The 225713-nt window shown below is 66.5% G+C and carries 204 protein-coding genes, 6 tRNA genes, 10 pseudogenes and 1 riboswitch (2 of these 221 cut by a window edge); of the genes and pseudogenes, 96 read left to right on the forward strand and 124 right to left on the reverse strand.

What is annotated here, in order from left to right; all coding sequences use genetic code 11:
• Positions 1-688 carry the 5' portion of a LysR substrate-binding domain-containing protein gene (locus ACSQ89_RS32955; RefSeq protein WP_093110302.1) on the reverse strand. It extends 182 nt beyond the left edge of the window, so the window shows 688 of its 870 coding nt (coding positions 1-688); it begins with the start codon at positions 686-688; its stop codon lies off the left edge, out of view.
• A gap of 104 nt (positions 689-792) precedes the next feature.
• Between ACSQ89_RS32955 and ACSQ89_RS32960 the strand changes: the two genes are divergently transcribed.
• The 6 genes from ACSQ89_RS32960 (at position 793) to ACSQ89_RS32985 (ending at position 6890) form a co-directional block, all read left to right on the forward strand.
• Positions 793-1383 carry a hypothetical protein gene (locus ACSQ89_RS32960; RefSeq protein WP_436295528.1) on the forward strand — a complete coding sequence of 197 codons (591 nt, stop codon included), beginning with the start codon at positions 793-795 and terminating at the stop codon, positions 1381-1383.
• Positions 1384-1418: 35 nt separating this feature from the next.
• The gene (locus ACSQ89_RS32965; protein WP_436297267.1) at positions 1419-3020 is read left to right on the forward strand and encodes a rhodanese-like domain-containing protein; all 1602 of its coding nucleotides are present in this window, start codon (positions 1419-1421) and stop codon (positions 3018-3020) included.
• Positions 3021-3060: 40 nt separating this feature from the next.
• Complete coding sequence (locus tag ACSQ89_RS32970) at positions 3061-4053, forward strand: Bug family tripartite tricarboxylate transporter substrate binding protein (RefSeq protein ID WP_093110299.1); 993 nt, start codon at positions 3061-3063, stop codon at positions 4051-4053.
• A gap of 7 nt (positions 4054-4060) precedes the next feature.
• Positions 4061-5266, forward strand: coding sequence for a cystathionine beta-lyase (gene metC / locus ACSQ89_RS32975; RefSeq protein ID WP_436295529.1), 1206 nt, complete (start codon positions 4061-4063; stop codon positions 5264-5266).
• A gap of 22 nt (positions 5267-5288) precedes the next feature.
• Positions 5289-6317 carry a YeiH family protein gene (locus ACSQ89_RS32980; RefSeq protein ID WP_436295530.1) on the forward strand — a complete coding sequence of 343 codons (1029 nt, stop codon included), beginning with the start codon at positions 5289-5291 and terminating at the stop codon, positions 6315-6317.
• A gap of 381 nt (positions 6318-6698) precedes the next feature.
• Complete coding sequence (locus ACSQ89_RS32985; RefSeq protein ID WP_436296865.1) at positions 6699-6890, forward strand: hypothetical protein; 192 nt, start codon at positions 6699-6701, stop codon at positions 6888-6890.
• Between the two features lie 78 nt (positions 6891-6968).
• On the opposite strand, the gene ACSQ89_RS32990 is transcribed toward ACSQ89_RS32985, so the two are convergent.
• Complete coding sequence (locus ACSQ89_RS32990) at positions 6969-7202, reverse strand: hypothetical protein (protein ID WP_436295533.1); 234 nt, start codon at positions 7200-7202, stop codon at positions 6969-6971.
• Positions 7203-7357: 155 nt separating this feature from the next.
• On the opposite strand from ACSQ89_RS32990, the gene ACSQ89_RS32995 reads away from it, so the two are divergent.
• Both ACSQ89_RS32995 and ACSQ89_RS33000 read left to right on the forward strand, forming a co-directional pair.
• Positions 7358-10276 (forward strand): RHS repeat-associated core domain-containing protein, encoded by a 2919-nt coding sequence (locus ACSQ89_RS32995; protein WP_436296866.1) that lies wholly within the window; start codon positions 7358-7360, stop codon positions 10274-10276.
• 3 nt (positions 10277-10279) lie between these two features.
• Positions 10280-10798 (forward strand): hypothetical protein, encoded by a 519-nt coding sequence (locus tag ACSQ89_RS33000; protein ID WP_436295535.1) that lies wholly within the window; start codon positions 10280-10282, stop codon positions 10796-10798.
• A gap of 335 nt (positions 10799-11133) precedes the next feature.
• On the opposite strand, the gene ACSQ89_RS33005 is transcribed toward ACSQ89_RS33000, so the two are convergent.
• From ACSQ89_RS33005 to ACSQ89_RS33025, 5 genes are all read right to left on the reverse strand, one after another.
• Positions 11134-11472 (reverse strand): TetR family transcriptional regulator, encoded by a 339-nt coding sequence (locus ACSQ89_RS33005; RefSeq protein WP_436296867.1) that lies wholly within the window; start codon positions 11470-11472, stop codon positions 11134-11136.
• Positions 11473-11546: 74 nt separating this feature from the next.
• Positions 11547-13316 carry a tyrosine-type recombinase/integrase gene (locus ACSQ89_RS33010; protein ID WP_436295772.1) on the reverse strand — a complete coding sequence of 590 codons (1770 nt, stop codon included), beginning with the start codon at positions 13314-13316 and terminating at the stop codon, positions 11547-11549.
• On the reverse strand, positions 13306-14949 hold the full coding sequence (locus tag ACSQ89_RS33015; RefSeq protein WP_436295771.1) for a hypothetical protein: 1644 nt from the start codon (positions 14947-14949) through the stop codon (positions 13306-13308). The genes ACSQ89_RS33010 and ACSQ89_RS33015 overlap by 11 nt, the downstream gene beginning before the upstream one ends.
• Positions 14950-14951: 2 nt before the next feature.
• Positions 14952-16106 carry a tyrosine-type recombinase/integrase gene (locus ACSQ89_RS33020; RefSeq protein ID WP_436295770.1) on the reverse strand — a complete coding sequence of 385 codons (1155 nt, stop codon included), beginning with the start codon at positions 16104-16106 and terminating at the stop codon, positions 14952-14954.
• Positions 16103-16402 (reverse strand): hypothetical protein, encoded by a 300-nt coding sequence (locus ACSQ89_RS33025; RefSeq protein WP_436295769.1) that lies wholly within the window; start codon positions 16400-16402, stop codon positions 16103-16105. The genes ACSQ89_RS33020 and ACSQ89_RS33025 overlap by 4 nt, the downstream gene beginning before the upstream one ends.
• Before the next feature lie 168 nt (positions 16403-16570).
• On the opposite strand from ACSQ89_RS33025, the gene ACSQ89_RS33030 reads away from it, so the two are divergent.
• The 12 genes and pseudogenes from ACSQ89_RS33030 (at position 16571) to ACSQ89_RS33085 (ending at position 31206) form a co-directional block, all read left to right on the forward strand.
• Positions 16571-16644, forward strand: a tRNA-His gene (locus ACSQ89_RS33030).
• 8 nt (positions 16645-16652) lie between these two features.
• Positions 16653-16736 (forward strand) — tRNA-Leu (locus tag ACSQ89_RS33035).
• A 4-nt stretch (positions 16737-16740) separates the two neighbouring features.
• Positions 16741-16817 (forward strand) — tRNA-Met (locus ACSQ89_RS33040).
• Between the two features lie 6 nt (positions 16818-16823).
• A tRNA-Lys gene (locus tag ACSQ89_RS33045) sits at positions 16824-16898 on the forward strand.
• 11 nt (positions 16899-16909) lie between these two features.
• Positions 16910-16985, forward strand: a tRNA-Arg gene (locus tag ACSQ89_RS33050).
• 188 nt (positions 16986-17173) lie between these two features.
• Positions 17174-17737: an HNH endonuclease gene (locus tag ACSQ89_RS33055; protein ID WP_436295768.1), complete on the forward strand. Its 564-nt coding sequence runs from the start codon at positions 17174-17176 to the stop codon at positions 17735-17737.
• 53 nt (positions 17738-17790) lie between these two features.
• Positions 17791-18189, forward strand: a pseudogene (locus ACSQ89_RS33060) (ISNCY family transposase); the annotation flags it as partial.
• Between the two features lie 220 nt (positions 18190-18409).
• Positions 18410-23128, forward strand: coding sequence for a beta strand repeat-containing protein (locus tag ACSQ89_RS33065; RefSeq protein ID WP_436295767.1), 4719 nt, complete (start codon positions 18410-18412; stop codon positions 23126-23128).
• 10 nt (positions 23129-23138) lie between these two features.
• Positions 23139-25328, forward strand: a complete 2190-nt coding sequence (locus ACSQ89_RS33070; RefSeq protein WP_093110292.1) for a type VI secretion system Vgr family protein — start codon at positions 23139-23141, stop codon at positions 25326-25328.
• Positions 25329-25335: 7 nt separating this feature from the next.
• Positions 25336-26877, forward strand: a complete 1542-nt coding sequence (locus ACSQ89_RS33075) for a hypothetical protein (protein ID WP_436295766.1) — start codon at positions 25336-25338, stop codon at positions 26875-26877.
• On the forward strand, positions 26874-30803 hold the full coding sequence (locus ACSQ89_RS33080; protein WP_436295765.1) for a DUF6531 domain-containing protein: 3930 nt from the start codon (positions 26874-26876) through the stop codon (positions 30801-30803). The genes ACSQ89_RS33075 and ACSQ89_RS33080 overlap by 4 nt, the downstream gene beginning before the upstream one ends.
• Before the next feature lie 7 nt (positions 30804-30810).
• Positions 30811-31206: a hypothetical protein gene (locus tag ACSQ89_RS33085; protein ID WP_436295764.1), complete on the forward strand. Its 396-nt coding sequence runs from the start codon at positions 30811-30813 to the stop codon at positions 31204-31206.
• A 167-nt stretch (positions 31207-31373) separates the two neighbouring features.
• Here the strand turns inward: ACSQ89_RS33085 and ACSQ89_RS33090 are convergent, their stop codons facing one another.
• The 3 genes from ACSQ89_RS33090 to panD all read right to left on the reverse strand — a co-directional run bounded on the left by ACSQ89_RS33090 (position 31374) and on the right by panD (position 33367).
• Positions 31374-32111, reverse strand: coding sequence for a transposase (locus ACSQ89_RS33090; RefSeq protein WP_436296868.1), 738 nt, complete (start codon positions 32109-32111; stop codon positions 31374-31376).
• The gene (locus tag ACSQ89_RS33095; protein ID WP_436295762.1) at positions 32033-32380 is read right to left on the reverse strand and encodes a hypothetical protein; all 348 of its coding nucleotides are present in this window, start codon (positions 32378-32380) and stop codon (positions 32033-32035) included. Before ACSQ89_RS33095 ends, ACSQ89_RS33090 begins: the two co-directional genes overlap by 79 nt.
• Positions 32381-32971: 591 nt before the next feature.
• A complete protein-coding gene (panD, locus tag ACSQ89_RS33100; RefSeq protein WP_436296869.1) occupies positions 32972-33367 on the reverse strand; it encodes an aspartate 1-decarboxylase in 396 nt (131 codons plus the stop codon).
• A gap of 231 nt (positions 33368-33598) precedes the next feature.
• Here panD and ACSQ89_RS33105 point away from each other — a divergent pair, with 231 nt between their 5' ends.
• From ACSQ89_RS33105 to ACSQ89_RS33130, 6 genes are all read left to right on the forward strand, one after another.
• A complete protein-coding gene (locus ACSQ89_RS33105; RefSeq protein ID WP_436296018.1) occupies positions 33599-34957 on the forward strand; it encodes an IS701 family transposase in 1359 nt (452 codons plus the stop codon).
• A gap of 262 nt (positions 34958-35219) precedes the next feature.
• The gene (locus ACSQ89_RS33110) at positions 35220-36179 is read left to right on the forward strand and encodes a hypothetical protein (protein ID WP_436292854.1); all 960 of its coding nucleotides are present in this window, start codon (positions 35220-35222) and stop codon (positions 36177-36179) included.
• Between the two features lie 61 nt (positions 36180-36240).
• A complete protein-coding gene (locus tag ACSQ89_RS33115; protein ID WP_436292855.1) occupies positions 36241-37113 on the forward strand; it encodes a c-type heme family protein in 873 nt (290 codons plus the stop codon).
• 14 nt (positions 37114-37127) lie between these two features.
• The gene (locus ACSQ89_RS33120) at positions 37128-38636 is read left to right on the forward strand and encodes a serine/threonine-protein kinase (protein WP_436292856.1); all 1509 of its coding nucleotides are present in this window, start codon (positions 37128-37130) and stop codon (positions 38634-38636) included.
• Between the two features lie 13 nt (positions 38637-38649).
• Positions 38650-39888, forward strand: a complete 1239-nt coding sequence (gene tagH, locus ACSQ89_RS33125; protein WP_436296870.1) for a type VI secretion system-associated FHA domain protein TagH — start codon at positions 38650-38652, stop codon at positions 39886-39888.
• A complete protein-coding gene (locus ACSQ89_RS33130) occupies positions 39870-40610 on the forward strand; it encodes a PP2C family protein-serine/threonine phosphatase (protein ID WP_436292858.1) in 741 nt (246 codons plus the stop codon). The genes tagH and ACSQ89_RS33130 overlap by 19 nt, the downstream gene beginning before the upstream one ends.
• On the opposite strand, the gene tagF is transcribed toward ACSQ89_RS33130, so the two are convergent.
• The 11 genes from tagF to ACSQ89_RS33185 all read right to left on the reverse strand — a co-directional run bounded on the left by tagF (position 40574) and on the right by ACSQ89_RS33185 (position 52233).
• Positions 40574-41161 (reverse strand): type VI secretion system-associated protein TagF, encoded by a 588-nt coding sequence (gene tagF / locus ACSQ89_RS33135; protein ID WP_436292859.1) that lies wholly within the window; start codon positions 41159-41161, stop codon positions 40574-40576. The two genes, ACSQ89_RS33130 and tagF, sit on opposite strands and share 37 nt — an antisense overlap.
• Positions 41155-44478, reverse strand: a complete 3324-nt coding sequence (gene tssM, locus ACSQ89_RS33140; protein WP_436292860.1) for a type VI secretion system membrane subunit TssM — start codon at positions 44476-44478, stop codon at positions 41155-41157. The genes tagF and tssM overlap by 7 nt, the downstream gene beginning before the upstream one ends.
• The gene (locus ACSQ89_RS33145; protein ID WP_436296871.1) at positions 44475-45602 is read right to left on the reverse strand and encodes a DotU/TssL family secretion system protein; all 1128 of its coding nucleotides are present in this window, start codon (positions 45600-45602) and stop codon (positions 44475-44477) included. The genes tssM and ACSQ89_RS33145 overlap by 4 nt, the downstream gene beginning before the upstream one ends.
• Complete coding sequence (gene tssJ, locus ACSQ89_RS33150) at positions 45599-46792, reverse strand: type VI secretion system lipoprotein TssJ (protein ID WP_436296872.1); 1194 nt, start codon at positions 46790-46792, stop codon at positions 45599-45601. Before tssJ ends, ACSQ89_RS33145 begins: the two co-directional genes overlap by 4 nt.
• Positions 46793-46975: 183 nt before the next feature.
• Positions 46976-47587, reverse strand: coding sequence for an OmpA family protein (locus ACSQ89_RS33155; protein ID WP_093103677.1), 612 nt, complete (start codon positions 47585-47587; stop codon positions 46976-46978).
• Between the two features lie 62 nt (positions 47588-47649).
• Positions 47650-48372 carry a GIN domain-containing protein gene (locus tag ACSQ89_RS33160; protein WP_436292863.1) on the reverse strand — a complete coding sequence of 241 codons (723 nt, stop codon included), beginning with the start codon at positions 48370-48372 and terminating at the stop codon, positions 47650-47652.
• Positions 48373-48405: 33 nt separating this feature from the next.
• Entirely contained in the window at positions 48406-48834 is a 429-nt protein-coding gene (locus tag ACSQ89_RS33165) for a hypothetical protein (protein ID WP_436292864.1), read from the reverse strand.
• Positions 48818-50452, reverse strand: a complete 1635-nt coding sequence (locus ACSQ89_RS33170; protein WP_093103672.1) for a DUF4384 domain-containing protein — start codon at positions 50450-50452, stop codon at positions 48818-48820. Before ACSQ89_RS33170 ends, ACSQ89_RS33165 begins: the two co-directional genes overlap by 17 nt.
• Before the next feature lie 29 nt (positions 50453-50481).
• Positions 50482-50811 carry a hypothetical protein gene (locus tag ACSQ89_RS33175; RefSeq protein ID WP_093103671.1) on the reverse strand — a complete coding sequence of 110 codons (330 nt, stop codon included), beginning with the start codon at positions 50809-50811 and terminating at the stop codon, positions 50482-50484.
• A 70-nt stretch (positions 50812-50881) separates the two neighbouring features.
• On the reverse strand, positions 50882-51454 hold the full coding sequence (locus tag ACSQ89_RS33180) for a hypothetical protein (protein ID WP_093103669.1): 573 nt from the start codon (positions 51452-51454) through the stop codon (positions 50882-50884).
• A gap of 206 nt (positions 51455-51660) precedes the next feature.
• Positions 51661-52233, reverse strand: coding sequence for a hypothetical protein (locus ACSQ89_RS33185; RefSeq protein WP_093103668.1), 573 nt, complete (start codon positions 52231-52233; stop codon positions 51661-51663).
• 137 nt (positions 52234-52370) lie between these two features.
• On the opposite strand from ACSQ89_RS33185, the gene ACSQ89_RS33190 reads away from it, so the two are divergent.
• Positions 52371-53369: an alpha/beta fold hydrolase gene (locus ACSQ89_RS33190; RefSeq protein WP_093103666.1), complete on the forward strand. Its 999-nt coding sequence runs from the start codon at positions 52371-52373 to the stop codon at positions 53367-53369.
• A gap of 11 nt (positions 53370-53380) precedes the next feature.
• On the opposite strand, the gene ACSQ89_RS33195 is transcribed toward ACSQ89_RS33190, so the two are convergent.
• The 3 genes from ACSQ89_RS33195 to ACSQ89_RS33205 form a co-directional block, all read right to left on the reverse strand.
• The gene (locus ACSQ89_RS33195) at positions 53381-54217 is read right to left on the reverse strand and encodes a caspase family protein (protein WP_093103664.1); all 837 of its coding nucleotides are present in this window, start codon (positions 54215-54217) and stop codon (positions 53381-53383) included.
• 5 nt (positions 54218-54222) lie between these two features.
• On the reverse strand, positions 54223-54840 hold the full coding sequence (locus ACSQ89_RS33200; RefSeq protein ID WP_436292865.1) for an anti-sigma factor family protein: 618 nt from the start codon (positions 54838-54840) through the stop codon (positions 54223-54225).
• A gap of 291 nt (positions 54841-55131) precedes the next feature.
• Positions 55132-55728, reverse strand: a complete 597-nt coding sequence (locus ACSQ89_RS33205) for an RNA polymerase sigma factor (protein ID WP_170855510.1) — start codon at positions 55726-55728, stop codon at positions 55132-55134.
• Between the two features lie 61 nt (positions 55729-55789).
• Between ACSQ89_RS33205 and ACSQ89_RS33210 the strand changes: the two genes are divergently transcribed.
• Complete coding sequence (locus ACSQ89_RS33210) at positions 55790-56164, forward strand: toll/interleukin-1 receptor domain-containing protein (RefSeq protein ID WP_436296873.1); 375 nt, start codon at positions 55790-55792, stop codon at positions 56162-56164.
• On the opposite strand, the gene ACSQ89_RS33215 is transcribed toward ACSQ89_RS33210, so the two are convergent.
• From ACSQ89_RS33215 to ACSQ89_RS33225, 3 genes are all read right to left on the reverse strand, one after another.
• On the reverse strand, positions 56103-56504 hold the full coding sequence (locus ACSQ89_RS33215) for a hypothetical protein (RefSeq protein ID WP_436296874.1): 402 nt from the start codon (positions 56502-56504) through the stop codon (positions 56103-56105). The genes ACSQ89_RS33210 and ACSQ89_RS33215 overlap by 62 nt on opposite strands.
• Positions 56501-57196, reverse strand: coding sequence for a hypothetical protein (locus ACSQ89_RS33220; protein WP_436292868.1), 696 nt, complete (start codon positions 57194-57196; stop codon positions 56501-56503). Before ACSQ89_RS33220 ends, ACSQ89_RS33215 begins: the two co-directional genes overlap by 4 nt.
• An 844-nt stretch (positions 57197-58040) precedes the next feature.
• Positions 58041-60866 (reverse strand): AMP-binding protein, encoded by a 2826-nt coding sequence (locus ACSQ89_RS33225; RefSeq protein WP_436292869.1) that lies wholly within the window; start codon positions 60864-60866, stop codon positions 58041-58043.
• A 119-nt stretch (positions 60867-60985) separates the two neighbouring features.
• Here ACSQ89_RS33225 and ACSQ89_RS33230 point away from each other — a divergent pair, with 119 nt between their 5' ends.
• Positions 60986-61195 carry a hypothetical protein gene (locus ACSQ89_RS33230; RefSeq protein WP_436292870.1) on the forward strand — a complete coding sequence of 70 codons (210 nt, stop codon included), beginning with the start codon at positions 60986-60988 and terminating at the stop codon, positions 61193-61195.
• A 271-nt stretch (positions 61196-61466) separates the two neighbouring features.
• On the opposite strand, the gene ACSQ89_RS33235 is transcribed toward ACSQ89_RS33230, so the two are convergent.
• Positions 61467-61646 carry a hypothetical protein gene (locus ACSQ89_RS33235; RefSeq protein ID WP_139191640.1) on the reverse strand — a complete coding sequence of 60 codons (180 nt, stop codon included), beginning with the start codon at positions 61644-61646 and terminating at the stop codon, positions 61467-61469.
• Between the two features lie 81 nt (positions 61647-61727).
• On the opposite strand from ACSQ89_RS33235, the gene ACSQ89_RS33240 reads away from it, so the two are divergent.
• From ACSQ89_RS33240 to ACSQ89_RS33270, 7 genes are all read left to right on the forward strand, one after another.
• On the forward strand, positions 61728-61931 hold the full coding sequence (locus ACSQ89_RS33240; RefSeq protein ID WP_093103656.1) for a hypothetical protein: 204 nt from the start codon (positions 61728-61730) through the stop codon (positions 61929-61931).
• A 343-nt stretch (positions 61932-62274) separates the two neighbouring features.
• Entirely contained in the window at positions 62275-62583 is a 309-nt protein-coding gene (locus ACSQ89_RS33245) for a type II toxin-antitoxin system RelB/DinJ family antitoxin (RefSeq protein WP_436292871.1), read from the forward strand.
• A gap of 311 nt (positions 62584-62894) precedes the next feature.
• Positions 62895-63476, forward strand: coding sequence for an MbcA/ParS/Xre antitoxin family protein (locus ACSQ89_RS33250; protein WP_244503771.1), 582 nt, complete (start codon positions 62895-62897; stop codon positions 63474-63476).
• Positions 63473-63940, forward strand: a complete 468-nt coding sequence (locus ACSQ89_RS33255; protein WP_170855508.1) for an RES family NAD+ phosphorylase — start codon at positions 63473-63475, stop codon at positions 63938-63940. The genes ACSQ89_RS33250 and ACSQ89_RS33255 overlap by 4 nt, the downstream gene beginning before the upstream one ends.
• Before the next feature lie 42 nt (positions 63941-63982).
• Positions 63983-65692, forward strand: coding sequence for a hemagglutinin repeat-containing protein (locus ACSQ89_RS33260; RefSeq protein WP_436292872.1), 1710 nt, complete (start codon positions 63983-63985; stop codon positions 65690-65692).
• Between the two features lie 113 nt (positions 65693-65805).
• The gene (locus ACSQ89_RS33265) at positions 65806-67806 is read left to right on the forward strand and encodes a DUF637 domain-containing protein (protein WP_436292873.1); all 2001 of its coding nucleotides are present in this window, start codon (positions 65806-65808) and stop codon (positions 67804-67806) included.
• 2 nt (positions 67807-67808) lie between these two features.
• Positions 67809-68171 carry a hypothetical protein gene (locus ACSQ89_RS33270; RefSeq protein WP_139191634.1) on the forward strand — a complete coding sequence of 121 codons (363 nt, stop codon included), beginning with the start codon at positions 67809-67811 and terminating at the stop codon, positions 68169-68171.
• A 49-nt stretch (positions 68172-68220) separates the two neighbouring features.
• On the opposite strand, the pseudogene ACSQ89_RS33275 reads toward ACSQ89_RS33270, so the two are convergent.
• Both ACSQ89_RS33275 and ACSQ89_RS33280 read right to left on the reverse strand, forming a co-directional pair.
• Positions 68221-68673 (reverse strand): annotated as a pseudogene (locus ACSQ89_RS33275) (IS5 family transposase); the annotation flags it as partial.
• A gap of 111 nt (positions 68674-68784) precedes the next feature.
• A pseudogene (locus ACSQ89_RS33280) lies at positions 68785-68865 on the reverse strand (nitroreductase); the annotation flags it as partial.
• Positions 68866-69205: 340 nt separating this feature from the next.
• Between ACSQ89_RS33280 and ACSQ89_RS33285 the strand changes: the two are divergent.
• From ACSQ89_RS33285 to ACSQ89_RS33300, 4 genes and pseudogenes are all read left to right on the forward strand, one after another.
• Positions 69206-69652, forward strand: a pseudogene (locus ACSQ89_RS33285) (phytanoyl-CoA dioxygenase family protein); the annotation flags it as partial.
• Positions 69653-69735: 83 nt separating this feature from the next.
• Positions 69736-69828 (forward strand): annotated as a pseudogene (locus tag ACSQ89_RS33290) (phytanoyl-CoA dioxygenase family protein); the annotation flags it as partial.
• Between the two features lie 111 nt (positions 69829-69939).
• Positions 69940-70095, forward strand: coding sequence for a hypothetical protein (locus ACSQ89_RS33295; protein ID WP_436293032.1), 156 nt, complete (start codon positions 69940-69942; stop codon positions 70093-70095).
• Positions 70096-70204: 109 nt separating this feature from the next.
• Entirely contained in the window at positions 70205-70363 is a 159-nt protein-coding gene (locus ACSQ89_RS33300; RefSeq protein ID WP_436292874.1) for a hypothetical protein, read from the forward strand.
• 7 nt (positions 70364-70370) lie between these two features.
• On the opposite strand, the gene ACSQ89_RS33305 is transcribed toward ACSQ89_RS33300, so the two are convergent.
• Positions 70371-70844, reverse strand: a complete 474-nt coding sequence (locus tag ACSQ89_RS33305; RefSeq protein WP_436292875.1) for a tautomerase family protein — start codon at positions 70842-70844, stop codon at positions 70371-70373.
• Positions 70845-70889: 45 nt separating this feature from the next.
• A complete protein-coding gene (locus ACSQ89_RS33310; protein WP_436292876.1) occupies positions 70890-71678 on the reverse strand; it encodes a crotonase/enoyl-CoA hydratase family protein in 789 nt (262 codons plus the stop codon).
• Positions 71679-71795: 117 nt separating this feature from the next.
• Between ACSQ89_RS33310 and ACSQ89_RS33315 the strand changes: the two genes are divergently transcribed.
• A complete protein-coding gene (locus ACSQ89_RS33315) occupies positions 71796-72386 on the forward strand; it encodes a TetR/AcrR family transcriptional regulator (protein ID WP_436292877.1) in 591 nt (196 codons plus the stop codon).
• Between the two features lie 48 nt (positions 72387-72434).
• On the opposite strand, the gene ACSQ89_RS33320 is transcribed toward ACSQ89_RS33315, so the two are convergent.
• The 5 genes from ACSQ89_RS33320 to ACSQ89_RS33340 all read right to left on the reverse strand — a co-directional run bounded on the left by ACSQ89_RS33320 (position 72435) and on the right by ACSQ89_RS33340 (position 77670).
• Positions 72435-73406, reverse strand: coding sequence for a Bug family tripartite tricarboxylate transporter substrate binding protein (locus ACSQ89_RS33320; RefSeq protein ID WP_436296875.1), 972 nt, complete (start codon positions 73404-73406; stop codon positions 72435-72437).
• A gap of 83 nt (positions 73407-73489) precedes the next feature.
• Positions 73490-73957: a VOC family protein gene (locus ACSQ89_RS33325; RefSeq protein WP_436292879.1), complete on the reverse strand. Its 468-nt coding sequence runs from the start codon at positions 73955-73957 to the stop codon at positions 73490-73492.
• Positions 73958-74002: 45 nt separating this feature from the next.
• The gene (locus tag ACSQ89_RS33330; RefSeq protein WP_436292880.1) at positions 74003-75568 is read right to left on the reverse strand and encodes an AMP-binding protein; all 1566 of its coding nucleotides are present in this window, start codon (positions 75566-75568) and stop codon (positions 74003-74005) included.
• Positions 75569-75905: 337 nt separating this feature from the next.
• Complete coding sequence (locus ACSQ89_RS33335; RefSeq protein WP_436292881.1) at positions 75906-76811, reverse strand: LysR family transcriptional regulator; 906 nt, start codon at positions 76809-76811, stop codon at positions 75906-75908.
• Between the two features lie 58 nt (positions 76812-76869).
• Entirely contained in the window at positions 76870-77670 is an 801-nt protein-coding gene (locus ACSQ89_RS33340; protein ID WP_436292882.1) for a tripartite tricarboxylate transporter permease, read from the reverse strand.
• Here ACSQ89_RS33340 and ACSQ89_RS33345 point away from each other — a divergent pair.
• A complete protein-coding gene (locus ACSQ89_RS33345; protein WP_436293033.1) occupies positions 77620-77772 on the forward strand; it encodes a hypothetical protein in 153 nt (50 codons plus the stop codon). The two genes, ACSQ89_RS33340 and ACSQ89_RS33345, sit on opposite strands and share 51 nt — an antisense overlap.
• A gap of 60 nt (positions 77773-77832) precedes the next feature.
• Here the strand turns inward: ACSQ89_RS33345 and ACSQ89_RS33350 are convergent, their stop codons facing one another.
• From ACSQ89_RS33350 to ACSQ89_RS33440, 19 genes are all read right to left on the reverse strand, one after another.
• Positions 77833-84384, reverse strand: coding sequence for a hypothetical protein (locus ACSQ89_RS33350; protein WP_436296876.1), 6552 nt, complete (start codon positions 84382-84384; stop codon positions 77833-77835).
• A gap of 2 nt (positions 84385-84386) precedes the next feature.
• Positions 84387-87635: a hypothetical protein gene (locus tag ACSQ89_RS33355; RefSeq protein ID WP_436292884.1), complete on the reverse strand. Its 3249-nt coding sequence runs from the start codon at positions 87633-87635 to the stop codon at positions 84387-84389.
• Positions 87632-89197, reverse strand: coding sequence for a hypothetical protein (locus ACSQ89_RS33360; protein WP_436292885.1), 1566 nt, complete (start codon positions 89195-89197; stop codon positions 87632-87634). Before ACSQ89_RS33360 ends, ACSQ89_RS33355 begins: the two co-directional genes overlap by 4 nt.
• Positions 89197-90072 carry a hypothetical protein gene (locus ACSQ89_RS33365; protein WP_436292886.1) on the reverse strand — a complete coding sequence of 292 codons (876 nt, stop codon included), beginning with the start codon at positions 90070-90072 and terminating at the stop codon, positions 89197-89199. The genes ACSQ89_RS33360 and ACSQ89_RS33365 overlap by 1 nt, the downstream gene beginning before the upstream one ends.
• A gap of 15 nt (positions 90073-90087) precedes the next feature.
• On the reverse strand, positions 90088-91767 hold the full coding sequence (locus tag ACSQ89_RS33370) for a hypothetical protein (protein WP_436292887.1): 1680 nt from the start codon (positions 91765-91767) through the stop codon (positions 90088-90090).
• A gap of 25 nt (positions 91768-91792) precedes the next feature.
• The gene (locus ACSQ89_RS33375) at positions 91793-92740 is read right to left on the reverse strand and encodes a hypothetical protein (RefSeq protein WP_436292888.1); all 948 of its coding nucleotides are present in this window, start codon (positions 92738-92740) and stop codon (positions 91793-91795) included.
• A gap of 24 nt (positions 92741-92764) precedes the next feature.
• On the reverse strand, positions 92765-93238 hold the full coding sequence (locus ACSQ89_RS33380; protein ID WP_436292889.1) for a hypothetical protein: 474 nt from the start codon (positions 93236-93238) through the stop codon (positions 92765-92767).
• 7 nt (positions 93239-93245) lie between these two features.
• Positions 93246-94490 carry a hypothetical protein gene (locus ACSQ89_RS33385; protein WP_436292890.1) on the reverse strand — a complete coding sequence of 415 codons (1245 nt, stop codon included), beginning with the start codon at positions 94488-94490 and terminating at the stop codon, positions 93246-93248.
• Positions 94487-96202, reverse strand: coding sequence for a hypothetical protein (locus ACSQ89_RS33390; RefSeq protein WP_436296877.1), 1716 nt, complete (start codon positions 96200-96202; stop codon positions 94487-94489). The genes ACSQ89_RS33385 and ACSQ89_RS33390 overlap by 4 nt, the downstream gene beginning before the upstream one ends.
• A complete protein-coding gene (locus ACSQ89_RS33395; protein WP_436292892.1) occupies positions 96199-96681 on the reverse strand; it encodes a hypothetical protein in 483 nt (160 codons plus the stop codon). The genes ACSQ89_RS33390 and ACSQ89_RS33395 overlap by 4 nt, the downstream gene beginning before the upstream one ends.
• Positions 96682-96695: 14 nt before the next feature.
• Positions 96696-97091: a PAAR domain-containing protein gene (locus tag ACSQ89_RS33400; protein WP_436292893.1), complete on the reverse strand. Its 396-nt coding sequence runs from the start codon at positions 97089-97091 to the stop codon at positions 96696-96698.
• A 1-nt stretch (position 97092) separates the two neighbouring features.
• Entirely contained in the window at positions 97093-97752 is a 660-nt protein-coding gene (locus ACSQ89_RS33405) for a phage baseplate assembly protein V (RefSeq protein ID WP_436292894.1), read from the reverse strand.
• Entirely contained in the window at positions 97749-98762 is a 1014-nt protein-coding gene (locus ACSQ89_RS33410; protein ID WP_436292895.1) for a hypothetical protein, read from the reverse strand. The genes ACSQ89_RS33405 and ACSQ89_RS33410 overlap by 4 nt, the downstream gene beginning before the upstream one ends.
• Positions 98759-99424, reverse strand: coding sequence for a hypothetical protein (locus tag ACSQ89_RS33415; protein ID WP_436292896.1), 666 nt, complete (start codon positions 99422-99424; stop codon positions 98759-98761). The genes ACSQ89_RS33410 and ACSQ89_RS33415 overlap by 4 nt, the downstream gene beginning before the upstream one ends.
• Positions 99421-100512 (reverse strand): hypothetical protein, encoded by a 1092-nt coding sequence (locus tag ACSQ89_RS33420; RefSeq protein WP_436296878.1) that lies wholly within the window; start codon positions 100510-100512, stop codon positions 99421-99423. Before ACSQ89_RS33420 ends, ACSQ89_RS33415 begins: the two co-directional genes overlap by 4 nt.
• Positions 100513-100706: 194 nt before the next feature.
• Positions 100707-101108 (reverse strand): hypothetical protein, encoded by a 402-nt coding sequence (locus ACSQ89_RS33425; RefSeq protein ID WP_436292898.1) that lies wholly within the window; start codon positions 101106-101108, stop codon positions 100707-100709.
• A 31-nt stretch (positions 101109-101139) separates the two neighbouring features.
• Positions 101140-102837: a phage tail sheath C-terminal domain-containing protein gene (locus ACSQ89_RS33430; RefSeq protein ID WP_436292899.1), complete on the reverse strand. Its 1698-nt coding sequence runs from the start codon at positions 102835-102837 to the stop codon at positions 101140-101142.
• A gap of 28 nt (positions 102838-102865) precedes the next feature.
• Complete coding sequence (locus ACSQ89_RS33435) at positions 102866-103102, reverse strand: hypothetical protein (protein WP_436292900.1); 237 nt, start codon at positions 103100-103102, stop codon at positions 102866-102868.
• Between the two features lie 202 nt (positions 103103-103304).
• Positions 103305-104129 carry an AfsR/SARP family transcriptional regulator gene (locus ACSQ89_RS33440; RefSeq protein WP_436292901.1) on the reverse strand — a complete coding sequence of 275 codons (825 nt, stop codon included), beginning with the start codon at positions 104127-104129 and terminating at the stop codon, positions 103305-103307.
• Between the two features lie 414 nt (positions 104130-104543).
• Here ACSQ89_RS33440 and ACSQ89_RS33445 point away from each other — a divergent pair, with 414 nt between their 5' ends.
• A complete protein-coding gene (locus ACSQ89_RS33445) occupies positions 104544-104813 on the forward strand; it encodes an RNA polymerase sigma factor (RefSeq protein WP_436297268.1) in 270 nt (89 codons plus the stop codon).
• Positions 104814-104900: 87 nt separating this feature from the next.
• Here the strand turns inward: ACSQ89_RS33445 and ACSQ89_RS33450 are convergent, their stop codons facing one another.
• The 8 genes from ACSQ89_RS33450 to ACSQ89_RS33485 all read right to left on the reverse strand — a co-directional run bounded on the left by ACSQ89_RS33450 (position 104901) and on the right by ACSQ89_RS33485 (position 110854).
• Positions 104901-105191: a DUF4158 domain-containing protein gene (locus ACSQ89_RS33450; RefSeq protein ID WP_436292903.1), complete on the reverse strand. Its 291-nt coding sequence runs from the start codon at positions 105189-105191 to the stop codon at positions 104901-104903.
• Between the two features lie 343 nt (positions 105192-105534).
• A complete protein-coding gene (locus ACSQ89_RS33455; RefSeq protein ID WP_436296879.1) occupies positions 105535-106485 on the reverse strand; it encodes a threonine ammonia-lyase in 951 nt (316 codons plus the stop codon).
• Positions 106482-107504: a succinylglutamate desuccinylase/aspartoacylase family protein gene (locus ACSQ89_RS33460; RefSeq protein ID WP_436292905.1), complete on the reverse strand. Its 1023-nt coding sequence runs from the start codon at positions 107502-107504 to the stop codon at positions 106482-106484. The genes ACSQ89_RS33455 and ACSQ89_RS33460 overlap by 4 nt, the downstream gene beginning before the upstream one ends.
• A 10-nt stretch (positions 107505-107514) precedes the next feature.
• Positions 107515-108291 (reverse strand): transporter substrate-binding domain-containing protein, encoded by a 777-nt coding sequence (locus ACSQ89_RS33465; RefSeq protein ID WP_436292906.1) that lies wholly within the window; start codon positions 108289-108291, stop codon positions 107515-107517.
• 28 nt (positions 108292-108319) lie between these two features.
• Entirely contained in the window at positions 108320-109048 is a 729-nt protein-coding gene (locus tag ACSQ89_RS33470; protein WP_436292907.1) for an amino acid ABC transporter ATP-binding protein, read from the reverse strand.
• Positions 109029-109685, reverse strand: coding sequence for an amino acid ABC transporter permease (locus ACSQ89_RS33475; protein ID WP_436296880.1), 657 nt, complete (start codon positions 109683-109685; stop codon positions 109029-109031). The genes ACSQ89_RS33470 and ACSQ89_RS33475 overlap by 20 nt, the downstream gene beginning before the upstream one ends.
• On the reverse strand, positions 109686-110366 hold the full coding sequence (locus ACSQ89_RS33480; RefSeq protein WP_436292909.1) for an amino acid ABC transporter permease: 681 nt from the start codon (positions 110364-110366) through the stop codon (positions 109686-109688).
• Positions 110363-110854, reverse strand: a complete 492-nt coding sequence (locus tag ACSQ89_RS33485) for a RidA family protein (RefSeq protein WP_436292910.1) — start codon at positions 110852-110854, stop codon at positions 110363-110365. The genes ACSQ89_RS33480 and ACSQ89_RS33485 overlap by 4 nt, the downstream gene beginning before the upstream one ends.
• Positions 110855-111006: 152 nt before the next feature.
• Between ACSQ89_RS33485 and ACSQ89_RS33490 the strand changes: the two genes are divergently transcribed.
• Positions 111007-111780 (forward strand): FadR/GntR family transcriptional regulator, encoded by a 774-nt coding sequence (locus tag ACSQ89_RS33490; RefSeq protein WP_436292911.1) that lies wholly within the window; start codon positions 111007-111009, stop codon positions 111778-111780.
• On the opposite strand, the pseudogene ACSQ89_RS33495 reads toward ACSQ89_RS33490, so the two are convergent.
• A pseudogene (locus tag ACSQ89_RS33495) lies at positions 111779-112243 on the reverse strand (ISNCY family transposase); the annotation flags it as partial. The gene ACSQ89_RS33490 and the pseudogene ACSQ89_RS33495 overlap by 2 nt on opposite strands.
• A gap of 240 nt (positions 112244-112483) precedes the next feature.
• Here ACSQ89_RS33495 and ACSQ89_RS33500 point away from each other — a divergent pair.
• The 5 genes from ACSQ89_RS33500 (at position 112484) to ACSQ89_RS33520 (ending at position 118414) form a co-directional block, all read left to right on the forward strand.
• Entirely contained in the window at positions 112484-113479 is a 996-nt protein-coding gene (locus ACSQ89_RS33500) for a LysR substrate-binding domain-containing protein (RefSeq protein ID WP_093103647.1), read from the forward strand.
• A gap of 285 nt (positions 113480-113764) precedes the next feature.
• Positions 113765-114751, forward strand: a complete 987-nt coding sequence (locus ACSQ89_RS33505; protein ID WP_436292912.1) for an N-carbamoyl-D-amino-acid hydrolase — start codon at positions 113765-113767, stop codon at positions 114749-114751.
• 14 nt (positions 114752-114765) lie between these two features.
• Positions 114766-115821 carry a threonine ammonia-lyase gene (locus ACSQ89_RS33510; RefSeq protein ID WP_436292913.1) on the forward strand — a complete coding sequence of 352 codons (1056 nt, stop codon included), beginning with the start codon at positions 114766-114768 and terminating at the stop codon, positions 115819-115821.
• A gap of 110 nt (positions 115822-115931) precedes the next feature.
• Positions 115932-116933, forward strand: coding sequence for a Bug family tripartite tricarboxylate transporter substrate binding protein (locus ACSQ89_RS33515; RefSeq protein ID WP_436296881.1), 1002 nt, complete (start codon positions 115932-115934; stop codon positions 116931-116933).
• Positions 116934-116944: 11 nt separating this feature from the next.
• The gene (locus ACSQ89_RS33520; protein ID WP_436296882.1) at positions 116945-118414 is read left to right on the forward strand and encodes an N-acyl-D-amino-acid deacylase family protein; all 1470 of its coding nucleotides are present in this window, start codon (positions 116945-116947) and stop codon (positions 118412-118414) included.
• A 16-nt stretch (positions 118415-118430) separates the two neighbouring features.
• Here ACSQ89_RS33520 and ACSQ89_RS33525 read toward each other — a convergent pair whose 3' ends face one another.
• Positions 118431-118904 (reverse strand): LysR substrate-binding domain-containing protein, encoded by a 474-nt coding sequence (locus ACSQ89_RS33525; RefSeq protein WP_436292916.1) that lies wholly within the window; start codon positions 118902-118904, stop codon positions 118431-118433.
• On the opposite strand from ACSQ89_RS33525, the gene ACSQ89_RS33530 reads away from it, so the two are divergent.
• A complete protein-coding gene (locus tag ACSQ89_RS33530) occupies positions 118890-119396 on the forward strand; it encodes an aminotransferase class I/II-fold pyridoxal phosphate-dependent enzyme (protein WP_436292917.1) in 507 nt (168 codons plus the stop codon). The two genes, ACSQ89_RS33525 and ACSQ89_RS33530, sit on opposite strands and share 15 nt — an antisense overlap.
• Here ACSQ89_RS33530 and ACSQ89_RS33535 read toward each other — a convergent pair.
• A complete protein-coding gene (locus tag ACSQ89_RS33535) occupies positions 119338-120021 on the reverse strand; it encodes an aspartate/glutamate racemase family protein (protein WP_436292918.1) in 684 nt (227 codons plus the stop codon). The genes ACSQ89_RS33530 and ACSQ89_RS33535 overlap by 59 nt on opposite strands.
• 133 nt (positions 120022-120154) lie before the next feature.
• Between ACSQ89_RS33535 and ACSQ89_RS33540 the strand changes: the two genes are divergently transcribed.
• The 10 genes from ACSQ89_RS33540 to ACSQ89_RS33585 all read left to right on the forward strand — a co-directional run bounded on the left by ACSQ89_RS33540 (position 120155) and on the right by ACSQ89_RS33585 (position 130964).
• Positions 120155-121114 carry a LysR family transcriptional regulator gene (locus ACSQ89_RS33540; protein ID WP_436293025.1) on the forward strand — a complete coding sequence of 320 codons (960 nt, stop codon included), beginning with the start codon at positions 120155-120157 and terminating at the stop codon, positions 121112-121114.
• Positions 121115-121253: 139 nt separating this feature from the next.
• Positions 121254-122783 carry an amidohydrolase family protein gene (locus ACSQ89_RS33545; protein WP_436292919.1) on the forward strand — a complete coding sequence of 510 codons (1530 nt, stop codon included), beginning with the start codon at positions 121254-121256 and terminating at the stop codon, positions 122781-122783.
• A gap of 30 nt (positions 122784-122813) precedes the next feature.
• Positions 122814-123752: a dihydrodipicolinate synthase family protein gene (locus ACSQ89_RS33550; RefSeq protein ID WP_436292920.1), complete on the forward strand. Its 939-nt coding sequence runs from the start codon at positions 122814-122816 to the stop codon at positions 123750-123752.
• Positions 123753-123764: 12 nt separating this feature from the next.
• Complete coding sequence (hydA, locus tag ACSQ89_RS33555; protein WP_436292921.1) at positions 123765-125270, forward strand: dihydropyrimidinase; 1506 nt, start codon at positions 123765-123767, stop codon at positions 125268-125270.
• On the forward strand, positions 125267-126244 hold the full coding sequence (locus ACSQ89_RS33560; RefSeq protein WP_436292922.1) for an N-carbamoyl-D-amino-acid hydrolase: 978 nt from the start codon (positions 125267-125269) through the stop codon (positions 126242-126244). Before hydA ends, ACSQ89_RS33560 begins: the two co-directional genes overlap by 4 nt.
• Positions 126245-126249: 5 nt before the next feature.
• Positions 126250-127107: a transporter substrate-binding domain-containing protein gene (locus ACSQ89_RS33565; RefSeq protein ID WP_093103633.1), complete on the forward strand. Its 858-nt coding sequence runs from the start codon at positions 126250-126252 to the stop codon at positions 127105-127107.
• Positions 127104-127850: an amino acid ABC transporter ATP-binding protein gene (locus ACSQ89_RS33570; RefSeq protein WP_436292923.1), complete on the forward strand. Its 747-nt coding sequence runs from the start codon at positions 127104-127106 to the stop codon at positions 127848-127850. Before ACSQ89_RS33565 ends, ACSQ89_RS33570 begins: the two co-directional genes overlap by 4 nt.
• A gap of 5 nt (positions 127851-127855) precedes the next feature.
• Positions 127856-128536: an amino acid ABC transporter permease gene (locus tag ACSQ89_RS33575; RefSeq protein ID WP_436292924.1), complete on the forward strand. Its 681-nt coding sequence runs from the start codon at positions 127856-127858 to the stop codon at positions 128534-128536.
• A 12-nt stretch (positions 128537-128548) separates the two neighbouring features.
• A complete protein-coding gene (locus ACSQ89_RS33580) occupies positions 128549-129223 on the forward strand; it encodes an amino acid ABC transporter permease (RefSeq protein ID WP_436292925.1) in 675 nt (224 codons plus the stop codon).
• Positions 129224-129737: 514 nt separating this feature from the next.
• Positions 129738-130964 (forward strand): MFS transporter, encoded by a 1227-nt coding sequence (locus tag ACSQ89_RS33585; RefSeq protein WP_436292926.1) that lies wholly within the window; start codon positions 129738-129740, stop codon positions 130962-130964.
• Between the two features lie 208 nt (positions 130965-131172).
• Here ACSQ89_RS33585 and ACSQ89_RS33590 read toward each other — a convergent pair whose 3' ends face one another.
• The 23 genes from ACSQ89_RS33590 to ACSQ89_RS33700 form a co-directional block, all read right to left on the reverse strand.
• Positions 131173-132207, reverse strand: coding sequence for a nucleotidyl transferase AbiEii/AbiGii toxin family protein (locus ACSQ89_RS33590; protein ID WP_436296883.1), 1035 nt, complete (start codon positions 132205-132207; stop codon positions 131173-131175).
• On the reverse strand, positions 132204-132887 hold the full coding sequence (locus ACSQ89_RS33595) for a DUF6088 family protein (protein WP_436292928.1): 684 nt from the start codon (positions 132885-132887) through the stop codon (positions 132204-132206). Before ACSQ89_RS33595 ends, ACSQ89_RS33590 begins: the two co-directional genes overlap by 4 nt.
• A 381-nt stretch (positions 132888-133268) precedes the next feature.
• On the reverse strand, positions 133269-136700 hold the full coding sequence (locus ACSQ89_RS33600; protein ID WP_436292929.1) for a DUF6519 domain-containing protein: 3432 nt from the start codon (positions 136698-136700) through the stop codon (positions 133269-133271).
• A 10-nt stretch (positions 136701-136710) separates the two neighbouring features.
• Positions 136711-139023: a hypothetical protein gene (locus ACSQ89_RS33605; protein WP_436292930.1), complete on the reverse strand. Its 2313-nt coding sequence runs from the start codon at positions 139021-139023 to the stop codon at positions 136711-136713.
• Positions 139020-141983 (reverse strand): putative baseplate assembly protein, encoded by a 2964-nt coding sequence (locus tag ACSQ89_RS33610; protein WP_436292931.1) that lies wholly within the window; start codon positions 141981-141983, stop codon positions 139020-139022. The genes ACSQ89_RS33605 and ACSQ89_RS33610 overlap by 4 nt, the downstream gene beginning before the upstream one ends.
• Positions 141980-144460, reverse strand: a complete 2481-nt coding sequence (locus ACSQ89_RS33615) for a putative baseplate assembly protein (RefSeq protein WP_436292932.1) — start codon at positions 144458-144460, stop codon at positions 141980-141982. The genes ACSQ89_RS33610 and ACSQ89_RS33615 overlap by 4 nt, the downstream gene beginning before the upstream one ends.
• Positions 144457-144822 (reverse strand): GPW/gp25 family protein, encoded by a 366-nt coding sequence (locus tag ACSQ89_RS33620; RefSeq protein ID WP_436296884.1) that lies wholly within the window; start codon positions 144820-144822, stop codon positions 144457-144459. The genes ACSQ89_RS33615 and ACSQ89_RS33620 overlap by 4 nt, the downstream gene beginning before the upstream one ends.
• A 5-nt stretch (positions 144823-144827) precedes the next feature.
• On the reverse strand, positions 144828-145148 hold the full coding sequence (locus ACSQ89_RS33625; RefSeq protein WP_093103621.1) for a hypothetical protein: 321 nt from the start codon (positions 145146-145148) through the stop codon (positions 144828-144830).
• Between the two features lie 10 nt (positions 145149-145158).
• Positions 145159-145668, reverse strand: a complete 510-nt coding sequence (locus tag ACSQ89_RS33630) for a phage baseplate assembly protein V (protein ID WP_093103619.1) — start codon at positions 145666-145668, stop codon at positions 145159-145161.
• Positions 145669-145681: 13 nt separating this feature from the next.
• Positions 145682-146821: a hypothetical protein gene (locus tag ACSQ89_RS33635; protein WP_436292934.1), complete on the reverse strand. Its 1140-nt coding sequence runs from the start codon at positions 146819-146821 to the stop codon at positions 145682-145684.
• Positions 146811-147182, reverse strand: a complete 372-nt coding sequence (locus ACSQ89_RS33640) for a LysM domain-containing protein (RefSeq protein ID WP_436292935.1) — start codon at positions 147180-147182, stop codon at positions 146811-146813. The genes ACSQ89_RS33635 and ACSQ89_RS33640 overlap by 11 nt, the downstream gene beginning before the upstream one ends.
• Positions 147182-147841: a CIS tube protein gene (locus ACSQ89_RS33645; RefSeq protein ID WP_436292936.1), complete on the reverse strand. Its 660-nt coding sequence runs from the start codon at positions 147839-147841 to the stop codon at positions 147182-147184. Before ACSQ89_RS33645 ends, ACSQ89_RS33640 begins: the two co-directional genes overlap by 1 nt.
• Positions 147838-150981 (reverse strand): eCIS core domain-containing protein, encoded by a 3144-nt coding sequence (locus tag ACSQ89_RS33650; RefSeq protein WP_436292937.1) that lies wholly within the window; start codon positions 150979-150981, stop codon positions 147838-147840. Before ACSQ89_RS33650 ends, ACSQ89_RS33645 begins: the two co-directional genes overlap by 4 nt.
• The gene (locus tag ACSQ89_RS33655) at positions 150978-152354 is read right to left on the reverse strand and encodes an eCIS core domain-containing protein (protein ID WP_436292938.1); all 1377 of its coding nucleotides are present in this window, start codon (positions 152352-152354) and stop codon (positions 150978-150980) included. Before ACSQ89_RS33655 ends, ACSQ89_RS33650 begins: the two co-directional genes overlap by 4 nt.
• A complete protein-coding gene (locus tag ACSQ89_RS33660; protein WP_436292939.1) occupies positions 152351-152626 on the reverse strand; it encodes a hypothetical protein in 276 nt (91 codons plus the stop codon). Before ACSQ89_RS33660 ends, ACSQ89_RS33655 begins: the two co-directional genes overlap by 4 nt.
• A gap of 36 nt (positions 152627-152662) precedes the next feature.
• On the reverse strand, positions 152663-154603 hold the full coding sequence (locus ACSQ89_RS33665) for an ATP-binding protein (protein WP_436296885.1): 1941 nt from the start codon (positions 154601-154603) through the stop codon (positions 152663-152665).
• A complete protein-coding gene (locus ACSQ89_RS33670; protein WP_436292941.1) occupies positions 154600-155937 on the reverse strand; it encodes a DUF4255 domain-containing protein in 1338 nt (445 codons plus the stop codon). The genes ACSQ89_RS33665 and ACSQ89_RS33670 overlap by 4 nt, the downstream gene beginning before the upstream one ends.
• The gene (locus ACSQ89_RS33675) at positions 155934-156641 is read right to left on the reverse strand and encodes a hypothetical protein (RefSeq protein WP_436296886.1); all 708 of its coding nucleotides are present in this window, start codon (positions 156639-156641) and stop codon (positions 155934-155936) included. Before ACSQ89_RS33675 ends, ACSQ89_RS33670 begins: the two co-directional genes overlap by 4 nt.
• Positions 156638-157348: a hypothetical protein gene (locus ACSQ89_RS33680; RefSeq protein ID WP_436292943.1), complete on the reverse strand. Its 711-nt coding sequence runs from the start codon at positions 157346-157348 to the stop codon at positions 156638-156640. The genes ACSQ89_RS33675 and ACSQ89_RS33680 overlap by 4 nt, the downstream gene beginning before the upstream one ends.
• Positions 157349-157370: 22 nt before the next feature.
• Complete coding sequence (locus ACSQ89_RS33685; protein ID WP_093103603.1) at positions 157371-157895, reverse strand: phage tail protein; 525 nt, start codon at positions 157893-157895, stop codon at positions 157371-157373.
• A gap of 15 nt (positions 157896-157910) precedes the next feature.
• On the reverse strand, positions 157911-159536 hold the full coding sequence (locus tag ACSQ89_RS33690; RefSeq protein WP_436292944.1) for a phage tail sheath family protein: 1626 nt from the start codon (positions 159534-159536) through the stop codon (positions 157911-157913).
• A gap of 24 nt (positions 159537-159560) precedes the next feature.
• Positions 159561-159818 carry a hypothetical protein gene (locus tag ACSQ89_RS33695; RefSeq protein ID WP_436292945.1) on the reverse strand — a complete coding sequence of 86 codons (258 nt, stop codon included), beginning with the start codon at positions 159816-159818 and terminating at the stop codon, positions 159561-159563.
• Between the two features lie 342 nt (positions 159819-160160).
• The gene (locus ACSQ89_RS33700) at positions 160161-161225 is read right to left on the reverse strand and encodes a sigma 54-interacting transcriptional regulator (RefSeq protein ID WP_436292946.1); all 1065 of its coding nucleotides are present in this window, start codon (positions 161223-161225) and stop codon (positions 160161-160163) included.
• A 714-nt stretch (positions 161226-161939) separates the two neighbouring features.
• On the opposite strand from ACSQ89_RS33700, the gene ACSQ89_RS33705 reads away from it, so the two are divergent.
• Positions 161940-162182, forward strand: coding sequence for a hypothetical protein (locus ACSQ89_RS33705; RefSeq protein WP_093103596.1), 243 nt, complete (start codon positions 161940-161942; stop codon positions 162180-162182).
• Positions 162183-162218: 36 nt separating this feature from the next.
• Here the strand turns inward: ACSQ89_RS33705 and ACSQ89_RS33710 are convergent, their stop codons facing one another.
• The 5 genes from ACSQ89_RS33710 to ACSQ89_RS33730 all read right to left on the reverse strand — a co-directional run bounded on the left by ACSQ89_RS33710 (position 162219) and on the right by ACSQ89_RS33730 (position 167247).
• Positions 162219-163166, reverse strand: coding sequence for a hypothetical protein (locus ACSQ89_RS33710; protein WP_436292947.1), 948 nt, complete (start codon positions 163164-163166; stop codon positions 162219-162221).
• 11 nt (positions 163167-163177) lie between these two features.
• Positions 163178-163579: a hypothetical protein gene (locus ACSQ89_RS33715; protein ID WP_093103593.1), complete on the reverse strand. Its 402-nt coding sequence runs from the start codon at positions 163577-163579 to the stop codon at positions 163178-163180.
• Entirely contained in the window at positions 163563-166307 is a 2745-nt protein-coding gene (locus ACSQ89_RS33720) for a CHAT domain-containing protein (protein ID WP_436296887.1), read from the reverse strand. The genes ACSQ89_RS33715 and ACSQ89_RS33720 overlap by 17 nt, the downstream gene beginning before the upstream one ends.
• Positions 166308-166388: 81 nt before the next feature.
• Complete coding sequence (locus tag ACSQ89_RS33725) at positions 166389-166919, reverse strand: ATP-binding protein (protein ID WP_436292949.1); 531 nt, start codon at positions 166917-166919, stop codon at positions 166389-166391.
• Between the two features lie 157 nt (positions 166920-167076).
• Entirely contained in the window at positions 167077-167247 is a 171-nt protein-coding gene (locus ACSQ89_RS33730) for a hypothetical protein (RefSeq protein WP_436292950.1), read from the reverse strand.
• Between the two features lie 610 nt (positions 167248-167857).
• Between ACSQ89_RS33730 and ACSQ89_RS33735 the strand changes: the two genes are divergently transcribed.
• The 3 genes from ACSQ89_RS33735 to ACSQ89_RS33745 are packed head-to-tail and all read left to right on the forward strand — an operon-like array spanning position 167858 to position 172822.
• Entirely contained in the window at positions 167858-169633 is a 1776-nt protein-coding gene (locus ACSQ89_RS33735; RefSeq protein ID WP_436292951.1) for an adenylate/guanylate cyclase domain-containing protein, read from the forward strand.
• Positions 169634-169657: 24 nt separating this feature from the next.
• Positions 169658-170857 (forward strand): phosphatase PAP2 family protein, encoded by a 1200-nt coding sequence (locus ACSQ89_RS33740; protein ID WP_436292952.1) that lies wholly within the window; start codon positions 169658-169660, stop codon positions 170855-170857.
• 12 nt (positions 170858-170869) lie between these two features.
• Complete coding sequence (locus ACSQ89_RS33745; protein ID WP_436296888.1) at positions 170870-172822, forward strand: S8 family serine peptidase; 1953 nt, start codon at positions 170870-170872, stop codon at positions 172820-172822.
• A 40-nt stretch (positions 172823-172862) separates the two neighbouring features.
• Here the strand turns inward: ACSQ89_RS33745 and ACSQ89_RS33750 are convergent, their stop codons facing one another.
• Positions 172863-174449: an ABC transporter substrate-binding protein gene (locus ACSQ89_RS33750; RefSeq protein WP_436292954.1), complete on the reverse strand. Its 1587-nt coding sequence runs from the start codon at positions 174447-174449 to the stop codon at positions 172863-172865.
• Between the two features lie 381 nt (positions 174450-174830).
• Between ACSQ89_RS33750 and ACSQ89_RS33755 the strand changes: the two genes are divergently transcribed.
• The 3 genes from ACSQ89_RS33755 (at position 174831) to ACSQ89_RS33765 (ending at position 178195) form a co-directional block, all read left to right on the forward strand.
• Entirely contained in the window at positions 174831-175181 is a 351-nt protein-coding gene (locus ACSQ89_RS33755) for a hypothetical protein (RefSeq protein ID WP_436296889.1), read from the forward strand.
• Between the two features lie 599 nt (positions 175182-175780).
• The gene (locus ACSQ89_RS33760; RefSeq protein ID WP_436296890.1) at positions 175781-177553 is read left to right on the forward strand and encodes an adenylate/guanylate cyclase domain-containing protein; all 1773 of its coding nucleotides are present in this window, start codon (positions 175781-175783) and stop codon (positions 177551-177553) included.
• A gap of 180 nt (positions 177554-177733) precedes the next feature.
• Positions 177734-178195, forward strand: a complete 462-nt coding sequence (locus tag ACSQ89_RS33765; RefSeq protein WP_436296891.1) for a cupin domain-containing protein — start codon at positions 177734-177736, stop codon at positions 178193-178195.
• Between the two features lie 442 nt (positions 178196-178637).
• Here ACSQ89_RS33765 and ACSQ89_RS33770 read toward each other — a convergent pair whose 3' ends face one another.
• A complete protein-coding gene (locus ACSQ89_RS33770) occupies positions 178638-178934 on the reverse strand; it encodes a hypothetical protein (protein ID WP_436296892.1) in 297 nt (98 codons plus the stop codon).
• Positions 178935-179178: 244 nt separating this feature from the next.
• Here ACSQ89_RS33770 and ACSQ89_RS33775 point away from each other — a divergent pair, with 244 nt between their 5' ends.
• The 4 genes from ACSQ89_RS33775 (at position 179179) to ACSQ89_RS33790 (ending at position 184760) form a co-directional block, all read left to right on the forward strand.
• Complete coding sequence (locus ACSQ89_RS33775) at positions 179179-180558, forward strand: hypothetical protein (RefSeq protein WP_436296893.1); 1380 nt, start codon at positions 179179-179181, stop codon at positions 180556-180558.
• A 131-nt stretch (positions 180559-180689) separates the two neighbouring features.
• Positions 180690-181757: a trypsin-like serine peptidase gene (locus ACSQ89_RS33780; protein WP_436296894.1), complete on the forward strand. Its 1068-nt coding sequence runs from the start codon at positions 180690-180692 to the stop codon at positions 181755-181757.
• The gene (locus tag ACSQ89_RS33785) at positions 181745-183463 is read left to right on the forward strand and encodes a S8 family serine peptidase (protein ID WP_436296895.1); all 1719 of its coding nucleotides are present in this window, start codon (positions 181745-181747) and stop codon (positions 183461-183463) included. Before ACSQ89_RS33780 ends, ACSQ89_RS33785 begins: the two co-directional genes overlap by 13 nt.
• 124 nt (positions 183464-183587) lie before the next feature.
• Positions 183588-184760, forward strand: a complete 1173-nt coding sequence (locus tag ACSQ89_RS33790; protein WP_436296828.1) for an IS4 family transposase — start codon at positions 183588-183590, stop codon at positions 184758-184760.
• A gap of 65 nt (positions 184761-184825) precedes the next feature.
• On the opposite strand, the gene ACSQ89_RS33795 is transcribed toward ACSQ89_RS33790, so the two are convergent.
• The 6 genes from ACSQ89_RS33795 to ACSQ89_RS33820 all read right to left on the reverse strand — a co-directional run bounded on the left by ACSQ89_RS33795 (position 184826) and on the right by ACSQ89_RS33820 (position 192903).
• Entirely contained in the window at positions 184826-186196 is a 1371-nt protein-coding gene (locus tag ACSQ89_RS33795) for an ISKra4 family transposase (RefSeq protein ID WP_436296896.1), read from the reverse strand.
• Between the two features lie 68 nt (positions 186197-186264).
• Entirely contained in the window at positions 186265-186627 is a 363-nt protein-coding gene (locus ACSQ89_RS33800) for a hypothetical protein (protein ID WP_436296897.1), read from the reverse strand.
• A gap of 40 nt (positions 186628-186667) precedes the next feature.
• Entirely contained in the window at positions 186668-187069 is a 402-nt protein-coding gene (locus ACSQ89_RS33805) for a DNA-binding protein (RefSeq protein WP_436297269.1), read from the reverse strand.
• Between the two features lie 160 nt (positions 187070-187229).
• The gene (locus ACSQ89_RS33810) at positions 187230-191177 is read right to left on the reverse strand and encodes an autotransporter outer membrane beta-barrel domain-containing protein (protein WP_436296898.1); all 3948 of its coding nucleotides are present in this window, start codon (positions 191175-191177) and stop codon (positions 187230-187232) included.
• 559 nt (positions 191178-191736) lie between these two features.
• Positions 191737-191823, reverse strand: a tRNA-Asn gene (locus ACSQ89_RS33815).
• A 21-nt stretch (positions 191824-191844) separates the two neighbouring features.
• Complete coding sequence (locus ACSQ89_RS33820; RefSeq protein ID WP_436296899.1) at positions 191845-192903, reverse strand: DNA-binding protein; 1059 nt, start codon at positions 192901-192903, stop codon at positions 191845-191847.
• A gap of 127 nt (positions 192904-193030) precedes the next feature.
• Between ACSQ89_RS33820 and ACSQ89_RS33825 the strand changes: the two genes are divergently transcribed.
• The 4 genes and pseudogenes from ACSQ89_RS33825 to ACSQ89_RS33840 all read left to right on the forward strand — a co-directional run.
• Positions 193031-194419 (forward strand): site-specific integrase, encoded by a 1389-nt coding sequence (locus ACSQ89_RS33825; protein WP_436293009.1) that lies wholly within the window; start codon positions 193031-193033, stop codon positions 194417-194419.
• A gap of 148 nt (positions 194420-194567) precedes the next feature.
• Positions 194568-194834, forward strand: a complete 267-nt coding sequence (locus ACSQ89_RS33830) for an antitoxin (protein ID WP_093103692.1) — start codon at positions 194568-194570, stop codon at positions 194832-194834.
• Complete coding sequence (locus ACSQ89_RS33835) at positions 194831-195247, forward strand: type II toxin-antitoxin system VapC family toxin (protein WP_436293010.1); 417 nt, start codon at positions 194831-194833, stop codon at positions 195245-195247. Before ACSQ89_RS33830 ends, ACSQ89_RS33835 begins: the two co-directional genes overlap by 4 nt.
• A gap of 666 nt (positions 195248-195913) precedes the next feature.
• Positions 195914-196009 (forward strand): annotated as a pseudogene (locus tag ACSQ89_RS33840) (IS6 family transposase); the annotation flags it as partial.
• A gap of 14 nt (positions 196010-196023) precedes the next feature.
• On the opposite strand, the gene ACSQ89_RS33845 reads toward ACSQ89_RS33840, so the two are convergent.
• Positions 196024-196380 (reverse strand): toxin glutamine deamidase domain-containing protein, encoded by a 357-nt coding sequence (locus ACSQ89_RS33845; protein ID WP_436293029.1) that lies wholly within the window; start codon positions 196378-196380, stop codon positions 196024-196026.
• Positions 196350-198350, reverse strand: coding sequence for a PHP domain-containing protein (locus ACSQ89_RS33850; RefSeq protein ID WP_436293011.1), 2001 nt, complete (start codon positions 198348-198350; stop codon positions 196350-196352). Before ACSQ89_RS33850 ends, ACSQ89_RS33845 begins: the two co-directional genes overlap by 31 nt.
• Positions 198351-198484: 134 nt before the next feature.
• Between ACSQ89_RS33850 and ACSQ89_RS33855 the strand changes: the two genes are divergently transcribed.
• Positions 198485-200122 (forward strand): Fic family protein, encoded by a 1638-nt coding sequence (locus tag ACSQ89_RS33855; RefSeq protein WP_436293012.1) that lies wholly within the window; start codon positions 198485-198487, stop codon positions 200120-200122.
• A 54-nt stretch (positions 200123-200176) separates the two neighbouring features.
• Here ACSQ89_RS33855 and ACSQ89_RS33860 read toward each other — a convergent pair whose 3' ends face one another.
• The 5 genes and pseudogenes from ACSQ89_RS33860 to ACSQ89_RS33880 all read right to left on the reverse strand — a co-directional run.
• Entirely contained in the window at positions 200177-200689 is a 513-nt protein-coding gene (locus ACSQ89_RS33860; protein WP_436293013.1) for a hypothetical protein, read from the reverse strand.
• Positions 200690-200974: 285 nt separating this feature from the next.
• The gene (locus tag ACSQ89_RS33865; RefSeq protein WP_436293014.1) at positions 200975-201460 is read right to left on the reverse strand and encodes a hypothetical protein; all 486 of its coding nucleotides are present in this window, start codon (positions 201458-201460) and stop codon (positions 200975-200977) included.
• A gap of 483 nt (positions 201461-201943) precedes the next feature.
• Positions 201944-202153, reverse strand: a complete 210-nt coding sequence (locus ACSQ89_RS33870) for a hypothetical protein (protein WP_436293015.1) — start codon at positions 202151-202153, stop codon at positions 201944-201946.
• A gap of 678 nt (positions 202154-202831) precedes the next feature.
• Positions 202832-203374, reverse strand: coding sequence for a hypothetical protein (locus ACSQ89_RS33875; protein WP_436293016.1), 543 nt, complete (start codon positions 203372-203374; stop codon positions 202832-202834).
• Between the two features lie 63 nt (positions 203375-203437).
• Positions 203438-203824, reverse strand: a pseudogene (locus tag ACSQ89_RS33880) (ATP-binding protein); the annotation flags it as partial.
• A gap of 672 nt (positions 203825-204496) precedes the next feature.
• Here ACSQ89_RS33880 and ACSQ89_RS33885 point away from each other — a divergent pair.
• The 3 genes from ACSQ89_RS33885 to ACSQ89_RS33895 all read left to right on the forward strand — a co-directional run bounded on the left by ACSQ89_RS33885 (position 204497) and on the right by ACSQ89_RS33895 (position 205725).
• On the forward strand, positions 204497-204919 hold the full coding sequence (locus ACSQ89_RS33885) for a hypothetical protein (protein ID WP_436293017.1): 423 nt from the start codon (positions 204497-204499) through the stop codon (positions 204917-204919).
• A 240-nt stretch (positions 204920-205159) separates the two neighbouring features.
• Positions 205160-205492 (forward strand): T6SS immunity protein Tdi1 domain-containing protein, encoded by a 333-nt coding sequence (locus tag ACSQ89_RS33890; RefSeq protein ID WP_436293030.1) that lies wholly within the window; start codon positions 205160-205162, stop codon positions 205490-205492.
• A 41-nt stretch (positions 205493-205533) separates the two neighbouring features.
• On the forward strand, positions 205534-205725 hold the full coding sequence (locus ACSQ89_RS33895) for a hypothetical protein (protein ID WP_436296900.1): 192 nt from the start codon (positions 205534-205536) through the stop codon (positions 205723-205725).
• A 274-nt stretch (positions 205726-205999) separates the two neighbouring features.
• Here ACSQ89_RS33895 and ACSQ89_RS33900 read toward each other — a convergent pair whose 3' ends face one another.
• Entirely contained in the window at positions 206000-206278 is a 279-nt protein-coding gene (locus ACSQ89_RS33900; RefSeq protein WP_436293019.1) for a hypothetical protein, read from the reverse strand.
• 671 nt (positions 206279-206949) lie between these two features.
• On the opposite strand from ACSQ89_RS33900, the gene ACSQ89_RS33905 reads away from it, so the two are divergent.
• Positions 206950-207531, forward strand: a complete 582-nt coding sequence (locus ACSQ89_RS33905) for a hypothetical protein (RefSeq protein ID WP_436293020.1) — start codon at positions 206950-206952, stop codon at positions 207529-207531.
• A gap of 904 nt (positions 207532-208435) precedes the next feature.
• On the opposite strand, the gene ACSQ89_RS33910 is transcribed toward ACSQ89_RS33905, so the two are convergent.
• The 3 genes from ACSQ89_RS33910 to ACSQ89_RS33920 are packed head-to-tail and all read right to left on the reverse strand — an operon-like array spanning position 208436 to position 209473.
• On the reverse strand, positions 208436-208672 hold the full coding sequence (locus ACSQ89_RS33910) for a DM13 domain-containing protein (RefSeq protein WP_436293031.1): 237 nt from the start codon (positions 208670-208672) through the stop codon (positions 208436-208438).
• Positions 208673-208906 carry a hypothetical protein gene (locus tag ACSQ89_RS33915; protein WP_436293021.1) on the reverse strand — a complete coding sequence of 78 codons (234 nt, stop codon included), beginning with the start codon at positions 208904-208906 and terminating at the stop codon, positions 208673-208675. It lies immediately after the preceding gene.
• A 30-nt stretch (positions 208907-208936) separates the two neighbouring features.
• Complete coding sequence (locus ACSQ89_RS33920) at positions 208937-209473, reverse strand: peroxiredoxin-like family protein (RefSeq protein WP_436293022.1); 537 nt, start codon at positions 209471-209473, stop codon at positions 208937-208939.
• Between the two features lie 93 nt (positions 209474-209566).
• On the opposite strand from ACSQ89_RS33920, the gene ACSQ89_RS33925 reads away from it, so the two are divergent.
• The 3 genes from ACSQ89_RS33925 (at position 209567) to ACSQ89_RS33935 (ending at position 213262) form a co-directional block, all read left to right on the forward strand.
• The gene (locus ACSQ89_RS33925; RefSeq protein WP_436293023.1) at positions 209567-210403 is read left to right on the forward strand and encodes a cupin domain-containing protein; all 837 of its coding nucleotides are present in this window, start codon (positions 209567-209569) and stop codon (positions 210401-210403) included.
• Between the two features lie 33 nt (positions 210404-210436).
• Positions 210437-211147: a haloacid dehalogenase type II gene (locus tag ACSQ89_RS33930; protein WP_436293024.1), complete on the forward strand. Its 711-nt coding sequence runs from the start codon at positions 210437-210439 to the stop codon at positions 211145-211147.
• A 333-nt stretch (positions 211148-211480) separates the two neighbouring features.
• Positions 211481-213262: an IS1634 family transposase gene (locus ACSQ89_RS33935; RefSeq protein WP_436296001.1), complete on the forward strand. Its 1782-nt coding sequence runs from the start codon at positions 211481-211483 to the stop codon at positions 213260-213262.
• A 163-nt stretch (positions 213263-213425) separates the two neighbouring features.
• Here ACSQ89_RS33935 and ACSQ89_RS33940 read toward each other — a convergent pair.
• The 5 genes and pseudogenes from ACSQ89_RS33940 to bufA1 form a co-directional block, all read right to left on the reverse strand.
• A pseudogene (locus ACSQ89_RS33940) lies at positions 213426-213878 on the reverse strand (DUF302 domain-containing protein).
• Positions 213879-213995: 117 nt separating this feature from the next.
• Positions 213996-214442 (reverse strand): DoxX family protein, encoded by a 447-nt coding sequence (locus ACSQ89_RS33945; RefSeq protein WP_436295886.1) that lies wholly within the window; start codon positions 214440-214442, stop codon positions 213996-213998.
• A gap of 23 nt (positions 214443-214465) precedes the next feature.
• Entirely contained in the window at positions 214466-215242 is a 777-nt protein-coding gene (locus tag ACSQ89_RS33950; protein ID WP_436295887.1) for an HvfC/BufC family peptide modification chaperone, read from the reverse strand.
• Positions 215226-216083: an MNIO family bufferin maturase gene (gene bufB, locus ACSQ89_RS33955; protein ID WP_436296901.1), complete on the reverse strand. Its 858-nt coding sequence runs from the start codon at positions 216081-216083 to the stop codon at positions 215226-215228. The genes ACSQ89_RS33950 and bufB overlap by 17 nt, the downstream gene beginning before the upstream one ends.
• A 16-nt stretch (positions 216084-216099) precedes the next feature.
• Positions 216100-216417 (reverse strand): BufA1 family periplasmic bufferin-type metallophore, encoded by a 318-nt coding sequence (bufA1, locus tag ACSQ89_RS33960; RefSeq protein WP_436295889.1) that lies wholly within the window; start codon positions 216415-216417, stop codon positions 216100-216102.
• A gap of 134 nt (positions 216418-216551) precedes the next feature.
• Between bufA1 and ACSQ89_RS33965 the strand changes: the two genes are divergently transcribed.
• The 3 genes from ACSQ89_RS33965 to ACSQ89_RS33975 are packed head-to-tail and all read left to right on the forward strand — an operon-like array spanning position 216552 to position 218069.
• Positions 216552-217217 carry a sigma-70 family RNA polymerase sigma factor gene (locus ACSQ89_RS33965; protein ID WP_436295890.1) on the forward strand — a complete coding sequence of 222 codons (666 nt, stop codon included), beginning with the start codon at positions 216552-216554 and terminating at the stop codon, positions 217215-217217.
• The gene (locus ACSQ89_RS33970) at positions 217214-217861 is read left to right on the forward strand and encodes an NrsF family protein (protein WP_436296902.1); all 648 of its coding nucleotides are present in this window, start codon (positions 217214-217216) and stop codon (positions 217859-217861) included. The genes ACSQ89_RS33965 and ACSQ89_RS33970 overlap by 4 nt, the downstream gene beginning before the upstream one ends.
• 10 nt (positions 217862-217871) lie before the next feature.
• Positions 217872-218069 carry a hypothetical protein gene (locus ACSQ89_RS33975; protein ID WP_436295892.1) on the forward strand — a complete coding sequence of 66 codons (198 nt, stop codon included), beginning with the start codon at positions 217872-217874 and terminating at the stop codon, positions 218067-218069.
• A gap of 6 nt (positions 218070-218075) precedes the next feature.
• Here ACSQ89_RS33975 and ACSQ89_RS33980 read toward each other — a convergent pair whose 3' ends face one another.
• Positions 218076-218351: a GDCCVxC domain-containing (seleno)protein gene (locus tag ACSQ89_RS33980; RefSeq protein WP_436295893.1), complete on the reverse strand. Its 276-nt coding sequence runs from the start codon at positions 218349-218351 to the stop codon at positions 218076-218078.
• Complete coding sequence (gene merC, locus ACSQ89_RS33985; protein ID WP_436295894.1) at positions 218348-218767, reverse strand: organomercurial transporter MerC; 420 nt, start codon at positions 218765-218767, stop codon at positions 218348-218350. The genes ACSQ89_RS33980 and merC overlap by 4 nt, the downstream gene beginning before the upstream one ends.
• Before the next feature lie 66 nt (positions 218768-218833).
• Between merC and ACSQ89_RS33990 the strand changes: the two genes are divergently transcribed.
• On the forward strand, positions 218834-219229 hold the full coding sequence (locus ACSQ89_RS33990) for a MerR family DNA-binding transcriptional regulator (protein ID WP_436295895.1): 396 nt from the start codon (positions 218834-218836) through the stop codon (positions 219227-219229).
• Between the two features lie 87 nt (positions 219230-219316).
• Here ACSQ89_RS33990 and ACSQ89_RS33995 read toward each other — a convergent pair whose 3' ends face one another.
• A complete protein-coding gene (locus ACSQ89_RS33995; protein ID WP_436296903.1) occupies positions 219317-219673 on the reverse strand; it encodes a hypothetical protein in 357 nt (118 codons plus the stop codon).
• A 77-nt stretch (positions 219674-219750) separates the two neighbouring features.
• Positions 219751-219813: riboswitch (Fluoride riboswitch) on the forward strand.
• An 84-nt stretch (positions 219814-219897) separates the two neighbouring features.
• On the opposite strand from ACSQ89_RS33995, the gene crcB reads away from it, so the two are divergent.
• The 7 genes from crcB (at position 219898) to ACSQ89_RS34030 (ending at position 222831) form a co-directional block, all read left to right on the forward strand.
• Positions 219898-220287, forward strand: coding sequence for a fluoride efflux transporter CrcB (crcB, locus tag ACSQ89_RS34000; protein ID WP_436295896.1), 390 nt, complete (start codon positions 219898-219900; stop codon positions 220285-220287).
• An 11-nt stretch (positions 220288-220298) separates the two neighbouring features.
• The gene (locus ACSQ89_RS34005; protein ID WP_436295897.1) at positions 220299-220670 is read left to right on the forward strand and encodes an HIT family protein; all 372 of its coding nucleotides are present in this window, start codon (positions 220299-220301) and stop codon (positions 220668-220670) included.
• Between the two features lie 30 nt (positions 220671-220700).
• Positions 220701-221024, forward strand: coding sequence for a DUF190 domain-containing protein (locus ACSQ89_RS34010; RefSeq protein ID WP_436295898.1), 324 nt, complete (start codon positions 220701-220703; stop codon positions 221022-221024).
• An 86-nt stretch (positions 221025-221110) separates the two neighbouring features.
• Positions 221111-221764 carry a cation:proton antiporter domain-containing protein gene (locus ACSQ89_RS34015; RefSeq protein WP_436295900.1) on the forward strand — a complete coding sequence of 218 codons (654 nt, stop codon included), beginning with the start codon at positions 221111-221113 and terminating at the stop codon, positions 221762-221764.
• A complete protein-coding gene (locus ACSQ89_RS34020; protein WP_436295901.1) occupies positions 221764-221985 on the forward strand; it encodes a hypothetical protein in 222 nt (73 codons plus the stop codon). Before ACSQ89_RS34015 ends, ACSQ89_RS34020 begins: the two co-directional genes overlap by 1 nt.
• A complete protein-coding gene (locus tag ACSQ89_RS34025; RefSeq protein ID WP_436295902.1) occupies positions 221982-222398 on the forward strand; it encodes a universal stress protein in 417 nt (138 codons plus the stop codon). The genes ACSQ89_RS34020 and ACSQ89_RS34025 overlap by 4 nt, the downstream gene beginning before the upstream one ends.
• A 28-nt stretch (positions 222399-222426) precedes the next feature.
• On the forward strand, positions 222427-222831 hold the full coding sequence (locus ACSQ89_RS34030; RefSeq protein ID WP_436295903.1) for a universal stress protein: 405 nt from the start codon (positions 222427-222429) through the stop codon (positions 222829-222831).
• 216 nt (positions 222832-223047) lie between these two features.
• Here ACSQ89_RS34030 and ACSQ89_RS34035 read toward each other — a convergent pair.
• Together ACSQ89_RS34035 and ACSQ89_RS34040 are read right to left on the reverse strand one after the other, a co-directional pair.
• A pseudogene (locus tag ACSQ89_RS34035) lies at positions 223048-223239 on the reverse strand (YkvA family protein); the annotation flags it as partial.
• A 14-nt stretch (positions 223240-223253) separates the two neighbouring features.
• Complete coding sequence (locus ACSQ89_RS34040) at positions 223254-223637, reverse strand: YkvA family protein (protein ID WP_436295905.1); 384 nt, start codon at positions 223635-223637, stop codon at positions 223254-223256.
• A gap of 91 nt (positions 223638-223728) precedes the next feature.
• On the opposite strand from ACSQ89_RS34040, the gene ACSQ89_RS34045 reads away from it, so the two are divergent.
• Positions 223729-224379, forward strand: coding sequence for a Chromate resistance protein ChrB (locus tag ACSQ89_RS34045; protein ID WP_436295906.1), 651 nt, complete (start codon positions 223729-223731; stop codon positions 224377-224379).
• A gap of 96 nt (positions 224380-224475) precedes the next feature.
• A protein-coding gene (locus ACSQ89_RS34050) for an MFS transporter (RefSeq protein WP_436295907.1) crosses the window boundary here: on the forward strand, positions 224476-225713 show its 5' portion. Its footprint extends 19 nt past the window's final position; only the first 1238 of its 1257 coding nucleotides appear in the window; it begins with the start codon at positions 224476-224478; its stop codon lies beyond the right edge, outside the window.

The raw sequence follows: 225713 nt of genomic DNA on the forward strand, positions 1-225713 counted from the left end.
CAGTCACGCCTAAGCCGGCACGCAGAGCAGCCTTGATACCTATCAAGCTCGAGGCGGTGTAGCTGGCCGTCCAGCGGATCCCGGCGGCGTCCAGCGCCTCACGTGCCATCTTGTGGAACACGCTGGGTCCTTCCACCAGGATCAGCGGCAGCGGCTTGACGCGGTCATGCATATAGTTGGCCGAACACAGCCACACGGTTGGCGATGTGCGCAACACCACGCCCTCCAGCGTGGCGTCGTGGCGGTTGGAGATCGTCATGTCGATCTCTCCGCGCTTGAGCGACTCCATGAGGAAGGGGCTTCGGCCCACTTGGATGTCCAACTGCAGCAGCGGTGAAGCGCGCGCCACCTGCGCCAGCAGCGGTGGCAGCATGGTGTCGGCCACGTCGTGCGGTGCACCTATGCGCAGCACGCCTTCGAGGTGGCCCTGCTGCAAGCTGCGCAGAGCCTCGTCATTGATCGTCAATAGGTGCCGCGCATATTCCAGCAGCTTTTGTCCATGTGGCGTCAGGCGTTTGTGGCGTCCGTGCTTTTCAAACAGGGGGCGGCCGATCTGGTCCTCCAGCCGCTGCATTTGCTGCGTCACCGCGGATTGCGTTTTGGACAGGCGCACAGCGGCGGCGGCGAAGCTGTCTTGCTCGTCAATGGCCACCAAGGCCCTGAGCAATTCCAGATCCAGGGTGTCCATATATTAATAAGTCTAATGTATTTGCTTTGGCTTCTCGCTTGTTGGGCGTAACTGGTTTGCCTAAAGTAAGTCCAGTCAGGCCTTATTTCACTTAGGAAACCTTCATGAGCGTAGCAGAGCAGCGCAAACAAGCGGTTGCGGAAAGCATTCGAAACATTAAAGATTCTGTTGGTAATGGCGAACCCACGCGCGAGTCTCTGGCCGCGGTGCTGGTTGCCCTCAACCAGCTCGCGGCGTGCAAAGAGTGGTGGAGCGCCAGTGAGTTCGCCGCGCCCCAAGGCGACGAACTGCAGGCTCGCTACCTGATTGCCGAAGACGCTGATCAGAGCTTCGCGCTCTACCTGAATGTCATGCGCCCAGGCAAGCGGATCGTGCCCCACAACCACACCACCTGGGCCTGTATCAGCGCGGTGGAAGGGATCGAGGTCAACCGCCTCTATGAGCGCCAAGACGATGGCTCGGCGCCGGGCAAGGCTCAACTCAAGCAGACCGGCTCCATGACGGTAGAACCCGGCACCGGCATCGCGTTGATGCCCGATGACATCCACTCCGTGGAGATCCCGGTCGGCCAGGTCATCCGCCACCTGCACATGTATGGCCGCGCGCTGGAGACGCTGAACGCGCGGACCGCCTACGACATGGAAAAAGGCACCTGCGAGACCATGTCCATCGGCGTGCCGACCCGACGCTCATGAACGCGCCCGACCACGCGCCAACCCTCGCAGTTGCAATGACATCCTGGGTAGAAGCGGCCACGCTCAAGGCCTGGCTGCACGACGGGCGCGAGATAGCGCTGTTCGATGTGCGCGAGCACGGCCAGTATGGCCAAGCTCACCTGTTCTACGGCATCTCCCTGCCTTATAGCCGGCTGGAGATCGAGGCTCCTCGCCTGGCGCCGCGCAAAAGTGTGCGCCTTGTCGTTCACGATGGCGGAGATGGCGTTGCGTTGACAGCTGCGCAGCGCCTGGTAGCGCTGGGTTACACCGATGTCCATGTGCTCCGTGGCGGCACGGCGGGCTGGCAGGCTGCGGGATTTCCGCTGTTTGCCGGCGTCAATGTTCCATCCAAGACCTTTGGTGAATTGGCCGAGCAGGTCTATCGCACGCCACATGTCGGCGCGAATGATCTGGCGGCGATGCTGGAGCGCAAGGAAGACGTCGTGGTGCTCGACGGACGGCCGTTCACCGAGTTCCAGAAGATGAACATCCCGACGGCCATCAATTGCCCCAACGGCGAGCTGGCCCTGCGCATCCGCAGCCTCGTTCCGAGCGAGAAGACCCGCATCGTGATCAACTGCGCAGGGCGCACGCGCAGCATCATCGGCGCGCAGACGCTGATCAATCTGGGTTTGCCCAACCCGGTGTTCGCGCTGGAGAACGGCACGCAAGGTTGGCACTTGGCCGACCTGGCGTTGGAGCATGGGGGAAGCCGCCGCTACGGCAATGCGGACGAACCCGCCGCAAAAAGCGCCATGCAGGCAGCGGCCAGCGCATTGGCCCGGCGCTTCGAAGTGCCTACAGTCACCGCGGACACCGTGCGCACGTGGGCGGTCGATCCGCAGCGCACCTTGTTTTTGTGCGACGTGCGCACTCCCGAAGAATTCGCCAAGGGCAGCCTGCCCGGCGCCCAGCACACGCCGGGCGGCCAACTGATGCAGGCCAACGACCAGTACCTGGGTGTGCGCCATGCCCGACTGGTGGTGTTCGATTCGGACGGTATTCGTGCTCGTACGGTGGCGAGCTGGTTGCGCCAGATGGGCCATGACGCCAGCGTGCTGGACCAGGGCCTGGACAGCGGACTCGCGCTCCCTCCGGCCGAGATTGCGCCGTTGCCGCCGCTGCCGTCCATCAGCCCGAAGGCATTGGCTGCGGGTCTGGCCGGGCGCGGCGTGGCCGCCATCGACTTGCGGCCCAGCATGCAGTTTCGCAAGGGGCACATTGCAGGCACGCGTTGGTCGATCCGTCCGCGCCTGACCGCCGCCTTGGCTGGCGAGCAGCGGCCGGTGGTGCTGATTGCGGACGATCCCGCGGTAGCGGGCTGCGCGGCCATTGACCTTGCGGAGCTCGGCCTGCACGCCAGCCTGCTCGAAGGCGGCACGGCGAATTGGCAAGCTGCGGGGCTGCCACTGCGCGCCGGTGACGGCGCGCTTCCCGACAGCGATTGCATCGATTTCTTGTTCTTCGTCCACGACCGGCACGACGGCAACAAGGAGGCGGCGCGCCAGTACCTCGCCTGGGAGGTCAACCTGGTTGGCCAACTGGACGCGCTGGAACTGGGCGCGTTCCGTTTGCTGCCCGCTCTGCCGCCGCACCCGTCCTCACCTTCCGCTTGATCGCCTGAGTCAACTGCCCTTCACTTCACGGGAGACCGCCATGCTTGCCAAGATCAAACTCACCGCCGCCTCGCTCTGCTGGAGCCTGTGTGTCCTGCAGGGTGCATCAGCCCAGCCCATGCCGCAGGTGGGCGAGTTTCCGAACCAGCCGATCAAGTTCGTCTCCCCGTTTCCGCCTGGCGGCGGCAATGACGCCAGCACGCGTTTCGTGACCAGTCGCCTCCCGGAGATCATTGGCCAGTCCGCTGTGGTGGACAACCGCGCGGGCGCCGGCGGCAACATCGGCGCGAAGGCGGTAGCCGAGGCCAAACCCGACGGCTACACGGTTCTTACGGGACAGGTGTCGCTGATGGCCGTGAATCCCTCGCTCTATGCCGCGCCGGGCTTCGATCCGTTGAAGAACTTTGTGCCCATCACCCAGATCAATGCCGCGCCGTTGGTGCTGGTCGTGGCCAGCAACTCACCGCTCAAAACCATTGCCGATCTGGTCGAAAAAATAAAGGCGCAACCTGGTCGCGTCACCTATGCCACGCCTGGCAATGGCACGCTCTCGCACCTGGTGGGCGTGGTGCTGGAAAAGGACAGCGGGATGACCATGACCCATGTTCCGTACAAGGGCGCGGCCCCGGCGATGACCGACCTGTTGGGTGGCCAGGTGGACCTGCTCATTACCTCCACCGCATCGGTGGCCGGCTCCATCCAAAGCGGCAAGATGCGCGCCTTGGCGGTGACCAGTCCGCGCCGCATCGGTGTGTTCGAGAAGGTGCCCACGCTGGAAGAGCTGGGCTACCGCAACACGACCTTTGAAGACTGGTACGGCTTCTTTGCTCCGGCCGGCACGCCGCCCGATCGCGTTGCCTATCTGAACAGGAGCATCGTTCGCGCACTCAACACGCCCGAAGTCACCAAGCTGATCACCGACGGCGGCAGCGCCGTGGTTGCCAACGGTTCCGCCGCCTTTGCTGCACAGCTGAAGGATGACATTGCCCGCTGGTCGCGCGTCGTGAAGCTCTCGGGCGCCCGTCTGGACTAGCCCCTGCATGAGCAAGCCCTTTCTCTCAAACCCAGGGAGCGCAAGCTCTACGTTGACCCGGCTGGTCCACGCCGGCAAGCAACCGCAGTACGACGGTGGGCGTCCTGTGAACCCACCGCTGGTGCGGGCCAGCACCGTGCTGTTTGAAAGCGTGGCGCAGCAACAGGAGTTGCGCATCAGGCGCGACGGCGAGCGCTTGTTCACCTATGGGGCCCGCGGCACGCCTACGGTGTTCGCGCTCGAAGACCTGGTCTGCGAGTTGGAAGGCGGCTGGCGCGCGCGCCTGTTGCCTACCGGTCTGGCGGCCATCGCCATGACGCTGCTGTCCTACCTCAAGCCCGGTGATCATGTCCTCATGTCGGACAGCGTCTACGAGCCGGCTCGCAATCTGGCCGACTCCTTTCTCGCGCGGTACAACATCCGCTGCACTTTTTTCGCGGCCGACGGCAGCGACGTCGAAGAGAAGTTCGAGGCTGGTACGCGAATGATCTACGTCGAATGCCCGGGATCGCTGGTCTACGAAATGTGTGACCTGCCTCGCCTGGCCGCGCTGGCGAAGGCACGCGGCGCGTTGCTGGTGGCAGACAACACCTGGGGCTCGGGCTGCCAATACCGGCCGCTGGCCTTGGGCGCGGACGTGTCCATCATGGCTGCCACAAAATACCTGTCGGGCCACTCTGACGTGATGATGGGCACGGTGGCTACCACGCGCCAGGCCTGGCAGCCAGTGGCGGAACGCTGTGATGCGTTTGGAATGACCGTGAGTCCTGACGATGCCTGGCTGGTGCTGCGAGGCGCGCGTAGTCTGGCCGCCCGCCTGGCCATGCATGAGAGCCACGGTCTTCAGGTGGCGCACTGGCTGCAATCGCGTAGCGAAGTGGGCAGGGTGTTCTGCCCGGCCCTTGCCGGCGATCCGGGCCACGCTCTGTGGCAGCGGGATTGCAAGGGAAGCAACGGCCTGGTTTCTTTCGAACTTCAGCCGGACTACCGTCGTGATGCGGCCGAACGACTTATCGACAGTCTCGTGTTGTTCGGCATTGGCGCGTCCTGGGGCGGCTATGAAAGCCTGGTCGCGCTCGCAGACATGAATCGCGCCCGCAGTGTGGCTGACTGGTCTGGCTGCGGACAGGTGATCCGGCTCCATGTCGGGCTGGAAGATCCGGCTGACCTGATTGCCGACCTGGCGCAGGGATTTGCCGCACTGGCCTCCTGAAGCTTCGACAGCAGTGATGCGCATGTCTGGCGTCCGCGCCCTCACGCACCCCTGGATTGCCGGGACCCGAAGCCTGTGGCCCGGCCTAGCCGCGCCGCTGCTGATCATGCTGGGCGCGACGTTCCTCTCCGAGCATTACGGTGGGCCGCAACTGCTCTACGCGTTGCTGCTCGGACTGGCCTTCCACTTCCTGCATGAGGACGAACGCTGCCGCCCCGGCATCGAGTTCTGCGCCAAATCGCTGTTGCGCATCGGCGTGGCCCTGCTGGGCGCGCGCATCACGCTGTCCCAGATCGGACAGCTGGGCGCCGGACCGCTGGCACTGGCCGTTTTAAGCATTGCCAGCACGATCGTGCTGGGCGCGTGGCTGGCGAGACGGCTGGGCTTGCGGACAGACTTCGGCCTGCTGTGTGGCGCGGCCGTGTCCATCTGCGGCGCGTCGGCCGCGCTTGCCGTGTCGGCGGTGATGCCAAAGTCGCAAGATGGCGAGCGCCACACCTTGGTGGCCGTGGTGGGCGTCACAGGGCTGTCCACCCTCGCCATGGTTGTTTATCCGCTGCTGGCCCAGCAGCTCGGGTTCAGCGACACCAGCGCTGGCATTTTTCTGGGCGGCACCATCCATGACGTTGCCCAAGTGGTGGGCGCGGGGCTGATGCTGTCGCATCCCACCGGAGACGTCGCATTGATCGTCAAGCTGGTCCGCGTCACGCTGCTGGTGCCAGTCGTGGCCGCACTGGCCTTCTACTGGCGGCGCAGCAGTGGGTACACAGCAGCAGGCGCGGGCCGGCGGGCGCCGCTACTGCCATTTTTTTTAGTGGGCTTCGTCGCCCTGGTGCTGGTCAACAGTACAGGCTTCGTTACGCCAGAGGTCACTGACGTGTTAGGTCAGGTCTCGCGCACCTGTCTGGTGGTCGCCATTTCGGCACTGGGCATCAAAACCTCATTGGGGGAACTGGTGAAGCTGGGCTGGCGTCCCATGGCGCTGATGATCGTCGCCACTTTGTGGCTTGCTGCCGTCGTGTTGGCCTATCTGTGGGTATTTAGGCCATGAGTGCCGAACGCAACCACGGCTCTCCGAATCGGATGAGCGCGCCCCTCCGGCCACCACCATCGGACCTACACGGGATCAATCTCGAAACCGTCCAAGTTTCGATTGCGAGCCTCTATCGCATCTCGAATATGACTCGGGCGCAGGAGCCTTCGTAGTGCAGTTCGCTCGGTGACAGTGACGCGGTGCATCTTGGACTTGAGCAGGGTGCGAAACATCGGAATAAGACGAGTCAGGTGGGGAAGAGGGCAGCAGGCCCCGCTGGCAACATCAGTTCCGGACCAATGCGCAACAGCGCCGAATGCTGGTGGCGAACCATCAGGAGAAAAAATCCCGGGCCAGGTACGTTGCGCTGCCGGTCTGACTAGGCAGAGCGAGATCGACTTGCAAGCGGGCGAGGCACTGACCTTGCGCGACGGGATACCCGAACCAGGGCCGCAGGTCAACGCCGGCTCCCTTTCCGCAGGGCGCGAGGGTTGGATCGTCTTCGACGCCACGCCGCTCGGCGTGGCTGCCCCCGCGTTGTTCGTGCAGGCCTGCGAACTGATGACGCAACCCGCCTCGTGCGCCTGCTGAAGGCAGGCGCGAGGAAAAGCTGGGGCACTTCACCAAGCCCAGGTTGCTGCTCCACAACGAACCGGACGCAGGCGCGAATCACTCGCTTCTCGCCATCCCTTGCAGCAACCGACTCAGATCCCTCTTCCCTCTGGCATTGGCGCCGCGCCACGCCTGCCTCGCCGCAGCAATGAATCGCTCTTCCGCGGGGTCGGGTATGTCGGCGGCCAGATCCTCCCTGTCAAGCCATCCGATCTCGACCTCGCAGTGCCGCTCGATCTGCCTGGCGAGCGTGTCGCCGATGGGGCGTGAACTCTTGATCTGGCTCCACATGCTGGGCGACACCTCGATCTTCTGTGCGAAGGCTTGATCAAGTCCCTTGGGATGTGGCGCGCCGCCTGCCTCTTTCCGTCACGCGCGCGGTGGGTACACCAGAGGAACAGACTGTCGCCACGCAGTGGCACAGCACCTTCGCCTTGCCCGTACTGGTGACTGAGACCGGTCGCACGCTTGCCTACACCTACGACACCCAAGGCAACCCCCTCTCGCGAACGATCACTGACACGGCTACCGGCCAAGACCGGCTCTGGCAGTGGACCTACAACCCCCAGGGCCTGCCCGCCACGCAGACCGAGCCCAACGGCGCAGGCACCAGCTACACCTATGACACGCTGGGCAATCTGACCAAGGCCGTGAATGCACTCGGTCACGAGACCCTCTACAGCTACGACACGGCCAACCGCGTCACGAGCAGCACGGCGCCCAACGGCCTGGTCACCACCTACACGTACGACGCCCGAGACCGCCTGCTCAGCCAGACCGTGGGCGGCCAGCAGACCACCACGCTCACCTACAACCCCACGGGCACGATCGCCACGCTCGCGCTGCCTACAGGCCTGGTGCTCAGCTACACCTACGACGCCGCCCACCGCCTGACTGGCTGGAGCAACAACCGAGGGGAGCAGGGCAGCTTCACACTGGACGCGATGGGCAACCGGACGGCCGAGCAGATCAAGGATTCATCCGGCGCAGTGGCCTGGACGACCGCGCGCACCATCAACAACATCAATCGCGTCGCCGCACGGACCGAAGGCTCCAACCAGACGATGGGCTTCGGCTACGACGCCAACGGTGAACTCATCACCGAGACCAACGGCCTGAGCCAGAGCACGCAGTACGGCCTCGATCCTCTGCGCCGGGTCAAGAGCATCACCAACGCCGCGAACGCGACCACCAGCCTGAGCTGGAACGCGCTGGATGCCGTCACTGCCGCGAGCGACTTCAAGGGCTCCACCACGAGCTATGCGCGAGATTCGCTGGGCAACGCCGTCTCCGAGAGCAGCGCGGATGCCGGGGCACGCAGCACGCAGTACGACGCACTGGGCTTGCCGAGCCAGATCGTCGATGCCCTTAGCCAGGCCACCACGATCCAGCGCGATGCCCTGGGCCGGCCCACCAGCCTGGGCTTCGCCGACGGCAAGACCACGATCCTGCGCTACGACCTCACCGGAAGCACCTACAACGCCGGAGCCTCGAACGCGAGCAAGGGCTACCTGTCGGAGATCGAGGATCGCTCGGGCATCACGAGCTTCAGGCGCGATGTGTTCGGCCGCGTGGTCCAGAAGAGCCAGTCGTTTCCCAACGGGCTCACCGGCAGCATCCACTACAGCTACAACGCCGCCGGCTTGCGAGAGAGCATGATCAATCCGGGTGGCTACCCCACCCAGTACTTCTACGACGCCACCGGGCGGCTGGTGCGAATCGACTTCCGGGGCGTGCCGCAGATCACCAACATCACCTGGAACCCGATGGGCCAGCCCACCGGCTGGACCTGGGCCTTCGGCAACAACTTCCTCGGCCAGGTAGCGTCGAACGTCGCCACGACTAGGACGTATGACACTGCCGGGCGGTTGACGCAAGTGACTGCAGGTGGCCAAGCGATCCTGCAGTACACATACGACGCGGCCGGCCGCGTGCAGGCGCTTACGCAGCAGGTTGCGAAGCCCGACAACCCGGCCGATCCGGATACGACGGTGAGCATTGCACCGGTGACCTGGAGCGTCGGCTATGACGCCGTTGGTCGCGTCGTCAGCTTCGACGCACCCGACAACACCGCGAGCTTCACCTACGACGCGAACGGCAACCGCCTGAGCAGCTCGCAGACCGCAGGCGGACAGACCACCAGCCGAACCTATACCGTGCAGACCGGGGGCAACCGCCTGTTGGGCTTCGCGCAGACCAGCGGCGGCGCGAGCACCAGCGTGAGCTACGGCTACAACGCCAATGGCGACCTGACCAACGATGGGCTGCGCACCTTCACCTACGACGCCGAAGGCCGCCTGAGCGCGGTGACCACCGGTGCCAGCGACGAGTCGCCGACGACGCGCTATGCGCATAACGCGCTGGGCCAGCGCGTCTTCAAGACCGAGCCGCTGTACCCGCCGGCGGAAGGCGACGAGAGCGACCAGGGCTTCATGGCTTCATTGATCGCGTTCTTCACCAGCATGTGGAGCCCGACGGTGGTGCCCGCGGAGAACCTGGGCTTCGCATACGCGTACGACGAGGATGGGACGCTGCTGGGCGAGCAGGGCATGGGCGGAGCCAACAGCTCAGGGGTGGCGTTCTACATCTGGATGCCCACTGCCAACGGGCCCATCCCGGTCATGATGCTCACGGAGACCGCGCGGTATGCGGTGCATGCCGACCACCTGAACACGCCTCGGCAGCTGACCGCCTGGGATGGGCCACTTGCCTGGCAGTGGACGTACTCGGCATTCGGGGATGCGCAGCCGACCGTGGCGAGCAGGAAATTCGCCAACGTCGCGCCTGCGCCAGGGGATCTGGAATTCAATCTGCGCTACCCCGGTCAGACCGCCGACAAGGAAAGCGGGCTGTTCTACAACTACTTTCGGAGCTATGACAGCAGGACTGGGCGGTACAGTCAGGCGGATCCTATCGGGCTAGTTGGTGGTTGGAACAGATTCGGGTATGTCGACAGCAATCCGCTCAGTGCGATCGACCCGACCGGGCTAGTTGAAGAGACCTTGCCTTTGCAGATGGGGATTCCATCCCTCACGGCCGCGTGCCTGGCAAATCCTGCCGCCTGTGCTGTGGGCCTTGCTGGCGCAGGTGGTTATGCGGGGGGGACGCTGATCTATCCTCGCATCGAGCCGGCGCTGTCGAGAGCTGTGGATTGGTGCATGAGCAGCAGTCAGCCGAGTGATGCAGATTGCCAAAAGGAATGGCGTGAAGCCGAGAACATTTGCTTCGAGTGGATGCAAGAATTGAGGGGAACGAGCAATGTACGGCGGCGAAAGGAGCTTGAGCGCTTGACCGGCGGATCTATGGGCGCGTGCAAGATGGGCCAAGTTTCTCAAGCATGCGGTGGCACTAGAGTACGGTGGTGATCAATGTCAAAGAGATTTAGTTCGACTCAAGGCTGGTTGGGATTCGCACTTGACCTTGCAAGAAAGAGCAAGTTCGAAGAGGCCCAACATGTGCTCGCCAAGCTAACAGGGCGGCAACTCAGCTCAAGCGACTTACGACTAGCAGCTCAGGTCAATCGCCGATGCGAACGTCTTGATCGCGCCGAGGCTTGTTGGTTGAAAATCGAACAGTGTGGTCAGATGGAGCCTGGCGACTACTACATGCTTGGTTCTCTCCAAATGCAAATGGCGAACCCCGAATCGGCTGCTCAGTGCTTTGAGCGTGAAATTTCTATTGCGGCAAGAACGGGTACTAACTATTACTTGGGCTCTGCCAGTATCAGGCTAGCGGATTTGATGGTGAGGCTCGACCGTCCAGCTCGTGCCAAAGAGGTCTTGGCAACTTTGGAGGACGGGGCGTTCGACTATGTCGATGGGGTTGGGCTCCGGACAAAAGCGGCAATCCTCCAAGAGATCGAAAGCAAGACGGGCGACAGAGATTGACCAGTCTTATCGAGTAGTTACCACTATCGGAGCACTTGCACACAGGAGGTATGAGTCGCCATCCCTCGGGACAAACTGAAGCAGATTCCAGCCTGGTACCTAAGCGAGGTAAACGGGCTTCGGAAACAGCGTGGGAACCGAGCGCCTTTCGTTCGCCGTTGCCCCTGAGTTTCGGCATCTCGAACGGCCGCTTCAGAGCGCAGCGTATGCCCGCTTCAGCCCCAAAGCGGCGGTAGAAGGCATTCTCGAACTGACACGTGTCTGTCGGCATGGTCTCGCGCTTGGCATGACCACAGCTTGGACAGGTCAGCAAAGGACTCCAGGACTACCGGCGGCTACCTCGCTGGCCGTTTCAGGGGCACGACGTTCTTGGCGTTGGCTACCGCCAGTGCTTCCGCGAGCCGTCGACGCAGCGACTCGTTCACCGACGCGAGCTTTCTGTTCTCATCAAGCAGTTCGTCGTTCTGCTTGCGCAGATCACGTATTGCGTCGCGGGCCTCTACGAGCTGGCGATGCTTTGTGTCACGTTGATCTCTGCTTGCCTTTCCGCTCTGCTTCCTGATCTCCTCCGCGATGTCCGGGTACTTGTTGTGAATGAGAGCCGGCGAGACTCCTGCTTCCTTGGCCACTGCGGCGATGCTGACCCTCTTATCGGCTGCAACGACCCGTCGCATAGCCGATCGCAGCTCCTTGCTCGTGTTCTCGCGGCTGCGGGCACGCGGTGCAACCGCAGAAATCGAAGCGCCTTTCACACGCGGCCCTCCACGAGCATCGCACCCAGGTCCGTGAGGACGCTCCTCGCCCTTGCCAGGTCGCGCTCCACACGCTGAACGGCGCCAGGGCCCATCTCGCTAGCGATGCTCTTGAGCTCGCGTTGATGATCGAACATCTCTTGCCAGATCGGAGCGAAGCTCCTGTCGATCACGCTGCTGCCGCATGGGCCGCACTGACTGCGTTCGTACAGACCCTGGCCGCCGCATCCCGTGGCGTGCTGCGACAGGCACCATGAATGCCCGGTGCTCCGTATGGAGACCTTGTCGGCTGTTTCCTTGATGAGCGCCGCGCGGTTGGGGAAGGCATGCGCGCGCATGACGACGATTTTCTTGCCGGCGCCACCGGAGAGAGGCTCCCCGTCGTGAAGCCAAGTCTGCACGACCTCCACCTTGTATTCATAAAACTCGTTGAGGCACTCGTCGTACAGCGTCTCGTCCTGCATCGGGTTGGCAGCGTAGAGCTGGCTCATCTCGATGCTGGAGTGCTTGAACTGCTCTCTGAGGAGCAAGAGGTTGCCGAGCTTGTGACGCACGAACGTCCACGCATACGTGCGCCGTAGCTGGTGGGGTGCCAAGTTCCATCTGACTCCGGCACGCGCAGAGAAGCGCTTGAGGTACGTACCCCAGGTGCGACCCGAGATGGTTTGCACTCCGGCCCCAGAGAGGAACAGACGATTCCGGTTCTTCCGCAGCGCGTGGATGCGTCGAGCCCGCTGGGCAAGTCCCTTCGCACGCGTGTCGGACTCCAGGGCGGCCAACTCGATGGCCAAGCGGCGTCGATGGGGTTCTGACCAGCGCTCCAGGATGCGCAGCACTTCGAGGCCCATCGAAGCAACCAGGTACTCGACTTGGCCCTTCTTTGTCTTGTGCTCGACGGACTTGATCCAGTTGTAGACGAAGCCGTCCTTCACCTCAGTCCGACCGGCGCCCACGTCTATCCCGACAAGCTCCTCGCAGCGCATGCCGGTAAGGATGCCAAGCAGGAAGAAGCACGCATCACGGACGAGCATCAGCGACGGGTCCCGTAGCGGAGAGCGCATGCCGGCATCGCGCTCGTCGAGCAGCCTGTTGGCGCCTTCCAGGATGGCCTCGGCAGACGTGAACAGCGTTGCGACGACCGGCGGCGGGATGAGCGGCGTCCTGGCGTCGCGAACAGCCTTGGCCCTTGCGGCGCCAACGTACCCCGCCGTTTCCTGGGCTGCGGAGTCGCCCCATGGTTCGAAGCGCAAGCCATCGGGATGCTGATCGCCAAAGACGTACAAGAGCTCGACGCAGAGCAGATTCCGCGTCAGCGCGCTCTTTCCAACGCCTCCCGACCGCTTTCTGCTGTGCACGTAGTTGGCGACGTGCAGAGGTCTGACCTCTCCCAGAGACCTGATGCCGCTGTCGTGCAGGTATCGAAAGAATGCAGCCAGTTCGAAGAACGCACCGCGGAGCGTGATTGCGTTCGGCCTCGTGGAACCAGGTCGCCCGACCATCCAGTACCGGTATAGAACGGCTTTGGCGACGTCACGGAACTCAGTGTGCATGCGCGTCCAGTCGATGAATTCCTCCGATTGGGCGCGGTTGGATTGATCAAGGAACGGCCAAAGATGCCACGTATCGTCACCGTAGCGACTCACAACCAAGCGCTCGCCGGTGTCGGTCGTGATCGCGCTGATCACGATCTCCGCCTGCTCGCGTTGCTTGAGATCGGCGGCGCTCAGTGGCTGCTCAGCGAGGAGAGAGTAGTCCTTAGTGGCCATTCGCCATGAGCCCTCCATGAGCCTGCATTTGGTAGTTCTTCCAGAACTTGTGTGGGCGCGACCTGGCTTGTTGCTTCGCGTCTTCGACGAGGCGTTTGTCGAAGTTGCTGAGGGTGAAGGCGTCGATCTGCGCCATGATCCAGGCGAAGTGGTCAGCCCACTCGCGCGATGCAATGCGCGTTCGCTCTGCGGCAAGGAACCAGTAGAAGCTGAACAGCCGGTGCAGATCTTCCACTGATCCGACCAGCGCGTACGACCTACAACCGAAACAGCTGATGAAGTCTGCGCAATGGTTGCTGCCGTCCTTTGGCGCCATGTCGCCGAACAAGCTGTCCTTGCAGGCACCCACGGGAGTCTTCTCAAGGCCGATTGGAATCGCCTTTCGGCGCTTTTGGGAGGTAGCGCCCGAGCGGTACATGTCCGGCAAGGCCTCGCCGACGATGGTGGCGTTCTGCCGCATGTCCGGCGTGACTTGCAGGTAGCTCTGCTCGGCGACCCGCGGATCGTGGCCCATGATCAGCGACACGGTGAACAGATCGCCATTGCTCAGGCGCCATAACCGGTTTTCCATCGTCTTGCGCAGACGAGACAAGTTCAGTCGCAATCGACGGCCTTCGTCGTCGTGCAGGCTGTGCCGGGCGACGAGATTTGCAATTCCAACCGCTAAAGATGCGCCATGGAGCGCGCGGACTTGGCCGGCGTGATGTGGCGCATTGCGGTCGATCCGGAAGAGCCACACTCGATCCCTGTGCTGAGGCGATGCTTCCGCCAGCAGGGGTTGCGTTTGTGCCAGGACCTTTTCGAAGAGTGCCACGCCGTCCATGGGCACAGACATCGGAGCCTCGTCCACGCGGGTGGCGTTGAGTGCCTTCTTGGCTGTGGAGTTACCTCGGCGCTTGACGCTTCGAAGAAGTCGCATGTTCGGCATGAACGGGTGGGGGCCCAGGGCGTCGCGGCGCAGTTCCAACATGGGAGTCGTGTTCATTCCGGTTCGCAGACCAAGGGCCAACACGTACACCGTCAGGCCGTCGCGCTCTGATCCGGTGAAGTGCCCTTGGTGAAGGGAGATGATGTCCTTTCGAAGTGCTTCCGCGAGACGTGATCGTTCTCCTGGCGATAGGGCGCGTTCCCCTTGCTCTCCGGTTTTCGACTGTGGGAAGGGATTGCGGCGGAAGACGCTTGCGTCGCGCGTGATCACGCCGCGGTGGCGCATGCCTACGAGCACAGACTTGACGAAGGTGTATCGATTCCGCCTGGTCACGTCAGACCACCCAGTACGCCCCTTCAGCCATTCGACGAACTGATCGATATGGCGCTGGCTCAAGGTCGCCGGTGTGGCGGCGCTTTGCGTTGACGTCAGGAACTCGAAGAACGTTGGCAGGCCCTGGCGGCCATAGGCAACGATCGATGCCGGCGTTTGCAAGCCACTGATAATGAAGGCTCTGAGCTGACCAGCAGATGCCCAGACCCACTCATCGATGCCTCGGCCAAGCCACTCGTCAAGTTGAACATCTTTGCCGTTGTATGGATTCTCACCAACGTACACGATGGCGCGGGACTCATCATCGTGCGTCGGCTTTGTTGCCACCACGATCGCCGGCGGCGCCGCGAAGTTCTTCTGCTTGGACGCCATCGCTATGCCGCTCGCCGGTAGAAGAGATCGTCGAGTTCGTCTTCGTGTTGCAGGACCAACTGCCCGTCGAGCTGGTTGATCAGCTTGAGGTACACCTTCGTCGTCAGTACCGAGCTGTGACCCAGACGATCCATGATGTAGAGGAGCGGCTCGCCCTCGAATGTCTTGCTGTTCTTCAGACTGCGAAGCCTGTAGGTCGCATATGTGTGCCGGCACATGTGCGGAGTGACGTGGAAGCCGACGTTTCGCTTGAGCCGGTCGAAGATAGAGGTAAGGGCCGAGTCTCCGTAGGGGCACCCAGCCTCGGTCAGGAAGAGCGTCTTGAACTTGATGCCGCCGGCATGGTTTGCCTCCCGGGCAGGCCGCTGTCGGACGCTCCACCACCACAAGTCCTCCATGAGGGAGTACGGGATCTCGATGGTCCGCGGCTTGTCTCCCTTGATCTTCATGCCTGCGGGGTCGAGATCAATCATGACCATCTGGCCAGCGACCAAGTCACGGCGGCGGGCCGGATCGAACACGTAGCTCTCGGGGAAGGTGCGCACCTCCTCTTGCCGAAGGCCCGACCGCGTCATCACCTCGAACATCAGGCGGTGCGTCGGATTCGTGAGAGCGCCGAGGCATACCTTGATCTGTTCCTTGGTGATGAGCTTGATGACGGGTTTTTGTTCACGTAGCAGCACATCAGCGGAGATGGTCTCGCTGGCGCCTGCGTCGAGATGCGCGAAGAAGGTGGCATCGTGGGACGTGTGAACAACGACCTCATCGAACGGCACTGCGTCGACGAGTTGGTTCTTGAGTGCCCAACGGTAGAACCGTAGCGCCAGGCGAACGCGGCCGTTAATCGTCTTGGTATCGAGGTCGAGCGTGCCCTTCGACCACTCGATGTAACGCTCCAGGGGACCAGGTAGACCGCTTGACGGACGGACCTTCCAGTCGATGTTGTTGGCGTAGATGAACGCGAAATAGTCGTAGATGTCTCGGCCGTATTTTTCCCAGGTCTTCTTGGAGGCGATTCGGCCAGCCCTTCCGAGCAGATGCCATAGGTAGGTCTGTGCCGGCTCCATTGCGTCGCCATCGTCGTCCAACAGCAGCGGGAACCCAGCGAAGCTGCGCCCCTGCAGAACGAGGTCGTCCGTCGCGAGGAGGAACCTCATAGCTGCCGTTCTCTGAGCATGGAGACAGCAGCCTTGAAGTCGACGCCTGCCAAGTGCATCACCAGATCGATGGCGCCGCCGCCGCCGACGTTCTTACGTGTATTCCAGAACCTTGGACCGGTCACCAGCAACTCCAGATCCTGACCAAGAACCGTCGCGTGCCATCGCGCCGTGTTCGGCGTCTTGATAGGGACGAACGTAGGGTCTTGCTTCGCGTAGTCCGCGAAGGCTCGCAGCACGAGCACGGCATCAAGTGATCGCCATCGCTCGAGCGAAGAGTTATCCACAGCAGCCATCCTCCCCCGGACCCCCTCCTGCTACTCGCCTTTGACAAGGCGTAATTCAAAAAACCGGGGATGCTACCAGAGGGCTTGAGAGGTGGTAACGCTTCGCGGTGCGGATAACAGTCGGTCGATAACCGACAGGTCGACGTTTCGAAATCGTCAGGGGCTACCAGTCTCGTGGTGCGCGTAGCTCAATGGCAGAGCTGCGGGTTGTGGTCCCGCTGACGACGGTTCGATTCCGTTCGTGCACCCCATATCCGACCTCTCCATGGCGGAATCGGCAGACGCCAGCCTCAAACCCTGGAGCCTTCGGGCACTGTCCGTTCGAATCGGACTGGAGAGACCAACACCGTCGCGTAGCTCAGTCGGCCCGAGCGCTCGCCTCATAAGCGAGAGGACGGCGGTTCGAGTCCGCCCATGACAACCATTTCATGCGGGCATAGCTCAGCGGCAGAGCAGCCGGCTTTTAACCGGCAGGTCGAGATTTCGAAACTCTCTGCCCGCACCACTCACCTCAGCGTGCCCGTAGCTCAGCGGACAGAGCGCTGCCCTCCGAAGGCAGAGGTCGGAGATTCGACTTCTCCCGGGCGCACCACCGAAGACTTCCTCGACCTCGCGGCGCTGGCCGCCCAAAGGGGGCGAATGTCGGAAGGACGAAGGGGTGATCGACGAGATCCCCGGGCATCGAGCACACCCTGAAGCAGGTGCTCTGCGTCAAGGGCTGACCGCCGCACTCCGCGGCGGTCTCGACTCAACGGAACCATCGCCGCGAAAGGAGGCGACATGAATGCACACGTTCTGCAACTCGACATCCAGGGAACACCGCAGGCTTGGATCTCGCTGGAGCAGGCCGCGCTGCACTACGCCAGTGCGTCTGTGGCATGGGAGGACGGCGGGCTGCCGCTGGCAACGCTGCGCGGCGGCTTCAACGTTGCGCGCGGCGTTCAGTCGCGGATCGAGGTGGCGCCGATCATCGCGCTGCGCGGCGCGTCGAAGATCAACCTGTTCGACGTCGTACCGGGCCTGAGCAAGAGCAAGCTGTTGCGCCGCGACCGGCACACCTGCGCCTATTGCGCCGGTGTCTTCCGGGAGCGGGATCTGCAGTGCGAGCATGTCATGCCGCAATCGCGCGGCGGGCTCTGGTCATGGACCAACCTGGTGGCCGCCTGCGGAGTGTGCAACAACCGCAAGGCTGCGCGCACGCCGGAGGAGGCGGATATGCCGCTGGTCTATCTGCCCTACGTGCCGAGCCGCTTCGAAGACTTTCTGCTCGAGGGCAGGAACATCCGGGCGGATGTGCACGAGTGGCTGGCGAGGCGGCTGCCGAAGGGGTCGCGGCTCCATTGAGTTCGGGCCTTCTTCTCGTCAGGTACGGCCAGATCAGAAGAGCTCCCCGAGGGGCGTTCCACAGCGACAAGGCCAGCATCTTCCGTTCGACGCAAGTCTCTACCGACTTCGGCCGCGGCACCACGCAATACGGCCGCGCGCTGTTCGAGCTGAACATCGACATCTGGTGCGCCAACTCGAGCCAGGCCAAGGGCCGTGCGGAGCGCACCAACCTGACCTTGCAGGATCGCCTGGTGAAGGAGCTGCGCCTGCGCGAGTTCAACACGCGCGAGGCGGCCAACGCCTTTGCGCCGCATTTCATCGCCGACTTCAACACCTTTGCGAAGCCACTCAAGCGGGACTTTGATGCCCATCGAGCGGTGCGCGCTGATGAAAATCTGGATCTGATCTTCACCTGGCGGCTGCAGCGCAAGGTGTCACTGTCGCTCACGCTGCAGCACGAGTGGGCAATCCGAAGTCGCATCCCTCTCGTCCCTTCTCGCCTCGAATTTGCTTCGAGATCGCCCCTCGATTTGGGTAGATCGTTCGTGCTAGACCGTCTTGAGAATGGTCGGCGGATAGTGCCCTTCCTAGACTGCGTCGACTGGGGATGAGGCACGTCCCCAGGTTAGGCCATTTCGGTGTGGCCGGCCACCTCCTTATGCAGAGGGCTCGACGCGGTGCAGAACTAACATGAAAGTTCGCAACTCTTCCGATGGTGTCGACGATGCGCCGCACAGCCTGTCGCTGCGGCCGCTGGCCGTGGCACTGCTGTACCTGGGTCTCACGCCGACCGTGGCGCAGACGCTGCCAACCGGCTTCAGCGCCATCGCGGGCGGCTTGAGCGTCGCCCAGCCGAACGCTGCCACGATGAACATTCACCAAAGCACTGCCCGAGGCATCGCGCAATGGAGCACCTTTTCCATCGGCGCCGGCGCGACGGTCAACGTCGTGCAGCCGGGGGTGAGCAGCGTCCTGCTCAATCGCGTGGTGGGCAACGAGCTGTCGACCATCGCGGGCAGCCTGCGGGCCAATGGGCAGGTGTTCCTCGTCAATCCGAACGGCGTGCTTTTCAGCAAGGGATCGTCGGTCACCGTCGGCGGCTTGGTGGCGTCGACGCTGGACATCTCGAACGCCAACTTCATGGCGGGCAAACAGCTCGTGTTCGAGCGCATGGACGCCAACCAGGCCACGGTCGTGAATGCGGGCAGCATCACCGCGAGCGAGGGGGGCACCGTGGCGCTGGTCGGCGCGCAGGTTCGCAACGAGGGCTCGATCGATGTCGCGCGCGGCTCGATCGGCCTGCTGTCGGGCCGCAAGGTCACGATGGATTTCGATGGCGACGGGCTGACCACCTTCCGCGTCGCGGCCGATGCGCTCGGCAGCGCGGCCTCGGTCGAGAACGCGGCGACGGGCCAACTCACCGCCGACGGCGGGCGCGTGGTGATGGTGGCCGATGCGGCGTCGATCGGCGCGCGCGTGGTCAATCAGCAGGGCACGGTGCGCGCGCGTTCGCTGTCGCAGCGCAACGGCGAGATCGTGCTGGGGGGCGGATCGGCCAACGACGTGCATGTCACGGGTGTGCTCGACGCCACCGGCCCGTCGGCCGGGCAGCGTGGTGGCGGCATCGACATTGCCGCGCAGCGCGTGCTGCTTGATGGCGCCACGCTCGACGCCAGCGGCGCCGCGGGCGGCGGCGACATCAAGATCCACGCGACCGACATGGGCGCCGTCGTCGGCGCTTCGGTGCTGCGCAGCGATGCGACGCAGGAAGGCGATGGAGGACGCATCGTCGCGTTCGGCGACGTCGGCCTGCGGGCATGGGGCCAGTTCTCGGCGCGCGGCGCGGGCGCTTCGGGCGCGGGTGGATTCATCGAAACCTCGGGTGGAGCGTTGGACCTGGCCAACGTGAGCATCGACGCCGGCGCAGCCTCGGGAATCGCGGGCCGGTGGCTGATCGACCCGTTCGACATCGTGGTCCTCCACACGCCCGATGGCGGGCCGCCGGCATCGGAGCTGGAGTTTCCCTTCTCGGCCCCCGGGCCCCTGCAATCGGCCGTCTACGACTCGACCATCAACACCGCCCTCCAGGGCGCCAGCGTGACCATCGACACCGGCAAGCAGGCCGCCGGCACGGCCACGGACGGCCAGATCAGCTTCTTCGACAACGTTGCCATCAACTACACGGGTACCGAAGCGCGCACGCTCACCTTCAACGCAGCGCGCGACATCACCTCATCGCCCGCGGCCCCGCCGCAGATCCAGGCGCTCAACGGGCCGCTCAGCGTCAACCTGAACGCCGGCGTGGGCTCGGGCCTGGGCGGCTCGATCCTGTTCTACGGCAGCATCGACACCAAGGGCGGCAATGTTTCCATCAACGCGCCGGCTGCCACCGCTGCCTTCAACAGCAAGGTGGCGGCCACCACGACCACCGGTGCCAACCTGACGGGCGGAAACGTCGCGACCCATGGCGGCAACGTCAGCATCGTCGGCCAGGCCCGGGCGCGGGAGTTTGACCCGGGCGTGGTGGTCGGGGTCGCTGCATTCGTCGTCGACCCCAATCCCCCCGCCGGCACGCGTTTCGGCGTCGAGCTCAATAACTACAGCATCGATGCCGGCAGCGGGAACATCTCGGTGCGCGGACAGGGCTTGGCGGCCGAGGGTGCCTTTCCCACCGGCGAACCGACAACCGGCGGCGTGATCCTGCGCAATGGCGCGCAGCTCGTCACCGCCAGCGGCAACATCGAGGTGTCGGGCTCGACCAATGCCGTCAACGCGCAGAGCGGCCTGATCATCACGGTCGCCGCCGTAGAGGGGCCAGAGTCCGGCATCAGCACCGGGTCCGGCAACGTGACGCTGCGCGCGCTTGCGCCGGCAACGGTCGATGCCATCGACATCGGCGGGTCCGTCAGCAGCAAGAGCGGAATGATCAATTTGCGTGCGGGTTCGGTCACCACGGGCGGCGGCACCTCGGACGCCAACGCGCAAGCGATCACGCTGGGCGGCGCGGGCAACGGCTTCGTCGTCGATGCAATCGAGTTCGATCTTCTGTCTGCTCCGGTGGTGAGTGTCGGCGCTGGCGCCTTCAGCGGCTTCACCGGCAACATCGCTCTGGCCGGGCAGGTCAATTTGCCGGACCGCGTCACGCTCGAGACCCAAGGCGGGTCGATCTTCCTCGGCGCACCTGTCGTGGCGGGCTCGCTCGCGCTGCTCGCGGGCGGCAGCATCACGCAGACGGCGGCCATCACCGCCGACAGCGTCATGGCCAGCAGCGCCAACGGCAGCGTGCGGCTACTGAATGCGAACAACCAGGTCGGCACGCTGGCCGGTTTCGCGAGTAAGGGTGCCTTTGAATTCCTCAACACCGGCGCGCTGACCGTCGGAACGGTCCCGTTCCAGTCTGCCGCGGGGACGCCGGCCTTCGGCATCGGGGTCCAGGCCGTCGACGTCGGCCTGGCGTCCTCGGGCAATCTCACGATTGCGAACAACGTGTTCGCGGCCGAAAGCCTCGGCCTGCTGAGCGCCGGCAGCATTGCGATCGGTGCGGACATCGGCGGCGCCGACGTGCGGCTGGCCGGCGTCAACGGAATCGCGCAGAGTTCCGGCGGCATCGGCGCGACGAGTCTGGTCGCGATCGCACCGGGAGGCGATGTGAGCCTCACTTCGGCCGAGAACAAGGTCGGCACGCTCGCAGGGCGAGCCGCGGGGCGTTTCGACTTCCTCGACGCCGACGGCCTGATCGTCGGCAACATTCCTGTCGTTCCGCCGCCGCCGCAGGACGAACTTCCCGTCTTCGGCACCTTCCCACCTGCTCCCACGCTCGCTTCTGCCCTGCAACAGGTGATCGGCGCGAACGGCGTCACGGCCAACGCAGCGCGCGTGCGGAGCGTGAACGGCGACCTGACCATCGCGTCCGGCATCGCCGCCGGCCAGGGCGCCCTGCTGCAAGCCGGCGGGGCCGGCAGCCTGGTCCTGCACGCCGGCGTGCAGGCCAAGGACATGGCACTGCTGGCCGGGGGCAGCGTGCTGCAGTCGGGGCCGGGCGCGGTCGCGGCGACCCAGCTGTTCGCGAGCGGACAAGGTGGCAACGTGACGCTGCTCAACGCGGGCAACCTAGTGGACACCATCGCGGGAAGCGCCGGCAACGGCTTCGACTACGCGCAGGCCGGCGCGCTGAAGATCGGCAACTTCGCCGGCACCGATGCCTTGCAGCCGGTGACCGGCAGCGGCATCAGCGGCCCCAACGTGCGCGTCGAGACGCAGGGCGCCGACCTCACGGTCGAGGCGCCCGTCATCGCAACCGGCAACGCGATCCTGCAAACGCTGGGCGCCGGCAATCTACAGCTTGCGGGCGCGCTGAGCGCGAACAACCTCGTGCTCGGCGCCGCCGGCAGCATCACGCAGATCGTCGGGGTCGGCGGCGCGCCCAAGCCCGGCACTGCCCAGCTCCAGGCGCCGGGCGACACGTCGCCGCTGACCGCCTCCAGTCTGCTGGCGGTCTCGAGCACGGGCGACGTGTCGCTGGTCAATCCGAACAACCGCGTCGGCACCATCGCGGGCAGCGCACCCGGCCGCTTCGACTATGCCGACGCCGATGCGCTGACCGTGGGCACCGTGACGGTCTCCGACCGGCAGCAGACGCTGTCCGCCACCGGCATCACGGCGAACACAGTGCGCGTGCGCACCTTCACCGAGGACCTCACGCTGGCGGCCGGAGTGACGTCCACCGAGGCCGACCTGATCGCCGGCGCGCGGTTCCAGAATCCAGCGCGTGCGGGTGCTCCGGGCAGCGGCACCTGGCGAATCTGGGCCGACACCTGGGTGGGCGAGAACCGTGGCGGGCTGGTCGGCTCAGGTCCCTTTCCCAACTACTACAACTGCAGCTATGGCGGTCCGTGCGGCGTCACCGTCCTGCCCGGCAATCACTTCATCTACGTGCGGCAACCCACGCTCACAGTGGCGATCGGCAGCGCGACTCGTCGCGCGGCCTTCCCCAATCCGACGGTCGGCTTCAGGATCGTCGACGGACTGATCCTCGGCGATACGGGCATCGGCATCACCGGCGCGGTCGACCCGCTCCCGAACACCTCGAGTCTGTCCGGCACGTACAACGTCGGCGGCCGCTTCGCCTCTGCCGAGGGCTACGCCATTGACGTGGTGCCGGGCCGCTTCGTCGTGGAAGACTTCCCGCTGTTCAAGCTGCCTGACGTGGTGCGCGACACGCCCACCACCTGGCTCTATGACCGGAATATCGGCCGGGCGCCGATCTGCCTGGCGACCGGCCCGCTGGAAGGCGACCGCGCACAGCAGGGCGCCGACGTGCTCGCGCGCGAGTGGTCACGCGTGCGCTCGCGGCCGAATTTGACGAGCTGCGTCGATATGGAGAAGCGCAACGGCTGCGCGGATTTCTGACGCCACAGCCATGGCTGACCTCCAGTTCCTCATCAAGAGCGATTCGCCGGCCAGCGCCGATTTGATGTTCTGGCGCGTCATCGGGCATGAGGCGCTGGCCCGGCCTTCGATGTACGAACTCACGGTTCTCTCCAAGAACAGGGCGATCGCCGCGGGGGACATCCTAGGCCGGGCGTTCGACGTCACCATGGAGTTCGAGGATGCGGACGGCGGCAAGCACGAACGGCATTGCCACGGGCATGCGGTGCGCTTCACGCGCGCGACGCAGGTCGGTCGCTTCTTCGAGTACCGCATCGTTCTGCGGTCGTGGTTCTGGCTGCTGACCAAGCGCAGCAACTCCCGCATCCTGCAGGAAATGCCTGTGCTCGAGGTCCTTGATGCGGTGTTCGAGGACAGTCCGATCAAGCGCTTCAAGAAGACCAAATCGGACAACGTGATCGGGACGCATGCGCCACACCGCTACTGCGTGCAGTACCAGGAGAGCGACTACTGCTTCCTCTCGCGCCTGATGGAGGAGGAGGGCATCTACTACTGGTTCGACGCCCACGAGAGCCCCGGCACCATGCACCTGTCGGACACGAGCGACATGGCACATGAGAAGCTGCCGGTGACCGACACTTTGACCTTCGCTGCCGAGTCCGGGGGCGAGGCGCGCTTCAACGAGATCGCGCGCTGGGTCAGCATGCATCAGTTCGATACCGGCAAGTTCGCCTCGCGCGACAGCGATTTCAAGGCCATCACCAAGCAACTCAGCGCCGACAAGGGCGATCCCGACACGCATGAGCTCGCAGACCTCGAGACCTTCGAATTTCCGGGCGGCTACTACGACGGCGACGACACCGACAACATCGCACAGGTGCGGCTGGACGAACTGGTCGGCCGTCGCCATCGTCACTGGGCCCTGACCGGCTGGCCTGACGTCGCGGCCGGACGAAGCTTCAAATTCGAAGGCGACCCCGACGGAACGCGCGACGGCGACTACATCATCGCGGCTTGCACATTCGTGGTCAGCCACCCCGGCTATGAGAGCCTGGACATGGTCGAGCCCGAGCGCTCGGTGGGCAGCGTGCTGCAGGAAGCATTGAATGATGATCCCGTCAATGCCGATTCGCGCACGGTGCTGGAGGATCTGATCGCCGGCACCCCGACGCTGCGCCTTGGACCGCGTGGGACAAGCGCGTTTCTGCTGACCGTCATGCCGTCGGACATGCCGTGGCGACCGCCACGGTTGACGGCGCGCAGGACCATGCCCGGTCCCCAGACGGCGATCGTGGTCGGAAAGCAGGGCGAGGAAATCTGGACTGAGAAGCACGGCCGCGTGAAGGTCCAGTTTCACTGGGACCGGTATGGCAAGCACGACGAGAACAGCTCCTGCTGGATCCGGGTGTCCCAGCCGTGGGCAGGTAAAGGCTGGGGCTCGGTCAGCATCCCGCGCATCGGGCAAGAGGTCATTGTCGATTTTCTGGAAGGCGATCCGGACCGGCCGATCATTGTCGGAAAGGTCTACAACGGCGACAACATGCCGCCCTATTCATTGCCGGGCGACTGTGTCGTGAGTGGGTTGAAGACCAACACGCACAAGGGCAAGGGTTACAACGAGATGTCGATGAACGACACGGCAGGCAAGGAGAAGATCACCATTCATGGTCAGTACGACATGAATACGACGGTTCAGCATGACCAGACGACCACAGTCAAGAACAATCGCACGGACCATGTAATTGTCGACGATGCCTTGAACGTCGATGCGAACCGCACCATGCACGTCAAGGGCAAGCTGTCCGAGACGATCGACACCGGGCAAGAGATCACGGTCAGCGCAGGCTACAAGGAAACGATCACGGGCGGCGCCACAAGCACGATCAGCGGCGGCCTGACCAGCACGGTGAACGGCAAGTCGGACACCACGATCACGGCCGGCAAGAAGCTGACCGTGACGGCTGGCTTCGACGAAACAGTAACTGGCGAACGCAAGATGACCGTTACCGGGCCCATCAAGCAAAGCGCCAGCGCCACGCTCGACATTCACGCGAGCGCGGCAGGTACCTACACCTCCGAAGCATCGCTCAAGTTCGCGGTGGCGGGATCCGTCATCGAAATCACGCCAAGCGCCATCACCATCAGCTCGGCCGGCTCGACCATCAAGGTAGATGCCGCAGGAGTCGCGATCAGCGGGCCGAAGATCTCGCTCAACGGCTAGTGCAGTCATGGCACTCAATCCCGTTGAGCGTCGTCTTGTCGACCTTCGCCAGCACTGGGAGGCGTTCCGCGCCGACCAGTCGAAGCGCCTCCTGGTCTGGGAGGTGCCAGACAGCGCCACGCGCATGCTCCAGTGCTTCTTCGAGGCGCAGAAGCACGAATCGGAATATGCAACGGGGGATCTCTTCGTTGTGTTCGATGCACCTTTCGCCAATTCGATCCAGTATGCCCGGGCGTTGAAGCAAGCGCTCGCGGGCCAGTACGAGGCCAGCCGCGAAGCGCTCGACGCGCAGGGCATCACCGCCGACTGGCAGTTCGATCCGCAGGACTACCCCGATTCCGCGAGCGGATTCCTGGGTGGCCTCCGTTCATTCGGCTCGGGACACCATGCGCACATCGGCCATCTAGTCGCCGTGTTGATGCCCGAGAGCGTTGCTGACGATCGTGCCTGGGCATCGTGGCTGTCGCGCGCGCTCGATGCCGGTCCACCGGAACGCTTGAGGCTGGCCGTGATCGATTCCATTGAGGCGCCGCGTCTCGCAGGATTGAGTGCCAAGGCGCGCGAACTCACGTATGTCGATGCGCCGAAGATCGACGCATTGGCCACGGCACAGGAAACCTTTGCGCAAGAAGCGGTGCCAGGCCCGGTTGGCGTATTTCGCAACTACCTGATCGGCCTGGTCACGCTGGTCGAAAAAGGATCGGCCGACCAGGTCAAGGCGAAGGCAGCGGATGCCGTCGTGTTCGCCCGCAAGCAGAAGTGGGCCGACCAGGAGGTGGCGGTCTCGATGCTGTTCGCGGGCGCGCTGCTCAAGGAAAAACGATTCGATGAATCAGCCGAGGTGTATCGGCATGCCCGCCAACTAGCGCTGCAAGCGGCGGCTGTCGGCCACCCGGTCGGCCGGCAACTTGTGCTGCAGACCTGGTTCGGCGAGGCCGGCGTCCACTTGGCCGCGGGCGCCGTGCCCGAGGCCGCGAAATGCTATGACCAGGCGGCCGCCATCGCCCAGCAGATCCCCAACCTCGTTCTCGCGATCGAAGCGCTTCGCATGGGTGCATTTTGTCACGCGCGCGTGCGCGAAAGCGAGCTTGCGACGGAGCGTGGATTCCAGGCGCTGAGCGTCGGCGAGCGACTCAAGCCGGATGCGCGCGCGATCACCACGTTGCCGCTTGCCGCGATGGATTTGCTTCGTGTCATCGACCCCGAGCGCGTCGGCCTGATGGAAGGCATCAAGCAGCGGCTCGATGCGCGTGTCGAGGCGTCGGGCGCAGCCGCCGAAGCCCGGGCGGCGGACCTCGAGAACAGCAGCGACGCCGAACAGTTTCGTGCGGTGGAGAAGGATCTGGCACGCGAAATTGAGCATGGCGGGCGAGAGGCCGCGCAAGAACTCGACGCAGTGGCGGCAGGTGGCAATGAGCAGTTCGTCGACATCTTTTCTTATGCGCGCGAGCTGATTGGACCTCAGTGGCCGCTGGGGACCGCCTTGGCCTTGCCGGCCGCTCCGCGGGCAGGCGCGTCGGCGTGCATCGACGGAATCGCTGCATCATGATGCCCGCAGCCAAACACGGCGATCCGCAGCTTGGCGTGGACATCCATCTGTGCGTCGTGCCGCCCTCGCCGTCACCCGTGCCGTTGCCGACGCCGCACATGTCGATCGTGTTCGACCCGTTCGACTACGTGCCGTATCTTGGCGCTACGGTCACCGTCTGCGGGATGAAGCGGGCGACCGCAGGCACCAATGCGATAGTGGTGCATATCCCGCCCGGCTTCCCATTCGCGCCCAAGCTGCCCGACAAGGATGACGAACTTTTTATGGGCAGCGCGACCGTGGTCGCGGATGGCGATCCGTTCTCGTTCATCGGGGTGCCGGTGCTGGGCTGCCAGGTGGCAGGCATGATCAGCCCGCCGCGGCTCAAGAAGAAGGGGAAGAAGCTGATGCTTCTTCCGACGACCTTCAATCTCGCGATCCCGACCACCGTTTTCGTCGGTGGTCCGCCGACGATCTCGCTGATGGGCATGGCGTCGAAGCTCGGCTTTGCGGCCTTCGGCAAGTTCCTGAAGTCCAAGTTCTTCAAGCGCATCCGGCAGAAGCTTTTCGGGCACATGAAGCCCGGCTTCCTCAAGTGCCTGATCTTGCGCGCCGAGCCCGTGAACATCCTGACGGGAGAGGTCTCGATTGAGCAAGAGGACTTCACCCTTCCCGGGCGTATTCCGATCCAGTGGACGCGCAGCTACGCATCGGGCAATCGCCGCAGGGGCCTTTGCGGGCACGGCTGGGAGAGCCCCGCCGACGGCCGCATCGAGATCGATGCAGACGGCGTGTCGATGCACTATCCGGGCGTGGGCCCGCTCCACTTTGCGCAATTGCCCATCGCGCAAGGCGAGGCTGGGGCCGAGCTCGAGCTAATGGACGGCGCACTGCTGACCGACCACGGCACCGAATTCCGGGTGCGGACCAAGGAAGACCGCATCTACCATTTTCCCAAGGAGCTGGTCGCTGCCAACGCCGAGGGGAGGCCGGAGCTCGCGCTCGGGCGCATCTCCGATCTCTGCGGCAACTGGCTCGAGTTCGAGCGTCGACAGGGCTGCCTCATTGGCATCAATGAATCGGCGGGCCGGCGCATCGACATCGTCCTGGAAAACAACCTCATCCGTGAGGTTGCGCTGTACCTGCCAGAGACAGAAAGGCGTCACACATTCATCCGCTTGGAGCATGACGTCGAAGGTGATCTGGTGGTGGTCCGCGATGCGCTGGACAACGCATACACCTTCGCTTACGACGCGCATCACATGGTGCGCCATACGGATCGCAACGGCCTGTCGTTCTACTACGATTTCGACCGGCCTGTCGAAGTCGACTGGCGCGTGGCGCACGCCTGGGGTGACGGCGGCTTGTACGACTACCGATTCGAATACCTGGATGCGCTGAACGAGCGCCGCATCACCGATTCGCTGGGCCATGTTTCGATCGTCAAGCTGGACGAGAGTGGATTGCCGATCTCCGAGATCGATCCGCTCGGCGGCATGACGGTCTATGAATACGACGACGTCGGACGCACCACCGCGGTGGTGGACCCGGCCGGACGCCGCACCGAGTATGCCTACGACGAACGCGGCAACTTGCTGAAGCTGGTGCGCCCCGATGGCGCGGTCATCGCTACCGTGTTCGACGAGGCCGACAAGCCCGTGACGGTGACCGACCCCAACGGCGCCGCGTGGCAGCAGCGCTTCGACGCCCGAGGTCTGCTGCTGCAACAGGTATCGCCACTCGGATATGTCAGCCGTTATGAATACGGCCACCACGGCCAGTTGCTGGCCTTCGTCAATCCGCGCGGCGCACGCACCGAACTGCGCTACGACGCGGAGGGGCAACTGGCGCAGATCAACGATGCCCTGGGCCATGCCACGCTGTTCGCTCACGACGTGCTGGGCAACCTCGTGGCCAAGGGCGACGCGCTCGACCGTCGCACCCAGTTTCGCTACGACGCCAAAGGCCGGCTGATCGCGGTGAAGCTGCCATCGGGATCGGTGGTGCAGTGCGGTTATGACGCCGAAGACAACCTCACCGAGTACATCGACGAGAACGGCGCCATCACCCGGCTGGAGTATTTCGGCCAAGGAGAGGTCGCTCGCCGTATTCAGCCCGACGGCCACCAGGTGGAGTACCTCTACGACACCGAAGAGCGGCTGATCGGCGTGCGCAACCAGCGTGGCGAGGTCTATCACCTTAAGCGCGACCCGCTCGGACGGATCGTCCAAGAAGTTGACTACTGGGGCCAGCCACGTGACTACGGCTACGACCACAGCGGATATCTCTTGTGGAGCCAGGACCCGCTGCGGCGGCGGGTTGCCTACGACTGCGACCCGCTTGGGCGCATCGTGAGGAAGACGATGACTGATCCCTTGGGAGCCGAAGAGCCGTGGGACGAAACCTTTGCCTACGACGCCAACGGCAACCTAATAGAAACAGCCAACGCGCATGTCGCGGTAAGGCGTGAGCTCGACGGAGAAGGCCGGCTGCTGAAAGAGGTGCAGGCACATACGACGGGGCAGAACTTCACAATTGAAAACACCTACGATGAAGCTGGCAACCGCGTTAAGCGCAGCACAACCAGCAGCGCCGGGCAAGGCCATGTGACCGAGTATTCCTACGACCTGCTCGATCAGGCATGCGGCGTTTACATCGATGGTGCGTCGCCAACGAGCGTGCAGCGCGACCCACTGGGCCAGATCTCCACCGAAGAACTCGCGCCGGGACTGACGCGCACCTATCGCTATAACGCCGACGGCCTGATTACCGAACAGACCGTGGAAAAAGACGGCAATGCAGTGTTTGTGACCCGCTACGAATACGACGCCGCCGGCAACTTGACACTTTCGAGTGATAGCCATTTGGGTGTGAATCGATACATATACGACCCTATGGGACGCATCCTGGCGCACTTCGATCCCCACGGACAGCTAAATCGATTCTTCAACGATCCGGCGGGCGACCGACTATTGACGCAAATCGTCGAATCGGAACAGCCTTTAAGGCAGGTCTGGGGAGTGGGAGACGGTTGGCGTCGCGAAGGGCAATACATGGGGGTTCAGTATCGACTCGACCGCGCGGGGAATTTGACGAAGAAGGTGGACGGGGATGTTCGGCTGGACCTGGCTTGGGATGCCAATCAGCGCCTGATCGCGAGCAGGCGCACGACGGATCAGCGCGCGAATGTGACTTTCTATGGATACGATCCATTGGGGCGCCGACTGTTCAAAGAGACGAATGGCGATCGGAGGTGGTTTGGATGGGATGCGGATGCAATGGCATTTGATTGTGATGCGATCAGAAGAACGGAAACCATGTATCGTCCCGAAAGCTTCGAACCCATATATCTTTGCATCGAGGCGATCAATTTGGGTCCACTTCACTATGGCGTAACAATCAACGGTTGTCCAACTCGCCTGTTGGACGATCAAGGGGGAATTCGGTGGACTGCCAATCCCGGCACTTGGGGATATGTCGACGACTCTGGTGTGAGCGCCTTCGCTGCGTTGACCCGATTGCAAGGTCAGTATTTCGATTCGGAAACCGGCCTGCACTACAACCGCAACAGATACTTTGACCCTCTGGCGGGAATGTTTGCCTCCGTCGATCCATTTCGGTTGGACGGTGGCCCGAACGTCTATTCGATGGGGCCGAACAGCCTAGCCTGGATAGACCCCACCGGACTAAAATGCTACGTTGCGGTCCGAGATCCGACGCGAGGCGTGGTTCGAGGGCGCCGACTCTCCCAAAAACAGGCATTGGGTCGAATTCGCCGCGGGCTGGACGTGATTGCGGACTCGGCAAGCGAAGCGGCCAGTCTTGCGAAACGAGCGCTGGTGGGCAAGCCGATGAGACACGGCCCCCATGGACCGCCGCCACAATTCTTGCCGCACTATCATCCGGCGCAGCACGCGAATGCCTCGCACATCTTCTATCCGAACTAGGATATGCATGAGCCTGATACTTATTGCATTTTGTACTGGCGGTGGCATTGAACGAACTCCCGTTCCCAACGCGATGCATGCATTTCCCGTCAAGGCTCAATTGGTAGGCGAGGGCGATGAGCTCGTTGCGATTGCTTTGACCGACGGAGTCGCCTCGGATCGTTTCTTTCGCTTCACGAATGACTCGCTAGGTCGCGATGGCGACAGGCTGCGCCGAGCGCTGTTGAGCTTCCTCACAGCTGCGCGCAACCCAAACGGCTACTTGATGATCAAGCCGGTGCAAGCTAAAGGACAAGTCAAGCGCGTGGCATTCGACCCAGCGAATGCCATGCGATTCCCGCTAGACAAGCTGGATGACGCGCTCAAGGCGTTGAGCCCAGGCAAGAGTGTTCTATTCACGTGATGATGTTTTATCGTTTGTGGATTTGAAGCAACTTGCGCAGGGGCAGCAGGCCGACCTAAGGCGACCATGCAAAGCCGCACCTCCCAATTCGCCTTAATTCGACCCCGGCACAAAAAGCATGGCCTTGGCTGACCTCCAGTTCATCATCAAGAGCCAATACTATTCTATTAGGGCATAAAGCTTCTGAATTGACGCGGTATGTGGGAATCGGCTGGTTTGGGTCGTGTCCCAGGCGGGCCGATGATCTTGGGAGTGCAATCCATAGGCACGCGCGTCGGTGCGTGGCGATCGTATGACACGTAAGGCGAGTGGCGCCGCTTGAGCATCCGCGGCGAGCGCTTGTTCAGCGTGCGCGTGGCGCGGATCCGGGCGCAAGCTTCGAGCAGTTCATTGAACCATCGTCGTCGACGCCTCGGGCGCGCTGGGGGAAATGCCCCGGAGCGGGGCTGTGCGCGGCGAAGCAGCTGCACATGCCCTGTGAAGGACAGCTCGGCATGCGGTATTCGATGCCGCGTGGCGCCCTGATGCAGCAGCCAGCGCACCGAGTAGTGCGCCAGCACCCAGCCATAGAACTCCTGGCGTACGAGCTCCGCGGTCTTGCTGCGCAGCACGCGCCGGCTCTGCCGCAGGTGCGTCTTGAGCTCGTCGAACACGCCCTCGATTTCCCAGCGCTGGTGGTACACCGCTGCCAGGTCCAGCGCCGGTGCGATTTCCGGGTCCAGCATCGTGGTCAACAGCCGGTAGCGCGGCTGCGCATCGGCCAGTCCCGGCAAGGCGTATTCGATGACACGCACGACGATGGCTTGGCTCATCGCCTCGCTGCGGCTCACGCCTGTGGGATAGATGGCACTGAGGTACGAACCATCGTCGAGCATGCGATGGACGGGCAACTGTCGGCTGCGCATGCAGCGCCTTGGAGGTCGTCCAGGCGCTGCTGCAGCGCCGAACCTTGCGACTGGGCCTGCGCCAGTGCGATGCCCTGGGCGGCGAGTTGATCACGCAGGGCGCGTTCGGTCTGCTGGGCAGACTGCTGTACATCGCGCAGCGCCTGACGCTCAGCGTCGAGCAGTTCGGCCGCGGCTTCCTCGCCGCGCACGCGGCGCTGCTGCTCCTTTGAAAGGTCGCCCTCGAGCTGCTTCGTCGCCTGGCGCGCGCGGTCGACATCGGCGAGCATGCGTGTCTCATGCGCGGGGCGGCCGTTCTGGAGGTTCTGGTAGCTGCGACTCCGAACTTGCGGACCGTCTGGAGCGCGACCTTTGGCGCATTCCCATTCGCTTGAATGCAGCCGAGACTTCGGCTGCACTTGACCCCAAAGAACGTACATGACCCCAACCCATCCCTCCCCAACCAAGATGGCGCTACCCAGACTTCGTTTCCGCAGGGAGGGTGAGCGGCGGCCATTTCGACGTGGCGACCTGGCCATGGGCCGAAACGCGCCCCACGAATGCGCGATCGTCGTGTTGTGTGCCGGGGAGTCCGACGCACTGGATGGAAAGCTCCCTGTGAGGACGATTCGTGGGGGCGACATGGATCTGGCACCTGGTGATCTGGTCCTCCTTGCGGGAGTCGACACGCAGGAGTTCGGGCCGGGGCTCCATGATCTGCTGAGGTTCATCGACACCGCCGCTGCCGGCTCCTGAGCCTTATTGGCGAGCGGTATCCAGCCGCAACGCGGTATTCGAAGCCTTGCCCTCTAGCCCACACAGCTCGTGCAGGGGGATGGCGTCGCGGAAGCGGGAGCGGCCGGACGCCGCGGAATCCGCGCTCAGGCCGCGAACGCTTCGCCGTCGGCGGCCTGCACCGGGATGTGGGCGCGCTCTTCCTTGATGAAATTGGCTTCGTCCACGAACACCAGCTTGGGCCGGTGGCCACGCACCTGCTCCTCGGGCACCAGGCCGAAGGCGGCGATGATGACCAGGTCGCCCAGCGAGGCCCGGCGCGCGGCCGAGCCGTTGAGTGAGATGATGCCGCTGCCGCGCTGGCCGCGGATCGCGTAAGTCACGAAGCGCTCGCCGTTGTTGATGTTCCAGACATGGATCTGCTCGTTCTCCGCCAGGTTGGCCGCCTCCAGCAGGTCTTCGTCGATGGCGCAGGAGCCCTCGTAGTGAAGCTCGCAATCGGTGACGGTGGCGCGGTGGAGATGGTCAGATGAGGCCCCCATAGTGGGGGCACGTGTGCCTCTCGCCTCTGGCAGGCCAAGTAGACCCTGTCCGGGACGTTCAGCATCAGCCAAGGCGCAGCGCCAACGCTTCCTCGCCGTGCACGAACTCAACGCGGGGTTCACCTCCGCGCAGAAAAACTTCTGCCGCGCGGACTCCTAGTCTTACTGTGTTAGTAATTTGAGCGAAATCAAGGCATTATGCGCACTTCTTCAGGAGAAGGGTGAACCTTGATGGAAGACTTACAGGAATTCGAGCGCTACATGGCCCATCTGAGCGGGGGGCTGGGTCATTCCGACCGTCATGCGGGCTTGCGGGGTTACACCACGGGGCTGATGTCGCCGCTGCAGCGCAAGAGCGTGGAGCCGATGGCGGCGCATATGGACCCGCTGAATGTGCGTTCGCGCCACCAGTCGCTGCACCACTTCGTGGCCGATGCGAATTGGTCGGACGAGCAGATGCTGCTGGGGGTATGCCAGTGGGTGGTGCCGTTGATGGATTTCAGCGACGGCGGTTGGTGGATCATCGACGACACGGGATTTCCCAAGCAGGGGCGGCACTCGGTGGGCGTGGCGCGCCAATACTGCGGGATGCTGGGCAAGCAGGACAACTGCCAGGTGGCGGTGAGCGTGTCGCTGGCCTGCGCGGCGGCCAGCATTCCGGTGGCGTGGCAGCTGTACCTTCCCCAGGAGTGGGCCGACGACCCGGCCCGACGCGAGAAGGCCCGCGTGCCCGAAGCGCTCGAGTTCGCCACCAAGCCTCAAATCGCGCTGCAGCAGATCGAACACCTGCTGGCCCAGGGGGCGCCGAGGCACTGCGTGTTGGCCGACGCGGGTTACGGCGTGGACACGGCGTTTCGCGAACGCCTGGGCGAGCTTGGCTTGCGCTACGTCGTGGGGGTGACAGGCAGCGTCACGGTGTGGCCGCCCGGGCACGAACCCCTGCCGCCCAAGCCTTACAGCGGCAGGGGCCGTGTGCCACGGCGGCTGCGCCACGGCGATGCCACCGCCCCAAAGCACCGGCCCCGCACGGTCAAGGACGTGGCCTTCGACATCGAGCCCGACGACTGGCAAGAAGTCACCTGGCGCGAGGGCACGAACTCTCAGCTGCGCTCGCACTTCGCCCGAGTGAGGGTACGTGCGGCGCATCGCGACCAGGAGCGCAGCGAACTGCGCGAGCCGCAATGGCTGCTGATCGAATGGCCCGAGGGCCACGACGAACCGCTGAAGTACTGGCTGTCGACGCTTGCCGAAGACACACCGCTGGAGCGCATGGTCTATGAGGCCAAGATGCGCTGGCGCATCGAGCGCGACTACCAGGATCTCAAGCAGGACCTGGGCCTCGGACAGTACGAAGGCCGAGGCTGGCGCGGCTTTCATCATCACGCCAGTCTCAGCATTGCCGCCTACGGCTTCTTGCTTGCGCAACGGCTGCAGCACCCCGCCGAGATCGACGGTAAAAAAAACTCCGCACGCCAGGAGCCTGCCCTACCCACGCATTACAAACCTCGGGGAAGCCCAGAGGGCGCAGCGCCACGTCCCATCCTCCATCACGAGCTTGCGATTGCGTATCGGCGCGCTGCTGGCTCGTAACCTGCCTCGGTGTCCCTGTTGTCTTCGGCATCAACCAGCACCAAATATCTAACACAGTAAGACTAGGTGCAGGAAGGAATTCTCCGAGCCGGCGGACGCGATGGCAAGCGACTCGAGTAGCGCCGCAATCGACGTCGGACTACCCCCTCTGATGTAGTACTTCAGTTCGGAAAAATACGAACGCAGCGCGGGGGGACTTGGGTAACATGGTGCTGTCACATTGGTTGACAACCAGATTCAATGATGCCAAGGGAGTTACGTCTTGCGGCTCACCAAGATATCGTTCGGGGCTTTCCTGCTGTGCATCGCGAGCCTGCTCGCGTCGTCGCTGGCCTGGGCGCAATCTGCCAGCGTCGTCGGCATCGTCGAAGGCGCCGCCACGCTGATCCGCCAGACCACACGCTACACGCTGGCCGAGGGCGTGGCGTTGAATGAGCAGGACATCATCGAGACAGCGCCCGGCGCTTTCGCCCAGATCGAACTTCCCGGGGGCGTCCTTGTCGGTATCGGTGAATCGACGCGGCTGATGATGCGGCCTCGCGTTGGCAAGGGGCTCGCGGCGCCGCCGCTGTATCTGCTCCAGGGCTGGCTCAAGACCAGCAGCAGCGGGACCTTCGGCTACGCAAGCCCCACCTTCGAGATCGCGACGCAAGCCGCCAACACCGTTGTCTACACGACCGGCGCGCAGTACGAGGTGTTCGTCGAAAGCGGCGCCGCCAAGCTGACGCTGCGCGATGGCGCCCAGACGATCGCCCAACTGGCCGGCGGCGACTTCGCACAACGGCGTGAAGGTGCCACACCGACGGTCGCGCGGCGCGCCGCGCCCGAGTTCCTGGCCAAGGTGCCGCGCCAGTTCCGCGACCGGCTGCCGGCGCGCGGCGAGCAGTTCGCCAAGCGCAATGTCGCGCCCAAGGCGCTCGGCGAGATCGCCTACACCGATGTGGCCGCCTGGCTGCGCACCGAACCGGCGCTGCGCCTGCCGCTGCTGCCGCTGTGGCGCTCGCGTGCAGCCGCCGACCTGAGCTTCCGCGCGGCGGCCAAGGCCGAGCTGGCGCGGCATCCCGAATGGGAACCCTATGCAGACCCCGAGGGTTATGCGCGCCGCCTGGCCGAAGAGGCCGAGCGTCGGCGCGCGCGGGAGGCCGCGCGCCAAGCCGCCCGGGCCGCCGCCGCCGCTGCGGCCGCAGCGGCGGGCACCGGCGCCGGCTCGGGTAAACCATAGTGAACCGCCGCGTGTCCAGCCGCAACTCAGCGACTACAGACAGCCAGGACTGGAGAACCACATGCGCCTCTTATTCAAGTTCAACCTGATCTTCCTGGTCGTCTTCGTCGCCGGCGTGGTCGGCGCCGGCAAGGTTTCCTACGACCTGCTGCAAAGCAACGCCAAGGAGGAAGTGCTCAACCACGCGCGCCTGACGATGGAAAAGGCGGTGGCGATACGCACCTACACCAACGACCAGATCCGCCCGCTGCTCGAAACGCAGATGAAGTACACCTTCCTGCCCCAGACGGTGCCGGCCTACTCCGCCACCGAAGTGCTGGCGACGCTGGCCAAGAGCTTCCCCGACTACACCTACAAGGAAGCGACCCTGAATCCGACCAACCCGCGCGATCGGGCGGCCGACTGGGAAGCCGACATCGTGAATCGTTTTCGCACCCAGGCCGACAAGAAGGAGTTCGTTGGCGAGCGCGAGTCGGGTACCGGGCGCTCGCTCTACATCGCGCGCCCGTTGCGCATCACGAACGCCGCCTGCCTGGTATGCCACAGCACGGTCGAGGCAGCGCCGCGCACGCTGATCGACAAGTACGGTCAGGCCAACGGGTTCGGCTGGCAGTTGAATGAAGTGATCGGCGCACAGGTGGTGTCGGTGCCCATGGCGGTGCCGCTGGCGCGCGCCGAGCAGGCCTTCAAGGTCTTCATGGCTTCGCTCATCGGCATTTTCGTGGCCATCGGCATCGTGTTGAACCTGATGCTCTACCTGCTCGTGATCCGACCGGTGACGGCGCTGTCGAAGCTGGCCAACCGCGTCAGCCTGGGCGAGCTCGATGTCCCGGAATTCGCGACGCATGGGCGTGACGAAATCGGGACGCTGGCGCAATCGTTCGCGCGCATGCGTCACAGCCTCGATCACGCCATCAAGATGCTCGACACCTGAGGTTCACCGCGCGTATGTCCGCACCCATCCCATCCCATGTCGGTCCGTACCCGATCCGCGGCGTGGTCGGCTCGGGTGCGATGGGCATGGTGTACCTGGCGCATGACCCGGCCATCGACCGTCCGGTGGCGATCAAGACGATCCACCGTCGCCTGCTCGACTCGAGCGACGACGACCCGAGCGTGGCGGCGCGCTTTCGCGTGGAAGCCAAGGCGGCAGGGCGGCTGACGCACCGCAACATCGTCTCGGTCTACCAGTTCGGCGAAGACAACGACTGCGCCTACATCGTCATGGAGTACGTCGCCGGGCGAAACCTGCGCGATTACATCCAGGCTCCGCGCAAGCTCGAGGTGTCGCAGGTGCTGTGCCTGATGCTGCAACTGCTCGACGGCTTGCACTACGCCCACGAGCGCGGCATCGTGCACCGCGATATCAAGCCGGCGAATCTGCTGATTGCCGATGACGGGCGCTTGAAGATCACCGATTTTGGTATCGCGCGAACCGAATCGTCGAATCTGACTCGCGGCACTTCCGTCATCGGGTCGCCCGGCTACATCGCGCCCGAGCAGTACACCAATAGCGACGTCGACCGGCGCGTCGATGTGTTCTCGGCGGGCGTGCTGCTCTACCAGATGCTCAGCGGGACGACGCCATTCGTCGGCACGGACGACGCGATCATGTACAAGATCGTCTACGAGCCGCACAAGCCGCTGAGCGAGGTGATGAAGGACGCCGCGCTCGAGCCCTTCGACGCGGTGCTCGACCGCGCGCTGGCGAAGGATCCGGCGCAGCGCTACGCGACCGCCATGGAAATGCGAACCGCGCTGCTGGCGCTCGCGACGGAGGCGGTGCCGGATGTGCTTGCGGCCGACATCCTGCTCGCTCCTCGGCTCAAAGGCCCCGAGGCGAAGCCGGCCGTTGGGAAGGTGCGCGACCCGTCCGCGCCCTGCAGGCCGAGCTCGACATCGGTGCCGTCGGTACCCGACCCGGCGACGACTCCCCTGACGCCCTCGAAGCCGCTGCCCGTCACCGGCCCGCCTTCGGTCCCGGTGCCCACCGGATGGGACACCGCGGCGCTGGCCGAGGTCGAACGCGAACTGGCCCAGCATGTTGGACCGGTGGCTCGCGTGCTGGTGCGCCGCGCAGCGCGCGGGTTGACCTCGCTGGCGGCAGTGCGCCATGCCGTCGCCAGTGCGATCGTCGATTTTGAAGCGCGCGAGCGCTTCCTGGCCAAGGCCGGTGCGCCGCGCAGCGATACCGCGGTCTCGGCAGCGGCCGCCAGCTTCCAGTCCACGCAGGTCGGGGGCGAAGCGCCGAGCGGCGTGCCGATGCTTGAGGGGGATGTCGAGAAGGCGGCCGCCGCACTCCTTTCCTCACTGGGACCGATTGCGCGGGTCGTCGCCAAGCGCTGCGCTGCGAAGTCGCATACCCGCGAGCAGTTCGTCGCCAGCGTGGTCGAACAGCTCATGCCGAACGTCGATGCCCGCCGTGTGCAGGCCGACTTGTGGCGTGCCCTCGGCTGAACTCGAGCGCGCCGTGATCGAGCTGCGTGTCACGCGCCGACCCGGCGCCACCGAACCCGATGCGACGGCGCTTCCGCTGCCGCCCGAGGGCCTCACGATCGGCCGCGCCGTCGATTGCGGCCTGGTGCTGGCTGACCCGCTGCGCCTTGTGTCGCGCCAGCATGCACAAGTGATCGTGGCCGACCAGGCCGCGCGCGTGCGCTGCATCAGCAGCACCGCACCCTTGTGGGTGAACGGCATGCAGCTCGACCCGGGCGGCGAACGGGCCCTCTTGGTGGGCGACCGCTTGCGCATCGGCGGGTTCGAGCTCGCCGTCGAGCCCGTGGCGGCGGCGGCTGCGCAGCGCTCGCGCCTGGATCGCTGGTTCGATCTGGACGCAGCGCTCGATCCACTCGCTGCCGAATCTCCGCTGCCGGCCCTTGCACCTTCGGCCGAAGCTGCGGCAATCAGCGCGGTGGTGTCGTGGCAGACGAGCCGGCATGTCGTGCGCACCATCACATCGATAGCGCCGAGTGCGCCCTCGATGCCACCGGCACCGCCGCCCCTGCAGGCCTCTCTGCCGGCAGTGACACCACGGCCACCGCCCGCCGCGGCGGCCCATTCGCGTTCGGCAGACATGTCGCCGGAACTGCGTGAGCTTGCGGCGGCTTTCGGTCGCGGCGCCGGCCTTGGCGCCGAGGTAGCGCCGCTCACGCCGGACTGGATGGAACACCTCGGCGCGCTGCTGCGGGCCACGGCCGAAGGCACGCTTGCGCTGCTGCAAAGCCGCGCGGTCGCGAAACGCCAGATGCGCGCCGAGGGTACGCACATCACCCCGCGCCAGAACAACCCGCTGAAGTTCTCGCCGGACGCGACCGAAGCGTTGACTCGAATGCTGCAGCGTGACGCGAGCCCCGGCTTCCTCGACCCGGTGGCGGCGTTGCACGACGCGCATCACGACCTGCTGGTGCACCAGGTGGCGATGGTGGCCGGCATGCGCGCGGCCGTGTTCGAGCTCTTCTCCCGGCTGGGTCCCGAGGCCGCCGAGAACGGGGAGGGGCCGGCGCACGGTATTTCACGCCTGCCCTTGCTCCGCGCCGCGGCCCTCTGGCATCGCCACCGCATGCAGCACGCCCAGTTGCTCGAGCACCTGGATGACGACTTCGAGACCATCTTTGGACGCGAATTCCTGCGCGCCTATGAAGCCCAGTCGCGCGTCAATGCCGACGTCGATCCCGCGCCGCCGGAGGATCCATGGCCGAGCGCGCGTTGACCGTCTCGCTCGCTGCGCTGTCGCAAACCGGGCGGCGCGAGTGCAACGAAGATGCCTTCGGCTATTGGGAAGGCGCCGGTTCGCTTGTCGCCGTTCTGTGCGACGGCGCTGGTGGGCATGGCGGCGGCCAGACGGCATCGCGCGCCGCCGTGACGCACGTGCTGGAAGCCTTCGCGCTCCATCCCGAGTTCAGCTTGAACGCGCTGCAGTGGCTTGTCCAGGGGGCCAACGGCGCAGTCGTCGCGCAACAGGTTGCCGGTACCCTGACTGCCGACATGCGCACCACCATCGTGGTGCTACTGCTCGATCTTCACAGCGGGGCGGCGCTCTGGGCCCATGCCGGCGACTCGCGCCTGTACCGCTGGCATGACGCCCGATTGCTCGGGCGCACGCGTGATCAAAGCCTCGAACAGCGCTTGCGCGACGCCGGCCTGAGTGCGACCGCCGACGCCTCGGGGCAGCTGACTTCGGCGCTCGGCTCGCCGGAAGGGTTCGACTTCGAGGTCCTGGAAACGCCGCAGGTGCTCGCTTCCGGCGATGCGCTGCTGCTGTGCAGCGACGGCCTGTGGTCGGCCTTCGACGATGTGGCGATGGCGCGCAGCGTGGTCGGCTGCAGTGGCGCCCAGGCCTGGCTCGATCGCCTCGAAGCGGGCGTGCAGCAAGCCGACCGCAGCGACCAGGACAACTATTCGGCGCTCGCGATCTGGTGCGCGGCGGGTTGAATTTCGAGCAGTTCGAGCAGTAGCGCCGGCTCCGGTGGCCAGGCCGCAGCCCGGGGAATGACATCGTGCGCAGCGGCGAGCGGCCACCAGAGGCTGGCCGGCTGCGACGGCCAGGCCTCGGCTGGCTTGAATTCCTGCTCGGAGCGCGGCGGCAACGCGGCTATAGCCGCCTCGAGCGCTTCGGGTCCTTCTGCTGCCGCGCCAAGCAGCGACGCGAGCCGTGCAGCGCTTTGGTCGGGTGAGGCCGGCGCGGCAAAGCGTTCGGCCAGCGTCAACGGAAAAGCGCGTCCGACACGATCGTGCGAAGCCACGATGATGCCGCACCAGATCTCGCCGGGCGCCGGCAGCGCCAGATAGCGCCACGGCGCGAAGGCGCGAAGGCGTTCGCGCAGCGCGGCGCCGTCCACCATCGTCGCGGCGAGGGCGAGGCCGCGCTGTAGCCAACCGTCCCAGTCGCCGCGCCAGCGTGGCGGCAGGCCACGGCCGACGAAGTCTCCGCGCGCGGGCAGCTTGCCGTACCAGGACACGCGACGCGACGGCAACTTCACCATGTCGCTTGCGGGCAGCGAAAACGTGCCAGCTCCCGGAGGGTCCAGATATCGGCGTCGGGCGCGCCGGATGCGCTCGCCTCGACGTCGAGGGTGCGTGTGTCGACGACAAAGGCCAGCCGCGCTGGCGCGCCCCGCTCGCCCTTCCAGTCGCCGCGCAACAGCACCCGAAGCCAGGCGAACGGACCTTCATGGACTTCGGCGCCGACCCCGGCGGGGCCGGGCGGCAAGATGCGCATCAGCACTTTCTGCGTCGACGCCGGTCCCGGCCAGACCAGTTCCTTGGAACGTGTCGGGCCGTTTTCGAAGCGCAGCAGCTGACCATCGACATCGATGCTGAACTGCAGCAGCTCGGCATCCATGCGCTGCGGCGTGAGGCGCAGCTTGAGCTCGGGCAGCGGAGCACCCCCGGGGAAGAACAGGGTACCGATCGCCGCCGCCTGCTCGAATGCACCCGGCATGCTCGCATCGACGGGTGAGCTGCGCGCTTTCCAAGGCCGGCTCGACGTGTCGACGCGTTCGCTCAACTGGTTGCGCCGGAATTCGTCGAACAGGCCGCCGGGTCCGAACAGGCGCGCGAAATCGGACGGTGCCATGTCGCGCGACGCGGCGGCGCCAAACGGAAAGCGCTCGCGCGTCAACGCGCTGCAGGTCTGCGCGAGTTCGGCCAGCGCGGCGTCGAAACTTGCCTTGGCGCCGCCGCGCGAGCGAATCAAGGTCCCGAGGCCGATGTAGACCTTGCGCAGCGCGACCGGCGCGCGGGCGGCCTCGGCGCGCAAGGTCGCGTCGAGCTCGGCATTGGCAGCCTCGTCGCGCTTGGCCGTAGCCAGGGCGTGAAGGCGGTCGAGCGCTTGCGGCCCGGCACCTGCCGCGTAGTCGCCGAGCGCGGCGAAGCGGGCCCGAAGCAGGCCATCGAAGGCGGCCTCGGCCGTGCTGCCGCCCTGGGAGGTCGCGCTGAACTCGTCGGCCAGGCGCGTCAAGAGGCGGCGCAGTGGCGAATCGGGCGCCGTGAGTTCTGTGGCCTGGCGCGCGGCGCCATCCGCATCGGTGCCGGGCGCCAACGCAAGGGCATCGAGTTGGCGCGACCAGGCGGCGATCACGCGCTGAGCCTGGCGCTTGCCGACCTGCGCGGCGATTTCGTCGCGCCAGACGCGGTCCTTCTGCAGACGCCGTACTTCGCTGCCGGTGTCGCCGAGCACCCAGTCCGCCTCGTTCGCGAGCTCATCGAAGGTCGCCTCGAGCGCCGGCACGAGCTTGCGCCGCCAGTCGCCGGCACTTGAATGCTCGGGCATCGGCCCGGCGCTCGACGCTGCGAACATGAGGGCGCCGGCCGCGCCGAGGCGCGTCGGCAGATCCTGCGCCGGTTCGGGGTCGGAAACGCGTCGCAGCAAGCGCTCGTGCACGCGCTGCGCCAGCGGCAGCGCCGCGAGGGCGCTGCGCGCCGCGCGCACCCCGGCATCGTCGGAGCGCATCGCCTCGGGCAGCCCGCTGCGCTCGAGCAGGGTCTCGACATGGCGCGCCCATTCGACGCGTTCGCCGGCGCCGCTCGCCTGTACCAGCGCCTGCTCGACCCAGGGTCGCAACTCGCCGCGGACCAGCCGCGCCGGGCTGGCGAGCATCAATGAAGCGCGCAGCGCCTCGTAACGCGTCGCGCTGTCCTCGGCCTCGCGCAGGTCGCGGCGCAAGCGCTCGATAAGCAGCGGCGCCAGACTGCGATCGAGCATCTCGCGGTAGGCCTGCTCCGCCGAGCGCCCCAGCCGCGGCCCCTGGAACAGCCCAAAGCCGAAGCCGGCGGGCGGTTCGTTCGGATCGATGCCATCGTTCGCGGCCAGGCGCTCGAGCAGCGAATAGAGCGGCAACACCTGCTCGAGGCTTGCCGACTCCAGCGAGCCGATGCGCTCGGTCAATTGCTCGACGCGCGTGCGCACCGTGTCGACATAGTCGAGGTTGCGCCGGTAGCTCTGCCACCACAGGGCAGATGCGGCGAGCAGAGCGGCGCCGGCAAAGCCGGCGCCGAACACGGCGGCTCGCCGACGCAAACGCAGCCGCTCCAGCCGCTGACCTGCCAGCGGCGCTTCGGCGATCACCAGGCGCTTCAGCAGCGAGTTCAGGAAGAACGACTTGCCGCCGGCGTCGGGTCGCGGCAGCGGCTTCAGCGCCAGGCCGTGGCTGCGTGCGAGTTCGCCGATCACCCGGTCGATCGGATTGCCCTCCTGGGTGCCGCTCGTCAGCGCGATCGAGCGCAGGCGCTGCGCCGGTTCGGCGACAATGCCGGCGAAGGCCTTGCGCACAAATCCTTCGAGAGGTGCGAGCAGGGCTTCGAACTGTGCCGCGAAGGCGTAGATCGGCAGGCGGCGCTGCGGCGTGCGTTCATGCTGCAGCGCCTCGGGGCCGCGCCGTGCCAAGCGCTGCGCGAGGTCGGCCAGGCGCGGCGCGAGATCGACCGGGATGCCGGCGACATCGGCGTCGAACACCAGGCCCCAGAGGTGCTCGCGTTGCGCGGCGTCGAGATCGCCGAAGGTTTCGACAAAGCCGGCGAGCAGGTCGGCCTTGGTCACCAGCAGATAGAGCGGAAAGGCGAGATCGAGCTCGCGGCGCAGTTCGTCCAGGCGCGCCGCGACCGCAGCCGCCTGGCGCGCGAGTTCCGCGCCGCCGTGCAGCAGGTCGGGCACGCTGACGCTGATGATCACGCCATTGATCGGCTGCACCGGCCGGTGCCGGCGCAGCAGCGCGAGGAATTGCTGCCATTCCCGGGCGTCGGCCGCGGCGTCACTGTCCTGTGTCGTGTAGCGTCCCGCAGTATCGATGAACACGGCGTCCTGGCTGAACCACCAGTCGCATTGACGCGTGCCGCCGGTACCCGCGAGCGGGTCGCGCCCGAGCCGTTCGGCGAGCGGAAAGCGCAGACCCGAATGCAACAGCGCCGTGGTCTTGCCGCCCCCGGGCGCACCGATGATCAGGTACCAGGGCAGCTGCTGCACCTGTCGCCGGCTCTGCCACCAGCGTTGGGTACCCTTCGCCTCGATGCCCTGCCGCAGCATCGCGAGCGCCTGGCGGAAGCGCTGGCTCAGTTCGGGGCTGGCATCGCCGGATTCGAGGCCCTTCAGCAGGCGCTCGTTGCGCCGCCGGGCCAGCAGCACCCGCAGCCCGCCCAGACCGAGCAGCAGGAGCGCGACCAGCGCCAGCAAGGCGACGCGTGTGCGCATGTCGTCGAAGGGATGCCAGTTGCCGAAGGCGAGCAGCGGTGCCGCGAACCACAGCAGGGCGCCTGCCGCGCCGAGGTTCACGGCGCTTTGCACGAAGCGGGTCGACGCCTTCATTCCGGGAACAGGACGATCTCGACCCGGCGCAGCGGCTTGCCGGCCGTGGCGTCGACGCGGGCCTCGACCGCGAGCCGCGCATCGCCGAGTTGCGGCCGCAAGACGTCGGCGGCGCCGCGCGCCCATTCCATCGCCTGATGCCAGGCCGAGGGCGTGCGGGCCGTCGGAGGATCGCTGCCATCGGTGTAGCCGACGACAAGTACCTTGCCCGGCAGCTTCGCGAGCGCTGCGCCGAGGCGCGTCAACGGGCCGGTGGCGTCGCCCAGCGCGTCGGCACTGACCACGACCACGCTGCGCAGCGCCTCGTCGCGGACCGACAACCGGCCGGCGTCGATGTCGTCACGCAGGTTCGGGGCCAGCCGCGGCGGCGCCGTCGGCGTGCCCGCCACTGGCACCGCCGTGGCGGTGCTTGCCGGCACGAGTTGCTGCAAGGATGCCAGCACGCCGTCGACGCGCGCCGCAAGCTGCAGCTGGCCGGCGCTGTAGACGCCCAAGGCCAGCACGCCGAGCAGCAGGACCGCCGGCAACGCGACGCGTGGCGCCCGCGGCGGGCTGGCGGCCGCTGCCGCGCAGTGCCAGGGGGCGACCAACGCCGGAGCCGGCGCCACCTGCTGCAGCGCGAGGTGCACGCGTGTGCGCAGGGATTCGTGTTCGCGGTTGTCGAGGACCATGCGCGCGCGCAGCCCGAGACTCAGGCAGGTGTGGAAGAGTTCGAGCAGCGCGCGGTACTCGCGCGGCTTTTCGGCGAGCCGCGTCAGCAGGCGCAACAGCTTGTCGCCGCCGTCGGCTTCGCCGTGAAAGCGCTGCAGCAGTCCGGCGCCTTGCGCACCCCAGGGCGCCGAGCCGAACTGCTCGTCGCCCCAGGCACAGAGCACGTAGCTCGCGGCCGCGATGCCGGCCTCGTCGACGCCTGCCGCGCGTGCATCCGCTTCGAAACGGTTCACCGCTGCAGCCAGCGTGCTGCGCAGCGCGGCCGGGTCGGCGGGCGTCGCGTCTCGCAAGCCGGCCATCAATGCCACGAGGGGGAGCGCCTGGGCGCGCAACGCACGCGCAGCGGCCGGCTCGTCGACGCCGTCCGGCCCGCCGAAAGCCGGCGATGCGGGCGCGGCGCCGGGCCGCTTCACTTCGCCCACCCCATGAGCAGTTGGCGCGCCTGCGCGTCGACGCGCGCGCGCGGCGCCAGCGTCCCGACGGGCAAGGGCAGGATGGCACGCCACTGCGAGTGCTCGATTTCCCGGAACGCACCGAACACCGCGACGGCACGCGCGTCGCCGCTCAGCTCGAGGGCCAGCTCGCGCGCTTCGCCAGGGCGCAGGTGCAGACTCTGGCGCACGAGCACATTCGACCCGAGGGTCGCCTCGTCATCGTCGTAGAGGCTGTCGAAACTCGCCTTCTCGAATCCGCTCGCATCGCGCAATACATAAATCCGCAGCGCCAGCGAGGCCGACGCGTTGCGTGCATCGGTGTTCAAGCTGCGCTGCGCCTGCACGAGCAACTGCAGGTTGCGTTTGGGCCCGGCCAGTACCGGTGCGGCACCGGGATTGAACATGAAATTCACGACCATCGAGGTGTTCACCCAGGGGATCTGGCGCTGAGCGGTGTCGCGCAGCACCTTGATGCGTACCGCCTTCATCATTTCTTCGACCTCGACGCCCGTGGAGCGCAGCTCGGTGGCGAGGTGGCGCGTATAGATGCTGTTGCCCCCGATCGGGCCGTCCTCGGCGACCCCGCCGGGGGCTGCAGAGAAAGCAATGAGGGCACCCGGCGCCGCCATCTCGGCCAGGCCGTTGGCGTTGCGCGATCGCCTGCGCGCCGCGAAGGGGTCGTTGCGGCAGGCGTCGATGATGAAGATGCGGGCGCGTGGACGCACCCGGTCGACATGCGCGAGCAGCGCTTCGTGCATGTCGATGGCCTCGTCGCGCACTTCGGCCTCGTCGCGCAGCGCGATATCGACCGGCAGCAGGTAGTTGCGCCCGCCGATCTGTACGCCGTGGCCGGCGTAGTAGAAAACCGATGCGACCTGATCGTCGTCCATGCGGCGCGCGAATTCCCGCAGCACGCGCTTGAAGTCGCGGGCATTGAGATTGAGATATTCGCCCACTTCGAAGTCGAGGGAACGCAAGGTCTGCGCAACCAGGCGAGCGTCGTGCTCGGGATTGTTCAGCGGAATTTCAGGGTATCGACCGTTGCCGATCACGAGTGCGACTCGGCGTTGCCTGGGGGCTTCGACCTTGGCCTGCGACTGAGCGTGGCAGACCCCACTCCACAGCACAGGGACGAGGCCGAGGCAGGCAAGAAGGCGACGGCGACGCATTGGAGTACCTTCGCCTTCGGCTGCGGTGCTATTCGACTTGGGAGCGGCCTGGCGTCTCATGTGTGAAGCCCTCCACTGGCGATCGCATCCCATTCTCGGCGCTGCGCAGCGGCGGCACAAGGGGAGCGCGCGGCCGCCGCGACGCGGCCGTGGTGCGGGCCCTGGGTGCGCGCGATCGTCCGTTCAGGAGCCGTGGAACTGCACGCGACGGTTCACGGCGGCGTACGGATCGGAGTCTGCGATCGGGCGGTCTTCGCCATAACCAACCGTCTTCAGGCGTGCGGTGTCGATGCCGTGGCGCTGCACCAGATAGTCACGCACTGCGCGGGCGCGGCCTCGCGACAGCTCGAGGTTGTAGGCATCGCTGCCGACGGCGTCGGTGTGGCCTTCGACCGTGACGATGCTCTTGGGCGCAAGCAGCTTGATGCCTTCGGCCAGCGCGTCGAGCTGGGCCCGTGCGGCCGGAAGGATGTCAGCGGAGTCGAAGGCGAAGCGTACCGGCAGGGACAGCGCCGAGGCGTCCGCGTTCGAGTCATCACGCGCAATGGGCGCAGAGGCCGAGGTACGCGCCGAGGTCTTCGCCAGTGCAACCGCCGCCGCCGCGACGAACTTCGTCGGGGCGGCAGGTGCATCATCGAGCAGGCGGATCGAACGGGTCTTGCCGAGCACCGCCGCCACGTCCAGCGGGTTCACGAGCTGGCCCTCACGATAGACGATCACCTTCTCGGCCTTCACCTGGGGGCTGATCAGGGCGGCGGCGAGGGCGAGGGCGAGGGTGCTGAAGTAGCGGGTCATTTCGGGCTCCTTGGGCGTTGGATTCGTCGATGCCCATGGGTTGCGCGCGCCGCCTGGTCGGTTCAATCTTTCTCGATCGACCCGATGCCGCGGATGGAACGTGTCACCACCGGGTCGCCGTGATAGCGCACGTGGCCGACACCCCCGATGCGCACCGCCAGCGTGGTGCTGGCAGCAAGTCGCACTTCGCCATTGCCATCGATCGTGACTTCGGCGCGCTCGCTGGCGAGCTTGGGTGCCAAATAGCTGCCCATGCCGGTGATGGCAAGTTGCTGCGCCATCACCTTGCCGCCCCCGACAGCGACTTCGCCGGCGCCGGTGATCCGCACGTCGAGGCTGCGCGCGTTTTCCAGGCGATCGAGGCGGATCGAGCCGCCGCCCGCCAGCACCAGCGCGAGCGCGTCGCTGCGCAGCGGTCCGATGCTGATCGCACCGGCCGTGCGCGACTCGAACACGCGCAGCGTCCGGACGCCGAGCTTCATCCGGATCGGCTGCTGTGTCTCGATCCGGCCGGGCGCCAGGCCGATGAGCAGGCGCCGGCCCTGAACCTCGGTCGTGATCTTGCGCAGCACCGCCGGCTCGGCTTCCAGGGTCAGCGTCTCGCGCGGGCCCTGCTCGATGCTGACCTCGCCGGCGACGGCGAACACGACCTGGTCGAAGTCGGCGACGCTGCGGGTCTCGGTGGCCGCCTGTGCCGGCTCGGCAAGGATGGCGGCAAGAACCGCGGCCGAAGCCGCGGCCCGAAGCGTTCCCCGCACGGGGAACACACGGGTGAACCAGTTCATGGTGCGGCTCCTGGGTTGCGATGAGCCGTGGCCTCAGCGCGGCAGCGCGAGGTTGGGTGGCGCGGGGTAGGGGCGCGCCTGGCAGGTGGTCCAGCCGGCATCGGTGACGATCACCGCCCCGCCGTCGCGGTCGATCGCCACCAGCTTCGCACCCTGCCGTGCGTCGGGGCCCAGGGTGACCGGCCCCTCGTCGAACAGCAGGCGGCCGTACTGCCAGCAGCGCAGCCGATAGGTGCCCTGCGCCTTCTGTCTCGGCACCGGCGTCGAGGCCGGGGGTGCGGGCGGGAGCCCGGACCCGACGCGATCGTCGGTGGGGGCGGCCGCGGTGGCGACGCCTGCCGTCGCGCCGAGGGGCAGTTGCAGGACGCCGACGGCGGCGACCAGGGCGACCGCGCCCACAGCGGCCAGGCGGATGCCGAGCTGCTTCGCACGGCCAGGACGGGACTCATTTGGCTTGGACACGGAAGTTCTCCTGGGCGAGCGTGCCGCCGCTGGCTTTGACGAAGGCGCTGCGGATCAGTTCGAGCGTGGCGCCGGGGAGGGGTTCGAAGTCGGCGCCGACCAGCGCCTGCGGCAGCGAAGCCATCACGTCACGCTGCGTCGCGAAGCAGGAAATGGTCTCGGGCACGCCCTTCGTGTTCATCGTGAGCTGGAAGCGCATCGCGCCGGGCAGCGCGAGCGGTTGGGCCGCGGCGACGCGCGAGTCGCGGGCGAAGCGGTTGGGGAAGAAGCGGATGACCTTGGCCTCCTCGTCCTGCAGGTAGCAGTAGACATGCGCATCCTGCGAGGGCGCGAGGGCCAGGTTGATCGCCTCCCCGCGGGCGAAACGGGTCTGCTGCTTCGGGGTCGTCAGCGAGAGCTTGAGCGCCGCCGCCTGTGCGTGGGCCGCCTCGGCTGCCGGGGTGGCTGCGGCCCTTGCGGCTGCTGCGGTCGTTGCGGCTGCGGCCACCGGGATCGATGCGGGGGCTCCGGCCACCGAGGCCGGCGCGACGTAGCGTGCAGGCTGGTCCGGCCGCTTGATCTTGGTGTGGTCGGCGGCGAGGAAGGCGTAGAAGAACTCCTCGTTGAGCACCGCCTCGCGGCTGAGGCCCAGCGCAGCGCGGTAGTTCGCGATCGCCTCGTCGATGGCCGGGTTGAATTCGCCGTCGATCGGGCCGTCGTAGAACGCGCGCCGGCGCAGCTGGTTCTGGAAGTAGGCGATCAGCTCGATACGCGTCGACGCCATCGCGTGATACCAGTCGAACATCTCGAGGCGCGTTTCGTCGTTCTTCTTCGGATCGGTCACGCCCAGGCAGGTCCAGTACGGAGTCTTGGTGAGCTTGCCGATGAGTTCGACCGCCGCGAGCTCGACCAGCCCGCGCAGCGCCTGCGTCTGGCCTTCGGCCTTCGCCAGGTTCATGCTGTAGTTGATGCCGAACTTGTGGTACGCAGCATCGCCGTCGATGCCGCTGCCCTGCTTCAGGATCATCACCGAGTTGCGCGAAGTGACGCCCGCGAGCACCGCCATATCGCTGGTCGTCAGCACGCTCAGGTCGAGCGCCAGCATGCTGGAGCCCGCATCCTTTGCCGCGCCGAGGTTGATGAAGGGCGCGAAGCCGATGCCGATGTCCTTCTGGTTCTTGACCAGGTTCTCGTCGAACTGCGACACCGAGCCCTTGATGTCGTACAGCGGGATGGCCTGGTAGGCCGACGCGCTTTGCGCCGAGGCGAGGTAGCTGATCACGTTCGCCGTGTCCTTGCCGAACGCGACCAGGCGCACCGCCCGGCTGCGCCGCGACATGTCCGACACCGACGAGATCAGCATGTCGCGCGTGCCGGCGTTCAGCTTCTTCGTTTCGTCGGCAATTTCCTCGGTCAGCATCGTGATGTCACGCACGCCGTAGTCGAGCAAGAGCGTGTCCATGCAGCGCAGCGCATGCGAGAAGCCGGTGATCGAGCGCTGGGGCCGGTCCTCGGGCCCCTTGCGGATCTCGTTGGTCTGCTCGATGGTGGGCTGCTTGACCTCGAGCGTCTGGCAGCCGGCGAGTGCGGCGAGGGCGGCGGCAAGCGCGAGGAGGCGCGCGACTTTGGGCGGTTTCATGTGAGATCTCCCTTCTGCGGGACGTCCGCTCAGCGGCACCCGCCGCGGCCGACGATGTTGATCGCGTTGGGTGCGAACACGAAAACCTCGCGCGGGCCGGCGCCGATGCGCCCGCCGGTGTCGATGTTGCCGATGCTCTGACTCCCGCAGCTGGTGGAGTCCAGGGAGTTTCCCTGTGACTTGCCTTGTTCGTCGGCCTTGCGCTCCTGGGCTGCGATACGGATCTTTTCCTTCGCGATCTTCGCGCGGAAGCGCGTATCGACGCCCATCAGCTCCTGCCCCGCCATTGCGTGGGCGCCGGCGCCCAGCGTGGCGGCGGCGAGGACGATGCGGGCGGTGAGGGCGAGGCTTGCGTTCATGGTGGTCTCCTGGGTGGGGAAGCGCCGGCGGGGGGAGACGCCGGCGCAGGGAAAGAAGAAGGACGAGGTCTTACTTCGCGACGCCGACGCTCTGGTCGGCGGTTGACAGGAAGCCCGCGGCGGTGTTGACCTGGCCCGTGGCGAGCACCGTCGAGTTCGTCAGCTTGCCGCTGCCTTGCGCGCCGCCGATCTGCTGGTGCGCCGAGGCCAGGAAGCCGCCGGCCACGTTGCTCACGCCGGTGGCGCCGACGAAGCTGCCCTGGACCTTGCCGTCGTCCTTGGCGAAGCCCACTTCCTGGTTTGCGGTGCTCAGGAAGCCGGCGGCGGTGTTGTTCACGCCTTGCGCGACCACGGCGGTCTGGCTGATCTGGCCGTTCTGGGTAGCGCGGGCGATGCTCTGGTTGGCCGTCGACAGGAAGCCCGCCGAGGTGTTGACCGCGCCGTTGACGATCACAGCCGTGTTGCGGACCTTGCCGTTCTGCTCGGCCACGCCGACGTTCTGCCGCGCGGTGGACAGGAAGCCGGCCGAGGTGTTGACGGTGCCGGTCGAGAACACGCCGGAGTCGGTGATCTCGCCGGCCATGGCGGCACCGAAGACGAGGCCGAGCGCGGCGAGGACGGAAAGTTTGGGAGCGGCTTTCATGGTGGATCTCCTGAAGGGTTGGCGGGTTGGGGGTGGCGGCATGCGCTTGCTTGCCTTCCGCTCCATGGGTTGCGGCGGGTCCGCAAACGGTTCAAGCGAATTGGCATTCGCGGCGGACAAGGCGAGCTGCAGGAATGAAAAGACCCGCCGGCGCGGATGCGCGGGCGGGCCGGGCGGCGACAGGCCGCGGGAGTAGCGGCAGCGGCTTACTTGGCGACGCCGATGCTCTGGTCGGCGGTCGACAGGAAGCCGCCGGCGGTGTTGACCGAGCCGGTGGCGATGACCGTCGAGTTCGACAGCTTGCCGTTGCCTTGGGCGCCGCCGATCTGCTGGCGGGCGGTGGACAGGAAGCCGGCGGCCGTGTTGCTGGCGCCGTTGGCGATGACCGTCGAGTTCTCGACCACGCCGCTGTCCTTGGCGAAGCCCACCTCCTGCGTGGCGGTGCTGAGGAAGCCGGCAGCCACGTTGTTCAGGCCGTTGCCGATGATCGTGCTGTTGGTGATCTTGCCGTCCTGCGTCGCGCGGCCGACGTTCTGCGTCGCCGTCGACAGGAAGCCCGCGGCCGTGTTGTTGGCGCCGTTGACGATCACGGTGCTGTTGGTGATCTTGCCGTTCTGTTCGGCCACGCCGATGTTCTGGCGCGCCGTGGCCAGGAAGCCTGCCGAGGTGTTGACGGCGCCGGTGGACAGCACCGTGGAGCCGGTGATCTCGCCGGCGATCGCGCCACCGAAGGCGAGACCGAGAACGACGAGGGCGGAAGCTTTGCGAACGAGTTGCATGATGATCTCCTGAGAGTGGTGACGAGGTTGATGGTGGGGCTTGCCGATTTGCCTGCCTTCCCGCTCCATGGGTTGCGGCCGGTTCGGAAACGGTTCAAACGATTTGGCAGCAGGCAGGCTGAGAAGGGTTCAAGCGGATGTCGGGCGGGCTGCGCGCCAGCGTAGGATTGCCCGCCATGCTCGACAGGGCTCCGCCTGAACCGCCTCCACACCCGCCACGCCTGACGGGCCTGCGCGGCGCCTTGAACGCGCTGCGCAATTTCGGGCTGGTGGGCCTCGGCACGCCTGGTGCCGGCGAGTACGACAGCTTCACGGCCAGCGATGGTCAGGTGGTTCCCGTTTACGTGCTCGGCAAAGGCCCGCCGCTGGTGCTGGTGCACGGGGTCGGGTGCTCGCATCGCGACTGGATGCCGGTGGCGCGAAGGCTGGCGCGGCGTCATTGCGTGCTCGCCTGGGACGCGCGCGGCCATGGCAGCTGCCGGCCGGTGCGCGGCAGCATCACGCTGGCGCGACTGGCTTGCGACCTGGCCGAGATGCTCGATCACTTCGGGCTGCAGCGTTCGGCGTTGGTCGGGCACTCCATGGGCGCGCTGACGCTGATGCAGTATCTGCATTTGTATGGCACGCAGCGCGTCGCGGCGGTTGCGCTGGTCGACCAGTCGCCGCGCATCGTGACGGACGACAGCTGGCGTCTCGGGCTGTTCGGCGGCTGCAGCGCGACGATGCTGTCGGGGCTGATCGCGGGTGCGCGCCAGGATCTGGCCGAGACGCTGTTGAACGAGGTCGGCACGTTCGGCGGCGCTTGGCTGAAGCGCCAGCTGGGTGTCGAAGCATCGCTCGGACGGATGCTGCGCCGGCGCCTGGGACGCATCGATGTCCGGCCATTGCTCGACCTCGCCGAGTCGATGGCGCATGCCGACTTCCGCGCTTCGCTGTCGCGCCTCGATGCCCCGCTGCTCGTCGTGCTCGGGGCGCGCAGCCCGCACTACGCCGGTCTGCCGCTCGATGCCTGGTATCGCGACACGGTGAAGCACGCGCAGATCTCGGTTTACCCGCGTGCCGGCCATTCGCCGCATGTCAGTGAGCCGCTGCGCTTCGCGCGCGAACTCGAGCGCTTCTTGGACGACCACGCGTGAGCGCGGTTTGCCTACCCGCAGCGCCCCTTGTCGTCCGATTTGAAGCAGAAGTCGGTGGTCAGGCTCGACGACTCCCAGGGCACCTGCGCGCGGCCGGTATCTTCGGCAACGCCGATGCGCACCCGCTTGAAGAGCTGCTCGATCTGCAGGCCCGGCGTCGGCAGGTTGGCCAGCAGGTGGCGCGCGTAGACGCTGTGCTTGCCGCTGGCGCCGTCGAGCGCCACGCCGTTCGGCGCGGTCGAGAAGGCCACCAGGGTGCCCACGGGCGCATCGAGCGTCGCCAGGCCACCCGGCGTCGCGCCGCGGAATCGCAGTCGCCGTCCATCGGGGCCGACAATGACGCCGCCGGCGAACGGGTTCACACGGCAGGCGTCGAGCACCACGATGTTGACGCCGGTGGGAATCGCGCTGAGTCGGTCGACGAACTCGCCGACGTCCGCACTTTGACGCTGGATGTCCGCTTCCGATTGCGGGTCGGCGTCGATCGGCACCAGGTAGTTGCGGCCCTTCACCTGAACGCCGTGGCCGGCATAGAACAGCATGCGAACCGAGGCCTTCGGAGCGCGCACCGAAAACTCGCGCAGCGACTCGATCAGTTCCGGCAGCCGCGTGTTCTGACGCAGGGTCACGTCATAGCCGAGGCCGCGCAGCGCCGCCGCGACGGCGCTGGCGTCGCCGGGCGGGTTCTTCAACGGTGCAGTGCGATACGCGCCGTTGCCGATCACCAGGGCGATGCGCGACTCGGCGACGTTGGCGTCGGCAGGGCCGCTCATGGCGGGACCGAAGGGCAGCGCTGCGGCGCCCAATGTGCAGCGCAGCAACATACGGCGGGTCAGCAGCGTGGCCATGGCGGCTACTCCCGAGGCGGCACGCCGGGCGCCAGCGAGGCGGCCTGAACGATCGGGGCAGCCTGCACCCGGGCGAGCGCCGCGGCCTCGGTGCCAGCCGGCACGCGCAGGTAGTAGTCGCCCAGCTGGCCCGGACCGCCGGCCAGCTCGCCGTGAACCTGGACCACCAGCATGCGGATGTCGGCCTCCTTGGCGTCGGGTGCGAAGCTGATCTTCAGCATCGGAGCCTCTTCGACGCGAACCGCGTGCAGTGCGCGGATTTCGTTCTCGTTCTCGCGTACGTCACCGAGCAGGTTCAGGATCACGCCGCCTTGCACTGCCACGAGCGCCAGCCCGGCCATCGCATAGCTCGGGCGCATGCCGAAGTTGCCGAAGAAGGCGCCGATGCGCTCGCCCAAGGTCGGACGGTCGCCCTGGATCAGGCGCATGGCGCGCGCCAGGCCGATCGTTGCCGGTACGGCCGGGGCGCTTTCCTGTACGCGCTGCTGCAGCGAGCGATACCAGTCCAACTCGCTCCGGGCCTCGGGATTCTGTTCCAGGTAGGCGTCGACCCAGGCGCGCTCTTCGGCTCCCAGCGTGCCGTTGGCGTACCAGGGGAGCAGTTCTTCGAAGCGTTTGTTCATGATGCCTGTGCTCTCGTGGCAACGGTCGCACCCTTGCGGTGCGGCAACGATGAAAAGATCTCGACCATGGTGACCACCCAGAATTCTTCGGCTCGTACGAGCCCGTGACTGACCCGATCGTTGTCCATGCAAGCGGCGACTGTGGTGAGATCACGCAATATAGCGCGCGCGACCGACCGCACCGAGACCCCGATCTACCTGCACGGGACATGCCCGTGTCGCCTCTGGGTTGCGCGAGGTCGGCCGAAGGTTCAGTTTATTTTTGCGCGCTTGTCACGTACACCGCAAGCTTCAGGATGCGAGCGCGCCTTTGGCGTCGGGGGCGCCGCCCTCGCTTCGCAGCAGAGACTCCAGGCATTTCTTGATCTTCTGGCGGGCGTGGAACAGGCGCGTCTTGACGGTGCCCTCGGGACAATTCTGTACCTCTGCCACTTCAGCCAGGCCCATGCCCTCGTAAAACACCAGGTGCAGGCATTCGCGGTGCTCGTCCGACAGCTTGCCCATGCAGTGCTGTACGCCTTCGCGCCGTTGCTTGCCCGCCAACTCCGCGTAGCCGTCAGGCGTGTCCGAGGCGGTGATCTCGGCGATGTCCTCGAGATCTCCATGCACCTCGTCGGGCCGGCGCGCCCGATAGACCATCAGCGCCTTTCTGCGTGCGATCCCGATGAGCCACGTGGAAAACTGCGAATCGCCGCGAAAGCGCTGGGGGTGGCGCCAGACCTCATAAAGCGTGTCCACCAGGACCTCCTCGGCCCGCGCGTGGTCGTTCAGCATGTTGAGCACGTAGGCGTATACCTTTCGGCTGAACGCCTTGTACAGCTGACGAAACGCTGCCTGGTCTTCGCGGCCGATGCGTACGAGCAGCTGATTGACCTCGTCGTTGTCCATGCGGGCGGTGGCGGTGCGGCGGGGGTGACGGTGACGCAATATAACGTCATCACCCATCGGTATGAATGGGGCTGCCTGCGCCACTGGCGGCATCAGCCAGAATCGACCCGTGAAGGACACGCCAACCACACCGCCTTCCCCGCGAGCGCCGAAGGTCTCATTTGCCTCGCGACTTTTCGGTTACGACGTGTTCATCTCCTTCGCGCTAGGCGGCCCGCCGCGTGGATCGCAGAGCTACGCGTCGGACCTTGCCAGAAGGCTGCGCGAGCGAGACCTGAGCGTGTTCTTCAGTGAGGACGAGGCGCCACCCGGCGAACCGCTGTCCGACACCCTAAGACGTGCCCTGCTGCAGTCGAAGTTGCTGGTGGTGATCATCAACCGCGACACGCTAGAGGTGCCGAATTGGCTGGTTCCACCACCTGCTGGGTCAGGCTGACGGTGGCCAGGGTCGTGCCGGTCTTGCGGACGAAGACCGTGGTCTCGAGCGTGCCGGCAGCGGGCAGCGTCACCCAGCTTGCCGTGTCGCCGCTGTCGGTCTTCGAGACGAGCTTGGTCGCCGGATCGGCGAAGCGCCAGATGAACTCGTCCGCGTCTTCATGGCACAACAGCACGTAGTCGAGGCGGCTGTCCACGGGCAGCGGCGCCGTCAGGAAGCTGACCAGCGTGAAGCCGGCGGTACCGCCGAGGCCGGGCACGGTGACCGTCTCGCCGAGCATGTTCCAACTGATCGGGGCGGCGATCGGCAGGAAGTAGCGCTCGGTCAGCGGAGCGGTCATGGCGTGGGCAGGGGCAAGGCCGCGTTCAGCGCCGCGTAGTCCTGCCAAGTCGGATGGCGGGCCAGCCATTGCGTGGCACCCACGTCGACCTCGGTCCTGTACGGCGTGGCTGCGGGCAGGGGACCGAGGCCGCTACCGGCACCGAGCGTCTCCTCGACGTGGGTCGTCGTCAGTGCTTCGGCGCGCGACATCATGAAGCGGTAGTGCGTCGGCGTGAGGTCGAGGATCACGAAGAAGTAAAGACCGCCAAGCCCATCGACCAGTGTGGCGTCGTAGGACGTCACTGCGCCGACCACCCACTCGGACAGGATGCGCTCGAACTTTGTCTGGCGGTAGCCGGTCGCGATGCCCGGCGCGTCAAACCATTCCCCGATCGGCTTGTCGCCGGAGTCGAGCTGCAGCGCGCCCTGGTCGATCGCATAGCCATCGATGCGCGTCTCGCGGTCGGCCGGATCGAGGTGTGCCAGCCAGTTGCGCCATTTGCGGCGCACCGCGTAGTGCTTGCTGACGCTGACCGCGCCGCGTTTGACCAGCACGTCGCTGTTGCAGTGCAGGTAGACGTCCTTGAGCACGCCCTTGGTGCGCCGGGTCGCGAGAGTCGGCGTCACCGCCGTGTAGTTGCTGCGAGCGCTGAAACGCAGATTGTCATTGTCGACGCTGCCGATATATTCGAGACGCAGGTCGTCGGCCATGATTGTCGAGCTTGAGGTGGGATCACATCGACCGTTTCCGTACGGCTGGCTGGACAGGATCGTCCGACGGCACATCGTCGGCCCCACAGCGCGGAAGGCGCGACCGCGCGTGGGCGCGGTGAGGAATGTCGGCGTTCTGAAGCGTCGAGTGCATGCGAGGACCCTGGGAGGAAGAAATGAGGGTGGCCGAGGATAGGGAAAATCTGCGCCGGCTGTCTCTTTGCCGTTTGGCATAGGCTGGGACTCGATGGCGCGGATTGGGCCCATGTCGTCGGCAGCGCAGGGACGCCGGGCATGTTGACGATCCCCCGACGAGAAGGGATGCGATTGGAGCAGGCGTCAATTGCTGGCGTGCTCGCTATCGCCGTCTAGCGGTACTGGTCGCCGGTCCTGGAGGAGGGCGCATGCAGACGGTGGAGCCGCTACAGAACTTGAGAGAACAAGCCTTGTTATGTTGAACGCGCGCCGATGTCGGAGGCCGACGTCGAAAAGCTGCTCCTGCAGACAGTCGACCCGGGCTCCCTTTGGGGTGCACCTCGATTCAGGGGACAAGTCGCGCATCTCCTTGACCGGCGCACAAGAAGAGACGACTCTGCTGTGGGCACGGCGAGCAGTGGCTGCGCCCGCACGGTTCCACGCGCGGATGAATGCCGCTGGTCTGCTCGTCGGCTTGGTGAGCCAAGCTGCCCGCTGAGCGCCAAGCTCCCCCCACTACTTCACTTCAAGACGGAATATTGAGTCGGCGACGACGCGCCGTGCGACACAGCCCATCAAGGCCCGTCCCAACAAGCCATAGCAGCGCGGCCTGGGTGATCGTGCTTTCCATGTAGATTGATACGCGACTTTACGAATGCAGGCAGCCTTTATCATCGGCATCCGGCTCTGCGCACCGGTTCAGGATCTCCGTGCGCACGGCGTCGCGCAGCCGGATTGACGCTGACCAGTCGTCACCATCCGCACGGATCGGGGCACTGACCCTCACGCTGATCGGCACGCGGCGTGGGAACCACTGGCCCTCGCGCAGCACGGAGCGCGTGCCGCGGATCGTCACCGGCACCACGGGCACTCCGGCCTGCGCTGCCGTAGAGAACGCGCCCGCACGGAACGGCAGCAAGCCTGGCACGCGCCGGAACGTGCCTTCCGGAAAGAACAACATGGCTGTGCCGGCGCAAACGCTGCGCGTCACCCGCGCGACGTCCTCCGCCCCGCGCTGCGCGTCGTCGCGGTCTACAAAAATGGCGCCGAGACCTCGCAAGTACACCCGTGGGATGAACTGTTCCTGGAGCGCTCGCTTGGCGACAAAGCGGAAATGGCGCGGCAGTGCGGCGACCAGAGTGATTCCATCCAGATAGCTCGCGTGATTCGCCACGACCACACAGGTCGCTTCACGCGGCAAATTCTCGAGCCCCTCGACCACAAACGGGAGCCCGGACAACCGTAAGAAGAGCCGGGCCGCATGGTGACTCAGCGCCCAACTCCAGGACGACTTGGGCAGCAATGCGGCCAGCGCCCACGTGATGGGCGCGAGCATCCAGAACACCAGCCAGACATATCCAGCGTAGGCCACCGTCGCACCGACGCGCCAAGCGCGCCGTAGTTGCGGCAGTATCGCCTGCCATGCAAACCGCGCGATCTGCCGCCACGGCGCCGGCTGCGCGGCCGAAGCGCCACCGTTCTCGTACAGTTCGCGGCTGGCCGCGCGACGAATCTTGCCGCTCGATGTCTTCAAGACCGTGTGCGGCGGCACCAGGACCACGTCGTCCGGCGGCGCACCGAGGACGCTGACCGCGGCGGTGTTGATCTGGCGGCGCAGTTGCGCCTGCGCCTCGGGGGGCATACTGCGGGTTTCCGCCATGACAATGACCCGTTCGCTGCGGGTCCCGGGGTCCGGGCTGCCGAACACGGCGACGCAGCCCTTGCGGATAGAGGGAATCGCGCCGACGACCTCCTCCAGGTCATACGGGTACACCTGACGGCCGCCCCGAATGATTACGTCCTTCGCCCGCCCGGTGATGTAGACGTCGCCTTGTGCCATGTAGGCGTAGTCGCCCGAGTCCAGCCACTCGCCATCGAACAGTCGGCGCGTCTCTTTCGAGTTGCGGAAGTAGCCACTGGTGGCCGATGGTCCCTTGAACAGCAGACGCCCTTCCTGGCGTTCCGCCACCTCACGTCCCGTCGAGTCGACTAGGCGGACCTCATGGCCCGGCAGCGGCTGGCCGCATGCCACGACCAGTTGCACGTCAGACGCGCCGGTCGCCGCGGACAGCGCGCGGCCCGAGCGCGAGAACGCTTGTCGGTCGATGCGGTCGACTATCAGACCCCGCCCTGGCGGCGGGAAGGTCAGGCCCAGCGAAGTCTCCGCCAGTCCGTACACTGGTGCCAGGGCTTGCGGCCGCAGCCCGTAGCGGGCGAAGCGTTGCTGAAATTCCAGCATGGTCGTCGCGCTGACCGGTTCGGCGCCGTTGAACGCAAATCGCCAACTGGAAAGGTCGAGCCCGTCCAGCGCGGCCTCGTCCAGCTTGCGCAGGCACAGCTCGTAGCCGAAGTTGGGCCCGCCCGAAAGCGTGCCGGAGTGCCGGTGCACTGCCCACAGCCAGCGTTCCGGTCGCGCGAGAAACCTCAGCGGCGACATCACCACCAGCGGATACGCGTAGTACAGGCTGCCCAGCCACGCCCCGATCAGCCCCATGTCGTGGTACAGCGGCAGCCACGAGACGAAGACGTCTTCGGAGCTGACTTGCAGGACCTGCCCCATGGCCCGCAAGTTGGCGAGCAGGTTGGCGTGCGTCAGGACCACTCCCTTGGGACTGCTGGTACTGCCGGAGGTGTACTGCAGCAAGGCGATATTGCTTGCATCGGCAGTGAAGTGTTCCAAGGAGGCAGTACACGAGGACAGCTCTTCAACGGTGCAGACAACGCGCAGCGACGGCACCTGCGACTTGAGCAGCGTCGCCAGCGCCTTGGCCTGCAGTACGGTGATCAACACCGTGGCCAGCGCGTTGGTGAGGATGCCGACGTGACGCCGCAGGTGCTCCTCGATCTGCGCCGCCCGCGCCGGCGGGTAGATCGGTACCGGGATGCCTCCGGCGAGCAGAATGCCGGCGAAGCTGAAGAAGTACTCACGGCCGGTCGGCAGCATGAGCGCCACCGGCTGACCCGGCAGAAAGCCGCGATCCAGCAGCCCCGCGGCGACGCAGGTGGCGCCCTGCTGCAAGTCGGCATAGCGCAGGCGCGTCAGTCCGTCGTCGCCGTTGTCGATCACAACGTGCTCGCGCTGCGGATGAGCCCGCACGTGCCAGTCGAGCACCTCCTGCAGGGTCGCCGCCGCGTACGGCGCTTGTGAGACGCGTTCGGGCACCGGCAGCCGCTGTGTCTGAAGCACTTTCGTCTGGTGTGGACCACGTGCGGCCAGCAGCGCGCGCAGCAGGTCCCGTGGCGCTTCGGCCGTGCTCAGCATATGCTCCGGCGGGCGTACGCCGAACGCGCGCTCGAGGCGCATCAACAGCTCCACGCGCGCCAGGCTGTCCAAGCCAAGGTCTTCCTCGAGCGCGCTGTCCAGCGTCACCGGGCCCATGTCCGCGCGACCTGGGTGGAGTTCGGTCAAGACCTCCCGCACGATCCGCAGTACAGCCTCGTCCGACACTGCGCGAGGAGGCGAGTCTACGTTCATTGGCTGATTACCGTTGCTGCATTTGGGGCCCCTCTGGTGGAGGTGCCATCAAGGTTCTTTCCATCGGCGAGACCATCCTGCGCCGTTCTCGACGGCCCCGGCAAGAAAGCCATCGGGGCGTGAAGTCGCGCATCAACCCCATGCTCGACTTCAAGGTCTTCAACCACGCGGCGGTGACGATCGCTGGCGTGGAGTTGTTGCATCGCATCCGCAAGGGCCAGTTCGATCTCGCCCGGCTGCCGTTCGAGGCCAAGGTGCGCCCACAATCTGGAACGCCGTGCTTCGGCCCGACCTGCGCGGCGCTTTGGCAAGTTACTCGGCCACGCTAAAGGTTTGCACCGGAGCCCCACTTGGAATGATCGTACTTTTCACGGGAATTGGGGCGCTTGGGGCAAAAACACTTTGCGCGGCAACGACTTGCGAGCTCGGGTCATGTCGTGACCACCGGTCGCCGCAAAGCCTTGATCTCCAACGGAATATCGCCGCTGGCCGTATCAGTTTGCGCAAAAAGTACGATCACTCCGATTCCCTGTCCGTTGGCCCTCATCACGCGAGCAACCCGTTTATTGGTTCACCGGGCGCCCGCGTGCAGTTCACGCGTCACGCGCGTCGATAGCCGTACCCAGGCAGCTCGTCCTGGATGTCACCGATGAGTTCGACCAGACGTCCATCGGCAATCTGCTCAGGCTGCACGGTAGTAGTAGGTGCTGCGCGATGATTGGCAGCGATAACGGCGCCCGCATTGGATATGTGAACTTGCGCCGAACCAAATTCCAGCATGATCAGGACGTCTTGGTGAAGGGGCGGCGCATTGCACGCTCGCACGCTGCACGACGGTTTTGATGGTCGCGTCGACATGCGATGGACGAGGCGAGCTTGGCGCGCGACATCCAGGAACTGCTTGACGAACTCGGTGCGCGGGGTATTGCGGTCATCGTGTCTTGGGGCATGCGCTTCATGAAGGGGAACGGCAAGCTGGCGCACATGGACAAGTTTCCCCTGCATCAAGGGACCATCTACCTCGAGCGGGTGACGCACCTCCGCAAGCCGGAATCCGCGGTCTGACGCCAGTGAAAAGGGGTACCAGGCAGCCGGGGGGTTGCACCGTATCCGTCATCTGCTTGCGCTGCGGAATCCCTTGTTCGGGGCGCGCCCATAGGAGCGCGGGAAGTGGACGCGACAAGGTCGAGGCCAGGGCGGAGCGGCTTCCCCCGGCTTTGTCAACGAGTCGGTTCGTGAGCCTGAAGCGCCCGCGTCGGGGCTTGTGGGCCAGCAGGAAGAGGCCAAGCAGCGAGCTGAGCCCACCTGCTGCTGCGTCCAGCCCAACCAGGCGCTGCACCGTTGCACTTTGCGATGTCATTCAATTGAATTACAATAAATCCGTTGTTCTCTGACTTGGAGGCCCGCCATGGTCGCAAACGCATTGGTACAGACCCGCATCGACGCTGACGTGAAGGAGCGCGCCACCGCGGTGCTCGACAACATCGGCCTCACCGTCTCGGACGTGATGAGGATCGTTCTGACACGTGTGGCCAAGGAGGGCGCATTGCCGGCGGGTTTTACCGTTGACGCTGCGGCCCATGACGCCTGGTTCCGAGCCAAGGTGCAGGAGGCCTTGGATGATCCGCGCCCCGCCGTCCCGTACGAGAAGGTTGAAGCGCATTTCGCCAAGCGCCGAGCAACTGCGCTGCTCAAAGCGGGTAAAGGTGAGGCGTGAGGCTGGAGTGGTCGCCGTTGGCGATGGATGACCGGGAGCGGATTTTCGACTTCATCGAACAAGACGATCCGCGCGCGGCGATTGCAGTGGGCGGCGACGCGGCGGCGCTGTCGAGGCGCCCATCGGCCGGTGGGCGCGGTGGTTCGCCCAGGTATCCGCAACGGTGGCCGGAATCCTCGGCAGCCGTGCGTGCAATTGCAATGTACTAGCGTTGCGTTTGCAATTCATGGTAATGTTCCCCCATGACACGACAAACCCCCCAGCATCAACCCAGCCCGGTCGCCAAGCGGCTGATCCCCGCGCCGCAGGGCGTGCCGGCCGCAGGCGTCATCACGGGGTTCATCGAGGAAGCAGCTCAGGACGCCGTCGAGCAGTCGAAGGCGGTGCATGAGCTGACCGCGCGACTTGAGAGCGTCTTCACTTCGCTCAGCGATCTGCGCGCCGCCAAGCGCAAGGGCGCTGCCGCGCTGACCCGAGCGAAGGTCTTCGTTGAGATGCACGAGGCCGGCCACCATCGCATGAACTTCAATATCGACCTTGCGGCGACGCTCGCCGCGAAGCCAGTCACCGCAGCAGCGGTCCGGCAATGGTTCGAAGCGACCGGCATGGAGCGGCGCAAGGACCTGTTCCTCGCCCTGCACGTGCATCCATCGACGCTCTCTCGCGCCGGGCCGGAGACCGAGATGGACGCCTCGGTGACCGAGCGGATGTTGCGCCACAGCGACCTGCTGGTGCGCGCCGCCGAGGTGTTCGGCGAGGATGGTAAGACTTGGCTCACCAAACCACACGATCTGCTCGGGGGAAAAACGCCGATGGAGTTCGCTGGCAACGAATTCGGCGGTGCCAAGGTGCGCGCGATGCTGAACGCCATCGAGTACGGCGGTGTCGTTTGAGCATCGCCGTCTGGCGCATCGGCAGCACCAAGGGCCTGACGCTCTCGACGCTGTGGCTCGGCTCGACCTTCGAGTCCGGGCGCTGGCACCGCACGCCGCCCGAGGGCCAGCCGGTGGTCTACGCGGGCGGTAGCCGCGCGCTGTGCCAGCTTGAAAAGCGTGTGCATTGCAACGGCGTGCAGCCGCTCAATCAGGCGCTCCTGCGGCTCGACCTGCCTGACGATGCGGTGCTGATGGACATCCGCGAGGCGGGACTGCCGGACAACTGGCGCGCCGATGAGCTGTGGACACAGAGCGCCGGGATCACGTGGCGCGCCTCGGGCGCCTCGCTGGGCCTGTGGGTGCCGTCAGCCGTCGAGCCGGACGAGTCCAACATCTTGCTGAACCCGGACCATCCGCAGTACGCGGCGGTCACGATCACGGTCGAGCGCAACCCGTTCCGGTTCGACAAGCGGATGTTCTGAAGGCCGACGCCTGCGCTGATTGGGGGCGCGGTCAACCTCGCCATGAGCGGCAAGCAGGCGTATGACAGCGCTCAGGCCTTGGCCAGCGGCGGCCAATTGAGCTACGGCGTCAGCGTCAACCTGAGCCGCAACGAGAGCCAGAGCACCAGCGTCACCACCAGCAAACAGGCGGTGGGCTCCAGCGTTGTGGGCAGCAACAAAGTCAACATCGTCGCCACCGGCGGGGGCAAGGATTCCAACATCCTCGCGAGCGGCTCCACCATCGCCGCCGGCAACACCGTCAACCTCGCCGCGGACAATGACATCACGCTGCAGGCCAGCAAAGACACCAGCGTGATGGTAGGCCAGAACAGCAGCAGCGGCGCCAACGTCGGCGTGACCTTCGGCGCCGGGGCGCAGAACGGCTTCAGCATCCAACTGGGTGTGAGCCAAGGCAAGGGCAGCAACAACCAGGACGACACCCGCTACAACGCCAGGCAGGTGAGCGGCGGCAAGGCCGTCAACATCGCCAGCGGCGGCGATCTCACCCTCAACGGTGCGGTGGTCGAGGCCAACCGTGTCACGGCCGACGTCGGCGGCGATCTGAGCATCGCCTCGCTGCAGGACGTGAGCGTGGGCCAGAGCCGGCAATCGAGCAGCGGCTTGAACGTGAGCCTGTGCATCCCGCCCATCTGCTACGGGGCAGTTGCCACCGTGAGCGGCAGCGCTGCCGGCGCCAAGAGCAATGGTGTGTTCGTGAGCCCGAACACCCAGGCCGGCATCAAGGCCGGCGACGGCGGCTTCGACGTGAACGTTCGGGGCAACACGACGCTGACGGGCGCGGTCATCGAGAGCACCCAGGCGGCCATCGACGCAGGCAAGAACAGCTTCGCGACTGGAGGCAGCCTGACGATGAGCGATCTTCAGAACGTCAGCAGCTCCAGCGGCAGCAGCTACGGGGTCAGCGGTGGGGTCAGCCTGGGCTACACCACGCAGGCGGACGGGAATCCATCATGGGATCCCAAGGAGGGGCAGCGGGCCGTGCCGCCCAGCGGCAGCGCCGGCGTAGGCAGCGACTCGGGCAACAACCAAAACAGCACGACGCGATGCGGCATAAGCGGCATCGCCGGAGACCAATCGGTCAGGGCCGGCGACAACGCCAGCGCCGGGACGCTGGTCAAGGACTGGAACACCCAGACCATCGTCAAGGACGTGCAGGCGCAGGCGCAGATCACGCAGCAGTTCAATCAGAACGCGGCGAGGGAGATCGGCGACTATGCCGGCAAGAAGGAGCGGGAAGCCCTTGCCCGCGAAGACAAGGCCGAAGCTGCGAAATGGGCCGAAGGCGGCGAGTACCGCGTGGCGCTGCACACGGCGGCAGGTGCGCTCAGCGGCGTGGCGGGAGCCATTGCCGGCCGGAACCTCACCATCGTCGAGGGGCGCAACACGACTTATTCCTCGGCCGAACAGGACCGCAAGACCAGCGGCGTGAGCGGCCTGCTGGGGATGGCGGTGGGCGCGCCGATCACCCCCGTCTTGCCCTTCTCCAAGGGGAGCACCACAGGCGTCGAGCTGCAATCCGACACCGCGTCGGCCAGCACCATCACCAGCAGCCAGGGTGGCGTGCTGCTGCAGGGCGGCACCGTGAACATGGTGGGCGTGCAGGTCGACGCCGCCAAGGACATCGTCATCAACGGCGGTCAGGTCACCATCCAGGCTGCCACCAACACCAGCTCGGTCACCGGCACCAGCAGCACCAGCGGCAAGGCCTGACCGCCAACCAGTTCATCTGGCACGACCCGAGCACCGGCATCAACGCGAAGCGGACCATCACCACCGAGATCCAGGACAGCACGCTCACGCGCACCACGCTCAATGGCACCAACGTGACCATCAGCGCTGCCGACACGCTCGCCATGTTCGGCACCACGATGAATGCGTCGGGCGCCCTCACGCTCAACGCCGACACCCTGCTCCTGGGCACGCAGACCACCGAGCACAGCCAGAGCGAAACCAGCCAGGGGCGCGACCTCGGCTACCAGAAGACGAAGGACAAGGGGACCCAGGACCAGACCACCAACTACAACCAGTTCAACGCTGTCAACCTGGCGGTCAATGCCAACCACGTGCAGGCGGGAATCGGGGCAAGGGACAGCGTCGAACAGCTCGCCAAGCAGCCGGGCATGGGCTGGGTGGAGCAACTCAACAACGATCCGAAGCTGCAAGGCAAGATCGATTGGGTCAAGGTCGAGGAGGCGCACAAGAACTGGAGCCATGAGCAGCAGGGGCTCACGCCCGAGGGGGCGGCCATCGTGACGCTGGTAGCGGCGTTTGTGACCGCCGGGGCAGCGTCCGGCGCGGGCACCGCCGTGGGCGAGGCGGCAGCGGTGGGTGCGGGTGAGGGTGTTGTGCTGACCACGGGAAGCACCTTCGTGAGCGCTACGACCGGTGCCACGATCTCCAGCGCAGTAGGTGGTGCAGTCACCGCGGGCATCACGGCGCTGGCCGGCCAGGCGGCGGTGGCGCTCGTCAACAACCAAGGCGATCTAGGCGGCGCGCTGAACGATCTGGGATCGAGCGCCAGCGTCAAGAACCTGCTGACTGCCGTCGTCACGGGCGGCGTGCTGGGTGGACTGAACCTCAACCCCACCGGCTTGCCAACGGTCGGCGGTGGTGCTCAGCAGTTCATGACGCAATTGGGCCAGAACCTCACCGCCGGCGCGGCGAGAGCCGTGATCGGCACGGCCATCAATGGCGGCAGCTTCGAGGAGAACCTGAAGCAGGGCTTAAAGAACGCGCTGCTCGACACGGTGGCGGCCCAAACTGCCAATGCGATCGGAACCCTCACCGCCATTGGCACGCTGGATGACTTCACCAACAAGATTGCTCATGCCATTGCCGGTTGCGCTGTTGGCGCCGGCAAAGCGGACAACTCGTCCGGTTGCGGCGCCGGCGCGATCGGCGCGGTGATTGGAGAAATCAGCGGCAACGCGTACGGGCGCGACGAGTTCGGCAATCTCAGACCTGGTGCTGTCGAAATGGCTCAGATGTTCGCCGGCATTGCCGGCGCGCTCGCCGGACTGGACGCTGCCGAGATCAACATTGCTGCTGCTGCAGGCGCCAACGCTGCTGCAAACAATGCGTTGAGCTTGCGCGGCTCGGCCAAGCTGATGAGCGACTTGCGAGCCTGCTCCAGCGGCACGGGCGGGACCTGCGACATCGCACAGTTGCGCGAGGAGATGGCACGTGACGCCGACAAGCAGGCACAGCGCATGGACAGTGCCTGCGGCAGTGGGGGAGACCTGAGTCAATGCATGGCGCTGGCCAACAGCGCGAACTTGAGCTTGACCAATCTCATAGTCGCCTACGAGTACGCCGACACCGCCGACAAGAAGGCGCTGGTGGGCGATCTGCTGGGCCGGCAGATCGAGGACATGACGAGGCTGTACAACACGCTGGGCACGCGGCAGGAAGCAGCCAGCATCCGCGACTTGGTGGGCGCGGCGATCACCGGATCGCTGCAGGCGGCCGGGGTGGTGGGGATGAGCATTGGGGGCAAAAAACCAGGAGAAAGCACGGGGCCGATTGCTCTGACGCGAGCTAAATTCGGCCACACCTTCGATACTCATGGCCAAGGGCAAACTGAATTCCTGACAAAACGAGCTGCCGGTTCAGGAACACCTACAGGTCAGTTTTTAGACGATCAAGCAGCGGCTCGTCTCATCCAAGAGAATCTCAGCAACTTGTCAAACGGCGCTATCTCCATCCCATTGCCCAGCGGGTTTCCTGCACGCGTGATCATGCCCGACGGAACCTATGCACCAGCCTCCTCGGTCAGGATAGTTCCAGGCAGAGGCGGCGTCAAAACGGCGTATCCGGAGCTCTAAAAATGTCACATGAATTCTATGGGGCCACTGCGCGTGCAGTGGCTGAGATCAATCGATTGCTGAAGCTGCCTGCGACAGGACGAGAGCAGGACTGGGAGTTTGAACTTGCAGATCCAAAAAGGATTCACGAGATGTTGAATCTTTTGGTGCTCGGCAACTTGAACGATGAATGTCGTAGCGCGCTCGCCTTGCTATTGTTGGCTTCGATGGAAGAGCAAGACTCCTTGGAGCCAAGAGATCTAGTTCAAGCAAAGGAGTGGTTCCTCCGAAACAAGCGGGCTCGAGATCAGATGCATTTCTATTGGATTCAAATGAGCCGCGCTACTAGGCCAGACTTGATCAGCCGCGTGCTTGGCATTGGTTGAATACCGAGGTCAGAATGCATCGGGGCAGTGGGTTGACAAGAGCAAATCTCGGGATCGCGCGTTTGCCCGCGTTCTTGGTCGAGCTGAGCGCAGCGATGATGGTCGCGTCCACGATGGTGCCCGCGCGCATCAGAAGACCTTGCTCGGCAAGATGGGCGTTGATCTCCTCGAACAGGGCCTTGGTGAGGTCGTTGTCCAACAGCAGTCGTCTGAACTTCAACAGGGTGGTGGCATCGGGCACCGACTCGCGCGACAGGTCGATGCCCACGAAGTCGCGCAGCGCCTGGCTGTCGTACAGCGCGTCCTCCAGCGCCTCATCGGCCAGGCCGTACCACTGTTGAAGGCAGTACATGCGCAGCATCCTGGGAACGCCGATCGGCTGTCGCCCGACGCGCCCGCTCGTGGGGTACAGCGGCTCGATCACAGCAATCAGTCGCGCCCACGGCACGACGCGTTCCATGTCGGCCAGAAACCTCTCGCGCCGCGTGCGCTTCTTCTTCATCGCGTACTCGGCACTGGCAAAGCTGCGTTGGTTCATCTCGGTGGTGCTGTGATTTGCGGTACGTTCACGCATGCACGGGCCGTGCCCGAAGCGACCTATTGATCAGCATTTCCCTAGATCGGACCACTGCGGCGGACCCATACCGCGATGAACGCTGCAGAACAGCGCGACGGGTGCACCAAAGAACGCGAAGATGCGGTGTTTCGTCTGAAGAGTAGAGATGGATCTGCCGATATGTCTCTATGAATGATAGTGAAATATGCCAAGTGACATAGAGCTGACACGTCGCCGACTTTGCACCTCTTACCGACAGCTATTTTGTGCCGAAACTCATACCAAGCAGATGATGTCTTCCATGACAATTGTCATATAAGGAACGGCGCTTGGCGAAGACATGCCTTCGGCGCGTACTCGCCCGCGTGTGGGTTGACGGTGAGTGTTGTCGTGAAACGCGATCTCGTCGGCGTGCGCGACGGCGCTGAGCACATGATTTGATGAAGGCTCGTGTGCGCGAGCCGAGAGGATTTGTCGGATGAATTTCCATGCCCCCGCTTCGAAGCCTGAAGACATTCATCATCTCGATGAACTCAAGCGTGATCTTGCGCGTACCCACAGGACAACTCGAACCAACTACGAGGGTGTTCAGGTCGAGTTGATAGACGCGGACTACGCTCGGCTCATCCGAGATGGGTATGTCATCATCGAATCGCTGCTCGCACCGGATCAATTGCAGCAAATTCGCGCAGCTGCAGACGAATGCTTGGGCCCCACGAGCCGCAATAGCTTTGAGGGCAAACTCACGCAGCGGGTGTACGACGTTTTCAGCAAAACCCGGGCCGTGGATGCATTGGCGGAGCACCCCCGCGTACTGGGTCTTCTGGATCGGATCTTTCTTCCCAACTACCTGCTCTCGCAGGCGCAGATCATCAACATCATGCCTGGGTCTGAGCCTCAACTTCTCCATCACGATGACGGGGCCTATCCCTTCCGCGTCCGCGCAAGGCGCTCGGGGCAGCCACGATCTGGGCCATTGACGACTTCACCGCGGAGAATGGTTCTACAGTGGTCGTTCCTGGCAGCCATACCTGGGACGATCATCGAAAGCCGACGGCTGATGAGCTCATCCCTTGCGTTATGCCGGCCGGTTCCGTTGTGGTGTTCCTTGGTACTTTGTGGCATGGAGGAGGGCGCAATCTTTCTCCTCGGTCGCGCTTGGCTGTAACTTGCCAATATTGCGAGCCTTGGCTGAGACAGCAGGAAAACTTCATGAGTGAAATATCCCTCGCCATCGCCGAAACTCTTTCAGAGGATCTGCTGCGCATGATCGGCTACAGCGTGCTGCCGCCATTCTTCGGTATGGTGAACGGCATGCATCCGAAGCGCCTGTTGAATGTCGACCGTGAGGGTGAGCAGATTTTCTGAACGTGTTCTTGGTGAGCAGATCAGAAGGCGAGGCGTTCGCGTCACGCCAGATCCGTTGCAGCAATTGGTGCCGGCCAGGATCCGGACACTTGCGGTGAGTATCTGTGGAATGCCGACCAAGCAACTAGCGGACCTCGCCGAGATCGCGGCTCAAGGTTTTCTGAAGCCGATGGTTGGCTTGGAAATCCAGTCCTCCAAGGTCGTGTCCACCATTGCAGCGGTGGAGAGCCGTCTGCGCGCTTCGGGCAGGGGCGTGCTGATCTTCTGAGAATCCTTCAGTTCAGCGCCTTGCGAATCTCGACCACACGTTCGGGCGTGAACACGCCGCTGGGCAGCAGGTCCAGGATCGACAGCACGCTGCCGCGCGAGCCCCAGCTGCCTTCGTCGATCGTGCGGAACGTGGTCCACCAGGCCGGCGAGGGCTGCTCCATGGCGCACGCCTTGGCCATCGCGGCGAGCACGTTTTCGGTGACCTGCTTGCGCACCGGCAGCGGCCAGGCCGCATCCATCACGCAGATGTCGAAGGTGGCGACGTCGGGCGCGGGCGACTGATCGCATAGAAGCTGGCCGCCGATCGCCATGCAGTCGGGTGTGCGCTCGACAAAATGCACTTGGAATCCAATGCGGGCCGGCGGCGCGAGCTGGCCAACCTCGGGGACGAGCACCGCGTCGGTCAGGGACAGGGCGAGTTCTCGCCGTTGCTCGGGCGACAAACGGCCTTCGGGAGTGGTCACGGTGACGATGGTCATGATGGGATGAGTTGCAGTTGGTAGAAGAATGCGTTGGTCCGAATCTCAACGGCCCTGGAAGCGGGCCTCACGCCGTTCCATGAACGACTGCAGGCCTTCCTTGAAGTCAGCGCTGGCGAAGACCTGCTTGCGGATTTCGGGAATGGCGGTGATCGCCGCGGCCTCGCCCTGCTGCACGTAGGTCAGCGCCGCCGCCTTGGTGGCACGCAGCCCGATGGGTGCACAGGTGCATATGCGGCGAGCAATGTCGAGCGCGCGTTCGCGGTGGGCGCCGTAGGAGTGAACCTCCTGCACCAGGCCGACCTCCAGCGCGCGCTGCGCCGAAAACTCCTCGCACAGGAGCAGCAGATGCATCGCGTTGCCCCAGCCCATGCGCTGCAGATAGCGGAAGTGCGCTCCGCCCAGAGGGGCGATGCCCCGTTTCGCCTCCAGTTGATGGAAGCGCGCCGTGTCAGCCGCAATGACGATGTCGGCCGCGAGCATCATCTCGATGCCCACTGTGTAGGTGATGCCGTGAACGACCGAGATCACCGGCTTGCGGCAGCGTCGGGCCAGTCCGAGCGGATCCACCTGCTGCGGCGGGATCGGCTTCGCGGTCGCGGCGGGGCCGAAGAACTTCGGCATGTCCAACCCCGCGGTGGTGTGCTCGCCCGCTGGATCCAGCACGGCCACCCACAGCTCGTCATCATCGTCGAAAGTCGTGAGGTGCTGGGACAGCTGCTGCATCATTTCCGGCGTGATGGCGTTCTTCTTCGCCGCGTTGTCCAGCGAGATCATGCATACGTGGTCCTGGACCGACATTCGCACCTGAGGCGCGACGGTTTCATCTGCCATGGCGAGTTCTCCTTGGGCTGGGTTTCGGTGCGCATCGGCGGCTGAGGCGACTATGTCACTTGTCATAGAGGTTTCATCATACACTCCCTATGACATCCGACATAGAGAAGAACCCGCATGTCCTCCCTCACCAGAGACAAGATGATCGCCGGCGCCGCCGACCTGTTGAGCAGGCGCGGCGTGCACGCGACAAGCCTGCGAACCGTGGTGCAGCACACCGGCACACCGCGCGGCTCGCTGGGCCATCATTTTCCCGGCGGCAAGCAACAGCTGCTGGAAGAGGCGGTGCGCCACGCCACCGAGAGCGTGGCGGTGCCGCTCGAAACGCTGATGCAGGAGCGCGGCGCGGTCGAAGGCCTGCAGGCCTTCGTCGGCTGGTGGCGCCGCATCCTCGAGAGCTCCGGCTTCGAGGCCGGCTGCCCCGTGCTGGCAGTGGCGGTGGAACCCATGGCGGACGAGGAGGACGCCGCGTCGGGGGAGCACCTTCGCGAACTCGCCCACGACGCCTTTGAGCGCTGGGAAGCCATCCTGGCCGCCGCGCTGCGCCGTGAGGGCGTGGCCGCAAGCCGCGCGCAGCGGCTGGGGGCGCTCACCGTAGCCGCCATCGAAGGCACCGTGGCGATGTGCCGAGCCGCGCGCAGCACGCGCGCGCTGGACGATGTGCAGTTGGAGCTGAAAGCCATGCTGCTGGAGGCGACCGCGCGCTGAATCTCTTCCGCGAGGCAGGGCGAGACCATGGGCGTTGTCCCAAATGACCTATTCGTTTCGTGCGCCTGAGATCTTCACGAGTTTCACGATGAGAGGCCCCGTTGCATCAAAGTTCCGACGAAAGTCTGCTGCACTCCCGCCAACAGCGTCCATCCCAAGCTCCTCGAGCCTCGCTTTCATCGCGGGGCTGTGCGCTATTTCACGTGCGTGTTTCTCAAGGCGCTCGAGAATCGGCTTTGGCGTTCCTGCAGGAGCTGCCAGCACGAACCAGGACATGGTGACCAGTTCGGGGTCAGGGAAACCTTCCTCTTTCATGGTTGGCACATTCGGCAAACCCTGCAGGCGCTTTTCGGAAAGAACGGCAATCGGTCGTACCCTGCCGCTTTGAATCAGTGGGAGCATGGGCGCAAGCGTTCCCATTCCCCACGGCACCACCCCGGCTGCGAGATCCTGGGCAAAAGGCGCCTCGCTCTTGTAGGGCACATGAACCATTTCGAGGCCTTGAATCTTGCTCAAATACGCTGCTGTGAGATGCCCGCCCGAGCCCGTCCCGAGAGATCCGTAACTGAGATGCCCCTTTTCCTTCCTGGCCCATGCAACGAACTCCTTCATGTTCCTTGCCGGCACATCCTTGTTCACCACAAGGATCATTGTGTTGGTTGCGACCTCTGAGATCACCGCCAGATCACGCTTGACGTCGTATGGAACGTTGCTGAAGGTGTGCTGCGCGTAATAGATCGGAGACGAATAGGTGAACAACAAGGTATAGCCATCTGGCGCGGCCTTGGTGACCGCCTGGGTCCCGATCATTCCTGAAGCTCCAGCCTTGTTGTCCACAATGACCGGCTGATCAAGCCGCTTCTTCAACTGTTCGGCAAACACTCTTCCCAGAATGTCCGTTCCCCCTCCAGGCGCAGCGGGCACCACAAGAGTCACCGGCTTGCTGGGGTAATTCTGGGCCAATGACAGGCCGCTGCAGGCGAGCGCTGCGGCCGCGATCGTGATCTTGATGAATCGCATGTATGTCTCCTTCGGTTGCTGCGCCAATCTGAATGGAAGCGGGCAGCAGTCTTTTTGTGAATATGAACGGAAGTGCGGCTGCCTTATTCGCCAGTGCCCAGTCCGTAGTACTCCCGGACGCGCGGATCGCGGCTCTTGCCGGGTTCGAACACTTCGAGCAGCACGTCGTCCGGCGCCTTGACCATGAAGTAGCCGCCGCCGGAATGCTCCCGTACGGGGTTGGGCAGATGCAGGCCCGCTGCCTTCATGCGCTCGTAGACGTCATGCAGGCCGACCACTTGCATTCCCAGGTGATGCACTGCATTGCGACCCAGGTCGCGCGGCGATTGCTCGTACAAGTGCATGGCACCGATGCCGATCTTCATGAACACATTGCGTGCGCCGCCGTAGTCGCCATCCCAGGTGACGCGGGCATCGAACCACGTTCTGTAGAACGCGATGGTCTCGTCGATGTTCGACGCGAACAGGTGGACGTGCTGGAGGTGATAGCGATCGTCGAGACCATAGGGCCGACTGCGGCTGTGGCTGGAACTGGGAGCGGCTTCTGTCATGCTGTCTCTCTCTCTATTGACGTGGGTTGGGGCAATGTGTCTGCTTCACTTCTTCCAACGCTTCTGGTCGCGCACGTCGTGCAGGCCGGGCAGCTCGGCGTGGAAGCCGTCAGGAAAGACGCGGTGCTTCTGCACCTTCTGCGTGCCGGTGATCGGCAGCTCATCGACGAAGTAGATCCAGCCGGGCGGCTTGTAGTAAGCCAGTCGTTCCGCGGCAAACTGAAGCAGCGCCATGGCCAGGGAATGGTCGCGGGCGCCCTCCGCGGCGGGAATCACGCAGGCAAGAACTTCCTCGTCGCGCAGTTCGTCGGGCACTGCCATCACGGCTACCTGCTTGACGAGCGGGCTGGCGGCGAGCACCGCTTCGACTTCCGCGCTGGAGATGTTCTCGCCACTGCGGCGCACGATGTTCTTCTTGCGGTCGACGAAGGTGAACAGCCCGTCGGTCGAGCGGGTGCACAGGTCGCCGCTGTGGAACCAGCCGCCGGTCCATGCGGCCTCGGTCGCCTCTGCGTCGTCGAGGTAGCCGCTGAAGAAGCCATGGCGCGGGTTTTCCGCGATGTGGCGCACCACCAGTTCGCCCACCGCGCCGTCGGTCACTTCCTGGCCCGCGTCGTCGACGATGCGGGCCTGCAGGCCCGGCAGCGGTCTGCCGCAGGCCCGCGTATGGATCTGGCGCGGCTCCCGGTCGACGCACATGAACCGACCGGTTTCCGTCATCCCCCAGACCTCGATGAGCGGGATGCCGAAACGCGTTTCGAAGCGCTCGTGAAGCACGGGATCGACGCCGGCGCCGAACGCCACACTCACACCCGAGTGCCGGTCGTGCTCGGTCTCGGGCTTGCCCAGCAATGCCGGAATCATGATCCCGAGGTACTTGAAGCGCGTGGTCCGGGTGTCGACGATGTCGTTCCACCAGTGCGTCGCGCTGAACCGCCCCGGCATCACATAGCAGGAGCCTGTCACGATGGCAGTGCCCAGCGTGTTGATCGCGTTCATGTGATAGAGCGGCAACGGATTCATCTGCCGCTCGGCGCCAGTCGCGAAGGCCAGATGCGGCGGCAGCTGACAGGCGTAGTCCGCCGCCGTTTGCAGGTAGGTGTTGGTCAGCACGCAGCCCTTGGGCCTGCCAGTCGTGCCGGAGGTGTAGAGGATGGCGGCCACGCGGTCCGATGGAACAGCTGGCTCGGCGGCCGTGTTCGCGCGGCGCTGCAAGCGGGGTAGTCCCTCCGGGCCCTGGGTGCTCAACACAATCGCGTGACCGGAGGCTTCGATGGAGCTCGCGAGCAGCGGCCGCAGCGCAGGCAGACCGACGACGGCGCCGCACCCGGAGTGTCCGAGCTGGTAAGACAGCTCGGCAACCGTCAGATCGGTATTCAGCGGGACCACGCAGGCACCCAGCGCGTTGAGTGCCAGGTACTGGAAGACGAACTCCGGCCTCGACTCGAAGGCCAGCGCCACCCGGTCTCCCTCGCTCACACCCTGTTCCGCATACTTCGCCTTCAGCGCATCGACCCGATCGAGAACTTCGCCGAACTGGAGTTCCCTTTGCACCTCCCATGCTTCGGCCAGCCGACCGGGAACGGCCAGGAACGGGGTTTTTTCAAACACTTGTGCCGATTGGCGGAAACGATCGTACAAGCTGTCCCGGAGGTCCATCGGTCGCTTTCTCTTTTGCAAAGCCGCTCTTCGGCTTCGTTGATAGGGAAGGGCCGCGGTCTGGTCGTTGGCCGCGGACCGCGATTGCGCGGCACGAACGTGAGTCCGTCAAACGAGCACAGCAACGCTTACCCGGGCCAGATCCACTCGAGACCCAAAGCCAGGTGGCGCGATGCACCAGATTGATCCGGGAAGTTGCGAACGAATGCCCCGGAGCCGTTCGGGAACTGTAGGGACGCTCCGACGACTTTTTTTCTTACATCGATTCCTTGGCGGAATGCTGCCCGCGCTAGCCGGACAGGGCGTTGCTGCGGGCCTGTGCCTCTAGTCGACGCTTCAACTCCATCAGCAGTCCCACGGAGGGCGTCTTGCGCCGGTGATAGACCGTGACTTCGCCTGTTAGCGCATGCAGGTCGACGTCCAGCGCTGCCAACCCTTCGCCCGCGAGTGGCTGGAACGCTTGCTCAGGAAGCACCGTGATCAGGTCGCTTCGCCGCAGCAGTGGAATCAGAAGCGTGGCCGAGGTATCGGTCTCGACGCGCACGTCCAGTGCACCGAAGCCCGCATCGGCGAACATCCGCTCCGCCTCCGTCCTAAGCGTCACGTCGGAAGTCGGAAGAAGCCAACGCGACTTCGACAGTTGTTCCATGCTTGGGACGCTTCCAGCCAGCGGATGCCCGGCGCGAACCACAAGCCTGTAGCGCTGAGGTCCGACCCGCGTGCGCAAAACGTCGGGCGGGAGGTGCTGCACGCCGAAGCACACCGCCAGGTCGAGCTTGCCTTCTTCCAGCATGCGCACCAGCTCTGCCGAATGCTTCACGCTTACCAGCAACTGGACGGAGTGAGGTCCCGGCAGCATGTCGGCCAGCACCGGCGCGGCGACGCTACCGAGCAGCGCCGGTACGATGCCGAGCCGTATCGCCCCTCGGAGCGCGGCGACCTCGCCGGCCATGTCGCGCCGCGTCGCGGTCGTAAGCACGCTGAGTTCCATGGCTCGCAGGTACAAGGTGCGGCCAGCAGGGGTCAGCGCGAGCGCCCCCCCACCGCGCTCCATCAACTGGACGCCGAACTCGTCCTCGAGCTTGCGCACGACCTTCGTGACGGCCGACTGGCTCAGTCCGCAGCGAAGTGCGGCCCGCTGAAAGTTGCCGGTCTCGTGAACGGCTCGAAAGACATCCAAATCTTCAAGGCGCATCGAAGCAGCATAGCCGAGGCGCGGCTCGGAAGCTCATGGGGAAACGGGCAACTTCGTCTCAGGCGTCGTCGCCCTTGAACCGCTTCAGGCCCTTGAAGATCAACGGTGCGACCAGCGCAAACAGCGCCAGCGCCAGCAGCGTGGCGGAGCCCGCGTGCTTGAAGAACACGAGTCCATCGCCCAGGCTGATCTGCAGCGCGCGCCGGAACTGGCTCTCCGCCATCGGGCCGAGGATGAGCCCGACGATCATCGGTGCCACCGGGTAGTCCCAACAGCGCATCAGATAGCCGCAGATCCCGAAGGTCACCAGCATCACCAATTCGACCGTGGACGGGTTCGCAGCGAGTGTGCCCATCACCGCGAACACCAGGATGCCTGCGTACAGCCATGGTTGCGGCACTTTCAGAAGACGCACCCAAAGGCCTACGAGCGGCAGGTTGAGCACCAGCAGCATCAGGTTTCCGATGAAGAAGCTGGCAATCAGGCCCCAGACCAGATCGGCGTTGGTGACGAAGAGCAGGGGGCCTGGCACCAGTCCGTACTGCTGGAAGCCCGCGAGCATCATCGCGGCGGTGGCCGAGGTCGGCAGTCCGAGTGCGAGCAGCGGGACCAGCGTGCCGGTCGCGGCCGCGGTGTTCGCGGCCTCAGGTCCCGCCACGCCCTCGATCGCGCCTTTGCCGAACTCCTCGGGCTTCACGGCCAGCTTGCGCTCGACCGTGTACGACAAGAGAGTCGGCACTTCGGCGCCGCCTGCGGGAAGTGCGCCGATCGGAAAGCCCAGTCCGATGCCGCGCAGCCATGTTACCCCTTGCTGCCCAATGCGGTCCACGCCATCGAAGCGCACGGCACCTGGGTGCACACCGCCGCGAGGGCCGTCGGCTTTGCCTTGGTGATCGTCGCTGTCCTGCTGATCAAGATGCTGCGCAAGAACGGCGACAGCAATGAACCAGCAAAGGCTTGATCGCCAGTAGAGATACTGTCGGGAGGCACTCAGGCTGAACCCAATAGCGCAGGCTTTCGCTCAAGCCACCGTGATCACGCGCCGCGCCTGCCGCTGCGCATTGCCCTCGTCCACCGCCTGCACCGTCACCGGCCCCACCGCATGACCCGCATCCACCGTCACCGCCAGATCCGCACCCGTCGCTACGATCGTCAGCCCGGCGGGCGGTGACACAGCCTGAATCGCCGTGCCATCGCTGCTCGTCAGCGTGATCGTTGTGCCGGGCGCGACGTTGAAGCCGCCGGCGCTGGTCAGCGTGAACGCGGGCACCAGATCGAATGTGCAGCGCACCGGCACTGCGCTCGCCGCGTCGGCACCGACCTGGATCGTGATGGTGAGCGGCACGGTGTCTTCCGGCGGTTCGCCGACCGGCGCCTGCACCTGCATCGCGCCGCCGTCGCCCAGGAACGCAGTGGTTTGCGCAGACAGCGTGGCGGTGGCCGGCACCAGTTGCGCATTCACGGCGAGCGTGCCGCCCACCACCACCGTCGTCGGAAATGGCGCGATGGGCGAGGGCACGAGCACGAAGCCATCGCCGCCCGGTTGCATGCTCGCGATGGCCGCGGCCAGATGGTCCGCGGTGGCGCGCAGCGGCAGCGTGTCGATGACCTCCATCCGGAAGCGCCGCACCGCGATGTGCAAGTCCGCCGGCAGGTGGATCGGGCCGATGCCCGAGTCGTAGTTCGTGCCGTTGAAATGGTGGAAGCGGCTGATCTCCACGTCATCCGCACCCAGCACGCCGCGTGCCGTCACGCTGAGTTCGTCGGTGTCGAAACTGCGCCCCTCGCCGCCCACCGTCACGCGGTAGACGCGGCTGGCGATGGGGTCCACATCGAAGCGCACGCGCTGGAAGGGCAGGACCTGCAACGGCGTGGCGCCCGCCTCGGCAATCGGCACGCCTGCCGCAGTCACGTCGACGTCGCGCGGCGTCTGGTCGTAGAAGATGGTCGCACGGCCAGCGCTCTGCGCGTCGAGCGAGTTGTTCAGGCCGGCCAGCCCCTGGGCGGTGATGCGGTAGGAGTTGCCGGTCGGCGCCGGCCGCGAGAAGGCGACGTGCATGCCGCAGGAGCGTTCGAGGACGTTGTTCGTCGGAATGAAGCCGCGTGCGCCGACACCGGCCAGCGTGCCCGTCGCGTTCTGTGCGTAGAGCGCTCCCGGCATGGCAAAGCTGCTGCCGGCAGGCAGGGTGACCGTGGGCGCCTGCACAAAGTTCAACGTCGGTGCGTCCTGCTGGCCGAAGGCGATCATGTCGGTCGGCGTGTTGCCGTTGCCATCGCGCGTGCCGCCGCTGACCGTGAGCCAGTAGCGCGCCACGTCGCCGATCACCGCGACGCTGCCGTGCATGCTGCCCAGGGGGCAGTAGGTGTCGCCGCTGCGGTGCGAGGCTTCCTGCTCCATGCGCGAGCGGTGCGGGTTGGCGCGTTGGTAGGCGTTGTCGTTCCAGAAAAAGCCGAGGAAGCAGCACATCCACGACTGCGTGCCGAACAGGTAGCGTGCCGAGCGCGCGAAGAACTGGCCGGCGCCGTTGTCGGCGGCCGGCTGCCCGCGGTAGAGGATCTGGCCCCAGGGGTCGTGCAAATATTGCATCCAGCCCAGATGCAGTTCGTTGAGCAGCCAGCCATCGAGCCAGCCGGAGGGATCTTCCTCGGCGATCTTTCCGATGAGGAACTCGTTGGGCTGGTCGGCGCGCAGCAGCACCGCTTCTTCGAGCTCGACAGACGTGCCGTCTACGCGCGTGACCAGCGTGCGGTGCGCGCTGCCGGCAGAGGCACGCACTTCGACGCGGTCATGCACTGCCAGGCTCAGCGTGCTGTTGCCCACGGCGGCGATGGTCAGGCGCGCGGGCTGGTTCTCGTCCGCCACCGTGGCCGGATAGAAGCTGCGCAAGCCGAACACCGATGCGCCTGGCGAGTACACCGACAGCTCGACCTGTCCGCTCAGCGGCACCTGCGCACCGAGCGTGACGACGCGGTCGACAATCGTGTCGACCGCGCGAATGAAGATCTGGTCGCCCGACTTGAGTGCCACCAGCACGCCGGCCTCCAGTCCTTCGAGCTTCTGGCCGGCCTCCAGCGTCAGCGTGATCTTGTCGTCCGCGATCGGCACGTTGACGTTGGAGCGCGCCGCATAGCGGATGGCCTGCACGATCTGCACGATGATGGCCGCCAGCCCCCCCCAGCCGGCGAGCGACAGCACGTTCATCAGGCCGCCCACAGTCAACAGTTGGCCGATGTTGGTGATCCACTCCAGCACGTCGTTGCCGGTGCTCACCAACGGCCGGCGCAGCTGCACCGCGCCGTTGCCGAAGCCCGCGGTGCCCAGCGCGCGCCGGTCGCCGTCACTCAGGTTGAAGCCGCCGCCGGTGGCGGCAGAGGCCAGCGTCACGGTTTGCACGCGCCGGTTCTGCGCGACCTGCACCTTGCCGCCTTCCTCGAAGCCGGTCGCATTCGACGGCGTGAGCACGCCGTTGTTGAGCGTGCCCGCGAGGTAGGGCGAGAAGGCGGGGCCGCCGGCGGCCGTGAGGTCGTTGGCCAGTTCCAGTGCCCACAGCGGGAAGGCCACCAGCATGATGGGACCGAGCCGCGCCGACTGCACCGTGTGCATCAGCTCGTGGTCTTCCAGCGCCTGGCGGCGCGTCAGCTCGATGCCAGCGTTTTCGTGGTCGTCGGGCATGCGCACCGAGCCGGCATGCAGGTTGCCCGCCACGCGCCGGGTGCTGTCGGTGTAGGGCACGATGGCTGTCATGCCGCCCGCTGCGATCAGCGCGGCGGTCAGGGGCAACTGCAGCGTGAGGTTGTCGACGGTGAAATCGGTGACGACGGTGGGCGTGCCGGCGGCGGGCGGTCGCGCCAGCCGCACGGTGCCCACCAGCGCAGCCGAGTTGCCGGCCACGCCCAGTTCGATGGTGAGCGGCTGCGGCGCGGCCACGAGTTGCACTGCATGCACCGCGCCGCCATCGATGATGGCGAGCCGGGGCTGCCCCAGGCCGTCCGCTGCGTCCCACACGCTGAAGGTGATCTGGTTCGGCGTGTCGACCGTGCCTTCGATGCCCCAGCGCGCGCTGCCGTTGCCCGGGTCTTGCACCTGCAGCCGGTGCACGCTGATCTCGGTGGCCGTGGCGGGGATGATGGCATCGTCGCTCAGCGTCAGCGTCATGCCGGCCACCGAGTCGACGAGGCAGTGACGCACGCGCGAAGCCGTGCCGTCGCGGAAGTTCACCAGCACCAGTTCACCCGGCACGAAGCGCGGCATGTCCAGGCGCTGTCCGCCGGCGACGGACACCTGCAACTGCAGCACGAGGTCGGCGATGCGGATCGCCGTGGTCAAGGGCAGGCGCTGCACGATGATGTCCGTGGCCCCCGCGGGCACGTCCGGATTGGCGGGGTCGGCGGCGTAGGTCAGCGTTGCGTCGACGACGGCGCTGATGACGTAGGTGCGCAGTTGCGCCGCACCGCCGTCCACGAAACTCACCTGCGCCGAATCATTGACGTCGAAGGCTTGCGGCGTGCCGGCGCTCGGCATGGTCAGGTCCAGTTCCCGCGTGCCGCTGCCGACCGCGGCGGTGTAGACCGGCGCGTCGGCTGCGATGAGCGCCGCTTCGACCGTGCCGCCACTGAGCGTCAAATTGCGGTCCAGCGTGACCTGCAGGCGCAGTCGCCGGATCGCACCCGCGACTGGCTGGCCCGTGGCGGGCGTGACCACCACCACGTCGCCAGCGCGTATGGGGTTGGCGATCGCGCCGTTGTCGATGGGGGTGGTCGCCACGGGCGGCGTGCCATCGGCATAGGTCAGCACGGCGGCCGCGTCGAACAGGTCGGCGCCGGCCGTCACCGTGGCTGCGCCAAAGGGCAGCAGGTGCAGGGCCGTGGTGCCTGCGGGCATGGCGGCGTTCAGCGCGATCGTTTGCACGGTGCCGGCGCTGACGCCCGAAATGTCCGGAGCGGCGAGGCGCCAGCGCGTGGTGTCGAAGGGGTCGGGCGTGTTGTCCGGCAACGGGTGGCTCAGCACGAGGGCGTCGTGGTTGAGTGCGGTGACTTGCCGCACCGCCGCCTGCGCACCTTGCAGCCAGACGAAGCCGCTGGTGGGCGCGACGCCGGGCGAGATGGGCGCATAGGTCAAGACCGCCGTGGCCTCGGGTGCGCCCGCGTGCTGGCCCAGATCGCCGGCGGCCGCGAGTTGCTGCCACGGCTGCGTGGTGCCAGCCACGCCGAGCGCGGAGAGATCGCGGTCCACCGTCAGCACGGCGCCCGCTGCGGAGACGACGATGGCCGGCAGCGCGGTGGCGCCGCTGCCGATCAGGATGCCGCTGCCGGGGGGGGGCGCGGCGCCGCTCTGCACTTCGTATTGGATGGGCGTCGGCCCGATGCGGCCATTGAAGTTGCCGCTGGCCATGGCCGAACGCACGCTGAAGTCGTTTCCCACGGCCGCCGGCACCGGCGAGTCGATCGCGAGTTGCGCACGCAACCCGTCGACACGCGCCACGTGCACCGTGGCACCGGCACGCGCCAGCCGCAGGATGCTGAGCGACGGCGCGTAGTCCAGTGAACTGCCCGCCACGCCAAGCAACAGTTGATCGCTCACCACGGGCGTCAGCGCTTCGGGACCGGCGGGCGCTGCGGGCGCGATGAGGCCTTGCAGGCGCAGCGCACCGCCGCCCAAGTGCGTCAGCGTCGGTTCGACCTTCAGCAGCGTGCTGGGGCCGACCTCGTCCACATCGAGCACGCGCACGACTTCGAGCAGGCCGGGCGCATCGGCCAGCACCACGTCCGCGCCGGCCGCAACGCCCAGCGTCGTGCCGGGCACGACGAGCGCGGCAAAGTTGCCGGCCAGGCCGGTGAGCGGGCTGGCGGCCATCGTCAGTTCGATCATGTCGGCGGTCTGCGCGTGCACGCCGCGCTGCACCGTGTCGAAGTGCATGCCGCCGCTGGGGAACACCGGAAGCAATGATCCGGGAATGGCCGCCTCCGCGGTGCCGCCGCAACGCGACCAGTCGGTGAGCACCGTCGCGTTCGGCGAAGCGCGCGTGCCGCGCAGCACGAAGCTGGTGCCGCTGGCCGGCGCACAGCGCAGCAGGCTCGCGTACAGCGTGGGCCGGAACTCGGCGCCAGGCGAAAAAAGCCGCGCGTCTTCGAGTGCGGTGAAGCTCGCCTTCTCTTCGTTGACGAGGAACTGGTAGGTCCATGCGACTGGCTGGATGCGCGACATCCAGCCATCGGCGCGCAGGCCGAAGGCATCGTGGTTGTTCGCACTGATCCATTCGGCATCGAAGGGGTCTGCCCCAGCGACTGCGCTCACGATCCAGCCCAGCGGCGAGAACTGCAGGTTCAGCCACATGCCCAGCAGGCTGGCGATGGTGTTCTGCATCGACCACGTCAGCGCGCTCGGGATCAGCCACCACAGGTCCGACACCGCGCCGGTGGGGTCGGCCAGCGACACCGGGTTGTGGCGGCAGACGGTGTAGGGGCCGGCCGCGGGCAATTCGATCTGCAGGGGCCCTTGCCAGCCACCGGCGCGCCGCGGGTCGCCGGCTTCGCCGTGCAGCGGGTCCGGACAGTCGAAGCTGGCCAGGCGCGGGTCGAGCCGGCGATAGGGCAGGTGCACGAGACCATCGCTGGCGATGGCGCCGCCGTAGAGGCCTGGTCGTGCCGCGTCATCGTCTTGCAGGTTCAGCAAAGACTCGCCGAAGCCATCGCGCGGCAGGCGCCGCATGCCGTGCCGTGTGCACACCCGCACCGGCGTGCCGCCCGGGTCGAGGCTGTAGACCTCGCCCAGCGGTTCGCCGGGCTCGCCGTCGATCGCGCCAAGGCACAGCCAGCCATCCCACAAAAAGGTGCGGCGCACGCGGCCTTCGTCGTCGCAGATGGCGAGCAGGCGGCCGCAGGCATCCATCTCCCAACCCAGCGGCGTGCTGCGGGTGGGCAGGCGCGCGCCGGCATCGTCGTAGCGGATGCGGCCTTCGCGCTGCGTGCCGTGCGCCGATTCGCGCCATGCGACCGGACGGCCGCTGGCGTCGCGCAGGATGTGGCGCAGCACATGCGGCGTCTGGATGACGGTCAGGTGCTCTCCGGTGTAGCCGTAGTGCCAGGTCGGACCGCCGTCGCGGTCGATGCAGGCGGTGATGCGGCCCTGCTCGTCATGCGCGACCGAGACGCCATCGACATCGACCAGCCGGCCTTTGGCATCCCAGCCGTAGCGTTCACTCCACTGCTCGACGCGGCCGCTCTCTTCGGTGCGAAGCTGCACACGGCGCAGCAGGCCGCCGGGCAGTTCGATGGCCTGCACCTTGACGAAGCCGCCATCGAACAACAGTTGCCCGGGTTGGCGCGCATCGACATAGAGGCGCTCGCCAGCGCCGATGGTCAGCAGCCGGCCATCGGGGTCACGCTCGACGACCAGCGGCAAGGCAGCGCCCGGTACATGGATCACGTGGTGGATCGGCTCGCGAGGCTTGCCGGCGTTCTCGTTGGCCGCGCGCCGTTTGCCAAAGGGCATGCCGCCCGCGGCAGCCGTGAAGCCCGCTGCATCGAGCGGTGGCGCGCCGTGGGGCGCGATCGACTGGAGCAGGGCGTTCATCATCATCCAATGCTCACATCGGCAGAGACAGAGGCAGAGCCGCTCACCATGGCGAAGCGCAGCGACTCCAGCAGCGCGACGATTTCGTTGCGCACGGCGGCGATCAGGGCTTCGAAACTTTCCACCAGCCGCGGGCCGACACGGCTCACCGAATCGATCAGCGCGTTGAGGTCGATCGCGCCCAATTGCGTGCCGACTTCGGCCAGCGCCGTGCCCACCTCGGCCAGGCGCTCCGCCGGATTGGCGGAGGCCACGCGGTCCACCGCGTCCTGCAGGAACGTCAGGTCGCCGAGCAGGGCGGCGGGGTCCAGCGCGCGAATCTGCGCGGCCATGGCGCGCGTGATGGCGGCGAGTTCCTCGGCAAACACGCGCGGGTCATAGGCCGCGACGCTGGCGCGCAATGCGGCGTGCAATTCGGCCAATTCGGCAGCCAGGCGGCGCGGGTCCAGCACGTCCAGTTCCTCGCGCACCACCTCCAGCACCTGCAGGAACTTGCGTGCCTGCGCGCCCGGGTTGTAGTGGTTGATGAGCGCCTGCATGCGCTGAACGAAGGTGCGCAGATCAGGGAGCAGTTCGGCCACGAGTTGCGGCGTGAGCGACACCATGCGGTCGACCAGCGCGTCGACTTCCAATGCGATCGGTTCAGGGTCCAGCGCTTCCAGCAAGTCGTCTAGGTTGCCCGAGAAGCGCGCCAGCGGACACGATTCCAGCACTTGCGCCGTGCGTTCGACGGAGGGGCCAAGTGCCCCGCCCGTGCCACCCGTGAGTTGCGCGGCGCTGGCGCGAAGCAGGCCCAGCGTGTCCGCCAGTTCGCGGCGCAGGGCCGCCGGCCCCGCTTGCCCGACGGCGGCGAGCGAGGCGTGGAGCCGAACTTCACCGCCGGGCGTCGACAGGTTGGCTTGCAGCGCCAGGTGCGCGCGCATCTGCGCGGGCGCAAGGGGTGTGAACATCGCCTCGACGCCATCTTCCAGCCGCCGCGCCGCCGCATGCAAGGCCGCCTCGAACCCCCGCAGTTGCCGCGCGAGCCCGGCGCACAAGCCGTCGAGCGCCGCCATCACCTCGCCAGCGGGACCGGCCTCCAGCTGCGACAGCAGCGTGCGAAGCCGCGCCGGAATGAAGCCCAGTAAGCGAATCGCATCGCCCGCGTGCACCGTGTTGGTCGCAGGTGGCAGTTCGGAATTGGTGGTGCGCGTGTCGGGGTCGGCGAGCGTAGCGTCGCTGTCGCCCGCCATGCGCCGTGCCGGTTCCAGCGCGGCACGCGAAGCGGTGCGCCCGACGCTGTCGAAGGAGGCGCGCAGGCCCCTGACGGAGGCTTGCGCATCGGGCACCGGAATCTGCGCGAGCAGCGCATCGTAGCCCGAGATCACCGGCGCCAGCAGGCGATTGGGATGCACCTTGTCAATGGCATCGAGCACCAGCTGAAACGGCGCGCGAATCGTCTCGGCGATGGCGCGCGGGTCCAGGCTCTCGATCAGGTCGGCGGCCTGGTCGAGGTACTGCGAAACATCCGGCAGCAGCGAGGCCGGGTTGAAGTTGCGGATGGTGTCGAGCGCGCTGTTGACCTCGGCTTCAATGTCGGCAATCAACGATGCGGGAATCAGGTTGGAGACCACGCGCTGCGCCTCTGCCAGACCGCTTTCCACCGTGGCGGCCACGTCGTCGGGAATGCGCAGTTCGGCCACTGCATTGCGCACCGGCTCGAAGACGGCGTCGAAGTCAACGCCTTCGAGCAGTTCGATCAACTGCTCCACTTGCGGGCGCAGCGGTTCGGGCAGCGGCACGTTGGCGAGCAGTTCGCTGGCCGATTCGCGCAGCGTCGACAACGCGCTCACCAGTTGCTCCTCGACCTGCTCGATGCCCAGCCCGTGGATGGCCTGCGCAATGCCGTCGATGGTGGCCTTGAAGGCCGCCAGCCCTTCGGCCAGCTTGCCGAGGATGGCCACGGCCTGGTCCGCCACTTCGTCGATGCGCTGCGCGATGGTGTCGAGCGCAGCGATCACGCCGTCCAACGCCTGGTGCATCACCTGGTCGACTTCCTGCAGCGCACCCTGGATCTGGTCGGTCAGCGCCCCGGCGTCGAGTTGGTTCGCGACGCTGGCCAAGGCCTCGCGGGCAGTGCGCGCCGGGCCGTCGAGCCCTGCCGATTCCACCGCCTCCACCGCGTCGTGCAAGAAGATGGTGATCTGCTGGCGCAGGTCGCGCACCGGCAGGCTGCGCAGGCTGCGGCGCACAAAGTCCTTGGCGCGCACCACGGCGGCGTCGATGGGCTGTTCGACCACCACGCGCGCGCGTTCCTCGATCATCGGCGCCAGGCCCTGGATGAAGGTGCGCACTTGCCCGAGGTCGGGGTTGTCCATCAAGGCACGCACGGCACGGATCTGGTCGCGGAAGTCGTCGAGGAACTCGATGACGCCGCGCTCGCCGAGCTTGAGTGTCTTGTTCAGTTCGACCAGCGGCTGCATGAACTGTGGCACCTTCAGGCGCTGCACCTGCTGCATGGCGAACAGCAAGTCGTCGCGCAGCACGCCCAGCGTGTGGCCGCGCACCTGCTGCAGGTTGCGCAGCGCGGCGTCCAGCGTGGCCGCGTTGCCACCGGCCGCGGCCACAGCAACCGCATCGAAGGCAGCCACGAGGCCCAGATGCCGGTCGGCCGGCAGGTGCAAGGTGCCGCTCGCGTCCAGCACGGTCGCGATGCTGGTGCGGATGTTCCCCAACTGCGCCTGCGGGAAGGGCAGCAGCACCTGGGCCGCGAGGTCGACCAGGGCAGAGGGGTCGCGAATGTCCTGGTTCGCCATGCGGCTAAGCGCCACGAAGCTGTCGGCGCCGCTGCCAAAGAGCTTGCCCAGTTCGCCCGACGCACCGCCCGCCACGCGCACCGCCTCGGCCAGCGGTGTTCCGAAGATGTCGCCGAAGTTGGCGGGCTCGCCGCTGACGGACTTGGCCAGATGCGTGACGAAGCTCAGCCCTTCGCCGACCGCCTTGGCGTAGTCCGCCAAGGGCAGGTCGCCCACATCGAAGCGCCCGCCGAGCTGCTCGAGCGCCGCAACGAGTGGTTTCAGCAGCGCGTCGGGCGCGGGGAAGGCGGTGCGCAAGCCGTCGATGCCGCCGCCCAGGCTGCCGAGCGCGCTCGATGCAGCGCCTGCGTCCATCAGCGCCTGCATCTGCGGCGTCGAGACCGAGACGCTGATCGAGCCGCGCGCCTGCACGATGGCGCCGAGGTCGATGCTTTGGAGGTCGCCCAGGAGGCTCATCGCGCGTACCTCAATGTCAGGTCGGAGCAATCCACGTGCAGGAAGAGCGAGGACTGCAGCAAGGGCACGTGGCCGCGGAAGGCCGCTGCCGGAAAGGCAAAAGCCGGCTGGTGCGACTCGGCCCCGGTCACGTCGGCGATCTTCACGCCGCCGAGCGTCAAGGGCCGGCCGCCCGGATCGGGGTCGCGGATCGCGACGCGCACGATGGCGAGCCCATCCGGCCGCTCGGCCCAGAAGAAGCGGCCGACGTTGCAGCGAAGGCGCAGGCCAACGTTGCGCGGCAGCGCGGCGGAAGGCGGCAGTTCGGCCCAATGCGTGCGCAGACCCGCACCCGCATCGAGTTGCAGAAGGGCGGGGCCGGCCAGCGTGGCGCCGATGGTCTCGCCGTTCAACTCCACCAACTCGAGCGCCAGCTCGCAGGCTTCGGGCGCACGTCCGTAGACCCCGATGCGTGCGGGGTCGCGGCCCAGCAGTGCCTCGGGCGGCCACGCGCGCGTGGCGCCGGAAGCGCCGACGATGCGGCCCAGTACGGGGCTCGTCGGGTCGGGCGGTGCATCGGAGACTTCCTCCAGCACGCGCAGCCCGTCGTAATGGATGGTCAAGTCGCCGATGGCGGTGGCCGGCTGCTCGTCTGCGAGCGCGGCTCCGTCGAAGGTGGCGAGCGGCAGCGCATTCGCTTCGAGGGCCGTCGTCGCGATGCCCTCGTGCACGCGCAGCAGGGCACCATGGGCACGGGCGCTGAAGACGGTGCAGCGGGCAGGCGCGTCGGCGCGCAGCGTCACGCGCGCTTGCAATGGCTCGCCGGCCTTGAGCAGCTTGGTGAACTCGGTTTGCAGCGCCTGGCGCAGGTCCACTGTCGTGCTGCCCGCGTCGGGGTCAAAGTCCGGCACGGACCACAGCGCCTGTCCATCGGGACCGGTGAGCTTGGCGTTGCGGGCTGGCGTGTGCGTGATGAGTTGCAGCGCGTCCAGCGTGCTTGGCTGCGCCGCGAACTCGGGCGGATTCGGTCCGGTGACCAGCGTGACGCGCACGCGGCTGGCGGCCACCGAGGGGTTGAGCGTGATCGTGCGGCTGGAAAGTGCCGCGCCCGTCAGCGTCTGCGGCACGGCGTTTTGTCTCGCTACGGGCGGCACCGAGAAGCGCGGGCTGTCGAAGCCCCCACCACGCGGCAGCGGAAAGGCGATGGCGATGCGTTGGTCGGGCGGCGGCGTGTCGACGACCTCGAAGTCCCCGAACTTGAAGCCTTTCAAGCCGATGGCCCGCACGCGCGCACCGGCCGGCACGTCAACGCGCCAGCCACCATCGTCCGCGGTCGCAGGCTTGTCGGCCATCACGGTCTCGGCCATCGCGGGGTAGAGGGTCACGCTCGCATCGGTCATCTCGGCCGAGGTGGCGCCGGCCACGCCGTTCCACGCGAAGTCGATGGCGTGGCCCTCGCCGGCGATGTCCACCGGCTCGGCGAAGAGGTAGGCCTGCACCGGGATCACCGCCGTGGCGACGCCCGACGCCACGCCCATCGACATGGCGGACGCGTGTTCGTAGAGTTGCACGGCGACGGCCATCACGCGCTCCGCACCACCAGCTTGAGCTTGCCCAGCGACTGCCCGGCGCCGCCTTCGCCATTGCCCAGCCGTACCACGAGGAAGTCCGTTGCGGGTGCTGCAGGCGGTGTGTACTGCACCGTCACCTGACCGGCGTTGACGGGCACCACGCGCGTGCCATCCGGGCCCGCATCGCCGCCGGCCAGCACGCCGGCGCCGGGTCGCCCACCGGAGTCGACCACCGACAGCATGGCGTCACCGAAGGCCAGCGCTTCGGGCTCGGGTGTGTCGGCCTCGAGCCGCATGCCGACAGTGCCGAACTGCACCGTGAGGTCGACAGCCGCACCGCCCGCGATGAGCAGCGGCGCCGGGGGCGACAGCAGCAGCGGCAGCACGCTCTGGCGGATCCGCACTTCGCGGATGGCGATGCCGGTGGCACCCGCCTGGCCCACCGGCCAGAAGTAGCCCTCGGCCGACAGCACGATGAGCGACGGCGCCTCGACGCGCACCAGCGCCAAGCGCTGCACCAGAAAGCCGGGATCGGCGTCTTCGTCCTCGGGCAGCAGCGCGCGGCCATCAAGCAGGCTCGCATCGCCGAGCAGGTAGATCGTGCGGTCGATGGCCAGCATCTGGTCGGCCCGCGTGCCGCCGGCGGGTGCGCGGATCTCCAACCCCGTTTCGCAGCGCAAGCGCAGCACGCGGCGTGGGTCAGTGGCACCGGGCACCCGCTCCGGTTTGCGTGACAGCAATTCTTCGTCGACCGCCTCTGCGGTGCGCACCGCCACCACGACCAGTGCTTCCGCGCGCGCAGGCGCCGCATCCACGGCCCCTTGCAGGGGCGGCGGCAAGCGGCTGCCGAGGGCATCGGCCAGTCCGAGTTCGAACTCGCGGAGCATGGCCTTCTGTCCGGTTCAGCCGATGCGGCCGGGGCCCACAACGGGCGAGATGGGGGTGACCGGGCTCACCACGACGTCGTCGCGCGTGACGACCTGGCGCTGGCGCCGCACTTCCTCGGTCACGAGGTTGGGCACTGTCGCGAACTGCGCGGCGACCGCGCTGTTGACGGTGGTGCGCACCGAGTCGTTCACGGCCACGTTGAGTTCGTCACGTGCGATGCCGCGCATCTCGGCCAGCAACTGCGTGCGCAGCGTGGCGCTGCTGGCTTGCGAGATCTCGATGGCGGCCCGGCGCGCAGCGTCCACCGCCTGCGTCGAGATCTCGCTGCGCATGGCGTTGAGCTTCTGGTCGTTGTTGCGCGAGAAGGTGGCGAGTTGCTCGCTGAGCGAACGGTTCACCGCCGCCACCTGCAGGCCGATCTCGTCTTGCAGGTTCTGGCGCAGCTCGGTGCGCAGGGCCGTGAAGGCCTGCGGAATGCCGGCCAGTTGCGTGGCGTGCGACTTCTGCGTTTCGGCGAGCTGGCCGGCCTGGCTGCCGAGCGCATCGAGCCGCGCGCTGGCGCCGTCGATGCGGCTCGTGAGCGCGGCGAGGCTGCTCGACAAACGCGCCGTGAGTTGCGTCTCCACCTGCTGGCCCAGCCCCGCGTTGACCGCCTCGATGCGCGCGCCCAACTCGGTGCGCAAGCCGGCCGTGCTGCTGTCGATGGCGCGTTGCGCCGCTTGCTGCGCTGCCGTGATGGCCGCTTGCTGCGCAGCGTCAATGCGCGTGCCGAGCGAGGTCGTGAGGCTGGCTTGCAGGCCGGGCAAGGCATCGGCCACGCGCGCTTCCACCAGCGTGCCGAGGCCTTCGAGCCGCGTGTTGACGCGCGTGTCGACTTCGCCTCGGAAGGTTTCGAGCACGCCATTGGTCTGCTCGCGTTGCCGCGTGCCGATGCGATCTTCCAGCGCGGCGGTCTGTGCTTCGGACAACTGGAACTGGTGGCTGTCGAGCGCGTCGGTCAGACGCTCGGGCGTCACGGTGCGCTGGTCGACTTCGGCCAAGCGCCGCTCCACGGTGGCGGCGTCGAGCAGTTCGCCGTTGGCCAGGCGAAAGCGCTCGCGCAGTTGTTCAAGGTCCTTCACGCGCGTCAGCACCGAGCCGATGTCGACCACCTGCCCATTGACCGACAGGCGCGAGGCCGCTTCCTGCACCGTCGAGAGGTCGCGCTGCACCGCGCCTAGCGAATTGCGCATGGCCTGCAGGTCGGCGCGCGGATCGACCACCGTGTCGAGTTGGCGGCGCACCGCGGTGATGGCGGACTGGCGCTCCAGGTCGCGGCTCGCGACGTCGGTGAGCCGGCCGCGGAACTCGTCGATCTTGCTGTTGCTGCCGTCCTGCGTGTCGGCAAGGCGCTTCACGGTCTGCTCGATGGTCGTCAGGCGCTGCTGCATGGCCGGGTCGGCGAGCGGGCCGCGTTCGAGCAGTTCGCGCAGCGAGGGCGAGAGCCAGTCGGCGTCCACCTGGTCGGGGTGCTCGTGCGTGGGCACCGCGTCCCTCCCCTCGGCGGCGAGCACGGCGCGCGCCACGTCGGCCAGCGCAGCGACGAGCATGTTCCAGTCTTCGGCGCGGATCAGCTCGCCGCGGCGCGCGGCGCCGATCTGCGTGAGCTGGGCGAGCAGGGCGCGCAGGCGGTCGAGGTCTTGCGGGGTGGCCATGGTGCGAAGCTCCGTTGCGCGCGGCTCAGGTGTTGCGCAGCACCGTGCCGAGCTTTCCGCCCGACGCGGTGTTAGTGCGGTTGTATATCTTCAGCTCGTTGTCCGCCGTGGTCGTGGTGCCCGACACGGTGTATTGCTGCGCGATGGCCTGCATCTTCTGCACCTGCGCACTCGCGCCCAGGGCGGGGTTGGCGGCAACCATGTCGGCCACCGCGCCAAGCACCCGCGAGCCGGTGTTGTTGAGCTGGCTGGTGAACACGGCGGTGTCGGCCTGCAGCGTTTCGCTCAGGCGCCCCACGCGTCCGAGCAGGTCGTCGCGCGTGGCCTGCGGGGCCTGCGCTTCGTCGAGCACGCCGGTGAGCACGCGGCGGAAGTGCTCGGCTTCCAGTTCGCGGCGCAGTTCCAGCAGGCTCTTGCCGAAGGCCTCGCTGAAGTTGCGCATGTTCTGCTGCACCTCGGCGATCTTGTCGGCGATCTCGGGATGGTCGTGGCCGCGCGGGGACACGAGGTTGGTCAGTTGCAGCACGTTGTCGGCGATGTCGCGCACGGCGGAGGCGAGCGTGTTCCAGTCGCCGGCGCGGATGGCTTCGCCGGGCGCCTTGCCGAGCACCGGCGTGAGCGAGTCGCGTGCGGCCGTCACGGCCTGCTGCACCGGGCCGAGGTTGGCATCGGGCACGTCGCGGATCGGCCGGTCCTGGAACAGCACGTCAGGGATGCGCACCGGCACCAGCGTCGGCGTGATCTGCGGGAACAGGCGCAGCTTCTGCGTGAACAGCGGCTGGATCAGGTTCGGGTGCGTGACCTTCGCCTCCCACAGCCCCGGATCGAGGTCGCGCACGACCAGCGAGCCATCGAGGAAGGGACTGCGCTTGAGCGTCTGGCCGGTGGCGGTGTTGGTCAGCGTGACCTCGGCGTCCCGGTTCGCGGCCGGGAAGCCGGTGAGCTGGAAGTTGAATGCGGCTTTGGTGGCCATGATGGTCTTCCTCGTCTGGATCGACTAGAGCAGCCCCTGCAGATCGCCATAAGGAAAGGCGATCTCCCAGAACAGCGTCAACTCGTGGTCGTTGCCCTTTTCGATGGGGCTGAAGACCACGCGGTTGTAGAGTGTCGCGGTCTCGCCGCTGCGCGACAGCAACGCGGCTTCGCGCAGCGTGCCGACCGCGTCGGGCGCCGGCACCGTGGCGCGCACCCGCACGCGCACCACGCGGCGCACCGGGTCGGGCGCGTCGATGGTGAAGGCGTCGGCGCCGATCGGCACTTCGGTCGCGTCCTGCAACGCGGTGGTGGCGAAGGCTTCGGTCTCCGGCGCATCGCTGCTGCCGACGGCCATGTGGCTGATGCCGGTGGCCTGTGCCGCGAAAAGCCGTGCGAGCAGGGTCGCGCCGCTTTGCAGCACGGCGTTTCGCACGTGCCGTTCGGCCAGCAGTCGCCCGTCGGCGTCCTTGAGTTGGAGGTGCAGTCGCGCGCGCATCGTGGCCTCATCGGAAAGTGGATTCGCCGTATTCGGTAACGCCCCACAGGCCGCCGCGCTCGGCAAGGCGGTCGGCGCCGGTGGCACCGGCCTCCTTCACGCGCATCGGCAGCACTTGGGTGATGTGGTCGAAGGAGCGCTGCTGCTCGGCGAATTCGAGCAGTCGCACCTGGGCGCGCACGCCGGCGGCCTTGAGCTTGGCGACGCCGGTTTCCAGCGCCTGGCCGATCTGGCGGCGCGCGTCTTCGGGGTTGGCGGCCGCGGGAACGCGCTGGCGCAGCGAGGTGGCGGGCAGGCGCAGCTCGAAGGTGGCCGGTTGCGCCTCGATCCAGCGCACCTTCAGCATGACCGCGGCGTCCTGGTAGAAGAGGGCGTGGTCGAAGGTGGCGCTGTCCCACCGGCCTTGGGCGAGGGCGAGGTCGGCCAGTGCCAGCAGCACGCGGTCGAGGCCTTCGTCGTCGAAGTGCGCGACGGGCAGGAACCACAGCTTGTTCTCGCCATGCACGAGGCGAATCGCCTGCGCCGGTGTCGTCACCTGTTCGGTGGACCACGGCACGCCGGGCACCAGGCCGCTGATGGACACCATGCGCTCGGACACGTCGCGGTTTTCAAGACGCGCCTCCAGCGTCCGGTCCGCGCCGCCGCGCAGCCACAGGCGTTGCCCGGTGGCGATGCGGCCGCGGTAGAGCAGCGCCTCGCCGGTCGTCAGATTCGCGACCAGCGGCGAGTATTCGGGGCCGGCCGCCAACCCGGTCAGCAGGAAGGACGCCACCGTCTCATCCAGCCCCGCCATCTGCACGCTGAACTGCGTGAGCGGCACGGCATCGTCGGCGGTAATCGGTGGGCGCGCGACGCGGGCGATGGGCGGGTTGTCGATCAGCACCGGCTCGCCTGCGCCGAGGCGCAAGCCGGTTGCCTGCTGCCATGCCTGCGAATAGTCGCGTGCAAAGCCGGTGATGGCGTCGGCCGTGACGCCGCCGCGCTTGAGCAGGGCGTCACGCTGGGCATGCACCCAAGCGCGAAACAGGTGGACGTCCTGCCAAGGCTCGGGCGCGATGTCGAGCAGGGCGGCGAGCTTGGCGGTTTCATCCAGCTCCAGCGCGTTGTCGAACCAGTGGGCGCGCTGCACTTCGAGGGCGTCGTCCACGGCAATCTCTATTTGCTGGCCGCACTGCTCCAGCAAGCCGGTGACGAGTTCACCCTCGTGGTAGAGCAGCGGCAGCCGTGCGGCCATGTCGATTGCGCGCTTCACAGGCCCCCCTCGCGGATCTGCAGGTCCAGCGACTGCTTGCGCAGCGTTTCGTTCGGGGCCGGCGCGTAGCTGCCGACACCGTCGCTCAACTGGAAGAAGCGGTCGCCGCTTTCGACGGTGACGGTGGATTCGTCGCGCACGATGGCGTAGCGCGTGTCGTCGCGCAGCGCAGCGGCGAGGCTGTCGAAGCTCAGCGGCGCATCGGGCGCGCGGGTGCTGAGGTGGCTGGCCATCGCGTTGTCCAGCGCCTGCTGCGCCTGCGCCTGCGTGGTGCCGGCCGTGAGGTGCAGCACCAGCAGTGCGGAGACTTGCACGTCGAGTTGGCCGGTCGAGGCGGTTTCGGTCTGCGGCGTGTCGAACTGGATCGGCGTGGCGACATCCAGCACTTCGCCGGAAGCCAGCGTGAGCGTTTCGCTTTCTTCTCCGCCATCGGGCGTGAGGTAGATGCGGGCGTCGACGAGGCGTGGGTCTTCCATCACCGCGGCGGTGAGCGGTGCGCGGCGCACGGTGCCGCCGGGCGGCACGGCGTTGAGCATCGCGACCAGTTGCTGCTCGACGGTGCCGCGCAGCGTGGAGAGTTCCGGGCCGGCCAGGCCAGTGCCGGCCAGTGTGGGCGCCACGCGCACCTGCACGCGCTTGCGCGCGGCGGCGCCGCTCAGCACGCGGATGCCGGCGGGCTTGACCTGGCGAATGCGCTCGGCCACGCGGGCGCGGGCTTCGTCGGTCTCCGTGAAGTAAGCCACGTCGATGCGCAACTCGCCGGGCACGCCGTTGGGCTCTTCGACGAGGCTCACGTCTTTCACTTCTTCGAGCGACAGCAGATGAAAGCGCAGCGCATCGAGCGTGCCGCGCACCGCGCCGTGGAAGGCGCCGCGTGAACGGCGGCGCAGTTCCTCGTCGGATTCGGCCTGGCCGAGGCGGCGCGAGGCCGCGGGGTTGGACAAGCGATCGATGCCGGCGATGACCACTTCGAGCCGGTCGAGCGCGCCGGCTTGCACTTCGGCGGTGCCGGGTTCTTCGCCAGCGGCCAGCACGTCGCGCGACGACTCTCCGGGTTCCAGCACCAACTCTTCCTGCGTGAGGTAGCGGTTGCCTTCGTCGTCGGTCACTGCGGTGCCAGCCGGCACGGCGATGCGGCCGGCACCGGCGCTGCTGCGGGTGAAGCGCATGGTCGCGACGGGGTGGCCGGCCGGCAGGCGGCGCAGGCCGACCAAGGCAACCACCTTGTCGAGCGAACGGCCTTCGGCGGTTTCAAGAAAGGCCGAGCGATAGATCTGGTCGAGGTGCTGGTAGGTCATCGCCTGTTCGAAGGCGACGGTCTCCATCAGCGTGCGCACCACGCTGCCGGTGTTGAGGTCGTTCACCGGCACCGGACGCGTGGCCACCGGGTAGTAGTTGACCGTCAGCACGGTGCCCGGAATCGGGCGGCGGCCGCCATCGCGATAGCGCAGTGCGTCCTTGTTGTTGTCGTCGCCGCTGGTGGACACCAGTTCGAAATCGGCCGCGGTGAAGCGGTAGCGCACCTGCCGTTCCGGCGTGCCGACAAAACCTTCGAGGTGCGAGATGCGGCGCACGGGCCGGTCGCGCAGCTTGGTGGGCACGAGCGCGACGTCGGTGGCGGGCGCGACCAGCGATTCGGCCACTGTGCCGCCCGTGAGCGTCGTGAGCAGGTCGCGCACGATCTCGTCGTAGAGGCGCGGAACATAGCTCACAGTCCCACCTCCAGTTGCAATGTGATCGTCGCCGCATCCGCCGGCACGATGGGCTTGACGGCCAAGGTGAAGACGAAGTTGTCGATCTGCTCCTGGTCGCGCTCGAAGCGCAGTTCCACGGCCTTGGGCTGCACACGCGGCTCTTGCGCCACGGCCTCCAGCACGAAAGCGCGGCACAGGTGGCGCAGTTCCTCGTTCTTGCCGCGGCCGATCAACTCGACCAGGCGCGAGCCGTAATCCGCGTGGCCCAGCGTGGCGAGCGCGCCGCGTGCGGTCAGCAGGCGCAGCAGCAGTGCTTGCGCCAGGTTCTCGCGGCCGGCGATGGTGTCGAGGTCGGCCAGCGTGTCCGGCTGGCCGGGGCGCGGCCGGCGCACCACGCGGGTCTTTTGGCGCAGGTCGAGCGCAGCGGAATCGTGCGCCACCATCTGGGGCACGACCAGCAGGTCGGTGCCAAAGAGGGCGTCGGGTGCGGTGGCCATGGTGCTTCCGTTCATCAGCCGATGAGCACCGTGCCGACCGCGATCAACTGGCCCTTGGGGGCGGTTGGCGCGATGTCGTCGCAGGTGGTGGCGGTGTCGAGGTTGCGCGCGGCCTGCTTGCCGCCAATCATCACCGTCGCGCTGCCGCTGAACACGGTCGCGCTGTTGCCCGGCGGGTTCTGGAAGGGGCCGCCCGCGGGCATGTGCGGCGGCACGTTGTCGGCGGTGGAGCCCACGACGGCGGCCGGCTGGCCCATGATCTTGACGGTCGCGATGGTGCCGCCGGTGATCTGGCCCGCAAAGGGCGAGGGCAGCGGCGTGGGAATCGGCCCGCCCGGCGAGGGAATCATCACGATGTGAATGTCCACCGCGACGATCTGGCTGCCGAGGGTGGCTGCGGGTTGGCCCATGTCAGTTGATCTCCACCATGCCGGCGCTGATCTTGACCTTGGCGCTGCCCGCGATCTCGATCTCGCTGCCGTCGAGTTTGATCTTGCCGGCCGACTTGAAAGTCATGTCGCCGTCGGCTTTCATCGTCATGGATGTTTCGCCGGCTGCCGCCGTCAGCCTTCCGCCGCCGGCGCCTTCGAGCAGCACGCTCAGCTTGCCGACGGCCAGGCTCAGCTTGTCTTTTTCCACCTCGATCAGCACGTCGCCCGGCAGGCTCAGGCTGAACTTGACGGGGTCGACGTTGATCTTGCAGGCCAGCTCCGGCTCGGCCGCGCCGCTGGGCAGGTGCAGCACCAACTCGCCGTCCTTGTGCTTGGGCGGTTGCTGGTCGGGGTGGTAGAGGCGGCCCACGACGACCGGGGCTTGCCAGTCGCCTTCGAGGAAGGCGACGAGCACCAGGTCGTCGATGGCGGGAATGGCGGCGAAGCCCATCGCGCCCACGGCCACCGGCACGCGCGGCAACACCACGCCGGAGTCGCGCAATTGCACGCTGACGGCATGGTCCGCCGTGCCGCTGTGGGCGAACTGACTGGTGACGACGCCGACGCTGGCGACCGGCCGCGCCGTGGCTTCGTGGCGGGCGATGCGCGCCATGCTGTCGTAGAGCAGGGCGGCGCTCATAGCAAACTCCCGATGGCGCCCAACAGAGCGCCAAGCAGAGACGGGGCGCTCGCGCTGCGCGCTTCGAATCGCGTGCTGCCCGCACCGTGGGCGACGCGGTGTTCCACGCGGGTGATCAACCACGGGCCGCCGGAGAGGTCGTCCGGCAAGTCCTGCACTTCGATGACTTGTCCGGGTCGCAAGGCGGGGAGCAGAAAGCAATGCGCGATGAGGCGCGAGGCACGCGCGGCGGCGATACGGCTCAATGCATCCGACGCATCGCTCGCGGCCTTGGGCGTGCGCAGCAAGGGCGTGGCCAATCTGATCACCCCGGGCCCACCCGCGGCAGCGGAAGACGGCAGAAAGCCCACAGTCGGCCGCATCGCATCCGGCGCACTGGACGAGCCGGCCGGCCCCGCGCCGATCGCGAAACTCTGGCCCTGCGCCACGGCTTCACCCAGCACGTCGTAATGCGTGATCTCGCGGCCGAAACGCAGCGCGGCGTCGGCCGGGCCTTCGGGCAAGGCGCGCACTTCGAGCTTGCCGTCGCTGCCCGCGCACGCAAAGGCGCCGCCCAACTTCGCCAGTTCGGCCACATGCTCGGCCGCATTCCGTCCGGGGTGGGCGATGTAGGCGGGCAAGTCGAGGTCCACATCCATCGTGCCGGCGCTCAGCGCCATGTCACCGACGAGCTTGCGGATGATCTGCGCTGCCGATTGCTTTTCGAAGCTGCACGCGGGCCGGTAGGCCGCGAGCGCGGCACCGGCGTCGATGAGTTCGACCTCGATGCTGTCCACGTTGCGCCGCACGCTGCGCATGCTGCCCTTGAGCACTGTGGCCACGCCTTCACCGCCGTCCAGGTCCAGGCTGGCCTCGTCGCCGGCGGCAGCCTCGAAGCGCACGCTCGCCGGCAGCGACAGGCGGGCTGAACCGCCGCGCGGCAACAGGTCGAGGCAGGCGCTGCAGACGATGGCTTGCGTGTCATAGCGCAGGTTGCCCAGCGTGGCGGAGATGGCGGGAGAGAGGCTCATGACGAGAACATCCCGCCCAGCGAGCGCGTGGCTTGCTGGAAGTCGTTGGCGATGGAGCCGACGCCGGCACCGGCGTCGTCCAGCGGTTGCAGGATGCCGGCGAAGTCGAGGCCGCCGGCCGCGGCGAGGGTGGCCAGTGCGCCGAGTGCTTCGACCGCGCCCAAGGCCTGGTCGACCGCCCCGGCCACGTCGCTGGCGAGGTCGGCGATGTCATCGAGAACGCCCAGGTCGAGGCCCAAGTCGCCCAGGCCCAAGCCATCGAGTCCGCCGAAGCCGGAGACTTCGGCCGGCGGCGGCAGCGGCGGGCTCTCGACGAGTTCCAGTTGGTACTCGATGCGCTGCGGCGCGCCAGCGGCCTCGTGGGCATGGAAGCTGCGGATCACGACCTTCTGCAGGTCGAGCGCGGCGGTGATGTCGGCGGAGAAGGTCAGCTCCTCACCGGTTTGCGTGGCGGTCTGTAGCGTGCCGAGCGCGTCGCGTGCGCCTTCGCCAATGAGGAGGCCCGAGATGTGCACGCGGTGCGAGGGGCGGCCGGAGCGTTGCTGGAGTTCGCCCGCCAGGCCAGCGATGCGGGTTGGCGCGAAGCCGGCGTCGAGCGAATGCTCGATACGCTGCACGTAGTCGAGCGGCGTGTCGCCCAGGAGCGGAATCGGGCGCGTCATGGTGCAAGGCCCCGGAGGTCGCATTCGCTGGCCATGGCCCGGGCGATCTCGGCGAGGGGATCGGGGTGGGCGAGGGGCGCGGGCGTGTGAGCTTGTGCGATGGCGCTTTTCGCAGGCTGTTCGGCTTGGTCGGACCATGCGGGTGTCGGCGAAGCCGCTTGGGTTGCGCGTTCGCCGTGATGGGTGAAGGCACGCGTTGGCGCTTCGGATTCGCGCGCGATGGGTGTTGCGGGCGCGGGGGCGGCCGACGGTGTCGACGGCGTTCTGTGAAGTTGCCAGCGTGCGCGCAGCGGGTTGGCCGTTGAAGCGGCTCGCGTTATCGCGCCCGTCTTCGTCGCGTGGCCTTGAAGGCGGAAGGGATGCGCTTCGGCCGTGGCCGGATCGCGAGGCGCCTCTGGCCTTTGGGGCTGTTCGGCGTCGACGCGGCTATCAGCCGGTTTGACGGTCCGTGGCGCCCTCGCAGCGCCCAGCGGCGTGCTGGCGATGCGCAGCGCTGCGGCCGATGGCGCTACGTGGTGCGGCAACGATGCGTGCATGGCACGCGGCATCGCGGCGCTTCCCGGGTCTTGCGCTTTGTTCGGGTCCGGCCAATGCACGGCCTCGGAGGAAGCTGCTGCAGTTTCGCGGCGCGCGAATACAGGCGCCATCGATGGGGCAGGCAGCGACACAGGCTCGTCAGCGCTATCCACTTCATCCGCCATCGCTTCAGCCACAGCCCCGCGCCCCAACAGCCGCTCCAGCATCTCATCGATCAACGCTTGAAGGTCTGGCGGCGCGAACACCAGTCGCTGCCAACCGCCCGCAGGCGATGCAACACCGTCCCGCTCCATCGCGGCAAGGTCGATGGCGATGGCGCATTCATCGCCTGCTTCCGACGGCTTGCAATCGCGAAACGGCGGCGCCTCCAGGGCACCGCCGGCCAGCGCCAGCAGCAGCGCGTCCATCGCCACGGGCGACATGCTTGAGGTCGATGCACCCGACACCAGCATCAATCCACGCAACGCCTCCATCAGACTCGCAGCGGGGCTTGGCGAGCCCAAGGCAGCCGCCACGCCGCGGTTTCTTTCCTCGAAGGCCGGCAGCCGCACGATGCTGCCGTCGTCCGTCACGTAATGGCCGGCGTGCGACAAGGCCAGCAAACGCGTCTCCTGCCCAGCCATCGCCACCCGGCCACGCGTCAGTTCGATCTCGACGCCGCCTGACGCCACGCGTTCCGGCAGGCCGACCGCTGAGGAGGAAGCCATGGGGACCACGCTGGGCGATGCCTGTCTACGGTCGGGGGTCAGGCCGCAGGCGCAGCCGCGGCCATCTCCTCGCGCATGCGGGTGGCAGTGAACGCGTAGACCGCGAGCCCGTGGCCGCCGCTGGCCATCTCGAAGCTCTTGTCCAGCAAGAAGCACTCGTCGAAGGTCACGCTCATGCGCGTGGCGCCGTGCACCAGCACCGCGCTGATCTGCACGCTCTGATCGACGGTGAGCGCGTCCAGCGCGGGTGCGGTGGAGGCGACGCGCAACACGCCTTCGATGACCTGCGCACCGCTCACGAGGCCGATGCGCTCGTTGCTGCCGAGGCCGAAGACGTTTTCGCGCGCCTGCACGCGGCGGTAGTCGATCGAACGTACGCCTTCGACCGCGGTGCCAGCGACGAGGACCTGGCTTTCGTTGGCTGCGAAGAGGGTGGGCACGGGAACCTCCGGAATGCGTTGTGGTTTGAGATCAGTTCTTCACGCGCAAGGTGGCGTAGATGAAGTCGATGCTGCGCACCGGCCGCACCGCGATGTCCACCCGCACCGTGCCCTGCGCAAAGTCCAGCTGCGTCGAATACACGTCGACGAGGAAGGCCGGGTCGGTGCCGTCGGTGGAGGGCACCAGCGCACCGGCGCGTTCCATGCGCGTGAAGGTCGCGACGATCTGTTGCTTGAGCGCCAGCCGTGCCTCGCTCGAATTGAGCTGCCCGATGAAGTTCTCTGAAATGGCCTTGGTCTCGCGAATGCAGATGTCGGCCACGCGCGTCACCGAGATCTGGTCGCCCGAGGTGTCCAGGCCGCGCAGCACCACGACGCCGCGCCCCGCGCGCTCCTGCACCACGAGCAGGTTGGTGGTGCTGCCGAGCAGGCGGTTGAGTTCGCTGTCGCGAAATTTCGAGGGCGCGATGCCAAAGAGCGGCACGTTCTTGAAGGTGGGCGAGTCTTGCGGATTCAAACGACCCACAAGCCCTGCCACCGCGCCTTCGGCACCGGGCGGTGCGACCAGCACGAAGCGCCGGTTGCGCGACAGCGCGGAATGCTCGCGGATCTGCGCCAGGTCGCTGCGTTCGGCCGCGGTGATGGAGCCGAACGCGATGCGCGGCGCGGCGTTGTCCGCCATCGTCACCGCGTGCGCCGACAGCGCCTGGTGGATCTGCCGCACCTCTGCGCTGGCACGGCCGGCTTCGACGGAGGCGAGCACGAGGTCGATGCGCGTGTCGTCGGCCAGCAAATCGATGGCGGCCAAATATTGCGCGACGGTGGGCGATTCGCCATCCGCAAACGCGACGGGCTCGGCGGTCGCGACCGGCAGCCGGTTGGTGTCGCGCGAGCTGAGCGCCGTGAAGCGAATCAGCCGGCTTTCGGTGGCGAGCACCGCGGGCAGATGGCGTGTGTTGTCCGGGTCCATCACCAGGCCGACGAACTCTTCCTGCAGCCCCTGCTGGAACACCGCGACGTCGAAGGTGCCAGCGGCGGCACCGGCGGCGATGCGCACGCTCAGGCCGGCCGGATCCACATTGGCGGCTGGGGCCAGCGACAGGACGTTGCGCGTGCCCGGCAGCGGTTCGGGAATGTTCAGCGCGACCGGTGGATCGGCAAAGGCGTAGGTGCCAAGCCTCGGCCCGACCGTCGCAAAGCCGGGGTCGACGGCGACCACCAGGCTCGACTGCGAATTGATCGCCTCGAACAGGTCGTCCGGCTGGCCGGGCGCCACTTGCAGGTCGGCAAAGCTCTCGAGCATCACGCCGCCGCGGAACAGCCGCACGCTGGCGCGCACCGGCTCGTTGGCCGCGTTCAGCACGGTGCGCACCTCGGCACGCAGCGCGTTGCCGGCCGCGCCGTTGGAGCGGCAGCGCAGGCGCACGACCTCTTCGGCCGCGCCGTTGAGCAGCCGCGCGGTGGCCGGCGCGCCGCCCGCGACCGGCGCGATCACGACCTCGCCGGCGCCGTTGGACAAGGCATGCACCGCCTCGGGCATGCTGGTGAGCGTGCCGGGGCCGAGCAACTCCCGCAGCTCCGAGGTTTTTGTGACGCCGATCAACCCGCCGGCTTGCGGCTGGCGGTCGACGATGCCGACGATCCCCACGATGCCCGAGGTGGCGGGCAAGGGGGGCAACACATCGAACCGGGCTTCGACCCGGACACCGGGCACAACCAATGCTGGCATTTGCTGTTCTCCTGAGAGAGACCGTGATTCAGGGCGGCGCCGCGGCGCTGTCCTCCGAGGCCTGGCACATCCGGCCGCGCACCAGCGCAAGCGCTTCGTCCACGCTGTTGGCATGCCGGGTCTCGCCGCCATCCGGCTCGGTGACCTTGGCCCGCCACAAGGCCCCGGCGCCGGGGCCCGGGGCACGTTCAAGCCAGAAGCGAAGGACGAAGACACGGTCCTGGGTGGGATCGCCGTCGTTCGAACGCAGGTTCCTGGCCGTCATGCCCGCAACGATAGGCAGCACGCCTCACGGGCTGCTGCGTTGGCGGCTTCGTGTGGCGTCGATGCCGTCTTGATGACCTGTCACGCCGGGCTCGCAGGCCGATGGCGGCGCAATAACGCGTCGATGTGCGCGCGCGCACGACGGCATCCGGCCGGCATGGCGGCCGCATCACGGTGCCATCACGGCACCATCACGGGGAGGTTTATTGCAAGGGCTGGCGAGACGCCGCGCCTTCGAGATGGCTGCGCCGCCAGTCGCCGATCTCGTTGCAGATCGCGCCGGTGATCAGCGCGCCGCGCAAGGCCAGTGTCTCCGGCATCGCGTCGACACCGACCTGTGCGCGCAGCGCCACCTGCCAGCGCGTGAGGTCACCGATCGCCTGCGCCCGCTGGCCGTTGAGGAACAGCAGGATGCACAGGCTGCGCATCACGGTTTCGCGAAAGGGGTCGGCCACGAGCACGCGCCGCGCCGCGTCGATGGCGGGTTCGTACTCGCCGTGCGCCGCGAAGAGTTGCGTCAACTGGCACAGGCAGCGCACATACAAGGAGTGCAGCCGCTCGCGCTCGGTGATGACCCAATCGCCGTCGTCGCCCTCGAGGAAAGACCCGGTATAGCGCGCCGCCGCGCGTTCGAGCCGGCGCATGCGCTCGTCGTACGGGTCGCTGGCGTGGCCGGACAGGGCGTCGCACACGGCGGAGTTGAAGTCGTGCGTGTCGATCTCCATCCACGCCGGGCGCTCGAAGACGATTTCGTCGCCGGTGCTCACGAGGCCGCCGTCGCCCGGCCGACCGGGGGCGCGCGCGAGCAGGGTGCGCAGGCGCCACACGGCGGTGTTCATGGCCGCGCGCGACTGCGCGAGAGAGCGGTCGTTCCAGAACATCTCGGCGAGGTACTCGCGCCGGACCACGCGCCCCGGAAACTGGAACAGGTAGCCCGCCATCAGGCGGCCACTCGGCCCCAGGTCGAGCGCGACCCGGCGATTTTCCAGCGCGACCGACATGCGGCCCAGCATCGACACAGTAAGCATGACCCTTGCCTCCACTAGCAACAGCACACGCGCGCAGACGCAGGTGCGCAGGCTCCCCCATGTGATCGGCGCTGGTTCTTGTGACTTGTCGCCGGCTGCGGTAAGCGCTTGCAACTGTGGCGCGCCGTGTAAAAGTTGGCAATCTCCCGTACGGCCAGTTCGCGAACTGCGCCCTTTGATATAGGTCCTGGTGGCTTCATCGCGTTGCCTGAGCAATGAGAATCATTCTTAATATAATGTCACCGCAACCGCTTGCGCGCGGGCACTGACGACTGGTCCGCTTCACGCAGCGCACCCACCAGACTGCCCCGGAGATTCGATGACTGTCCCTGCCCATCCTCTTGCGTTGACCGCCGCCAAAAACGCGTGGTCGGCACGGTCGCGGGCATCGCGCATGGGCGCTGCGTTCGCGCCATGAATTGCGGCAGTCCAGACGAAGACCCAGAGACCTCCCTCGCACGCGCCTATGCCCGATGGCGTGCTCCCTTGCTGCGCTTTCTGCAGCGGCGTCTGGGCAACAGCAGTGATGCGGAAGACGTGGCGCAAGAATCCTTCACCCGACTGGCGGCCGCGTCCACGGCGCCATCGCCGGACAAGCAAGGCAAGGCCCCTACATCTACCAGATTGCAGTCAATCTCCTGCGCGACGAAGGGCGAAGGCGCTTGGGCCCGGGGTATGCCGTGACGAGTTCCGGCGACGACGCACAGACCGAAATGGATGCGGCAGCCGGCGACGCCGAAAGTTGCTCCTCCGATCTTCTGCAGCTGGACCTCATCCAAGTCGCCCAGGCCAAGATACGTGCGGGCCCAGGCCTGGTGCTCCCAACGCTTCGCACACTGAACGCAGCAGGACCTTCGGTACCGTGGCAAATCGGTCCATCGGGCGGCCGCTTGCCCGCAGAAAGAGCAACTGGATGGCTGCAGCGACGCGGCGGTCGTCGCGGAACCGCTCGCAGACCGCGGAAATGTCGTCCTTGCTCAGGCTGAAGAACTGTTGGACATCAAGCTCGGACATCCTGGAGGGAAGGGTCTCCGCGCCAATGAAGCGCTGGGCGAACGACACGGCGGGTTCCTCCACCGGGATGGGGCCGCCAATCTACTCCTTCGGCGCGCGTTGTGGCTGCGGGTTCCGGATCACCCCGTCGAAAGCGTGCAGGCGTCGGCGACAACTACGACCGTGTCAATTTGTCGAAAGAATACGATTACCCCATCCTGCAGACTGCCGTCAGGGCTCAGTCTAGGGCTCAACCATCTCGCTGACGACGAGGGGCGCTCGACCGCTCAGTGCCCGTTCGTTCTGGGAAATAAGCGACGCGGTTTTGATTCGAGAATCCCAGGACACTCCGGCGTCACCATGCGATTTCCAGGTTGTCGATGAGCCGCGCGTTCCCACCTTTGCCGCCGCTCTAGGCCGTAGGGATCCCGTCGTTGCCGCTGCCGCACAGGACGACGGCGATCTTCTCGTTCTCGCGCCGTTCGAAGCAACGTTCGCTGACGGCCGCGAGCGCAGTGGCCGCTCCCAGCTCGATCGCGAGCCCCGCATGGCGCCACGCGGCGCGCGCCGCGTCCTCGATCACCGACTCGTCGACCAGCACAATGTCGTCGACATAGCGCTCGATCAGCTCGAAATTCAGCGGCTCGGTCGAGCGCGCGGCCAGGATGGGCACGCGGGTCTTGACGTTCTCGAGTTTCACGATCCGGCCCTGCTTGCGGCAGGTATGGAGCGTCGGACAGCCTGCAGCCTCGACGCCGATGATGCGAATCGCGGGCTTGCGCAACTTGGCCGCCTGCGCGACGCCGGCCAGCAGGCCGCCGCCGCCGATCGAAACCACCACCGTCTCGACCTCGGGCCATTCGTCGATGATCTCGAGCGCCGTCGTTCCCTGGCCGATCACCACGTCGCGGTCGGCGTAGGGGTGCAACAGCGCGCCGCCGTGCTCGGCAACATTGGCGCCCGCGGCATCCCAGCTCTGGTCCCAGAAGTCGCCATGGACGGTGAGCCTGGCGCCGTGACTTTCGATGCGCGCCCGCGTGATCGGCGTGCTGGTGTTCATCACGAACACATTGGCGGGCAGGTCGAGCGTCCTGGCGACGTAGGCAACCGCGGCACCGAAGTTGCCGCCGGATGCGGTCGCCAGCCCTTGGCGGCGCACGGCCTGCGGCAGGTTCAGCACCCGGTTGAAGGCGCCACGTGCCTTGAACGAGCCCGTGACCTGCTGACACTCCGCCTTGAAGCGGACCTGTGCCGCGCCGCCCGGCAGCCACGGATGCGCATTCACCAGCGATGTCTGCCGTATGTAGGGCCTGATCTGCTCGTGAGCCGCGCGGTAGTCGTCCAGCGTGATGAGCGCGTTCATGCGACAGCGCCTTCCTCGTCTGCGACCAGCACGCACAGGCTGTTGCCCTGCCGTGCGATCCCGAAGGTGCGTTGCGAGTAGATCGTGCCGCCGGCGGCGAAGTGCAGTTCGCGCGGCACCTGTTGCGGCTCGGTAAGCAGGTGCAGACGGCCCGCGAGCTCGCCGACCTTCACCGCATCGCCGAGCCCATGCAGGGGCTCGAAGTAGCCGTCGCCCGGCGACAGCAGGTTGCCACCGCGCGGCACGATGCGCACGCGCCGGCTCGACGGCGGCACTTCGGGCTGGGCCCCAGGCACGACGCCGAGGCGCGCCAGAACGCGCGAAAGGCATTCCCTCGTGCGCGCGACACCCTTGGGCGACACGCTGCCGTTGGCGCCCATCTCGGCCGCAATGGCCGCGAGGCCGAGGTGGGCCGCTGCGCCGCAGCTGGTGCGCGGATCGCCCATGTTGTCGGTGATGACCGTGAACTTCGCGCCGAACCAGCGCGCCATGTCTTCGGCACGTTCGCGCACAGCGGGCGCCAGCGCTGGCGTGACGACCACTTGGGCGCTCTCTTCGATGAACAGCGAGCTGCCCCCGGCATGCAGGTCGATATAGGCGTCGCAGCGCGGGAACAGCACGTCGTGAATGAAGGCGGCGATCTGTTCGGTCGGCGTTCCGAAGGGGTTGCCGGGGAAGACGCGCGCCAGGTTCTTGCCGTCGAGCGGGCTCACGCGCGAGGCCGCGCGCAGGGCCGGCGCGTTGGCGGCCGGCATCAGGATCAGCCGGCCCTTCACCTGCGCCGGCTCGAGCGTGCGGATCAGTTCGTTGATGACGATCGGCCCTTCGTACTCGTCGCCGTGAATGGCGCCAGTCACGAGCACGGTGGGTCCGTTGCCGTCGCCGATCGCGGCAAGCGGAAGCGCGACCGCGCCCCATGCATCGTCGTGTCCCGAATGGGGCAGCCATGCATGGCCGACCTGCTTGCCGGGTCGCGCCCAGTCGATGTCCGTGAAAACGGTGGATCCGCGCTCGCTCACTCGTCGCTCCTTACTTGACTTCTTTCTGCTCGTCCTTGAACCACTTCAGGCGCAGCGCCGCCAGACTGCCGTCGGCCGCCTTGACGTCGATGATCCTGTTCACTTCGGCCAGCAGCGCCGTCTCGCCCGGCTGCACCGCCATGTAGGCCGGGCTGACGCGAATCAGCGATTTCATTTCGATGCCCTTGCCGGGATTCTCGTCGGCCACCTTCTGCGCGATGAAGTTGTTCTCGGCGAACAGCGGCGCCTGGCCCGACAGGAAGGCGGAAATGGTCGAGGCCGTGTCCTCCAGCCGGATCAGCTTGGCGCCGGGCGCCATCTCGCTCAGCGAGAGGTCGGGCGTTGAACCCTTCGGCACCGCGATGGTCTGGCCCGCGAGGTCGGCGACCTTGGCCATCTTCGGCACGCCCTTGCCACCGTATACGCCGAGGTACACCGCAGCATAGGGCTTGGAGAACGCGACCTGTTTGGCGCGCTCGGGCGAACTGCCCAGCGCGGCGATGACCACATCCACCTTGTTCGAAAGCAGGTAGGGAATGCGGTTGGCGCCGGTCACCTGTTGCAGCTCGAGCTTCACGCCCAGGGCCTTGGCGACGTTCTCGGCCAGCTCGACGTCCAGGCCCGTGGGCTTGCCGGCTGCGTCGGTGAAGCCCCACGGCGCGGCATCGATGGTCGTGGCCACCCGCACCACGCCCTTGGACTTGATGTCGGCGAGCTTGTCGGCATGTGCCAGCAGCGGGGCCGCACAGAAGAGTGCGGCGGCCAGCAGAGATTTCGTTTTGAACATGGAAGCTCCTTGACAGATGGTGGAAGGATCAGACGACGGACTGGACAAACTGCTGGAACTCGGGCGTGCGCGGTTGGCCGAACATCTGCTCTGGCGTGCCGCGTTCCCAGATGCGCCCCTGGTTCATGAAGATCACTTCGGAGGCGACGCGTCGCGCGAACGCCATCTCGTGCGTGACGACCATCATGGTCATGCCGTCGCGCGCCAGGTCTTCCATCACGCGCAGCACTTCGCCGACGAGTTCCGGGTCGAGCGCCGAGGTCGCTTCGTCGAACAGCATGAGCTGCGGCGACATCGCGAGCGCGCGGGCGATCGCCACGCGCTGCTGCTGGCCGCCGGAGAGCTGCGAGGGGAGGGCGTCGAGCTTCTGGCCCAGCCCGACGCGCTCCAGCATTCCCTTGGCGAGTGCGCGGGCCTCGTCGCGGCGGATCTTCTTCGTCAGCACCGGGGCGAGGGTCACGTTGTCCGCGGCCGAGAGATGCGGAAACAGGTTGAAGCTCTGGAACACCATGCCCACGCGCTGGCGCAGCAAGGCGAGGTCGGTGGACGGCGCGTGCACATCGACGCCGTCGACCACAATGCGCCCAGCGCCGATCGTCTCCAGCCCGTTCACGCAGCGCAGCAGCGTGCTCTTGCCGGACCCGCTGCGGCCGACCAGCGCCACGATGTCGCCCTTGGCGACCTCTGTCGACACGCCGCGCAGCACATGGTTGTCGCCGAAGTGCTTTTCGACCGAATCAATGAGCACGAGCGACATGCATGCGTCCTTCCAGGAAGAGGGCCAGGCGGGCCAGCGGGTAGCAGATGGCGAAGTAGCAGAGCGCGATGCCGCAGAAGACCGGGAGGTGCGCGAGCGTCGAGCCGGCCACGATCTGGCCCGAGCGCGTGAGTTCGACCAGCCCGACCAGCGCGGCCAGCGAGGTGTTCTTGATCAGTTGCACGAGGTAGCTCACGGTTGGACCTAGGGCCACGCGGAAGGCCTGCGGCCACACCGCGTGGCGCATGACCTGCCAGCGGCGCAGGCCCACGCAGGCGGCGGCTTCCCATTGGCCCTTCGGCACCGATTCGATGCTGCCGCGCCAGATCTCGCCGAGAAAGGCGCCCGCGGACAGCGAGAACGCGGCGGCCGCGGCCACGAAGGCATTGATCTCGATGCCCAGCAGCATCGGCACGCCGAAGTACAGTAGAAAGAGCACGCCCAGCAGCGGCGTGCCCTGCACCAGCTCCACATAGATGCGAGCCGGCACGCGCAGCCACGGAAGGCGCGAAGTGCGCGCGACCGCGACGGCCAGCGCGATCCCGCTGCCGATGGCGAACGCCGTCAGCGCAAGGGCGACCGTCCAGCGGATCGCGCCGAGGATGAGCCACAGGTCGGCGATGGAGAGGCCGCGCATTCAGGGCGCCTTTCCGTAGAGCCGGCGCTGCACGAAGCCGAGGATGACGCGCAGGGCTTGCACTGCGGCGAAGTACATCGCGCAGATCACCAGGTAGACCTCGAAGCTGCGGAAGGTGCGCGAGTCGATGAAGCTGCCGGCGTGGAAGATGTCCTCCACGCCGATCTGCGAAATCAGGCTGGTGCCGATCAGCGTGAGCACCATCTGGCTCGCGAGCGCCGGAAAGACGTTACGCAGGGCCGGCACGAAGAGCACGTGCAGCAGCACCTGCCGCCGGCGCAGGCCGAGCGCCGCGCCGGCCTCGGAGAGACCGCCGGGTACCGCCAGCAGCCCGGCGCGGAACACCTCGACCATGTAGGCGCCGCAGTAGAGCGACAGCGAGATCACGCCGGCCACCGGCGCTTCCAGCCGCAGGCCCAGGTTGGGCAGGCCGAAATAGATCAGGAACAGTTGCACCAGCGCCGGCGTGTTTCGGAAGAACTCGACATAGACACGGGTCGCGCCGCGCAGCGGCGTGGCGCCGTAGATCAGCGCGAGCGAGCCGGCGACGCCGATGGCCATGCCCAGCACGATGCTCGAGGCTGCATAACCCAGCGTGTGCAGCAGGCCTTGTGCGAGCTGGCCGGCGTAGGGCGCAAGCGCTTCGAACTGGAACTGGTAGGCCATTGTGAACAGCCTCAATCCACTTCCAGAATCGCCTCGACCTCGACGGTCTGGTGGCCGGGCAGCGAGCCCGCGCCGATGGCCGAGCGTGCGCCGCGGCCGACCGCATCGCCGAACACCTCGACGAACAGGTCCGAGCAGCCGTTGACAACCTTCGGATGCTGCGCGAAGCCCGGTACTGCATTGACGAAGGCCAGCAGCTTGACGACGTTGCGCACTCGGCTCAGGTGGCCGAGCGCCTCCTTGGCCACGGCCAGCAGGTTGAGCCCGGTGAGCCGCGCATGGGCATAGGCCGCCTCGACGCTGACCTCCTCGCCCACACGGCCAATATGCAAATAGCCATTGGCCTCCAGCGGCCCTTGGCCCGACAAGTAGAGCAGGGGACCGATGCGCCGCCAGGCGACGAAATTCGCCACTGGGGTCGGAGACGGCGGCAATGTCAGCCCGATCGCGGCCAGCCGCTCCTCGGGACTCAGGGCCGGAGCCGTGTTGGAATCCAGGGTCATGGAAAACGCTTTGCTTCGACGAAAATCAAGAGAGCCGGCAGAATTGGTCAACCAATTCCACACGGCTTGCGCCGACTTGTGTGTCGCCGCTATGAATTCATTCTAAGATTTGACTTTGGGATTGGTCAACCATTTTGGCGAACTATCGAACCATGGACGCAAAGTCCGTCCCGAGCCAGGCGTCGTCGCACCCGATCACGGTGGCCGACCTCTCGGCTCGCATTGCCGCCCAGGACAAGGCAACCGCTTCGAAGGTCTACCGCGCCATCCTCCAATCGATCCGCGACGGGGTGCTCAAGCCTGGCAACAAGCTGCCCAACGAGCGCGACCTTTCAGCGCAGTTCAACACCTCCCGCAGCACCGTGCGCCATGCGCTGGCGATGATGAGCGCTCAGGGTTTGCTGGAGCGCAAGGTCGGTAGCGGCACCTTTCTCGCCGAATCTTCGATGCAGTTGCTGAGCGAATCCGATCTGCCGGTCGCAGCCCACCATCAGGATGTGCCGACCTATGCCGAGATTCTCGAAGGCCGGCTGTTGTTCGAGCCGGCCATGATGGCGCTATCGGCCCAACGTGCCGATGCCGATGACTTCGCGCTCATGCGCCATCACCTCGGCGTGGTGCGCGACGCCGACCAGTGGATCGACTTCAAGGAGGGCATCTACGGCGTGCACCACGCGATCTTCCGTGCCACCAAGAACCGCTTTCTGATGCAGGTGTTCGATGCCGTGGTGGCCGATCGGCGTGCGGTGCAGTATGACGGCCGCTCGAGCCTCAACGGCCCGGTGGGTGCGATCGTGCGCGAGCAGACGCTGCGCGAACTCACCACCATCGTCGATGCGCTCGAAGCCCGTGACGCGAAGGCGGCAACGAGACTGGCGGACGACTACTTCACGCGCATCCTCGCATCGCTCAGTGTGTATGGATAGGGCTTGCGTGCTGCTCGAGGTATGAGCGCGTGGCTTCGAAGTACCCGAAGGCCGATTCGGCGGGCACGAAGTGCAGTTGCCTCAGCCGACTGGTGGCGTCGTCGATGAACACCAGCAGCGTGCATGCCAGCGCCCGATCCTCGAACCAGGTACGGTCGCTGCCATCGATCTGGATTCTCGACCAGGCATGCCCAACGGTCGCGTGGCTGGTCGATCTTGGGAGCGCGCTGCCTGCGCGGTGTCCACAGGCCGGCGGCAATCATCAGAACGCGAGCGGTTTCCTTGCAGAGGACGACCCCATGACATTCCTGCAGCTTCTCAGCGGCCAGCGTCGGGCCGAAATCGGCGTAGCGTTCGCGGATGATCGGATGATCTGAGATTCGCACGCTCTGCTTGGCGCCACCTGATTGTTGCTACACGGCCCACGCTTGCGTGAGACTAGGCCGGGAGGTCCTTCGGCGCGCGTTGTGGCTGCGGGTTCCGGATCATCCCGTCGAAAGCGTGCGGGCGTCGGCGACAACTACGACCGTGTCAATTTGTCAAAAAAGATACGATCACCCCAAGCTGGGCTGGCGCTGCACGCCGGCGCAGCGCGAGCAAGTTGCGCAATGACTGCAGGCCGCGCAGCCCGTGCGCGCTGAGCCCCTGTGCGCGGTGGCGTGCTACTTGCAAGGAGCTCGGACATGTGCCGTTTTCCTGCTCCATGCCTGCCACGCTCCTGACCCCGCCGGTACCGCTGAATCTGCGGCAGATCGAAGTCTTCCATGCCATCATGATCGCCGGTTCCCTCAGCGGGGCGGCACGCATGCTGTGTGTTTCCCAGCCGGCCGTCAGCCGCGTGCTGGCCACGGCCGAAAGCCGGCTGCGCATACTGATGTTTGAGCGTGTGCGCGGGCGCCTTCAGCCCACGCCTGAAGCGCACCGTCTGTTCTCCGAGGTGGAAAGCATCCTGGAGGGTGTGCGCCGCTTTAACGCGCTGGCTGTTGACTTGGTCGGAGGCTCCCAGGGCGAGCTGTCGCTGGTTTCCAGCCCCAGTTTCAGCGAGTGGCTGATACCGGTGGCGATCAAGCGTTTCCGGGCCCGCTATCCGGATGTGCGGATCAAGTACCGGCCATTGCCGTTCGACTCGTTATTGCCGCATGTGTTGTTGGGACACGCGGACCTGGCGATCTCTTCGATGCCGCCGCCGCCCAGTGCCAACGCGGCAGCGCGGGCGATCGGGCACAGCTTCATCGAGTGCGCAATGCCCGAGCGCCATCCGCTGGCGCAGGCCGAGGCAGTGAGCGCGGCCGACCTGGTGGGCCAAACCTTCATTGGCTATGGGCGCGACACGCCTTTCGGCCGACTCACCGCCGATTTCTTCGCCGCATCGGGCTTGCCTTTGCGCGCCGACATCGAGATCCGCTCCACGCCCGAGGCGATGGGGCTGGTGCGTGAAGGCGTAGGCGTGGCATTGATCGAAGCCTTTGGTGCGCGGCGCCCGGTGACTGATGGCGTGGTGCTCAAACCGCTCGTGCCCAGGCTCGCGCACCGCATCTACCTGATCCACACCAACGTCAGCCCGCTGTCGGCCATGGCCAAGGAGTTTCTGGCCATCTTCAGGCGCCTGCTGAAACAAGAGGGGCGCGACAACACGCTGCCCCCCACGCTGCCCGAGCACCCGGGCGAGGATGTGCCCGTACGCACGCCTCGCCCCTGAGCCGAGCCAGTCGCCGCTTGGGCCGCAAGTCGAGGCGGCGCAGGTGTCGTTGCGCACCATCGACAGTCCGGTTCGGATGTCCATCACCTTTTGTCCCCAGGCCATAACGCGCGGTTATCGACGGGTTGGTTGAGACGCTTTGTGCACCACGGGTTTTTTCTTTGAGATCAATCACTTGCGGCAGATTCGAAGCGTGCCCTTGTGGCCTGCCAGGACGGTTCAGGCGCAGTTGGTCGTAGAGACGGCGGGCCAGATCATCCTGCTCAGACCAACTCTTCTGCCGCCATGAACCGCTCGATCACCGTCGCCGCCGCCCAGCTCGGGCCCATCCAGAAAGCCGAAGGCCGCGATGTCGTCGTGGCCCGCATGGTCCGCCTGCTCGAGCGCGCGCATCAGCGCGGCGCCAATGTCGTGGTGTTTCCCGAACTGGCGCTCACCACTTTCTTTCCGCGCTGGTACGTCGAGAACCTCGACGAGGCCGACCCCTGGTACGAGGAGATGCTGCCGTCGCCCGCCACGCAGCCGCTCTTCGATGCCATCCGCCGCCATGGGCTCACCTGCTACCTGGGCTACGCCGAGATCGCCCACGAGGCTGACGAGACCGGCCTGGTGCGCAAGCGTCGCTTCAACACGTCGGTGGTGATTGCCCCCTCGGGCGAGATCGTGCTCAAGTACCGCAAGGTCCACCTGCCCGGGCACAAGGAGTTCTCCACCATCCGCAAGGTGCAGCACCTGGAGAAGCGCTACTTCGAGGTGGGCAACCTGGGCTTCCCGGTCGTGCGCGCCCCGGTGGGCAAGGTGGACGGCGTGAACCTGGGCATGCTGATCTGCAACGACCGCCGCTGGCCCGAATCGTGGCGCGAGCTCGGCCTGCAGCAGGTCGAGCTGGTCATGCTGGGCTACAACACGCCGGCGGTGAACCAGGAAAACCGCGGCTTCGAGGCGCACCACCTGCGCAACTTCCACTCCCAGCTTTCCATCCAGGCCGGGTGCTACCAGAACGCCACCTTCGGCGTGGGCGTTGCCAAGGCCGGCAACGAGGACGGCTTCGAGCTGATGGGCCACTCCATCATCGTGAACCCCCAGGGCGAGATCATGGCCATGGCCACCAGCTGGGACGACGAACTGGTGGTGGCCGACTGCAACCTGGACACGTGCCTGCTGGGCCGCAACACCATCTTCAACTTCACCCAGCACCGCCGCCTGGAGGCCTACACCCGGCTCACCAGCCAGACCGGCAGCACCGAGCCCCCGGTGTGGCAATCGGCGTGAAGGAGGACTCCGCGATGACGAGCACCTCCACCCCTTCTGCCGCGGCGCTGCCGGACCACATCGAGCACGCGATGCTCGGCACGATGCGCGTGCCCCGTTTCGAAGACGTGCTGCGCGCCGCACACGCCATCGCGCCGCACGTGCGGCGCACGCCGCTGCTGCGCTCGCCCGCGCTGGACGCGCTGTTGGGCGGCACCGTCTGGATCAAGCCGGAGAGCCTGCAGGTCACCGGCTCCTTCAAGGCCCGCGGCGCCTTCAATGCCCTGCTGGCACTCACGCCGCAGGAGCGGGAGCGTGGCGTCGTGGCCTATTCGACGGGCAACCACGGCCAGGCGATCGCCTGGGCGGCCCAGCAACTGGGCGTGTCGGCCACCATCGTGATGCCGATCGATGCCCCGAAGACCAAGGTGGCGCGCGCGCTCGCGCAGGGCGCGAAGGTCATCCACTACGACCGCGAGAGGGAAAGCCGCGAAGACATCGGCATGCGCCTGCTGGCCGAGACCGGTGGGACGCTGATCCCGCCGGGCGACCACCCCGAGGTGCTGGCGGCGCAGGGCACCGTGGCCCTGGAGGCGCTGCAAGACCTGCCGGCCGGTGCGCAGGAAACCCTGGGCCTGTTTGCCGCACCCTGCGGTGGCGGCGGCCTCATGGCCGGCTGCTGCCTGGTCCTCGATGCGCTGAGCCCCGGCGCGCGGCGCGTAGCCGCCGAGCCCGCGGGCTTCGACGACACCGTGCGCTCGCTGCGCAGCGGTCGGCGCGAGACCAATGCCCCTGGCGCCCGCACGCTGTGCGATGCCTTGCAGGCCGTCACGCCCGCAGAGTTACCGTTCGCCATTAACCAGCCGCTGCTGCACGAGGCCGTGGCCGTGACGGACGAGGAGGTGGCCCGCGCGATGCGATTCGCGCTGGAGGAACTGCACCTCGTCGTTGAGCCTGGCGGCAGCGTGGCACTCGCGGCGATGCTGGCCGGCCATCTTTCGCTGCGCGGGCAGAGCGCCGTGCTCGTGCTCTCCGGTGGCAACGTCGACCTGCCGGTTTTGCAATCCGTGATGGCGCGGACCGAGGGCTGACCGCCATTGCACCCATTCCCCATAGCAACGAGGCCGACGCCGCCGTGCCCCGGTGCAGCGTCGCCCAGGAGACCGCAAGCCCCTCAATCGATCTTCAGAAAGTCTTGACCATGTCGTTCTTCAACGCCCGTTCTTTTTCCTGCCGCCGCTGGCTCCTCAAGGTGCTGGCTGCGCCGCTGGCCGCGCTGGCCCTGTGCGGCTACGCGCAGGCCGCGTATCCCGACAAGCCGATCACCTTGATCGTGCCCTTCAACGCCGGCACCACGCCCGACATCGTCTCGCGGCTGCTCGCCGATGCGGTGGGCCGCGACCTTGGCCAGTCGGTGGTAGTGATGAACCGTGTCGGCGCCTCCGGCATCATCGGCACGCAAGCCACCATCGCAGCCCCTGCGGACGGCTACACCATCGCCTATGCCAACGTGGCGACGCTGGCGATCAACCAGTCGCTCTACAAGAAGCTGCCCTACGACGCCGACACCCAACTCGCCCCGGTGGCGCTGACCGGATTCGTCCAGAACGTGCTGGCCGTGCGCAGCGACCTCGGCGTGAAGGATGTGGCCGGCCTCATCGAGATGGCCAAAAAGCAGCCCGGCAAGCTCACCGTGGCCTCAGGCGGCAACGGCACCACCGGCCACCTGAGCGCCGAGATGTTCAAGTCCATGGCTGGCGTGTCCATCGTGCACATTCCGTACAAGGGCGGACTGGAGGCCGATCTGGCGCTGATGCGTGGCGAGGTGGACCTGGTGTTCGAGAACATCACCTCCATCGCTCCCCACCTCAAGGGCGGCAAGATCACGCCGCTGGCGGTGACCGGCGCCACGCGCGACAGCCGCCTGCCCGAGCTGCCCACCATCGCCGAAACCGGCTTGAAGAAATACCAGGCCGTCGCCTGGACCGGCTATGTCGCACCGGCTGGCGTCGATCCGAAGATCCTCGACGCCCTCAACGCCGCTTTCAACAAGGCATTGAATTCGCCTGCGGTGAAGCAGCAGCTGGCCGCCCAGGCCTACGAGATCCACACCGGCCCGCGTCAGGACCTGTTCGACCTCGCCAAAAAGGAACGTCCTGTCTGGGCCGATGTGGTCAAGCACTCGGGCGCCAAGATCGACTGAGGCGGGCGCACATGGCCGAATTCGACCTGGTGGTGCGCCACGGCACGCTGATCGACGGCACGGGCAGCGCCCGGCGCCAGGCCGATGTCGGCATCCGCGGCGCGCACGTGGCTGCCATCGGCGACCTGGCGGGACTGCGTGGCGCGGTCGAGATCGACGCCACCGGCCGCATCGTGGCGCCGGGTTTCATCGACTCGCACACGCACGACGACCGCTACCTCATGCTCGACCCGGACATGCCAGCCAAGCTGAGCCAGGGCGTGACGACGGTCGTCACCGGCAACTGCGGCATCAGCCTCGCGCCCTGGGGCGCGCCGGTCGGGGCCACCGTACCGCCGCCGCTGAACCTGCTGGGCCACGATTCGGCCCTGTTCGGCGATGCCACCTTCGCGGCCTACCTCGCGCGCCTGGAGGCTGCGCCTGCGGCGGTGAACGCAGCCTGCCTGGTGGGCCACACCACCTTGCGCGCGGCGACGATGGAACGTCTCGACCGGGCCGCCACACCGGAAGAGATCGCACGCATGCGGGCGCTGCTAGGCGAGGCCATGGCCAGCGGCGCCATCGGGCTGTCCACCGGCGCGGCCTATCCCACGGCCATGCCGGCCACGACCGAAGAGATGGCGCAGGTGGCCGAAGTGATCGGCCCCTACGGCGGCGTGTACGCGAGCCACATCCGCGACGAGGGCGACCATGTCTTCGCCGCGTTGGACGAGGCCTTCGCGATCGGCCGTGCAGCGCAGGCACCGGTGGTGGTGTCGCACCACAAGCTCATCGGCCCGCGCAACCATGGCCGTTCGGTACAGACGCTGGCCCATGTGCGCCAGGCCATGGCGCAGCAGTCCATCGCGCTCGATTGCTATCCCTACTGCGCGGGCTCTACCATCCTGCGCAAGGACCGCATTCCGGTGTCGAGCCGCATCATCGTTACCCAGTCCCAGTCGCACCCCGAGTTCTCGGGCATGGACCTCGACGCGATCGCGCGGCGCCTCGGTGTGTCGATGGAAGACGCGGTCGACCTGCTGCAGCCGGCCGGGGCCATCTACTTCCTGATGGACGAGGCTGACGTGCAGCGCGTGCTCGCCTTTCCCCAGAGCATGATCGGCTCCGATGGCATGCCCCACGACACGGCACCGCATCCGCGCCTATGGGGCACGTTTCCGCGCGTGCTGGGCCACTACTGCCGCGACGTCGGCCTGTTCTCGCTCGAACAGGCGGTGCACAAGATGACGGGACTGACTGCCCGGCATTTCCGCTTGCCCGGCCGCGGCGTGCTGCGCGAAGGCGCCTTTGCCGACATCACCGTATTCGATGCCGGCCGGATCGCCGACCGGGCGACCTGGGAGGCCCCTACGCTGCGCGCGGAGGGCATCGATGCCGTCATCGTCAATGGGCGGCCTGTGTGGCGCGGCGGCCAATCGCTCGGCGTGCGCAGCGGGCGCGTGGTACGCCTGACCGACGAGGCCGGCCCCTCCCACGAGTGAGACGACCTGCTCGATCTCATGTGCCGCCCGCCACAAGCGCGTCCCAGAAGTCGCCGTTGAGTGGCGCGCGCGGATTGTCGATGCGTTCGATCAATCCGATCTCGCGATAGAAGGTGTCGGCCCCCAGGTTGATCTCACGCACCCCCGAACCGATGACCGAGAGCGCAGGTGTGCGTGGAAGAACCGAGATGCCAAGGCCGCGCGCCACCAGCAGGCCGATCGCTTCGATCGGATCGGTCTCCACCGACTCCTTCGGTGCGTACTTCTTGCGTTGCAGGAAACGTTCGACGAGGCTGCAGCCGTGCGAACGGCGTTCGTAGCGGACGAAGGGGTAGTTCGAAAGCAGCCATGTCACGTCGCTCGACGCCTCGCCTGGCGGCACGATCAGCACGAAGGGCTCCTGCCGCAGAGAGCGCCAGCGCAGCAAGCCCCCGAGCGGGTAAGCGGGCTTGACGATCAGCGCGCAGTCGAGCTCGTGCTGCTCCATCATTGGATGACGGGCTGGCGCATCGGCTACGCGGCGGGGCCGCGCTGGCTGGTCGACGCCCTGCAGGTGCTGCGGTCGCAAAGCACCTCGAACGCCTGCTCGATCTCGCAGGCCGCCGCCGTTGGGGCACTCGACGGGGGAACCGGCTTCATCGACGATTGGCCGGCGATGCTCGCCGAACGCCGCGACCGCGTGCTGCAGACCGTCGCACGCATCGACAGCCTCGCGAGCGGCACACCTGAAGGCGCGTTCTACGTCTTCGCGAATTGCAAGGAACTGCTGGGCCATTCCACGCCCGAGGGCCGGCGGCTCGAAACCGACCTCGACCTCGCCAACTACCTGCGCATCGCCTACGCGGTGGACATGCCGGTGCTCGACGCGGCTTTCAGGACCACCGAGCACACCCGCGCGTCGGAGTCGCTCATGGAGGCCTCGCTCATGCGGCGCTTCCGGCCACCATTTCCCAGTCGAGCCGCACGCGTCCCAGCGCCATGACCGCCGCCGCCTGGCTCGGCTCGACGACCGGAATGCCTAGAGCGCGTTGCAGCGGCGCCCGGTATGCGGCCATGCCGGCGCAGCCCATCACGATCACCTGCGCCTGGCGCTCGTCGCGCAGGCGCCGCCCCACTTCGATCATGCGCGCCAGCGTGCGCTCGGCGTCGATCAGTTCGGTCACCGGTATGTCGATTGCCATCTCGCCGACGAAGCGGTCCAGCACGCCCATCGCGCCCCAGGTGCGCAGATGGCGTGGAATGGAGCCTTGCAGGATCGCGATCACGCCGAAGGTGTGGCCCAGCGTCAGGGCTGTCAGCACGCCGCATTCGCTGATGCCCAGGACCGGGCGGCGCACCGCTTCGCGCACCAGATGAAGGCCCGGGTCGCTGAAGCAGGCGATGACGAAGGCGCCGGCTTCTTCTTCGAGCGACTGCGCGAGGCGCGCGAGTGGCGGGATGACCGATTCCACGTCGCGCTGCGTCTGGATGCCTGGCGGGCCTTCGGCGAGCGTGAGGCAACGGATGTCGGGGCCGCCGGCCATGCGCAATGGCGCCATGGCGGCGTCGATGCCTGCGGTCACGGCCTCGGTCGAGTTCGGGTTGATGACGAAGACGGTGGATCGCATCGCGGTCCTCCAGAGTGGTGGTCGCTCAAAGTCTAGGTGCGGCCTGCCGCGCGTGAACGGCACGTTCCTTGCTGTTTTGTGGGTCTCCCTTAACGCGAAGTTAAGGGCCTCAATTCAGTGCAAGGAAGTCTCCATGTCCATGAACCTGCGTCAGATCGAAGTGTTCCGGGCGGTGATGACGACGGGTTCCATCAGCGGCGCATCCCGTGTGCTGCACGTGTCGCAGCCCGCGGTGAGCCGCCTGCTGTCCTATACCGAGAGCCGTCTCGGCTTCGCGTTGTTCGAGCGCATCAAGGGCCGGCTCTATGCCACGCCGGAGGCCAAGCAGTTGATTCGCGAGGTGGAGAACGTGTACCTCGGCGTGCAGCGCGTGAGCGAGCTGGCGCACGATCTGGCCGATCGGCGACATGGTCTGCTGCACGTGGTGTCGAGCCCGAGCATCGGCCAGACGCTGATTCCGCAGGTCATCGCGCGCTTCAGGCAGAGCAACGCGGATGTGCGGGTGACCTTCCAGTTCCTGAGCTATGCGCATCTGAAGGATCGGTTGCTGAATCGCCAGGCGGATCTCGGCGTGGTCATCCTTCCGATGGACCATCCGAACCTGCAGGTGACGCCGATCGCGCGTGGCACGATGGTCTGCATCTGCCCGTACAACCATCCGTTGGCCCGCCGGTCGACGCTGAACCTCGTGGACCTGCGACCGTTTGCGCTGGTGAGCTATGGGCGCGACACCCCGCTGGGCATGCGCATCGCCGACATGTACGAGGCGGTGGACGAGCCGTTGAAGGCGGCGATCGAAGTCGGCTCGCCGCAGAACGCCTGCGCGCTGGTCGAGATGGGGGCGGGCATCGCCATCGTGGACGAGTTCTCGGTGCGCAGCTGGCCCGCGAATCACTTTGTCGTTCGGCCGTTGGCGGGTGCACCTTCGCTGATCGCGAACCTCGTGTATCCGTGCTACGAGCCTCTGTCGCAGCCGGCGCAGGCTTTCGTCGGTACCTTGCGTGCGTTGCTGGCGCAGCAGGGCTTTGCTTCGCCGGATGCGGATGTGCCGGCGAATGACGGAGCTTCCGAGCTGCTGCGTCACGCCGCCTGAGGCAGCGGCACGCCGGACCACGCCATAACGTCCTGTTAAGGACGCACCACAAATCAGCATACGACAAGCGCCGCCGCGCGCCACACCATTGCGTCCGACGCCTCGCGTTGCGTCAACTCACTTTCCCAGGACCCCGCCCATGCTCAACGAAGCTGCCCGTACGACGCCCGACTGGACAGTGATCCGCGGCGGCCGGCTGGTCGAGCCCGGCGTGCCGATGCCCCGCACGGTCGACATCCTCATCAAGGACGACACCATCCACGAACTCGGCGCGCCCGGCATGGTCGTGCCCGAAGGCACGCAGGGAGTCGACGCCGCCGGCATGCTGCTGCACCCCGGGCTTGTCAACGCCCACACGCACGGCCACGGCAATCTCGCGCGTGGCATGGGCGACCGCTGGACGCTGGAGCTGCTACTCACCGCCGGCCCGTGGATCAGCGGCAACCGCTCCTCCGAGGACAAGCACCTCGCCACGCTCATCGGCGCGTCGGAGATGCTGCTAAAGGGCTGCACCGCCTGCTACGACTTGACCTTCGAGTTTCCGAGCCCGACCGTGGAGGGCATGCAGGCCGCCGCCGCGGCCTACACGCAGGCGGGCATGCGCGCCGTGCTCGCGCCGATGGTGGCGAACCTGAGCTTCTTCGAGGCGATTCCGGGGCTGCTCGATGCGCTTCCGCCCAAGCTGCGCAAGGCGGTGGAGCGAATGCGCATGGCGCCCACCGATTCGATCCTGAAAGCCATGGCCGACACGGTGAAGCACTGGCAGGGCGACACCGGCCAGGTCCGGCTCGCCATCGCGCCGACCATTCCGCACCACTGCACCGACGAGTTCCTGATCGGCTGCCGCAACCTCGCGCACGAACACGGCCTGCCGATGCATTCGCACGTGTCCGAATCGAAGGTCCAGGCCATCGCCGGCATGCGCACCTACGGCACCACGCTCACGGCGCACATGGACAAGCTCGGCCTCGTCGGTCCCGGCCTCACCGTGGCCCACGGCGTATGGCTGGATGACGACGACATGAAGCTGCTCGGCGACAGGGGTGCCTCGGTCGCGCACAACCCGGGCAGCAACATGCGCCTGGGCAGCGGCCTCGCGAACATGCGCAGGATGCTGTCGAGCGGAGTGAACGTGGGCATCGGCACCGACGGCTCCAACTGCTCGGACAACCAGAACATGTTCGAAGCCATGCGCCTCGCTTCGATGGTGTCGAAGGTGCAGGGCCCGGACTGGCAGAACTGGATCACCACCGGCGAAGTGCTGCACGCCGCCACGGTGGGCAGCGCGCGGGCGCTGGGCTTCGGCGACACGCTGGGCCGCATCGCACCAGGCTACAAGGCGGACGTGGTGTTCCTCGACGGTCGCAACATCAACATGATCCCGCTCATCAACATCACCAACTCGCTGGTGCATGCCGAGGACGGCGGCGCGGTCGACTCGGTGATGGTGGGCGGGCGCATGGTCGTCGCGCAACGCAAGCTGCTGCATGTCGACATGCACAAGCTCGCGCGCGACGCGGAGAACGCCGTCGAGCGGCTCGAGCGCCTGAACCACTCGAACCACGCGCTCTATTGCGAACTGGAGCCGGTGGTCGGCAGCTTCTGTCCCGGCTTGGCGGCGGAGCCCTTTCACGTGCATCGCTACGGCGCGTGCCAGCACACCCACTGAAACGCCTTCCCTGATCCGGTCGACATTCGAATGACAAAGACACTCTCTCCAAGCGGCGCCATGAGCGCCACCGGCGTCTACACGATCTGCCCGACGCCCTTCCTCGCCAACCGCGAGATCGATCTCGAAAGCATCGCCACGCTGGTCGAATTTCAGGTCGATGCCGGCGCCGCGGGCCTCGCAGTACTGGGCTTCCTCGGTGAAGCGCACAAGCTCTCGGCGCAGGAACGCAGGGACGTGATCGGCGCCTTCATCAAGGCGTCGGCAGGGCGCCTGCCGGTGTGGGTCGGCGTGCGCGCGCTCGGCATCGCGGGCGCGGTAGAGCAGGCGGTCGAGGCCGAGGCGCTGGGCGCGGCGGCTGTGTTCGTCGCGCCGCTGGACAACGCGTCAGACACGGTGCTCTTCGACTACTACCGCACGGTCGCGCAATCGGTCGGCATCGCCGTCGCCATCCACGACTTCCCCGATTCCTTCGGTACCGAGATCAGGCCTGAGCTGGTGGCACGCCTCGCGAAAGAAGGCGGCGTGAACATCATCAAGATGGAAGAGCCGCCCGTCGGCCCGAAGATCACGCGCATCCGCGAACTGGCCGGCGACGCCATGCGCATCTTCGGCGGTCTCGGTGGCGTGCATTTTCTCGAAGAGCTGCAGCGCGGGGCCATCGGCACCATGACGGGCTTCGCGTTCCCCGAAATCCTGGTGCGCATCCACGCGCTCTACGCGGCCGGCGACGTGGCGGGCGCGGCGGCCGTGTTCGACAAGTACTGCCCGCTCATCCGCTACGAATTCCAGCCCAAGGTGGGGCTGGCGCTGCGCAAATACATCTACATGCGGCGCGGGGCGATCGGCTCGGCAGCCATTCGCTCGCCCGGCATGCGCATCGATGCTCTGACCGAGGCCGAGATCGAAGCTGTCGTGGCGCGCGTCGGCCTGTCGCTCCAAGCGACCGGCGCGCAGGCGATCGCATAGTGGGTGACGACGATGAACACTTCCGTCGCTGATCCCGCCGCGCCCTTCGACCTCACCGTGCGGGGCGGCCGCATCTCCACCGCCACCGAGACCTTCACCGCCGACATCGGCGTGCGCGGCGGCGTCATCGCCGCCATCGCGCCCGGTCTGCCGGCGGGACTGCGCGACATCAACGCCACCGGCCGCTGGGTGCTTCCCGGCGGCATCGACAGCCACTGCCACGTTGAACAGCTCTCGGGCATGGGCGTGATGTGCGCGGACAACTTCCACTCGGCCACCGTGTCGGCCGCGTTCGGCGGCACCACCACCATCATTCCCTTCGCGGCGCAGCACCGCGGCATGGCGATTCCGAAGGTCGTGGCCGACTACGCGGCACTCGCGCGCGAGAAGGCCGTCATCGACTACGGCTTTCACCTGATCCTCGCGAACCCCGACGATCAGGCGCTGAAGCAGGACCTGCCGCAGGCCATCCGCGACGGCATCACATCGCTCAAGGTCTACATGACCTACGACCGCCTGAAGCTCGACGACTACCAGCTGCTGGACGTGCTGGAGCTCGCGGGCGAGGAGGGCGCGCTGGTGATGATCCATGCCGAGAACCACGACATGATCCGCTGGATCGCGCGCCGCCTTCTCGATGCCGGCCGTGTCGCGCCCAAGTATCACCGCGTGGCGCACGATCCGCTGGCCGAGACCGAGGCCACGCAGCGTGCGATCGCGCTGTCGCGGCTCATCGACGTGCCCGCGCTGATCGTGCACGTGGCCGGCGCCGAAACGGTGCAGGTGCTGCGCGACGCGCGCGCGCTGGGCGCCAGCGTGCATGCGGAGAGCTGCCCGCAGTATCTCTTTCTCACGGCCGACGACCTCGACAAGCCCGGGCTTGAGGGCGCCAAGTTCTGCTGCTCGCCGCCGCCGCGCGACGCGGCTTCGCAGCAGGCGGTGTGGGACGGCTTCAAGGACGGCACGCTGTCCGTGTATTCGTCCGACCACGCGCCCTACCGTTACGACCAGAGCGGCAAGCTGCCGTATGGCGATGCGACCACCTTCAAGGACATGGCCAACGGCGTGCCCGGCATCGAGCTGCGCATGCCGCTGCTGTTCTCCGAGGGGGTGATGGGCGGCCGCATCACGATCGAGGAATTCGTCGCGCTCACTGCCACCAACCACGCCCGCCTCTACGGCCTGCTGCCGCGCAAGGGAACCATCGCGATCGGCGCCGATGCCGACATCGCGCTGTGGAACCCCGGGCGCGAGGTGCAGGTGAGCACCGCGATGCTGCACGACAACGTGGGCTACACGCCCTATAAAGGCCGTACCGTGCGCGGCTGGCCCGAGGTGGTCGTGAGCCGAGGCCGCGTGATCGTCGAGGACGGCCGGATGCACGCCGAACGCGGATCGGGCCAGTACCTCCCGCGCGGCATACCCGAGCCGCTGGCCGCGCACGCGCGCCGCGCCGCCGATGGCGCCTCCAGCCCATTTTTCAAGCGCCTCAAAGGCATGCAGAAAGACCCTGAATGAGTTCCACATCGCGCCGCTTCGGCCTCGCCGTCGCCCAGCTCGGGCCGGTTCATCTCGCGGACAGCCGCGCTGGCGTCGTCGCCCGCCTTGTCGCCATGATGCGCGAGGCGCGCAGCCGCGGCGCGCGCATGGTGGTGTTTCCCGAGCTCGCGCTTACCACCTTCTTTCCGCGCTACTGGCTGCCCGACGCGGAGGTCACCGAGCGCTTCTTCGAGCCCTCCATGCCGAGCGCCGAGACGCAGCCGCTCTTCGACCTCGCGCGCGAGCTGCGCATCGGCTTCTATCTGGGCTACGCAGAGCTCACGGAGGACGGCCGGCGCTTCAACACCGCGGTGCTGGTGGACGACCAAGCGAACATCGTCGGTCGCTACCGCAAGATCCATCTGCCCGGCCACTCGGACCACAAGCCCGAAGCGCCGTTCCAGCACCTGGAGAAGAAGTACTTCGAGGTCGGCAATGAGGGCTTCAAGGTCTGGACGACGCTCGGCACGCGGATCGGCATGTGCATCTGCAACGACCGGCGCTGGCCCGAGACCTTCCGCGTGATGGGCCTGCAAAGCGCCGAGCTCGCCGTGCTGGGCTACAACACGCCGAGCTGGAACATCCACTGGAGCGAGCCGCCGCACCTGCGCATGTCCAGCCACCTGTTGTCGCTGCAGGCCGCGGCCTACCAGAACGCGATGTGGGTCGCGGCTTCGGCCAAGTGCGGGGCCGAGGACGGCTTCCACATGATCGGCGGCTCCGCCATCGTCGCGCCCAGCGGGGAGATCGTCGCGCAGGCGCAGGGGGAGGAAGACGAGGTGCTTGTCGTCAACGCCGACCTCGCGCTGGGCGACAACTTCCGCGAGCACGTCTTCAACTTCGCCAAGCACCGGCGGCCCGAGCACTACGGGCTGATCGTCGAGCGCACCGGCGCCGGCGAGTCGCTGGGCGGGCCACCCCTTTCCACTTCAACTTCATCTCTCCAGGAGTAGCCACCATGAGCGAACTGAACCGCGTTGTCGCGATCCGCGTGCTGGGGGCAGCGCTTGCCGGCGCCGCCGTGTTTTCCGCCACGGCGCAAACAGGCGCGCCGCTCAAGACCGGCGTGGACGCGACCTTCGCGCCGCACGCGATGGTCAAGCTCGGCGGCGGCCTGCAGGGCTTCAACATCGAGCTCGGCGAAGAACTCGCCAGGCGCGAAGGCCGCAAGCTCGAGATCGAGGGCACCGAGTTCTCGGGCCTCGTGCCCGGACTGAACGCGAAGAAGTACGACTTCATCCTCGCGCCCGTTACCGTCACGCCCGAGCGCGCCAAGGCCATGCTCTTCACTGAAGGTTACCTGGATACCGACTACACCTTCGTCATCAAGAAGGGCACGGCGCCCATCGCCGCGCTGGAGGAGCTCAAGGGCAAGACCATCGCCGTCAACAAGGGCTCGGCCTACGAGAACTGGGCCAAGGACAACGCGCAGAAGTACGGCTTCAGCTTCGACGTGTACGGCACCAACGCCGATGCGGTGCAGGCGGTGCAGTCGGGCCGCGCCTTCGCCAACCTCGCGGGCAACACGGTGGCCGGCTGGGCCGCCAAGCAGAACCCGGCGGTGCAGACCAGCTACACGGTGAAGACCGGCCTGGTCTGGGCGCTGGCCTTCCGGGCCGATGACAAGGCTGGCCGCAACGCGGCCTCGATGGCGCTCAAGTGCATGAAGCAGGACGGCACCGTCGCTAGGCTCGCGGAGAAGTGGTTCGGCGCCAGGCCCGATGCATCGGCCACCGCCGTCAAGCTCGCGCCCGGCCACGGCGTGCCGGGGCTCGAGGGCTACGACGCCACGCCCGTCACGCCCAGCTGTTCGTGAGCACTGCGGTCCTCGAAGTCGTCGGCCTGCACAAGGCCTACGGCGCCACCCCTGTGCTGCGCGGCATCGACCTGCGCGTGCGCGAGGGCGAACTCGTCTGCGTGATCGGGCCTTCGGGCTCGGGCAAGAGCACGATGCTGCGCTGCTGCAACCGGCTCGAGGAGCCGAGTGCCGGACAGATCGTGGTCGAGGGCCACGACATCACGCGCGCCGATGCGAACCTCAACCGCATCCGGCAGCGCATCGGCATGGTGTTCCAGCAGTTCAACCTGTATCCGCATCTGGACGCGCTCGGCAACGTGATGCTGGCCCTGCGCCTGGTGCAGGGCCATTCGAAGGACGAAGCGCGCCGGCGCGCGCTCGCGGCACTGGAGCGCGTGGGCCTCGCGGACAAGGCGGCCTCGCGTCCGGGGGAGTTGTCGGGCGGGCAGCAGCAGCGCGTCGGCATCGCGCGCGCGATCGCGCTGGAGCCGGGCGTGATGCTCTTCGACGAGCCAACCAGTGCCCTCGACCCCGAGCTGGTCGGAAGCGTGCTGACCGTGATGCGCGAGCTGCGAGAAGCCGGCATGTCGATGCTGGTCGTCACGCACGAGATGGCCTTCGCGCGTGCCGCCGCCGACCGCGTGGTGTTTATGGATGGCGGCGTGGTCCTCGAGGAGGGAACACCCGCACAGGTCTTCGAGGCGCCGGTGCATGAGCGTACGCGCGCCTTCGTGTCGCGGCACCATCACGCGCGCAGCTGAACCGCATGAACTGGTTCGACCGCCTGGTCTTCACCTTCTTCAACACCGAAGTCGCGGCGCGCTATTTGCCCGACATCGTCAAGGGCATGGGCGTGACGGTGACGCTCGGCCTCTGCGTGGCCGCGACCGGGTTGGCGCTGGGCCTGCTGCTGGCCGTTCTGCGCACCCTGCACAGGCCGTGGTTGTCTTTGCCCATCGTGGCCTTTGTCGATATCCTTCGCGCGCTGCCGCCGCTGGTCGTGATCATCGTGCTGTTCTTCGCGTTCCCGTACATCGAGCTGGCAATGTCCTCGTTCACCGCGACCTGGATCGCTCTGTCGCTGGTGCTCGCTGCCTACGCCGAAGAGAGCATCTGGGCCGGCCTGCTCGCGTTGCCGCGCGGCCAGCTGGAGGCTGCGCGCTCGACCGGCCTCACGTGGTGGCAGTCGATGCGCCGCGTGCTGCTGCCACAGGCCCTGCGCATCGCGGTGCCGGCCCTGACCAACCGCGTGATCTCGACCACCAAGAACACGGCGTTGGGCTCGGTGGTCGCGCTGAACGAGGTGCTGAACAACGCGCAGTCGGCCAGCAGCAACGCGGGCAATCCAACGCCCCTGACGCTCGGCGCGGTCGCATACCTCGCAATCTTCCTGCCGGTGGTTTTGAGCGCACGCTGGCTCGAGACGCGCTGGCGTTGGAAAAGATGAAACTCACACTCCATGGACGCCATCCTCCAGAACTTCTTCAACCTCGCGGTGTACCGAGAAGTCTTCGGCTTCCTGCTCGCCGGGCTGTGGACGACGGTGTGGCTGTCACTGCTGGTGATCCCGGTCGGCGCGGCATCGGGCCTCGCGATCGCGCTGCTGGCCACGCAGACGCGCAGGCGCTCATTGCGAATTCTGCTCGCAGCCTATGTCGATTTCTTTCGCGCTTTTCCGCCGCTGGTTCTGTTGATCTTCATCTATTTCGGCGTGCCCTTCCTCGGCATCGACTTGCCGAAGCTGATGGCCGTGGCGATCGGTTTCATGCTCAACAACTCGAGCTACTACGCGGAGGTGTTTCGTGCCGGCATCGAGAGCGTGCCGGTCGGCCAGATGGAGGCCGCGCGCTCCACGGGCCTCACGCGCACGCAGGCGCTGCGGCATGTGATTGTTCCGCAGGCCGCGCGCAACGTGCTGCCCGACCTGGTCGGCAACAGCATCGAGGTGGTGAAGCTCACGACCATCGCCAGCGTGGTCGCCATCCCCGAACTCCTGCGGGTGGCGCGTGACGCCCAGTCGCTGATCTACAACCCGTCGCCGATCGTGCTGGCGGCGCTGATGTATCTCGCGGTGCTGTGGCCGCTGGTGCGCTGGCTGAGCCGGCTGGAGCACCGGCACATCAGGGCGCGCTGAGGCAGTCGCCTCACTGGCTGCCGGGGTTGTGGTGCGCCATGCCGACGGCGGCCTCGTCGCGACTTTGCCGAGGGTGATGCGACCTGTCCGATTGGAAAGGCCGCCTCGGATTTGATCCACCTCGGCGACCGCCGCGACGTGAAGACCTACTCTTTCCCGGACGATCACAGCGGTGTAGCCGAGGATTACACCTGCGGCTTCCTCTTGGGGACAGCGCCGACAGTGAGCTCGCTCCAGTTGGGCGGATGCGTGCTTTCGGCCGCTCGATTTAGGGCTTGTCCGTGAGGCGCTGGAGTCTCGACCAGGCCACGGTGTTCATGGGCCACCGCCAGCTGAAACACGGACTTTGCCAAATCGGCGGCAACGGTCGTAGGATTCATCTCGGACTCCTTCGAGCGGGGACAGCCATCGCCGGCGTCCATCTCCCATATCAAACATCGGCCTGCTCACCCATGCATCTGACAACTCCAATACAGATCGGCCAAGTCGTGAACTTCTGCGTTGGAACACGACGATGAATCCGATCGCACAAGAAGGAGAGAGTCCCGGTCGCTGGCAAATGTTGGCGCTGCTCGCACTCACCCTGGTTTTGTCGATGACAACTTGGTTCTCGGCCTCCGCGGTGATCCCCCAACTGCGGCAAGAGTGGGCGCTTTCCACCAGCGCCACTGCATGGCTGACCATCGCCGTTCAACTCGGCTTCGTGTTCGGCGCGCTAGTCTCGAGCTTCCTGAATCTCTCCGACATCGTCTCGGCGAAGCATGTGATCCTGGGCGGAACGATTGGTGCTTCCACGGCGAACGGGCTCTTGGAACTCGCTGGCGCAGGCGACATCGGAATTGCGCTTCGCTTCGCAACAGGTTTTTTCCTGGCGGGCGTGTATCCCCCAGCCCTCAAGCTGATGGCCACATGGTTCCGGAGAGGTCGCGGAGTCGCGCTCGGCATCCTCGTTGGAGCGATTGTCTTGGGACAGGCGGCGCCTCATCTCATCAACGGACTCGGCGGGCTGGATTGGCGCTTGGTGATCTACATGACCTCCGCTTTGACGCTGATTGGTGGTTTGATTGCAGAGTTCGCGGTGAAGGAAGGTCCCTCTCCTTTCCCAACGGCGACATTCGATCCCAAGCAGGTGTGGCGCGTATTTGCCAACCGCGGCGTCCGTCTGGCTTCCTTCGGTTACTTCGGCCACATGTGGGAGCTGTTTGCAATGTATGCGTGGTTCATGCTGTTCTTCTCCGAGGCGCTGGTAGCCCGAGGGACGACTGTGGGCTCGGCTGCCGCCTTCGCGACATTCGCGGTCATTGCCGTTGGGGCATTGGGCTGTTGGGTAGGCGGCATCCTAGGTGATCGCTGGGGCAGGACCAGAACGACCGCGCTAATGATGGCTATTTCCGGGAGCTGCTGCATTCTGATCGGCTTGCTGTTCGGCTCATCCCCATGGCTGCTGCTCATCGTCGGCTTGGTGTGGGGTTTTACCGTCGTGGCCGACTCGGCGCAGTTTTCGGCGATGGTCACCGAGCTTGCCGATCAATCTTATGTAGGAACAGCTTTGACACTGCAGCTTGCTCTTGGGTTCGTCCTCACGATCGTGACGATCTGGCTGATTCCTTTGATCGCAGATGCCTTTGGATGGCGGTGGGTGTTCGCGTTTCTGGCCCCAGGTCCCGCTCTCGGCGTGCTGGCGATGCTCCAGCTTAAATCTTTGCCGGAATCGGCTCGCCTTGCCGGAGGTATCGGCTAGTGGCCTGCCGGCGCGTGTGAGAAGGCCGATCGCTCATCAAAGCGAGCGTTGGACGACCGCTTTGCAGAATTCAGTATCGACCGCCGAATGTCAAATCCATTCTCCAACGCCAGGCCTGCCACGCCGCGGGTCGCGGGGCGTGGGTTCCACCCGCCAACATCTAAGGAGAACGAGCGCTCGAGTCAGGCGGTGACAAGAGGGGGAAAGCTCACCTGTTCACCCGGCGCTCGAGCTCTTCGATGCTTGCAAGCACGCCATTGAGTGGCGGCACGTCGCCGAAGATCATTCCCGCCATGGCGACATAGTCGGCGCTCAGCGCGTCGCGCATGGCGGGCGTTGGTGTCAGCGTGAATTGGCCATGCGCAGCCGTCGTCAGGCCGAGGTCGGCACTGCCGAAGAAGAGTCGCGCATGTGTCGCGCAGTTCGCGGCGAGATCACGATTGCCAAGCCACTGCGTTGCCCGTTCATTGCGCATGAGCTGGTGCGCGTCGTAGTAGTGGCGCGAACCCCTTTGGCCGCCATGGCGCAGGACACCGCGCCGGTCATGCCACTGTCGCAGGCCGTGGAGGATGATGATCTTGTCCCAGAACGTGCGCTCAGCCTCGACGGTGATGACGTTGCCAACGCGAAGATCAAGATCAGGAAGATCAGCCGCGATATACGGCGTGACCGAAGCGGACGTATGCGGATCGAGGGCCGACTTCGCGCCCGCTTCGATCTTGACGGCGGACCGGATGTAGTCATCCGTGCGTGCCGTCGCCGCCGGGGACCAGAGCAGCAAAGTCTGTTCATCGGCATCGTCAGGGTCGCACTCCAGTTTCATGCGGCCTTTGCCAATAGCATCGATACGCTGCGCAAGCTGGCTTGTCAGCGAACCGTTGATGAAGGCCTGACAGGCCTCGCGAATTGCATCGAGTCTTTTGCGTTGCTGCTTGCCGCTGAGCCCATCAAGCTCTGCGGCATCGATGGCTTGGCCGATGTCTTCGCGGAACATCGTGATATCGATGTCCTCAGAGAAGCGGGGGATGAGGTCGAAGGCCTTCGAGAGCGATGTCCCGCCCTTGAAGAGCAGGCGGGGACTTCCGGCCTCAAGACCGTTGAACAACGCGTCGAGCGTCCAGCACACCCAAAAGTCCTTCTCGACGTTCTGCACGGCGGTGCCGAGGCGCGCGGCGGTTTCTACGAAGAGCGCACCTCTGTCAGCATCGCTCGATGCAATCACTTCTTCATAGGCTGTGTTCATCGCGGCTCCGCCGGGGTGCGGGCGGGCGAAGGCTTGCGCCGTGAGGCGGCCCTTGCCGGATCAGGTGGATCAGTGGCTGGCATCGGGTCGAAGGCCGGGATGGTCCTCAGGAAGCTTTGCATCCACGCGGGCAAAACGCTGAAGCCTTGCGTCAAATCACTCCGGATGTTGTCACCGTGTTTCGGATCGCTGAGAAGGCGCGCAAGCATCTTTCTGATGCGGTCACCGTCTCCGGGGAGCGTGTCCCTGAGCCAGTGCAACGCCTGGACGACCCGCATGGCCGGTCTACCCGCCCAATAGAGGCGGCTCGGCGCAGTCGGCTTGAACTCGATGGTGAGCTTGTCGAGGTGGATGGAGCGGGGCTGCGTATCTGTGTAGATCGTGACGCGCGCCGGAACGGCATCGGTCAGCCCGAGGTCGTTGGCTGCTGTCATTCCATCGACGAGGATGCGGGCCTGGTCGCGCCGCGCGAGCGCATCGACCACTGCACGGTAGTCAGGTGAAGCGGGACGCTTGGTGAGACTGTTGAGGGCGGGGCGGTCATACAAGCCGCGGTCGATCCGGCGCAACGCGCCACGCGCGACCATGCGTTGCAGCGTCTTGTCGATGGCGGCGCGCGTTCCCAACGCGGCGAAGTCAGTGGGGACCCAAACATAGCCAGGCGCGGCGGCGTCGAGCATGGCTGTGATGCGATCTACGGTGTGGGACATTTGAACCCTTTGTCCGAAGTTTATATATAAACTTCGGACAGATGGCAAGCCATCAGAACCACAGCGTGTCCGAACTTTATATATAAATTTCGGACAACTGGACCTATTCTCCTGGGACACCCACTACGTCTTCGCTTCGTTCCGCTGCTTATCTAGCGTCAGCCTGGACGATCGGGGCGAACCAACTTGATTTGCAGACAGTTGGGTAGTCGGTAAGGTGCAGGGTCTAGACGAAACTCGACGGGTTCGAGTGCGTTCTGCACTGTCCTCTGTGAGACCGGTTGTCAAACGTTCAAAAGACGGTGCGCAGCGCATCTGACGCTCCTTGAAAGGCGCGGCTGCTCGGCCCCGCTACGACACCGACTGCGGAATCGTGAACACCATGTTTGCCGCGCCGCGGAATTCGCCCTTCGTCACAAGGAACCACAGCGTCGCGTGGTCGCCGAACAGCTCGCCAACGTTGCCGCTCGCGGCGGCGCGGCGCGCGACCATCATGCCGTAGGTGTTGGCGCGCGTTTCAGCGGCGGTGAAGTGATTGCCGATGACGCTCATGAAGATGCCGGCACAAACCACCATGTCGGCCGTGAAGGTGTTGCCCGTCAGCACCACGGTCTGGAACAGGCCCCGTGCCTGTCTGACGGTCAGCAGCTTGATGGTTTCCGCGCCTAGCGCCAGCCGCGTCACCAGGTTGTGCGCGAAGACCAGTTGGCCGGTGCCGGGTTGGACCTCAAAATCGCCGGGCTGCAGCGCGCGCAGCAACGCTTCGCGCGGCACTTCGGGGTCGGGGATGCCGTAGAACGCCACGTCGCCCGCGAACTGGCAGTGCGTGATTTCGCAGACGCTGGTGATCTCCTGGAACACAGCCGCTGCTCGTATCGCCGCCGGCAGCGTGCAACCGCGCATGCGCAGCACGCGCGCGTTGCCCACGGCCAGCCAGGGCAGCTGGCTGTCGTTCCTGCCGGCCACGTGCACGCCGTCGAGTTCAACCTGGGCGTTGTTGTTCAGCGCGATCAGCGCGCGGCCGCTCAGCGTCAGCTGCAGGTCGCGCAGTTCCAGCGCGGCCAGGCCGGCCAGGGCGATCGGGCCGGTAGCCGCGATCACCGCCGTGGGCCCGCAGCCGTGCAGCGACAGGCGCCGCGCGGGTCGCGTGTTCGCCGCGTCCAGCTGCAGGCCGGCCTCCAGGCGGTGCTGGCCTGGCAAGAAGCAGATGCACAGCGAGGGGCGCGCAGCCAGAAGCTTCTCCAGCAGTTCGCTATTCAGTTCAGGGAAGTTGCCCCCCTCGCCGATCGTGATCTCGCAGCCGCCACCCCCATCGCTGGTGGTCGGTGTCGTGGCCGTGGCCGCGAACACCAGCACCTGCTCGGACACGGGGCTGCCGCCGCTGGTCAGCAGATGCGCGCGCACGCGCTGGTGCTGCGGCGTGCCCAGCTGCCATGGGCATTCGGCCAGCCCCTGGGCGTTGCAGCTCGCGTCGAAGGCGTTGGCCGGCGGACTGCCCACGCTGCCGGCGCCGACCTCCACGGTGAAGCGCACGCGCGCGCCGGGCACCGGCAGTGCGCCGCGCATCACGCGCACGCGCAGCGGCTCGGGCAACGCGCCGCCGGGCGTGGTGTCCTGGCCGTCGCCACCCACATAAAGCAGTTGCGTCATCCTGGTGAGCGGCGGGAACAGGTCGCGGCAGTCGGAGATGGCCGTGACCAGGCCGTTGGCATCCACCGTCACCAGGCCCAGGCGGGCCCAGCCGTCGCGCACCCCGGCCGGAGGCTCGGCGACGGGTTCGCCGTCGCCGTCGCGCGGCCATTCCACGTCGGCCGTGACGGTGCGCGCCGGGATCTGCCAGTAGTCGCCCGGGCGGTAGCTGCTGCCGGGCGCAAAGCGGATCTGCACGCCGTCCTCCAACGTGGTCCAGTCGCCTTCCTCCACCGCCAGCGCGTTCTCGCCGACCGCGGTCGGCGTGTGGTCCCAGCGCCGCAGCACCGGATGGCGCGCCGGGTCCTGGCCCAGCGTGCCGGCGGGCACGCCGGCCAGCACCAGTTCCAGCGCATCGTTGCCATCGTGCAGGTACTCGAAGAGCTGGCCGGCGCGGCCCTGCAGCTCGGCCTCGTCGTCGACCAGTTCCACGCGGTCGTGCAGGGCCAGGTCCAGGTGGGCGTCGCGGCCGCGTGCGGCCAGACGCACCGTGGTGCGGTTGGCGGCGGTGTCGATGCTGACTTCCTGCACCGCGTAGGCGACCGAACCGTTCTCGCGCGACCACTTGAACCTGGCTGCGCCGGTCGTGTCCACGGCGTGGATTTCCACGCGGTAGAGCTGGTTCTCCAGCCGGCGGTAGCCTGCGCTGGCGGCGATCTCGCAGACGCCGGTCGCGGCCAGCTCGGGTTCGGCGCGGGCGGCCAGGCGGGCGGCCGGCGGCGCGGTCAGAGCGGTCCAGGCGGCCACGTCGGCGCCACAGTGCCAGGCGGCGTTGTTGGGCGCAGCCGGCAGGGCGAGCGCGCGCACCTGGGCCACCTGCTGTGCGCGCGTGGCCGTGTCGGGCCCGCCCAGCGCCACCTCGCGAATGCCGGGGGCCTCCAGCGCGCTCACATGGCGTTGCCAGGCGCGCAGGTAGACGAGGTGCGTGCCAGCCGCGAGCCGAAACGGCACGCCGCCGTCGGGCTGGTTGGCCAGCGAGGCGGCCTGCTCCCATTCGCACAGCTGGCCCTGCGCGTAGTAGCGGCCCGCGCCGATGCGCAGGCTGGCCGCCGGTAGTGCCGCGGGCGCGCCGGCGCCGGTGGCGGCCACGCGCCAGGCCTGGCCGCCGCCGACCAGCCAGGGCGCCTCGGTGCCGGCCACTGCAAGCCCGGCCAACGCCGGGCTTGCGGCCACGGGCTGCGCGCTCCAGGTGTTGCCGCCGTTGGTTGTGGCCAGCAGCGTGCCGCCGTCACCGGCGACCCAGCCGTTGTTGGCGTCGCGAAAACACACGGCGCGCAGCCTGGCGGTGCTGCCGCTGGTGGTGGCCGTCCAGGTGGCGCCGCCGTCGATGCTGCGCAGCACGGTGCCGCCATCGCCCACCGCCCAGGCCTGGCCGCCGGTCAGCGACACCGCGCGCAGCGTGGCGGTGCTGCCGCTGTCCACGCGGCTCCAGGCCGCGCCGCCGTCGGTCGTACGCACGATGGCACCGCCCGGCCCCACGGCCAGGCCGTCCTGCGCGCTGGCGAAGGCCACGGCGTACAGCCGGTCCACGCCGCCGGCGTGACGCGTCCAGTTGGCGCCGCCGTCCACGGTGCGCAGCACCAGGCCGCCGTCGCCCACGGCCCACGCGTGCTGTGCATCGAACACCGCCGCGCCGCGCAGCGTCTGCAGGCTGCCGGCGTTCTGCACGGTCCAACTGCTGCCCGCGTTGTTGGTGCGCAGCACGGTGCCGCCGTCGCCCACGGCCCAGCCGGTGTTGGCGGCGCGTCCGATGGCGCGCAGGTGCCGCGTGCTGCCGGTGCTGGCGAGGGTCCAGGCCGCGCCACCGTTGGTGCTGACCAGCAGCGCGCCATCCTCGCCGGCGATCCAGACGCTGTTGGCGTCGGCCGCGTGCACAGCCAGCGCGCCCATGCCGGCCGACAGCGCGAAGCCGGCGTTCTCGGCCGGCGCGCCGCTGACGCCGATCACATCCTCGGCCAGCCGCTCTGCGCGGTGGCGCGTGATGTCGCCCTGCTCGTTGAAATCAGCATCGGTGATCACGCGGCCTTGCTGCATGCGCACGGCGGTGTAGTGCGCGCCGGGCGCGAAGGTCTCGCGCGAGAGATCGGCTTTCATGGTGTCCTCCTCAATTGGCGAAATGCACGCTGGCGGCCAGGCCCAGGCGCAGGTATTCGGTCAGCGCGTCGCGCAGGTTGGCCTCGCGCTGCGGCTGCTGCAGGTGTTCGTAGGCGCCCATCTCGGCGCCGCTGGCCGCACCGGCGCGGATCTGCACGGCGCAGCGCAGCTCCAGCTGGCCCAATGCCGGGTCGCCGTAGCGGCGCGAGACAAACAGCGGCCGCACCGTGGCCTCGACCTCGGCGCGCACGGCGTCCTTGTCGGCCGCCGTGGCGGTGGCGGGCAGGGCGGCGAGGCGGACTTCGGTCTCGAGTTGCGGTTGGCAGCGGTAGCGCCGCGGCACCTGCGAGGCCGGCGGCACATAGCAAAAGCGCACGCAGCCGATCTGGCGCCGCTCGGCCAGCACCGGCGCGTCGAAGATGCAGTCGCTGGCATTGAGCGACAGCGCGTTGACGGCGCCGAAGAAGCTGGCGCGTTGCAGGTCCAGCGCGGCCTCGGGCGCGTCCAGCGCGGCCGTTGCGGCGCCACCGGCGAGGTCGAGGCCGACGATGCTGTCGGCCACCTCCACGCCACGCACCGGGCCGGCCACGGCGACCGGCGCGCAAAGGCTTTGCAGCAGCCGCAATTGCAGGCGCGGGCTGTCGGCGCCCACCGTCAGGTGTTGCGCGCCCAGCACGGTGTCGGGCAGCAGCGTGCAGTGCGCGAGCTCCAGTTGCCCCAGGTTGCCGGATGCCAGCAGCGGCCCTTGCAAGAGCAGGCCATGCAGGAACAGCGCGCCGGGGTTCGCTGCATCGGTATCGGCCGTGCCGCGCACCTGCAGCCGGCCTTCCCAATGCGCGCGCACCTGCCGGGCCTCGAAGCGGCCGGGCACGCGCTGCACGCTGCCGGGCGGTGCGCCGGGGATGGGCTGCAGCGGCCACTGGCCGGCCACCAACAGCAGTTGCGAGGCCTCGGGAATCTCGATCTCCAGCGCGGCCGCGGTGTCGATCTCCGACAGGCTGTCCATCACCACGATGACGCCGGTGCGCCCGGCCGGCTGCGTGTTCCAGGCGTCGACGGCCTCGCGCAGGGTGGGGAACAAGATGCCGCTTCCGTCGTCGGGCAGCAGGTGCGACACGCCCACCTGCCAGACCTCGGGGTCGAAGAAGCCTCCCGGGTCTTCTTCGGCCGTGCTGCCGTCGGCCGCGCGGTTGGCCGCGCGAAGGGCCGCGCTGCGCTCGTAGGGGCCGCCACCGATGTCGGCCACGCTGCCGTGGGCCGCATGCAGCCACACGCGCTCCACCTCGAGCGCGGCGGGAAAGCCGATGCGCCCGCGCCGCAGGTCCAGCGCCGCCACGCGTGGCGTGGGAATCGCCAGTTCAACCGTGTCGGGGATCTCGCAGATGCAGATGTCTTCGCGCGGCACCTCCACCGGCAGCGTCTCGCCGGCCAGTTGCACGAAGCAGCGCAGCACGGGATCGCGCTCGGTCATGAAGCGCGGCGCCGGCTCGGCCTGTCCTGCCCGCAGCCGTTCCAGCTCGGCATGCAGCGCCAGTTCGCGCAGGGGTGCGCTGGCGTTCTCCTCGCGCGCGGCCTGGGTGATGGCGCCGATGCCGGTCTCGGTGCGCGGGCGGTTGAACAGGGGCGCGTCCACGCCGGCCGGATGCATGTGCCAGAAACCTTCGGCGTTGAGGCGTGCGCTGATGAAGTCGGCCGTCGTCATGTCGGCCGGCGCACCCGGCGCGCCGGTGCCCAGGAACTGCGAACGCAGCCGCCACAGGTAGATGCCGACGTTGGGGATGTTGAAGCGCCCGCCGCGCGTGGCGGCATTGCGCACCTCCAGCGTGTGGGCGAAGGGATCGAACGCGCCCGCCGAGGCCTGCGCCAGCTCGGCCGCCGCGGCATCGCGCACGCAGGCCGTCGCGGTTGGCTTGAGGCGCACATGGTTCATGTGCTGCGTCGTGCCCAGGCGCTGGAAGAACTCCACCGCCGCGGCGGGCCAGCCGGTGACGTCGCGCGCCAGTTGCTCCAGCACCAGCGCCGTCCCCTTGCGGCGGCGGTAGGCGATGGTGTTGGCGACCCAGGCGCGCGTGCTGACGCCGGCCGAGGGCACCGGCCGGATCGGCCGCGCGCCCAGCAGGTCGCCGATGTAGGGCACGGTCCATTCGTCGCAGGTTTCGATGAACCAGTTGTCGTACAGGCGCGCGGTGTCGGCTTCCACCGCCTCGAGTTCGCTTTCGATCACGGCCAGCAGCGCGCGCAGCGGCGCCCCCTGCTCGCCATCGCGCAGTCGGTGGATGACCGGCAGCAGCTGGTAGAGCCGTTCAGGGGTGAGCAGACTCATAGCGCGGCCTCCGACAGTTCGAGTGCCGCGGGGTTCAGCAGCATCAATTCAGCCGGTCTCATCGCCTTGGCCGCGCTGTCCCAGCGCCCGCCGAAGGCCGGCACGACCTGCAGGTCGCTGTCGGCCGCCGTGCTTTCGCCGTAGGGCTGCAGCACGTCCAGGTCGACCGCCACCACGCCCGGCACCTGGTGCAGCAGCGCGAGCAGTTCGGCCGCCGTGACCGACTGCGCCAGGTCGCGCGCATCGAAACCGAAGGCCCACTGCAGCTTCGCCGCGCAGGCCGCCAGCACCACGTCGGCCTCGTACACCGGGTCGATCGCGATGCGGGCCGTGCAGCGGAAGTAGCGCAGCACCGAGGCGCCCAGCACGAAGGGCTGCGACGGGTCGGACAGGTCGGCGATGGCTTGGCGCAGGTTGTCCATGACCTCGTCGCCCGGTGCGCCGCCAGTGGCGCCGGCCACCGACAGCAACACGCGGGAGCTGCCGTCAACCCATGCCAGGTCGGCGCGCGCCTTGCCAATGCCGGGAAAGGCGCGGGCGAAGTCCTGGTAGTCGGACAGCGAGACCACGCGCTCGAAGGCCAGCAAGGTAAGCGGCGCGTTTCGCCTTGCGTCGTCCAGTTGCTCGGGCCCCTGGGCGCCGCTGGCCGGCAGCGGGTTGCTCACGCCGCGCAGGCCCAGCGGCATGGCGCGCAGCATGGTCAGGGTGCGCGCCGCGACTTCGCCGTCGGGGCCGATGCCGCTGCGGTAGCGCGCCTGCACGTTCATCTGGCCGCTGGGCAGGCGGGCGCCGCTGCGGCCGTCGCCGAACAGGACCTCCATGCGTGCCTCGTTGTCGATGCGCGTGGTGTAGACATGATCGTCGGGCGCCGCGCCGTAGAGCGAGGGCTGCTCGGTCCACAAGAGCCCGTTCACGCGCAGCTCCAGCGTGCTCTTCACGCCGCTGGCCGAGGCCGCCGTCAGGTGCGTGGTCGGCGGCTTGCGCAAGGTGAAGCGCTGGAAGGGCTCCTTCGCGTCGCCGTTGCCCAGCATCTCCTGCACGCTCTCGCCATGCGTGGCGCGGACCACGTTGGCGTGGATCAGCAGGTCCTCGCGCACGTAGCTGTACGTCAACGGCTGCTGCAGCACCAGCACGCTGCGGCCGGCGCCGTGCACCACCTCGTCGAGCAGCGCGATCTCGGCCGCATCCACGCCGGGCAGGTCGTACCGCGGGCCGACGAAAGCCAGCGGCTGGCCGTGCGCCAGGCCCAGCACCATGGTCGTGAGCTCGATGCGCTTGCTGCCCGCTTCCACGGGCGACTCGATCGGCAGCTCGGCCAGCGGCTGGCGCCGGCTGGCGACATGGGCCGTCGTGTCGCGGAACAGGAAGTCCTCCGACGGCGTGGTGCTGCGCGGCTGGCCGCTGCCGTCGGCCAGCCGCAGCGCCGTGGCACGCGCCGACAGGCCATAGTCGGCGCGCGAGATTTCGCGGGCGTCGAACAAGGGATAGGCGGTGGCGTTCTCGCTGGGCGCGTCGAAAACCATCCAGCTGCCGGGCGCGAGCTTGGGCACCGGGCGCTCCAGCAGCGCATGGCAGGGCGGCAGCACCGTGCTGGCCAGGTTGCTGGTGCCCTGCGAGTCGGTCCAGATGCGGCGGCTCGCGCTCAAGGACCCACCGGCGGAGAGCGGGTCGCCGTCGTCCCAGCCGCTCGTGTAGACCGGCTCCTTGGTGTTGGTGGCCGGCAGCGAGCCCCACTTGGGCGCGTTGTGCCCGAAGAAGCCCAGCCGCTGCGAGAAGCTGAAGGCGCCGGCCTCGGGCGCCACCGGCTTGACCGGCGGCTTGAGGCTGCCCGTGATGGCCTGCACCAGCTGCAGGCTGCTCCAGCCCTGAATCGCGATCATGGCCTGCAGCTCGTTCTCCTTCCAGCTCTTGCTGGCGATGGTGCTGCCCAGCGCGCTGCTGGTGAACGGTACGCTCTCGACCTGCGCCTGCGCGTAGCCGCCGAAGGAGAAGGACAGGATCGGCACCGCCCAGTGCAGCAGCGGGGGCGCGGCCGGTGTCACCGGGTCGGGCAATTGCTCCAGCTCGATGCGCACGCGGCGCAGGGCGGGCTCGTCCTCCACCTCCAGCGCGCGCAGCACCAGGTGGCGCAGCTGGCTGCCGTTCTTGCCGACGAAGAGCAGCAGCTCGCCGGCCTGGATGCCGCTGGCCTGGTCGGAGAGGTACACGCGCGCGACGTCGAGCGCATCGACCGTGGGCTCGACGGCCAGGCCGGGGTCGAGCCGGAACAGGTTGCCGCTGCTCACACCCGGGTGCAGGCCGGCGGTCTCGCTGGCCAGGCTGCCTTCGGGATAGAGCATGGCCAGGCGCGGCTTGCCGTCGACCTCGAGCACGGCCATGTCGGCCGGCCGGGTCTGGCGCGCTTGCAGCGCATTCCACTCGGCGCGCGCGACGATGGACTCGCTGGTCTCGAAGACCTGCGGCAGCTTGCCCTGCGGCGGCACGCTTTGCACCGGCGCGCCGGCCGCGATGGTGCAGATGCCCGGGGCGCCGGTTGCGTCCTCCACGGTGAAGACCAGGTGCACGCTGGCGGCGACACCGGGCCGCAGCTCGTAGCCGACGGCGCGCGCCAGCTCCAGCACCGAGCGACGTTCGGTGGCGGTGCGCAGGAACCCCTCGTTGGCGATGCGCTCCTGGTAGAAGGTCAGCACGTCGGCCACGCAGGCCGACGCGTCCACCAGTGCGATGGCCGCGTCATCGGGTTCGCGGGTGCGCAGCGCGGCGAGCGGGCGCGGCGCATCCGCCGGCACGCCGGGCACATGCCACAGCGGCAGCCGGGCCAGCATGCGTTGGTAGAAGCCGGGCTGGGTGTCGATGCGCCAGGACAGCGCCGACAGGCCGGGCGCGTTGTAGACGACGCCGGGTTCGGCCTGGCCTTCGCAGCAGTGGCAGCCGTCCAGGGGGGTGTCGTCGCTGCTCATCGTGTCTCCTCGGAGGCATGCACCTCGAACTGGATGCGGCCGTGCTCGGGCGCGTTCGGGTCGTTGTCCAGCCGCACGATCTCCAGCCGCGCCATCGCAATGCGGCCGGCGTCGATCTCGCCATCCGGTTGCCGGCCCAGGCGCTGGAAGCGCAGCGGCTCCACATGCGAGACCCCTTGCACCGCCATCGCCGCGGCGACCACGGCGCTCAGGTAGACCGGCTCGCCGAAGCTGAAGCGGTCCGGGTGGAAGAAGCCCCCCGGGGTGGTGGCGAACACGCGCAGCAGCCGGCGCTGCACGTCGGCCGCGAAATAGCCCGGCCGGGTGCAGACGTGCAGCGCGATGTCCAGCGCTACGTAGGCCGGCGCGTCGATCTCGACGTCGTGCCCGGCCAGCCGGTAGCGGTCGATGAAGGCCGTCAGGCTGTCCTCGAAGGCCGGGTCCATGCCCTCGGCGCCGCGCCGGTCCACCGTGATGAACATGGTGTGCCAGCTTCCGGTCCAGCGCCGCGTGGCCACGGCGCGCTGCACGCGGGCGTCGCGCATCGCGACCTCGGCATAGTCCTCCACCGTCACCGCGCGCTCCTGGCGCCGGAAGGCCTGCGGCGCGTCCATGCGCGCGCGCGCCAGCGTGACAGGGTCCACGCCGCCAGCGGCCGGCAGCGGGTTGCGCACCCGCGTGATGCCATCGAAGTTGCACAGCACATGGGAGATCGCGTCGGCACCCACGTTGCCGGCGCTGCCGTTGCCCACGCGCAGGCGCGCCGACAAGGCCTCGGCCGCGCCGGGGCGCAGGCCGTTCACGCCGTCGCCGAAGCGCAGCAGCACCTGGCCGTCGGCCTCGGTCTCGGCCACGAACTCGGCGGCAGCGGCGCCGCTTTGCAGCAGGTCGCGCCGGGCACTCCAGCGGCGGCGATCGCCGTCGCTGGTCACCAGCACCGCTTCGCGCGTGTCGGCCAGGTCGCGCCGCAACGCGGCGGTGGCACTGGCGGCCGAATCCACCAGCAGCGGCTGGCCGGCCGCATCGCGCACCAGGGCCTGGCGCGTCCACGGCAGCAGCGTGGGCTGGGCCAGGCGAAAGCGCGGCACGCGGCCGCCGGGCACCGGCACCAGGGACTCGAAGCGCGGCGCGCTGAAGCCGTGGTCGGCCAGCGCGATGTTGGCGCAGGCGCCGGCCATGTCCTGCACCAGCACGCCGGCGATGACCTTGGACAGGCACAGGTCGAAGGGCAGCGCGTCCTCGGCCTGCCATTGCACTTCGACCAGCGGCTGCTCGGTGACCGGGTCGCGCCGCGGCACGGGCGAAGGCGCGCGGCCGGGGCTGGCCTCGGGGTCCACGTGCGTGAGGCGGACCACGTGGCGCTGCTGGGCGTCGGCATCCTGCGCGAGGCCGTTGGTGGTGCCGGCGCGCGCCTCCAGCAGCAGCAGGTCACCCACGCGCAGGCGCAGGCGGTTCGCCTCGTCGTCGCGCAGGAAGGCGCGCGTGGCGCCGCGCGGCAGGCAGCAGGCCTCGTCGCTCCAGGTGTAGAAGCGCAGGTCGTTGTGCGCGCTGTAGAGCTGCAGGGGCGTCAGCAGTTCGAAGGGCTGCGCGCCGGCAGCGACCAGCGCCTGCGCGCTGTCGGGCGAGCCGAGCCGCGTGGGCGAGCCGTGTGCGCGCGTCAGCAGCAGCGTGCCGTCCAGGCCGGTCGCGCCGTCGCAGGCGGCGAGCATTTGGCCGTCGGCCGCGGCAGCGATCTCGAAGGCCACCCAGGTGCGCGCGTTGCAGCCCTCGTGCACCGCGTAGTCCAAAAGACGCGCATGCCGGCGCACCGACACGCGCTGGCGCGCCGTGCCCAGGTAGGCCTCGGTCGCGACTGCGTCCTGAAAGTAGGCGATCTCGTCGGCGCGGAAGGCCAGTGCCTCGGACAGCGTGACCATCAGGTCGGCCGGGCTGCGCTCCTTCCAGTTCGGCATCAGCACCGACAGCCGGTCCAGCACCAATCGGCGGAAGCTTTGGTAGTCGCGCGCCAGGTAGTCGATGTCGGGCGCGCGTTGCGGCAGCAGCGCGCAGTCGTCCTCCACGCGGCAGTCGAAGTCGCTGGGGCAGTCGACCTTGAAGCCGAAGGCGATCTGCGCCAGCGCCGGGTCGATGCCGTCGGGCGGCGCATCGGAGCCGGCCGAAGCCACCAGCCGCAACTGGTAGCGCGAGAAGTCGCCGATGCTATCCAGCTCCACCGTCAGCACGTCGCCACTGGCCGCCACGCCGATGGCCTGCGGGTCGCGCACGCGCACACCGCCGCGGATCTCGACGTTGGCCGCGGTCAGCGGCGCGGGCGGCGCGAAGGACAGGTCGTGCACGAAATGCAGCAGCAGCCGCGGCTGGCCGTGCACCACCTCCAGGTATTCGATGCCGTTGAAGGCCCGCGGCGGATCGGCCTGCGCGGCCTGGCGCACGGCGGCGATGCGTCCCGGGTTGCTGCAGAGGTATTGGCTGTTCATGTGATCTCCCGCCTGAACTGCGCCTGGCCGGTCTGCTGCGTTTCCAGCACCGTGTAGCGCACCGTCACCGAGAGGGTCGCGTCCTCGCTCTCGGCGCTGACCTCGTCGATGCGCATCAGGTGCCCCAGCCACTGCTGCAGCGAGCCGTGCACCAGGGCCTGCACCGTGGCCGCCAGCTCGGGGCTGTTGGGTGCGAAGACGAGCTGCATCAGGCCGCAGCCGAAGTCGGGCCGGTTCACCCGTTCGCCCGGCACGGTGAACAGCAGCTGCTCGATCAGGTCGCGCAGGTGCGCCTCGCGCGACACCGTCGCGCTGCGGCCGCGCCCGTCGATGCGGAAGGGGAATCCGATGTCGGTGTCCATGGTGTTCACATCCCTATGACGCGGGTCTGCGCCGCCACCGCCACCAGCGGCGTGCCGGTGGGCGCGCAGATGGCCTGGCTGCTCATCAGCAGCACCGGCTGGCCGGCGGCGAACACGCGCGTGGCCGCCACGATCCATTGCGCCGTCACGCAGGGCCCGTTGCCCTGCGGCGGCGAGAAGGCGCAACCGGCCACCAGGTAGGGCGCCGCCTGCGTCGCCACCGGCTGGCCCGAGACCAGCACGCGCGGCACGGGGGCGCTGGGCGTGGCCTGGCCGCCGTGCGCGCACAAGACGGTGGCGCCGAGGTGGAGGAGGGGGCCGGACATGCTGCTGCGCCTAGACGATGGTGAGGGCGCCGGCGTTGATGGTGACCGTGGGGCCGGTCATCACGATGGACGCGCCCTTGCCGTTCTGGATGTAGATGCCGGTGTCGTTGACGATCAAGGTGGCACCGGTCGCGCTCTTGAGCATGATCCCGCCGCTGGGCCCGGGCAGGTCGCTGATGGTCAGCCCGTTCTGCAGCGGTGTCTGCATGGTGATGGCCTGCACCGCCGGCGGCGTCAGCCGCGCCAGCGCCGGCACCTCGGCCGCGCTGCCCCAGAAGCAACCGACCCAGATCGGGTGGTCGATGTCGCCCTGCTCGTACTCGATCCACACGCCCGAGCCGATCATCGGCAGCGCGAACATGCCGTTCTGGATCCCGGCCACCGGCACGCAGGGCATGGCCCAGGTCGAGGGCATCAGCCCGCCGACGTCGGGCACCTGCACCATCAACCGGCCCATCTGCATCGGATCGATGTTGTTGAGCACCATGCCGCGGTACTTGCCGTAGAACTTCTCGGGCACTGGATGGGCTCCTTCAGACGGGGACCTTGGGCGTGATCGACACGAGCCCGTTGCGCGTGAGTTCGAAGCTCTGCTTGAACTCGCCGCGCTTGAGGTTGCTGGTCACGCTGCTGACGTAGTACAGCCCGTCGTAGGCAATGCCCACGCCACGCACGCCGACCAACCCGCGCGCCTTGAGCGGCCGGCCGTAGCGCAGCACGTCCAGCGTGCCGCTGCCGCTCACCGCGTCCTGCGACTTGGCAGCTTCCGCGAGGCCGGCCGAGATCGCCCGCATCGGGCTCATCTTGGCCGTGTCCTTCATGAACTTGATGTTGGACAGCGGCGTGGGCAGCGCGCCCAGCGGCGGCTGCAGCGGGTTCAGGTTGGGGATCGGAATCGGGATCGGGACGCGCGTGAGCTGGTTCTGGATGAACACGACGGGCAGCACGCCCTTCTCGGGATCGAAGGTGAAGCTGAGCGACTCCACGTTGGTCAGCGCGTCCATGTCCACGTTCAGCGCCGGCTGCGGCACGCCGATCTTCAGTTCGGGCCCGAAGTAGGCGATGTTGGTGCCCGGCGTCGGCCCCGGCTCGACGTAGAACACATAACCCACCTGGCGCGCCAGCTCCTGGATGTAGGTCAGGTCGGTGCCCTGCTGCGCCGGGATCTTGTCGATCGGGATCTGCACATCGGGGAAGAGCACCGGGATGATCATGGGGATGAGGCCGAAGGGCGCGTACTTGGCGCACAGCAGCGCCACGCGCCCCTCCACCGGCACGGCTGGGAAGGGCAGGCCGCTCCAGTCCTGCTTGTCCATGGCCTTGGTCACGTCCTCGCCGGTCACGACCAGGCTGCCCGGTTGACCCTGGCTGCCGGGCTGAACCTGCACGTTGGTCATCACACCGTCGAACAGCGGCTGCGGCTGGCCGTTGAGCGTCATCACCAGCAGCACGCGCAGCGCCGGCGTGAAGGGCGTCGAGTTGACGCCGGCCAACAGGAAGATGGTGTTGAGTTCCGAGCGCGCGGTGATCGAGAACTTGAGCTGGAAGCCGCTCGCGCTGCCGGTGGCGGTGCGCACCTCGACGCTCTCGAGTGCGTCCGTCACCACCCGCGGCACCGGGATCGGCACGATGGGGCCGATCATCAGGCTGAGCTGGATGCCCTTAGCGAACATCTCCGGCTCCAGGTGCGGGCACGCCCTCTGGCAGCGTGATGGCCAGTTGGCGGCCGACTTCGGCCACCAGCGCCTCGGGCAGCATCGCGCCGTTGGCGTCGGCCAGGCGCCAGTTCTGCTCGGCTGCGCCCAGGTGCTGCGCGGAGAGGTTGTCGAGCCGGTCGCCGGCCACGACGGTGGCGGTGGCCATCCGCGCGAAGTTCTCCGGCGGCGGCAGGAAGCGCCGCGTGACGAACACCACCTGTCGGCCGTCCGGCAAGGTGGCCTTCGCGGTCGGCAGGCCGTGGTAGCGGCTGTCCGGGGCGAAGGCCGGCTGCGCCAGGCCGTTGGCCTGCATGAAGGCCTGGATCGGATCGACCATCACGAAATCCCCCCGATGCCGAGCGTGGAGAAGCTGACGGGCTGCACCTTGGCGGCCAGCCTCTCCTTGCCCTGCAGATAGGTCATGAACAAGGCTCCGCCCTTGGACGAGAAGCCCAGGTCGTCCACCGACAGCACGCGCAGGCTGAACGAGACCTTGGCGCGGATCGGGTTCAGCGCCGGGTCGAAGGCCTCCTCCGTGATCGAGAAGTCGGCCAGCTTCACCGGGACGATGCGGCTCTTGCCCCAGACGAAAAGAAGCAGCGGCGCCAGCATGGGCGCGATCTCCAAGGTGCCCGAGCTGGCCTGGCTGTCCACCCGCTGCAACTGCGCCGCGCTGGGATGCGACAGCGACTCCAGCACCGCCAGTTGCGGCGCAATGCCATGCGCGGTGGCGCTCGCGTTCTGCTCGGGAAACTCGAGCTGGTCAGTGGCGTCGATGTCGGCCTCGAAGCTGATGGTCTCCACGGCAGGGCCCTTGAAGCGCGTGGGCTCGGTGCGGTCGGTGCCTTCGCCGCCGACGGACTGGGCCTGCAGCTTGCGCGTCAGCGAGTCGGCGTTGTATTGCAGCGAGATCACGCGCTGCACCTGGGCCGATTCCGGGTCGACCAGCACCAGGCCGCCCTTGATGAGCTTGGGGGAGTTGGGCGTCGTGCTCATGGGGCGGGCTTCTCGGGGGGTGGCGCGAAGCTCGACTTCGCGTGGAAGGTCGGGTCGTTCTCGGGCCGCGTGAAGTGGTCGTGCAACGACGCGTCCAGGCTGGCGTGGTGCAGGTAGGCGACCACGCGCTTGGCGGTGACCCGCAGCTTGGTGTTGCCGGCCACGTCGTGCTGGCGGTCCTCTTTCCACTCGTACTTGTCCGGGTTGTTGAGCGTGGCGCGGGCCTTCGCGGCCAACTGGTCGAGGGTCAGCAGGACCCGCGTCGTGAAGTTGAAGCTCTGGGTGCCGCCGTCGGGCATGCTGCCTTTGACCTCGTATTTGCGGTGGGGCACGCCCTTGATTTCGACGGCGGTCGAGGTGAGCTCGCCGGGAACGAAGCCTTGCGGCACGCCGCGCTGCGAGGCCATGAATTCGCTCGCATTGGCCGGCTCGAAGCCTTCCTCCGTGAAGTCGTGGCGGTACACGCGCTGGCCCTGCTGCTCGAAGGTGGTGTTGGCCCTGGCCACGGCCTCGGGCCGCGGGTCGTCCTTCACCAGCCGGTCGGCCAGCGACTGGCGCTGCGCATCGGACAGGTGGGGATACAGGGCCAGCAGCTTCGGCTTGAGCTCGTCGGCGCCGAACTTCGCCTCGCCGGGATGCTGGAACAGCGGCCCCGAGAAGCCTTCGAAGTGCAGCCCCCTGGCTGTGGCGGCGCGGCGTTCCGCCTCGTGCTGCTTCTGCGCGCCCGCGATGTCGGCCTTGCGCTTGGCCAGGGCCAGGGCCCGGGCCTTCTGGGCCGCCGCCAGCTCTTTGCCCTTGAGGTTCTTGTCGACGGCGGGCGGCTCGGGAAACTGGGCGTCCAGCTTCTTCTTGAAGGCGGCATCGCCGCGCGCGAATTCGGCGGCGGCCTGGTCGCCGAGCTGCGGATCGGTGCCGTAGGTCTGCTCGTGCGTGGGCGCGATCACCGTGCCGTGGCCGCCGAAGGCCTCGTCCAGCAGGTCCAGCATCTCGCCGTTGCGCCCGAGGTCGCAGCCCTTGATGCGCACCACGGTGTACTGGTCGACCTGGGGCGGGCCGACCTGCGCCAGCGCGGAGCTGCCGTTCGTGGGGTGCAGGGCCGCGCGCAGTTCGGTGGCGTTCAGCTTGCTGTCCGGGTCGCGGGGCTTGAGGCCGAACATCAGCGTGCCGTCCTCGTTGGCGTGCGAGACGATGTACAGGTTGCCGATGGGCGCGCTGATCTTGTCGGCGACATGGCGCAGCACGTCGGCCAGGTTGCGCTTGCCGGTCACGATGATCGCCTTCGGCCGGTGCGCTCGGAAGAAGCCCTCGGCGTCGCGATAGAAGGTGTCGCGCGTGTCGACGCCCATGATGAACACGTAGTCCTGGCGCGGCGGACCGGGGGCCTTCGGCGGCTCGAAGGCCGCCGCCGCCGGCGCCTTCACCTCCGGCTCGTCGGCCTTGGCCTTGCGCAGGCTGCGCTCGCCGGCCAGCGCCGACTTGCGCCCGCCGACGAACTTCTGGTCGAAGAAGTCGCGCAGCGTGTCCTCTTCGTCGCCGTGGAAGTCGCTGTCGAGTTCGTTCGGGTTGATCGCCGCGAAGATCGCGGTGAGGTCGGCCGGCGGCGCGTCCAGCAGCAGCGCCAGGATGCCGCGCTCGTCGTCGTTGCCGGTGTAGCCGGACTGCATCTCCTGGATGAGCAGGATCTTCTGCTGCGCGCTGAGCTGCGTGAAGGGCGCCTGCTTGTTCTTCCACAGCCGCACGATGCGGCGGGCCTTGTCGTCGCTGTCGTTGTTGTCCTCGATCTTGCCCGGCCCGTGGGTCGCGAGGTAGGTCTCCAGCGTCTTCACGGGGAAGTCGTCGGTCTCGAAATCGTCGAGATCCTTCGCGCTGAGGAGCTCGCGCTGCATGAGTCCGTTGCCGCCGCCCTGCTGCACCACGTGGGCCAGCTCGTGCGCCAGCAGGTGGCGGCCGGACAGCGTGGCCGGCTGGTACTGGCCGCGATTGAACACCAGGTCCTCGCCCACGGCGTAGGCGCGCGCGCCCACGGATTGCGCCGAGGCGGCGGCTTGCGCGTCGGCGTGGATGCGCACGCTGCCGAAGTCGTGGCCGAAGCGCGACTCCATGAATTGCCGCGTCGCCGGCTCCAGCGGCGCGCCGCCTTCGGCCAGGGTGGATTGCACCGCGGCGGTCGCGGCCGGGCCGCTCTCGCGCGCGCCGGGCGCCTGCGCGGGTTGCTGCGCTTCGCGCGCGACGTCGATCTGCGGGCCCAGCGGGTTGGGTTTGCCCGGGTTGAAGTGCTGGTAGAGCCGCACCAGGTCGAGGTTCAGCGTGAAGCGCACGTCCTGCCTGCCCGCCTGCAGGTCGGGCATGGCGGGGGTCTGCGCCATCACGCTGCCGCCGGGCTCGATCAGCGGGTAGGGCGAGATGCCGTTCCTGAAGCCACCTGACAGGTTGATGCCGTCGCTGAAGAGGCCCAGCTGGACCTGCATCGCCGACAAGGAAGGCAGCGCCGAACCCTTGGTATCGATCCGGCCGCTGCTGTCGAACTTGAGGCTGGAGAGATGCGTGTTCAGCACGCCGTCGTTGAAGGCCTCCAGCAGCGAGGTGGCGTCCAGGCCGAAGTCGAATTCGAAGCGCGTCTGCGCGCTGTCCAGGATGCGGTAGGTGAAGGTCTTGACCGGGAACTGCGGCACGAGCCCGGGCAGCATCGCGAGGTTGAAGTCGTCGAAGTTGCGGCGCATGGCCGGGTTCACCATCGCCATGCTCCAGAGGAAGGCGTAGTTGGCGCCCAGGAACACCGGCACGCCCACGCTCAGTTCCGCCGGCTGGCGCATGAAGTCGGCCGCCAGCTTCTCGGTGAAGACGCCGAAGGCCGGGTTGTTCTCGCCCAGGTTGGCGGCCACCACGCCCAGGCCTTCGCCGGCCGGGTCCGGCGCTTCCTTCTTGCGCTCCTCGTCCTCGCGCTGCACCGTCGGCGCGCGCAGCGGCGTCAGCGCGGGTTGGGTGCCGCCCTGCATCACGCGGTCGGCGGCCTGGTCGGCTTCCTGCTCGTGGCGGTCGCCCGGTGCGCCGATGGACAGCTTGGGTTGTAGCCAGGCAGAGGCCGGCGCGGTCGTCGACGCGACAGGTGCGGGACCGCGGGGGGCGCGTGATCGGCTCATGGGCAGGCCCTGCTCAGCACGTCGATCATCCAGTTGGCCACGGCGATGTCAGTGCGGCGCGAGTTGATCTCGTCGGCCACCCAGTCGCCGGCCTCGTTGAAAGCGGTGCGAAAGGCCCGCGTGCCGCGGCCGTGCCGCTGCTGCAGTTCGCGCGTGTGGACCGAGTGGATCTGCTCGTGCGCCAGCGTCAGCCGCTCTTCCAGCGGACCGCAGGGCCCGGCCACCGGCGCCACCCGCACCGTCCCGCTCGAGTCCGTCGTGCCCGCCGTCACGAGGGTGCTCCCAGCGGCGGCAGCACGGGCCTCGATGCAGGCCTCCACCTGCGCTCCAGTGGTGTTGGCCGGGTCAGCGCCGCAGGCGGTGTATTCGCCGACGAAGAAGTTGGCGTCTGCGATCTCGGACTGCAGCCGCGGGATGCAACTGCAGAAGGCGGTGGTGATGTCCAGCAGCGCGCGGTCGGGGAAGTCGGCGATGACAAGCGCTGCATCGCCAGGGTTGCCCTCGGCCTGCAGCTCTTCCACCACGAAGGTCACGGTGACGGCGCCGAGCCGGCCGTCTTGCGCCACGCCGTGCGAGGCCTGCCAGCGGGCCACGCCGAGCGCGAGGTCACGGTCCGACACGGCCGGGAAGCGCGACACGCCGATCACGTCGCGGATCACCGCCAGCGAGTATGGATCGCCGAACTGGCGCTGGTTGAAGCGGATCGCGTCCTCGATGTCGCGCTCGCTCATCGGGCGCTCCGTCGGTGCGGCCGCCTGGGGCTCGATCGCCAGGTCGCACTGCACCAGCGGCGTTGTGGCCGACTGCTGCACCACGTGGGTCAGCTCGTGCGCCAGCAGTTGCCGGCCGCCGCGGCTGCCGGGCGCGAAGCGGCCCGGCGCGAAGGCGATGTGCTCGCCCACGGTCCAGGCGTTGGCGCCCAGCGCCTGGGCCGAGCGCGCGGCCGCCTCGTCGGCATGGATGCGCACGCGCGAGAAGTCGTGGCCGAAGCGCTGCTCGAAGTCCTGCCGCAGTGGCGCGTCGAGCGCGTGGCCGCTGCTGGCCAGCACCTGGTCCACGCTGTCGGGCGCGGCGCCCGATGGCTGTGCGCTCGCGGCGGGCGCGCTGGCGCGCTGCACGCGGGGTGAACTGGCGAGCTGCGGGCGCGTGACCTGTTCGGCCACGCGGTCGGCTTCCTCCTCCAGGGGATCGTGGGCGGCGCCCACGGCGAGCTTTGTCTGCAGGCCGAGTGCCTTCTTGCGCTCGCACTCGCTGCAATGGCCCCCGAGTCCCGCCGAGCCGCCGCAGGCGCACTTGCGCTGCAGCCAGCGGTGCGCGCCGCCGCCTTGCGTGCGTTCGGCGCCGGATGTGCGTGCGGCGAGGGCGGCGGTCATGGCGCACCTGCCTTGCTGCCAGCCGGGCTCGCGGGGCCGCCCGCGATGCGCATGGCCACGGCGCGGCCCAGGTCCGCGGTGCCGGCGTCGTGAGGCAGCCGGACCTTCCCGGCCTGCAGCGCGTGCGCGCTGCCTTGCGTGGCCAGCGGGCTGCCGCCGACGGCCAGCAGCGTGCGCAGCTCGGCCTGCAGCGCGTCGGAGACGGCCGCGGCATCGGCGCGCTCCACCCCGCGCAGCACCAGCCGGTCGATATGGAGGACGATGCGTGGCATGGCGTGCTCGCTTATTCCGTCAAGCGTTGCGGGCCCTCAGACCCACCCCCGCGTTTCCGCGTCCGAATAGGGCTTGTCGCGCTTGGCCGCGTCCAGCTGCGCAGCCTGCAGCAGCGTGGCCATGCCGATGGGCGTGCCGGCCTCGGCGGCCAGAAAGGCGGCCGCCAGCGCGATGTTTCGGATGGTGCCGCCGGCCACGTTCAGCCGCGCCAGCTTTGGATAGTCGGTGTCTGCATGGAGCGGCGCGCCGGCCGGGAACACCGCGCGCCAGATGCCTTCGCGCTGCGCCTGGTCCGGGAACGGGAAGTGCACGACGAAGCGCAGGCGGCGCTGGAACGCGGCGTCCAGCGCGGCCTTGTGGTTGGTCGTCAGGATCGCCAGGCCGGCGTAGGCCTCCATGCGCTGCAGCAGGTAGCTGACTTCGATGTTGGCGTAGCGGTCGTGGCTGTCCTTGACCTCGCTGCGCTTGCCGAACAGCGCGTCGGCCTCGTCGAACAGCAGGATGGCGCCGGCTTCCTCGGCCGCGTCGAAGACCTTGCGAAGGTTCTTCTCGGTCTCGCCGATGTACTTGCTGACCACGGCCGACAGGTCGATGCGGTAGAGCGCCAGGCCGAGTTCCGAGGCGATGACTTCGGCGCCCAGGGTCTTGCCGGTGCCGCTGTCACCCCAGAACAGTGTCGCGATGCCCATCCCGCGCGCGCTCTGGGCGGCGAAGCCCCACTGGTGGTGCACCGTGAGCCGGTGGCGCGCGTGGGCCGCGATTTGGCGCAGCACGGCCTGCTGGGCCTCGGGCAGCACCAGGTCGGACCACCGCGCGCGCCTGTCGATGCGCTGGGCCAGGCCGGGCATGCCATGGGCCGGGCCGCGGCTGGCCTCGTGCAGCGCTGCGGCGTTGGCGGCTGCGTCGTCGCCGCATGCCTGGGCGGCGATCTGCGCGATGCGGCGCGCGCCCAGGCGGTACTGCGTGGCCAGCGTGTCGACCACCGGCCCCAGCGCCGCGGCCTTGTCGGCCAGCGCGGCCTGCCACAGCTGCAGCCGTTCGGGCGCCTCGGGTCGCGCGATGTTCTGGCGCAGTTGCGGCGTGTCGCCCAGCGCCAATTCGTGGCCGCTGACGAAGACGAGGCCGCTCAGGCGTTCCAGCAGGCGCGCCACGGTTGCTTGCGCCTCGCGCTCCTCGCAATGGATCAACAGCCCGCAGCCCAGCAGCGCAGCCTCGCGCAGCCACAGCGCTGCGAAAGCGGCCTGCTCAACGGCGGCCGTCGGTACGTCGGTCGCACGCAATCGATAAAGGCCGGCGCCCAGCCCGGCCGCGACGGCCGCAGCCACGTCGTGCTGGCCGGGGGCATCGTCACCGTCGAGCACGATGGCGGGCAGGCGACTGGTGGCGCCGCGCAGCCGGGCCAGCAGTTGCGCGACCGCGGCCTGCTGGTCCCGGCCCATGGCGCCGGCCGGCGGCTGCGGCTGCAGCAGCGGCTGCAGGCGGTGGTCCAGCGCGTTCAGCCCGGCGATGAAGTGCAGCACGCGCTCTTCCAGACGCAGCCTGGCGCCGGCGATGCCGGTGCTCTCGTCGACCTCCAGCAGGCGCCAGCGGCGCAGCGGCTCGTTCGGCGCGATGGCGCTCCAGTGTGGCTGCGGCAGTACCGCCAGCGCGAGGCCGAAGCTGGCCCACGGCCGAAGCGGCGGGCCGCCGCCCTGGGCGCACAGAGTGGCGATGCGCGCGTCCATCTCGACGCCGGCCACCAAAAGCAGCAGGTCGCGCTCGAAGGCGCTGAGCGCGAACAGCGCCGCCAGCGTGTCGATGGCGGCCGGTGCCGGCATGGCGGCGCGCAGCGCGGCGGCATCGGTTTCGGCCGCGGCTGCGTCGCGCGCACCGTCGCCCGCACCGTCGCCCAAAAGGGCCGCCAGCCGCGCGAACTCCGCCACCAGCAGGCGCTGGTTGGCGTCGCTCCAGGCGAGCAGGCGGTCGGGCGCGTTCACGTGATCTCCACCGTCCGGTCCAGGAAGCGCGGCAGCTCCGGCGGCTCGAAGTCCATGTCGATGATCGGGCTGTCGATGTCGTCGATGCGCAGGCGCGCCAGATGCACGCCGACCAGCGCGTCGGGGATCACGAAGACCAGCGAATTCGGCGTGGCGCCTGCCGTCTGCGGCAGCACCTCCGCCGCGCCCAGCACCAGCACGGCGCGCTGGCCTTCGTGCAGGTCGGGCGTGAACTGGATCGAGACGCTGGCCGAGCCGTTGCCCGCGCGCGCCACGGTCTGCGGCAGGTTGGTGATGCGCGGCGCCAGCGTCAGCAGCAGCGGGTTGGACTCGTGCAGCCGGTCCTCGCCCTGCGCATCGGGCCGCGTCAGGCGCACGCTCACGCGGTACACGCCGGCCGGTAGCGCGGCCTGCTGGCCGGCCAGCGAGAAGGCGGCCACGGTGGCGGCGGGGCGATCCGGCGCGGGGGCGAGCACCGGCAGCATCTGCGCGATGTCGAAGCGGTCGTTGCGCAGCCAGGCTTCGCGGTTCTCGCCGTCGAGCAGGGTGCCCTGCAGGGCCACGGTGTCACCGATGGCTGCCACCGGCTGGCGCAGCGGCGGCACGGCGTGCACCAGCACCGGCACGCTGGGCAGCAGGCTGGGCTGCACGGCGATGCCGGTCTCGCGGCCCGTGTCTTCGTCGATGCGGCCGCGCGTGAGCACCGGCAGCGGCGTGCGGGCCGGGCGCCGGGCCTCGATCAGCACCACCGAGGCGCTGTAGGCCATGCTGGGGCGCAAGTGGCTTTGCGTGGCGGTCCAGAGCTTGGACATCTCCTCGTTGTTCAGGTGCTGTGGCGTGATCTTGATCAGCTCCACCTGCTCGGCCAGTCCCGCTTCGGACAGCGCGCGCAGTGCCGGCGGCAAGGTGGCGCCGGTGGCGGGCGAGGGGTTGAGCGCCGTGCGGATGGCCTCGCGCGTGAGCACCGGCATCTCGTGCAGCAACTGCATGGCGTAGCCCAGCAGGATTTCGGCATGCAGGTCCCCGGCGCTGTAGGCCGACAGCAGGTAGTGCAGGTCGAGCGCCAGCGGCGGGTTCGTGAGCCGCGCACGGCCGGCGCCGTCGCGCGAGGGCAGGGCCTCGTTGCGCCAGCCGGCGTTGGGCGTCACACCGTAGAGGAACAGGTTGAGCTGCGAGGCCTCGGTGCCACCGGTGGGCACCACACGGTCGGGCGCCAGCAGGCTGACCGTCACGCTGGAGCCCAGCACGCCGCTGACGTTGCCGTTGACCAGCCCGTCGTTGAGCAGGTCGCGCAGCACGGCGCTGACGCCGGCGATGGCCAGGGCCGTGCTCATGGCTTGCTCCTCGCGGCGAGGAAGGCGTCCAGCGATACGGGTTGCGTGCGCTCGCGCGGGCGGGCCTTGGGGCGCGGCGCTTCGTGCAAGGCCGTCACGTCGATGCGGCCGATGTGGATGTGGACCTCGGTCTCCTGGCTGGCGGCGGCCTGCGGCGCCGGCCAGAGGGCGAACGCCGCCGGGCCCCGCACCGTCTGGGTCTGGGTCTGGGGCGCCGCGTAGCCTGCAGTGCTGGGCTGCGGCGGCAGCAGCGGCGCAGGTTCCTCGCGGCGGGGCGGGGGCGTTGACTGCGGCCGGGAGAGTGTGTGCAGGGACGCCATGGTGGGCATGGCAGCGGCCGGAACAGCGGCCGTGCCGGGTGCGCCATGTGGCTGGGCGGGCGTCGTCGTGGCCACCGGCGTGCGCGTTGCCGCAGCCTCGGCCTCCACGGGGTGCGCGCGCCCGGCCTGAGCGGCGACGGCGGGCGATTGCACAAGTGGTGGCACGGCTTGCTCTTGCGCGGCCGTGACGAGCGAAGCTGGCTCGGGCGGCCGGGGCCGCGCGGGCGCGTGGGTCTCGGGCACAGCCGCTTCCATCAGCGGCGGCGCCGTGTCGTCCTGCGGCCGGTCGAGGCCATCCGCGCCGAAGGGCAAGCGCACATCCGAGCGCACTGTCCAAGCGTTGCCGGTGGCGCGCTGGGCCAGGCGATGCAGCAGGCCCGTCATGCCGCCCCCACCATGGCCAGGTAGCTGGCCCGCCGCGCCCGCGTCAGCGCCAGGATCTGCGCCTCGCTCCAGCCGTAGGCGCTGGCCAGCTGGTGCACCTCGCGCAGCAGCACCAGCGCGCGTGCCTCGATCTCTTCCCACAGCAGCTGGCCGGCGTCCAACTGCACCAGGTCCGCATGGCCGCAGGCCACGCACTGCAGGGCCAGCGCCAAGTCGGCCTGCGGGTCCAGCGCGTCCAGCCCTTCTTCGACGGCCCGCAGCGCCGCCTCATCCAGCCGCGCGGCATCGCCGGTCAGGGTGCAGCGTACGAGTAGCTGGCGCGCAGCGCGTTCGGCGTCCGCGTCGGCCGCCACGGCCGCCAAGTCGCGCAGGCTGGGCGCGCGCACGCGCAGGCCGGCGACCTCGGCCTCGCGCGGGGTCGGGTCATCGTCATGGGCAGGGGCGAGCAAGTCCCGCGCGTCCAGCGCGAAGGCCAGGCGCTGGCCGCATCGCGGGCAGTCGGCATGGCCGTCGATACGCGGGCCGAAGCAGGCCGCGCGCAGTTGCAGCAGGCTGGCGTTGACCGCACCCAGCGGCAGGTCGGCGATGGCCTCGGCCGGCCAGTCGGGGCGGGCCGCGGCGGCCAGCAGCGCGCTGCGGTCGAGCGCGTGGCGGCTGGCGCCACGCTCCCACAGCGACAGCAGTTCAGAGCCGGCCAGCGCACGCATCGCCACCCTCCGCACGGGTCGTTCAGGCGGGTTCGTTGAAGGTGGGCTCGGCCGGTTCGACCACGTCGTAGTCGCGCTCCCAGCCCTCGTTCTCGAGCTTCAGGGTCTGGATCGCGACCGCGTTGGCGTTGGCGTCCAGGTCCGGCAGCGCTTGGTACTCCGACACCCAGCAGCGGAACACCTTGTAGGCGATGGCCAGCTGGCCAGCCTCGTTGTAGACCTCGATGATCAGGTCCTTGCGAAAGTTCGCCAGCGACACCTCGGCGCCCAGCCCGGAGCCGAAGTTCCAGACCTTGTTGGCCCAGCGCTCGAACTCGACGTCGTGCGTGACACCGCGCTCGAGCGTGATGGCCTCGAACTTGGTGCGGCCCGGGGACTTGCGCGTGGAAGACGGATCGCCCCCCTCGCGGTGCTCCACCGGTTCGGTGCTGCGCTTGAGCGCGCCGACCTTGGAGATGCCGGCCACGTAGCGGCCGTCCCACTTGACGCGGAATTTGAAGTTCTTGTAGGGGTCGAAGCGGGTGGCGTTGACGCTGAACTGTGCCATGTCGTTCTTCCTCGATCAGGTTGGGATCTGGCCGGCCATCTGCTGGATCTTGATGACCACGAACTCGGCCGGTTTCAGCGGCGCAAAGCCGACAACCACGTTCAGCACGCCCAGGTTGATGTCGGCCTGCGTGGTGGTCTGGCTGTCGCACTTGACGAAGTAGGCGTCGCGCGCCGAGGCGCCCTGGAACGCACCCTGGCGGAACAGCCCCTGCATGAAGGCGCCGAGGTTCAGGCGCACCTGCGCCCACAGCGGCTCGTCGTTGGGCTCGAACACCACCCATTGCGTGCCGCGGTACAGGCTTTCTTCGAGGAACAGCGCGAGTCGGCGCACCGGCACGTACTTGTATTCGTCGGCGCTGACGTCGGCGCCGCGCAGGGTGCGCGCGCCCCAGACCACGCGGCCGTTCACACCCATCGAGCGCAAGCAGTTGATGCCCAGCGGATTGAGTTGGCCGTTCTGCAGGTCGTTCAGATTGATCTGCAGGTCCTGCACGCCGTTGAGCGCCGCGTCGAGCCCGGCCGGCGCCTTCCAGACGCCGCGCGCCACGTCGGTACGCGCCATGATGCCGGCCACCGCGCCACCAGGCATGAAGGTGTCGACACGGCTGTCACGCAGCGGGTCGACCATGCGCAGGCACGGGAAGTACAGCGCGGCGTTGCGCGCACCGGGGCCGCTGAGGTTGAGCCCGGTGCGGCCGGTCTGCGCATTGCTGACGGCACTGGCCGCCGGCACGGCCCAGCCGGGATCGGGGTCGACGACCAGCATGGCGCGGCGCTCCACGCACAGCGCCAGCGCGGCCTGCCAGACGTTGGCCGGCACCGGGGTGTAGGTGGAAGGCAGGGTGGTGGTGTTGCGCGCCAGCGGCGGGATCACAAGCAGGTTGAACAGGTCGGCATGGGCCAGTGCATGGATGCCGGTGCGGCCGGCGGCATTGCCCAGCAGGTCCTCGGCGCGCAGCGGGGGGCCGTCGTTGCCGCCGGCGGCGTCGATCCATGTGATGGTGGTGGCGGTGACGGTGGAGGCGGGCCGCGCCGCCGGCACCGCGCCCAGCGCCCGCACCAGCGTGGATTCGCGCTCCAGCACCAGCGGCAGGTAGCGCGGGTCGCCGGCGGTGGTGGACACCGCACCGATGGTCTCGAACACAAAATCGTCGCGGCCCGGCCGCACGCGGTAGCGCAGGCGCAGGTTGAAGCGCGTGGTGTCGGCGGCCGGCAGGCCGCTGTCGGTGCCATGGTCCACTGCGGCTGACAGCCGGCCGCCCCAGGCGCCCAGGCTGGCCGCCGTCAGCACGAGATTGTCGCCGCCAGCCGGCAGCGTGAGCGTGGCGGCCGAGGCCGCAGCCGGCGCGTCGGCCGCATCCGGATCGGCGGCGGTGCCGACCAGCCGCACGACCAGCGCCAGCGCGCCGCCGTTCAGGTAGAAGTCGCGCACCGCATAGGACATGGGGCAGTCCACGGCCAGGCCACCGAACCTGCGCTCGTAGTCTGCGAAGCTGGTCAGCATCAACGGGTCGTTGATAGCGCCGGAGGCGGCCCGGCCGACGAAGGCCGTGATCGAGGTGGCCACACCGGTCAGGGTGCGCACGCCACTGGGCACTTCTTCCACGTAGACGCCTGGGTAACTCAGGGCACTGGGCATACATTCCCCTCCATCAATTGATGATCAAGAGCCTGGCGGCTCCGCCTGCGATCCCTCGTGGCCTGCGGACTTGGCGGCGCGGTACACCGTCTGGCCGTCCGGACCGAATGCGCACTCCATTTCGCCGCTGGCCACCAGCGCGGCCAGCGCCGCACTGACAACGTCTGGCGAACTCCTCGCCGTCGGCGGCTGCAGCCACCAGGCGGCGATGCCCGCGACGGTGTCGCAGGCCTGCGGATTCGCACGCACGTAGCGGCCCAGGGCCGCTACCACTTCCGTCACCGCAATCGTCGCGCCGGGCATTCAAGTCCACCCCACGAAGTCACGAACGCATCAGCTTGCAGCAAGCGTGCCATCCATTTTTCAATGGCAAGTGCTTGATTCGATTGGGTTTTTTGACAGATGCTTGGGAGTGTTGTGCGGTCGGATACACAGCCCCTCCATTGCAATCCGCAGACGCTGCGTTGGCGGTTTCCGGGAGAGCCGCTGTTGCGAATGCGGTGCGTGTCGTGGCGGACACGGGTGTGTTTGCGTCGACATGGGGCCGCGCGAGCGGCGCAAGAATCTCATCCACCTAACAGTGGAGAAATGCGGGGGCGGGGCGGAGAAAGGGAGGAGGTGGCGCTAAACGCTGCCGAGCGCGCGTGCCTTGACGCCGTATTTCTTGACAAGTCGGCTCAGCGAGGCCCGTTCGATGCCGGTCAACCGTGCGGCCTCGCTGATGTTGCCAGCCGTGCGCGACAACCAGTCCTCGATGAAGCGGCGCTCGGCTTGGTCGGCGGCTGCGCGCTTGGCCGCGCGCAACGAATGCGGAGGCGCGGCGGCTGACACACCGGGGACGCCAACCTGGGCCAGCTCGGGCGCGCATCGGCGCAGATCGTCGACGCCGACCTCGGATCCCTGGCAGACCACGTGGGCCTTGAGCAGCACGTGCTCCAGCTGGCGCACGTTGCCAGGCCAGTCGTAGGCACGAAGCAGCGCCAGGCCGGGCTCGCCGATGCGGCGCGCCAAGCCGTCGGTCTGTCGCGCCGCCTTGGCCAGCAGGTGCGGCACCAGCAGGTTCAGATCGTCAAGACGCTCGCGAAGCGGCGGGAGGGTGACGCGAAAGGCGTCCAGCCGGTACAGCAGGTCGTCACGGAACATGCGCGCCGCCGCCTTCTCGTGAAGGTCAACGTTGGAGGCCGCGACGATGCGCACGTCCGCATGATGCAACTGGTTGCCCCCTAGCGCCCGATAGCTGGAGTCCTGCAGAAAGCGCAGCAGCACGCCTTGGCCACGAGGCGACAGCGCTTCCACTTCATCCAGGAACAGCGTCCCGCCCTCGGCCAGGCGCACCAGGCCCTGGCGCGCCTGGCTGGCGTCGGTGAAAGCGCCGCGGGTGTGGCCGAACAACTCGCTCTCGACCAGTGTGTCGGGCAGCGTCGCGCAGTTGACCGGGATGAAGGGGCAGTGCCGGCGCTGGCTCTGGTAGTGCACCGCGCGCGCGACCAACTCCTTGCCGGTGCCGGTTTCGCCGGCGATCAGCAGCGGCGCGGACCACGCGGCGTAGAGCTTCACCAGCTCCATCGCTTCGCGAAAGGGCGGGCTGCGGCCGACAAGATTCTGCGCCAGCGCCGTGCAGGCGTGGCCGTCACCATCGGCCTCTGGACAGCCTGCGGTCTGCGTGCATGAAGAGCTGTTTGTGCGCATTCTTCGTCCGTCCTCAACCCGCCGATGTGGGCAATCCCCGGATTCGCTCACTCTTACTGCCTGGCGAAACGCTTCGCGGACCACGTCGCGCCTGCGTTACGTTCGCGTCGTCACAGAAGAGAGCGGTCGACTTCCATCGCATGACTTTGGAGAACACACGCCCTTGTTTTTTGCAATGGCAATGCCCACGTCGCGCGAGATCCAGCTCCCGCGCGGCGACCCATCTCCCCGAGTTATTTAGTCCAGCCGACCCAGCCGTGAACACGCCAAACGCCCGGTAACCGAATACCGCGGCGTGGACAACCCGGCGCTGGCTGGCAACGCGCAGCAACGTGTTCGCTCCGATCGAAATGCAGCGCCGCTTCGGTGGACCAGAGAGTGCGCCGCATTGCGGCTCGAGACCTACCGACACGACTCGCCGCGAAACCAACGAAGCGCAACGAAGCGCGCCCATCATCCGTCCACAGGGCAGAACGCGCATCTGCCAAACGAACTAGTGACGAGAGTCAGAAGTTTGACGTCTCCCGCCGAACCCGGAGCGTTTCAAAACCAGAGGTGGAGCGAGAGCCGCCGCTTCGCGGAGCCCCTCGCTGTGCGGATCGCGGCCTCGGTCTGCGCCTGTGACTGTGAACTGGCGCGAGCGTTGGGTGCCGGGCAGGGTATCTTGGCGTACGGTACCCGGCCAGAGTTCGTGCGATGTGGCATGTTTGACGCGTGACGATCATCCCGCTGAGCCTGGATCATCAGCGCCGTCCGCAGCACATGGCTCAGGCGCTAGTTCTCCACGACCGGCCCCATATCGACTTGCGGCTGCCGGTCGTGGCGCTCTTACGCCAGGGTCTGAGGATGACCCCCGTGGCATTCACAAAGCTTCTCTGCCGCAAGCGTCGGGCCGAAGTCTCGCAGCGTTCGCAGATCATCGAGATCGCACGCGCGGCAATGCCTGGCGCCAGCTGATTGTTGCTGGCACGCCCGCGCTTGCGTGAGAACCGCCTACCCCGCCTTGGGTGGCGGCGGATGGGTGTACGCGTAGCTGGGCATCACCCGCTGGCGCAGGAATGCCGACACTTCCGCATTGAGCTTGCGTTCGCTGTCCAGGTCATTCGGCAGCGCCAAGTGAAGCGCCGGGTACAGGCTGAAACGGTACAGGTCGAACGCTACCTCCACCACGTTCCCGTACGCGATCGCTGCCTGCACACCGGCACGGTACGACAGCCACGCCAGCACGAGCGAGATCAACGCCAGCCCCAGCCATGGCGGGTGGCGCCACAACAGCGCGCCGCACACCAGAGCGGCCAGAAAGAACACTGCGGCAAAGCGCAGCGTCACGTCCATCTGGTTGCGCGCATCGCCCAGAAGGCTGCGCATTGACTCGGGCAACAGCGGGAACAGTCGCGGCCAGATCACCACGCCGTCCAGACCGTAGGCACGCTGCGGTCGGTCCTCGGCGGCGCGCAGTACATTTCCGAGCGCGGTGGGCATCAACCGGTCCGCCGACGGATAGCGTTGCATCAGCGCCGCTGCGCTCGCCTGCATGCGCTGGAGGGTCGGCGCGTCGGGCTGGCCGCCACCTTCGTAGCCCAGCGCCTTCACCAGTGCATCGCGTCGGCGCGCTTGGCGCGCGGTGGCGAGGCGCGCCAGATCGCGTGCACCCGGTGCATTGCCCCAGTAACCCTCCAGCAGGCGCACCAGCGAAAGCTGCAGGGGGTGCAGCACGAGCGCCAATGCGAGCAGCGCGGCCACCAGCAGCAGTGCCTCGCCGCCGCCCGGGTCCTTGGCAGCGGCCCACAGTTTGGCGACGTCAGGTGCGGCCTGCGGCGCGCCGCTCGCGAGCAGCGAGGCGATCAATCCGAACAGCGCCAGGTTTGGCAGCAGGCCGACAAGGGACAAGCGCGGGCCGACCTCTCTCAAGCCGCTGTCGATCAGGCCGTCGAGTTTCATCGGTGCGACCTTCAGCCTTGCAGGACAAGCGGCTGGTCGGGGTGGCGCGCGCAGTTCGGCGCATCGTCAAACACGATGGTCACGAGCGAGTAGCCGCAGTCGCGCCGCGGGCACACCCAGTGCGTGGTGCTGTAGTTCCCCACGCCCGGCAGCAGCATGGCGTCGGATGCGCCGACGCCCTTCAGGCCGTCGCCGACGAACGTGATCGTCGCTTCGCGGTTCACGGTGCCGAGCAGCACTGCGCCGCGGCGCACCTGAATCTCGGTACACGAATCGTCGGCGCCGAAGGTACTGACCAGTGTGCCGAGCACCTGCGCATCGCTGGCGCCGCTCACGTCCACGACCACGGCCATGGCCGCGCCGGCGTCGCGCGCCGCCACTTTCGCCACGATGAGCTTATCGAGCAGTCCCATGGTGTCTTCCTTTCGCGAAACGGATTTGCGGCTTGCCGACCGCGAAAAAGGCGGCCCAGTGCACCGGGTGAGCGTAAGGGCGCTCGGGCCCGCCTTGCAAGCGGGTCGCGGCCGCCTCGAGCATGAAGCGCGCTGCCGGCTGCAGGCGCTGTTCGTGCATTGCCAAGAACCGCGCGCGTGCCTCGTCGCGCGGCATCTCGCGCAAAGCGCCGGCGCTCTCGCGCAATGCGGTCACGACGTCGAACGCGTCGCCCGACGCCGCGAGCCGGCGGTAGAACAGGTCGGCGGCGAGCAGCGTGAGCGACTCGGGCACCGGCCACAAACTGCACACCACCGCGCCCACACCGGCCAGCAAAAGGGCCGCGGGCAAGCCGCCGTATTCGTCGATCACCGGCTCGAAGCCGCCGGAGCCGGTTTCACAGGCGGAGAGAAAGGCCACACCGAGCCGATTCAAGCGCGTGCCGACGCCGATGTCGCCCGCCGACCAGAGCTCGGCACTGCGCAGCGGCGCGCCGTCGCGGTACGACGTCCACAACGTGCCGGTAACGCTGAATTCGAGCCTGCGCTCGAGCGGCGTGCCATCGTCGCGCAGGATCTCATGAAGGCGGCCGCGCCCGTCGATGTGGGTGTGACGCCGGCCGTCCCCTTGCTCCTCCCATGCCTCGGCGGCCGCGGCCAGCACGCCGAGCGGGTCGCCGCCGGGCAATCCCAGCGCGCCGGCGCCCGCGTGCATCAGCAAAGCCGATGCTCGGTCGCGGTCGGGTTCCGATCGCCCGTGTCCACAGAAGTGCAACACGCCCGCACGGCGCAATGCGGGTGCCACGAGCGCTTCGGTGGCGCGCTCGTGCGCGAAGCGTTCGACGGCAAAGCCGGCGCCGCACAAGGCGCTCTGCACAGCTGCGCTTTCGGCGGCGGCGAGCGGCAGATCGCCGGTCGGGTTCTCGACGATCACCGCGCGGCGTGAGCTCGGCGGACGCGGCGCACGTGAGGCCAGCAGGTGCGCGAGGCTGGGCGCACTCGCGATCTCGATCTCGGACAGCGAGGGGAGCGCCCAGAACGGCAGCAGGTGCAGATAGCGGTGCGCGACAATCGTCAGCCGGCGCACGCCGAACTCGCGCGCGGCCTTCGCAATCCAGCGCCCGAGGTCGGCGTCGACCGCGGCGAGCAGGCCATCAAGCACCGCGGCGTGTTCGAGGCCGAGCTCCGGCGCGCCCATCGCGAAGAGCCAACCCGGGCGCGCCTCGTCGCCTGCCATCACACGCATCCAATAGCCGTGGGTCCACTCGCTGATCCATTGCGCGCGGCTCGGCTGCTCGCGGTCGCCGTGGCGCACCAGCACCGCAAGCGTGCCGCTGAAACCGCTGCAGATCGAAAGCACCGCCTCGTGTTCGACGAGCGCCGCTGCCACTTCAGCGAGGCCGGGCGATACCAGCGCCGACGCATCGAACTGCGGCCGCAGCCTGCGGTAGCGCTCGTACACCCGTGCGTGGCGCGACACCTGACCGTGCATGCGGTCACCGGCGTCAGCGCGATCGGGAGTGGCGGCCGTCGCCGTCGAACCAAGCGGCGCGCCGCGCTCGTGCGCATGCAGCTCGCGCTCGAGGCGCAGCAGCGTTCGCCCGCGCGGGATCGTGCGCAACCACGCGCGCTGGCGCAGGCGCAGGCTGCGCGCGGCATCCAGCGCACGCAGGGCCTCGTCCCAGCGCCCAAGCGCACCGAGCGCGAAGGCGTGATACGTGGCCAGGTTGCTGAAATGCTCACCTCGGTCCTGTACATCGGCGTCGCGCAGCGCGTCGAGATAGTCGTCGCGCGCCGCATCGATCAGCGGTGCGAAGAGCCGCGCCGCGGTCTCGTGCTCGCCGAGTTCGAGGCGCCGGCGTCCCTCGTGGTACGCGACGATGCGGTCAATGTCGTCCGGCACCGACTCGCCGCTGCGCGCTGCAGCCCAGGCCGTCGCCGCGACTGCCGCGTTGCTCTCGTCGACGTCAATCAGCATCGCGAGCAGCATACGGCTCTGGCGCAACTCACGGTCGCTCGAACGCTCGGCACCGATCGCGTCGGCGCGTTGACGCGCGAGAGCGGACTGTTCCTTGAGGCGCGTAGCTTCGCCGGCGTCGCGCGCCTTGATCGCCAGCTTGGCGTGAAACTTGAGCGACACAACGTCCAGGCGGCGCGGCAGCTGCGGCTCGCCTTCGATGGGCAGCCGCTGCCGGGCCTGCTCATAGAGCGACACGGCTTCATCCTCGGCAGCAAGGCCATGATCGAGCAAGTCGATCACCGACGAGACGAACGATGAGGGATCGTCTTCGTTCAGCGCTGCGCCAAGCCGTTGGCGCACGAGAGTCTCGGCTCGTTGCAGGTCGCGCTGAGGGTGCGACTCGGGCAGCGACAGGATCGCTCGCGCAACGATGCCGCCGATGCGTACATGGCCCTGCGCCATCAGGAGCATCTCCTCGCCCACCGCGACGCGGCGCTCGTCGTCGTCGGCGCGCTTGGTGAGGCGAGCGCCGCCGATCCAGCGCAGCAAGAAAGCTCCGGATTCTTCGCTCAGCGCCGTGTAGGGCCCGGGCGTGTTCTCGAGCCTGGCGAGTTCGCCCAGGGAGTAGGCGAAGCCCATGCCGAAGCGCGCGAAGCCTTCGCCAAGCGCCGCGTCGCGTTGTGCGTCGTCCGCTGCGGCGAGGGCACGCTGCACCAAAGCGAAATGATGTTTCGCATCTGCCTTGCTCACCTTTCGTGCTTCTTCGCGAGCCATTGGTGGACCATACGCCGCATGCAGTGACGCGGCAATGCTTGTACTGTGGGCGGCGCATCACGAGCTGTGGACTAAAAGCAACCTCGCTTTGACCATGGCCGCGACGATGCGGTCCAGATTGTCGAGTGCCCTTGAGCCGAAGGAACAGTCCAGGCTGTAGGCACGAAGGCGCGCTTTGTCCTTGGATGCCGCCGGCGTGCGCAGGATCACCGAGCGGTACTCTGAAGTGGTCAACTTGCTGGTCGTGACGATTCCCAGCTCGTTGGCCTTGAGCTGCGTGTCCTCATCGCTCAGGAAGCGACTGTCCTGGACGAACAGCTCCTTGCGAAAGCCGCAGCGGTAGATCCGGTAGAAAGGCGAGTCGTGGTCGTCTGTGCGGCGGCGGATAACCGCCAGGCGTCGGTCCTCCTCCGCGTCGGTGCCGCGCTGGTATTCAAAGGCTATCGCGCTGGCGTCCGTGGGGACCACAAAGCGAATCCAGGGCTCCTGGCCGTGGCCACTGGCGACGATCTGGCTGGACAGATGGCCGAAGAACAGCGGAAGGATGCGCAGCGTTGTTGTTTTGCCTACGCCGTTCTCGCCCAGCACCGCAGCGCGCCGCACGGGTCCACGGAAGTGATCCGCCCGCTGGGAACGTGCTGGTTGGAACCGGCATTGATCAGCACCATACGGTGGAGTTGGTAATTGGACATGTTCCGTGATCCGCAACGTGGGCCGGTTGGCACCCTTCTGTAGAGATGCAGCCTCACTGGGTTGATTTCGGCGCTGTCTCCGCGATGCACTCAACCAAGTTCAGCGCCGCCAGCATAGGCATCTTTTCCGTCTCGGATTCGATGCCCAGAAGGCCGTGCTCCCCGAACTTGCCGAAGACGTATGCGAGCAACTGCTGCTCGGGAGCATCCTTCACGACATTCAAGGACGTGGTTCATCGACCGCATACGTTGCATCGACCGGTTGAATCCGCGAATCCGCAAGGTACAGACAGTCGAAACGAGACCCATTTGGGCCTCTGCTACGGGGCAAGAGTCAACTCAATGGCTGACAACAGGGCGGCGCCGCACCCCCTTTGATGCTAGACGTCAATCTGCTCAGCAACGTCCAAAGCGTCATCAACTTCAATGCGGATGTCAGCGCAACCAGCAGCAGCTACCTGCGTGAGGATCCGCCGCCGATGGAAAGCCACACCCCCCGACGAAGCGCGCGTTGTCACATTGGTGTGACTCATTCATAGGAGGGATGCCCGGAAGACCTGAATGCTCTAGCGTGCGAAGGTGCCTCTCCGACCACAGCACGCTGAAAGCCATTCAATGACCGGCTCCGTCGTCCTCGTTGAATCTCTGGCATCGGCAGATGTCGCGCCCGCGCACGGTGGCATCGCACCGATCGGTTCCGATCGAGCCTCATCCAGGTGCATGGGCAAGCCTGGTGCACATCCATGGTGCCGATGGCCGTACTGTGCAGGCACGCGTCGTGAAGGCCGGCTTGCCCCGCCTGTGCGTCGCATCCACAATCCGGGTGAGGTCGAAATGCTTACACCGGACATCGAGGGCGAGCTCGAGCGCGTCGTACGTACCGTGCTGGTCGTGGACGTGGTGGAATCTGTTCGCCTCATCCAGGAGGACGAGACGGGGGCGGTTCGACGCTGGCGTGCATACGTGGCCGAAGTCGCGGACCACATCGTGCCAGCGCACGGCGGCAGGCTCATCAAGAGCCTAGGCGATGGGCTGATGATTGAGTTCCCGGCGGCGCCGGCTGCGGTGCAGGCGGCATTGGCGCTTCAGCAACTCAGCAGGCTGTCAAACGAAGGGCTGCCAGAAGCTCGGAAGATGCGGGTTCGCATCGGAGTGCATGTCAGCCCGCTGATCGCCGATGCGCGAGATGTCTATGGACACGGCGTCAACCTGACCGCCCGCCTCGCCACACTGGCCGGACCGGATGAGATCGTGGTGTCAGCGGACGTGCGCGATCAGCTTATTCCGTCGCTCGACGCGGACGTCGAGGATTTGGGCGAGTGCTATCTCAAGCACGTCCATCAGCCGGTGCGTGCATTTCGCGTGGGCGCACCGGGCGAGCGCCCCAGCTTCGAACTAGTCGACGAACGAGATCCGCTCAAGGCCACCGTGGCTGTAATTCCGTTCGTCGCGCGGGGCGTACCGGCGGAGCACGAGATCGTTGGGCAAGCACTGGCCGACGACATCATCGGGGCCTTGTCCCGCTCGTCCGAGATCGACGTGCTTTCGCGGCTCTCGACAACTGCGTTTCTAGGACGCGAGGCCTCTCTCGGAGCGATGGCCAACTACCTTAATGCCGACTATGTGGTCTCCGGTTCCGTGGCCATTAGCGGCAACCGATTGATCTTGCACGCCGAACTGGCCGACGGGCGCTTGGGGCAAGTGGTCTGGTCGAAGACGTTCAGGGGCGACGCCAAGGGCGTCATCGCGGGCAAGGATGAGTTGGCCGACAAGGTAGTGAGCGAGATCTGCGTGGCCATGATGGCGCGGGAGTTGGAGCGCACCGTCGGCAAGTCATTGCCCACGCTTGAGAGCCGCACGCTTCTCTTGGCCAGCATCACGTTGATGCACCGTATATCGCCGCTCGCCTCCCAAAGGGCGCAACTAATGCTGCAAGCCCTGATCGATCGTGCGCCCCGTCTTGCCGCGCCCTACGCGTGGTTGGCGAAATGGCATGTGCTGAGGGTTACCCAAGGCTGGTCGGATGACGCGCAGGCGGACGGACGCCAGGCCCTGGACAACACCCGTCGCGCGCTGGACCGAGATGCGACTCTCTCGCTGGCGATGACGGTGGAAGGACAGGTGAACACCTACATCCTGAAGAACCTCGACGTCGCGCAGGAACGCTACGAGGCGGCGCTTCAAGAAAATCCCAACGACGCCCTGGCTTGGTTGCTCAAGGGGACGCTGCACGCATTTCGGGACGAAGGGAAGGAGGCTGTACGCCACACGCGGCAGGCGCTGCGGCTTTCGCCCCTGGATCCGCTCAAGTACTACTTCGACTCGCTGGCGGCCACCGCGGCCTTGGCGGCCGGCCAGTACGCCAGGGCCGTGGAGCTGGCGCAGGCATCGCTGCGGCTCAACAAGACGCACATGTCGACCCTGCGGGCGTTGATCACTGCGTTGTGGGGATTGGGTCGCGAAGAAGAGGCGCGGGCGATGGCGCGCGATCTTCTGAGAATCGATCCGAATTTCAAAGTGTCAACCTTTCTCGAGAGATCTCCATCGGCGCCTTTCCAGCTGGGCAGAGCCGTTGCTCATGCCCTGCGCGGCGCCGGCATTCCGCAGTAAACGCAACATCAAAGGAGAGTCGCCATGAGCGTTGTCGAAGGCGTTGAAGGAGTCGAGGGAGTCGAAGGCGTCGAAGGCGTGGAGGGCGTGGAGGGCGTTGAAGGGGTCGGACGAGCCGCCCGCATGCCCGTTTCCGCGCTGATCGCCCAGCGCGAGGGCATCGCGGGAAGCTGGAACAGTGTGGGCACGGCCTGGAACAGTCCGGGCATTTCCGGCAACTCGCCAGGACCGCTCGATCGCTGGGACCCACGCATACGACGCTTCCTGTTCGAATCCGAACTCCTGTCATCGTTGTACTTCGCGACCGACACGACGCTGCCCGCCGGCTGGGCCACGCTGTGGAGCCTGACGGAGGCCGGCACCGCGTCGGGCACGGCGAGTCCCAGCGGCTCGTGGCATCGGTTCGTATCGATGAAGCCTCCGCTGACCTCCATCCTGGACGGCAGCTCGGCGCCCCTGCCTGACCAGCTCTCTCTCGTGGCCGGCTATGCCGATCTCCGAACCGATCGCGCTCGTGAGATTCTTGCCCAGCTGTCACCGCAGTACGCCTTCTGGGGCTCTGTCGTGCCGCTGTACCCTGCGCGTCACAAGCGCACGCTGGAGCTTCTGGGCATCGTGCTGCGTCTGGCCAAGTATGCGGAGATGAATTTCAAGAACGCGATGTCCGTACGGCGACCCAACGAGTACTCGCCGCAGATCCAGCCCATGATCCAGACGCCAATCCACGGCTCGCTGCCCAGCGGCCATTCAACGGAGGCGCATGCGGTGGCCCGTGTTCTGTTCGAACTCATACAACTAGCCCCGCCTTCGCCAGCGCCGCCACCGCTGGCGAGCCAGCAATTGCGCGAGCAACTGACGGTGCAGGCCGCGCGCATCGCGATCAACCGAACCGTGGCAGGTCTGCACTACCCGGTTGACAGCATGGCGGGCCAGTTCCTCGGCCTTTCCATCGGGGAGTACTTCATTGCGCGGGCACGCCCGATCCTTCCGGGTGCATCTCCTGCTGCCGCGGCCGCTGCCCTGACAGTCCAGGCCTGGGAGTTCGATGGCACGCAGTATCCGAGGTCGCAGGACTTCAGCGGCACCGAAATCTTTAGCCGCGCCACAGGCGTACGCGTGCCGACTGCCTTTCATCAGCCGGTGGCTGCAGTTCCTTCCTTCCAGGTCCGCTCCGCTCCTGGTCTGAATTGGTTGTGGCGCGCGGCGGTGGCCGAGTGGCCGTAACAAGGACCGATGATGGCCACCCATGGACCAAGCGGGACGCCGGCGCATCCCTATCTGGACTGGGCAATCGCGACCAATTTCGCCCATCTGCGGCCAGGCGACTGGCTGCCCTTGCTGGTGGAGTTCGACCTGCAGCAGATGCCTCGAACACGATTCATAGCCCTCACGTGGCTCGACGCCCGTCTGAAGAACGACGTCTGGATCCCCGAACTGTTCAAGCAGTTGCCGGCCCAACTTAACTTCTGCGTGCTCTTCATTCGCAAGAGCAAGGCGGACGACGTGGTGCGAAACGCATCGTGGAGGGGGACCATCCTGCGAGCGGAAATGGGGCCGCCGGGCGATCTTGTCGAATTGGCCCAGCTTCCCATTGCATCGATCGAAGCCGAGGACGCCGATTGCGAATGGATGCTTCGCCTGGTGGTCGCCGTGATCGACGAAGGGATCAGTTTCGCCCACCCACGATTCAGAAAGACGAGCAACCAAACCCGCGTCGAGTTTGTGTGGCGGCAGGACGCGGGCATCGAGATCACCGCGGCGCAGATCGACGCAGCGGTGGCCGCTGCCAAAGCGGCCGGAGAAAACGAGGACAAGGTGTACCGCGCCATCGGCGGGCTGGACATGAGCGTCGAAGGCTACAAGCCGCTGGCACGCCGGCACTCGCATGGAACCCATGTGCTCGACCTGGCAAGCGGGTACGACATGAGCCCGTCACTCACCCGGCCGCTGATCATTGGGGTCGACATGCCGGAAGACGCTGTGGGAGACCCGGCAGGCTCCACGCTGATCGTTCATGCGGCCATGGGGCTGCTCTACGTCTGGCTGCGTGCCATGTCAATGCGCCGCCCCAACGAGACCCTGCTCGTGGTGGTGAACATCAGCTACGGGACTCATGAAGGACCGCATGACGGAAGCTCGGTGTTTGAACGTTTCATGGACGCGGTGATTGCGTTGTCGCGGTCGAGGCATACCCCCATCCGCGTCGTGCTGGCTGCCGGCAACTTCCGGCAGTCGCGTGCCCATGCCCGTTTCGATTTGCCGGCCGGTGCCACGCAGGTGCTCGCGTGGCGGCTCCAGCCTTGCGGACTGACGCCGAGCTTCATGGAAATCTGGTTCCAGGCGGGAACGAATGTCACCGTGACGCTGACCTCGCCATCCGGTGCAAAGCTGGTGCACTCGCCCACGAGCATCCCGAACCCCGGCGTCGACCCGTCCGGATTCTCGATCTCATATGTGGCGCCCGGCACGGCACTGAGCTGCTTCCTGCTGACTACACCGCCGACGGCCGAAGATCCTTGGGCAACCATCCCGCACATGGTGGTTCCATCCGGAATCTGGGAGGTCAAGTTGACGAACGGGTCGGGCGCCAGCGTCCCCGTCGATGCCTGGATCAAGCGCGGCGACACGCTCGGTGGGCGACGCGCCAGGGGGCGGCAATCGTACTTCGACGATCGCGCGTACGTCCGCCACGAGCTTTACGGACAGCCCAAGGAGTTCGACATCCCGCCAGCGGGCAGCTATAGCTACGTCCAGCGACAAGGCACGCTGAGCGGCATCGCGACCGGATCCAGCACCTACGTCATCGGCGCTTACCGGCGTGGCTCCAAGCCGACTGACCAGATGCCGGCTGCTTACTCCTCGGAAGGCCCGGCATCCCCGATTCCCGGGCGGACCATGAAGGCCCCCAACTGGCTCGCGCCCAGTGAAGATGCCTTCAGTTGTCCGGGCGCGCTCGGCGCTGGCACACGCAGTGGCGCGCGTGTTGCCATGAACGGGACAAGCGCGGCCGCCCCGCAGTTGACGCGCTTTTTCGCCGAAACGTGGACTGGCACCGTGTCTGGCCCGGTCCCGCCGCTGCTATTTCCGGTTTCGACCCGCGTGCCGTCCGCCGATCGGCCCCTGGTCGCCGGCGATGGTTTGGTGCCCTTGAAACCGCCCTACGGGCGTGTATGGAAAGATCGCCCATGATGCATGGGCTTGCCTCAGCCGACGCAATGCCCAGCCCGACTCAGCGTATCGTCACCCACTGCCATTCCAGTCGGTTGTCAGGCCGATGGACCACGTCCACGTTACTGCGCATGGCCCACGGGATCATCTGGCGGTGCAGCGGAATATGGTGGACCTGCTCGCCGTGTTCGCGCATCGCATCCTTGATCAGTTGCTCCCGTTTGCCGGGATCCGGCTCCACGGACGATGCCGAGGCAAGCTCATCGAGCTTCGGGTTCCTGTAGTTGCCCCAGTTGTAGTAGCCCACGCCGTTCGGGCCGCGCGAACGCAGCACCGGCGTCAACGTGACCTCCTGATCAGTGATCGATCCTCCCCAGCCAAGCATATACATCGAGACGTCGAGCTTTTCGGTCTTCGCAAAATACAGCGCTCGAGGTTGCGCGTTGACGCTGACGTTGACGCCGATCCGGGCCCACATCGCGGCAAGCGCGATGCAGATCTTCTCGTCATTGACATAACGGTTGCTCGGGCAGTCCAACGTGACGTCGAAGCCGTTTGGAAATCCGGCCTGCGCCATCAGCATGCGTGCCCGTGGCAGATCGAAGGGCAGACGCTTCTCAAGTGCCGCGTCGTTGAAGATTCCCAGCGGCGAGGGCGAGAGGGTGCCGGTCGGGCGCGCCTGCCCATGCATGACCGACTTGCGCAGCGTCTCAATGTCGACAGCTTGATAGAGGGCCGTTCGCACGCGCAGATCCTTAAACGGATTGCGGCCCTTGACGGAGCTGTATAGCAGTTCGTCTCGGCCCTGGTCCATGCCGATAAAGATCACGCGATTCTCAACGCCCTCAACTACCTTGATGTCCCTGGCAGCGCGAAGTCTGTCCAGATCCTGCGGCGCAGGGTCGAGCACCAGTTCGACCTGCCCTGACAGCAATGCGGCCGTACGAGCGGGATCGCTCTTGATTGGCGTGTAGACCACCTCCTGCACGTTGCCGCTGAAGTGGCCCCACCAGCCGGGGTTTCGCCTGAAGACCGTTTTGACGTCGGGTTGCCGCGAGACGAGAACGAAGGGCCCGGTACCGTTCGCATGCAGCGTCGTAAACCGGATCTCCCTGGTCTTGAAATCCTGCGGCTTCACGGCATCGTGATCTTCGCACCAGCTCTTGCTCATCATCGGGACCAGGGCCACGTGCTCCAGGAAGATCGGATTCACTTGCCCCAACGAGAACTCCACCGTGAACGAGTCCATCTTACGCACCCCTCCAAGTGCGGAGGCGTAGGCGCGCAGACCGGAGGCCGGGTCCTGGGCCCGCTCGACAGAGAAAACGACATCGTCTGCCGAGAAGTATTGCCCGTCGTGGAACTTGACGTTGGGGCGCAATTGCATCCGCCATAGCGTGGGAGTGAGCTGCTGCCAACCTAGCGCCAACACCGGAATGAGCCGGAGTTGCCTATCGCGGCCCACGAGCGTCTCGTACACCTGCCCATTGATTGCGTTCGTCAGTAGCTCATTCTGCGAGTGGGGGTCGACCGTTTGCAGGTCGCCCTGAGTTGCCCAGCGCAGGACTTGCGCCCAAGCATTGGCTCCAAGCGCGAAGCCGACCACCAGGACGGCAACGAGACTTGAAGCAGAGTTCTTCCTCACCATCGGATCCTTCCAACGGGGACATACCGCGGACAAAGACGGCGGCCGGGCATTGCACCAGCTACTTTGCTTGCGCGCCGCGCAATCCTATGCTCACAGGCGCAAATGTCCATACCCTGCAAGCAAGACACGCCGCCAAGAAACTGAAATGCCGAATGAGTTCGTGTGTGCGTTGCACAGGTAGACCGATAGCACCCTTGCAGATTGCGGGGATCTGTTGTTGTTGTTGTTGTTGTGTCAACGCCTTGTTATGTTTATTTCATTCTCTCCCGCCCTGAAAGGCTGCCCGCGCAGAGCAGAAGAGGGGGCCACTGCATCGCGACAAACTGACATGGCCTGGCAGAGCCGGCACACCGCCGTCTCGCCGCTCGCAGGAGCTTTGCCATGCCATTCCTCGCGCCCTCGTTCGCACGGCTGCCGCCCCTGGCCTCTCTGCTGGCCGACCAGATGGAATCGCGCAAGAAGATCGCCCGGTACCTGGGCGTGAGCCTGCGTACCCTGCAGCGCTACCAGGCCAGCGGGAACGCACCCCGCGCCATCTATCTGGCGCTCTGGTTCGAGAGCCGCTGGGGCATGGCCGCCCTGCACGCGCAGGCGTTCAACGAAGCCCAGCACGCCCGCGCCTGGGTCGCCTCGCTCGAGCGCGAGTGCGAGCGCCTGCGCGGCGTGATCCGCGCCCTCGAAAACGCTCAGGGGCAGGGTGCGGCCAACTCGGCGGTGTTTAACGCGTTCTAAGCCGGGCTGGACGTTGGGGCATGGGCGCGGGAGCTCGGCTAGGCCCCGCTGCCACCGCCACCACCGCCACCACCGCCACCACCGCCCGCGGGCATCGTGAGCATGCCCGCCCATTGTGAGATGACCGGTGGTGCGGGTCTGCGGCTCACCAGCGTGAGGGGTTGGCAATGCAGTATGTGGGGAGGGCAGTTGCCCGTGAAATGATGGCGCGCGACAGCCTGCTTCGCAGCGAAAGCGGCCCTTGAGTGTCGGAGCACCAGACGTCGGCGGACGGCCCAAGACCTGACGGTCGAGCGTGGCACTCCAAATTAGTTTGTCAACGCGAATGAATCGTCTGGATTCGGAACGCGCACATCCTCAAGTGAGCTTTCCGAACCACAGCGACAGGTCGTGCAGCGAATCGCGCAAGGCCTTGAATCGCTGCCCGCCCAGATGTGCAGTCCACTCCTGTTCGATCGCAGCTAGGCAATTGCGGGCCTGAGCAAACATTTCCCAGCCCCAACGGCAGGGTGAGTCTGCCGCGCGATCCGACACGCTCGCATGCGATTGGCCACGCGGAGCGTAACATTCATCGGCAACTTGCATAGGAGTCGACGGGTGTGAACGGGTCTGGTCTCAAGCAGCGCCTGGCAGCGATCCTCGCCGCGGATGCGGCGGGCTATTCGCGCCTGATGGCGATCGACGACCGCGCGACCGTGGCCGCGCTGGATGCGGCGCGCACGGTATTTCGTGCTCAGATCGAGTCAAACCATGGCCGTGTGATCGACATGGCTGGCGACTCGGTGCTCGCCGTGTTCGACACCGCGGCCGGAGCGGTCACCGCGGCCGTTGCTGTTCAGCATGAGTTAAGCATGTCCTGCGACGCGGCGCCTCAGGATCGGCAAATGCGCTTTCGGATCGGCGTTCACATGGGCGACGTGATCGAGAAGGCGGACGGCACGGTGTACGGCGACGGGGTGAACATTGCAGCGCGGCTGCAGGCACTAGCCGAACCGGGCGGCATCACCGTCTCGGACGCAGTGCACGGGGCCGTGAGGAGCAAAGTCAGCGCGGAGTTTGTCGATCAGGGCGAACAGCAGGTGAAGAACATTGGCCATCCAGTGCGGGCCTTCAAGGTGGCGCCCGCGAGGCCATCGGTGAATGTCGCCGCGGCGGCATCGCCATCGTCTGCGCCGGAGCTGCGTTTGCCTGACAAGCCCTCGCTCGCGGTGCTGCCGTTCACCAACATGAGCGGAGACCCCGAGCAAGAGTACTTCGCCGATGGCATCACGGAAGACATCATCACCGACGTCTCCAAGATATCCGGCCTGTTCGTGATCGCCCGCCACTCGTCCTTCACCTTCAAGAAGCAAAGCGTCGACATAAAGGACGTCGGAAGGAAGCTGGGCGTGCGACATGTGCTCGAAGGCAGCGTGCGAAAGGCTGGCGAGAGGGTGCGCATCAATGTGCAACTCATCGATGCCGAATCCGGCGGCCACGTCTGGGCCGAGCGTTATGACCGGGACCTCGAGGACATCTTCTTAGTCCAGGACGAAGTGACGCGGAAGATCGTCCATACGCTCGAAGTGACCCTCACCGGCAGCGAAAGGGCGCGCCGGCAGGATCGCGGCAAAGTCAATGTCGAGGCCTACGACTACCTCATTCGCGCGAAACGCTGCATCCTGGATTTCAATGCCGCAGCGCTCGTCGAGAGCCGTGCCATGCTGGAGCGCGCACTGGCGATCGACCCGGGGCTGGCGCAGGCCAATGCGTACTTGGCGATCTGCTGCAGCGTCGAGTATGTCAACGCATGGAATGGTCGCGCGGCGAGCGATTTGAAACAGGCCCTGGCGCTGGCGCGCAAGGCGTGCGAGGTCGACGCGTTCGAAGCGGTTTCGCACCACGCGCTGGCCGTCGTCCTGATGTGGCTGCGAAGCCTGGACGAAGCCGAGAGCGCGGCGCGGCGGGCGATAGAGCTCGACCCGAACTCTTCCCAGTCCCATGGGACCCTGGGCAACGTGCTGCATTTCACCGGACGGCACGAGCAAGCGCTCGAGTCATTGGAACGGGCGCTTCGGCTCGACCCGGAATTCAACCTGTGGATGCATGCTCTTGGGCGGGTCCTATTGGCCCTCGGACGCTACAACGAGGCCGAAGCGACGTTCAAGCGGCGCCTGATTTATATGCCCGCGTCGGACGTCACGCGCGCCTACCTCGCCTCACTTTACGGTCATACCGACCGTCAAGACGAGGCCCGTCGAGTCTGGCGAGAACTGATGGCCATAAACCCCCAGTACACGATCGAACACACGCTGCGAGTCCTGCCCTACAGAAACCCCGCGCCCCTCGAACAGTTCGTGGAGGGTCTGCGCAAGGCCAGGCTGGCGCAATGAGTCCGGTATGGCGATTGTCCAGTCAACGCTCCTTGGAGCGCGCGTCAGTCCTCCAGTGCCCGAATGGATTGGTTCGGGCCGATGGCCGAACGGCTGGGCTCGAGCCAAGACCTGACGGTCGAGCGCGGCACGCCAAAGTAGTCTGTCAATGCGAAAGTTTTTTTACGAAAGGAGTCTGCCATGAATGAAGTCCATTCGCCAGCCGCACAGGAGGTCATCCGCGTAGGGCAACTGGAAATCCGGTACTTGCAAGAGGCAGGCAATGGCTGCCAGATGGGCTGCTTCGAGATGCGCGTGCCGCCGGGGTCCAATGTGCCGCCGCCGCATAGCCATTCCGCGAATGAAGAACTGGTGTATGTGATCGAAGGAACACTGCGCTACACCGTGGGCAGCGAAACGCGCGAACTGCAGCCCGGCGACACCATGACAACGCCGCGCGGTGTGGTCCACGGCTTCAGTAACCCGCACGACGTCGTGGCGCGGGCGCTCGTGATCAACACTCCGGACATCGGAGCGCAGTACTTCCGCGAAGTGGGATCGATAATCAATGCCGGTGGACCGCCCGACCGGGCCAAGCTAATGGCCACGATGCAGAGCTTCGGGCTGGTGCCGGCGGCGCCACCAGGAGCGCCACAGCACTGACGACTGCTGGCGCAGCCGTCCTATCGCTCCTCGACAAGCAAGTTTGATCGACTGCTCTCCAAAATCTCGACCGGCGTTTCAGGGTCGAGTTCACCAGATCACACGACCGTGACGAACGACAGGTTCCAGTCTTGAACGGCAGTTCGAACGCCGGCGCGCCAATGACCGCAACCAGTCTGGAGCCGTCGTACCGGCTCGCGGCGCTGAGCGATCGCATCCAAGTCTGCAGCCGCCAGATCTGTGCACAGGACGGCTGCAGACGGCTTGGCACAGGCAAGCCGCAGTTCGCTCGGCAAGCTCAAGGGCCTGGACTCGACGGTCGCCGGACCCATTTCCGTTTGGAAGCGCTGCCAGCCTCACCGCATGTGCCTGACAGCGTGCTTCGAGCATGCCATGTGCCAATAGTCACGAAATCGCCTATGACCCAGCAACCAAATCGCATCTATAGCTCCTCCTTGGATAGAGTGCCGGCTTCACGGTCGATATTGCCGATCAAACGACGACGAGGAAAACGCATGTTGCGATGCATGAAGTGCAGCCCACTGGAGGGCATGATTGGCTTGGTGTCGATGTTGCCCCGGCGGATCAACGTTGCGCTGGACCCTGGCCAAGTGATGATGGCGGTGCAGTTCCCCGGATCGCCGTAATGGGAGAGATCGCTCAGCAGATCGCGATCATGGCGGGCGTGCTCGCCGCGAGCTTCGCCGGGCCGCTGGTAGCAGTCGGCCTTCTTGTTCAAATGCGTTCGAGCTTGCCGCCTTGCTCGCGCGCGGCTCGTGGCGTGCCTCAACTAGACCATCACATCTCAGAATCGCGCACGCTATATCTGGTCCCCCATTCGATGGATGCGCGGCCAAGCACCGCGCCTTACGCTAGATCGGTTTCGAGTTGAAAAGAAGAGGCCACACCCCGGACTTGCAATCCACTCGGGAGAGGGGCACATCGACACCAGAACGAAACCCCCATGGGGCGAGGAGAACGAAATGCGCTGGCGTTTGCTCACAATCTGCGCGTGCTTCGGCCTGATCGCACTGGTCAGCTCATGCACACAGCTCGAAGTAAGACGCAACACGGGGGGGCTGATCGAGGGAATCCCGTATGCGTTGCCGCAAAAAAGCTTCCTGCTCACTGTTGATTACGAAGTCAGGCGGTGTGACGTGACAGCTGGCAGGCTCTTGCTAGAGGTGCGCACCACTGCAGCCCTCACGGCGTTCACGGAACCCGGCGAGCGGTTCTACATACCTTACGCATCCGTTCACAACCTGTTGAAGGACACCGACGTCACTGTCGAGGGCTACGACAACGGCACCGTAAAGTCGGTGTCCGCCACCATCACGGACAAGACCGGCCCAGCTATCACGGCATCGATTGGCACTGTCCTTCGCCTTGGGGCGCTGGGCAGTGGGGCACCGCCAATTGCTACCGCCACTGAGCGCAAGTCCGACGCGGAGGTTCGCAACTTCTGGTGCGCCAAGGACGTGCGCGAAGCCTTGGATGAGATCGCATCGCTGGAAGCCAAGCTCAAGCAGCAGGAGGTGAAGAACGGAGGCGCTGGCAAGAAGTTGAAGGCGCCACCAGAGGCGCCTGTGGCTGCCGCAGGCGGCGTGCCCGATCCGTCAACCAGGCTGGAGGAGTTGCGAACCGCGCTGCGTTTCCGGCAGGCGCATAAATGGACGCCGAGCAAGGCGGTTCAGCCCTCGGGCGCGCGCCAATTGAGCTTCACGGTCGGCCCCGACGAGTGGCTTAAATCTGGGCGGTGGATCAATTCGGAGGCGTATGACGCAATCAAGAAGCAAATCGCTGCCGACACGCGCGCGCAATCGAAGTTCGAACGGCTGCACGCCCAGGTCGTGATTGATCTGGACAGGCCGCTGCAGGAAGATCCAACCCTCGTCGAGCCTTTGCCAGGCTATGTCCTTCGGAGCCCCAGCTCTGGATCGGTGCGCCTTTGCGAAGGCCTCTGTCCGAAAGACAGCGCGAGCCTCGAGGGTGTGGTGAGCGTGTCTCAGCAGATCCTGCCGCAGATGGGCGAATACGTGCTGCTACCGCTCAAGAATCGCTTGTTCGAAAAACAGACGCTCGCCGTCAGTCTTTCCGCCGAAGGGACGCTTCAGAAAGTTGGCGTCACGTCCACCGCAAGTGCGGCGGCTGGTCTCGAGAACCTGAACGCGAACCTCGACGCGATCAAGGCGGCGCAGGACGCCAGGGACAAGGCCAATGAGGCCGCAAGGAGCGCCGCGTCGAGCCAAACCGCTACAGCTGCGAAGAAAGTAACGGACACGAACCAGGCCGTGGCCGCCTGTCTAGCAGCGCAGCAGGCTGTGATCGCGGCAAAGGGAAGACCCACCGGCATTTGCCAGTGAACGGGCCCGGCCGCGTAGTGTCGGTCGGTCACATCGCGAAGGTGAATGCATTGACGCCGGCTTCTCGTGCAATGCGGCTTCTACCTCCCGTTGAAAGGCAGCCCATGGTTTCAGTCGCAAGGTTTCCCGCCATGACGGACCTGACCCGAACTTGCGCGATGGGTCCGATATCGCGCCAATGGCGCGCGATTCTCCTAGCCTGCGCAACAGGTTGCTTTATGTGCCCGGGATTGGCGCGGAGTGATGAAGCGGCAGCTCAGGCGGCTCCGGTGGCTCGAGGTGCTCTCGCCTCTGCCTCAGGCCCCGCACCACTCGAGTTCAAGCTCGGCACTGACATCCTGCCGGCGGGCAAAGTCCAGTTGACCAACGGAATCGAAGTCAAGGCCAGCGACTGGCCAACGTTGGTGATGGCGGAGATACCAACTGGTCCGCTGGTCGGATCCAAGCAGAAGGCGAACACCTGCACGGCGACACTGGTCGGGCCTACCGTCCTGCTCATGGCGGCCCATTGCGTCGATGATCCTTTGACCGGGACGGTGCGCAGTGCATTTCTCAGAGTCGACGGCAGAAAGTTGACGATCAAATGCGAAATCCATCCCGCCTATCTGCTTCGTGATCCCCGCATCTTTTCGCCGCGCGGGAGCGAAGACTACGCCCTGTGTCTGATCGATACGGAGAATGTCTTGCCCGCGACATTGGGGGCCCTTCGCTTTGACGTGGTCGACGTTGACAATGCGCTGCAGCCGGGTGAGCCGGTCCTCATGGTCGGCTACGGCTGCTCGGACCTGCATGTCGTGGTGGACGAACTGGCGTGGACTCCGACGGACAAGCTGCTGAGGATCGGCGACGAGCGCATCGAGTCCGGCGCAACGGGCGCCGGATCGGCCCCAACCTACGCCATCATCAACTCGGCCAAAGGACTAGAGCCAGCACTGTGCCCGGGCGATTCCGGCGGCCCGCTCTACTCCGGATCGACGACTGGCGATCCAGGCGCCGTGCGCCGCGTCCGTGCCATCAACTCCATGGTGGATCTGCGGCGCCGCCTCGACGGCGGCTTCGACATCGTGTCCTCCGTCGCCGTGACCGGGGGCCAGACCTTCTCCAAGTGGGCGACAAGCTGGGCAGCTGAGCCCCTGAGGAACGGCCCCGTCATCTGTGGCATCAATCGTCGCGCAGGAGTACTTCCATGCTTGAACTGAATCGCCTCGCGCACCTTGCGCACCCAATGCTGCGCGCAGGCATTGTGTTCGCAGTTTTTTCGGCGGCCGTCTGCGCAGCGGCAGATTCCACGGGCAACCTCATCACATTGCGCGCAGTTGGTCCGCACCTTGCGGACGCCAAGATCCGATACATCGCCTTCAACGCGAAGCCCACGCGGCTTGACGAATCGGTGACCGGCCGGCTGGCGCAGCGAACGCCGGAACAGGTGATCACGACCTTGTGCGGCTCCGTTCGCTCGGCTTACTACACGGCATTCCTTGAGGCCAACAACCTGACCGCCCTGGCGCCCAATGAACCGCTGGGAGACAAGGCCCAGACGTTGGTTTGGCCAGCGTGCCTGTATGTGAAGACCGCTGCCGGTGGCCTTCCGACCACCGTCAAGTCCGGCGAGACTGCGAGCGAAATCTACTCGCGTCTGACGGGGGGCGGAGGCAGCCCCGCGGCAGTGAGCCGCTTTTTCAACAAGAGCGCCAGCAACCTCAAACTGGTACGGCCCGATCAGGTGCTGAGCGCCGCGCACGTGACGGCACCCGTGACATTCGCGCCGAAACGAGGCGACGCTGCTTCCTTTGTTGATGGATTGGCGCGCGCCGGACGGACCCAGGGTGCGGAACTGCAGGCCGCCGTGCTGCGCGAGATCGAACCATTCCATGGGCGTATCGTTGTCGGCATTGCCGCGGACACTCCCGGCTCCGTGGCATCCGCCACTGTGCGCTGTCGTGCGAGATCCGACCCGCCCTTCGATGCAGCGGCCACGGCGGCCGCCTACCGCTTTGCTTCGCAACGACGGGACGCATCGCACCCGTCGCTCTCGGCGACCCGGGCGGACGTCGCCGTGGTGGACAACGGCTTCTTCGGCGCGAACCCGCGAACCAATCCGGCGCAGCCCTTCAAGGACAGCCCTTTCTCTCAGAAATACTTCGCGCTGGATGATCGGTCGACGATCGCGCGCAAGATGGAGTTTCAGCTCGGGGATGTCTGGCCAATCAACTTCTCGAACGACATCGAACCGACGGCCATCAGCGGCCATGGCACGCATGTCACCGGTGTCATACTCGGTGGCCCCGCGTTCGCGGAGTTTCGATCTGCTTCCGATGCAAATCCGTGGGCTCTTGTGAGCGAATTCAACGTCGCTAAGGGCTCGGACCAGCTCACGCGAGGATCTCAGACCGTGTTGCAAAGCGTGCTTAGCTTAGTCAACGTGAGCTGGATCGTGAACCTGAGTGTCGCCTACGACGGCAAGACAAACAAGGACATTGCTTCAGCTTTTGCGCGCTTGTTCCGTGCTGGCGAGGAACCGAACCTATTCGTGGTAGCTGCCGGCAACAGCGGCGAAGATGTTTCAAACACGCTGGTCTATCCCGCCGCGTACGGCGGACCCACTGCGGAGAACGTGATCACCGTGGCAGCACTCGACGGAGACGGGGGTCTTGCGCCGTTCTCGAACTACGGAGCGCGCGCCGTCGACATCGCGGCGCCAGGATGCGAGATCGAGTCCTGGATCGCGAACACGCATGAACTCACAAGGCTGAGCGGCACCTCGCAGGCAGCGCCCTGGGTGACTTTCACCGCCGCGCTCCTCAGGTCGCTCGACAAGGCATCGAGCGCGCAGGAACTCAAGGTTCGCGTCATCGCGAGCGCGGATCTCCTGGATGAGGAGCGCCACTGCTGTCCGGTTAAATGATCCGCTGCGGGGCTGAGATCAAGCATTGGCGCGGGCTGCAGGCCGATTTTGTTTGGTGCCGATTTGAACTTCGATCACGAAGAACCGCGTACTTTCCCCGGTTTGGCAGCCCCGGGGAGAGCGTGTGCACATCGGCAAGACTTTGTTCGCTCAAGTCATGGAGTTCGTGCCATGGACCAGCTTCGCTCGCATCGTGCAACGCTACGGCGGCAACTCGGGCGTGCGCACGCTGTCTTGCGCCGAGCAGTTCCGCACCATGGCGTTTGCTCAGCTGACGTGGCGAGAGAGCCTGCGCGATATCGAGGCCAGCCTCTCGGCCAACGCCAACAAGCTCTATGCCATGGGCTTTCGCTCGGCCGTCAGACGCTCGACCTTGGCCGATGCCAACGAATCGCGCGATTGGCGCATCTGGTCCGATCTTGCGGCTGTGCTCATTCGGCGTGCGCGCAGGCTCTACTTGGGCGACTCCGTGCTCGGCGTGGAATTGGACAACACGGTCTATGCCCTGGATTCCAGCACCATCGATCTGTGCTTGAGCTTGTTCTCCTGGGCGCCGTTCCGCTCCACCAAGGCGGCGATCAAGCTGCACACGCTGCTGGACCTGCGCGGGGCCATCCCCGCATTCATCCACATCAGCGACGGCAAGCTGCACGACGTGAACGTGCTGGACATGCTGGTCTTCGAGCCCGGCGCGTTCTACGTGATGGATCGCGGCTACGTCGATTTCGAGAGGCTGCATACACTGACTCAGGCCGGCGCCTTCTTCGTCACGCGTGCGAAGTCGCCAATGGATGCCAGGCGAGTCTATTCGGCGCCGACCGATCGCAGCACTGGCATCATCAGCGACCAGCAGGTCATGCTCAATGGGCACTACTCGGCCAAGAAGTATCCCCAGCACCTGCGGCGCATTCGATTCAAGGACCCCGAATCGGGCAAGACGCTGATCTTCCTGACCAACCACATGGCCTTGCCGGCGTTGACGATCGCCGCGCTGTACAAGAGCCGCTGGCAGGTCGAACTGTTCTTCAAGTGGATCAAGCAGCACCTGCGCATCAAACACTTCATGGGCAACAGCGAGAACGCGGTCAAGACGCAGGTCTGGTGCGCCGTGGCCACCTACGTGCTCATCGCCATTGTCAAGAAGGAGCTTCAACTCGACGCCTCTCTCTACACTTGTCTACAGATCTTGTCGGTCTCCGTCTTCGAGAAAACCGAGCTTTCATGCGCCCTGCAGGCCGATCTGTCCCAAACCGAGCTACCCAACACCGCTAACCAGTTGAATTTGTTCAACTTTTAACCGGACAGCAGTGGAGGAGCGCGATCAATCAAGAATCGCCTATGAGAGCGATTCAACTGGTGGGGTCACGCCGCTGAGGACATTGGAGAAGCGTTTGATGGAAAGCCCGGATACCAGTGGGCAAAGTCATCGCGCAGCTGGCCATCGATCACGCGCACCCGTACCTGCAGCAGCAGGTGCGCGCTGCGCGGATCCCAGCGCATCTGCTGCGACTTCGACATCCGTTTGTCGATGAGCTGGTTCACCGCCGACTCGACGAAGGCGCTCGAGACGCGTTGGCCCGATCGATAGCGCCGTCCATAGTTGGGCAGCGAGTCTGCGTTGTTGCCCAGGTAACCCAGCAGTTCGAGGGTGATCTTGCGAAGTCGACGCGCGAGCGGCTTGCGGCACACCGTCGATTTCCCCAGGACGTACAGCATCGCGGACATCTTCCGCATCGCTTCCTTCGCTCGACCATGCCAAAGCCTCCACTTCAATCCGCCGGCTAGTCTCGACAACCAATCATGGTCGGCGGGCCGCAGCTGACTGGCCGTCGCCTGGCTGTGTACGACGGCGTTGAGCGCTGCGATCCTTCGTCGAAGGTGGTACCAGTCCAGGATATGCCTCGCACGCGGCAGCGTCGACAGCTGCCACTGGCGAAGTTGAATTTCCCCGTCGGTGAAGACCTCGATCGAGCTGTCCTGTCGCCCGAAAGCGGACAGGACACCTCGCACCCGCTCGTGCGAATGTGGGTCAACGGATCGAACGAACGCCACGCTGCGCTGACCGGCGCCCGCTCGCATAGCCCGCCCGGCCACGACCTCAAACGATTTCGCCTCGTCCGGGTGGCAAAGCCGCAGGTAGCCGCCGTCCAGCCCGACCGTGGTGACGTTCGAGTCGCTGTTCGTGCCGACTGTCGCTGGCTGCACCTCACGACCCTGTGCATCAAGTCGCCGGCCGACATGCAGCGTGTGTCGTCGCACCGCGCTCGGCGAATTCGCCGCAACCACCGGCAACAACATCTCAAGCAGCTCCGACGATCTGGCATAGGGAATTGTTGCGGCCAGGCGGCTTTGAACGTACTCCAGCTCCGCCGAAATCCAGCGCCTGCTTCTTCGTTGGCTGGGCGCAGTGCTGCAGTTGCAAGAACACTCGCATCTCCGCCAGCGCGGCACCTTCACGACAACGCTGCCAAACAGGCTGCGGTAATGGACGTTGTGGAAGTCCTTGATCGAACGACTCGATCCGCAGACTTCGCACCGGCGCTCGGCGGTTGAAAGCGACTGGACTTGACGCGTCACGATCTGGTCTTGCAGCCGCGCGAGCAGCGCCTTGGAATCGGCCAAACCCAGTCCCAGAGTTTCAATGCTTGGCTGCGCGTCAACCTCCAGCGTCAGCAGTGACAACTCGGACGTGCCGGAGCCATCGGAGATGGCGAGAGTGACTCGGATCTGCATGGCCAAGCTCCAGAGGCGCACAGGAAGTCCATTCTCCGGCCACCGGGTTCGAGGTTCGCCTTCACATGTTAGTGGCCGCACACCCCACCAGTTGAATCACTCTCCTTGACGGCTGTGCCTTCGGCACCCGCCTGCGCCAGCTCCATGCCCTTCACCGCCAACCGGTCGCGCAACTCAGCTTCAACCGCGCGCGCGGACTCGCGCACTTGGTGCAGCTTCTGGAGCTCCGCCTCCAGCCGCCTTGCCGCCGCTTCCTCGCTTTTCGCCCGCCGCTGCTGCTCCCTGGTCAACTCGGCCTCCAGCGCCTTGGCCGTTTGCCGGGCCCGGTCCACCTCGGCCAGCATCCGCTTCTCCTGGCCGGCATGCCGCTCTTCGGCCTGGCGCAGGTCCTGATCGCGCGCTGCCACCGCCTCGGCATGCTCCCGACGCATGCGTTCCTGGGTTTCCCCCGCCTGAGAGAGAGGAGGGCGGTCAGCCGCTTGATGTCGTCGTCCAGCCCGATGCGCACCCGGTGTGCCTCGATCGCGTGCTCCTTGAGCTGCAGTTCCAGGGCTTCACGAGCCTGTTGCGAGGAGGCCAGCGCCGCATCAGGCTCGCCCGCGCCTGCGCAAAGGCTTCTTCGCGCTGTGTCAGCACTGTCTGCGCCTCGGCCAGGGCGTCTTCGCGCGCCTGGAGCTCCGCACGAACTGATTCCAGCTCGCCGCGCTGAACTTCCTCGGCCTCGCGCCGCGCCGTCTCCCAGAGCAGCCGCGCGGCGTTGCGCACGCCCATCGGCATGCCGTCCGGACCGTTGCCGGCAGGACGTCCCGAAGCGGAACCCGCCGTCGAGCCCACCAGCCGCTCGCCAAGCGTTGCAAACCAGCGCTCGAGCATCGGGCTCAACTGCAACTCTCCAAGGTCAAGCTGTCTCACCCATCGCGGACTGTGGCTCTGGCCGATTGATAAGCTGGCGCAAGCTATGTCAAGGCGATCGAGGGCTGAGGGCCGATACGGTGGTCTTCGCAGACCCGCCTCGACCGTCGCTAGTTGCTGCCTACCAATTGAGCCGCACTCCGAGCCTGCCGTTGACGGCATGGCGGTCGCTCGCGCCGCGCATGTAGCCGACCTGGGCATAGGCGGTGGCGCGGCGCGTGAGCTGTGCGCTGAAGCCCGCCGCCAGCTCCACCCAGGTGCCGCCCAGGTCCGAGCCGAAGGGCAGGAAGCCCGTGGCCGACGAGAACTCCGTCTTGTTGTCGCCCATGAACTCGTGCCACAGGTTGGCGCGCAGCCAGGTGGTCAGGAGCCGTGGCTTGTCGCCCTCGTCCAGCGCCCACGTCCTGGCGAAGCGCGCACCCACCCGCCCGGCCAGCGACTCGGTGGTCTGGAAGCGCACGATCGCCGCGACATCGGCCGAGTCGTCCAGATTGATTCGCTGGTACGTCAGCTGCGCCTGTGGCTCGGCGATCCAACCGCCTCCGATCTGGATTGGATAGCCGCCTTCGAGCGAGGAGGCCCAGCCGCGTCCCTTGGTGGAAAGTGAGATCGGGCTCGCGGGGCCGGCCACGCGCGACGACTGCGCCTTCACGTCCTCATACCAGGTGACCTGTGCGATGCCGTCGACGTACCAACCCGAAGCACCGAAGCGGGTTCCGTAGAGACCCAGCGTGTGGGCGTCGAAGCTGTTGGTGCCGGCGCGCGTGCCGTTCGCGTGTGTCACGTCGCCCGACATATGACCGCTCGCGCCATAGATGCCCGCATGATCGCGCCGGCCATCTTCCCGGGCCTGGCGGTAGACCTCCAGGCCGACCTGCGCTGCGGAGATGTCGTAATCGAACCTCGGGCCGTTGCTGTAGATGGAGCCGTTGCCTTGCCGGCCATGCGTGCCGAGGACGCGGCCCCAGCCGCCGTTGACCAGGGTGCGCTTCGCATCGAGCGCTTCATTGCCGCGCAGCTGCTCCTGCTCCCCGACCCGCTCGTGCATCGAGTCGAGCAGCATGCGCCCGTAGATCTGGACCATCGAGGGCACGGCGGTGTAGAGCGAGACCTCCTGGCGGTAGTTGGGCGTGCTCGATCCGGATGGGCTGAGCGGCAGGTTCGAGCGCAGGTACCAGTCCTGAGCATCGCTGCCATCGGCGCTGCCGCGGTAGAGGGTGTACTCGTACGCGCCTGCCAGGGCGGGGGCGCTCAGGGTGAAGGCGCCGGCAGCCGTGGTCGCGCCGTTGGTCGCATCGACGACGAGGATGCCGTTGCCGGCGGTGAGCGCGCCGCCGCCGCCGATGTTGGTGACTTTCAGGCTCGAATTGCCGGTAGCCGTGCCGCCGTTGACGATCAGCCGGTCCGAGGGCGAGCCATCGGTGCCCAGGTAGGCGTTGAGCGCGAGGGTGCTGCCGCTGTTGCCCACATAGTTGCTCACCGTCAGCGTGTTGCCGATGCCCCTGCCGCCCACTTGCGCGAGGCTGTTGTTGACGAGCGTGCCGATGCCAAAGTTGCCTTTGGCCGTTCCGGCGGCCGCGAGGGCATCCGCCACCGCGATGGTGCCGTTGTTGGTAATCGTGCCGGCGACCCTGCCATAACCGCCGAGGGTGGCGCCCGCGGCCACGGTGCTCGCGCCGCCGTCGGAGAGTGCCGCGCCGGCGTGCGATGCATCGCCGACCACGAGCGTGCCGGCCGTGACCGTGGTGCCGCCTGCATAGGTGCTGACACCGTTGAGGGTCAAGGTGCCGCTGCCCAGCTTGACGAGGGCGCCCACGCCACTCAGCGCGTTGTCGGTTGCGATCGCGAAGGCTGCGTCGTCGATGAAGGCGCCGCCGCTCTCGATGTTGAGCTCGCCCGCATCGAAGCCGGAGATGAAGCTCGCGTTGTTGCTCCTCGCGCGCAGGATGCCGCCGTCGAAGTTGACCTGCGCCGTGCCCGTACCGCGCTTGAGCGCCGGCGTTTCCAGCACGCCCTGATTGCCCGAGGTGGCATTGAGATTGACGGTGGCAGCGCCCGAAGCTGCCACTACCGCGCCGCCGGTGGCGATCACCTTGCCGCCGTTGTCGACAGTGAGGGAGCCCGTACCGGATCCGCCCGCCGTGATCGTGCCGTTGGCCGTCCAGGTCGAGCCCGAGCCAGTCACGGTAGCCGAACCGACGCTGGTGCTGGCGTTGCCGATCGTGGCTGCGCCGCTGGTGAGCGTGGCGCCATCTTCGACGAGGAGCGCGCCGTTGCCTGCGTCGCCCACGAGAAGCGTGCCGCCGTTGGTCCAGTTCGATCCCGGGCCCGTCACGGTGACCGTGCCGGTGCCGGCGCTGGTCTGGCCGAGCACGGTGCTGCCGCTGATCAGTGTGCCGGCGGCACTCACCGTGGCCGTTCCGATCGCGGCGTTGCCGACGGAGAGGCTGGCTGTCCTCGCGGTCGCACCGTCCGACACGAGCAGCGAGGCGTCACCACCCGCGCCGATGAGCATGCCGCCGGAAATGTTCAAGGAGGAGTTGGTGCCGTCGACGGTGACGCTGCTGCCGCCACCGCCGCTTCGGATGCCCGCCAAAAGGCTGGTGGTGCTGGCCTGGCCGCCGGTCAGGATCGCGACATGACCGGCCGAATCGGAGCCGATCGCGATGCCCGCCGTGTCGGTCCAGGTGGCGCCGCTCTGGACGGTCACACTGGAGCCTCCCGATGCCGCGCTGGATGCGATGTCCGTCCCTGCGGATGTCAGCGCTGCGCCATTGCTGAGCGTCAATGTGCCGGGTGCGGCCACGCCAACCCAGAGCCCGCCAGTGCCCATGGCCAAGGTCGAGCCAGCCCCGTCCACCGTGACCGCGCCGGTCGAGCCCGCCCGGTTGCTGATAAACATCCCGGTGCCGAAGGACACGTCCGCACCGTTGGTCACAGCGAGACTGCCGGTTCCCGAGAGACCCACCACCAGCGTGCCCGTACCGCTGAGGCTCGAGCCGGCCCCGTCCACGGCGACCGTGCCGCTGCCGCTGTTGGAAGCCCCCAGGATCACCGTGGTGCCGTTCACCGCGCCGCCATCCGTGACCGAGAGCGTGCTGCTCCCGGAATCGCCTACGACGAGCCAGCCATTGCTGATCGTCAGCGTCGACCCGCTGCCCGCCACCGTGACGATGCCCGTCGAGCCGGATATGTTGCCGAAGGTGGTGGCGCTGGTCCCGCCGCTGACGACCGCGGCGCCATTGCTGATCGCCAGGTTGCCGGCTCCCGCATTGCCCACGGTGAGGCCGCTGGCACCGGTCAAGGTCGAACCCGAGCCATCGACCGTGACGGTTCCGGCGGAGCCGGAGACATTGCCCACCACGATGTTGCTGCTGGTCGCCACATCGGCCCCGTTGGCAATGGAGAGGGTGCCGGTGCCGGCGCTCCCGACGACCAGCACGCCGGTGCCGTTCACGCTCGAGCCGACACCGTCCACGGTCACCGTGCCCGTGCCCGTGCTGGTGTTGCCGATGATGAAGGTGGCGCCGCTGACAGCGCCCCCTCCGATGATCGACAGCGTTCCGGTCCCCGAATCACCTACGGTGATCGTGCCGCTGCCGGTGAACGTGGACCCGCTGCCATCGACCGTGAAAGTGCCGGTCGTGCCCGCCACGTTGCCGATCTGGACATTGCTGTTGCTCGTGAGTGTGCTGCCATTGCGCACGACCAACGCGCCGTTGGCCGTGTGCCCGACGATCAAGGCGCCGGTCGCACCGGTGGCCGCGGAAGAGGTGCCGAGCGTGGCGATGCCGGTACCGTTGCCGATGATGGTGAGCGTGCCGGCGGCCGGCACCCCACCCGACCAATTGGCAGCGGTGGCCCAGTCCCCGGTGGAAACGTTCCAGATGGACTGGGCCAGTGCGGCCGACGGGGCCAGCATTGAACCGACAGCGCCTCCCAGCAGCACGGCCGCCATGGCCCGCTGAATCAGCGAGCCGCTGCGTTTGCCCCGCGCCACCGCGTGCTCGGAAGCGACGACCCAAGTTCCGGTGCGCGCGTTCCAGACTGTCCTGTGGACCTTATTCATGCTTCCCCCTCGTAAGCCGACCATTTTTTTACCGCGATGTCACCCGTCGGCTTCTTGCTGGGTATGTGCTCGACAACGCGGCACCCCAGACCTCATGTGCAGTTCGACATGACGTCGCAAGTGAGCGTCAAGTCATCTGCACGAGATGACTCTAAGTTACGAATTGATGCGCTGACGGTCGCAACGTGTCGCAATTTGCGAAATGGAGGCGAGTGTGGTCTGTGCACTACGTCTGCCGGCGACTATGGCTCTAAAGGCTCAGGCACGCTGCGCGCTGGTGCAGGCACCGCCGCGTCACTACCAGATCTGGCAGGGGGGCACTCCCGATTTTCTCAGCTAGACAGCGCGCCATTAAGGTCGGCCTGCAGGCGGACAAGCCTCAGATCATTGCTCGAGAGAAGCGGCCGCGCGTACCGCGTTCAAGAGCTGCATCCGGCGGGAGCGGCGGCTGACACTGGATATTGGACGCGTCCAAAAACTGTCCAATATCGAGACCAAAAGAAGAAGGCCTCGCTACCGATCTGATAGCGAGGCCTTCAATGCCTATGCGGCTTTGTAGTGGCTCCTCGACCTGGGCTCGAACCAGGGACCTACGGATTAACAGTCCGTCAGTCAAAACGTGGTTGCGCCAAGTGACCAACGATGAAACCTCTCCAGCACCCTCGGCTCAAGGCTTCCGCCGTCGACGTGCGGAGGGGTCGCTCTTCGCGGCTGACTGGCTGACCAAGGTCTCGGCCAACATCCGCCGCGTTTTCTCATGCGAGGCTTTTTCATCGTCGATCCGGACCTGGAGCGCTTCGACGCGCGCCGCGAGCGCTTCTGCCTGGGTCCGCGCCTGCGCCAGGTCGATGCCTTGGGCGGCGAGCTGCTCGCGCAGTATGGCCTCGGCTTGCCGCGCCGCTTCCCGAGCCTGGTGGAGTTTCTCGAGTTCGGATTCCAGTCGCTTGGCCGCCGCTTCCTCGCTCTTGGCGCGCCGTTGCTGCTCCCTGGCCAACTCGGATTCCAGCGCCTTGGCCGTTTGCCTGGCCCGATCCACCTCCGCCAGCATCCGCCGCTCCTGTACAGCGTGCCGCTCCTCGGCCTGACGCAGATCCTGATCGCGCGCGGCCATCGCCTCGGCGTGCTCCCGACGCATCCGTTCCTGGGTTTCGCCCGCCTGAGAGAGGAGGGTGGTCAGCCGCTTGATGTCATCGTCCAGGCCCATCCTCACCCGGTGCGCCTCGATGGCATGCTCTTTCAGTTGGCGCTCCAGCGCCTCGCGAGCCTGCTGCGAGGAGGCCAGCGCCGCATCGAGGCTCGCCCGCGCCTGGGCGAAGGCTTCTTCGCGCTGTGTCAGCACTGCCTGCGCCTCGACCAGCGCGTCCTCGCGCGCCTGAAGCCCCGCGCGCGTCGATTCGAGCTCGCCGCGCTGGACTTCCTCGGCCTCGCGCCGCGCCGTCTCCCAGAGCAGCTTCGCGGCGTTGCGCACGCCCATCGGCATGCCGTCCGGATCGTTGCCGGCGGGACGCCCCGAAGCCGAGCCTGCCGTCGACCCCACCAGCCGTTCGCCGAGCGAAGCGAACCAGCGCTCGAGCATCGGGCTCACGGTGTTGGGCGAACCCCGGCCGATCTTCTGGCGCACGCGCTCGATCGTGGGCCGCAGGCCCTCGGACAGCAGGACGTCCGCCGCGCCCCAGACGTCGTCTTCCTGGATGCCTCGGGAGAGTGTTTGTCGAATTTCAGCCATTTGACCCTCGTACTTTCCGTAAACGACCGCCCTGCCCCGCCCAACATTTACCCTCGATAAGGGATGGTTATCGGGACTTATCGATGTATGATGTAGCAAATCATACGTGATATGTATCGAAATGGCCATGAACGCACCGCCGTCCAAACCCGCCGATGACGGGCCGAGCGCGCCCGCCCAGCCCCCGCTCCCGGCGCAGCACCCGCTGGCCACCCTGGCCGAGCGCCAGGCCGTGCTCGATCCCGCACGGCTGGCCTCCACCGCCGAAGACGCCGCGCGCGCGCTGCTGCGCCAGGGCGAATCGGTCAACACGCGCATGTCCTACGGCTCGGCGATGCGCTACTGGTGTGCCTGGTACGCCGCGCGCTACGGCCACGCGCTGTCATTGCCGGTGCCCGTGCCGGTGGTCATCCAGTTCATCGTCGACCACGCGGCGCGCCGGCACGAGGATGGCGATGCGGATCGCGATGCGGAGGGTGACGCGAATGGCGGCGCGCAGGACAACGGCATGCCCGACGAAGGCGGCCAGGCGCGCCATCGCGAGCCACCCGCCGTCGGCCCGCGGCGCAAGGCCAGCGCGCTGGTCAGCGAGCTGCCGCCGGACGTCGACCAGGCGCTGGTGAAGAACGGCTACAAGGCGCGCCTCGGACCGCCGGCCTTGAACACCCTCATCCACCGCATTGCGGTGCTGTCCAAGGCGCATCAGATGGCCTACGCCGGGACCACCCGGGCGACGCGCGCCTCGGCGCCCTCCTCCGGCCCCGGCGGCCCAGGCCGCGCCACACCTGGCGTGCCCAGCGGCCAGAAGCTCGCGAACCCCTGTGCAGACCCCCTGGTGCGCGAGCTCCTCGCGCGCACCCGCCGCGCCTACGCCCAGCGCGGCGCGCGGCCCAAGCGCCAGCGCGCGCTCACCAAGGATCCGCTGCAGCTCTTGTTGGCGACCTGTGACGAGTCCCTGCGAGGAAAGCGCGACCGCGCCCTGCTCCTCTTTGCCTGGGCCACCGGCGGGCGCCGCCGCTCCGAGGTGGCCGCCGCCACTCTGGAAAACCTGCAGCGGGTGAACGCCGAAGCCTTCGTCTACACCCTCGCCCACTCCAAGACCAACCAGCGCGGGGAGCTGCGGCCCGAGGATGTGAAGCCGCTGGTGGGCAGCGCCGCAGCGGCCATGACCGAATGGCTCGCGGTGCTGAAGGCGCACGGCGTCCAGGAGGGACAGATCTTCCGGCGCATCCGCAAGGGCGGTCACCTGGGCGAGCCCCTCGCCCCCGCGGCCGTGCGCGACATCGTCAAGGAGCGCTGCGCGCTGGCGGGCATCGAAGGCCGCTTCAGCGCGCACTCGCTGCGCGCCGGCTTCGTCACCGAGGCGGGCAAACAAAACATGCCGCTGCCCGAGACCATGGCCATGACGGGGCATCAGAGCGTGGCGACGGTCGTGGGGTATTTCCGAGCGGAGAGCGCGCTCGGGAGCAAGGTCAGCCGGATGCTCGACGAGGATGAACGGCCCGCGAAACCATAAAGATCGCCGGCGTGCCTATGACCGCCTCCCGCCGTGCCTCCCAAACGCAGTGAAGTCCGTCGCAGATCGGTCGCTTGACAGGATATGGTGACGTAGATACATTAATATCTACATGCGCCCTCCGCTGAAAACCACCTGGGAGCCCACCATGCAGCAACCCACCGCCAAACTCTTCGCCACCGGCGGCAGCCAGGCCGTGCGCCTGCCCGCCGAGTTCCGCTTCGAAGGCACCAGCGAGGTCTATATCCGCCGCGACGAGAACACCGGCGACATCATTCTGTCCAAGCGCTCGCCCGTGGACTGGCAGGCGTTCATGCAGCTGCGCGAGCAACTCGGCCCGGTACCGGAGGAGTTCCTGGCCGATCGCGAGCAAGGCGAGCAACAGCGCGACCCCTTCGCGGACTGGAAGGAATGACCCTCTACATGCTCGACACCAACGCGGCGAGCGAGGCGCTGCGCGGGCATCCCGCCTTCGATGCCCGCCTGCAGGCAGTGCCGCCCGGCCAGTGGTGCATCTCAGCCGTGACCTGTTCCGAAATCCGCTACGGCGTGGCCAGGCGGCCCGAGGCGGTGCGTCTGCACCGCCTGGTGGACGAGTTCCTGCGCATCGTGCCGATTCTGCCCTGGGACGCCAAGGCGGCACACCGGCACGGCGCGCTGCGCGCCGACCTGAAGGCGCGCGGCACACCCATCGGCGACTTCGACGAAATGATCGCAGCGCATGCGCTCGCGCTCGGCGCCGTGGTGGTCACGGACAACACCCGGCACTTCGCGCGTGTCCCGGGCCTCGTGATCGAGAACTGGCTGCGGCCTTCGGGCGACCATTGAAAAAAAGAGCGCCACTTGGAAGCCACCCCCCCGCTATCGCATCGATGTACCGGGCCTGCGCGCGAAGCACGTGACGCCCAGCAGATCGAGTTGCTCGGCTCTCTCGATGAGGACTGAACGTCTGTGAGCGCCGGGCTGTTAATCGGTGTGCTCGTGCTTTGTGCGCTGATGACTCCCTTCGACAACACCCTCAGCCCCCGCTTCGGGCAGATCGCCGGACCAGGCCGGCCCGCGCCCCTATCGATGTGCAGCCGCGCGGGCGCAAGGTCGATCTGCTCGCTTGCGGCCCCGGTCATGGCTCAAAGACGCAGCGGGAGCGGACGCGCTGTGGACAAGCGGCGCACCTCGCTCAGGCGTGAATCGCATTTCGAGAAGCGAGTTGGCACCGAAAGGGCGCTTCACCAGTGAGCAGGTCTGTTTGTGCAGTGCACCATTTTTGAAAAGTCAAGAATCGGTTGTCCCCGCTGCCAGTGCATGACTCTGTGGATAACCGATCGAGCGGCGCCTCGGAGCCGCACCGCGCCTCGCGGGCCGACGGGGTGCTCAGCGAATGGGCAGCTTCAACTTTTTTTGGCGTTCCTGACGATTGATCAATCGAACCGTTCGATGGCAGACGAATGGGACCGAGCTTGATCTTCACGTTGGGAACGCATACCCGCATCCGCAGTGCATCGCATCCGCAAAGGCCGGTTCAATCTCGGCCGTCTGCGCCAGAGCGGCCGAGCTGCGCCCGCGATCTGGAACGCAGTGCTGTCGGTCTGACCGGCGCAACGCATTCACGATGCATCGTTCGCTGGGGCAGGCTTCCTCGATCTCGGACATGGAAAGCGGCAGCCTGGACTAATCGTACTTTTCGTGCAGATTGGTGCGCTTTCGCCTGAAACCCAGCATCCATGCGGGTTTCCGGCTGACGCCTCCCCCTCGGGATGCTCGGCGCACTGAGTCAACGGCAGCCGTGACGGTACATTGACCGTCCACCTGCCTTGCCCAATGCCATGCCCGCCTTCGCCCTGCGTTTCGTCGGCCAGGAGGCCTTGCCGCCCGGTCTGGCCATCTAGAAATCGCACTACCCCACCTTGGTTCACCACGTTGAAGACGTGACCTACTTCGCTTCCACGCGACCCAAAGACAATCGTTCGGTGGCCTGGCGGATCTCGTCGCTCGGGTACTCGATCGCTTCCTCGCCCATGCGCCGCCGCAAGTACGGGTGCACCATGCCGCCTTGAATGGGACCCGGCCGGACGATCGCGACCTGGATCACCAGGTCATAGAAGGTGCGCGGTTGCATGCGCGGCAGCATGCTCATCTGCGCCCGACTCTCGATCTGAAATACGCCGACGGTGTCAGCCTTGCAAATCATTTCGTAGGTGGCAGGATCCTCGGGCGGTACGTCCTGCATGCGCATCGGCGGGCCGCCGGCCTTCTCACCGGCCAGGTCGAGCGCGCGATGGATAGCGCTCAGCATGCCGAGCGCGAGGATGTCGACCTTGATGAGGCCCGTCGAATCGAGGTCGTCCTTGTCCCACTGGATGATGCTGCGGTTCTCCATCGCGGCGTTCTCGACTGGCACCAGGCGGCTTACCTTGTCGCGGCCGATCACGAAGCCACCCGGGTGTTGGCTCAGGTGGCGCGGGAAGCCGCGGATAGTGTCGGCCAGCGTCAGCCACTGGATCACGGCGGGATCTTTCGAGTCGATCTCGTTCTCAACGAGGCATGCCTCGCTGATCCACTTCTCGTCGGTGCCGTAGGCGGTCTTGGCAAGAGCCTCGACCTTGTCGATCGGAATGCCCATCGCCTTGCCCACGTCACGCAACGCCGATTTGGTCCGGTAGGTGATCGCGACGGCTGTGATCGCGGCGCGGTCGCGGCCGTACTTGTCGTAGATGTACTGCATCGCCTCTTCGCGGCGCTGGTGTTCGAAATCGACGTCAATATCCGGCGGCTCTCTGCGCTCGACGGAGATGAAGCGCTCGAAGAGAACGCTCATGCGATCGGGGTCCACGTTCGTGACTTCGAGGCAGTAGCAAACCGCGCTGTTGGCGGCGGACCCGCGTCCCTGGCAGAGGATGTTTCGGTCGCGAGCCCAGTGCACGATGTCAGCAACTGTCAGGAAGTAGCTCTCGTATTCGAGCTGGGCAATGATCGTGAGCTCGTGCTCGATCTGCGTGCGCACCTTGTCCGGCAGGCCGTTCGGGTACCGGCGTGCGGCGCCCTCGTAGGTGAGCTTGCGCAGGTGAGATGCGGGTGTCTCGCCGTCGGGTACGACCTCGCGGGGGTATTCGTACTTGAGCTCTTCCAGTGAGAACGTGCACATGCTGGCGACCCTGACGGTTTCCTCCATCCATTCGCCCGGCACCTGGGCCATCAGCGCCGCGCGGCCACGCAGGTATGCCTCAGCGTTGATCTGCAGCGCGAAGCCAGCGGTCGCGACCGTCTTTCCGATGCGCACCGCGGTGAGCACGTCCTGGACCTTCTTGCGCTTGCTGGTATGCATGACCGGGCTCGAGCTGGCCACGATCCGGATCCCCGTTCGCTGGGCGACCTGCTCGACGATCCACAGGCGCAGCTCGTCGTCCATCAGAAGCGGCCGCGGCGCCACGAGCCAGGCGCGGTCCGGAAACCAAGTCTTGAGCCACATCGCCTGCGCGAAGAGCGATTCCACGGTGGCGTCGGGCTCAGGCAACAGCAGCGCCAAGCATCCCCGCAAGCCGGCCAGGTACGGCGCCTGGATGTTCTTGCCATCGACGTCTGTGACGAGGGCGCTGTAGCTACCCTTGGCGGCCCGTGGGCGCGCGAGCGTGATGCATTCGCAGAGATTGCCCCATCCGAGCTTGTTTTGCGCCAGAAAAACGATCCTGGCGTGCGGATGGCCGCTCTGGATTGTCAGCAGGATCTCGCTGCCGCAGATGAAGTGCAGGCTGGCCTCTCGCGCCGCCAAGTGGGCTCGCACGACGCCGGAGACCGAGTATTCGTCGGTCAGCGCCAGGGCCGAGTACAGCTTGGCGGCTGCGCGCTCAACCAGTTCCTCAGGCTGCGAGGCTCCAACGAGGAAGGTGAAGTTCGACCGGCAATGGAGCTCGGCGTATGGGGGCGGCTCGAACAATACTGGATATAAACCCAGTATTCTCCGCCTTTCGAGTTGGTCGAGTTGCGTGCCGCCAATCCGTTTTTATGCAAACCAATGGCCTTGGAATCGTTTTTATGCCGCTATGAACGATTTCTGGCTAGGATGGGGAAATGGAACAGAAAACATCGCGCCCACAGTCGCGGGGGGCCGGCGGCGATCCGATCGGCGGCGCGTGGCTCGCTCGCGAGTTCGATCTCGAACTGGTCCAGCCTCTCCACGTGCGCAGTGAGATCGGGCCTCGCAGGCACACGGTACACCATCCTGATCACCGCCGAGAAGTGCACCAGGAACACATGCGGCCGGATTCCACCTTGCCGGCTCACCTGACTTTCATGCTCAAGCACGAGGGTGCGCATTTGGAGCTCCTGGCGCGCCTATTTGACCGTGTGGATCCGCAGCAACTCGCCGCATGGGTGCGCTCAGAACCGACTGGGCAATATGCGCGCCGCGCGGGGTTCCTCTACGAGTGGATCACACGGCGCGAACTCGATGTCGAGAGCGAATTGATGGCCGGCAAGTACGTCGAAGCGCTGGATCCCGACGAGCAAATGGTCGCTTCGACGAGCGTGCCGGTCGGCCGTTGGAGAGTGCGCGACAACATGCCGGGCACCAGCGATTTCTGCCCGACGGTCCGCCTGACGCCTGCCGTTCGCGAGGCCCTTCAGTTTGACCTGGCCGGCGCGCTGGGCCGAGAGGAAGCTGAGTTCGGGGCGGAGGTCCTCCGCAGAAGCGCCGTGTGGATGACGCTTCGGGAGAGCCGCTCCAGCTTTCAGATCGAAGGCGAACAAGACCAGGTCACGCGGGTGCAGCGATTCGCCGCCGTAATGGAGACGCGCACGGGCGCAGGCGACGTCCCTCTGACGCCTGATGCTCTTGCCACGCTCCAGAAAGACATCCTTGGCGACGTGACGACGCTTGCTTCATTCGGCCTGCGGCGCTCCCCGGTCTTCGTCGGGCAGACGGTCCGCTACGAAAACGTTGTTCACTATGTCGCGCCCGACTGGCCCGACGTGGCTCCTATGCTGGAAGGGCTGAGGACCTTTGCCGAGCGAACCAAAGGAGCGTCGCCTACTGCGCGTGCCGCGGTAGCCTCGTTCGCGTTCGTGTACATCCATCCTTTGGCCGACGGCAACGGCCGGGTGCACCGCTTCCTGGTCAACGACGTACTCCGGCGCGATGGCGCGATTCATGCGCCTTTTATCCTCCCCATCTCCGCATTGATCACGGAGCACTCCATTGAGCGGGCGCGCTACGACGAGGCCCTCGAAGCGTTCTCGCGACCGCTGATGAGCCGGTATGCTGAGCGATACAGCTTCACAAGGGAGCCCGTGAAGCAAGCTGACGGGGTCATGTCGAACTTTCGCTTCGACGCATACGCAGAGGCTCGGCCGGCCTGGCGCTTTCTCGATCTGACAAGCCACGTCGACTACACGGCCGGCCTGCTCCAGCGCACGATCCAGCAGGAGATGCATGCTCAGGCCGCGTTCTTCCGCAGCCTCGGCCAGGCACGCGCGGCTGTGAAGGAAATCATCGAGGGGCCGGACTCTGATGTGGACGCGATCATCCGTTCGGCGCGCGAGAACGGCGGCGTGCGATCGGGCAAGTTGGCGAAGCGCTTCCCTGCGTTGCAAAACGACGCTACCTGGGCGAAGGTCGCGGCCGCTGTCGCTGACGCCTTCGCTCAAGAGCAGCCGGAATCTGGGGAGGACGAGGAGGAAGATCCGGATTCCCGCCGTCCGATCGGCTGACGCGCCAATCGCGCGCGTTCGTTCGCGCTCTTGAACCGCCCGCCCCTTTGCGACCTATCGCGGCCAGGCGTCGGTTCGGCACAATGATCCGATATGAATGAACCCGCTGAAGCAATCGCCGCTCATCCGTACATGCTGAACCTCGAGCGCATCGTGCGTATGGCCCCGCAGATGACTGTCGAAGAGCGCTGGCCGCCTGGGCCAGCGCATGTGCCCGTTGCGCTTCATGCGCTGCCCAATGACATAGTCGACCACGGACTCTGCCCCTGCGCTTGAGATCGGCAGGCCTTGCGCTCTTCGCTGTCGATAGTTCACGAGGTAGCGCGAGCAACCGCGCAGATAGCGGATCAGCCGCCCCAGCGGATTGCGAGCGCCGGCCCAGCCGGTGTCTCGCCGCAATGATTCGAGTCGCTCCAAGCAGCGCGCTTGTTGCCCGTGCCACAACAACCACTTTGCCTTGATCGCGCGCCAGTGCATTTCATACTTTGTGTCGGCGTCTGCCCCTCGCAAACCCGGCAGCGACATCAATAGATGCTGAAAGCGCATCCCGATGTGAAACCAGTCCAATACGCGGTCGGTCGCGGAAGGCGCAGCAGGCGAAGCTGATGTCGTCGCCGCCGTCGCACAAGACGGTCACGGGTACCTCCGGACCGATCCCGATCGATTGCAGGAATGCTTGTTGACGCAAACCTTGCCGGGGATCATGCCCGCATGCGTAGGCATGAGCGTGCGTATGTGGCGTCGCGGGGAAAAAGATCTTCGACGCGATGACCGAAATCCACCGAGTTCCATCGAGCTGGCGCGGCGCCTTGATGTAGCCCGCATCGATCTGTAGAGCGACAGGAGGGCCGCTCAACGGTGGTTCCGAGCGGGCGCGGTGGCGGCCTTGGTGACCATCGTCGCCCGGCGGGCTTCCTGCTCGAGTCGGTTCCCGATCTCACGCACATTAACTTTGACGCTCGAACTGGGAAGCTGGCTTCCGCCCGGGAACGCATCTCGCAGAAAGACTTGCGCGAGGCGGTACGACATGACGCTGGCGTATCGACACTGGAGCCAGATCCACTGGGGATGCACGCGCTGCGGCAGCGCGTGCGCGAGCGGCGAGACCGTTGCCTTGTCATCTGAGCAGAAGCCACACCCACTGCAATGCGAGTAGAAGCGCGGACTGCGCAGGCTCGCCTTGCCAAATGTCGTGCGGTAGACCAAGCGCTTTGTGTCCTTTATCCCAAGCGGCGCACCGCAGGCCAGACAGCGCGCAGATCGGGCGACAAACCGATCGACCTGTTCGTCCAGGACGACCGCCTGAAGCCTTATCAAGAGTGCGTGAGTTTCGCGCATGAACAGCCCCAAGCCGGCTGCCGGCGCGAAACTGTCTTGGCGTTCGACGACACCGACCGTGATGACTTTCGAGGCTGGCTCCCCTCCTCTTCAATGCAGGCCTGGATTGAGATTCGCATTGCGCATCTCCGTTGGTGCACACCATCAAGCGGGTGCGCACTCCATCAGATCAGATACTGCCGGGCAGCGAAGCCAGCCGCAATGACGGTACTCGTCGGACTATTACCCTAGAACAACAGCTGTTCCGGGCTAATAAATCCCCAAACAGCGACCCAGGCGGCTTGCGGCTCGCCAGGCTCTTTGAATCTAAGGTAGGCGACGCAAATGCTCGAACGACACTTGCCCGCGCAGGTTCGGAAGGCATGCACTGCTAATAAATGCTCAAACTAGCTGCGCGCCCCGTCGTCGATCGCGACGCCCGCATCGGACCGGCCTCTCAGGAATGGACTCGGAACGCCAACTAGTTGCGCTCATGCGATTTCCCTAGCGTGGGTGCCGCAGGGCCATCCGTCCCAACGCGGTCACCTTCGTTACCGTCGCCGCCGGCGGTTGGTTGCTCTCGGCTTCTGCTGTAAAGCTCACCCTGATGTAGCCTGCGTCCCTGAGGAACTGCAGCTTTTCCAGGTCCTCATCTGCGGTGACGGCCACGGGCAACTGGGCCTCAGACAGGCTTCGTAGCAGCGAATAGGGCATCGGTCCTCCTTGGAAACTCGGCCCTCTGCGCGCGACGGACCTGGCCACAGCCTCCCTTGGGGGGCGCTCTATCCAGAACTATCGGCAGTCCGATGGGTTTCTTTAGTCCAGGCCGTAACATGGCCGTATGACCAACCCCGGCAACCTCGAAAAGGCGCCCGCTCGGAAGGCGCGGCGGGGCCTGATTGCAGCCCTCTTCTTCGTCGCGTTCGGCGTCCTCGGACTCCTGTTTGGGTTTGGCAGGAGGACCAGTACGGGTGGTGCATTCGGCACCGAGGTTTGTCGTGCTGACTGCGACCGTCGCGAAGATGCATGCCGCTGAAGACCGGCGTCAAGGCGACTTCACCGCGGTATGCCTAAGCAGGCGCGAACCTGCTCGAGCGTCCCGTTGAACCGGGACATTTGGGCTTACGGCGCCTCAACTGGCTCGTCTAATCGGGCGCACAGTCGCTCAACGACGCGTCAAACAGCACGATGACGTTGCCAAGCACGCGCTGAGCATCTTCCTGCTCGACAGTTTCGCACCCAACCCTGGTCCTTCCGCAAGGCGGAACTGTGACGACCCAGCGCCGCCCAGGTTGAGCAAGCTGTCCAGCTGCAAGGCCACCCCAAGCTCCGGGAGCTCCGGCAACGTACAACCATGCCCCGGACCTCTTGCCGACCTCCTCGGCAAAGCTTCTAAGTTTTTCTCGCGGACTTCATCAACCGCGTCAAGCTATCGATGGCGCGGCGCCCCTCGAGCAGCTTGCTGACTTCTTCCCTTAAGTGCTGCAAGGCCTCCTGCACCTCGCGGTATTCTGCTGCTGAGGTCATGTCGAACGACAGGAGTTCGGAAGCAGAAAGCGCCTCCTGTGCAGGCCGGGTCTCGAAAACGACGTGTTGCACCTGCGAGGGTGCTCGTAGCGGGTCCCTGCTGCGTCGCCGACGCACCACCGCCGGCGCGGTCGGCTCAGCAGTCGAGGCGGATGCCTCGGGGCCTCCTTCTTGCGAGCTAGAAGCCACCTTCGATTCAACAGTCTCTCGGCGATAAACCTTGGGTTCTCTCTGAACAGGCGGTGATTGTTCCACCTCAGCCTGGACTGTCGTCAATACTTCAAGAACGCGGCGGCGTTTAACGATGACTGTAGGGGCTTGCGAACGCTGCTCAAAAGCGAAGTTCTCATCAGGCTGAACGTGACGAACGAGCCCGAACTGAGGGGCGAGCAGACCGTGGTTCATCATGGCGGTGGGGGTCTCCTTCTACGAATGTCATTGATCGGCGTAATGGCCAGCTCGGATCGGCATTTACCGGCCACTCGGGGCCTTGCCGAAGGGCGTCTCACACGACCCTTTTGGAGAGTCCATTTTGCTGCGTTTTTCGGCGGTCTTTTGAGGGCTCTTTTTCTCCGCTGGCGGCACCTTCGGGTCACGGTAGCTTGGCCCGTCGAGTTCGAGGCAATAGGCGTTGTGGCGAAGCCGATCGAGCGTGGCTGAAGCGAGCAGGCGGTTGGTGGCGAAGGCTTGGTCCCATTCGGTGTGATCCAAGTTGCTTGGGATGATCGTTGCTGCCTGCTCGTAGCGCTCGGCGATGAGATCGTGCAGATCTTCGTCCGCGGGGGCGCGCAGTGGTTTGAGACCGAAGTCATCGATGATCAGCAGCGGTACTCGCGCCAGCGTGGCGAGCTTGCGCTCGCCAATGGCTGGGGTGGCCGCGTTTGGAACCGCAAGCGGACTGCCCATCATCCTTTTAGGCGCCGGTGGTGGCGCCCTTGTCGCTGCGCTCATCGAAGAGGGCAATAAGCATCGCAAGAAGTAGCGTGGCAAACATAGGACTCGCCAACATGGACCACACGGCGCTTGCATGCGACGCGAACGTCGGGCGTCGTTGCCTGAGCCATGCGCTTGACTCCACTCGGCCATGACCGGACGCTCACAAGCTCGCAAGAACTTGTTCGCCATCCCAGATATGCCAACCGCATGGGTCCTACCAACGGCGCGGACCCCCTGGATTCGGCGCCCGTCAAGGCCTTGTAGCGCTCCGTTACCACCCGAACAACGCGATTCGAAACTGACGAAAGCAGCCTCAAAAAGCCCCACTTTTCCTCAGCTAGTTCACAGCCTTATCCACAGGCCCAAGCGCTTTCCGGCCCGGCCGGCATCAATAATGGATGCACGGCCCCGAGCCCGCACGCCACCCTCCCCAGCTCGGAGGAGCGGGCGCCCTCCCGGCTAGGTGAAATCCGCCGCCACAGCAGTGATTCCCGATGCGACGCGGCCCTTGTATTGACCCAGGACAGCGCCCGCGGCAGCAGCGACCCAAACCGATCCGCAGCATCGAGCCCCGTCCGCCACTGAAAGATCACCATGAAGCAGCCTGCGACCCCGAAAAAGCTCGACCCGAAACTCCAGGCCCCGTCGGGCGAGCTGCTGGCGCTCATTCAGAACGCCTACAGCCAGCTCATCAAGGACATGAGGAAGTTGGGCGGCGGCCTGGTGTCGGAGGTGGACCTCACCGTCACCTTCAAGAGCCAGGCGGGCGTGCACCACTACCTACCGCTGCTGGCGGATTCGACGATCAGCCGGCGCAAGAAGAAGGAGCCGGGCCAGAAGCTGCTGGCCTCCGTGCAGCGCCAGGGCATGGCGTTCTGCGACTGCCTTCTGGAGTTCGGCGAAGAGAAGATCGAACGCATCTACCTGATCGCGCGCTACGCGAACGGCAACGCCTTCACTTACGAGAAGTGCGTACCGGAGGAGGCGATAGCGCTGGAAGACGACGAGGACGATTGAGCGCGCCTCTGGGCTCGAACTGTGCGGGCCGGCCGGCACTCGCCGCTACTTTCATGACGGCGAGCCTCAAGGTGCTGTTAGAGCACGTTGACCTTCTCGTATCTCGCTGAATGCAGCGCCGAGTTCGCTCCCGTATATGCCAGAGTTCGCGATTCCCTTCGACCGCTATACGTCGGAAACGCCTTTGTGCAAGGCCCAAGTAGTGGCGAAATCAAGCTGCTCGATGTCGGTTCTGCGGACGTGGTTCCGGTCGCGGCATCCACAGCAGCGTTCGAGGACTTGCTCATGGAACAGGAGTTCGTTGCTAAGTTCTTCGACGTTCAGCTCGTTGGCGAACTGCTCAGGTCCGGCCAAACCCTGGCCGCCGGCGAGCTGTTCGGATTCAAGCGGCTGCCTGCTTTGGGGGGCGAGTATGTCGTCGACAACTTCGAGCCCACAGACATCGAAGTGCACTTCGGTGTCAGCGGCCAGCTCCAGGCCAAGGTCAGCCGCCTCGAACCTGGGACGGTAGTTCGCTCGGTGACAATCGGGAACGCTGGTCACTCACTAAGACCGCCCCCGGCCAACACCTGACGTTCCCGAGCGCTCGCCAATTCGCCCCTCAACGCCAAAGCATGACCATCGAAGCTGACCTCAACATCGCCGAGATTCCCTACCAGTCGGGAGCCATCAGATTCCGCTATGCGAGGGTGATGTCACCCGACAAGACCCGATGGATTCGGCACGGCCTCTTCGTTGCGTACCATGAGAATGGCACGGTGGTTTCCGAAGGTCAGTACGTCGACGGCAAGGAGGATGGACTTTGACGTGTCACGAGCCGGAGAAGGACGATGCCTGAAAGCGGGAGGGACAACGTCGGAGCGCACGCCGCAATCTCATGCGCGACGCGCACCGCGAGGCGCACCCCACGCGAGACAGCTCCTCGAACTTGAGGATTGCAGGCGGCTACTACGCGCACCGCATCCAGTCCGCGACCTGAGGCGCAGGTGCCGCTTTGCACAACCGCCCGCGCGGAGCGTCCCGGCACGGTGGCGATGCCCAACTGCGAGCGCGTGTTCAATTTCTCGCGCGAGACGCTCGCTAGACCTTGAATTCTTTGTCAAGGACGAATATCTTGACGGTCTCTCTCTTGACGCCATCGAAGGCCATGGCTTCCGCCGTCGCGGGGGAATCCATGCCCTTCATGAACGCGTCCAAGTCATCGGGCTCGGCGCACACCGCGACTTGATTGCCTGCGATGGTCGCGAAACTAATTGGCTTGGTTACGGTTTGGCTCCTGAAGAGCGCACCGTGGGTTCGGAAGCCCTTCTCCCACTTGTCGGGGTCTTCAATCTGCGCTGTGACTACTACCTTGGGCATGTCGTCTCTCCTTTGAGCGGGAACCCGCTCAGATTGGAACTTTGAAAGCCTGATTGCTACGCGCCCAGGTTGCCGGTTCTTGGCACACCAGTCGACGAGTTCATGTGCGTCTCATTGGTGGTTTCAGGCCAGGGCGAGGTGGGTGGCCTTGGCCATTTAACGGCCGCGATGTCGAATTAGTCAATTGGTATTACGTTTTGACGTTCATGGATGCTCGCAGGGCTTGACGCAAGCGCGGCAGGTCCCGGTCTCGCCTTGAATCACGTTCTGAAAGAGGCTTCGATGGACCGGACCGAGAACCTGACGACGTGTGACATGCCGGACTTGCCCTTGGCCGAGCCGCTTGCGCAAACGATTTCAACGTTCATTGGAATCAGGTAGACGCGTACTTCATCCGAGGCGAGACTCCACCTCTGCTGGGGCACTTCTCGGAAAGGCAGAGTTCGGCCAGGAGCCGCCATTCGGAATCGGGAGAAAAGCCGCCCTTACCGGACGTTTGGAGCAACGCCGAGCCGCTTGATGCAATCATGAAGTGTTGGTCCCTCTTGGCAATCATGTGGCTCTCCGAAATGCCCGGTTACATCTCAGACGACCCATATGCAGCGGAGAGCTCCCGTTCGATCCAGCATGTGGAGGGCATCCAAGTGGCAGATCAGTAAGGTATTCCTACAATGCAAATACCCTGGCAGGGCATCCAAGGCTTTTCCGGCGCGATTGCAGTGGGTGGCCTCGCCCTCACCAGTCTTCTGTTGCTTGCGGGCGTCTTCGCAACCAATCTTTTTCTTGCAATAGAGTTCGTTTCTAAATCCACGGCTTGGGCGATCGTTGTGGCGTTGCCCATCGCATCACTGGCTTATGTTGTAGGGCTACTAACCAACGCGGCTGCCGAAGCCATCTTTGTACGCTTGGGCTGGCTCCAGCGGAACACTTTAATCGACGAACTCCTCCAAATACGCGAAAAAGGCGAATTCTTAATTGGGCGCTTTCTTCAGCTGCGCCAAGAAGGAGAAATACTTGCAGGCGGATCTCTCGCCCTGGGGATTCTCGCCATGGCCTGCGCCTTCGCTTCTTACCCTATAGAAGGATGGCGCCGCACCTTAATCAGCGCCACCTTCATGTGCGTGATGCTATGCATCGGCAGCAGCTCATTGTCGATATCCCGCTTCCGATCGGCCAATGCTTTGGCAAATGCCTGCCCAAATTCGAAGGAGCCAAAATGTCCAGCTACGAGCACTGCGTCGCCGCCCTCCTGATTGCGCTCGTGCAAGGTGCCGCTGCTGAAAGCGGAGCATGCATGAGCGACATGCAATGCAAAGGTGAACAAATCTGTGTTAGGGCCACCTGCTCCATACCGCAAGTCTCTGAGATGATGCCGGCAGGGTCCAGCGGTAGGGGTACGAGGTTCATATCCCGATACGTAATAAAGACAACGCGAGCCGACTGCGTCATGCGAGGAGGAGAACACGAAGCGGGCGAAGCGACGGAGGTCACTAGATGCATGCTTCCGAGTAGCGCAAAGAAGCCCGTTGGCGCCGAAGGAGCGGGTCGTTAGGGGACTTGACTCGGCCATTACCCGTCGGTCGATGGCAGTGCCGAATAGCGGCCGCTCAGCGCCGCTCCCGACCCGGAAGCGACATCCGCTGTCCTGATTACGTCGCCTCAAAGCTGCCGGTCGAACCCGCACGCAGGCACGCCCGTTAGAGGCATTCATGGTGGGTCGCGCCGTCATCGCGACTGCCGGCGCCCTACATGGCCGGCGCAGACGATGCGCCAGCGAATCTACGTGAATCCGGGCATGAGCTTGGTAGTCGTCGTAGCCTCGGACTCCGCTCAGGGGCGCAGCAGGCGTCAAAGCCAGGCTGATATGGGTCATCAGCGACATTGTTTTCGCGTAGTCAAAAGGTGAGCGCTACTCGGATGCGTGTCGGCGCCGTTCACGCTCACACCCAGAAGACCGGTCGGCCCGCCTGCGACGATCTGTGCCATCGGCTCGGGTGTTGCCACTGGTTGGAGCACCAATGGCTTCGACACTGCGAGCGCCGGCATCCCGATCAGCCCACCCGCCATCGCGACGAGGGTGTACCTGCGCCGGATCATGGGCGTAACACCCGTGTCAGCCGGACTTCGCAGAGCTTCTCGCGCGTTACCGCATCCGCATCATCGGTACTGGGCCGCCGTGATGAACTGGCCGAACGATTTGCACCAGACGATGACCGTGTTGTAGGCCGTCGGATCGGCGGATGCCGGCATCGGCACGATGAAGTTCTCGAAGGTCTTCACGTCGCCCACGCGCAGCATCTTCGCCTTCAACCGCAGGAAGTCGACCTCGGTCTGCACGAACTCCGGCGCCAGGTAGAGCTTGTAGTCGGGCCCGGGCGCGATCCTGCCTTGCAGTCACACCGCGCTGCGGCTCACCGCCACCGTGCCTTCACCCCAGTGCAGGGCATCGCTGTCTGCCAGGTCGCGCCTGAACCGGCCGGTGAACTGCGCTTGGGCGGCCAGTGCCGTGACCTCGGCCTGCGCGGGTGCGGACGGCGCCGTGAGGATGGGCAAGGCATAGATGCCCGCGCCGAAGCCCAAGGCGGCCACCACCGCGTGCGAAACGATGAGGAGAAGGATCCTCTTCACGATGGATGCGGACAACGCGCGCGGACGAGGCTACACCGCACCCGCGTACTCGCCACGGGCCGGGTAGTCCTTCGCCAGCGCGAAGTCGATTGCCGCCAGCAGCTCGTCGAAATGCGGCCGCGCGAACGGCATGGTCTGCACGGCGCCGTAGTAGAGCGTGCCGTCCGGGCGAACGATGAAGACACCGGGCTCGGAGAACAGCGCCGGCTCCTCGATGCCGATCGACGTGACGCCGCGCGAGGTGCTGACGTACAGGCCCCACGCGCGCGCGTTCGCCAAGCCGAGGTCGTACCCCATGCGCAGGTCGGGTGCCTTCAGCTTGTCGGCCATCGCCTGCGCGCGTTCGCGGCTGTCGCTGGACAGGGCGATGACCTTCACGCCGCGCTTTTCGAACTCGGGTTGCAGCCGGCCTAACTCCAGCAGGTACTTCAGGCAGATCGGGCAATGCAGGCCGCGGTAGAACACGACCAAGGTGAAGTTCGGCGCAGCGTCCTCGACCAGCTTGAAGTTGCCATGGGCGAGCGTGGGCACGTGCAGCGTGGGTACGGGTTGGCGGGGCATCAGCATGACGGGTCTCCTTGGAATGGAATGAGTCGCAGTCTACGGGCTTGGGTGAGACTTTTGGACGCTGTTCGTCTCAATTGATATACGATACGTCTCATGTCGGACCGTCTTTCCGCCTTGCTGCAGCGCTTCGAGCTGAGCGCCCGTGTCTTTCACAGTGGTGCGCTGTGCGGCGTGAGCGGCTTCGACGCCGAGCACGGCGTGGGCCATCTGCACCTGCTGCGACACGGCACCCTTGGCGTCACCGATGTCCACGGGCAGCGCACGGTGCTCGACGAGCCGAGCGTGCTGTTCTTCGCCCGGCCAGCGGCACACCGTCTGGACGCCGATCCGGTGCAAGGCGCCGAGTTGGTGTGCGCCTCGGTCGAGTTCGGTGTCGGTGACGAGAACCCCTTGCTGCGTGCCCTGCCCGCCCGGCTGCTCGTGCCGCTGGCTCGTCTGCCCGGGCTGGACCTCACGCAACAGCTGTTGTTCGGCGAGGCCTTCCGCCAACGCTGCGGCCACGACGCCGTGGTGAACCGCCTGACCGAGGTGCTGGTGATCCAGGTGTTGCGCCATGCCATCGAGCAGCGCCTGGTCGACGGCGGACTGATGGCGGGCCTGGCCGACCCGCGGCTGCACAAGGCGCTCAGCGCCGTGCACGCCGAGCCCGCGCGCGCCTGGACGCTGGAATCAATGGCTGCCGAGGCCGGCATGTCGCGTGCGCGTTTTGCGGCGCACTTCGCGCGGCTCGTCGGTGTGCCGCCGGGTGAATACCTCACCGGGTGGCGTCTCGGGCTGGCGCGCACCATGCTGCGCCGGGGGCTGCCGGTGAAACAGGTGGCCGTGGAAGTGGGCTACGCCAACGCCAGCGCGCTGGGGCGCGTCTTCTCGCAGTGCTTGGGGCAAAGCCCGACCGCCTGGCAGCAACGCGATGGCGCGGCGCGGGCCTGAACCGCGCCGCCCTACTTGCACCGAGGACACCGCATGAACATCCAGGCCCTGGCCTTCGACACCGGCGGCACCGTGCTCGACTGGCACGCCGGGCTCGTGAATGCGTTCCATCGTGTCGGCGCCCGCCATGGCATCACCGCAGACTGGCACGCGCCGGTCAACGATTGGCGGCGGCGCACCATGAAGGGCATCGTCGGCCAGGTGCGACCTGACTTCCACATGGACGACGTGCATCGGCGCGTCCTCGACGACACGCTGGCCCAATTCGGCTTCGACCGCTTCACCGCCGCGGACCGCCTCGAACTCTGGCGCGCCTGGCACGAACTCGACGCCTGGCCCGACTTCCCGGCCGCGCTGGCGGCGCTCAGGGCGGCGCTGCCAGTGGTGTCCTTCACCATGCTGCCGGTTTCGCTGGTGGTCGATGTCTCGCGGCGCAACGGCATCGTCTGGGACGCGATCATTTCCTGCGAAATGATCGGTGTGTACAAGCCGCACGCCGAGGCCTATCGGACGGCGGCGCGCTGGATGAACCTCGAGCCCGCGCAGATCCTGATGGTGGCCTGCCACAACTTCGACCTGAACGCCGCCCACCAGGCCGGCATGCGGACGGCCTTCGTGCGCCGGCCCGAGGAATGGGGCCCCGAGGGTCCGCCCGACCCGCTGCCGAACATGGCGTACGACTTCATCATCGATGGCTTCGACGACCTGCGTCGAGCCGTGCTCGCGCCATCGCCAGATCGATGAGGTTGCAGGTCACGGCACGGTGCCCTCTCCGGAAAGCACTGCCCCGCGCGATGGTGCCCTGCTCAACGTAGGCGAGGGAAAGGGCTGTCGCAAATGCGAAGAGTGCAAGCGCCGATAACCAACGCCGATCCAAGAAGCGAGTTGCCAGCGAACGCCGTCACGGCCAGCACTATCCTCGTTAGCCCATCTTTCTCAACTCAACCCCGATTTCGACGATTTTGGGGGTGTTGAGCGACGCAAGTGCTTGATGCGTATAGGGGTGACGCGGCAAAACGCTTGTGGTGGAGACCTTGGTCCTTGGCGTGCGGGCGAGCGGTTCCTAAACTGCGGCGCATGTTTCTGCGCTGCAACCGACGCCTGAAGGACGGCAAGACGCACGATTACTGGAGCGTGGTGGAGAACCGCCGACTGGCCGATGGTCGTGTGGTGCAAAGGCAGGTGCTCTACCTGGGCGAGATCAACGCGAGCCAGCGCGAAGCCTGGCGCAAGACCATCGAAGTGCACGACGAGGGAACCAGGCGCCAAGTGGCGCTGTTCCCGGCCGGCTCGATGCCCGCCGATGACGCGAATGCGGTGGGTATCCGTCTGGACGAACTGCGCCTCGAACGCCCGCGCCAGTGGGGCGCGTGCTGGCTGTCATGCGTGTTGTGGCAGCAACTCGAACTCGACGCCTTCTGGAGCGCTCGGCTGCCGCCCTCGCGCGAAGGCACCCCGTGGCTGCAGGTGCTGCAAACGCTGGTGGCCTACCGGCTGATCGATCCTGGCAGTGAATGGCGCTTGCACCGTCACTGGTTCGACGCCAGCGCGATGGCCGATCTGCTGCACGCCGACTTCGCGTTGGCCGAGAAGAACACGCTGTACCGTTGCCTGGACAAGCTCACAGCGCACAAGGACGAACTGTTCAAGTTCCTGTGCCGGCGCTGGGGCGAGCTGTTCGGCGCGAAGTTCGACGTGCTGCTGTACGACCTGACCAGCACCTACTTCGAGAGCGATGCGCAGCGCAGCGAGCACGACAAGCGCCAGTACGGCTACAGCCGCGACAAGCGAGGCGACTGCCGCCAGGTGGTGATCGCGCTGATCGTCACCCCTGAAGGCTTCCCGCTGAGCTACGAGGTGCTCTCGGGCAACACGGCCGACTCAACGACGCTTGGCGACTTCCTCGATCGCATCGAGCAGCGCTACGGCCGAGCCAACCGGATCTGGGTGATGGACCGCGGCGTGCCCACCGAAGACAGCCTGGCACAGATGCGCCGCATGGGAGCGTCGTATCTCGTGGGCACCCCCAAGGGGCGGCTGAGCAAGCTCGAGCAAGGCTTCCTCGCACAGCCGTGGCAGCGCGTGCGCGAAGGCGTCGATGTCAAGCGCCTGGCCGGTGACGAAGACACCTACGTGCTGGCGCAAAGTGCAGCACGCATCGACAAGGAGCGTGCGATGCGGCAACGCCGCCTGCGCCGCTACGTGCAGCGCCTGCAGGCCTTGCAGGGCCAGGCGCTCACGCGCGATCAACTGCTCATGAAGCTCGGCGCAGCCAAGCACGACGCCGGGCGCGCCGCCCATCTGGTCACGGTTCAGCTGCCCGAGGCCAGCAGCAGTTCCAAGACAGCATCCTTCGAGTTCGAACTCGATCGCGCCCGGCTGCGCCAGGTGCGCCGCCGTGAAGGGCGCTATCTGCTGCGCACCAACCTCGCAGCGCACGATCCCGCGCAGCTGTGGACGTTCTACATCCAGCTCACCGAGGTCGAGCAGGCGTTCAAGGAGCTCAAGCACGACCTGGCCGTACGCCCGATCTACCACTCCAGCGAGAAGCGCATCGAGGCCCACATCTTCGTGGCCTTCCTCGCCTACTGCCTGCAGGTCACCTTGAAGGCCCAACTCAAGCGCCTGGCGCACGGCATCACGCCTGCGGAGGTCATCGCCAAGTTCAAGACCATGCAGATGGTGGACGTGCACCTGCCCACCACCGACGGCAGAGAGCTCGTGCTGTCGCGATATACCCAGCCCGAGGCCGATCACCGCATGCTGCTGGACCTGCTGCGGCTGAAGCTGCCCGATCAACCCCCGCCGAAGATCACTGCCAAACACGCCCGCATCACTGCCCAACCCATCCCGCTGTAGTGGAGACCTTCGAGCTCGTGCTGAATCAAATCAAGCACTTAGCCGGCTTCGCACCTGCCAGTTGAGAAAGACGGGTTAGCAGCCTGAAGGCGGCCTTCATGATCACACACGCTGGCTCTCGGAGCCTTAATTTTTCCCGACCATCGACGCGCGTGAAATTGCATCAGCGCGCAACAACGGCCTCGGCCACACCCGCCAGCACCTTGCGCAAGTTCTCGACGACCGGACATGACACAGCCCCGTGGCGCTGCGCCAAGTACGCAGGATCGTTGTAACCCAGCCAGACTTGCGAGGACTCGTCCTGCCAGACCAGCGCCTTCAGCGGTAAATCGATGCCAGTGGTCTGCGCGCATTACATCAAGGGGGTGCCCCCTTGGGGATTGCCGAAGATGAGAAGCTCAGTCGGGCGAAGCGTCTTGCCGACTTTCGCCGCACCTGCCGCGTGGTCGATGCGCGCGAGGACGTTGAGGTCGCGCTTCTTCACTACCTCTTCGAGCCGATTCATGGTTTCTGTGACGCTGTAGGGGCTCTTGAGCATCATCAAGCCGTCCGCCGCAGCGCTGAGAGGACCATAGGCGAGGAGTGCAAGCATGGCGATGCAACGCAGGATGTTCATGGCGGTGTCCGGTGGGGGGGGAATGAGCTACGTAGCACACATCGCGGCACCGAAGATCAACCTCGGCGAATGAGGTCAGGCGCGCGGATTCCTGGCATTGGGTCGGCGTGTCGCTGGTCATTTGAGAATCGGGTCAAACTGCCGGCCGATCTTCTGCCACAGCCAATGGTCGAGCGACAAGGCTCCAGGCCCTCGGCACAGCAGAACCAGCAACATGGCGGCCCACTGGATGTGCGTCGGCCAGGCCTGGGGATAGACGAAAATCTCGATGACCGCGGTCATGCCCAGCAGCACGGCGGCGGCGGGCCGGGTCAACAACCCCAACACGAGCAGCACCGGTGCACTCAATTCGATGCCAGCTGCCATGTACGCTGCAAGTTCCGGCGGCAGCAGTGGCAAGCGGTATTCGTCCGCGAACAGCGCGACGGCCGTATCCCAGTTCGCGAGCTTGGTCATCCCGGAGTTCCAGAACACGGTCGCCACCGCGAGCCGCAGCGGGACGGCGAGGACGGTGTAGGGTATCGCCTCGAGCCAGCGTCGCAGGCGTGCGGAAAGATGGATCACGGCGGTTCTCCCCTCCCGCAACGCTAGTCCGCCTCGCTGGCGAGCCGGAACGCGACAAGGCGCCCCGCGCTCAGGTGCTGCGCGAGAAGCGCGGGCGCGTCGGCGCCCGCTGCCGACGCGAGCGCGGCCCCGATGGGCCGGCCGTCGAACAGTGCGGCTGTAAAACGCCACGCGCACTCGTCGAGGCGCACGACGTCGACACGGTCTGCCGTTCGCTGCACGATCAAGCACACCGGTCCGCTGCTGAGATCGATCGCGGCCATGGCCGCCTCGTCCTGCTGCAGCACGGCACGCCAGATGGTGTCGACCGGAAAGTCCGAGCGCAGCGTCGATACCGAAGGATGCGCCACGAAACACACCTGGTCGTGGTCGGCCGGCGCGACGGTCGCCAGTCGCTCCACCGTGAGCGGGTCGGCGTCGGGCGCATGCAGCGCACGGTTCACCGCCCATTCGAGGCGAGCCACGTCGGCCAGGTAGGCGAGCGACGCCGCGGGCTCGAAGCGCTGCAGGAAGTCCGGAAACTCGGCGCCGTAGGCGTTCAGATCGGCGCAGCGCGGTGTTTGATCGCGCCCGAAGATCTGCGCTGCGCCTTCGAAGAAATCGGCCCCGACCAGCCGATGCACGGCCGGAAACGACAGCTGCAATGCGTTGGCGAGCGTTGCGACGATGGTGTTGCGGTAGATGCTCAGCCGCTGCGCCGGCGCCAATCCCGCACCGGCGATCAGGTCCGCCGCATGGCCATCCTCGTCCTGCAGGAGGCTGCGCCGCATTGCTTGCTGAACCTCACGCAGCGACGGCATGCTGCGCCTCCTCGATCAGCGCGGCTGCGTGGGCCGCCTCGCCCAGCAGCACTTCCAACGCCGGCACGTTGGTGTCCCACTCGACCAGGGTCGGCACCGGGCCGAAGCGTGCAAGCGCCTGTGCATACAACGCCCACACCTCGGGCGCGACGCGCAAACCATGGTCGTCGATGCGCAAGGCCTGCCCGCCTTCGATCTGCTTGAGCGTGTGGCCGGCGAGATGAATCTCGCCGATGGCATCAGCGGACAGTGCGGCCAGGTAGGTCGAGGCGTCCCAGCCGTGGTTGCACGCGCTGACGTAGATGTTGTTGACGTCGCACAGAATTCCGCAGCCGGTGCGTTGCGCCACAGCCGCGATGAAGTCCCACTCGGGAATCGTCGAGTGCTTGAAGCGCAGGTAGGAGGACGGGTTCTCGATCAGGATCTGGCGCTGCAGGAAGGCCTGCGTCTGGTCGACATGACGGCAGACCTGGTCGAGTGCTTCGTCAGTCATTGGCAGCGGCAACAGGTCGGCCAGGTAGGTGCCGCCGACGATGCTCCACGACAGGTGCTCGGACACGAGGCCCGGCTCGATCCGGCGCACGACGTCCCGAATGCGTTCGAGGTGCGCGGCGTGCAGCCCGTCCGCGCTGCCAAGGGACAGGCCGACGCCGTGCAGGGACACCGGATAGTCGCACCGGATCGCCTCGAGTGTCCGGATCGCAGGGCCGCCGCCCATGTAGTTCTCGGTGTGCGCCTCCAGCCACGCAACATCGGGCCGTGTGTCGAGCATGGCCTCGTGGTGTTGGAAGCGCAGCCCGATCCCGGCGGCGGCCGGCACCGCGGCGCGTTCGTCACGCATGGCCGCCACCGCGCGCTCAGCTTGACTTCACGCTGCCGCCCTGAATCTTGCTGCAGTCGCCCGCTGGCAGCAGCACGAAGGACTTGGTGTCGCGTGCCTTCGTGGACTGGCCGGCACAGGAGTGCGCGCCCTCGGCGCAGTCGTTCTTGGCGACGGCGTTGATGCCGTAGCACTTTTCCAGTTTGTTCTTCTCCATGCGTGCCATGTTGTCCTTGACTGCCTGCGGCGCCTTGCTCATATCCATGCCTTGCGCCTGGGCAGCCATTCCCGATGCGGCCAACACAAGTCCGAGCGCGGTAGACAGCGCGGAACCTGCGAACACTTGATGAGTCATGGTTTCACCTCTCGCGTTAAGGCCTCGGACCGAGACCGACAACCGATAGTTCGCTCGATGGCGGGGAAAGGTTACGTGCCGCGAGACAAAAATAGTCGCCCCGGTGAGCCGCGTTGCGGGCTATCGTGCGTTGCGTGAGCAGCAACCGTGATCGAATCCCTGCGCTGAGCCTCGTCCCCCCTGCCGAGTCGTCGACCGAGGCGACCCAGGCCCAGGAGGTACGAGCGACCGGGGCGCCCGTCGTGGTGCGCGAGTTCGACTGGTCCATCCTGATGGCGCGTGCCCAGGCGGGCGAGCGAGAGGCCTATCGACGCCTGCTCGACGAGATCACGCCGTATGTGCGCTCGCTGGCAGTGAAGTCGCATCGCGATCCGAGCGACATCGAAGACACAGTGCAAGATGTCCTGCTCACCGTACACGCCATCCGTCATACCTATGATCCGGCACGTCCCTTCGGCCCATGGCTGGTGGCGATTGCGCATCGGCGCATCATCGACAGGTTGCGCCGCCAAGGCCGCGCGACGCAGCACGAAACGCCGCTGGCCCCCGAACATGAAACCTTGGCGGCCGCCGAAGCGAACTACCCTGAGACGAGCGTCGATCTGGTGGCGGTGCGAGAGGCGGTCGAGCGCTTGCCGCCGGGGCAACGCGAGGCGATCAAGCTGATGAAACTGCAGGAGATGTCGCTGCGCCAGGCCGCCACGGTCAGCGGGATGTCGATCGCCGCCTTGAAGGTGGCAACTCACCGCGGGCTCAAGAACCTTCGCAAGCTATTCAACGCACCTGGCGGCGGATCATGATCAAGACGAGCCATCTCATCGAAGCGCTGGTGGCCGATGCGCGGCCGGTGCGCCGCCTGCGGCCGCCGGTGCTGCGGGCGGCGCTGTGGCTGCTGCTGGCGGCGCTGATCTTCGGGTTGCTGGCGGTGGGTCACGGCGTGCGCCCCGACCTTGCGCAGCGATTGGAGCAGCCGGACTTCATCGTCGGCACCGCTGCCGCGCTGCTGACCGGCGTGCTGGCGGCCGTCGCATCGTTCATGCTGAACCTGCCCGACCGATCGCGCGGCTGGGCCCTGCTGCCGGTGCCGGCGCTGCTCGTGTGGATGGCCACCCTCGGCTATGGATGCCTGGTGAACTGGGTCAGTATCGGCCCCTATGGCGTTCAGGTCGGCGAGACGGCGCGATGTTTCGCCACCGTGCTGATGACCAGTCTGCCGCTGTCGCTGGCCATGCTCGCCATGCTGCGCCACGGGGCGGTGCTGTCGGCGAGCACGGTCTCGCTGACAGGAAGCCTGGCCGTGGCCGCGATCACCGCCACGGCGATGTCGATTTTCCACAGCCTCGACGCGAGCGTGATGATCCTGGTCTGGAATCTGGGCACCGCGGTGCTCATCGTCGCGCTGGGCCGCTGGCTCGGTCCCCGGCTGGCTGCCGCCGGACGCTGAACCGGCGCCTGTGAATGGCGATCCAGCAACAACGCAGGTGCTGCGGGTGGGTCGGCCTGGCACTGGTTTTCCGTGCCGCGAACAGGCCGTCACTACCTTGATCGTGCGCAGGCGCGATCAATTGGCAATGACGCTGACCGACGGCAGCGCCATCGCAGCCGCCGCGCTGCCGCGTGCGCTGTCCGGAGCAGCAACGGCCATGTCGTGACGACCGTCAAGTTGGCGAAGCGCACGCCACAGGGCCCGCGCGCGCGCCATCCCGACAACATGGCCTCTGTGCCTGGATCGGTGGGCACTTCACTGAACCGAAGGAGCAGAACACGCAGCAATCGCCGGGCTTCGGGCGCAGCAGTTTCTTGCAGTGCTCGCACTCATAGAAGAACTGGCACGCGTCGACGGGCATGTGCTCGCGTTTCGCATGGCCGCAGTGCGGGCAGGTCAGCACCGCATCGAGAACCACGGCGCTGTTCGTGCTCCGTCTTTGCGTCATGGGCGCACGTGCCGGGTCTCGCAGCCGTCCGGGCTGCAGCGCTTCGCCGGCGACAAGAGATCCCACAGCGAGACGCCGACCATGAAGGCCAACCCCGTGTACAGCAGCCTGGCAGTCCACCACTGGCCGAAGAACAGCAGCATGGCCGCGAGCACCATGGCCGGGCCGATCATGCCCAGCGCGCTGCGGTGCCACTGGCGATGACGCAGCCAGCCGAGAGCGTTGGCGACCAGTGCGACTGCCGCGAAAAGCGGGAGCAGCGTGGTGATGAACAGGCCCTCGTATCCGGCCAGGAATCCCAGGCCCATGGCCGCGCCGAGGCTCGCGAGCGCCGGAAAGCAAGCCGGGCACGAAGCCGCGGAGACGATGCTGCCGAGGGCACCCGCCTTGTCGGCCGCGCGCATGATCCATTCCATCGATTGATTCCTCGTCGCTTCTACCGATTCACAATACTCCCGTACTCAAGTACGGAGTCAAGCGGTATGGACGAGCAGATCGATACGCTGAGAATTGGCGCCTTCGCCGAGACCGCCGGCGTCAATGTGGAGACCATCCGGTACTACCAGCGCAAGGGGCTGCTGCCGCAGCCGGAGAAGCCATACGGCGGCGCCCAGCCTACCCTACCAGCCAATAGAAGTGGAAAGTGGGACCCCGCCCTGCTGGATATGCCGTCGACAGAAGCAATACACAAGCTGCTGCGCTCTACCCCACGGCGTGGTGTGCACCTCCGTGCTGCTTTCGACAAGCTCGAAGGGGGCACCGAACCGCCTGTGGAGTTCGTCCGGCACATACCTGGAAACCGGCAAGCCGCTGCACTTCTCCGCCCATCAGGGCCGAACGCGCCGACGACGGCAACGCCACCGAGCTTGAGTGCATGAAGGACCTGGGCGACGTAGCGCTCGCGCTGGTCGTCGGTTGTGAGGAAGTGGAAAACGACGGTCGCGCCAGACAGCACATCGGCTTCCCTACCAGCTCACCTCCCAGGCTCGGGCCCCGAGCCGTTGCCTGGCGACTTCAAGCGCAGTTGTCGAGACATCGAGCACCGTCACCTTGCGATAGCCATCGGCCAGCAGGTCGTCGACCAAGGTCGACTCGCCACCGCCCCACGTCGATGATGGAGCATCCTTGTGGGGTGCCGCTTTCTCCACGTATCGCAGGGCCTGCAGGAGGTGCGGCGCAGACCAGCCGAGCGACTCAGGGGATTTCGCCCGGTAGACCGACCCCAATACGTCCTTGTGCTCATGACCTCGTCCTCGGAAAGAAGCCGCTCGGCCTGCTGCAGCCTGCCGATCACCGCGCGCTGAACGCGACATCACGAACATCGCCGTGCGTGTCGGCTGTCGGGTGCAGCCCGGCCGCGTCGCCCTGTTTGCCGGCGTTGAGCTCGGTCGATATACTGAATCGCAGTGGAGATGGCATTCCTCCCAAACTGCCCGCTAGGGCTGATGATGCCTACCAGGGCCCGGACGGGCCGGTAGGCATGTGGCGCGCGAAGCGCTGCCTCTTGCCTGGCCGCTTGCTCCGGTTCGTTCAACGAAGGAGCGACATGAGCGGCTTTTCTTTTCTTGCAGTCTTCGGCGGTGCCGGTTGCGGTGCCTTGCTGCGCTGGTGGCTGGGTGGCTGGCTGAACCCGGTGTTCCCCACGATTCCCTTGGGCACACTGGCCGCCAACCTCATCGGCGGCCTGCTGGTCGGCGTCGCCAGCGCCTTCTTCACTCACAACGGCGGCCTGGCACCCGAGTGGCGGCTGCTGATCATTACCGGCTTCATGGGCGGCCTGACGACCTTCTCGACCTTCTCGGTCGAGGTCGTGACATTGATCGGCCGGCATGAGCACTGGTGGGCGTTGGGCGCGGCGAGCGTGCACCTCGTCGGCTCGCTGGTTCTCACCGGGATCGGCATCCTGATCGCCAACGCGCTGTTCGTCAGAGCCTGACGGAGACCACCATGGAACACGCCGCCTGCCCCTTCTGCAACGACAGCGAGGCCGTGCTCGCCAACGAGTTGGCGGTCGCGCGCTGGGACGTGTTTCCGGTGACGCCGGGGCACCTCCTCATCGTCACCCGGCGCCATGTCGCGGACTTCTTCGAGACCACCTCCGACGAACGGCAGGCGTTGTTTGCGTTGCTGCAGCATGCGAAGGATCTGCTGCTGCGCGAGCACCAGCCCGATGGCTTCAACGTCGGCATCAACGTCGGCGAAGTGGCCGGGCAGACCATCCCGCACGTGCACATTCACCTGATGCCGCGCTACCGCGGCGACACGCCGCAGCCGCGAGGCGGCGTACGCGGCGTCATCCCTCACAAGCAGTCCTATTGAACCGAGTCAGTCGAGCCGAAGGAGTCCACCATGCAAGGCATCTACCTCAAGTTCTACGTGCAGGAGAACCGCCGCCACCACGGCATCCTCGCCTACGAATGGCTGCTCGAAGAGGCCAAGAAGGTGGGCATCCATGGCGGTTCGGCCTTTCGCGCCATCGCCGGCTTCGGCCGCCACGGCAGGCTGCACGAAGAGCACTTCTTCGAACTGGCCGGCGACCTGTCGGTGGAGGTCGGCTTCGCGCTGAGCGAGCAGGAGGCGCAGAGCTTCCTCGACCACTTGGCCGGCGAAAAGCTCAAGCTGTTCTACATCAAGGTGCCGCTAGAAATGGGGGTCGTTGGAGGCGAGCCATGACGGCGACCTGGGCGCTGGCGGCACTCTGACTCGGCCTAGCGCTGGCCGCCACGCCGCTGTCGATCTGACTTCGGGTCGCCACAGCCTTGTCGGAGATCGTCGTCGGTGCGATCGCCCAGTTGATGATCGGTGCGTTCATCGGCGGCGCAGCCCTGGGGGTCGGTGAGTCGTGGGTCACCTTCCTTACGGGCACCGGTGCCATCGTGCTGACTTTCCTGGCCGGGGCCGAACTCGATCCGCGCGTTCTGCGGGTCAAGTGGAAGGAGGCCTCAGCGATCGGTCTGGTGAGCTTCGCCGTCCCATTGGCCTGCGGTGTGGCCGCAGTCGTTCTGCCCTGGCTCACGCCGAGGTTCTTCAAGCGCGTCGGCGGCCGCCCTTCGGAGCTGGAGGCCAAGTTCCTGATGTTCCTGATGTTCCTGATGTTCCTGCTGTTCGGGCTCGGCGCGCTGGCGGCCTGGGCGGACAGCGAGGCGGTGCTGCCGGCCTACCTCACCGGCATGGTGCTGGCCGGTACCGTCGGCAAAGACCACGCCCTGGTGCGGCGGCTGCGCACGCTGACCTTCGGCCTGCTGACGCCGTTCTATTTCATTCGCGCCGGCTCGCTGGTCTCGGTGCACGCGCTGGTGGCTGCGCCCGGTGCCTTCCTCGTTCTCTTGCTGGCCAAGACGGCGACCAAGGTGGTCGGGGTCTATCCGTGTACGGCTCGCCGCGCAAGGAGGCTTCCTACACGACGCTCTTGATGTCCACCGGGTTGACCTTCGGCACTATTTCCGCATTGTTCGGTCTATCGCATCAGGTGATCGACCAGGCGCAGTATTCGTACCTGGTGGCGGCCGTGATCGGCAGCGCGGTGGTCCCCACACTCATCGCCAATGCTTTCTTTCTGCCGCGGCACCTGCTGGGCCGGACCGAGGAAGCGCACGCGACGCAGGCCGCAGCGTCGCCAAGGAGCACGCCATGATCAGACGCATCCTGTTGGCCTATGACGGATCGACGGGCGCCGATCGAGCGCTCGACTTCGCGCTCGACCTGGCACGCAAGTACGCAGCCGAGCTGCATGTGCTGGCGGTGGCTCGCCCGCCCGAGTTTGGCGACGACGTGGAGACTCGGGCGGTGATCGAGAACGCGCGCTGGCACTATGACCGCGTGCTCGGCCCAGTGAAGGCGCGGCTGGCGGGAGGGACGATCAAAACCACCTTTCACGTCGCGGTCGGCCATCCGGCCGAACAGATCGTGCGCTACGCCGAGGAACACGCGATCGATCACATCGTGGTCGTCCACCGCGGCCACACGCTGTTCGAGCGTTGGCTGATCGGCTCGGTGGCGCGGCAGGTGATCGCCTATGCACACTGTGCAGTGACGGTGCAGCGGTAGGGCTCTGAAACCAGGAAAGGAGGCACCTGTGTTCAACAAAATTCTCCTAGCGTACGACGGAACCGAGCCCTCGGACCTCGCGTTCGAGCGCGCCGTGGAAGTCGCACAGCAGGCCCATGCTCCCCTTCACGTCGTGGCCGTCGCATGGTCTGCGGAGGTCGAGACGCACGCCTCGCTCGACAAGGCCCGCGTGCAGTGCTGGGAATACCTGAAACGGCTGCGCGACAGGGGTGTGGAGGCACAGGTCGATCTCGATCTGGAAGTCGTGGAGGGAAACTGTTCCGAACAGATCGTCGCGGCCGCAGATCGACTCGGCGCCGACCTGATCGTCATAGGCCATCGCAAGCGCACGCTGCTGAGTCGTCTGGCCGAGGGGTCGCTGGCCAAGCGCGTCATCGATCATGCGCACTGCAGTGTGCTTGTCGCGGGTTGAGGCCTCGCTCGGATGAAAGTTCAAGCTCGGCCCAAACCATAGCCAAAGCCACACCACGACCCCCAACAAGGCAGCCACGAGAAGGAGTCCATTCCAAGCCCGGCTAAGCCACCGGGCAGCGATCCCGAGCCAGCGGTCGCTTTGGACGCAACATTCCTGCCATACGTTCGACGGAAGCATGTGCAGGGCCAGCCAGGACAAGCCCGCCAGCATGACCAGGTCGTCCAGGTAGCTCGGAATGGGCATCAGCTCCGGGGTCAGGTCGATGGGGCTCGCCGCGTAGACCACGATGAACAGCCCGATCGCCTTTGCCAGGCGCGGCGTTCGGTGGTGTAGGCCGCTGAACCACAGCGCAATGATGTTGCGCGCGCCACGCCAGGACCAGGCTTTGATGTCATTGAAGTGCATCGATCACCCGAAGCTTATCGAAGCCATGCCCAAAGAACGGCCCCCACACCAACCCAAATCGCAATGACGAGTGCAGCACCCCATTTGCTGCGTGGCTTGCCCTCGCCATGGCTCATCCACTCGTCTGCCTTGACGCGGCAATCGGCAAGGACATCCTGCGGCAGCATCCGAATCGTCAACCAGATCAGGGCCGGCAGCAAGAGGGCATCGTCGACGTACCCGAGCACCGGGATGAAGTCGGGTATCAGGTCGATCGGGCTGAGCGCATAGGCGACGACGAACGCAGCCAGCGCTTTCGGGAGCCACGAGGTGCCCGGATGGCGGTACGCGAACCACAGGGTCACGGCGTCGCGTTTGACGCGCCGCGCCCATTGGCGGATGTCTTGCAGGATCGACAACAGAGATTCCTTCGTCGGGTGCAAGCCAGACAGGCTTGCGTCACTCATTCTTTGCCGATACATTCATGATGTAACGACCGCTACATTATCAATGAACCAGAAAGAGAAATCCAGCTGGCTGCTGCTGACCTACAAAGTGCCTGCCGAGCCCTCCAAGTTCCGTGTCGCGATCTGGCGGCGCATCCGCAGCCTGGGCGCCGTCTATCTGCAGAACAGCATCTGCGTGCTGCCCGCCACGACCGAGCACCAGCGTCAGTTCCGCATGGTCCAGGGCGACATCGATCGCGCCGGCGGCGAGGCCGTGATCTTCGAGACGGTGGCACTTGATGCGAAGCAGGAAGAACGTGTCGTCGCGTACTTCAAGCACGACCGAAACCAGGACTACGAGGAATTCCTCGACAAATGCGCGGACTACCGAAAGGAAATCGAGAAAGAGGTCACTGCCGACCACTACACCTTCGCGGAGGTGAAGGAGAACGACGAGGATCTGAAGAAGCTCAAGAACTGGCTCGATCGCATCAAGGCGCTGGACTTCTACGGCGCGCCGGCGCGCACGACGGCGGAGCAACGGCTGGCCGAATGCGAGGAGTTGCTCGAGTCCTATGCCAACGAGGTGTTCGAGCGCGAACAGAACGCAAAAGGCACGCCTCTGGAGAAGCCCGCAAAGCGCCCTGCCGCCAAGAGCCCGACTGTAAGGAAACCCTCGGCCAAGAAGCCCGGCAAGCGTGGAGCTCGAACATGAAACGAACGCGGTATGAAGGTATACCGACGCTCACCCGGCGCGACCGATCCAGGCGCACTCTTCGAAACATCGGCCATGCTTAACGACTCCGAAAATATGACTTCGAGCGGTTCGCCCGAGGAGGACGCGGTTGCTCAATCCACGGGCTGGCTCAACCGAACGGTGGCCGGTGCTGGCCTGACCAGTGCGCTTGGTGATTTCTGCTACGAGACCACCACCGTGATCTTGCCGGGCTTCCTCGCAGTCCTGGGAATCCCGGCGGCGGTGCTGGGCATCGTTGAAGGCGTCGCCGACGCCGTGGCCAGCTCCACCAAGATGGTTTCGGGCTACGTTGCCGACAAGCTCGGGCATCGCAAGCTGTTGGTGCTGGTGGGCTACGGACTGACGCCGTTCGGACAAGTGCTGATCGCGCTGGCGGCGGGCTGGCCGCTGCTCTTGCTCGGGCGCGTCGTTTCCTGGTTCGGCAAAGGCCTGCGTGGGCCCTTGCGCGACGCCATCGTGATCCAGGCTGTGAGCGCGCAGACGCGCGGGCGCGCCTTCGGGTTCCATCGCGCGATGGACACGGTGGGCGCCGTCGTGGGTCCGCTGCTCGGCGTGGGGTTGCTCGGCTGGGCGCAGACCTGGCACTGGGACGATGCGGCCGGACCGTTTCGGCTGGTACTCTGGCTGAGTGTGATCCCAGGCGTGCTCGCTGTGCTGGCGTTCCTGACGCTGGTGCAGGACCCGCAGCACTCGCCCAATCCGGCGCTGAAGTTCTTCAGTGCGCTGCGCGAGCTCCCCGTACGCTTCAAGCGCTACCTGGGTGCCGTGGGTTTGTTCGGCATCGGCGACTTCTCGCACAGTTTGCTCATCCTTGCGGCGACCCAACTGCTGACTTCGTCGATGGGTGTCGTGCATGCGGCGCAGGTGGCCGGGCTTCTCTATGTGGGTCGCAACATCGTGCAGGTCGCGGTGTCGTACCCGGTCGGCGTGCTTGCCGATCGCTTCGGCTCGCAGGTGGTGCTGATCGTCGGCTATGTACTGGGATCGATCACAGCCGCCCTGGTCGCGCTCGCGTTCTGGCTCGGCGTCGACAGTGTTGCGCCGCTGGCGGCCATTTTCTTCATCGCCGGCTTGTACGTCGCAGTACAGGAGGCGCTCGAGTCGACGGTGACAGCCGAAATGGTCAGTGAAGACACCTTGAACATCAGCTACGGCGCACTTGGCACCGTCAATGGAACGGCCAAATTCGTGTCGAGCTCTGCCGTCGGACTCCTGTGGACGGCTGTGTCGCCGGTGGTGGGCTTCGGTGCAGCGGCGCTACTTATGGCCGCCGGGACGTCGGCGCTTGCACG

The organism is Variovorax sp. LjRoot175, from assembly GCF_964253805.1.
Lineage (GTDB): Bacteria > Pseudomonadota > Gammaproteobacteria > Burkholderiales > Burkholderiaceae_C > Variovorax.

What these genes read in the sequence shown, in the direction of transcription:
- ACSQ89_RS33995 (WP_436296903.1), bottom strand. Translation starts at nt 219,673, where the DNA reads ATGTTCGTGATGTCGCGTTCAGCGCGCGGTGATCGGCAGGCTGCAGCA.
- ACSQ89_RS33310 (WP_436292876.1), bottom strand. Translation starts at nt 71,678, where the DNA reads ATGGCAGATGAAACCGTCGCGCCTCAGGTGCGAATGTCGGTCCAGGAC.
- ACSQ89_RS33270 (WP_139191634.1), top strand. Translation starts at nt 67,809, where the DNA reads ATGTCACATGAATTCTATGGGGCCACTGCGCGTGCAGTGGCTGAGATC.
- ACSQ89_RS32970 (WP_093110299.1), top strand. Translation starts at nt 3,061, where the DNA reads ATGCTTGCCAAGATCAAACTCACCGCCGCCTCGCTCTGCTGGAGCCTG.
- ACSQ89_RS33700 (WP_436292946.1), bottom strand. Translation starts at nt 161,225, where the DNA reads ATGCGCACAAACAGCTCTTCATGCACGCAGACCGCAGGCTGTCCAGAG.
- ACSQ89_RS33410 (WP_436292895.1), bottom strand. Translation starts at nt 98,762, where the DNA reads ATGAGCCTCTCTCCCGCCATCTCCGCCACGCTGGGCAACCTGCGCTAT.
- ACSQ89_RS33515 (WP_436296881.1), top strand. Translation starts at nt 115,932, where the DNA reads ATGTCGTTCTTCAACGCCCGTTCTTTTTCCTGCCGCCGCTGGCTCCTC.
- ACSQ89_RS33305 (WP_436292875.1), bottom strand. Translation starts at nt 70,844, where the DNA reads ATGACCATCGTCACCGTGACCACTCCCGAAGGCCGTTTGTCGCCCGAG.
- ACSQ89_RS33895 (WP_436296900.1), top strand. Translation starts at nt 205,534, where the DNA reads ATGACCATCGAAGCTGACCTCAACATCGCCGAGATTCCCTACCAGTCG.
- ACSQ89_RS33575 (WP_436292924.1), top strand. Translation starts at nt 127,856, where the DNA reads ATGAACTGGTTCGACCGCCTGGTCTTCACCTTCTTCAACACCGAAGTC.
- ACSQ89_RS33335 (WP_436292881.1), bottom strand. Translation starts at nt 76,811, where the DNA reads ATGCGCCTTGAAGATTTGGATGTCTTTCGAGCCGTTCACGAGACCGGC.
- ACSQ89_RS33925 (WP_436293023.1), top strand. Translation starts at nt 209,567, where the DNA reads ATGTCGGACCGTCTTTCCGCCTTGCTGCAGCGCTTCGAGCTGAGCGCC.
- ACSQ89_RS33750 (WP_436292954.1), bottom strand. Translation starts at nt 174,449, where the DNA reads ATGGTGAGGAAGAACTCTGCTTCAAGTCTCGTTGCCGTCCTGGTGGTC.
- ACSQ89_RS33675 (WP_436296886.1), bottom strand. Translation starts at nt 156,641, where the DNA reads ATGACGGGCCTGCTGCATCGCCTGGCCCAGCGCGCCACCGGCAACGCT.
- ACSQ89_RS33525 (WP_436292916.1), bottom strand. Translation starts at nt 118,904, where the DNA reads ATGATGGAGCAGCACGAGCTCGACTGCGCGCTGATCGTCAAGCCCGCT.
- ACSQ89_RS33640 (WP_436292935.1), bottom strand. Translation starts at nt 147,182, where the DNA reads ATGGTCGATCCGATCCAGGCCTTCATGCAGGCCAACGGCCTGGCGCAG.
- tssJ (WP_436296872.1), bottom strand. Translation starts at nt 46,792, where the DNA reads ATGCGTCGCCGTCGCCTTCTTGCCTGCCTCGGCCTCGTCCCTGTGCTG.
- ACSQ89_RS33655 (WP_436292938.1), bottom strand. Translation starts at nt 152,354, where the DNA reads ATGACCGCCGCCCTCGCCGCACGCACATCCGGCGCCGAACGCACGCAA.
- ACSQ89_RS33680 (WP_436292943.1), bottom strand. Translation starts at nt 157,348, where the DNA reads ATGCGTGCGCTGGCCGGCTCTGAACTGCTGTCGCTGTGGGAGCGTGGC.
- merC (WP_436295894.1), bottom strand. Translation starts at nt 218,767, where the DNA reads ATGGAATGGATCATGCGCGCGGCCGACAAGGCGGGTGCCCTCGGCAGC.
- ACSQ89_RS34025 (WP_436295902.1), top strand. Translation starts at nt 221,982, where the DNA reads ATGATCAGACGCATCCTGTTGGCCTATGACGGATCGACGGGCGCCGAT.
- ACSQ89_RS33800 (WP_436296897.1), bottom strand. Translation starts at nt 186,627, where the DNA reads ATGCGTCGGGAGCATGCCGAGGCGGTGGCAGCGCGCGATCAGGACCTG.
- ACSQ89_RS33465 (WP_436292906.1), bottom strand. Translation starts at nt 108,291, where the DNA reads ATGTTCAAAACGAAATCTCTGCTGGCCGCCGCACTCTTCTGTGCGGCC.
- ACSQ89_RS33355 (WP_436292884.1), bottom strand. Translation starts at nt 87,635, where the DNA reads ATGAGCCTCCTGGGCGACCTCCAAAGCATCGACCTCGGCGCCATCGTG.
- ACSQ89_RS33430 (WP_436292899.1), bottom strand. Translation starts at nt 102,837, where the DNA reads ATGCCAGCATTGGTTGTGCCCGGTGTCCGGGTCGAAGCCCGGTTCGAT.
- ACSQ89_RS33660 (WP_436292939.1), bottom strand. Translation starts at nt 152,626, where the DNA reads ATGCCACGCATCGTCCTCCATATCGACCGGCTGGTGCTGCGCGGGGTG.
- ACSQ89_RS33220 (WP_436292868.1), bottom strand. Translation starts at nt 57,196, where the DNA reads ATGGCCGACGACCTGCGTCTCGAATATATCGGCAGCGTCGACAATGAC.
- ACSQ89_RS32965 (WP_436297267.1), top strand. Translation starts at nt 1,419, where the DNA reads ATGACATCCTGGGTAGAAGCGGCCACGCTCAAGGCCTGGCTGCACGAC.
- ACSQ89_RS33375 (WP_436292888.1), bottom strand. Translation starts at nt 92,740, where the DNA reads ATGGCCACCAAAGCCGCATTCAACTTCCAGCTCACCGGCTTCCCGGCC.
- ACSQ89_RS33090 (WP_436296868.1), bottom strand. Translation starts at nt 32,111, where the DNA reads ATGCGCAGCCGACAGTTGCCCGTCCATCGCATGCTCGACGATGGTTCG.
- ACSQ89_RS33535 (WP_436292918.1), bottom strand. Translation starts at nt 120,021, where the DNA reads ATGCGATCCACCGTCTTCGTCATCAACCCGAACTCGACCGAGGCCGTG.
- ACSQ89_RS33785 (WP_436296895.1), top strand. Translation starts at nt 181,745, where the DNA reads ATGCTTGAACTGAATCGCCTCGCGCACCTTGCGCACCCAATGCTGCGC.
- ACSQ89_RS33490 (WP_436292911.1), top strand. Translation starts at nt 111,007, where the DNA reads ATGGACGCAAAGTCCGTCCCGAGCCAGGCGTCGTCGCACCCGATCACG.
- ACSQ89_RS33435 (WP_436292900.1), bottom strand. Translation starts at nt 103,102, where the DNA reads ATGACGGCCAGGAACCTGCGTTCGAACGACGGCGATCCCACCCAGGAC.
- hydA (WP_436292921.1), top strand. Translation starts at nt 123,765, where the DNA reads ATGAACACTTCCGTCGCTGATCCCGCCGCGCCCTTCGACCTCACCGTG.
- metC (WP_436295529.1), top strand. Translation starts at nt 4,061, where the DNA reads ATGAGCAAGCCCTTTCTCTCAAACCCAGGGAGCGCAAGCTCTACGTTG.
- ACSQ89_RS33650 (WP_436292937.1), bottom strand. Translation starts at nt 150,981, where the DNA reads ATGAGCCGATCACGCGCCCCCCGCGGTCCCGCACCTGTCGCGTCGACG.
- ACSQ89_RS33120 (WP_436292856.1), top strand. Translation starts at nt 37,128, where the DNA reads ATGTCCGCACCCATCCCATCCCATGTCGGTCCGTACCCGATCCGCGGC.
- ACSQ89_RS33780 (WP_436296894.1), top strand. Translation starts at nt 180,690, where the DNA reads ATGACGGACCTGACCCGAACTTGCGCGATGGGTCCGATATCGCGCCAA.
- ACSQ89_RS33445 (WP_436297268.1), top strand. Translation starts at nt 104,544, where the DNA reads ATGAATTGCGGCAGTCCAGACGAAGACCCAGAGACCTCCCTCGCACGC.
- ACSQ89_RS33690 (WP_436292944.1), bottom strand. Translation starts at nt 159,536, where the DNA reads ATGCCCAGTGCCCTGAGTTACCCAGGCGTCTACGTGGAAGAAGTGCCC.
- ACSQ89_RS33000 (WP_436295535.1), top strand. Translation starts at nt 10,280, where the DNA reads ATGTCAAAGAGATTTAGTTCGACTCAAGGCTGGTTGGGATTCGCACTT.
- ACSQ89_RS33615 (WP_436292932.1), bottom strand. Translation starts at nt 144,460, where the DNA reads ATGAACAGCCAATACCTCTGCAGCAACCCGGGACGCATCGCCGCCGTG.
- ACSQ89_RS33195 (WP_093103664.1), bottom strand. Translation starts at nt 54,217, where the DNA reads ATGGCCACGCTGCTGACCCGCCGTATGTTGCTGCGCTGCACATTGGGC.
- ACSQ89_RS33810 (WP_436296898.1), bottom strand. Translation starts at nt 191,177, where the DNA reads ATGAATAAGGTCCACAGGACAGTCTGGAACGCGCGCACCGGAACTTGG.
- ACSQ89_RS34010 (WP_436295898.1), top strand. Translation starts at nt 220,701, where the DNA reads ATGCAAGGCATCTACCTCAAGTTCTACGTGCAGGAGAACCGCCGCCAC.
- ACSQ89_RS32980 (WP_436295530.1), top strand. Translation starts at nt 5,289, where the DNA reads ATGTCTGGCGTCCGCGCCCTCACGCACCCCTGGATTGCCGGGACCCGA.
- ACSQ89_RS33805 (WP_436297269.1), bottom strand. Translation starts at nt 187,069, where the DNA reads ATGCTCGAGCGCTGGTTTGCAACGCTTGGCGAGCGGCTGGTGGGCTCG.
- ACSQ89_RS33200 (WP_436292865.1), bottom strand. Translation starts at nt 54,840, where the DNA reads ATGAACAAACGCTTCGAAGAACTGCTCCCCTGGTACGCCAACGGCACG.
- ACSQ89_RS33825 (WP_436293009.1), top strand. Translation starts at nt 193,031, where the DNA reads ATGAACGCACCGCCGTCCAAACCCGCCGATGACGGGCCGAGCGCGCCC.
- ACSQ89_RS33210 (WP_436296873.1), top strand. Translation starts at nt 55,790, where the DNA reads ATGAATGGGGCTGCCTGCGCCACTGGCGGCATCAGCCAGAATCGACCC.
- ACSQ89_RS33520 (WP_436296882.1), top strand. Translation starts at nt 116,945, where the DNA reads ATGGCCGAATTCGACCTGGTGGTGCGCCACGGCACGCTGATCGACGGC.
- ACSQ89_RS33870 (WP_436293015.1), bottom strand. Translation starts at nt 202,153, where the DNA reads ATGCCCTATTCGCTGCTACGAAGCCTGTCTGAGGCCCAGTTGCCCGTG.
- ACSQ89_RS33370 (WP_436292887.1), bottom strand. Translation starts at nt 91,767, where the DNA reads ATGGCCACCCCGCAAGACCTCGACCGCCTGCGCGCCCTGCTCGCCCAG.
- ACSQ89_RS33240 (WP_093103656.1), top strand. Translation starts at nt 61,728, where the DNA reads ATGGACGAGGCGAGCTTGGCGCGCGACATCCAGGAACTGCTTGACGAA.
- ACSQ89_RS33775 (WP_436296893.1), top strand. Translation starts at nt 179,179, where the DNA reads ATGCGCTGGCGTTTGCTCACAATCTGCGCGTGCTTCGGCCTGATCGCA.
- ACSQ89_RS34005 (WP_436295897.1), top strand. Translation starts at nt 220,299, where the DNA reads ATGGAACACGCCGCCTGCCCCTTCTGCAACGACAGCGAGGCCGTGCTC.
- ACSQ89_RS33115 (WP_436292855.1), top strand. Translation starts at nt 36,241, where the DNA reads ATGCGCCTCTTATTCAAGTTCAACCTGATCTTCCTGGTCGTCTTCGTC.
- bufA1 (WP_436295889.1), bottom strand. Translation starts at nt 216,417, where the DNA reads ATGACTCATCAAGTGTTCGCAGGTTCCGCGCTGTCTACCGCGCTCGGA.
- ACSQ89_RS33080 (WP_436295765.1), top strand. Translation starts at nt 26,874, where the DNA reads ATGATGCCCGCAGCCAAACACGGCGATCCGCAGCTTGGCGTGGACATC.
- ACSQ89_RS33980 (WP_436295893.1), bottom strand. Translation starts at nt 218,351, where the DNA reads ATGACGCAAAGACGGAGCACGAACAGCGCCGTGGTTCTCGATGCGGTG.
- ACSQ89_RS33625 (WP_093103621.1), bottom strand. Translation starts at nt 145,148, where the DNA reads ATGTCCGGCCCCCTCCTCCACCTCGGCGCCACCGTCTTGTGCGCGCAC.
- ACSQ89_RS33180 (WP_093103669.1), bottom strand. Translation starts at nt 51,454, where the DNA reads ATGAAAGCCGCTCCCAAACTTTCCGTCCTCGCCGCGCTCGGCCTCGTC.
- ACSQ89_RS33160 (WP_436292863.1), bottom strand. Translation starts at nt 48,372, where the DNA reads ATGAACTGGTTCACCCGTGTGTTCCCCGTGCGGGGAACGCTTCGGGCC.
- bufB (WP_436296901.1), bottom strand. Translation starts at nt 216,083, where the DNA reads ATGCGTGACGAACGCGCCGCGGTGCCGGCCGCCGCCGGGATCGGGCTG.
- ACSQ89_RS33590 (WP_436296883.1), bottom strand. Translation starts at nt 132,207, where the DNA reads ATGAACACAGCCTATGAAGAAGTGATTGCATCGAGCGATGCTGACAGA.
- ACSQ89_RS33365 (WP_436292886.1), bottom strand. Translation starts at nt 90,072, where the DNA reads ATGCTCCGCGAGTTCGAACTCGGACTGGCCGATGCCCTCGGCAGCCGC.
- tagF (WP_436292859.1), bottom strand. Translation starts at nt 41,161, where the DNA reads ATGGTGAAGTTGCCGTCGCGTCGCGTGTCCTGGTACGGCAAGCTGCCC.
- ACSQ89_RS33745 (WP_436296888.1), top strand. Translation starts at nt 170,870, where the DNA reads ATGGCCACCCATGGACCAAGCGGGACGCCGGCGCATCCCTATCTGGAC.
- ACSQ89_RS33635 (WP_436292934.1), bottom strand. Translation starts at nt 146,821, where the DNA reads ATGTTCGCTAAGGGCATCCAGCTCAGCCTGATGATCGGCCCCATCGTG.
- ACSQ89_RS33620 (WP_436296884.1), bottom strand. Translation starts at nt 144,822, where the DNA reads ATGGACACCGACATCGGATTCCCCTTCCGCATCGACGGGCGCGGCCGC.
- ACSQ89_RS33155 (WP_093103677.1), bottom strand. Translation starts at nt 47,587, where the DNA reads ATGACCCGCTACTTCAGCACCCTCGCCCTCGCCCTCGCCGCCGCCCTG.
- ACSQ89_RS33855 (WP_436293012.1), top strand. Translation starts at nt 198,485, where the DNA reads ATGGAACAGAAAACATCGCGCCCACAGTCGCGGGGGGCCGGCGGCGAT.
- ACSQ89_RS33920 (WP_436293022.1), bottom strand. Translation starts at nt 209,473, where the DNA reads ATGCTGATGCCCCGCCAACCCGTACCCACGCTGCACGTGCCCACGCTC.
- ACSQ89_RS33350 (WP_436296876.1), bottom strand. Translation starts at nt 84,384, where the DNA reads ATGAACGCCCTGCTCCAGTCGATCGCGCCCCACGGCGCGCCACCGCTC.
- ACSQ89_RS33595 (WP_436292928.1), bottom strand. Translation starts at nt 132,887, where the DNA reads ATGCTCGACGCCGCCGCGCCTGGCTATGTTTGGGTCCCCACTGACTTC.
- ACSQ89_RS33405 (WP_436292894.1), bottom strand. Translation starts at nt 97,752, where the DNA reads ATGAGCGCCGCCCTGCTCTACGACAGCATGGCGCGCATCGCCCGCCAC.
- ACSQ89_RS33930 (WP_436293024.1), top strand. Translation starts at nt 210,437, where the DNA reads ATGAACATCCAGGCCCTGGCCTTCGACACCGGCGGCACCGTGCTCGAC.
- ACSQ89_RS33185 (WP_093103668.1), bottom strand. Translation starts at nt 52,233, where the DNA reads ATGCAACTCGTTCGCAAAGCTTCCGCCCTCGTCGTTCTCGGTCTCGCC.
- ACSQ89_RS33550 (WP_436292920.1), top strand. Translation starts at nt 122,814, where the DNA reads ATGACAAAGACACTCTCTCCAAGCGGCGCCATGAGCGCCACCGGCGTC.
- ACSQ89_RS33475 (WP_436296880.1), bottom strand. Translation starts at nt 109,685, where the DNA reads ATGCGCGGCCTCTCCATCGCCGACCTGTGGCTCATCCTCGGCGCGATC.
- ACSQ89_RS33735 (WP_436292951.1), top strand. Translation starts at nt 167,858, where the DNA reads ATGCTTACACCGGACATCGAGGGCGAGCTCGAGCGCGTCGTACGTACC.
- ACSQ89_RS33545 (WP_436292919.1), top strand. Translation starts at nt 121,254, where the DNA reads ATGCTCAACGAAGCTGCCCGTACGACGCCCGACTGGACAGTGATCCGC.
- ACSQ89_RS33010 (WP_436295772.1), bottom strand. Translation starts at nt 13,316, where the DNA reads ATGGCCACTAAGGACTACTCTCTCCTCGCTGAGCAGCCACTGAGCGCC.
- ACSQ89_RS33395 (WP_436292892.1), bottom strand. Translation starts at nt 96,681, where the DNA reads ATGGCCACCGCACCCGACGCCCTCTTTGGCACCGACCTGCTGGTCGTG.
- ACSQ89_RS33565 (WP_093103633.1), top strand. Translation starts at nt 126,250, where the DNA reads ATGAGCGAACTGAACCGCGTTGTCGCGATCCGCGTGCTGGGGGCAGCG.
- ACSQ89_RS33710 (WP_436292947.1), bottom strand. Translation starts at nt 163,166, where the DNA reads ATGAAACTCGACGGCCTGATCGACAGCGGCTTGAGAGAGGTCGGCCCG.
- ACSQ89_RS33085 (WP_436295764.1), top strand. Translation starts at nt 30,811, where the DNA reads ATGAGCCTGATACTTATTGCATTTTGTACTGGCGGTGGCATTGAACGA.
- ACSQ89_RS33015 (WP_436295771.1), bottom strand. Translation starts at nt 14,949, where the DNA reads ATGGCGTCCAAGCAGAAGAACTTCGCGGCGCCGCCGGCGATCGTGGTG.
- ACSQ89_RS33795 (WP_436296896.1), bottom strand. Translation starts at nt 186,196, where the DNA reads ATGCAGATCCGAGTCACTCTCGCCATCTCCGATGGCTCCGGCACGTCC.
- ACSQ89_RS33505 (WP_436292912.1), top strand. Translation starts at nt 113,765, where the DNA reads ATGAACCGCTCGATCACCGTCGCCGCCGCCCAGCTCGGGCCCATCCAG.
- ACSQ89_RS33970 (WP_436296902.1), top strand. Translation starts at nt 217,214, where the DNA reads ATGATCAAGACGAGCCATCTCATCGAAGCGCTGGTGGCCGATGCGCGG.
- ACSQ89_RS33260 (WP_436292872.1), top strand. Translation starts at nt 63,983, where the DNA reads ATGAGCGGCAAGCAGGCGTATGACAGCGCTCAGGCCTTGGCCAGCGGC.
- ACSQ89_RS33685 (WP_093103603.1), bottom strand. Translation starts at nt 157,895, where the DNA reads ATGGCACAGTTCAGCGTCAACGCCACCCGCTTCGACCCCTACAAGAAC.
- ACSQ89_RS33190 (WP_093103666.1), top strand. Translation starts at nt 52,371, where the DNA reads ATGTCGGGCGGGCTGCGCGCCAGCGTAGGATTGCCCGCCATGCTCGAC.
- ACSQ89_RS33645 (WP_436292936.1), bottom strand. Translation starts at nt 147,841, where the DNA reads ATGAGCACGACGCCCAACTCCCCCAAGCTCATCAAGGGCGGCCTGGTG.
- panD (WP_436296869.1), bottom strand. Translation starts at nt 33,367, where the DNA reads ATGGGGGCCTCATCTGACCATCTCCACCGCGCCACCGTCACCGATTGC.
- ACSQ89_RS33415 (WP_436292896.1), bottom strand. Translation starts at nt 99,424, where the DNA reads ATGACGCGCCCGATTCCGCTCCTGGGCGACACGCCGCTCGACTACGTG.
- ACSQ89_RS33070 (WP_093110292.1), top strand. Translation starts at nt 23,139, where the DNA reads ATGGCTGACCTCCAGTTCCTCATCAAGAGCGATTCGCCGGCCAGCGCC.
- ACSQ89_RS33830 (WP_093103692.1), top strand. Translation starts at nt 194,568, where the DNA reads ATGCAGCAACCCACCGCCAAACTCTTCGCCACCGGCGGCAGCCAGGCC.
- ACSQ89_RS33875 (WP_436293016.1), bottom strand. Translation starts at nt 203,374, where the DNA reads ATGATGAACCACGGTCTGCTCGCCCCTCAGTTCGGGCTCGTTCGTCAC.
- ACSQ89_RS33905 (WP_436293020.1), top strand. Translation starts at nt 206,950, where the DNA reads ATGCAAATACCCTGGCAGGGCATCCAAGGCTTTTCCGGCGCGATTGCA.
- ACSQ89_RS33055 (WP_436295768.1), top strand. Translation starts at nt 17,174, where the DNA reads ATGAATGCACACGTTCTGCAACTCGACATCCAGGGAACACCGCAGGCT.
- ACSQ89_RS33755 (WP_436296889.1), top strand. Translation starts at nt 174,831, where the DNA reads ATGCCATTCCTCGCGCCCTCGTTCGCACGGCTGCCGCCCCTGGCCTCT.
- ACSQ89_RS33950 (WP_436295887.1), bottom strand. Translation starts at nt 215,242, where the DNA reads ATGCCGTCGCTGCGTGAGGTTCAGCAAGCAATGCGGCGCAGCCTCCTG.
- ACSQ89_RS33500 (WP_093103647.1), top strand. Translation starts at nt 112,484, where the DNA reads ATGCCTGCCACGCTCCTGACCCCGCCGGTACCGCTGAATCTGCGGCAG.
- ACSQ89_RS33820 (WP_436296899.1), bottom strand. Translation starts at nt 192,903, where the DNA reads ATGGCTGAAATTCGACAAACACTCTCCCGAGGCATCCAGGAAGACGAC.
- ACSQ89_RS33600 (WP_436292929.1), bottom strand. Translation starts at nt 136,700, where the DNA reads ATGAAAGCCGATCTCTCGCGCGAGACCTTCGCGCCCGGCGCGCACTAC.
- ACSQ89_RS33235 (WP_139191640.1), bottom strand. Translation starts at nt 61,646, where the DNA reads ATGCTGGAATTTGGTTCGGCGCAAGTTCACATATCCAATGCGGGCGCC.
- ACSQ89_RS33900 (WP_436293019.1), bottom strand. Translation starts at nt 206,278, where the DNA reads ATGCCCAAGGTAGTAGTCACAGCGCAGATTGAAGACCCCGACAAGTGG.
- ACSQ89_RS33580 (WP_436292925.1), top strand. Translation starts at nt 128,549, where the DNA reads ATGGACGCCATCCTCCAGAACTTCTTCAACCTCGCGGTGTACCGAGAA.
- ACSQ89_RS33205 (WP_170855510.1), bottom strand. Translation starts at nt 55,728, where the DNA reads ATGGACAACGACGAGGTCAATCAGCTGCTCGTACGCATCGGCCGCGAA.
- ACSQ89_RS33020 (WP_436295770.1), bottom strand. Translation starts at nt 16,106, where the DNA reads ATGAGGTTCCTCCTCGCGACGGACGACCTCGTTCTGCAGGGGCGCAGC.
- ACSQ89_RS33670 (WP_436292941.1), bottom strand. Translation starts at nt 155,937, where the DNA reads ATGAGCACGGCCCTGGCCATCGCCGGCGTCAGCGCCGTGCTGCGCGAC.
- ACSQ89_RS32960 (WP_436295528.1), top strand. Translation starts at nt 793, where the DNA reads ATGAGCGTAGCAGAGCAGCGCAAACAAGCGGTTGCGGAAAGCATTCGA.
- ACSQ89_RS33075 (WP_436295766.1), top strand. Translation starts at nt 25,336, where the DNA reads ATGGCACTCAATCCCGTTGAGCGTCGTCTTGTCGACCTTCGCCAGCAC.
- ACSQ89_RS32990 (WP_436295533.1), bottom strand. Translation starts at nt 7,202, where the DNA reads ATGTGGAGCCAGATCAAGAGTTCACGCCCCATCGGCGACACGCTCGCC.
- ACSQ89_RS33380 (WP_436292889.1), bottom strand. Translation starts at nt 93,238, where the DNA reads ATGCGCGCGCGACTGCACCTCCAACTCAAGGACGCCGACGGGCGACTG.
- ACSQ89_RS33540 (WP_436293025.1), top strand. Translation starts at nt 120,155, where the DNA reads ATGTCCATGAACCTGCGTCAGATCGAAGTGTTCCGGGCGGTGATGACG.
- tssM (WP_436292860.1), bottom strand. Translation starts at nt 44,478, where the DNA reads ATGAAGGCGTCGACCCGCTTCGTGCAAAGCGCCGTGAACCTCGGCGCG.
- ACSQ89_RS33510 (WP_436292913.1), top strand. Translation starts at nt 114,766, where the DNA reads ATGACGAGCACCTCCACCCCTTCTGCCGCGGCGCTGCCGGACCACATC.
- ACSQ89_RS33485 (WP_436292910.1), bottom strand. Translation starts at nt 110,854, where the DNA reads ATGACCCTGGATTCCAACACGGCTCCGGCCCTGAGTCCCGAGGAGCGG.
- ACSQ89_RS33455 (WP_436296879.1), bottom strand. Translation starts at nt 106,485, where the DNA reads ATGAACGCGCTCATCACGCTGGACGACTACCGCGCGGCTCACGAGCAG.
- ACSQ89_RS33245 (WP_436292871.1), top strand. Translation starts at nt 62,275, where the DNA reads ATGGTCGCAAACGCATTGGTACAGACCCGCATCGACGCTGACGTGAAG.
- ACSQ89_RS33360 (WP_436292885.1), bottom strand. Translation starts at nt 89,197, where the DNA reads ATGGCCGTCGCCGTGCAACTCTACGAACACGCGTCCGCCATGTCGATG.
- ACSQ89_RS33990 (WP_436295895.1), top strand. Translation starts at nt 218,834, where the DNA reads ATGGACGAGCAGATCGATACGCTGAGAATTGGCGCCTTCGCCGAGACC.
- ACSQ89_RS33605 (WP_436292930.1), bottom strand. Translation starts at nt 139,023, where the DNA reads ATGAGTCTGCTCACCCCTGAACGGCTCTACCAGCTGCTGCCGGTCATC.
- ACSQ89_RS34020 (WP_436295901.1), top strand. Translation starts at nt 221,764, where the DNA reads ATGTCCACCGGGTTGACCTTCGGCACTATTTCCGCATTGTTCGGTCTA.
- ACSQ89_RS33610 (WP_436292931.1), bottom strand. Translation starts at nt 141,983, where the DNA reads ATGAGCAGCGACGACACCCCCCTGGACGGCTGCCACTGCTGCGAAGGC.
- ACSQ89_RS33105 (WP_436296018.1), top strand. Translation starts at nt 33,599, where the DNA reads ATGGAAGACTTACAGGAATTCGAGCGCTACATGGCCCATCTGAGCGGG.
- ACSQ89_RS33885 (WP_436293017.1), top strand. Translation starts at nt 204,497, where the DNA reads ATGAAGCAGCCTGCGACCCCGAAAAAGCTCGACCCGAAACTCCAGGCC.
- ACSQ89_RS33440 (WP_436292901.1), bottom strand. Translation starts at nt 104,129, where the DNA reads ATGCTTACTGTGTCGATGCTGGGCCGCATGTCGGTCGCGCTGGAAAAT.
- ACSQ89_RS33170 (WP_093103672.1), bottom strand. Translation starts at nt 50,452, where the DNA reads ATGAAACCGCCCAAAGTCGCGCGCCTCCTCGCGCTTGCCGCCGCCCTC.
- ACSQ89_RS33315 (WP_436292877.1), top strand. Translation starts at nt 71,796, where the DNA reads ATGTCCTCCCTCACCAGAGACAAGATGATCGCCGGCGCCGCCGACCTG.
- ACSQ89_RS33005 (WP_436296867.1), bottom strand. Translation starts at nt 11,472, where the DNA reads ATGCGACGGGTCGTTGCAGCCGATAAGAGGGTCAGCATCGCCGCAGTG.
- ACSQ89_RS33560 (WP_436292922.1), top strand. Translation starts at nt 125,267, where the DNA reads ATGAGTTCCACATCGCGCCGCTTCGGCCTCGCCGTCGCCCAGCTCGGG.
- ACSQ89_RS33300 (WP_436292874.1), top strand. Translation starts at nt 70,205, where the DNA reads ATGCCGACCAAGCAACTAGCGGACCTCGCCGAGATCGCGGCTCAAGGT.
- ACSQ89_RS33935 (WP_436296001.1), top strand. Translation starts at nt 211,481, where the DNA reads ATGTTTCTGCGCTGCAACCGACGCCTGAAGGACGGCAAGACGCACGAT.
- ACSQ89_RS33470 (WP_436292907.1), bottom strand. Translation starts at nt 109,048, where the DNA reads ATGTCGCTCGTGCTCATTGATTCGGTCGAAAAGCACTTCGGCGACAAC.
- ACSQ89_RS33865 (WP_436293014.1), bottom strand. Translation starts at nt 201,460, where the DNA reads ATGCGCGAAACTCACGCACTCTTGATAAGGCTTCAGGCGGTCGTCCTG.
- ACSQ89_RS33225 (WP_436292869.1), bottom strand. Translation starts at nt 60,866, where the DNA reads ATGAACGTAGACTCGCCTCCTCGCGCAGTGTCGGACGAGGCTGTACTG.
- ACSQ89_RS33095 (WP_436295762.1), bottom strand. Translation starts at nt 32,380, where the DNA reads ATGCTCGCCGATGTCGACCGCGCGCGCCAGGCGACGAAGCAGCTCGAG.
- ACSQ89_RS33835 (WP_436293010.1), top strand. Translation starts at nt 194,831, where the DNA reads ATGACCCTCTACATGCTCGACACCAACGCGGCGAGCGAGGCGCTGCGC.
- ACSQ89_RS33740 (WP_436292952.1), top strand. Translation starts at nt 169,658, where the DNA reads ATGAGCGTTGTCGAAGGCGTTGAAGGAGTCGAGGGAGTCGAAGGCGTC.
- ACSQ89_RS33325 (WP_436292879.1), bottom strand. Translation starts at nt 73,957, where the DNA reads ATGACAGAAGCCGCTCCCAGTTCCAGCCACAGCCGCAGTCGGCCCTAT.
- ACSQ89_RS33765 (WP_436296891.1), top strand. Translation starts at nt 177,734, where the DNA reads ATGAATGAAGTCCATTCGCCAGCCGCACAGGAGGTCATCCGCGTAGGG.
- ACSQ89_RS33715 (WP_093103593.1), bottom strand. Translation starts at nt 163,579, where the DNA reads ATGGGACTGCTCGATAAGCTCATCGTGGCGAAAGTGGCGGCGCGCGAC.
- ACSQ89_RS34045 (WP_436295906.1), top strand. Translation starts at nt 223,729, where the DNA reads ATGAACCAGAAAGAGAAATCCAGCTGGCTGCTGCTGACCTACAAAGTG.
- ACSQ89_RS33320 (WP_436296875.1), bottom strand. Translation starts at nt 73,406, where the DNA reads ATGCGATTCATCAAGATCACGATCGCGGCCGCAGCGCTCGCCTGCAGC.
- ACSQ89_RS33065 (WP_436295767.1), top strand. Translation starts at nt 18,410, where the DNA reads ATGAAAGTTCGCAACTCTTCCGATGGTGTCGACGATGCGCCGCACAGC.
- ACSQ89_RS33025 (WP_436295769.1), bottom strand. Translation starts at nt 16,402, where the DNA reads ATGGCTGCTGTGGATAACTCTTCGCTCGAGCGATGGCGATCACTTGAT.
- crcB (WP_436295896.1), top strand. Translation starts at nt 219,898, where the DNA reads ATGAGCGGCTTTTCTTTTCTTGCAGTCTTCGGCGGTGCCGGTTGCGGT.
- ACSQ89_RS33175 (WP_093103671.1), bottom strand. Translation starts at nt 50,811, where the DNA reads ATGAACGCAAGCCTCGCCCTCACCGCCCGCATCGTCCTCGCCGCCGCC.
- ACSQ89_RS33400 (WP_436292893.1), bottom strand. Translation starts at nt 97,091, where the DNA reads ATGGGCCAACCCGCAGCCACCCTCGGCAGCCAGATCGTCGCGGTGGAC.
- ACSQ89_RS33215 (WP_436296874.1), bottom strand. Translation starts at nt 56,504, where the DNA reads ATGACCGCTCCGCTGACCGAGCGCTACTTCCTGCCGATCGCCGCCCCG.
- ACSQ89_RS33295 (WP_436293032.1), top strand. Translation starts at nt 69,940, where the DNA reads ATGAGTGAAATATCCCTCGCCATCGCCGAAACTCTTTCAGAGGATCTG.
- ACSQ89_RS33585 (WP_436292926.1), top strand. Translation starts at nt 129,738, where the DNA reads ATGAATCCGATCGCACAAGAAGGAGAGAGTCCCGGTCGCTGGCAAATG.
- ACSQ89_RS33130 (WP_436292858.1), top strand. Translation starts at nt 39,870, where the DNA reads ATGGCCGAGCGCGCGTTGACCGTCTCGCTCGCTGCGCTGTCGCAAACC.